Annotated in this window: 230 protein-coding genes, 13 tRNA genes and 1 riboswitch (2 of these 244 cut by a window edge); of the genes, 120 read left to right on the top strand and 123 right to left on the bottom strand. The window is 45.4% G+C overall.

Annotated elements, in window-relative coordinates; translation table 11 throughout:
* From tpiA to ICN13_RS04685, 19 genes are all read left to right on the top strand, one after another.
* Positions 1–49, top strand: partial view of a triose-phosphate isomerase gene (gene tpiA, locus ICN13_RS04775; protein ID WP_216139305.1) — the end only. 710 nt of this gene lie to the left of the window's left edge; 49 of the gene's 759 nt are visible here — the last part of the coding sequence; its start codon lies beyond the left edge, outside the window; the stop codon is at positions 47–49.
* A 21-nt stretch (positions 50–70) separates the two neighbouring features.
* Positions 71–415: a preprotein translocase subunit SecG gene (gene secG / locus ICN13_RS04770; RefSeq protein ID WP_216139193.1), complete on the top strand. Its 345-nt coding sequence runs from the start codon at positions 71–73 to the stop codon at positions 413–415.
* An 86-nt stretch (positions 416–501) separates the two neighbouring features.
* Positions 502–586 (top strand) — tRNA-Leu (locus ICN13_RS04765).
* 110 nt (positions 587–696) lie between these two features.
* Positions 697–1,056 (top strand): NADH-quinone oxidoreductase subunit A, encoded by a 360-nt coding sequence (locus ICN13_RS04760; RefSeq protein ID WP_011902892.1) that lies wholly within the window; start codon positions 697–699, stop codon positions 1,054–1,056.
* 5 nt (positions 1,057–1,061) lie between these two features.
* Positions 1,062–1,544, top strand: a complete 483-nt coding sequence (locus ICN13_RS04755; protein ID WP_011902891.1) for an NADH-quinone oxidoreductase subunit B family protein — start codon at positions 1,062–1,064, stop codon at positions 1,542–1,544.
* A 3-nt stretch (positions 1,545–1,547) separates the two neighbouring features.
* Complete coding sequence (locus ICN13_RS04750) at positions 1,548–2,147, top strand: NADH-quinone oxidoreductase subunit C (protein WP_216139192.1); 600 nt, start codon at positions 1,548–1,550, stop codon at positions 2,145–2,147.
* Between the two features lie 3 nt (positions 2,148–2,150).
* The gene (locus ICN13_RS04745; RefSeq protein ID WP_216139191.1) at positions 2,151–3,404 is read left to right on the top strand and encodes an NADH-quinone oxidoreductase subunit D; all 1,254 of its coding nucleotides are present in this window, start codon (positions 2,151–2,153) and stop codon (positions 3,402–3,404) included.
* 23 nt (positions 3,405–3,427) lie between these two features.
* Positions 3,428–3,934 (top strand): NADH-quinone oxidoreductase subunit NuoE, encoded by a 507-nt coding sequence (nuoE, locus tag ICN13_RS04740; protein WP_216139190.1) that lies wholly within the window; start codon positions 3,428–3,430, stop codon positions 3,932–3,934.
* Positions 3,931–5,229 (top strand): NADH-quinone oxidoreductase subunit NuoF, encoded by a 1,299-nt coding sequence (gene nuoF, locus ICN13_RS04735; RefSeq protein WP_216139189.1) that lies wholly within the window; start codon positions 3,931–3,933, stop codon positions 5,227–5,229. The genes nuoE and nuoF overlap by 4 nt, the downstream gene beginning before the upstream one ends.
* A gap of 31 nt (positions 5,230–5,260) precedes the next feature.
* Complete coding sequence (gene nuoG, locus ICN13_RS04730) at positions 5,261–7,576, top strand: NADH-quinone oxidoreductase subunit NuoG (protein ID WP_216139188.1); 2,316 nt, start codon at positions 5,261–5,263, stop codon at positions 7,574–7,576.
* Positions 7,577–7,584: 8 nt separating this feature from the next.
* On the top strand, positions 7,585–8,658 hold the full coding sequence (gene nuoH / locus ICN13_RS04725) for an NADH-quinone oxidoreductase subunit NuoH (RefSeq protein WP_216139187.1): 1,074 nt from the start codon (positions 7,585–7,587) through the stop codon (positions 8,656–8,658).
* 11 nt (positions 8,659–8,669) lie between these two features.
* Positions 8,670–9,161, top strand: a complete 492-nt coding sequence (nuoI, locus tag ICN13_RS04720) for an NADH-quinone oxidoreductase subunit NuoI (protein WP_216139186.1) — start codon at positions 8,670–8,672, stop codon at positions 9,159–9,161.
* Between the two features lie 20 nt (positions 9,162–9,181).
* Positions 9,182–9,829: an NADH-quinone oxidoreductase subunit J gene (locus ICN13_RS04715; RefSeq protein ID WP_216139185.1), complete on the top strand. Its 648-nt coding sequence runs from the start codon at positions 9,182–9,184 to the stop codon at positions 9,827–9,829.
* Positions 9,826–10,134, top strand: a complete 309-nt coding sequence (gene nuoK / locus ICN13_RS04710) for an NADH-quinone oxidoreductase subunit NuoK (RefSeq protein ID WP_216139184.1) — start codon at positions 9,826–9,828, stop codon at positions 10,132–10,134. The genes ICN13_RS04715 and nuoK overlap by 4 nt, the downstream gene beginning before the upstream one ends.
* 2 nt (positions 10,135–10,136) lie before the next feature.
* Entirely contained in the window at positions 10,137–12,194 is a 2,058-nt protein-coding gene (nuoL, locus tag ICN13_RS04705; RefSeq protein ID WP_216139183.1) for an NADH-quinone oxidoreductase subunit L, read from the top strand.
* Positions 12,195–12,218: 24 nt separating this feature from the next.
* Positions 12,219–13,685 carry an NADH-quinone oxidoreductase subunit M gene (locus ICN13_RS04700; RefSeq protein WP_216139182.1) on the top strand — a complete coding sequence of 489 codons (1,467 nt, stop codon included), beginning with the start codon at positions 12,219–12,221 and terminating at the stop codon, positions 13,683–13,685.
* Between the two features lie 10 nt (positions 13,686–13,695).
* Positions 13,696–15,195, top strand: a complete 1,500-nt coding sequence (nuoN, locus tag ICN13_RS04695; RefSeq protein WP_216139181.1) for an NADH-quinone oxidoreductase subunit NuoN — start codon at positions 13,696–13,698, stop codon at positions 15,193–15,195.
* Between the two features lie 131 nt (positions 15,196–15,326).
* Positions 15,327–15,926, top strand: a complete 600-nt coding sequence (locus ICN13_RS04690; RefSeq protein ID WP_216139180.1) for an NUDIX domain-containing protein — start codon at positions 15,327–15,329, stop codon at positions 15,924–15,926.
* 65 nt (positions 15,927–15,991) lie between these two features.
* Positions 15,992–16,477, top strand: coding sequence for a DUF1178 family protein (locus ICN13_RS04685; protein WP_216139179.1), 486 nt, complete (start codon positions 15,992–15,994; stop codon positions 16,475–16,477).
* A 66-nt stretch (positions 16,478–16,543) separates the two neighbouring features.
* Here ICN13_RS04685 and ICN13_RS04680 read toward each other — a convergent pair whose 3' ends face one another.
* Complete coding sequence (locus ICN13_RS04680; protein ID WP_216139178.1) at positions 16,544–18,064, bottom strand: CoA-acylating methylmalonate-semialdehyde dehydrogenase; 1,521 nt, start codon at positions 18,062–18,064, stop codon at positions 16,544–16,546.
* Positions 18,065–18,226: 162 nt separating this feature from the next.
* On the opposite strand from ICN13_RS04680, the gene ICN13_RS04675 reads away from it, so the two are divergent.
* The gene (locus ICN13_RS04675) at positions 18,227–19,348 is read left to right on the top strand and encodes an NADH:flavin oxidoreductase/NADH oxidase (protein WP_216139177.1); all 1,122 of its coding nucleotides are present in this window, start codon (positions 18,227–18,229) and stop codon (positions 19,346–19,348) included.
* A 38-nt stretch (positions 19,349–19,386) separates the two neighbouring features.
* Positions 19,387–20,364, top strand: coding sequence for a tripartite tricarboxylate transporter substrate binding protein (locus tag ICN13_RS04670; protein WP_216139176.1), 978 nt, complete (start codon positions 19,387–19,389; stop codon positions 20,362–20,364).
* 33 nt (positions 20,365–20,397) lie between these two features.
* On the opposite strand, the gene ICN13_RS04665 is transcribed toward ICN13_RS04670, so the two are convergent.
* Entirely contained in the window at positions 20,398–21,708 is a 1,311-nt protein-coding gene (locus ICN13_RS04665; protein WP_216139175.1) for an amidase, read from the bottom strand.
* Positions 21,709–21,790: 82 nt separating this feature from the next.
* Here ICN13_RS04665 and ICN13_RS04660 point away from each other — a divergent pair, with 82 nt between their 5' ends.
* Positions 21,791–22,453, top strand: a complete 663-nt coding sequence (locus ICN13_RS04660) for a SprT family zinc-dependent metalloprotease (protein ID WP_216139174.1) — start codon at positions 21,791–21,793, stop codon at positions 22,451–22,453.
* A 56-nt stretch (positions 22,454–22,509) separates the two neighbouring features.
* Entirely contained in the window at positions 22,510–23,601 is a 1,092-nt protein-coding gene (locus tag ICN13_RS04655) for a tartrate dehydrogenase (protein ID WP_216863991.1), read from the top strand.
* 8 nt (positions 23,602–23,609) lie between these two features.
* Here ICN13_RS04655 and dnaQ read toward each other — a convergent pair whose 3' ends face one another.
* The 5 genes from dnaQ to ICN13_RS04630 all read right to left on the bottom strand — a co-directional run bounded on the left by dnaQ (position 23,610) and on the right by ICN13_RS04630 (position 30,114).
* A complete protein-coding gene (dnaQ, locus tag ICN13_RS04650) occupies positions 23,610–24,320 on the bottom strand; it encodes a DNA polymerase III subunit epsilon (RefSeq protein WP_216139173.1) in 711 nt (236 codons plus the stop codon).
* The gene (locus ICN13_RS04645; RefSeq protein ID WP_216139172.1) at positions 24,320–27,418 is read right to left on the bottom strand and encodes an efflux RND transporter permease subunit; all 3,099 of its coding nucleotides are present in this window, start codon (positions 27,416–27,418) and stop codon (positions 24,320–24,322) included. The genes dnaQ and ICN13_RS04645 overlap by 1 nt, the downstream gene beginning before the upstream one ends.
* Positions 27,415–28,722: an efflux RND transporter periplasmic adaptor subunit gene (locus ICN13_RS04640; RefSeq protein WP_216139171.1), complete on the bottom strand. Its 1,308-nt coding sequence runs from the start codon at positions 28,720–28,722 to the stop codon at positions 27,415–27,417. The genes ICN13_RS04645 and ICN13_RS04640 overlap by 4 nt, the downstream gene beginning before the upstream one ends.
* Before the next feature lie 110 nt (positions 28,723–28,832).
* On the bottom strand, positions 28,833–29,297 hold the full coding sequence (gene rnhA / locus ICN13_RS04635; protein ID WP_216139170.1) for a ribonuclease HI: 465 nt from the start codon (positions 29,295–29,297) through the stop codon (positions 28,833–28,835).
* Positions 29,298–29,301: 4 nt separating this feature from the next.
* Positions 29,302–30,114, bottom strand: coding sequence for a class I SAM-dependent methyltransferase (locus tag ICN13_RS04630; protein ID WP_216139169.1), 813 nt, complete (start codon positions 30,112–30,114; stop codon positions 29,302–29,304).
* A gap of 6 nt (positions 30,115–30,120) precedes the next feature.
* On the opposite strand from ICN13_RS04630, the gene gloB reads away from it, so the two are divergent.
* The 7 genes from gloB to ICN13_RS04595 all read left to right on the top strand — a co-directional run bounded on the left by gloB (position 30,121) and on the right by ICN13_RS04595 (position 39,959).
* Positions 30,121–30,930, top strand: coding sequence for a hydroxyacylglutathione hydrolase (gloB, locus tag ICN13_RS04625; RefSeq protein WP_216139168.1), 810 nt, complete (start codon positions 30,121–30,123; stop codon positions 30,928–30,930).
* Positions 30,930–32,327 (top strand): transglycosylase SLT domain-containing protein, encoded by a 1,398-nt coding sequence (locus tag ICN13_RS04620; protein ID WP_216139167.1) that lies wholly within the window; start codon positions 30,930–30,932, stop codon positions 32,325–32,327. Before gloB ends, ICN13_RS04620 begins: the two co-directional genes overlap by 1 nt.
* Before the next feature lie 29 nt (positions 32,328–32,356).
* Complete coding sequence (locus ICN13_RS04615; RefSeq protein ID WP_216139166.1) at positions 32,357–34,240, top strand: propionate--CoA ligase; 1,884 nt, start codon at positions 32,357–32,359, stop codon at positions 34,238–34,240.
* A 239-nt stretch (positions 34,241–34,479) separates the two neighbouring features.
* Entirely contained in the window at positions 34,480–35,664 is a 1,185-nt protein-coding gene (gene carA, locus ICN13_RS04610; protein ID WP_216139303.1) for a glutamine-hydrolyzing carbamoyl-phosphate synthase small subunit, read from the top strand.
* The gene (gene carB / locus ICN13_RS04605) at positions 35,664–38,927 is read left to right on the top strand and encodes a carbamoyl-phosphate synthase large subunit (protein ID WP_216139165.1); all 3,264 of its coding nucleotides are present in this window, start codon (positions 35,664–35,666) and stop codon (positions 38,925–38,927) included. Before carA ends, carB begins: the two co-directional genes overlap by 1 nt.
* Positions 38,928–38,985: 58 nt before the next feature.
* Positions 38,986–39,462 carry a transcription elongation factor GreA gene (gene greA / locus ICN13_RS04600; protein WP_087910051.1) on the top strand — a complete coding sequence of 159 codons (477 nt, stop codon included), beginning with the start codon at positions 38,986–38,988 and terminating at the stop codon, positions 39,460–39,462.
* 26 nt (positions 39,463–39,488) lie between these two features.
* Positions 39,489–39,959: a DUF4149 domain-containing protein gene (locus ICN13_RS04595; protein ID WP_216139164.1), complete on the top strand. Its 471-nt coding sequence runs from the start codon at positions 39,489–39,491 to the stop codon at positions 39,957–39,959.
* Between the two features lie 62 nt (positions 39,960–40,021).
* Here the strand turns inward: ICN13_RS04595 and ICN13_RS04590 are convergent, their stop codons facing one another.
* A complete protein-coding gene (locus ICN13_RS04590; RefSeq protein ID WP_216139163.1) occupies positions 40,022–40,648 on the bottom strand; it encodes a YhbY family RNA-binding protein in 627 nt (208 codons plus the stop codon).
* A gap of 126 nt (positions 40,649–40,774) precedes the next feature.
* Here ICN13_RS04590 and ICN13_RS04585 point away from each other — a divergent pair, with 126 nt between their 5' ends.
* The 4 genes from ICN13_RS04585 (at position 40,775) to glmM (ending at position 45,758) form a co-directional block, all read left to right on the top strand.
* On the top strand, positions 40,775–41,449 hold the full coding sequence (locus tag ICN13_RS04585; RefSeq protein ID WP_216139162.1) for an RlmE family RNA methyltransferase: 675 nt from the start codon (positions 40,775–40,777) through the stop codon (positions 41,447–41,449).
* Between the two features lie 167 nt (positions 41,450–41,616).
* Positions 41,617–43,497: an ATP-dependent zinc metalloprotease FtsH gene (ftsH, locus tag ICN13_RS04580; RefSeq protein WP_216139161.1), complete on the top strand. Its 1,881-nt coding sequence runs from the start codon at positions 41,617–41,619 to the stop codon at positions 43,495–43,497.
* Between the two features lie 39 nt (positions 43,498–43,536).
* Positions 43,537–44,376: a dihydropteroate synthase gene (gene folP, locus ICN13_RS04575; protein WP_216139160.1), complete on the top strand. Its 840-nt coding sequence runs from the start codon at positions 43,537–43,539 to the stop codon at positions 44,374–44,376.
* 38 nt (positions 44,377–44,414) lie between these two features.
* Positions 44,415–45,758, top strand: coding sequence for a phosphoglucosamine mutase (glmM, locus tag ICN13_RS04570; protein ID WP_216139159.1), 1,344 nt, complete (start codon positions 44,415–44,417; stop codon positions 45,756–45,758).
* Between the two features lie 191 nt (positions 45,759–45,949).
* On the opposite strand, the gene ICN13_RS04565 is transcribed toward glmM, so the two are convergent.
* Together ICN13_RS04565 and ICN13_RS04560 are read right to left on the bottom strand one after the other, a co-directional pair.
* Positions 45,950–46,369: a hypothetical protein gene (locus tag ICN13_RS04565; protein WP_216139158.1), complete on the bottom strand. Its 420-nt coding sequence runs from the start codon at positions 46,367–46,369 to the stop codon at positions 45,950–45,952.
* An 84-nt stretch (positions 46,370–46,453) separates the two neighbouring features.
* The gene (locus ICN13_RS04560) at positions 46,454–47,314 is read right to left on the bottom strand and encodes a hypothetical protein (RefSeq protein WP_216139157.1); all 861 of its coding nucleotides are present in this window, start codon (positions 47,312–47,314) and stop codon (positions 46,454–46,456) included.
* Between the two features lie 78 nt (positions 47,315–47,392).
* Here ICN13_RS04560 and ICN13_RS04555 point away from each other — a divergent pair, with 78 nt between their 5' ends.
* From ICN13_RS04555 to phoR, 8 genes are all read left to right on the top strand, one after another.
* A complete protein-coding gene (locus ICN13_RS04555; RefSeq protein ID WP_216139156.1) occupies positions 47,393–48,406 on the top strand; it encodes a CorA family divalent cation transporter in 1,014 nt (337 codons plus the stop codon).
* A gap of 179 nt (positions 48,407–48,585) precedes the next feature.
* Complete coding sequence (pstS, locus tag ICN13_RS04550; RefSeq protein WP_216139155.1) at positions 48,586–49,608, top strand: phosphate ABC transporter substrate-binding protein PstS; 1,023 nt, start codon at positions 48,586–48,588, stop codon at positions 49,606–49,608.
* A gap of 89 nt (positions 49,609–49,697) precedes the next feature.
* Entirely contained in the window at positions 49,698–50,684 is a 987-nt protein-coding gene (gene pstC / locus ICN13_RS04545; protein ID WP_216139154.1) for a phosphate ABC transporter permease subunit PstC, read from the top strand.
* Positions 50,681–51,547 carry a phosphate ABC transporter permease PstA gene (gene pstA, locus ICN13_RS04540; RefSeq protein ID WP_216139153.1) on the top strand — a complete coding sequence of 289 codons (867 nt, stop codon included), beginning with the start codon at positions 50,681–50,683 and terminating at the stop codon, positions 51,545–51,547. Before pstC ends, pstA begins: the two co-directional genes overlap by 4 nt.
* 8 nt (positions 51,548–51,555) lie before the next feature.
* Entirely contained in the window at positions 51,556–52,392 is an 837-nt protein-coding gene (gene pstB, locus ICN13_RS04535; protein WP_216863990.1) for a phosphate ABC transporter ATP-binding protein PstB, read from the top strand.
* A 13-nt stretch (positions 52,393–52,405) separates the two neighbouring features.
* Entirely contained in the window at positions 52,406–53,113 is a 708-nt protein-coding gene (gene phoU, locus ICN13_RS04530; protein ID WP_216139152.1) for a phosphate signaling complex protein PhoU, read from the top strand.
* Between the two features lie 14 nt (positions 53,114–53,127).
* Positions 53,128–53,841 (top strand): phosphate regulon transcriptional regulator PhoB, encoded by a 714-nt coding sequence (phoB, locus tag ICN13_RS04525; protein ID WP_216139151.1) that lies wholly within the window; start codon positions 53,128–53,130, stop codon positions 53,839–53,841.
* Positions 53,842–53,906: 65 nt separating this feature from the next.
* The gene (gene phoR / locus ICN13_RS04520) at positions 53,907–55,205 is read left to right on the top strand and encodes a phosphate regulon sensor histidine kinase PhoR (RefSeq protein WP_216139150.1); all 1,299 of its coding nucleotides are present in this window, start codon (positions 53,907–53,909) and stop codon (positions 55,203–55,205) included.
* Between the two features lie 3 nt (positions 55,206–55,208).
* Here phoR and ICN13_RS04515 read toward each other — a convergent pair whose 3' ends face one another.
* Positions 55,209–55,430, bottom strand: coding sequence for a hypothetical protein (locus tag ICN13_RS04515; RefSeq protein ID WP_216139149.1), 222 nt, complete (start codon positions 55,428–55,430; stop codon positions 55,209–55,211).
* A 61-nt stretch (positions 55,431–55,491) separates the two neighbouring features.
* Entirely contained in the window at positions 55,492–55,968 is a 477-nt protein-coding gene (locus tag ICN13_RS04510; RefSeq protein ID WP_216139148.1) for an MgtC/SapB family protein, read from the bottom strand.
* 633 nt (positions 55,969–56,601) lie between these two features.
* On the opposite strand from ICN13_RS04510, the gene ICN13_RS04505 reads away from it, so the two are divergent.
* The 7 genes from ICN13_RS04505 to ppx all read left to right on the top strand — a co-directional run bounded on the left by ICN13_RS04505 (position 56,602) and on the right by ppx (position 63,553).
* Positions 56,602–57,102 (top strand): arsenate reductase ArsC, encoded by a 501-nt coding sequence (locus ICN13_RS04505; RefSeq protein WP_216139147.1) that lies wholly within the window; start codon positions 56,602–56,604, stop codon positions 57,100–57,102.
* A 20-nt stretch (positions 57,103–57,122) separates the two neighbouring features.
* Positions 57,123–57,563: a tautomerase family protein gene (locus ICN13_RS04500; protein ID WP_216139146.1), complete on the top strand. Its 441-nt coding sequence runs from the start codon at positions 57,123–57,125 to the stop codon at positions 57,561–57,563.
* Between the two features lie 61 nt (positions 57,564–57,624).
* Entirely contained in the window at positions 57,625–59,067 is a 1,443-nt protein-coding gene (locus tag ICN13_RS04495) for a DUF2252 domain-containing protein (protein ID WP_216139145.1), read from the top strand.
* 81 nt (positions 59,068–59,148) lie between these two features.
* Positions 59,149–60,894: an alkaline phosphatase gene (locus tag ICN13_RS04490; RefSeq protein ID WP_216139144.1), complete on the top strand. Its 1,746-nt coding sequence runs from the start codon at positions 59,149–59,151 to the stop codon at positions 60,892–60,894.
* A gap of 10 nt (positions 60,895–60,904) precedes the next feature.
* A complete protein-coding gene (locus tag ICN13_RS04485) occupies positions 60,905–61,627 on the top strand; it encodes an MgtC/SapB family protein (protein ID WP_216139301.1) in 723 nt (240 codons plus the stop codon).
* Positions 61,628–61,681: 54 nt separating this feature from the next.
* Positions 61,682–61,894 carry a GDCCVxC domain-containing (seleno)protein gene (locus ICN13_RS10195; protein ID WP_370622950.1) on the top strand — a complete coding sequence of 71 codons (213 nt, stop codon included), beginning with the start codon at positions 61,682–61,684 and terminating at the stop codon, positions 61,892–61,894.
* 99 nt (positions 61,895–61,993) lie between these two features.
* Entirely contained in the window at positions 61,994–63,553 is a 1,560-nt protein-coding gene (ppx, locus tag ICN13_RS04480; protein WP_255534035.1) for an exopolyphosphatase, read from the top strand.
* Positions 63,554–63,562: 9 nt separating this feature from the next.
* Here the strand turns inward: ppx and ICN13_RS04475 are convergent, their stop codons facing one another.
* The 4 genes from ICN13_RS04475 to ICN13_RS04460 are packed head-to-tail and all read right to left on the bottom strand — an operon-like array spanning position 63,563 to position 66,783.
* Positions 63,563–64,489 carry a GNAT family N-acetyltransferase gene (locus tag ICN13_RS04475; protein WP_216863989.1) on the bottom strand — a complete coding sequence of 309 codons (927 nt, stop codon included), beginning with the start codon at positions 64,487–64,489 and terminating at the stop codon, positions 63,563–63,565.
* A gap of 44 nt (positions 64,490–64,533) precedes the next feature.
* Positions 64,534–64,938, bottom strand: coding sequence for a diacylglycerol kinase (locus tag ICN13_RS04470; RefSeq protein WP_216139298.1), 405 nt, complete (start codon positions 64,936–64,938; stop codon positions 64,534–64,536).
* Between the two features lie 10 nt (positions 64,939–64,948).
* Positions 64,949–65,977 carry a glycosyltransferase family 1 protein gene (locus tag ICN13_RS04465; protein WP_216139143.1) on the bottom strand — a complete coding sequence of 343 codons (1,029 nt, stop codon included), beginning with the start codon at positions 65,975–65,977 and terminating at the stop codon, positions 64,949–64,951.
* On the bottom strand, positions 65,974–66,783 hold the full coding sequence (locus ICN13_RS04460; protein ID WP_370622949.1) for a UDP-2,3-diacylglucosamine diphosphatase: 810 nt from the start codon (positions 66,781–66,783) through the stop codon (positions 65,974–65,976). Before ICN13_RS04460 ends, ICN13_RS04465 begins: the two co-directional genes overlap by 4 nt.
* Before the next feature lie 199 nt (positions 66,784–66,982).
* Between ICN13_RS04460 and ICN13_RS04455 the strand changes: the two genes are divergently transcribed.
* Both ICN13_RS04455 and ppk2 (ICN13_RS04450) read left to right on the top strand, forming a co-directional pair.
* Positions 66,983–67,675, top strand: coding sequence for a 1-acyl-sn-glycerol-3-phosphate acyltransferase (locus ICN13_RS04455; protein WP_216139142.1), 693 nt, complete (start codon positions 66,983–66,985; stop codon positions 67,673–67,675).
* A 66-nt stretch (positions 67,676–67,741) separates the two neighbouring features.
* Positions 67,742–68,647, top strand: a complete 906-nt coding sequence (gene ppk2, locus ICN13_RS04450) for a polyphosphate kinase 2 (protein ID WP_216139141.1) — start codon at positions 67,742–67,744, stop codon at positions 68,645–68,647.
* On the opposite strand, the gene ICN13_RS04445 is transcribed toward ppk2 (ICN13_RS04450), so the two are convergent.
* The gene (locus ICN13_RS04445) at positions 68,644–70,740 is read right to left on the bottom strand and encodes a TonB-dependent receptor (protein ID WP_216139140.1); all 2,097 of its coding nucleotides are present in this window, start codon (positions 70,738–70,740) and stop codon (positions 68,644–68,646) included. The genes ppk2 (ICN13_RS04450) and ICN13_RS04445 overlap by 4 nt on opposite strands.
* A gap of 81 nt (positions 70,741–70,821) precedes the next feature.
* On the bottom strand, positions 70,822–71,190 hold the full coding sequence (locus ICN13_RS04440; RefSeq protein ID WP_216139139.1) for a hypothetical protein: 369 nt from the start codon (positions 71,188–71,190) through the stop codon (positions 70,822–70,824).
* Positions 71,191–71,250: 60 nt separating this feature from the next.
* Between ICN13_RS04440 and ICN13_RS04435 the strand changes: the two genes are divergently transcribed.
* The 4 genes from ICN13_RS04435 to ICN13_RS04420 all read left to right on the top strand — a co-directional run bounded on the left by ICN13_RS04435 (position 71,251) and on the right by ICN13_RS04420 (position 72,454).
* Positions 71,251–71,327 (top strand) — tRNA-Pro (locus ICN13_RS04435).
* A gap of 36 nt (positions 71,328–71,363) precedes the next feature.
* Positions 71,364–71,440, top strand: a tRNA-Arg gene (locus ICN13_RS04430).
* Between the two features lie 189 nt (positions 71,441–71,629).
* Positions 71,630–71,905: a hypothetical protein gene (locus ICN13_RS04425; protein WP_216139138.1), complete on the top strand. Its 276-nt coding sequence runs from the start codon at positions 71,630–71,632 to the stop codon at positions 71,903–71,905.
* 369 nt (positions 71,906–72,274) lie between these two features.
* Positions 72,275–72,454 carry a hypothetical protein gene (locus tag ICN13_RS04420; protein WP_216139137.1) on the top strand — a complete coding sequence of 60 codons (180 nt, stop codon included), beginning with the start codon at positions 72,275–72,277 and terminating at the stop codon, positions 72,452–72,454.
* A gap of 225 nt (positions 72,455–72,679) precedes the next feature.
* On the opposite strand, the gene ICN13_RS04415 is transcribed toward ICN13_RS04420, so the two are convergent.
* The gene (locus tag ICN13_RS04415; RefSeq protein ID WP_216139136.1) at positions 72,680–74,293 is read right to left on the bottom strand and encodes an FMN-binding glutamate synthase family protein; all 1,614 of its coding nucleotides are present in this window, start codon (positions 74,291–74,293) and stop codon (positions 72,680–72,682) included.
* A 170-nt stretch (positions 74,294–74,463) separates the two neighbouring features.
* On the opposite strand from ICN13_RS04415, the gene phaZ reads away from it, so the two are divergent.
* Both phaZ and ICN13_RS04405 read left to right on the top strand, forming a co-directional pair.
* Positions 74,464–75,741 carry a polyhydroxyalkanoate depolymerase gene (gene phaZ / locus ICN13_RS04410; RefSeq protein WP_216139135.1) on the top strand — a complete coding sequence of 426 codons (1,278 nt, stop codon included), beginning with the start codon at positions 74,464–74,466 and terminating at the stop codon, positions 75,739–75,741.
* The gene (locus tag ICN13_RS04405; protein ID WP_216139134.1) at positions 75,738–76,124 is read left to right on the top strand and encodes a hypothetical protein; all 387 of its coding nucleotides are present in this window, start codon (positions 75,738–75,740) and stop codon (positions 76,122–76,124) included. The genes phaZ and ICN13_RS04405 overlap by 4 nt, the downstream gene beginning before the upstream one ends.
* 44 nt (positions 76,125–76,168) lie before the next feature.
* Here ICN13_RS04405 and ICN13_RS04400 read toward each other — a convergent pair whose 3' ends face one another.
* Together ICN13_RS04400 and ICN13_RS04395 are read right to left on the bottom strand one after the other, a co-directional pair.
* Positions 76,169–76,363 carry a hypothetical protein gene (locus ICN13_RS04400; protein ID WP_216139133.1) on the bottom strand — a complete coding sequence of 65 codons (195 nt, stop codon included), beginning with the start codon at positions 76,361–76,363 and terminating at the stop codon, positions 76,169–76,171.
* A gap of 95 nt (positions 76,364–76,458) precedes the next feature.
* On the bottom strand, positions 76,459–76,653 hold the full coding sequence (locus ICN13_RS04395; RefSeq protein WP_216139132.1) for a hypothetical protein: 195 nt from the start codon (positions 76,651–76,653) through the stop codon (positions 76,459–76,461).
* A 251-nt stretch (positions 76,654–76,904) separates the two neighbouring features.
* Between ICN13_RS04395 and ICN13_RS04390 the strand changes: the two genes are divergently transcribed.
* Positions 76,905–77,081, top strand: a complete 177-nt coding sequence (locus ICN13_RS04390; RefSeq protein ID WP_216139131.1) for a hypothetical protein — start codon at positions 76,905–76,907, stop codon at positions 77,079–77,081.
* Positions 77,082–77,084: 3 nt separating this feature from the next.
* Here ICN13_RS04390 and ICN13_RS04385 read toward each other — a convergent pair whose 3' ends face one another.
* Positions 77,085–77,264 (bottom strand): hypothetical protein, encoded by a 180-nt coding sequence (locus tag ICN13_RS04385; protein WP_216139130.1) that lies wholly within the window; start codon positions 77,262–77,264, stop codon positions 77,085–77,087.
* A gap of 304 nt (positions 77,265–77,568) precedes the next feature.
* Here ICN13_RS04385 and ICN13_RS04380 point away from each other — a divergent pair, with 304 nt between their 5' ends.
* The 4 genes from ICN13_RS04380 to ICN13_RS04365 all read left to right on the top strand — a co-directional run bounded on the left by ICN13_RS04380 (position 77,569) and on the right by ICN13_RS04365 (position 79,827).
* A complete protein-coding gene (locus ICN13_RS04380) occupies positions 77,569–77,805 on the top strand; it encodes a hypothetical protein (RefSeq protein WP_216139129.1) in 237 nt (78 codons plus the stop codon).
* A 2-nt stretch (positions 77,806–77,807) separates the two neighbouring features.
* Positions 77,808–78,500, top strand: a complete 693-nt coding sequence (locus ICN13_RS04375) for a CDP-diacylglycerol diphosphatase (protein WP_216139128.1) — start codon at positions 77,808–77,810, stop codon at positions 78,498–78,500.
* Positions 78,501–79,070 (top strand): SRPBCC family protein, encoded by a 570-nt coding sequence (locus ICN13_RS04370; RefSeq protein ID WP_216139127.1) that lies wholly within the window; start codon positions 78,501–78,503, stop codon positions 79,068–79,070.
* A gap of 142 nt (positions 79,071–79,212) precedes the next feature.
* Entirely contained in the window at positions 79,213–79,827 is a 615-nt protein-coding gene (locus ICN13_RS04365; RefSeq protein WP_216139126.1) for an alternative oxidase, read from the top strand.
* 77 nt (positions 79,828–79,904) lie between these two features.
* Here ICN13_RS04365 and ICN13_RS04360 read toward each other — a convergent pair whose 3' ends face one another.
* Positions 79,905–80,306, bottom strand: a complete 402-nt coding sequence (locus ICN13_RS04360) for a hypothetical protein (protein WP_216139125.1) — start codon at positions 80,304–80,306, stop codon at positions 79,905–79,907.
* 159 nt (positions 80,307–80,465) lie between these two features.
* Between ICN13_RS04360 and ICN13_RS04355 the strand changes: the two genes are divergently transcribed.
* From ICN13_RS04355 to ICN13_RS04335, 5 genes are all read left to right on the top strand, one after another.
* On the top strand, positions 80,466–80,852 hold the full coding sequence (locus ICN13_RS04355) for a hypothetical protein (protein ID WP_216139124.1): 387 nt from the start codon (positions 80,466–80,468) through the stop codon (positions 80,850–80,852).
* 70 nt (positions 80,853–80,922) lie between these two features.
* A complete protein-coding gene (locus ICN13_RS04350) occupies positions 80,923–81,606 on the top strand; it encodes a DUF3313 domain-containing protein (RefSeq protein WP_216139123.1) in 684 nt (227 codons plus the stop codon).
* Between the two features lie 9 nt (positions 81,607–81,615).
* Entirely contained in the window at positions 81,616–81,879 is a 264-nt protein-coding gene (locus tag ICN13_RS04345) for a hypothetical protein (protein WP_255534033.1), read from the top strand.
* 44 nt (positions 81,880–81,923) lie between these two features.
* Positions 81,924–82,826 carry an alpha/beta fold hydrolase gene (locus ICN13_RS04340; protein WP_216139122.1) on the top strand — a complete coding sequence of 301 codons (903 nt, stop codon included), beginning with the start codon at positions 81,924–81,926 and terminating at the stop codon, positions 82,824–82,826.
* A 57-nt stretch (positions 82,827–82,883) separates the two neighbouring features.
* The gene (locus tag ICN13_RS04335; RefSeq protein WP_216139121.1) at positions 82,884–83,885 is read left to right on the top strand and encodes a sulfurtransferase; all 1,002 of its coding nucleotides are present in this window, start codon (positions 82,884–82,886) and stop codon (positions 83,883–83,885) included.
* 21 nt (positions 83,886–83,906) lie between these two features.
* Here the strand turns inward: ICN13_RS04335 and ppk2 (ICN13_RS04330) are convergent, their stop codons facing one another.
* Positions 83,907–84,689: a polyphosphate kinase 2 gene (ppk2, locus tag ICN13_RS04330; protein WP_216139120.1), complete on the bottom strand. Its 783-nt coding sequence runs from the start codon at positions 84,687–84,689 to the stop codon at positions 83,907–83,909.
* Between the two features lie 3 nt (positions 84,690–84,692).
* Positions 84,693–84,962: a serine/threonine protein kinase gene (locus ICN13_RS04325; RefSeq protein WP_216139119.1), complete on the bottom strand. Its 270-nt coding sequence runs from the start codon at positions 84,960–84,962 to the stop codon at positions 84,693–84,695.
* Positions 84,963–85,092: 130 nt separating this feature from the next.
* On the opposite strand from ICN13_RS04325, the gene ICN13_RS04320 reads away from it, so the two are divergent.
* Complete coding sequence (locus ICN13_RS04320) at positions 85,093–86,286, top strand: MFS transporter (protein WP_216139118.1); 1,194 nt, start codon at positions 85,093–85,095, stop codon at positions 86,284–86,286.
* A 47-nt stretch (positions 86,287–86,333) separates the two neighbouring features.
* On the opposite strand, the gene ICN13_RS04315 is transcribed toward ICN13_RS04320, so the two are convergent.
* The 4 genes from ICN13_RS04315 to wrbA form a co-directional block, all read right to left on the bottom strand.
* Entirely contained in the window at positions 86,334–86,519 is a 186-nt protein-coding gene (locus ICN13_RS04315; protein WP_087909997.1) for a hypothetical protein, read from the bottom strand.
* 92 nt (positions 86,520–86,611) lie between these two features.
* On the bottom strand, positions 86,612–88,027 hold the full coding sequence (locus ICN13_RS04310; RefSeq protein WP_216139117.1) for an FAD-binding oxidoreductase: 1,416 nt from the start codon (positions 88,025–88,027) through the stop codon (positions 86,612–86,614).
* Between the two features lie 2 nt (positions 88,028–88,029).
* The gene (locus ICN13_RS04305; RefSeq protein WP_216139116.1) at positions 88,030–88,419 is read right to left on the bottom strand and encodes a DUF2069 domain-containing protein; all 390 of its coding nucleotides are present in this window, start codon (positions 88,417–88,419) and stop codon (positions 88,030–88,032) included.
* A gap of 5 nt (positions 88,420–88,424) precedes the next feature.
* Complete coding sequence (gene wrbA, locus ICN13_RS04300; protein ID WP_216139115.1) at positions 88,425–89,027, bottom strand: NAD(P)H:quinone oxidoreductase; 603 nt, start codon at positions 89,025–89,027, stop codon at positions 88,425–88,427.
* A 22-nt stretch (positions 89,028–89,049) separates the two neighbouring features.
* Between wrbA and ICN13_RS04295 the strand changes: the two genes are divergently transcribed.
* The 4 genes from ICN13_RS04295 to ICN13_RS04280 all read left to right on the top strand — a co-directional run bounded on the left by ICN13_RS04295 (position 89,050) and on the right by ICN13_RS04280 (position 92,780).
* Complete coding sequence (locus tag ICN13_RS04295) at positions 89,050–89,898, top strand: YhjD/YihY/BrkB family envelope integrity protein (protein ID WP_216139114.1); 849 nt, start codon at positions 89,050–89,052, stop codon at positions 89,896–89,898.
* Positions 89,899–89,984: 86 nt separating this feature from the next.
* Positions 89,985–90,440, top strand: a complete 456-nt coding sequence (locus ICN13_RS04290; RefSeq protein WP_216139113.1) for a CBS domain-containing protein — start codon at positions 89,985–89,987, stop codon at positions 90,438–90,440.
* Between the two features lie 53 nt (positions 90,441–90,493).
* Positions 90,494–91,609 carry a chorismate synthase gene (gene aroC, locus ICN13_RS04285; RefSeq protein ID WP_216139112.1) on the top strand — a complete coding sequence of 372 codons (1,116 nt, stop codon included), beginning with the start codon at positions 90,494–90,496 and terminating at the stop codon, positions 91,607–91,609.
* Positions 91,610–91,622: 13 nt separating this feature from the next.
* Positions 91,623–92,780 carry an MFS transporter gene (locus ICN13_RS04280; protein WP_216139111.1) on the top strand — a complete coding sequence of 386 codons (1,158 nt, stop codon included), beginning with the start codon at positions 91,623–91,625 and terminating at the stop codon, positions 92,778–92,780.
* A gap of 24 nt (positions 92,781–92,804) precedes the next feature.
* Here ICN13_RS04280 and ICN13_RS04275 read toward each other — a convergent pair whose 3' ends face one another.
* The 5 genes from ICN13_RS04275 to ICN13_RS04255 all read right to left on the bottom strand — a co-directional run bounded on the left by ICN13_RS04275 (position 92,805) and on the right by ICN13_RS04255 (position 96,434).
* The gene (locus ICN13_RS04275; protein WP_216139110.1) at positions 92,805–93,596 is read right to left on the bottom strand and encodes a peptidylprolyl isomerase; all 792 of its coding nucleotides are present in this window, start codon (positions 93,594–93,596) and stop codon (positions 92,805–92,807) included.
* Positions 93,597–93,659: 63 nt separating this feature from the next.
* Positions 93,660–93,944, bottom strand: coding sequence for a BolA family transcriptional regulator (locus ICN13_RS04270; RefSeq protein WP_216139109.1), 285 nt, complete (start codon positions 93,942–93,944; stop codon positions 93,660–93,662).
* Complete coding sequence (locus ICN13_RS04265) at positions 93,941–94,489, bottom strand: septation protein A (protein ID WP_216139108.1); 549 nt, start codon at positions 94,487–94,489, stop codon at positions 93,941–93,943. Before ICN13_RS04265 ends, ICN13_RS04270 begins: the two co-directional genes overlap by 4 nt.
* Before the next feature lie 37 nt (positions 94,490–94,526).
* The gene (msrB, locus tag ICN13_RS04260; protein ID WP_216139107.1) at positions 94,527–94,937 is read right to left on the bottom strand and encodes a peptide-methionine (R)-S-oxide reductase MsrB; all 411 of its coding nucleotides are present in this window, start codon (positions 94,935–94,937) and stop codon (positions 94,527–94,529) included.
* A 30-nt stretch (positions 94,938–94,967) separates the two neighbouring features.
* Entirely contained in the window at positions 94,968–96,434 is a 1,467-nt protein-coding gene (locus ICN13_RS04255) for a YdiU family protein (protein WP_216139106.1), read from the bottom strand.
* A gap of 55 nt (positions 96,435–96,489) precedes the next feature.
* Between ICN13_RS04255 and ICN13_RS04250 the strand changes: the two genes are divergently transcribed.
* Positions 96,490–96,981, top strand: a complete 492-nt coding sequence (locus ICN13_RS04250; RefSeq protein WP_216139105.1) for a PaaI family thioesterase — start codon at positions 96,490–96,492, stop codon at positions 96,979–96,981.
* A gap of 14 nt (positions 96,982–96,995) precedes the next feature.
* On the opposite strand, the gene ICN13_RS04245 is transcribed toward ICN13_RS04250, so the two are convergent.
* Both ICN13_RS04245 and ICN13_RS04240 read right to left on the bottom strand, forming a co-directional pair.
* Positions 96,996–97,838, bottom strand: coding sequence for an NRDE family protein (locus ICN13_RS04245; RefSeq protein ID WP_216139104.1), 843 nt, complete (start codon positions 97,836–97,838; stop codon positions 96,996–96,998).
* Between the two features lie 14 nt (positions 97,839–97,852).
* A complete protein-coding gene (locus ICN13_RS04240; RefSeq protein WP_216139103.1) occupies positions 97,853–98,827 on the bottom strand; it encodes a folate-binding protein YgfZ in 975 nt (324 codons plus the stop codon).
* A 20-nt stretch (positions 98,828–98,847) separates the two neighbouring features.
* Between ICN13_RS04240 and mltG the strand changes: the two genes are divergently transcribed.
* The 6 genes from mltG to ICN13_RS04210 all read left to right on the top strand — a co-directional run bounded on the left by mltG (position 98,848) and on the right by ICN13_RS04210 (position 103,834).
* The gene (mltG, locus tag ICN13_RS04235) at positions 98,848–99,915 is read left to right on the top strand and encodes an endolytic transglycosylase MltG (protein ID WP_216139102.1); all 1,068 of its coding nucleotides are present in this window, start codon (positions 98,848–98,850) and stop codon (positions 99,913–99,915) included.
* 16 nt (positions 99,916–99,931) lie between these two features.
* Positions 99,932–100,567: a dTMP kinase gene (gene tmk / locus ICN13_RS04230; RefSeq protein ID WP_370622948.1), complete on the top strand. Its 636-nt coding sequence runs from the start codon at positions 99,932–99,934 to the stop codon at positions 100,565–100,567.
* Positions 100,568–100,579: 12 nt separating this feature from the next.
* Positions 100,580–101,710, top strand: a complete 1,131-nt coding sequence (locus tag ICN13_RS04225; protein ID WP_216139101.1) for a DNA polymerase III subunit delta' — start codon at positions 100,580–100,582, stop codon at positions 101,708–101,710.
* Between the two features lie 31 nt (positions 101,711–101,741).
* Positions 101,742–102,533, top strand: coding sequence for a TatD family hydrolase (locus ICN13_RS04220; RefSeq protein WP_216139100.1), 792 nt, complete (start codon positions 101,742–101,744; stop codon positions 102,531–102,533).
* Entirely contained in the window at positions 102,530–103,240 is a 711-nt protein-coding gene (locus ICN13_RS04215) for an ankyrin repeat domain-containing protein (protein WP_216139099.1), read from the top strand. Before ICN13_RS04220 ends, ICN13_RS04215 begins: the two co-directional genes overlap by 4 nt.
* A 66-nt stretch (positions 103,241–103,306) precedes the next feature.
* Positions 103,307–103,834 carry an ion channel gene (locus ICN13_RS04210; RefSeq protein WP_216139098.1) on the top strand — a complete coding sequence of 176 codons (528 nt, stop codon included), beginning with the start codon at positions 103,307–103,309 and terminating at the stop codon, positions 103,832–103,834.
* 6 nt (positions 103,835–103,840) lie between these two features.
* On the opposite strand, the gene ICN13_RS04205 is transcribed toward ICN13_RS04210, so the two are convergent.
* From ICN13_RS04205 to hyi, 5 genes are all read right to left on the bottom strand, one after another.
* Positions 103,841–104,833: a DUF3108 domain-containing protein gene (locus ICN13_RS04205; protein WP_255534031.1), complete on the bottom strand. Its 993-nt coding sequence runs from the start codon at positions 104,831–104,833 to the stop codon at positions 103,841–103,843.
* A 17-nt stretch (positions 104,834–104,850) separates the two neighbouring features.
* On the bottom strand, positions 104,851–105,420 hold the full coding sequence (locus ICN13_RS04200) for an HNH endonuclease (RefSeq protein WP_370622947.1): 570 nt from the start codon (positions 105,418–105,420) through the stop codon (positions 104,851–104,853).
* A gap of 79 nt (positions 105,421–105,499) precedes the next feature.
* A complete protein-coding gene (locus ICN13_RS04195) occupies positions 105,500–106,087 on the bottom strand; it encodes a YqiA/YcfP family alpha/beta fold hydrolase (protein WP_216139097.1) in 588 nt (195 codons plus the stop codon).
* A 9-nt stretch (positions 106,088–106,096) separates the two neighbouring features.
* Entirely contained in the window at positions 106,097–106,996 is a 900-nt protein-coding gene (gene glxR, locus ICN13_RS04190) for a 2-hydroxy-3-oxopropionate reductase (protein WP_216139096.1), read from the bottom strand.
* Between the two features lie 32 nt (positions 106,997–107,028).
* Positions 107,029–107,808, bottom strand: coding sequence for a hydroxypyruvate isomerase (gene hyi, locus ICN13_RS04185; protein ID WP_216139095.1), 780 nt, complete (start codon positions 107,806–107,808; stop codon positions 107,029–107,031).
* Between the two features lie 151 nt (positions 107,809–107,959).
* Between hyi and ICN13_RS04180 the strand changes: the two genes are divergently transcribed.
* Together ICN13_RS04180 and ICN13_RS04175 are read left to right on the top strand one after the other, a co-directional pair.
* Positions 107,960–108,568, top strand: a complete 609-nt coding sequence (locus ICN13_RS04180) for a hypothetical protein (protein ID WP_216139094.1) — start codon at positions 107,960–107,962, stop codon at positions 108,566–108,568.
* 103 nt (positions 108,569–108,671) lie between these two features.
* Positions 108,672–109,412: a M48 family metallopeptidase gene (locus tag ICN13_RS04175; RefSeq protein WP_216139093.1), complete on the top strand. Its 741-nt coding sequence runs from the start codon at positions 108,672–108,674 to the stop codon at positions 109,410–109,412.
* 59 nt (positions 109,413–109,471) lie between these two features.
* Here the strand turns inward: ICN13_RS04175 and ICN13_RS04170 are convergent.
* The 4 genes from ICN13_RS04170 to gltX form a co-directional block, all read right to left on the bottom strand.
* Positions 109,472–109,548, bottom strand: a tRNA-Asp gene (locus tag ICN13_RS04170).
* Positions 109,549–109,593: 45 nt separating this feature from the next.
* A tRNA-Glu gene (locus ICN13_RS04165) sits at positions 109,594–109,669 on the bottom strand.
* A 35-nt stretch (positions 109,670–109,704) separates the two neighbouring features.
* Positions 109,705–109,780: transfer RNA gene (locus tag ICN13_RS04160), tRNA-Ala, on the bottom strand.
* A 78-nt stretch (positions 109,781–109,858) separates the two neighbouring features.
* Positions 109,859–111,265 carry a glutamate--tRNA ligase gene (gene gltX, locus ICN13_RS04155; RefSeq protein WP_216139092.1) on the bottom strand — a complete coding sequence of 469 codons (1,407 nt, stop codon included), beginning with the start codon at positions 111,263–111,265 and terminating at the stop codon, positions 109,859–109,861.
* A gap of 55 nt (positions 111,266–111,320) precedes the next feature.
* Between gltX and ICN13_RS04150 the strand changes: the two genes are divergently transcribed.
* Positions 111,321–112,286, top strand: coding sequence for an Hsp33 family molecular chaperone HslO (locus ICN13_RS04150; protein ID WP_216139091.1), 966 nt, complete (start codon positions 111,321–111,323; stop codon positions 112,284–112,286).
* A gap of 3 nt (positions 112,287–112,289) precedes the next feature.
* Here ICN13_RS04150 and ftsB read toward each other — a convergent pair whose 3' ends face one another.
* From ftsB to ICN13_RS04130, 4 genes are read right to left on the bottom strand one after another with little or no spacing between them, the layout of a single operon-like run.
* Positions 112,290–112,595 carry a cell division protein FtsB gene (ftsB, locus tag ICN13_RS04145; protein WP_216139090.1) on the bottom strand — a complete coding sequence of 102 codons (306 nt, stop codon included), beginning with the start codon at positions 112,593–112,595 and terminating at the stop codon, positions 112,290–112,292.
* A gap of 15 nt (positions 112,596–112,610) precedes the next feature.
* Positions 112,611–113,903 (bottom strand): phosphopyruvate hydratase, encoded by a 1,293-nt coding sequence (eno, locus tag ICN13_RS04140; protein WP_216139089.1) that lies wholly within the window; start codon positions 113,901–113,903, stop codon positions 112,611–112,613.
* A 52-nt stretch (positions 113,904–113,955) separates the two neighbouring features.
* Positions 113,956–114,819, bottom strand: coding sequence for a 3-deoxy-8-phosphooctulonate synthase (gene kdsA / locus ICN13_RS04135; RefSeq protein ID WP_216139088.1), 864 nt, complete (start codon positions 114,817–114,819; stop codon positions 113,956–113,958).
* Positions 114,820–114,828: 9 nt separating this feature from the next.
* Positions 114,829–116,490 (bottom strand): CTP synthase, encoded by a 1,662-nt coding sequence (locus ICN13_RS04130; RefSeq protein WP_216139087.1) that lies wholly within the window; start codon positions 116,488–116,490, stop codon positions 114,829–114,831.
* Positions 116,491–116,613: 123 nt separating this feature from the next.
* Here ICN13_RS04130 and ICN13_RS04125 point away from each other — a divergent pair, with 123 nt between their 5' ends.
* Entirely contained in the window at positions 116,614–116,802 is a 189-nt protein-coding gene (locus ICN13_RS04125) for a superinfection immunity protein (protein ID WP_216139086.1), read from the top strand.
* A 166-nt stretch (positions 116,803–116,968) separates the two neighbouring features.
* Positions 116,969–119,554, top strand: coding sequence for a bifunctional aconitate hydratase 2/2-methylisocitrate dehydratase (acnB, locus tag ICN13_RS04120; protein ID WP_216139085.1), 2,586 nt, complete (start codon positions 116,969–116,971; stop codon positions 119,552–119,554).
* An 81-nt stretch (positions 119,555–119,635) separates the two neighbouring features.
* On the opposite strand, the gene ICN13_RS04115 is transcribed toward acnB, so the two are convergent.
* Genes ICN13_RS04115 through ICN13_RS04105 form a run of 3 tightly spaced genes read right to left on the bottom strand, consistent with a single transcriptional unit; the run spans position 119,636 to position 125,145 of the window.
* Positions 119,636–120,397: a spermidine synthase gene (locus ICN13_RS04115; RefSeq protein WP_255534030.1), complete on the bottom strand. Its 762-nt coding sequence runs from the start codon at positions 120,395–120,397 to the stop codon at positions 119,636–119,638.
* Between the two features lie 14 nt (positions 120,398–120,411).
* Positions 120,412–124,449 carry a phosphoribosylformylglycinamidine synthase gene (gene purL / locus ICN13_RS04110; protein WP_216139084.1) on the bottom strand — a complete coding sequence of 1,346 codons (4,038 nt, stop codon included), beginning with the start codon at positions 124,447–124,449 and terminating at the stop codon, positions 120,412–120,414.
* 21 nt (positions 124,450–124,470) lie between these two features.
* Positions 124,471–125,145 (bottom strand): ABC transporter ATP-binding protein, encoded by a 675-nt coding sequence (locus ICN13_RS04105; RefSeq protein ID WP_216139083.1) that lies wholly within the window; start codon positions 125,143–125,145, stop codon positions 124,471–124,473.
* Positions 125,146–125,309: 164 nt separating this feature from the next.
* Between ICN13_RS04105 and ICN13_RS04100 the strand changes: the two genes are divergently transcribed.
* Entirely contained in the window at positions 125,310–125,858 is a 549-nt protein-coding gene (locus ICN13_RS04100) for an arylesterase (RefSeq protein WP_255534029.1), read from the top strand.
* Between the two features lie 12 nt (positions 125,859–125,870).
* Here ICN13_RS04100 and ICN13_RS04095 read toward each other — a convergent pair whose 3' ends face one another.
* The 9 genes from ICN13_RS04095 to ispD form a co-directional block, all read right to left on the bottom strand.
* Positions 125,871–127,334 (bottom strand): peptidylprolyl isomerase, encoded by a 1,464-nt coding sequence (locus tag ICN13_RS04095; RefSeq protein ID WP_216139081.1) that lies wholly within the window; start codon positions 127,332–127,334, stop codon positions 125,871–125,873.
* Between the two features lie 100 nt (positions 127,335–127,434).
* Positions 127,435–127,510, bottom strand: a tRNA-Val gene (locus ICN13_RS04090).
* Positions 127,511–127,616: 106 nt separating this feature from the next.
* Positions 127,617–130,049 carry an endopeptidase La gene (lon, locus tag ICN13_RS04085; protein WP_216139080.1) on the bottom strand — a complete coding sequence of 811 codons (2,433 nt, stop codon included), beginning with the start codon at positions 130,047–130,049 and terminating at the stop codon, positions 127,617–127,619.
* A 177-nt stretch (positions 130,050–130,226) separates the two neighbouring features.
* Entirely contained in the window at positions 130,227–131,585 is a 1,359-nt protein-coding gene (clpX, locus tag ICN13_RS04080) for an ATP-dependent Clp protease ATP-binding subunit ClpX (RefSeq protein ID WP_216139079.1), read from the bottom strand.
* A gap of 18 nt (positions 131,586–131,603) precedes the next feature.
* Entirely contained in the window at positions 131,604–132,233 is a 630-nt protein-coding gene (clpP, locus tag ICN13_RS04075; protein WP_216139078.1) for an ATP-dependent Clp endopeptidase proteolytic subunit ClpP, read from the bottom strand.
* A gap of 41 nt (positions 132,234–132,274) precedes the next feature.
* Positions 132,275–133,612, bottom strand: coding sequence for a trigger factor (tig, locus tag ICN13_RS04070; protein WP_216139077.1), 1,338 nt, complete (start codon positions 133,610–133,612; stop codon positions 132,275–132,277).
* Between the two features lie 56 nt (positions 133,613–133,668).
* Positions 133,669–133,755 (bottom strand) — tRNA-Leu (locus tag ICN13_RS04065).
* Positions 133,756–133,834: 79 nt separating this feature from the next.
* Positions 133,835–134,338 (bottom strand): 2-C-methyl-D-erythritol 2,4-cyclodiphosphate synthase, encoded by a 504-nt coding sequence (gene ispF, locus ICN13_RS04060; protein WP_216139076.1) that lies wholly within the window; start codon positions 134,336–134,338, stop codon positions 133,835–133,837.
* Positions 134,339–134,347: 9 nt separating this feature from the next.
* Positions 134,348–135,100, bottom strand: a complete 753-nt coding sequence (gene ispD, locus ICN13_RS04055; RefSeq protein WP_216139075.1) for a 2-C-methyl-D-erythritol 4-phosphate cytidylyltransferase — start codon at positions 135,098–135,100, stop codon at positions 134,348–134,350.
* A 23-nt stretch (positions 135,101–135,123) separates the two neighbouring features.
* Between ispD and mfd the strand changes: the two genes are divergently transcribed.
* Complete coding sequence (gene mfd / locus ICN13_RS04050) at positions 135,124–138,666, top strand: transcription-repair coupling factor (protein WP_216139074.1); 3,543 nt, start codon at positions 135,124–135,126, stop codon at positions 138,664–138,666.
* A gap of 20 nt (positions 138,667–138,686) precedes the next feature.
* Entirely contained in the window at positions 138,687–139,574 is an 888-nt protein-coding gene (gene serB, locus ICN13_RS04045) for a phosphoserine phosphatase SerB (protein ID WP_216139073.1), read from the top strand.
* A 47-nt stretch (positions 139,575–139,621) separates the two neighbouring features.
* On the opposite strand, the gene ICN13_RS04040 is transcribed toward serB, so the two are convergent.
* From ICN13_RS04040 to ICN13_RS04010, 7 genes are all read right to left on the bottom strand, one after another.
* On the bottom strand, positions 139,622–140,806 hold the full coding sequence (locus ICN13_RS04040; RefSeq protein WP_216139072.1) for an acetyl-CoA C-acyltransferase family protein: 1,185 nt from the start codon (positions 140,804–140,806) through the stop codon (positions 139,622–139,624).
* Positions 140,807–140,876: 70 nt separating this feature from the next.
* On the bottom strand, positions 140,877–142,235 hold the full coding sequence (rimO, locus tag ICN13_RS04035; RefSeq protein WP_216139071.1) for a 30S ribosomal protein S12 methylthiotransferase RimO: 1,359 nt from the start codon (positions 142,233–142,235) through the stop codon (positions 140,877–140,879).
* Between the two features lie 2 nt (positions 142,236–142,237).
* Complete coding sequence (gene phaR / locus ICN13_RS04030) at positions 142,238–142,798, bottom strand: polyhydroxyalkanoate synthesis repressor PhaR (RefSeq protein WP_216139070.1); 561 nt, start codon at positions 142,796–142,798, stop codon at positions 142,238–142,240.
* A 118-nt stretch (positions 142,799–142,916) separates the two neighbouring features.
* A complete protein-coding gene (locus tag ICN13_RS04025) occupies positions 142,917–143,657 on the bottom strand; it encodes a 3-ketoacyl-ACP reductase (protein ID WP_216139069.1) in 741 nt (246 codons plus the stop codon).
* Between the two features lie 41 nt (positions 143,658–143,698).
* Positions 143,699–145,330, bottom strand: coding sequence for a class I poly(R)-hydroxyalkanoic acid synthase (phaC, locus tag ICN13_RS04020; protein ID WP_216139068.1), 1,632 nt, complete (start codon positions 145,328–145,330; stop codon positions 143,699–143,701).
* Between the two features lie 110 nt (positions 145,331–145,440).
* Positions 145,441–146,202, bottom strand: a complete 762-nt coding sequence (gene pgeF, locus ICN13_RS04015; protein ID WP_216139067.1) for a peptidoglycan editing factor PgeF — start codon at positions 146,200–146,202, stop codon at positions 145,441–145,443.
* On the bottom strand, positions 146,199–147,239 hold the full coding sequence (locus ICN13_RS04010; RefSeq protein ID WP_216139066.1) for an RluA family pseudouridine synthase: 1,041 nt from the start codon (positions 147,237–147,239) through the stop codon (positions 146,199–146,201). The genes pgeF and ICN13_RS04010 overlap by 4 nt, the downstream gene beginning before the upstream one ends.
* Positions 147,240–147,310: 71 nt before the next feature.
* Here ICN13_RS04010 and ICN13_RS04005 point away from each other — a divergent pair, with 71 nt between their 5' ends.
* Positions 147,311–148,147, top strand: a complete 837-nt coding sequence (locus tag ICN13_RS04005) for an outer membrane protein assembly factor BamD (RefSeq protein WP_370622946.1) — start codon at positions 147,311–147,313, stop codon at positions 148,145–148,147.
* An 82-nt stretch (positions 148,148–148,229) separates the two neighbouring features.
* Here ICN13_RS04005 and alr read toward each other — a convergent pair whose 3' ends face one another.
* Positions 148,230–149,321: an alanine racemase gene (alr, locus tag ICN13_RS04000; protein ID WP_216139291.1), complete on the bottom strand. Its 1,092-nt coding sequence runs from the start codon at positions 149,319–149,321 to the stop codon at positions 148,230–148,232.
* A 73-nt stretch (positions 149,322–149,394) separates the two neighbouring features.
* Between alr and lplT the strand changes: the two genes are divergently transcribed.
* Positions 149,395–150,714: a lysophospholipid transporter LplT gene (lplT, locus tag ICN13_RS03995; protein WP_216139064.1), complete on the top strand. Its 1,320-nt coding sequence runs from the start codon at positions 149,395–149,397 to the stop codon at positions 150,712–150,714.
* Here the strand turns inward: lplT and ICN13_RS03990 are convergent.
* Genes ICN13_RS03990 through scpA form a run of 8 tightly spaced genes read right to left on the bottom strand, consistent with a single transcriptional unit; the run spans position 150,711 to position 159,780 of the window.
* Positions 150,711–151,208 carry a DNA polymerase III subunit psi gene (locus ICN13_RS03990; protein ID WP_216139063.1) on the bottom strand — a complete coding sequence of 166 codons (498 nt, stop codon included), beginning with the start codon at positions 151,206–151,208 and terminating at the stop codon, positions 150,711–150,713. The genes lplT and ICN13_RS03990 overlap by 4 nt on opposite strands.
* Positions 151,205–151,720 carry a ribosomal protein S18-alanine N-acetyltransferase gene (rimI, locus tag ICN13_RS03985; protein ID WP_216139062.1) on the bottom strand — a complete coding sequence of 172 codons (516 nt, stop codon included), beginning with the start codon at positions 151,718–151,720 and terminating at the stop codon, positions 151,205–151,207. Before rimI ends, ICN13_RS03990 begins: the two co-directional genes overlap by 4 nt.
* Positions 151,720–152,448: a tRNA (adenosine(37)-N6)-threonylcarbamoyltransferase complex dimerization subunit type 1 TsaB gene (tsaB, locus tag ICN13_RS03980; protein WP_255534028.1), complete on the bottom strand. Its 729-nt coding sequence runs from the start codon at positions 152,446–152,448 to the stop codon at positions 151,720–151,722. The genes rimI and tsaB overlap by 1 nt, the downstream gene beginning before the upstream one ends.
* Before the next feature lie 33 nt (positions 152,449–152,481).
* Positions 152,482–152,949 (bottom strand): VOC family protein, encoded by a 468-nt coding sequence (locus tag ICN13_RS03975; RefSeq protein ID WP_216139289.1) that lies wholly within the window; start codon positions 152,947–152,949, stop codon positions 152,482–152,484.
* A gap of 8 nt (positions 152,950–152,957) precedes the next feature.
* Positions 152,958–154,982 (bottom strand): acetyl-CoA carboxylase biotin carboxylase subunit, encoded by a 2,025-nt coding sequence (gene accC, locus ICN13_RS03970; RefSeq protein WP_216139061.1) that lies wholly within the window; start codon positions 154,980–154,982, stop codon positions 152,958–152,960.
* Positions 154,983–155,009: 27 nt separating this feature from the next.
* Positions 155,010–156,542 (bottom strand): acyl-CoA carboxylase subunit beta, encoded by a 1,533-nt coding sequence (locus tag ICN13_RS03965; protein ID WP_216139060.1) that lies wholly within the window; start codon positions 156,540–156,542, stop codon positions 155,010–155,012.
* 10 nt (positions 156,543–156,552) lie between these two features.
* On the bottom strand, positions 156,553–157,578 hold the full coding sequence (gene meaB / locus ICN13_RS03960; RefSeq protein WP_216139059.1) for a methylmalonyl Co-A mutase-associated GTPase MeaB: 1,026 nt from the start codon (positions 157,576–157,578) through the stop codon (positions 156,553–156,555).
* 15 nt (positions 157,579–157,593) lie between these two features.
* Positions 157,594–159,780 carry a methylmalonyl-CoA mutase gene (scpA, locus tag ICN13_RS03955; RefSeq protein ID WP_370622945.1) on the bottom strand — a complete coding sequence of 729 codons (2,187 nt, stop codon included), beginning with the start codon at positions 159,778–159,780 and terminating at the stop codon, positions 157,594–157,596.
* 93 nt (positions 159,781–159,873) lie between these two features.
* Between scpA and ICN13_RS03950 the strand changes: the two genes are divergently transcribed.
* Positions 159,874–160,512, top strand: coding sequence for a GntR family transcriptional regulator (locus ICN13_RS03950; protein ID WP_216139058.1), 639 nt, complete (start codon positions 159,874–159,876; stop codon positions 160,510–160,512).
* A gap of 68 nt (positions 160,513–160,580) precedes the next feature.
* Here ICN13_RS03950 and ICN13_RS03945 read toward each other — a convergent pair whose 3' ends face one another.
* Positions 160,581–160,925: a cytochrome c gene (locus tag ICN13_RS03945; RefSeq protein ID WP_216139057.1), complete on the bottom strand. Its 345-nt coding sequence runs from the start codon at positions 160,923–160,925 to the stop codon at positions 160,581–160,583.
* A gap of 13 nt (positions 160,926–160,938) precedes the next feature.
* The gene (locus ICN13_RS03940; RefSeq protein ID WP_216139056.1) at positions 160,939–161,304 is read right to left on the bottom strand and encodes a cytochrome c; all 366 of its coding nucleotides are present in this window, start codon (positions 161,302–161,304) and stop codon (positions 160,939–160,941) included.
* A gap of 177 nt (positions 161,305–161,481) precedes the next feature.
* Between ICN13_RS03940 and ICN13_RS03935 the strand changes: the two genes are divergently transcribed.
* Complete coding sequence (locus tag ICN13_RS03935) at positions 161,482–161,940, top strand: RidA family protein (protein WP_216139055.1); 459 nt, start codon at positions 161,482–161,484, stop codon at positions 161,938–161,940.
* 3 nt (positions 161,941–161,943) lie between these two features.
* Here the strand turns inward: ICN13_RS03935 and ICN13_RS03930 are convergent, their stop codons facing one another.
* Entirely contained in the window at positions 161,944–162,594 is a 651-nt protein-coding gene (locus ICN13_RS03930) for an NTP transferase domain-containing protein (RefSeq protein ID WP_216139054.1), read from the bottom strand.
* Between the two features lie 54 nt (positions 162,595–162,648).
* Here ICN13_RS03930 and ICN13_RS03925 point away from each other — a divergent pair, with 54 nt between their 5' ends.
* Positions 162,649–163,608, top strand: coding sequence for an XdhC family protein (locus ICN13_RS03925; RefSeq protein WP_216139053.1), 960 nt, complete (start codon positions 162,649–162,651; stop codon positions 163,606–163,608).
* 15 nt (positions 163,609–163,623) lie between these two features.
* Here the strand turns inward: ICN13_RS03925 and parC are convergent, their stop codons facing one another.
* Together parC and ICN13_RS03915 are read right to left on the bottom strand one after the other, a co-directional pair.
* Complete coding sequence (gene parC / locus ICN13_RS03920; protein WP_216139287.1) at positions 163,624–165,918, bottom strand: DNA topoisomerase IV subunit A; 2,295 nt, start codon at positions 165,916–165,918, stop codon at positions 163,624–163,626.
* 161 nt (positions 165,919–166,079) lie between these two features.
* Positions 166,080–168,068, bottom strand: coding sequence for a DNA topoisomerase IV subunit B (locus tag ICN13_RS03915; protein ID WP_216139052.1), 1,989 nt, complete (start codon positions 168,066–168,068; stop codon positions 166,080–166,082).
* 79 nt (positions 168,069–168,147) lie between these two features.
* On the opposite strand from ICN13_RS03915, the gene ICN13_RS03910 reads away from it, so the two are divergent.
* The 9 genes from ICN13_RS03910 to thiE all read left to right on the top strand — a co-directional run bounded on the left by ICN13_RS03910 (position 168,148) and on the right by thiE (position 177,179).
* Positions 168,148–169,368: a CaiB/BaiF CoA-transferase family protein gene (locus ICN13_RS03910; protein WP_216139051.1), complete on the top strand. Its 1,221-nt coding sequence runs from the start codon at positions 168,148–168,150 to the stop codon at positions 169,366–169,368.
* A 3-nt stretch (positions 169,369–169,371) separates the two neighbouring features.
* Positions 169,372–170,604, top strand: coding sequence for an MFS transporter (locus tag ICN13_RS03905; protein ID WP_216139050.1), 1,233 nt, complete (start codon positions 169,372–169,374; stop codon positions 170,602–170,604).
* A 191-nt stretch (positions 170,605–170,795) separates the two neighbouring features.
* A tRNA-Arg gene (locus ICN13_RS03900) sits at positions 170,796–170,870 on the top strand.
* 226 nt (positions 170,871–171,096) lie between these two features.
* The gene (locus tag ICN13_RS03895; protein ID WP_216139049.1) at positions 171,097–171,930 is read left to right on the top strand and encodes an NUDIX domain-containing protein; all 834 of its coding nucleotides are present in this window, start codon (positions 171,097–171,099) and stop codon (positions 171,928–171,930) included.
* A 75-nt stretch (positions 171,931–172,005) separates the two neighbouring features.
* Positions 172,006–172,114, top strand: a riboswitch (TPP riboswitch).
* Positions 172,115–172,184: 70 nt separating this feature from the next.
* Positions 172,185–174,089, top strand: coding sequence for a phosphomethylpyrimidine synthase ThiC (gene thiC, locus ICN13_RS03890; protein WP_216139286.1), 1,905 nt, complete (start codon positions 172,185–172,187; stop codon positions 174,087–174,089).
* A gap of 17 nt (positions 174,090–174,106) precedes the next feature.
* Entirely contained in the window at positions 174,107–175,243 is a 1,137-nt protein-coding gene (locus tag ICN13_RS03885; RefSeq protein WP_370622944.1) for an FAD-dependent oxidoreductase, read from the top strand.
* Positions 175,234–175,431 carry a sulfur carrier protein ThiS gene (thiS, locus tag ICN13_RS03880; RefSeq protein ID WP_216139048.1) on the top strand — a complete coding sequence of 66 codons (198 nt, stop codon included), beginning with the start codon at positions 175,234–175,236 and terminating at the stop codon, positions 175,429–175,431. The genes ICN13_RS03885 and thiS overlap by 10 nt, the downstream gene beginning before the upstream one ends.
* Positions 175,432–175,437: 6 nt before the next feature.
* A complete protein-coding gene (locus tag ICN13_RS03875; protein WP_216139047.1) occupies positions 175,438–176,256 on the top strand; it encodes a thiazole synthase in 819 nt (272 codons plus the stop codon).
* Positions 176,256–177,179 carry a thiamine phosphate synthase gene (gene thiE / locus ICN13_RS03870; RefSeq protein WP_216139046.1) on the top strand — a complete coding sequence of 308 codons (924 nt, stop codon included), beginning with the start codon at positions 176,256–176,258 and terminating at the stop codon, positions 177,177–177,179. Before ICN13_RS03875 ends, thiE begins: the two co-directional genes overlap by 1 nt.
* Before the next feature lie 22 nt (positions 177,180–177,201).
* On the opposite strand, the gene thiD is transcribed toward thiE, so the two are convergent.
* On the bottom strand, positions 177,202–178,086 hold the full coding sequence (gene thiD / locus ICN13_RS03865; protein WP_216139045.1) for a bifunctional hydroxymethylpyrimidine kinase/phosphomethylpyrimidine kinase: 885 nt from the start codon (positions 178,084–178,086) through the stop codon (positions 177,202–177,204).
* A 21-nt stretch (positions 178,087–178,107) separates the two neighbouring features.
* Here thiD and ICN13_RS03860 point away from each other — a divergent pair.
* A tRNA-Asn gene (locus ICN13_RS03860) sits at positions 178,108–178,183 on the top strand.
* Between the two features lie 51 nt (positions 178,184–178,234).
* Here ICN13_RS03860 and ICN13_RS03855 read toward each other — a convergent pair.
* Positions 178,235–179,278, bottom strand: coding sequence for an alpha/beta hydrolase (locus ICN13_RS03855; protein ID WP_216139044.1), 1,044 nt, complete (start codon positions 179,276–179,278; stop codon positions 178,235–178,237).
* A gap of 157 nt (positions 179,279–179,435) precedes the next feature.
* Here ICN13_RS03855 and yegQ point away from each other — a divergent pair, with 157 nt between their 5' ends.
* The 4 genes from yegQ (at position 179,436) to ICN13_RS03835 (ending at position 184,015) form a co-directional block, all read left to right on the top strand.
* Positions 179,436–180,755: a tRNA 5-hydroxyuridine modification protein YegQ gene (gene yegQ / locus ICN13_RS03850; RefSeq protein ID WP_216139043.1), complete on the top strand. Its 1,320-nt coding sequence runs from the start codon at positions 179,436–179,438 to the stop codon at positions 180,753–180,755.
* 3 nt (positions 180,756–180,758) lie between these two features.
* Entirely contained in the window at positions 180,759–181,295 is a 537-nt protein-coding gene (locus ICN13_RS03845; protein ID WP_216139042.1) for a hypothetical protein, read from the top strand.
* A gap of 20 nt (positions 181,296–181,315) precedes the next feature.
* Entirely contained in the window at positions 181,316–182,194 is an 879-nt protein-coding gene (locus ICN13_RS03840) for a transporter (RefSeq protein WP_216139041.1), read from the top strand.
* 72 nt (positions 182,195–182,266) lie between these two features.
* Positions 182,267–184,015, top strand: a complete 1,749-nt coding sequence (locus ICN13_RS03835; protein ID WP_216139040.1) for an IlvD/Edd family dehydratase — start codon at positions 182,267–182,269, stop codon at positions 184,013–184,015.
* A 16-nt stretch (positions 184,016–184,031) separates the two neighbouring features.
* Here ICN13_RS03835 and ICN13_RS03830 read toward each other — a convergent pair whose 3' ends face one another.
* Together ICN13_RS03830 and ICN13_RS03825 are read right to left on the bottom strand one after the other, a co-directional pair.
* Positions 184,032–185,708, bottom strand: coding sequence for an AMP-binding protein (locus tag ICN13_RS03830; RefSeq protein WP_216139039.1), 1,677 nt, complete (start codon positions 185,706–185,708; stop codon positions 184,032–184,034).
* An 8-nt stretch (positions 185,709–185,716) separates the two neighbouring features.
* Entirely contained in the window at positions 185,717–186,274 is a 558-nt protein-coding gene (locus ICN13_RS03825; protein WP_216139038.1) for a 5'-methylthioadenosine nucleosidase, read from the bottom strand.
* Between the two features lie 11 nt (positions 186,275–186,285).
* Between ICN13_RS03825 and ICN13_RS03820 the strand changes: the two genes are divergently transcribed.
* Entirely contained in the window at positions 186,286–186,804 is a 519-nt protein-coding gene (locus ICN13_RS03820; RefSeq protein WP_216139037.1) for an adenine phosphoribosyltransferase, read from the top strand.
* Here the strand turns inward: ICN13_RS03820 and ICN13_RS03815 are convergent.
* The 5 genes from ICN13_RS03815 to ICN13_RS03795 are packed head-to-tail and all read right to left on the bottom strand — an operon-like array spanning position 186,801 to position 188,606.
* Entirely contained in the window at positions 186,801–187,082 is a 282-nt protein-coding gene (locus ICN13_RS03815; protein ID WP_216139036.1) for a YqjK-like family protein, read from the bottom strand. The genes ICN13_RS03820 and ICN13_RS03815 overlap by 4 nt on opposite strands.
* Positions 187,079–187,447, bottom strand: coding sequence for a phage holin family protein (locus tag ICN13_RS03810; protein WP_216139035.1), 369 nt, complete (start codon positions 187,445–187,447; stop codon positions 187,079–187,081). The genes ICN13_RS03815 and ICN13_RS03810 overlap by 4 nt, the downstream gene beginning before the upstream one ends.
* 6 nt (positions 187,448–187,453) lie before the next feature.
* Complete coding sequence (locus tag ICN13_RS03805; RefSeq protein WP_216139034.1) at positions 187,454–187,789, bottom strand: YqjD family protein; 336 nt, start codon at positions 187,787–187,789, stop codon at positions 187,454–187,456.
* Between the two features lie 30 nt (positions 187,790–187,819).
* Positions 187,820–188,281 (bottom strand): Smr/MutS family protein, encoded by a 462-nt coding sequence (locus ICN13_RS03800; protein ID WP_216139033.1) that lies wholly within the window; start codon positions 188,279–188,281, stop codon positions 187,820–187,822.
* 25 nt (positions 188,282–188,306) lie between these two features.
* Positions 188,307–188,606: a hypothetical protein gene (locus ICN13_RS03795; protein ID WP_216139032.1), complete on the bottom strand. Its 300-nt coding sequence runs from the start codon at positions 188,604–188,606 to the stop codon at positions 188,307–188,309.
* Between the two features lie 368 nt (positions 188,607–188,974).
* Here ICN13_RS03795 and ICN13_RS03790 point away from each other — a divergent pair, with 368 nt between their 5' ends.
* Genes ICN13_RS03790 through ICN13_RS03770 form a run of 5 tightly spaced genes read left to right on the top strand, consistent with a single transcriptional unit; the run spans position 188,975 to position 193,832 of the window.
* Positions 188,975–189,967: a tripartite tricarboxylate transporter substrate binding protein gene (locus ICN13_RS03790; RefSeq protein ID WP_216139031.1), complete on the top strand. Its 993-nt coding sequence runs from the start codon at positions 188,975–188,977 to the stop codon at positions 189,965–189,967.
* Between the two features lie 6 nt (positions 189,968–189,973).
* Positions 189,974–191,479, top strand: coding sequence for a class I adenylate-forming enzyme family protein (locus ICN13_RS03785; protein WP_216139030.1), 1,506 nt, complete (start codon positions 189,974–189,976; stop codon positions 191,477–191,479).
* A 15-nt stretch (positions 191,480–191,494) separates the two neighbouring features.
* The gene (locus ICN13_RS03780) at positions 191,495–192,283 is read left to right on the top strand and encodes a citryl-CoA lyase (RefSeq protein WP_216139029.1); all 789 of its coding nucleotides are present in this window, start codon (positions 191,495–191,497) and stop codon (positions 192,281–192,283) included.
* A gap of 2 nt (positions 192,284–192,285) precedes the next feature.
* On the top strand, positions 192,286–193,014 hold the full coding sequence (locus tag ICN13_RS03775; RefSeq protein ID WP_216139028.1) for an SDR family oxidoreductase: 729 nt from the start codon (positions 192,286–192,288) through the stop codon (positions 193,012–193,014).
* A 50-nt stretch (positions 193,015–193,064) separates the two neighbouring features.
* The gene (locus tag ICN13_RS03770) at positions 193,065–193,832 is read left to right on the top strand and encodes an SDR family NAD(P)-dependent oxidoreductase (protein ID WP_370622943.1); all 768 of its coding nucleotides are present in this window, start codon (positions 193,065–193,067) and stop codon (positions 193,830–193,832) included.
* Positions 193,833–193,882: 50 nt separating this feature from the next.
* Here the strand turns inward: ICN13_RS03770 and ICN13_RS03765 are convergent, their stop codons facing one another.
* From ICN13_RS03765 to cysS, 7 genes are all read right to left on the bottom strand, one after another.
* On the bottom strand, positions 193,883–194,458 hold the full coding sequence (locus ICN13_RS03765; RefSeq protein ID WP_216139026.1) for a phasin family protein: 576 nt from the start codon (positions 194,456–194,458) through the stop codon (positions 193,883–193,885).
* A gap of 166 nt (positions 194,459–194,624) precedes the next feature.
* Positions 194,625–194,719 (bottom strand) — tRNA-Ser (locus ICN13_RS03760).
* 78 nt (positions 194,720–194,797) lie between these two features.
* Positions 194,798–196,048, bottom strand: a complete 1,251-nt coding sequence (locus ICN13_RS03755) for an aspartate kinase (RefSeq protein ID WP_216139025.1) — start codon at positions 196,046–196,048, stop codon at positions 194,798–194,800.
* A gap of 84 nt (positions 196,049–196,132) precedes the next feature.
* Complete coding sequence (gene tilS, locus ICN13_RS03750; RefSeq protein WP_216139024.1) at positions 196,133–197,428, bottom strand: tRNA lysidine(34) synthetase TilS; 1,296 nt, start codon at positions 197,426–197,428, stop codon at positions 196,133–196,135.
* A complete protein-coding gene (locus tag ICN13_RS03745; protein ID WP_216139023.1) occupies positions 197,394–198,365 on the bottom strand; it encodes an acetyl-CoA carboxylase carboxyltransferase subunit alpha in 972 nt (323 codons plus the stop codon). Before ICN13_RS03745 ends, tilS begins: the two co-directional genes overlap by 35 nt.
* A gap of 9 nt (positions 198,366–198,374) precedes the next feature.
* On the bottom strand, positions 198,375–199,046 hold the full coding sequence (locus ICN13_RS03740; protein WP_216139022.1) for a DNA-3-methyladenine glycosylase: 672 nt from the start codon (positions 199,044–199,046) through the stop codon (positions 198,375–198,377).
* Positions 199,031–200,449, bottom strand: a complete 1,419-nt coding sequence (gene cysS, locus ICN13_RS03735; RefSeq protein WP_216139021.1) for a cysteine--tRNA ligase — start codon at positions 200,447–200,449, stop codon at positions 199,031–199,033. Before cysS ends, ICN13_RS03740 begins: the two co-directional genes overlap by 16 nt.
* 60 nt (positions 200,450–200,509) lie before the next feature.
* Between cysS and ICN13_RS03730 the strand changes: the two genes are divergently transcribed.
* Genes ICN13_RS03730 through ICN13_RS03720 form a run of 3 tightly spaced genes read left to right on the top strand, consistent with a single transcriptional unit; the run spans position 200,510 to position 202,685 of the window.
* Complete coding sequence (locus ICN13_RS03730; RefSeq protein ID WP_255534025.1) at positions 200,510–201,397, top strand: M48 family metallopeptidase; 888 nt, start codon at positions 200,510–200,512, stop codon at positions 201,395–201,397.
* Positions 201,397–201,900, top strand: coding sequence for a peptidylprolyl isomerase (locus tag ICN13_RS03725; protein ID WP_216139020.1), 504 nt, complete (start codon positions 201,397–201,399; stop codon positions 201,898–201,900). The genes ICN13_RS03730 and ICN13_RS03725 overlap by 1 nt, the downstream gene beginning before the upstream one ends.
* Positions 201,897–202,685 carry a UDP-2,3-diacylglucosamine diphosphatase gene (locus ICN13_RS03720; protein ID WP_216139019.1) on the top strand — a complete coding sequence of 263 codons (789 nt, stop codon included), beginning with the start codon at positions 201,897–201,899 and terminating at the stop codon, positions 202,683–202,685. Before ICN13_RS03725 ends, ICN13_RS03720 begins: the two co-directional genes overlap by 4 nt.
* A gap of 20 nt (positions 202,686–202,705) precedes the next feature.
* Here the strand turns inward: ICN13_RS03720 and ICN13_RS03715 are convergent, their stop codons facing one another.
* Positions 202,706–203,494: an inositol monophosphatase family protein gene (locus ICN13_RS03715; RefSeq protein ID WP_216139018.1), complete on the bottom strand. Its 789-nt coding sequence runs from the start codon at positions 203,492–203,494 to the stop codon at positions 202,706–202,708.
* 128 nt (positions 203,495–203,622) lie between these two features.
* Here ICN13_RS03715 and ICN13_RS03710 point away from each other — a divergent pair, with 128 nt between their 5' ends.
* Both ICN13_RS03710 and cysE read left to right on the top strand, forming a co-directional pair.
* Positions 203,623–204,372 carry an RNA methyltransferase gene (locus ICN13_RS03710; RefSeq protein WP_216139017.1) on the top strand — a complete coding sequence of 250 codons (750 nt, stop codon included), beginning with the start codon at positions 203,623–203,625 and terminating at the stop codon, positions 204,370–204,372.
* Between the two features lie 23 nt (positions 204,373–204,395).
* Positions 204,396–205,154, top strand: a complete 759-nt coding sequence (gene cysE, locus ICN13_RS03705; protein WP_216139016.1) for a serine O-acetyltransferase — start codon at positions 204,396–204,398, stop codon at positions 205,152–205,154.
* Between the two features lie 13 nt (positions 205,155–205,167).
* Here cysE and ICN13_RS03700 read toward each other — a convergent pair whose 3' ends face one another.
* Positions 205,168–205,776, bottom strand: coding sequence for a peptidylprolyl isomerase (locus ICN13_RS03700; protein ID WP_255534024.1), 609 nt, complete (start codon positions 205,774–205,776; stop codon positions 205,168–205,170).
* 161 nt (positions 205,777–205,937) lie between these two features.
* Here ICN13_RS03700 and ICN13_RS03695 point away from each other — a divergent pair, with 161 nt between their 5' ends.
* Positions 205,938–207,062: a cupin domain-containing protein gene (locus tag ICN13_RS03695; protein WP_255534023.1), complete on the top strand. Its 1,125-nt coding sequence runs from the start codon at positions 205,938–205,940 to the stop codon at positions 207,060–207,062.
* A gap of 109 nt (positions 207,063–207,171) precedes the next feature.
* Positions 207,172–207,348, top strand: coding sequence for a hypothetical protein (locus ICN13_RS03690; RefSeq protein ID WP_216139013.1), 177 nt, complete (start codon positions 207,172–207,174; stop codon positions 207,346–207,348).
* A 58-nt stretch (positions 207,349–207,406) separates the two neighbouring features.
* On the opposite strand, the gene bamC is transcribed toward ICN13_RS03690, so the two are convergent.
* The 9 genes from bamC to ICN13_RS03645 form a co-directional block, all read right to left on the bottom strand.
* The gene (gene bamC, locus ICN13_RS03685; protein WP_255534022.1) at positions 207,407–208,540 is read right to left on the bottom strand and encodes an outer membrane protein assembly factor BamC; all 1,134 of its coding nucleotides are present in this window, start codon (positions 208,538–208,540) and stop codon (positions 207,407–207,409) included.
* Positions 208,541–208,548: 8 nt separating this feature from the next.
* A complete protein-coding gene (gene dapA / locus ICN13_RS03680) occupies positions 208,549–209,421 on the bottom strand; it encodes a 4-hydroxy-tetrahydrodipicolinate synthase (RefSeq protein WP_216139283.1) in 873 nt (290 codons plus the stop codon).
* Positions 209,422–209,497: 76 nt separating this feature from the next.
* Positions 209,498–210,100 carry a class I SAM-dependent methyltransferase gene (locus tag ICN13_RS03675; protein WP_370622942.1) on the bottom strand — a complete coding sequence of 201 codons (603 nt, stop codon included), beginning with the start codon at positions 210,098–210,100 and terminating at the stop codon, positions 209,498–209,500.
* A complete protein-coding gene (locus ICN13_RS03670; protein WP_216139010.1) occupies positions 210,072–211,274 on the bottom strand; it encodes a tryptophan--tRNA ligase in 1,203 nt (400 codons plus the stop codon). The genes ICN13_RS03675 and ICN13_RS03670 overlap by 29 nt, the downstream gene beginning before the upstream one ends.
* A gap of 29 nt (positions 211,275–211,303) precedes the next feature.
* Complete coding sequence (locus ICN13_RS03665) at positions 211,304–212,155, bottom strand: 3',5'-nucleoside bisphosphate phosphatase (RefSeq protein WP_216139009.1); 852 nt, start codon at positions 212,153–212,155, stop codon at positions 211,304–211,306.
* Between the two features lie 9 nt (positions 212,156–212,164).
* Positions 212,165–213,268: a cell division protein ZapE gene (gene zapE, locus ICN13_RS03660; RefSeq protein WP_216139008.1), complete on the bottom strand. Its 1,104-nt coding sequence runs from the start codon at positions 213,266–213,268 to the stop codon at positions 212,165–212,167.
* Positions 213,269–214,705 carry a dihydrolipoyl dehydrogenase gene (lpdA, locus tag ICN13_RS03655; protein WP_216139007.1) on the bottom strand — a complete coding sequence of 479 codons (1,437 nt, stop codon included), beginning with the start codon at positions 214,703–214,705 and terminating at the stop codon, positions 213,269–213,271. It abuts the gene before it with no gap.
* A gap of 12 nt (positions 214,706–214,717) precedes the next feature.
* A complete protein-coding gene (gene odhB, locus ICN13_RS03650) occupies positions 214,718–215,923 on the bottom strand; it encodes a 2-oxoglutarate dehydrogenase complex dihydrolipoyllysine-residue succinyltransferase (RefSeq protein WP_216139006.1) in 1,206 nt (401 codons plus the stop codon).
* Positions 215,924–215,967: 44 nt separating this feature from the next.
* Positions 215,968–218,823, bottom strand: coding sequence for a 2-oxoglutarate dehydrogenase E1 component (locus tag ICN13_RS03645; RefSeq protein WP_216139005.1), 2,856 nt, complete (start codon positions 218,821–218,823; stop codon positions 215,968–215,970).
* Between the two features lie 299 nt (positions 218,824–219,122).
* Here ICN13_RS03645 and ICN13_RS03640 point away from each other — a divergent pair, with 299 nt between their 5' ends.
* Entirely contained in the window at positions 219,123–219,821 is a 699-nt protein-coding gene (locus ICN13_RS03640; RefSeq protein WP_216139004.1) for a helix-turn-helix domain-containing protein, read from the top strand.
* A 63-nt stretch (positions 219,822–219,884) separates the two neighbouring features.
* Here the strand turns inward: ICN13_RS03640 and ICN13_RS03635 are convergent, their stop codons facing one another.
* From ICN13_RS03635 to ICN13_RS10220, 14 genes are all read right to left on the bottom strand, one after another.
* Positions 219,885–220,169 carry an H-NS family nucleoid-associated regulatory protein gene (locus ICN13_RS03635; protein WP_216139003.1) on the bottom strand — a complete coding sequence of 95 codons (285 nt, stop codon included), beginning with the start codon at positions 220,167–220,169 and terminating at the stop codon, positions 219,885–219,887.
* A 193-nt stretch (positions 220,170–220,362) separates the two neighbouring features.
* Positions 220,363–220,782, bottom strand: coding sequence for a PaaI family thioesterase (locus tag ICN13_RS03630; protein ID WP_255534021.1), 420 nt, complete (start codon positions 220,780–220,782; stop codon positions 220,363–220,365).
* A 30-nt stretch (positions 220,783–220,812) separates the two neighbouring features.
* Positions 220,813–220,889 (bottom strand) — tRNA-Pro (locus ICN13_RS03625).
* A gap of 25 nt (positions 220,890–220,914) precedes the next feature.
* Positions 220,915–221,265 (bottom strand): MerR family transcriptional regulator, encoded by a 351-nt coding sequence (locus tag ICN13_RS03620; protein WP_087909883.1) that lies wholly within the window; start codon positions 221,263–221,265, stop codon positions 220,915–220,917.
* Entirely contained in the window at positions 221,243–221,566 is a 324-nt protein-coding gene (locus tag ICN13_RS03615; RefSeq protein ID WP_216139001.1) for an integration host factor subunit alpha, read from the bottom strand. The genes ICN13_RS03620 and ICN13_RS03615 overlap by 23 nt, the downstream gene beginning before the upstream one ends.
* Positions 221,567–221,611: 45 nt before the next feature.
* Complete coding sequence (pheT, locus tag ICN13_RS03610; protein WP_216139000.1) at positions 221,612–224,068, bottom strand: phenylalanine--tRNA ligase subunit beta; 2,457 nt, start codon at positions 224,066–224,068, stop codon at positions 221,612–221,614.
* A gap of 27 nt (positions 224,069–224,095) precedes the next feature.
* A complete protein-coding gene (gene pheS, locus ICN13_RS03605; RefSeq protein WP_216138999.1) occupies positions 224,096–225,142 on the bottom strand; it encodes a phenylalanine--tRNA ligase subunit alpha in 1,047 nt (348 codons plus the stop codon).
* A gap of 28 nt (positions 225,143–225,170) precedes the next feature.
* Positions 225,171–225,536 (bottom strand): 50S ribosomal protein L20, encoded by a 366-nt coding sequence (rplT, locus tag ICN13_RS03600; RefSeq protein ID WP_028818624.1) that lies wholly within the window; start codon positions 225,534–225,536, stop codon positions 225,171–225,173.
* 25 nt (positions 225,537–225,561) lie between these two features.
* Positions 225,562–225,759, bottom strand: a complete 198-nt coding sequence (rpmI, locus tag ICN13_RS03595) for a 50S ribosomal protein L35 (RefSeq protein ID WP_011902674.1) — start codon at positions 225,757–225,759, stop codon at positions 225,562–225,564.
* Positions 225,760–225,886: 127 nt separating this feature from the next.
* Entirely contained in the window at positions 225,887–226,411 is a 525-nt protein-coding gene (infC, locus tag ICN13_RS03590) for a translation initiation factor IF-3 (protein ID WP_201721516.1), read from the bottom strand.
* 42 nt (positions 226,412–226,453) lie between these two features.
* Positions 226,454–228,376 carry a threonine--tRNA ligase gene (gene thrS, locus ICN13_RS03585; protein ID WP_216138998.1) on the bottom strand — a complete coding sequence of 641 codons (1,923 nt, stop codon included), beginning with the start codon at positions 228,374–228,376 and terminating at the stop codon, positions 226,454–226,456.
* A gap of 111 nt (positions 228,377–228,487) precedes the next feature.
* Positions 228,488–228,564 (bottom strand) — tRNA-Val (locus ICN13_RS03580).
* Between the two features lie 18 nt (positions 228,565–228,582).
* Positions 228,583–230,604, bottom strand: coding sequence for a bifunctional (p)ppGpp synthetase/guanosine-3',5'-bis(diphosphate) 3'-pyrophosphohydrolase (locus ICN13_RS03575; RefSeq protein ID WP_216138997.1), 2,022 nt, complete (start codon positions 230,602–230,604; stop codon positions 228,583–228,585).
* A 13-nt stretch (positions 230,605–230,617) separates the two neighbouring features.
* Positions 230,618–230,686, bottom strand: the final stretch of a protein-coding gene (locus ICN13_RS10220; RefSeq protein ID WP_216138996.1) for an alpha/beta fold hydrolase. 1,800 nt of this gene lie beyond the right edge of the window; the window shows 69 of its 1,869 coding nt (coding positions 1,801–1,869); the start codon falls outside the window, past its right edge; it ends in the stop codon at positions 230,618–230,620.

The following is a 230,686-nucleotide window of genomic DNA, read 5'->3' as shown; positions in this document are numbered from 1 at the left end:
AGGGGCTTCTTTAGATCCCCAAGACTTTCTCGCCATCTGTAAGGCATAGATTTTTATTTGGAGATAAATTGTGGAATGGCTTAAGACTTTATTAATCGTGTTGCAAATCATTTCAGCATTGGCTGTAATTTTGCTGGTGTTGTTGCAGCAAGGTAAGGGTGCTGATATGGGGGCTGCTTTTGGTTCCGGTTCTTCCGGTAGCTTATTTGGCGCCAGCGGTTCCGCTAACTTTTTGTCACATGCAACCGCTATTTTTGCTGCAGTTTTCTTTATTTCTACTCTAGGTATTACCTGGCTTAGCAATAAGAAGGAAGTTAGTCCCGGGGTTCTTTCTGGAACCGTTGCGCCAGTGGTGGCACCAGCCGCTCCAGTGGCCCCTGTCCAGGACCCAACAAAACCTGCAGTTCCTAAGTAAAAAGGTAGGTTTTTACAGATAAAACTACCCCCAATTTAGGGTGGTTCAGTTGTGCAATGCGGTAGAATTGACAGGTTTTGCAAGATGCCGACGTGGTGAAATTGGTAGACACGCTATCTTGAGGGGGTAGTGGCTTAGGCTGTGCGAGTTCGAGTCTCGCCGTCGGCACCAAAAATGAAGAATTTGTAGGGGTTTTTGCTCTACATCAAGGCTTTATGAACTGAAATAGTGAACAATTTGCTGTTTAAAGAATTACCAGACGAACGAATCAGGACCATTTTTTGAATCTCGCTAATTACTTTCCTGTTCTGCTTTTTATCCTCGTAGGTATTGGGGTGGGATTAGTCCCCATGTTCCTCGGAAAGATTTTGGCTCCTTCGAAGCCTGACGCTGAAAAACTCTCTCCATATGAGTGCGGTTTTGAAGCTTTCGAAGATGCGCGTATGAAGTTCGACGTGCGCTATTACCTCATTGCCATTCTTTTTATCCTGTTTGATCTTGAAACTGCATTCCTATTTCCATGGGGTGTTGCTTTGCGTGATATTGGTTGGTTTGGCTACGCCTCTATGGTGATCTTCCTTTTGGAATTCATTGTGGGATTTGTATATATCTGGAAAAAGGGCGCTCTCGACTGGGAGTGATAGATATGGCATTAGAAGGCGTTCTCAAAGAAGGATTTGTTACTACCACTGCGGATCAGTTGATCAACTGGACGCGTAATGGCTCTTTATGGCCGATGACCTTTGGTCTGGCTTGCTGCGCGGTTGAAATGATGCACGCTGGCGCATCTCGTTATGACTTAGACCGTTTTGGCGTTGTTTTCCGCCCATCACCACGTCAGTCTGACCTGATGATTGTTGCTGGTACTTTGTGCAACAAGATGGCTCCAGCATTACGTAAGGTTTACGACCAAATGCCAGAGCCACGGTGGGTTATTTCTATGGGCTCCTGCGCCAATGGTGGTGGCTACTACCATAACTCTTATTCAGTAGTGCGCGGTTGTGACCGCATTGTGCCGGTGGATATTTATGTTCCTGGTTGCCCTCCAACTGCAGAAGCGTTGATCTACGGAATTATTCAGCTGCAATCCAAGATCGCACGGACCAGCACGATTGCGCGGAAGGCCTAAGCAATGTCAGATCGTTTAGTTCAATTAGCCGCAAATCTCGAGAAAGTTCTCGGTAAGCGCATTCATTCTGTTCAAGTTGCCTTAGGTGAGGTAACGGTGGTTGTGAATGCAGATACTTATTTGGAATCTGCTATGTTGCTCCGTGATGATCCATCACTCGCATTTGAACAATTAATTGATTTATGTGGTGTTGATTACCAAGATTTCAGAGATGGGGCATGGAGTGGTCAGCGTTTTGCTGTAGTTAGCCATTTGCTGTCAATTGAGCATAACTGGCGTTTGCGTCTGCGCGTTTTTGCAGCTGATGATGGCTATCCATTAGTGGCCTCCATTACTCCGGTGTGGAACTCAGCCAACTGGTTTGAGCGTGAAGCATTTGACCTCTACGGTATTTTGTTTGAAGGTCATGATGACTTGCGTCGTATCTTGACTGACTACGGTTTCATTGGTCACCCATTTAGAAAAGATTTCCCTATTAGCGGCAATGTAGAAATGCGTTATGACCCCGAGTTAAAGCGTGTTGTCTATCAACCCGTAACGATTGAGGCCCGTGAGATTACTCCACGTATCGTGCGCGAAGAGCAGTACGGAGGCCCAGTTTAAGTCATGACAAAAATTAAGAACTACACCCTCAATTTTGGACCTCAGCATCCTGCGGCTCACGGAGTATTGCGCTTGGTGTTGGAGCTTGATGGTGAGGTGATTCAGCGTGCTGATCCGCATATTGGTTTATTACATCGCGCTACAGAAAAATTAGCAGAGACTCGCACTTGGATTCAAAACGTTCCTTACATGGATCGCTTGGATTATGTTTCCATGATGTCCAATGAACATGCCTATGTCATGGCCATTGAAAAATTGCTGCAAGTAGATGTTCCCCTTCGTGCGCAATACATTCGCGTGATGTATGACGAGCTGACTCGTTTGCTGAACCACTTGCTATGGATCGGTTGCCATGGTCTTGACGTTGGTGCGATGGCTGTCTTCTTGTACGCCTTCCGCGATCGTGAAGATATTTTTGATATGTATGAAGCTGTGTCAGGCGCTCGAATGCATGCTGCTTACTATCGTCCAGGCGGCGTATACCGCGACTTGCCTGATCAAATGGCCCAATATAGTAAATCGAAGATTCGCAGTGAATCCGCTGTAAAACGTTTGAACGAGAATCGTAGCGGTTCTTTACTTGATTTCATTGAACAGTTTGTAAATGGCTTTGATGCCAATGTAGACGAGTATTGCAATCTTCTAACGGATAACCGTATTTGGAAGCAGCGTTTAGTCAATATCGGTATCGTGACACCAGAGCGTGCATTGCAACTAGGCTTTACTGGTCCAATGTTGCGCGGCTCTGGTATCGAATGGGATTTGCGCAAGAAACAACCCTATGAAGTTTATGATCGACTGGACTTTGATATTCCAGTTGGCGTAAATGGTGACTCCTACGATCGCTATTTAGTACGTATGGAAGAAATGCGTCAATCGAATCGAATCATTAAGCAGTGCGTAGCTTGGCTTAAAGCAAATCCAGGTCCTGTCATGAGTGACAACCATAAGGTTTCACCACCGAAGCGTGTGGATATGAAGACCAATATGGAAGAATTGATTCACCATTTCAAACTCTTTACTGAAGGTATTCACGTTCCTGATGGTGAGGCTTACTCAGCGGTGGAGCATCCAAAGGGTGAGTTCGGTATTTACTTAATTTCGGATGGTGCTAACAAGCCTTATCGCATGAAGATTCGTGCCCCAGGTTTTGTGCATCTTTCAGCGATGGATGAAATGTCTCGTGGCCACATGCTGGCTGATGCGGTAACAATTATTGGTACTCAGGATATTGTGTTCGGGGAGATTGACCGCTAATAAGGCGTGCCAAGGATTATTTAATGACAACAACTCTTCAACTCTCCGCTAAGACGCTTGCAGACATTGCCCGCAACGTTGCGAAGTATCCGCCAGAGCAAAAGCAATCTGCTGTGATGGCATCTTTAATTGCTGCCCAGACAGAAGTGGGTTGGGTATCGCCTGAAGTGATTGCAACAGTTGCTCAGATATTAGAAATGCCAACCATTGCAGTAGATGAGGTGGCCACTTTCTACAATATGTATAACACCAAGCCTATTGGTAAATATAAGCTGGTAATCTGCACAAACTTACCTTGCCAATTGACTCATGGTCAGACTGCAGCAACATACCTTAAAGAAACCCTGGGCATTGGATTTAATGAAACCACGTCTTGCGGTACTTTTACTCTCAAAGAGGGTGAGTGCATGGGTGCATGTGGTGATTCACCAGTAATGCTCGTGAATGACAAGCGTATGTGCAGCTTTATGAGCAAAGAAAAAATTGATTCACTCCTTAGTGAACTTCGTGCAGAAGGGAAAGCGGCATGACCAGCTTGCACGATCGCCACATTAAGCCCCTAATCCTCGCAGGATTAAATGGTAGCAATTGGCGTTTAAAAGATTACGAAAGTCGCGGTGGTTATCAACAGTTACGTCGTTTAATTAACGACAAAGTTGCACCTGATGCCATCATTACAGAATTAAAAGCCTCATCTTTGCGGGGCCGTGGTGGCGCAGGCTTCCCAACTGGATTGAAGTGGAGTTTTATGCCACGTCAGTTTCCGGGGCAAAAATATTTAGTTTGCAATAGCGACGAAGGTGAGCCTGGTACTTTTAAAGACCGCGACATCATGCGCTACAACCCACATGCTTTGATTGAGGGCATGATTATTGGTGCTTACACCATGGGTATTTCCGTTGGATATAACTATATTCACGGCGAAATCTGGGAAGTGTATTCACGGTTCGAAGAGGCTCTAGAAGAGGCGCGTGCGGCTGGGTACTTGGGTGACAAGATTCTCGGTAGCGATTTCTCCTTCCAATTACATGCTTCCCCAGGTTGGGGTGCATATATTTGTGGTGAAGAAACTGCATTGCTGGAATCTTTAGAGGGTAAAAAAGGTCAACCTCGCTTTAAGCCACCATTCCCTGCAAGTTTTGGTTTGTATGGCAAGCCAACTACGATCAATAACACCGAGACTTTCGCTGCCGTGCCATTCATTCTGGCAATTGGTGGTCAAGCTTACTTAGATCTTGGCAAGCCAAACAATGGCGGAACAAAGATTTTCTCTGTTTCTGGTGATGTAGTGCATCCAGGTAACTACGAGATCCCATTAGGTACACCATTTGCTGAGCTACTCAAACTGGCTGGCGGTATGCGTGATGGCAAAGCATTAAAGGCAGTGATCCCTGGTGGTTCATCTGCTCCAGTAGTTCCCGGTACTCAGATGATGGATCTGACTATGGATTACGACAGCATCGCAAAAGCAGGTTCGATGCTGGGTTCCGGTGCTGTGATTGTGATGAATGAAACTCGCTGCATGGTTCGTGCATTGGAGCGCTTGTCTTATTTCTATCACGAAGAGTCTTGTGGTCAGTGCACCCCATGTCGTGAAGGTACCGGCTGGTTGTGGCGCATTGTGCATCGTATTGAACATGGTCAAGGGCGTCCAGAGGATTTAGATTTGCTCAACGATGTAGCTGCCAATATCCAAGGGCGTACGATTTGCGCCTTAGGTGATGCAGCTGCAATGCCAGTGCGCGGCATGTTGAAGCATTACATGGATGAATTTGCGTATCACGTAGAACATAAGCGCTGCTTAGATTCTGCACAACCTTTATAAGTTATTGAGTACGGGACATCTTAAAGTGAGCATGGTAGAAATCGAATTAGATGGTAAGACGGTAGAGGTTCCGCAAGGTTCCATGGTGATGCACGCCGCGAATAAGCTCGGCACCTATGTTCCTCACTTCTGCTATCACAAGAAACTATCGATTGCTGCTAACTGCCGTATGTGTTTGGTAGAAGTAGAAAAAGCACCAAAGCCATTGCCTGCTTGCGCCACACCAGTGACCCAAGGCATGAAGGTATTTACCCATTCTGCTAAAGCGGTAGAGGCGCAACGCTCCGTAATGGAGTTCTTGCTGATTAATCACCCATTGGATTGCCCAATATGTGACCAAGGTGGTGAGTGCCAGTTACAAGACTTAGCTGTTGGTTACGGCAAGTCGAATTCACGCTATGACGAAGAAAAGCGTGTTGTATTTCATAAGAATGTTGGTCCATTGATCTCCATGCAGGAGATGACCCGCTGCATTCATTGCACCCGTTGCGTCCGTTTCGGTCAAGAAGTTGCCGGCGTGATGGAACTGGGCATGATCAATCGCGGCGAGCACTCAGAAATTACAACCTTTGTTGGTCAAACAGTCGATTCAGAATTGTCTGGAAATATGATTGATTTGTGTCCAGTAGGCGCATTAACCAGCAAACCATTCCGTTATGAAGCGCGTACCTGGGAATTAGGTCGTAAACGTTCTGTCAGTCCACACGATAGCTTGGGCGCTAACACTACAGTGCAGACAAAAGCCAATAAAGTAATGCGTGTTGTAGCACTTGAAAATGAAGCCATCAATGAGTGCTGGATTAGTGACCGCGATCGCTTCTCCTATGAAGGCTTAAATAGTGGCGATCGTCTGACTACGCCAATGGTGAAGCAGGGCGGTCAGTGGCTAGAAACAGACTGGCAATCAGCGCTCGATTATGTTGCGCACTCATTGAAGACAATTGCTGCTGAAAGTGGCCCAGAGTCCATTGGTGCATTAGCTCATCCAATCTCTAGTATCGAAGAGCTACACCTCTTGCAAAAGATAGTTCGTGGCTTAGGATCTAAGCAAGTTGAAACACGTTTACGTCAAACCGATGTTAAGGCAGCTGCAACTGCACCTTGGTTAGGCATGCCGGTTGCTAAATTAAGTGAGCTAGATCGCGCGCTGTTCATTGGTAGTTTCCTGCGTAAGGATCAACCCATTATTGCGTCACGCATCCGTACAGCTGCCAAGCGTGGATTGCAAGTCATGCGCATTGATGCTGGTGGTGACGATTGGTTAATTCCAAATAGTGGTATTTCAGCAGCACCTAGTGCTTGGCTCAATAGCTTGAGTGAAGTTGCATTGGCGGTAGCAAAAGCAAAATCTGTTTCTGCTCCAGCGGGAACTTTCAATTTACCGGTATCTCCAGCAGCGCAAAAGATCGCTGATAGTCTCATTTCTGGCTCAAGCAAGGCTGTATTCCTTGGTTCGTCTGCAGTTGCACATCACCATGCATCTGATTTACATGTCATGGCGCAATTTATTGCAGATCAAACTGGCGCTACATTAGGTTTCTTGCCGGTTGGTGGCAATGCTGTTGGCGCGGCCTTAGTAAACGCAAATGGTGCTGGAGTTGAATCGGTACTTTCAGGTGATCGTCGCGCAGTGGTGCTCATGAATATCGAGCCAGATTCTGATTTGCCGAATCCAGCTCAAGCTCGGGCGGCCTTAGCCAAAGCAAATACGGTAATTGCATTGAGTGCGTATCAGAGTGCTGATTTACTTGAGGTAGCTGACGTAATCCTCCCGATCTCTCCTTTTACAGAAACCGTTTCTACTTTCGTTAATGCAGAAGGCAGAGCACAGACTATTCAACCATCAGTGAAGCCTTTGGGCGACTCTCGTCCAGCATGGAAGGTGCTACGAGTACTTGGCGGCCTTATAGGTCTTGATGGTTTCTTATTCAACCTTCCTGAAGAAGTATTGGGTGAAGCCTTGAGTGAGAACTATTGCACTCTTCTGAATAACAAAGCGGCTAGCAACACCATTGCCAATGGCAATCTTGCCCCATTTGATGGCCTTGAGCGTTTGGCTGATGTCAATATTTATGCTGGCGACCCTATTGTGCGCCGTTCACCTGCCTTGCAATTAACACGCGATGCAAAGCGCGGCATTCAAGCGGGCTTAAATCAAAAACTATTTACAGAGCTAGGCTTGAAAGAGGGTGATGCAGTCCGCGTATCTCAGGGTAATCAGTCTGTTGATATGCCAGCCACATTAGAAGTAAATCTTGCGCCAGGAGCTGTCAGAATATCTGCCGGCACCATGGCTAGTGCCAAATTGGGATCGATGTTTGGTCCAGTGACTGTTAGTAAGGCCTAAGGTAGTAGATGGATAATTTCTTGAGCCTCATCACAACCCAGGGCGAAGCCATCTTCGGTTCTTTATGGCCGCTTGTTTGGGCTTTGGTGCGTATTGTCATCATCGTATTACCAATGTTTGGCTGCGTAGCGTACCTAACTCTTTGGGAAAGAAAGCTCATTGGCTGGATGCATATCCGTCTTGGGCCTAATCGCGTTGGTCCACTAGGATTGTTGCAGCCGATTGCTGATGCATTGAAGCTTTTAATGAAGGAGATCATTGCTCCTGCTCAAGCTTCTAAGGTTTTGTACTTCATTGCCCCAATCATGGTCATCATGCCTGCTTTTGCAGCTTGGGCAGTGATTCCTTTTCAAGCCAAGATGGTTCTTGCCGATGTCAATGCTGGCCTGCTATATATCATGGCGATTTCATCGATTGGTGTGTATGGTGTCATTCTTGCCGGTTGGTCTTCAAACTCTAAATACCCATTCTTAGGTGCAATGCGGGCTTCGGCGCAAATGATCTCTTACGAGATTGCTATGGGCTTTGCCTTGGTCACCGTCTTATTGACCTCGGGCTCTTTGAATCTGAGCACTATTGTTGCTTCACAAGAGCAGGGCTTCTTTGCAGAGATGGGTCTGAACTTCCTCTCTTGGAATTGGTTGCCATTGCTACCAATGTTCTTGATCTACTTTATTTCTGGCGTTGCTGAAACCAATCGTCACCCGTTTGACGTAGTTGAAGGTGAGTCGGAGATTGTTGCTGGACATATGGTTGAGTATTCAGGGATGTCTTTTGCGATGTTCTTCTTGGCTGAATATGCCAATATGATCTTGATTGCAGCTGTCGCATCGATCATGTTCCTCGGTGGATGGTTGCCTATTGTTGATTTGCCGATTCTGCGCGATATCCCAGGTTTCTTCTGGCTATTTGGTAAAACCTTCTTCCTCTTGTCCTGTGTGATTTGGTTGCGTGCCACTTTGCCACGCTATCGCTATGACCAAATCATGCGTTTGGGTTGGAAGATCTTTATTCCCATCTCAGTATTCTGGGTGGTTGTCGTTGGTGCATGGGTAGTGTCACCATGGAATATTTGGAAATAAGTTGATCAATCATGTTTAAGAAAATTTCCCAATTCCTCGATAGCTTGATGCTCAAAGACATTTTGACTGGTATGTCTATTACCGGTCGCTATCTCTTTAAACCCAAAATTACTGTTCAATACCCAGAAGAGAAGACGCCATTGTCCCCACGTTTCCGTGGACTTCATGCTTTACGTCGTTATGAAAGCGGCGAAGAACGTTGTATTGGCTGTAAGTTGTGTGAAGCGGTGTGTCCTGCATACGCCATCACGATTGAAACAGCTCAGCGTGATGATGGTACCCGTCGCACAACGCGCTATGACATTGATTTAACTAAATGTATCTTCTGCGGTTTCTGTGAAGAAGCTTGTCCTGTTGATGCTATCGTTGAAACCAATATTTTTGAGTATTTTGGCGACAAGCGCGGTGATTTGTATTTCACAAAAGACATGCTTTTGGCTGTAGGCGATAAGTACGAAAAAGATATTGCCGCTAACCGTGCAGCTGATGCACCTTATCGCTAATCGGATAGAGCACAATCACTATGACATTTGATCCATCCACTTTATTTGCTATTTTCTTCTACGGATTTGCAGGCTTGCTTGTTATTTCTGCGCTACGGGTGATTACAGCTCGTAACCCAGTGCATGCTGCATTATTTTTAGTTCTAGCATTCTTCTGCGCTTCTGGTCTTTGGATGCTTCTGAAAGCTGAGTTCTTGAGCCTGGCACTTATCTTGGTTTATGTAGGTGCCGTGATGGTTCTTTTCCTATTCGTGGTGATGATGTTGGATCTCGATTTGGAGCATTTACGCCGTGACTTCAGAAAGTATTTGCCTGTTGCTTTCTTAATGGGCGCTGTCATTGTTTTGGAGCTATCGATTGTGATCATTCGTAGCTTTATAGGCACAAATGCACCTGTACAGCCAATGCCAGATGAGATTGCCGCCAACAATACATTAGCTCTGGGCAGATTGATTTTTGTAGATTATGTTTATGCCTTTGAGGTCGCTGGTGTCATCCTCTTAGTAGCCATTATTGCTGCTGTAGCTTTGACACTGCGCAATCGCAAGGATTCGAAATCACAAAATATTCATGAGCAAGTTAATGTGGTTGCAGCAGACCGGATGCGTGTTGTGAAGATGGGTTCGGATTTGGCTGCTAAGCAAGACTCTAGAGGGGAGAAGAAATGAATATCACTCTAGCTCACTATTTAGTACTTGGCGCAATTTTATTTGCTACCAGTGTTATTGGCATCTTCTTAAATCGTAAGAATGTCATCGTACTCTTGATGGCAATTGAATTGATGCTTCTAGCGGTCAATATGAACTTTGTTGCTTTCTCCCATTATTTGAGTGATATGGCAGGTCAAGTATTCGTATTCTTTATTCTGACTGTGGCAGCTGCTGAGGCAGCTATCGGCTTGGCAATCTTGGTTGTGCTCTTCCGCAAGGTTGACACCATTAATGCCGAGGATCTTGACCACCTAAAAGGCTAGTCATGCAATTGACCTTAAACATTCCTGTTCTCTGCGCAATTCCTCTGGCGCCATTAATTGGCTCCATGATTGCCGGTTTCTTTGGCACTAAATTGGGTGGCAATCGTATCGGTCATGGCGCATGCCAATTTGTCACGATTTTGGGTGTCGCAATTGCATTTGCACTTTCTTGCAATGTTTTAGTGCAAGTGATGGATGGTTTCTATTTCAACGGCACTGTATACCGCTGGATGCAATTAGGTGAGTTGAATCTGGATATTGGTTTCTTAATTGATCCATTAACAGCAACTATGATGTGTGTGGTGACCTTTGTATCACTTATGGTTCACATTTATACCATTGGCTATATGAAGGGTGAAGAGGGTTACAACCGTTTCTTCTCTTATATCTCTTTATTTACCTTCGCCATGTTGATGTTGGTGATGAGTAATAACCTCTTGCAACTTTTCTTTGGCTGGGAAGCAGTGGGTGTAGTTTCCTATCTCCTGATTGGCTTCTATTTCGAGCGCCAGTCTGCTGTATTTGCCAACATGAAGGCATTCTTGGTAAATCGTGTTGGTGACTTTGGTTTCATTCTCGGTATTGGCCTACTACTGGCAAGCACTGGCTCAATGCAATACGACGTGATCTTTGCTCAGAACTCTGCTTTAGCAGCACAAACCTTACCTGGCACTAACTGGAGCTTGCTCACTGTTGCCTGTATCTGCTTGTTTATTGGTGCTATGGGTAAATCAGCGCAATTTCCATTACACGTCTGGCTGCCAGATTCGATGGAAGGTCCAACTCCCATTTCGGCATTGATTCATGCGGCGACTATGGTGACCGCAGGCATCTTCATGGTGTCACGCATGTCACCATTATTTGAACTTTCAGATGTAGCCTTGAGCTTTATCTTGATCATTGGATCGATTACTGCGCTCTTCATGGGCTTCTTAGGTATTGTGCAAAACGATATCAAAAGGGTGGTCGCTTATTCGACTCTTTCCCAATTGGGTTACATGACTGTAGCTTTGGGTGTATCAGCCTATCCAGTAGCCATCTTCCACTTGATGACGCATGCTTTCTTTAAGGCGCTTTTATTCCTTGCTGCCGGTAGCGTGATTTTAGGTATGCACCATGAGCAAGATATGCGCAAGATGGGTGGCCTCTGGAAATACATGCCAATTACTTGCCTGATGATGTTGCTCGGAAACTTAGCTTTGATTGGTACACCATTCTTCTCTGGCTTCTATTCTAAGGATTCCATTATTGAGGCGGTTGCTGCTAGCCATATTCCAGGCTCAGGCTTCGCTTACTTTGCGGTGATGGCAAGCGTTTTTGTGACAGCCTTGTATTCATTCCGTTTGTACTTCTGGGTATTTCATGGCAAGGCACGTTGGGGTCATGCTGACTCTCATGCACACGATCATCATGGGCATGCAGAGCAGGGCGATGATCATGCTCATCATGGTTTAGCTCCCGGTGAGAAACCGCATGAGTCTCCTGCGGTTGTGACGGTGCCATTGATTCTCTTGGCAATCCCTTCCGTGATTATTGGTTTCTACACCATTACGTCTTTGTTGTTCGGCACATTCTTTGGCGACTCCATCTTTATTGATGTGGTGCGTCATCCGATCATGAAAGAGCTCGAAGATGAATTCCATGGCCCTATAGCGATGGCAATCCATGCGTTTACTACGCCAGTATTGCTATTAGTTGTGCTGGGAGTATTAACAGCTGCAATCGGTTACCTCTGGGCTCCGAAGTTGCCTGCTAAATTTGCAGAAACTTTTGCACCAATCAAAAAATTATTCGATAACAAATACTATCTTGATGATTTGAATCAGGCTGTATTTGCCAAAGGCCTTATTTGGATCGGTGGGATCTTATGGCACCGCGGTGACCAGAAGGTCATTGACGGTTTCTTTGTTAACGGCAGTGCGTACACAGTAGGGCGCTTTGCCGGTGTCATACGACATTTGCAATCCGGTTACCTTTATCACTACGCCTTTGCAATGATTGCAGGTTTAGCGGCATTGCTAGCCTGGGTTTTGTACGCTTACCTGCCTTTTGTTCGCTAGGCCTTTGTTACTTAAGTAGCCATTATGATTCTTTCTTACGCCATCTGGACCCCGATTGTTTTTGGACTCATTATTTTGTTCTATGGGTCTGATAAGCCATCTGCTGGCGTTCGTTGGTTAGCGCTGATAGGCTCGATCATCGGTTTTATTGCAACACTACCGTTGATTATTCAGTTTGATATTGCTAATCCAGGCATGCAGTTTGTTGAAAAGATTAGCTGGATACCGCGTTACGACATCAATTATTTCCTCGGCATTGATGGCATCTCTGTTTGGTTCATTGTTCTAACAGCGTTCATCAATATTTTTGTAGTGATTGCAGCCTGGGAAGTGATTGATACCAAGGTATCGCAGTACATGGCCTCTTTCATGATCCTTTCTGGTTTGATGATTGGTGTCTTTTGTGCTCTTGATGCCTTGTTGTTCTATGTCTTCTTTGAGGCAACCCTAATACCGATGTACATCATTATTGGCGTATGGGGTGGCCACAATCGTATTTACGCAGCATTTAAATTCTTCTTATATACCTTGCTCGGCTCCTTATTGACCTTGGTTGCCATGCTCTATTTGTATAACGTGACCAATAGCTTTGATATCTTAGTTTGGCAAAATGCTCGCCTAGATATCGTTGAGCAAATATTGCTGTTCTTCGCGTTCTTTATGGCTTTTGCTGTTAAGGTTCCAATGTGGCCATTGCATACTTGGTTGCCAGACGTCCACGTTGAAGCACCTACAGGCGGTTCCGTGGTGTTGGCTGCGATCATGTTGAAGCTTGGCGCCTATGGTTTCTTACGCTTTTCATTACCAATTGCCCCAGATGCTAGTCAATACCTTGGCCCGTTCATCATCTTCCTATCATTAGTTGCTGTTATTTATGTTGGTGCAGTAGCTTTGGTGCAAAAGGATATGAAGAAGCTGGTGGCTTATTCATCGGTTGCGCACATGGGCTTTGTAACCCTTGGTTTCTTCCTCTTTAGCCCATTGGGTATTGAGGGCGGTATTGTGCAGATGATTTCGCATGGCTTTGTAGCTGGCGCAATGTTCCTCTCAATTGGTGTGCTCTATGACCGTATGCATACCCGTCAGATTGCTGATTACGGTGGCGTAGTACATCGTATGCCTGCATTTACAGTCTTTGCAGTATTAATGGCCATGGCAAACTGCGGTTTACCAGCCACTTCAGGATTCGTTGGTGAGTTCATGGTGATCTTGGCGGCAGTCGATTATGACTTTGTCATTGGTATCTTGGCTGCAACAGCTTTGATTCTGGGTGCAGCTTACTCATTGTGGATGGTGAAACGCGTATTCTTTGGCGCCATCACTAATGCTCATGTTGAGGAATTAAAAGACCTCAACGCGCGTGAATATTTTATGATGACTGTATTAAGTATCTGTGTGATTGGTATGGGCGTATATCCAAAACCATTTACAGACATCATTCATCCTGCCGTTATTAATCTGCTACAGCATGTTGCTGTAAGCAAACTCTGAGTAAAAGCAAATGCAAGAATTTGATCTATACGCTGTCCTGCCGGAACTCGTTTTACTTGTAGCAACCTGTTTGTTATTGGTTGCTAGTGTTTATGTTCCTGAGAGGGTGGTTGCTACTCCTGGTGTAGAGCAGGATATCTTCCATACTCCACGCGGAGTAGGCTTTGTTTATTTCTTCACCATCATCTTGTTGGTTTACCTGATTTTTGCATTCGTTGGCCGCATGGGAGATCCAGCGCTCGTAGCTATGAACGGCTTATTTCAATCAGATCCTTTATCTAATTTACTTAAAGCCTGCTCATGTGGTGCTGTACTGGTCAGTTTGATTTACTCAAAGCAATATCTCACCGACCGTGCGATGTTCCGCCCAGACTTTATTGTTCTGGCGCTACTGGCTTTGCTCGGTCAAATGGTATTGATCTCTGGCGCCAATCTTTTAACCTTATATCTCGGCCTGGAACTAATGGCGCTCCCAACCTATGCATTAGTCGCAATGCGCCACAACAGCGAGAAGAGTGTAGAAGCCGGTATTAAGTACTTTATATTGGGCGCTCTAGCTTCAGGATTTTTGTTATATGGCATGTCTATGCTGTATGGCGTAACAGGCTCTCTTGATCTGATTGAGATCTTTAAAACTGTCGCTGATCCACGCATTAATCATTTGGTCATGGCATTTGGTTTGGTCTTTATTGTGTCTGGCTTAGCATTTAAGCTTGGCGTTGTTCCTTTCCATATGTGGGTGCCGGATGTGTATCAAGGCGCACCAACAGCGGTAACATTGATGATCGCTGCTGCACCTAAGATTGCTGCATTTGCTTTGTTATTCCGTTTATTAATAAACACTTTGTTGCCACTGATGGGTGATTGGCAGCCGATGCTAGTGGTCTTGGCTGTGCTTTCTTTGGTTGTTGGTAACGTTACTGCGATTGCCCAAACTAACGTCAAGCGGATGCTGGCTTATTCTGCAATTGCTCAAATGGGCTTCGTTCTTTTGGGTATGTTGTCGGTATTTGATGAGCATGCATTTAGCGCCTCTATGTTTTATGCCATTACCTATGTATTAACGACACTAGGCACCTTCGGTTTGTTAATGGCACTCTCACGCAAAGGCTATGACTGCGAAACTCTGGATGGCCTAAAGGGCCTTAATAAGAAGCATCCTTGGTTTGCCTTTATCGGTTTGGTGATGATGTTCTCTTTAGCTGGTATTCCGCCAACAGTAGGCTTTGCCGCTAAATTGGGTGTTCTAGAGGCTTTGGTTGATGGAGAGCACACCTTCTTAGCCATTATTGCTGTGATGGCCTCCTTGATCGGTGCCTTCTATTACTTACGTGTAGTGAAGGTAATGTACTTTGATGAGCCAGTGCATGACATGGCCGTTAGCGGCTCTGGCTATGCAAAGAGCATCCTGAGCCTCAATTGCATTTTGGTATTGGCCCTTGGAATTGTTCCTGCTGGTTTAATGAGTCTTTGTCTAGACGCAATGCGCCGCACATTATTGGGCTCTTGATCCTGATTCCGATCTAGGTATAAAGGCTCCTATACGGGGCCTTTGTTCTTTTTGGGGGTGGTGAGAAACGAACCGCCTGATTGCCATTGAATTTTTGTATTATCGAGACACCACAAACGAGGTATTCATTTATGACCGAGAAATCATTCAAAGATTTACCCAGCGGTGATCATCATTTACGTGAGGAGCGCATTTCTGGTGAGGATATCTATGGCGGCATCTTTCTCAATATGAAGCGCGATACGGTTTCATTGCCTGATGGACAAGAGACGGTTAGAGAATATTTAACGCATCCTGGTGCTGTTGCCATTCTTGCTTTATTGGATGACGGCAGGGTACTCTTAGAGCGTCAGTATCGTTATCCGATTGCCAAAGCCTGTATTGAAATTCCGGCGGGTAAATTGGATCCCAATGAAAATCCGCTTTTGTGTGCACAACGAGAGCTTGCAGAGGAAACTGGATATACAGCGAAAAAGTGGAGCTATATCCGCCGCATACATCCCGTGATTTCTTATTCCACTGAATTTATTGATATCTATTTGGCCGAGGATCTAATGCCCGGTGCCAGTCATTTAGATGAGGAAGAGTTTTTGGATGTTTTTGCAGCCCCTCTAGAGCAGCTCATTGCATGGGTAGAGGAAGGTGAGATTACAGACGTTAAAACGACCATCTCCACCTACTGGTTAGACCGTTATCGCCGAGGCTTAGTTCATCCCCAGCCGATTAAATAGGGTTTGAGCAATCCCGATTAAAATAAGGGTATTGAATTTAGCACTTTTGCCCTTATATAGGCTTTATGAAAGTTTATAACCTTGCTTGCCCCCTAGACCACCGCTTTGAAGGCTGGTTTGCCTCCGAAGAGGATTGCCTGTCTCAACAGGATAAGGGGATGCTTGCCTGTCCTGTATGTGACAGTACCGATATCTCCCGGATGCCCTCTGCTCCCCATATCGCCAAATCTTCTTCAACGGAGTTGGCAGTATCTAAAACAGACGCAGGTAGCTTAAGTGGTGATGTCGTTGCTTTGACAGGGCCAGACCATTCTCATCTAGAAGCCCAAGTTCAGGCAGCCTTTCTAAAAGGTATGCGTGAACTCATGGGTCGATCTGAGGATGTCGGTAATTCATTTGCTGAAGAAGCCAGAAAGATTCACTACAAGGAATCTCCTGAGCGAAGCATTCGTGGTCAGACCACATTAGATGAGGCTGAGGCTTTAAGAGAAGAGGGCATTGATGTGTTGGCAATGCCCTTGATGCCAGCGTTTAAAAATACCCTGCAATAAGAAGCTCAATCATTTAGAGTAAAAAAATAGCGATCCGTAGATCGCTATTTTTATTTCAGGACTATATTACTTTGAGGTTGGCATCACAAACTCTGCGCCTTTAGCAATACTTTCAGGCCAGCGCTGCATTACGCTCTTTTGCTTGGTATAGAAGCGAACTCCTTCTTTGCCATAGGCATTCATATCACCAAAGATAGATTTCTTCCAGCCACCAAAGCCATGCCAAGCCATCGGCACTGGAATAGGCACATTGATACCAACCATGCCAACTTGGACGCGGCGGGCAAATTCACGGGCGATGTTGCCATCACTGGTAAAGCAAGCAACACCGTTGCCAAACTCACAAGAGTTAACTAGATTGAGGGCATCGGTAAAGTTTGCTACTCGTAAACAGGAGAGAACCGGTCCAAAGATTTCTTCAAGGTAAATCTTCATATCAGGCTGAACATTATCAAAGAGAGTGCCGCCGATAAAGAAACCATTTTCATTGCCCGGCACTTTTAAGCCGCGACCATCAACTAATAACTTGGCGCCAGAGGCAACGCCGCTCTCGATGTAGCCAGTGATACGCTCTAAGGCCGCCTTGGTGACAATAGGGCCCATTTCAGCATCAAGCTCCATACCATTCTTTACTTTGAGAGTTTTGGTGCGCTCGATCAGTTTTGGCATGATTTTTTCTGCAACATCGCCAACCAATACCGCTACTGAAATAGCCATACAACGTTCGCCTGCAGAGCCGTATGCAGCGCCTATCAGAGCATCAATTGCCTTATCAATATCTGCGTCAGGCATGATGACCATATGGTTCTTAGCGCCGCCTAAAGCCTGAGAGCGTTTGCCAAAATGGGCGCAACGCTCATAGATGTAGTTGGCTATTGGTGTGGAGCCAACAAAGCTGACCGCTTTAACATCTGGATTTTCAATCAAGGCATCTACCGCTTCTTTATCACCTTGAACGACGTTAAATACACCATCTGGTAAACCAGCTTCTTTGAGAAGCTTGGCCATAAACAACGAGGCTGATGGATCAGTTGGGCTTGGTTTGAGAATGAAAGTATTGCCGCAGGCAATAGCTACTGGGAACATCCACATTGGCACCATGACTGGGAAGTTAAATGGGGTAATACCAGCAACCACACCTAAAGGCTGGCGCATGATCCAATTATCAATATCGGTAGAGACTTGTTCGGTGTAGTCACCTTTAAGTAATTCTGGGATGCCAGTAGCAAATTCTAGAATCTCAATACCACGAGTAACTTCTCCCTGAGCATCAGTAAATACTTTGCCGTGTTCGGCAGTAATGATGGCTGCTAACGCATCGCGATTGGCGTTGAGCAATTCCAAGTATTTGAAAAGAATGCGGGCTCGTCGTAGTGGGCTAGTTTGGCCCCAGCTTTCAAAAGCCTTTTGGGCAACTGCTACTGCGGCATCTACTTCCTTACGGCTGGCGAGGGCTACGCGGCGAGCTACAGCTCCTTTAGCGGGGTTATAGACATCGGCAAAGCGCCCATCTTTAGGGTTTAGTACGCTGCCGCCAACATAGTGGCCGATATCAGCATTTGAATCAAAGGCTTGAGGTGCGTTCATAATCTCGTCTGCTTATTTCGTTGATAGGTTTTGGTATCTGAGGTCTACCAACCGCTGGGTCAGCAAGACTTCTTTGTCTCGTTTATTCTGCTTTTAGAGTATTTTATCGCTTTAGAATCATTTTCGTAATTTTGGACTAATTTCCGCTTTTTAAGGTATCCCATGAGTCTTTTGTTCTCCAGCTACACCCTGAGTTCGCCACGTGGACCACTGGAATTGGCTAACCGCATTGTGGTTGCCCCGATGTGCCAATACTCAGCAAATAATGGTGAGGCTACAGATTGGCATTTGATGCATTGGGGTAACTTACTCAATAGCGGCGCTTCTTTATTCATCATTGAGGCAACGGGCGTCACACCTGAAGGTCGAATTACTCCTGCATGTTTAGGTTTATGGGATGACCGCACCGAAGCTGCCCTTAAAGATAAATTAAGTCGTGCCCGTAAGTTGGCGCCTGCAATTCCAGTATTTATTCAACTTGCTCATGCAGGACGCAAAGCATCGAGCGCAACTCCTTGGGATGGCGGTCAATTATTAACGGCTGATCAGGGCGGCTGGGAAACTTTGGCACCTTCAGCAATTCCTCAGCTTGAAGGTGAGCGTCTTCCACATGAGTTATCCAAAGCTGAACTGAAGCAATTGATTGAAGACTTTGTCGTTGCAGCAAAACGTTCAGAGCGCATTGGTGTCGATGGCATTGAGCTGCATGGTGCTCATGGCTACTTACTTCATCAGTTTTTGTCACCAATTGCAAATCAGCGTTCGGATGAATACGGCGGATCATTTGAAAACCGCATTCGATTTCCATTGGAGTTATTTGCTGCAGTAAGAGCCGCATATCAAGGCGTCTTGGGAATTCGTATTTCTGCGAGTGATTGGATTGAGGGTGGCTGGACCCCAGAAGAGACTGCGAATTTTGCAAAACAGCTCAAGCCCTTGGGTTGTAATTTTGTCCATATTTCTTCTGGTGGCATTTCTCCCAAACAAAAAATTGCTTTAGGACCAAGATATCAAGTGCCTTTTGCAAAGATTGTTAAAGAACAATCAGGCATACCAACCATGACAGTGGGTTTGATTACCGATCCACATGAAGCTGAAGCAATCTTGCAAGCTGGCGATGCCGACCTGATCGCATTGGCCAGAGCCTTTCTCTACAAACCACGCTGGGGATGGGAGGCTGCTGCCGCCTTGGGTGCCACGGTGACTGCAAACGAGCGTTACTGGCGTTGTTTACCAAGAGAGGCCCAGGCGGTATTCGGAAGCGTTAAAGTAGGACAGCGATAAACTAGTCACAATACAGATAAAAATTCTAGGAGACCCTTATGAAAAGATTTCATCTAGCCCAAAAATTATTGGTGACACTTGCGCTTTCTACGACCGTGCAGCTTACTGGAGCGGCGCCTTTCCCAGATCGTCCAATTAGTTTAGTGGTTCCAAACCCTCCAGGTGGATTGGTTGATACCTCTGCACGCTTATTAAGTGAACCGCTTACAAGGGTAATTGGTCAAACAGTTGTTGTTGATAACAAGCCAGGGGCAAGTGGAAACATTGCCTATCAATATGTAGCAAACTCAAAACCGGATGGCTACACTTTATTGATTTCTTACTCCGGCTATCACGTAGGTAATCCCGCTTTAATGGATAAGCTTCCCTGGGATCCGATTAAAGATTTTTCTCCTATCGCTTTATTAACTGTTTCTACAAATGTGATCGCCGTTCATCCTTCAGTGCCTGTCAATAATTTGAAAGAATTTATTGCGTATGCAAAAGCCAATCCAGGGAAGCTTAATTACGCTTCACAAGGAAACGGCTCCGTCTCTCACATTGGCACTGAAATGTTTAAGCAAACTACGGGTGTTGATATGGTCCATGTCCCATACAAAGGATCGGGGCCAGCGATTCAGGATGTTCTAGCGGGTCAGGTGCAGGTTTTCATTAGTACGCCACCATCATTAATGCAGCATGTTCAAAGCGGCAAGCTGAAAGGCTTAGCAGTGACTGGTAAGAATCGTCACCCAGGCATGCCTAATGTACCGACTACTGCTGAGGCTGGTTTACCATCCTTCCAGCTAGAGTCTTGGGTAGGTTTATTTGCACCCGCCGGAACACCAGCTCCAGTGATTGCTAAGCTGACAGATTCCGTTAAAAAGAGTTTGGCAATGCCTGAAGTGAAAGAGCGTGCTGATGCAGCTGGAGTGGAGTTGCGTTATTTAACTCCTGCTGCAACTGAGGCGTTGGTTAAGAAAGAGCTCCCATATTGGAATAAGGCAATCAAGTCTGCCAATATTACGCTCGACTAAATCATTAATAACTTCAGTCGTATAGTAACTATCTTAAGCCTGATCCCTTAATACAGGATCAGGTAATGCTAGCGCGAATGCCCTGGCTGCACTTAGTAAGAAATGATCTTTACCTGGGCCTGCAATTAGTTGTACGCCTACTGGTAGCCCATTGGGTCCACTAGCTACATTGATGTTGATACATGGTAGTCCAAGCATGCTCCAGTCTCTGCAAAAAATAGGATCGCCTGTACCATCTTTAATCAGCGGCGCTTCCCCTGTGGCGCTCGGCGCAATCAAGATATCAATCTCATTGCTAAAGAGATCTGCAACTGAGGCTTTGGCACGTTCCACCATGTGTAGATCTTTGGCGTATTGCTCATAGCTAATTTGAGCACCATCATTTAGTAATTTACTAATTAAGGGATTGATTTTCTTGGGATAGTGGACGCGTTCAAAAAGTAGGCTGCGGGACATTTCCGACATCATGATATTAGTTTGGGCTTGTGTTAAACCATCACATGCCTTCGGTAGTTTTTGATCGCCAACCGTTCCTTTGCAAATCGATTCCGCTGCATGTCTTGCAACAGCTAATGCAGTCGCAGTTTCTTTTTGAGCATGTGACCAATTAGCTGTTTTACAAATACCGATTCTAGGTTTGTTATGAAGTTCATTGACCGTAGCAAGTCCATGATCTCCACTCATGGCTGCAATACCCAGAGCAACGTCTTCTACGCTGCGGCCAAAACAGCCTAGTACATCCATTGATATCGATAGGCTTTTGGCACCAGCGATACTCACTTTGCCAAGACTCGGCTTAAAACCAACTACGCCGCAATAAGATGCTGGACGAATAATCGATCCAGCAGTCTGACTGCCGGTAGCCAATGGCACCATGAAGTCAGCAACTGCAGCTGCAGAGCCGCTAGAGGATCCTCCAGGAGTGTGTTTGCTGTTATGGGGGTTGGTAGTGATGCCGCCCTTAAAAGAGGCGAACTCTGTTGTGACGGTCTTTCCTAAAATAATGCCGCCAGCTTGACGCATTAAGGCGATTGAAACCGCATCAGCACTAGGATAGTTATTTTGATAAATGGGTGACCCATAGGCGGTTGGCAGATCATAGGTATCGAATAAATCCTTGACCCCAATGGGTAGGCCATGCAGCAGACCCTGAATTGCCCCCTTATCGAGTGCTTTTGCCCTAGTTAAAGCATTCTCCTTGCCAAGGCTAACCCAGGCCTTTACGGTGCTTTCTCGCTGGCCGATGCGGTCTAAGCAGGATAGGAGTAAATCGGTTGCCTTAATCTCTCTTTTGGACAGGGCTTTTACTGCTTGGGATGCGCTGAGGCTTTCTAGATCTTTCATAGGCCATATTCTACGGTTGGTGGCGTATGATCGCAATTTACCGTTTTTAATCTCACCTCAATTGCGCAAAGTAAGTAGATCGATGAAGCAACATTCTGTTCGCGAAGCATGGCTTGAAGATGCCGTTAGACACCTTGAGCCAGTATTTTCCAAAGCTGGCTATGCCATCCCCCCAGTAAGAGTTTCCTGTGGCTTCCCAGCCTCTAGTAGCCCTAGAACTACCTTAGGCCAATGCTGGCCAAGGGAGCGTTCTGGTGGGGGCGTTAACGAGATCTTTATATCCCCCAAAATTGATGATCCAGTGCAGTTGCTCGATACCTTGGTGCATGAGCTATGTCATGCCGTAGATGACTGCTTTAGCGGCCACGGAGAGGACTTTAAAGGGATTGCTCAGACCGTTGGACTAGAGGGACCAGCTAGGATGGCTCATGCTACTGAGGAGCTCACCGTGAAGCTCATGATGATTAGTCAAGAACTGGGCCCATATCCTCACCAGGCTATCGTTTTCCCGCCTCCCAGACCCAGCAATGCAAGCCGTAGTAAGGCCAAATGTGGTCAATGTGGTTACGAGGTCACATTGCTTAAAAAATGGGCTAGTTATGGGGCGCCCATCTGCCCGAAGGATAATATCCGTATGCTGGAGGACGCTCCGGAGACGATTGAAAATACCACTGAGTACGATAGCGATTCAATTGCTAAGGGTGGCAAGTCTGCTCCAGATCAAATCCGACGTGCCATCAGCTAGTGTATAAATTACCCCGATTGCATTAAATAGAACCACTAATGATTGAGACATAAACAATGAACGCTAAAAAAATCTTCAAGAACCCAAAAATTGCCGTTATTCCTGGAGATGGCATCGGTAAGGAAGTCATGCCCGAGGGTGTGCGTGCGCTTGAGGCTGCAAATCGTAAATTTGGCCTAGGCATGCAGTTCGACCATTTTGATTTTGCTAGCTGTGATTACTATCTTAAGCACGGCAAGATGATGCCAGATGACTGGTTTGAAACACTCATGAAATACGATGCCATCTTTTTTGGTGCTGTTGGTATGCCTGATGTTCTACCTGACCACGTTTCTCTGTGGGGGAGCTTAATTCAGTTCCGTCGTGGCTTTGATCAATACGTTAATTTACGTCCGGTACGTTTATTGCCAGGCATTCCTTGCCCTTTAGCTAATCGCAAGCCAGGTGATATCGATTTCTTCGTTGTGCGTGAAAACACAGAGGGTGAATATTCCAGCGTAGGCGGCAAGATGTTCCCTGATACCGATCGCGAATTTGTGATTCAAGAATCGGTATTTACTAGACAGGGCGTTGATCGTATTTTGAAGTACGCCTATGATTTGGCTCAGAGCCGCCCTAAGAAACATTTGACCTCCGCCACTAAATCCAATGGCATTGCAATCACTATGCCTTACTGGGATGAGCGCGTAGAGGCGATGTCCAAGAAATTTACTGATGTGCGTACCGACAAATATCACATTGATATTTTGTCAGCACACTTTGTAATGAATCCTGATCGTTTTGATGTGGTTGTTGCTAGCAACCTGTTCGGCGATATTCTCTCTGACTTGGGTCCAGCATGTACCGGCACGATTGCAGTTGCACCGTCTGGCAGTATTAACCCAGAAGGTAAATTCCCATCATTGTTTGAACCGGTTCATGGTTCAGCCCCTGATATCTACGGCAAGATGATTGCTAATCCGATTGGTCAAATTTGGAGCGGGGCGATGATGCTTGATCACCTTGGTTATCCAGAGGCGGGCAAGGCTATTTTCAGTGCAATTGAAAAGGTTCTCATCGCTGGCCCTGGGCACGCCCCATTAACACCAGATATTGGTGGCACAGCAAAGACGGACGATCTAGGTAAGGCGATTGCTGCCGCTATCTAAATCAGGTCTTAAGAAGCGGTATTTAAAGGGCTCCATACGGAGTCCTTTTTACTTGCTTTTGCGATCTCTGCAAGAATCTTTTCGTGCTGCGCGAGATCATCTTCGCTAGCTGTGAGTATTTTGAAATCTGTGGGTAAGGCTTTTGTATGTCCAGATGCGTCTGCGCCAACAGTGTAATCAATCAGATCGATCGATAGATCCTCTTGACCTCTTGTCATTGAAACGTAGACTTCAGCTAATAGCTGCGCATCCAAAAGCGCTCCGTGCAAGGTTCGATGTTGGTTGCTGATCGAAAAGCGCTCACACAGCGCATCTAAAGAGTTACGTTTACCAGGGAACATCTGACGAGCATCTAGTAAGGTATCGGTGATTTTGGCCGCTAAATTACGAAATGGTGGGCGCTTGAGTAGGGCGAATTCATTATCGAGAAAGCCTAAGTCAAAGGCTGCGTTGTGAATCACGATTTCTGCGCCATCTACAAACTCGATGAGTTGCTCAACGATATTAGCGAAGACTGGCTTATCAGAAAGAAACTCACGTGATAGACCATGAACTGCAAAAGCACCAGCATCGATATCTCGCTCTGGATTAATGTAATAGTGAAAAGTACGATCTGTTAAACGACGACCAACCATTTCGACGCAACCAATTTCAATAATGCGGTCACCAGTAGCGGGGTTTAGCCCAGTTGTTTCGGTATCGAGTATGACTTGGCGCATTAAGTTCCTTCGAGCACAGACGGGGGAATGTCCATCGGACCATTACCAGCATATTTATCTAAGTAAAGGTAAATAACAGGCGTAATAATTAAAGTGACGAATTGGGAGAAGATGAGGCCACCAGCAACACTAATACCTAGAGGCTGCCGTAACTCTGCGCCAGCACCGATGCCAAGCGCAATAGGTAATGCGCCCATTAAAGCAGCAATCGTCGTCATCATGATTGGGCGAAAGCGCAAGATACATGCTTCACGAATCGCTTTTTCGGGAGTCATACCTTGATTACGCTGCGCATCTAGTGCAAAGTCAATCATCAAAATCGCATTTTTCTTCACAATACCAATGAGCAGCAAGATGCCGATTGAGGCTACAACGGTTAGCTCAAATCCGAAGATTCGTAGAGATAAAATTGCACCAATCGCTGCAGAGGGTAGACCTGCCAAAATAGTGAGGGGGTGGATATAACTTTCATAGAGAACACCCAGCAAGATATAAATCACTCCTAGTGCAGCCAATAGCAAAATGACCTGACCCGATTGATTGTCTTTAAATACAGCTGCATCGCCACCATAACTCGTGATAATGGAAGGCGGTAAATCAACCGCCTTAACAAAGCCATCTATTGCCTTAGTTGCGTCACCTAAGAAAACATCCGGAGCGAGGTTAAAAGATATCGTGACCGCTGGAATCTGACCCTGGTGATTTACTGCAGTGGGCCCCACAGTTCTGACAAAGCTCGCCAGACTGGATAGCGGAATCAATTTATCTGTCGCCCTGCCTCGAACGAAGACCTTGTTCAAGTCTGTTTCAAATTGACGGTCACTCTCAGCTGTTTCCAGAATGACGTAATAGGTATTTACCGGGGTATAAATAGTGGAAACCTGCCGCTCACCAAAAGAAGAGTAGAGGGCGGTACGAATATCGGCGATGGATACACCCGCACTGGCAGCTTTTTCACGATCGATTTCAATTTTAACGTTCAAACCCTTTAATTGAGAGTCGCTAGTCACATCCTTGAAAATTGGATCGGCGCGCATTTTTTGCAGTAATTTCTCAGCCCATTCATTGACACCTTCAAAGCCAACGCTTTGGAGGGTAAATTGATAGCGGCTTTTACTGCTTCGACCTCCTAGTTGCAGATTTTGTACGGGGCTCATGTAGACCTGAATGCCAGGAATTTCTTTAAACTTGGATCTAAGTCCCTCCATGACCTTGCTCATTTTTTGGCGCTCGTCCTTGGGCTTCAGAATGATGAAGAATCTTCCGGTATTACGACCTGAGCTTTGGCCGCCGCCAAGAATCGAGATTGAGGTTGCAACATTGGGGTCGCTATCTACAACTTTCGCAGCCTGTTCTTGAAGGGCCATCATGGTGCTAAAGGAAGTGTCTTCAGAAGCCTCTACCGTCACGCGTAACTGACCAATGTCTTCCTCCGGAAAGAATCCTTTTGGGCTGTAAACAAAGAGAAGAATGGTAATGACAAAGCTAGCTATTGCACCAAATAACACTCTCTTTCGGTTCGCTAAGGCCAAATCTAAAAAGTGAATATATTTTTTTAAAGTCCATTCATATGCGCGATCAAACTGCTTTGTGATTCCGTATTCTTTTGGATGCTGACCAGGTTTTGGTAAAAAGCGGCTACATAACATTGGAACTACTGTTAATGAGACAACTGCGGAGACTAATATGGAGAGCGTTACCACAACGGCAAATTCTCTAAAGAGAAGACCAATTGGGCCTGCCATGAAAAATAGCGGAATAAAAACTGCTACCAATGAGATAGAGATTGAGATGATCGTAAAGCCAACCTCTTTACTACCTTTTAACGCGGCCTTTAAAGGGTCCATGCCTTCTTCAACGTAACGCATGATATTTTCTAGAACTACGATCGCATCATCTACTACTAAGCCAACAGCAAGAGTGATGCCTAACAAGGAGATGTTATTTAGGCTGTAGTCTAAGAAGTAGAAAACAAAGAATGCGCCAATCAGAGAAATCGGCAAGCTAATGGATGGAATGATGGTGGCAGATACATGCTTTAGGAATAGGAAGATCACCAAGACAACCAGCGCGATTGTCAGCAATAGAGTCAGATTGACATCATGAATTGACTCAATAATTGAAAGAGAGCGGTCATTTACCAGTGTTAGCTGAATAGATTCCGGCATTTGTGCCTTGAGAGAAGGCAGCAGTTTTTTAATGGAGTCAACAACCTCAACCGTATTTGCATTCGGTTGACGCAGCACGGCAATGGCAATGGAGCGTTCACCATTTGCTGAGGCAAAGGTCTTCACATCCTCAAAGCTTTCTTGTACGTCGGCAACATCTTTAAGGTAAATGGGAAATCCATTACGCTGTGCAACGATCAGGTTGCCAAATTCCTCAGCTGTTACTAATTGGGGATTGGCATATATGGTGATGAGTTGGCGGGGGCCATCGAGAGTCCCAATAGGGCTATTAGTATTGGCTTTATTGATCGCGGCAGCAACCTCATCCATGGTGATATTGCGATTACCTAAGGCGTCTGGCCTAACGCTAACTCGAACTGCGTACCGTTTTGCTCCATACACCACCACTTGAGAAACTCCGGTGATGGTGGATAAGTTTGGCGACATCAGGTTCTCTGCATAAGCATTCATGTCAGAAAGGCTGATAGATGGAGAGCTCATCCGCACAATTAATACTGGGGTATCGGCAGGATTAATCTTGCGATACGAAGGGGGTACCGTCATCTCAATTGGTAAACGCCGTTGGGCTCGCAAGAGTGCAGCCTGCACATCTACTGCGGCTTTATCAATATCACGATCGCTTGTAAATTCAAGAGTAACGCTCGTTGTACCAAGTGAGTTGGTAGAGCTAATGACTTTGATACCGTCAATTGTTGAAAATTCTTTTTCTAGCGGAAGCGCAACAGCCGAGGCCATGATTTCTGGTGAAGCGCCAGGTAAGCTGGCCGATACAGAAATCACTGGCGTGTTGAAGCTAGGAAGAGCGGCTACTGGAATCTTGAAATAGGCAACGCTTCCGGCAATCACGGTTGCAATAGACAGCAATACCGTCATTACGGGGCGTCTAATACATAGCTCAGAAAGCGTCATTTTGGTTCAGCGGTAGTGGTTTTGTCAGCGGGGGGCTTCTCTGATTTGGAGGGTTTTGCTTCACGTACTTTGCTGCCAGTACGTAAATTCTGCTTACCTTCAACCACAATGCGATCACCCGCGTTAATCCCAGTAATGACCGAGGTGCCGAGGTATTCATAGCTAACCTTCACTGGCTTTGCAGTGACCTTATCATCTTTATCAACAACATAGACAAGGCGTCCATTGGGACCAATCACAACAGCCTGCGTTGGAACGGCAATGACATCCTTTAAGGTATTGGCGTTGAGTGAAACGCGTGCAAATTGTCCAGGAAGCACTTCTAACTTATCGTTCGGAATTTGTGCTTTAACACGCACTGCGGCAATCAGAGGGTCAACTTGGTTGTCGATCACCAGAACCTGACCGTCGTAGGTATTTTTTCCGGTATTGCCAATTGTTACTTTTACCGTCAATGGCGCATCACCTTGCTTGTTTTCCAGAATGATGGGAATGTCTTTTTCGGGGATCACAAACTGAACATTGATCGGATTCAATTGCGTGATAGTCACCATCGAGCCAACGCTTGAGGTAGCGGTAGAGCTTGTTGCGGTTGTTACGACATTACTTGCTTGCACTAGAGAGCCAGGGAAGACGTTGATGATTCCGGCTCTACCGTTAATTGGTGAACGGATGGAGTCAAATGAGAGCTGAACCTCGGCGGAACGTGCTGCTGATGCTGCAGACTTCGCATTGGCAAAGGATGTCTCTAGGCCTGCCTTGGAGATAAAGTTTTTCTCCACCAATTCTTTCGCGCGTAAGTATTGCTTTTGTGCATCATCAGCCAATGCTTTTAGGCGCTCGTAATTAGCCTTGTCATTACGATCATCAAGCGTAAAAAGAAGTTGCCCTTCTTTTACTTCCTGACCATCTTTAATATGAATTTTGGCAACAGTATTTGTCACCATCGGACGGATATCCACAATGCTATTGGAAACCGTCGTTCCAGTCGCTTCAATAATCAGTGGAATGTCTTTTTTCTCAACAACGATGCTAGTGATTACTTGAGGTCCCCCGGCTTTTTTTCCTGCCGGGAGGTAATAGTCGTAGGCTTTTGAGCCGGCATAAAGAACAATCAACAGCAACAAAATGCGCCACTTAAAGCGAATAACAAATGCTTTAGCTGTCGGGTAATCTATTTTCTTGAGTTGATTAACTTGGGGGGAATATTTATTCCACACGGTGCACAGGCGCGCTTTACCCGTATTTTTAATTTGCACTAATTTGGCAAATAATTTATCGAGAGAAGATTCTATTTTTGACACAGTCTCGTTTTCTTGGTTTTTATCGGGTTCTAATGCGGTTTTGGCGTTTTTTAGTCAAAGCCATTCTCTCATAAGACGCTCAGAATAGTGCTTTTGGGGCGATATTGGCCCTAGGGCAAAAACTCCTCGACACCCTTGTTGGCCAGCTGGTCAGCGAGCTCGTTGCCAGGATGGCCGTTATGGCCTCTAACCCAATGCCAAGAAATGTCATGATCTGGCAACAAGGCATCCAATTCCTGCCAGAGATCGGCATTTTTGACTGGATCCTTGCTGGCGGTCTTCCAACCGCGTTTTTTCCAGCCCTCAAGCCATTCAGTCACCCCTTTTTGGACGTATTGGGAGTCGGTCCATAGCTCAACGCTACTTCTTTGCTTCAGGGCGCGAAGGGCAAAAATCACCGCGCTAATTTCCATGCGATTGTTGGTGGTGAGTTTTTCACCGCCATGAATATGTTTTTCATGACTGCCAGAACGCAATACAGCTCCCCAACCACCAGGACCGGGATTGCCTTTACAAGCACCGTCTGTGTAGATGACGATATGCGGCGCAGGTGGTGTTGATTTGTGGTGTGACATCTCTCTAATTTACTGTCTCTTGAACTTCTTTAAGTTGATTGCGTTCTGCAGCCGGGGTAAGTTGCTGTAGGGCCGGAATGCGTACTGGAGCAATTTGACCAATGAGGCGCATACCTTGTTGACGCTTAATCGCCGAAACCAAAAATACTGCACCAAAGATAGGCCACCAGCGATTCCCCATGGATTCTAGAAAATCCATGCGACCCATAGAAGACTGACCTTGCAGAGGAAATTTATAGCAGCCGAAGTGACCGCGATCTAATGAAAAGTTCAGTAATTGCAACCAGTCTTTTACGCGTATGAGACTAATAAATTGACCATCACGCGGTAAATAGGGGTTGCCAATTAATCTGCTGAGATATTGGCGTGCACCCCATAGGCTGGCCGGATTAAATCCTGAAATGATGAGGCGACCTTCAGGGCGTAAGACGCGATCTACTTCACGCAAAATTTGGTGCGGGTCGGCAGCAAATTCGAGTACATGGGGAAGCACTACTAAATCAAGACTTTCATTCGCAAATGGCAGCTCAGAATAATTTCCCTCAATTAGATGCCAATTAAAACGAGCTGCGTATTCACGACTGTCGTTCGAATGTAATAAGAGCGCTTGCAAGGGCATGCGGTTTTCGGCCAAAGCATTCATTTGGGGCAGGCCGATCTGAACCGCATGAAACCCAAAGACGTCCGCGACGATTTGGTCGCAGCACTTTTGCTCCCAACCCAAAACATAGCGTCCTGGTGGGGATTGGAGCCATTTTTCCCATGAGCTCCATGGGGGTGCAGGCATCTGGGATGGGGTAGATGGGGTTGGTATCATCGTTCTATGGATAAGAATACTTTATTGCAAGTTTGGCCTATTCCGGCCTTTGATGACAATTACATCTGGTGTATCCATGATGGGAAGTCAGCTTTGGTCGTCGATCCAGGGGATTCTGCCCCTGTAGAGGACTATCTTTTGCAAAATGACCTGGTGCTTGCTGGTATTTTAATTACCCATCACCATGCCGACCATACCGGAGGAATACTCAACTTATTACGAAACTTTGGTGCCGATATTCCAGTTTATGGACCGGTTGGGGCGGATATCCCAGGCAGAACAGTGATTGTCAAAGAAGATGACAAGCTAGAAATTGCTTCCCCCAGAATCAGCTTCAAGGTCTTTGAGGTGCCTGGACATACCTTGACTCATATTGCCTATTTCGCCAATATGCAGGCTAACGTTGTTGAGCCAATACTGTTTTGCGGCGATACCTTGTTCGCATCAGGATGTGGACGTCTATTTGAAGGGACGCCAACCCAGATGACACAGTCCTTAGCGAAGTTTGCGTCTTTACCAAAAAATACTTTGGTCTACTGCACCCATGAATACACCTTATCCAATATTCGTTTTGCTTTGGCTGTGGAGCCCAATAATGTGAATTTACTTTCTTGGTCAGAAAAAGCTCAAGCCTTAAGAGCGCAAAATTTACCAACATTGCCAACCACTATTGGTCAAGAACTACAGGTCAATCCATTTATGCGTTGTGATCAAGCTGCGGTAATTGCGATGGCTAAAGAAGTATCGATGCAACAAGATTTGCCAACGCCAGCCCATGTCCTGGCGGTTATTAGGGCCTGGAAAGACCGATTCTGATGCGTTTGTATGCTGCGACAATTTTGCTTGTCGCTTTTCTATCGGGATGTGCGAGCACTGGCGATTGGTCTTCTGACGCGCCGACCAAAGCCAATCCCAAATCATCTAAAGCGCCGCGAGTCAATCTTAAGCAGCAATCTGTTAGCAAGCTTTACGCACCATCCGATAATTTATGGATTCGAATTCGGGATGGCTTCCAAATGGAACCCATGAATACACCAATCGAAATCGAACAGGTACGTTGGCTTAGCGCAAGGCCTGATTATGTCCATCGCTCCATGGCCCGTTCTTCAAGATATATGTTTTATATTGTGCAAGAAGTAAACGCTCGTAATATGCCAACTGAAATAGCTTTGCTGCCATTTGTCGAGAGCGCATTCGTTACCCATGCAAAGTCCAGCGCTAAGGCAGTAGGCCTATGGCAATTCATGCCAGCGACGGGCAAAGATTTTCGTTTGACCCAAAACGTTTTTAGGGATGAACGTCGCGATGTTGTGCAGTCAACAGATGCTGCCTTAGATTATCTACAGCGTTTACATAGCCAGTTTGGCTCGTGGGAGCTTGCATTAGCGGCCTATAACTGGGGTGCTGGCAACATTACTAAGGCGCAAAAACGCAATTTAGCGGCAGGTTTACCAACTGACTATGAGAGTCTCACATTGCCGAAGGAGACACGCAACTATGTTCCTAAGCTCATGGCTTATCGGCAAATTGTTTTAGATCCTCAAGCTTACGGCATTGTTTTGCCGGAATTAGAAAATCATCCCTATTTTGTGGCATTGGATATTGATAACGATATCGATGTAGCGGTTGCAATTAAGCTTGCCGAAATTCCAGAAGAAGAATTTCATAATCTCAATCCTTCATTTAATAAGCCAGTGATATTGAGTAATGCAAATCAACAGATCTTGTTGCCATTTGCCCATGCAGAAATATTTCAGGCAAATCTGAAGACCTATAGCAAGCCACTATCTTCATGGACGGCAGTCAAGGTAGCTAAAACCGAAAACGTTGAGCAGGTTGCCAAAACTTTAGGAGTTGATGTCGACACATTAAGGTCGGTAAATGGCATCCCGAAAGGCATGCGCATTAAGGCAGGCTCGACGGTATTAATACCGAAGACCAGTAGTCGTGCCGGTGACGTTTCATCGGCAATGGCCGAAAACGCCAGTTTGAGCCTAGAAAAGCCGGCGCCCCCGGCAGTTCCAAATTGCGCAAAACCAGCCAAGGGCGCAAAAAACGCTAAGTGTCCAGTACCGAAAGCGGGCTCTAAGGGTAATTCTTCTGCAAAAAATGCTGCATCTCAGCATAAATCCGCATCGACAGGACTTGCAAAATCTGCGAAAAATGGTAGCTCAGCCTCTACCAGCAACAAGGGGGCAGCAAAAAATCAGTAAATTCAGTAACTTTTTTAATTAGGTTGACCATGTCCTATAAAGCACATCATGAACGCTCAGTAAAAGATCCAGACGGTTTCTGGGGTGAGCAGGCAAAGTTAATTCACTGGGAAAAACCTTTTAACAAGGTGCTGAACTACGATAACCCTCCATTTGCAAAATGGTTTGAGGGTGGCCTTACCAATCTTTGTTACAACGCAGTAGATCGTCACGCTAAAGAGCGACCAAACCAAACGGCCTTGGTTGCGGTTTCTACCGAAACCAATATAGAGAAGGTATACACCTATCAAGAGCTTTACGAAGAAGTGAATCGTATGGCTGCTATTTATAAAGCGAACGGCATCAACAAGGGCGATCGTGTCTTAATTTATATGCCAATGATTGCTGAAGCTTGTTTTGCAATGCTGGCTTGTGCGCGTATCGGCGCCATTCATTCAGTGGTATTTGGCGGCTTTGCATCCCATAGCTTGGCATCTCGTATTGATGATGCAAAACCAAAAATGATAGTAACTGCTGAGGCTGGTGCTCGTGGTGGCAAGGCTGTGCCTTACAAGCCATTGCTAGATGAAGCGATTGCTTTAGCTAGCTATAAACCTGAAAAGGTGTTGATTGTGAATCGTGGTTTAACTGAATTCACTACCGTTGCTGGCCGCGATTTGGATTACGTGACTGAGCGTCAGAAACATCTGAACGATATCGTTCCAATTGAATGGGTTGATGCAACTCATCCTTCATACATTTTGTATACCTCAGGTACAACGGGCAAGCCTAAGGGTGTGCAGCGTGATACCGGCGGCTATGCTGTTGCCCTAGCTTCCTCGATGAAGCATATTTTTACCGGTAATGCTGGTGAGACCATGTTCTGTACTTCGGATATTGGTTGGGTGGTTGGCCATAGCTACATCATTTATGCGCCATTACTTAGTGGTATGGCTACCATCATGTATGAAGGTACGCCATTGCGTCCTGATGCAGGAATCTGGTGGGAATTAGTTGAGAAATATAAGGTCTCAGTCATGTTCTCAGCGCCAACAGCGGTTCGCGTTCTCAAAAAACAAGATCCTGCTTTTTTAACTAAACACGATCTTTCATCATTGCGTGCATTGTTCTTGGCAGGCGAACCATTGGATGAGCCAACCGCAAGTTGGATTCATGATGCAATCAAAAAACCGATTGTGGATAATTACTGGCAGACAGAAACGGGTTGGCCAATGCTGGCAATCCAGCGTGGCGTTGAAGTCATGCCACATAAGTTTGGTTCCCCAGGCGTGCCATCTTTTGGTTACAACATGAAGTTGCTAGACGACGCCACTTCAGCGGAGTTGGGCCCAGATCAAAAAGGCGTTATTGCCATTGAAGGTCCATTGCCTCCGGGTTGTATGCAAACGGTTTGGGGTGATGACAAGCGCTTTGTAAGCACCTACTGGGAAACCATTCCTGGTAAGTTGATCTACTCCACATTTGACTGGGGTATTAAAGACAAAGATGGCTACTTCTTCATCCTAGGTCGCACCGATGATGTGATTAACGTTGCTGGACATCGTCTGGGAACTCGGGAGATTGAAGAAAGCATTTCTAGTCATCCAAACGTTTCTGAGGTAGCTGTGGTTGGCATCGAAGACAAGCTCAAGGGTCAGGCTGCGATTGCATTCGTTATCCCTAAAAACTCTTCCAACACAGAGACTCTTGAAAAAGAGTGCATGAAAACTGTTGATAGTCAGTTGGGCGCGATTGCTCGTCCTGGACGAGTTTATGTTGTAACGGCATTACCTAAAACCCGTTCTGGCAAGATAGTGCGCCGCGCATTACAGGCCGTGGCGGAAGGGCGCGATCCTGGAGATATCAGCACCATGGAAGACCAGACGGTTTTGGCTCAAATTAAGACCATCATTGAGCAAAGTGCCCAGGCTTAAGCATTAAAAGCAAGACCTCCTCTAGCTAAGGGCTGGGGGAGGAAATAGCCCGCAAAGGGTCAATTGGCTGGGTATTCAAGGGTTTACGAGCAAAACTGGTATCATTGCAAGGTTCGAAACTAATTAAATACCCTAGCGCTTAAAGACACTCACCTCCCGCATAAACAAGCCCCGGGGTTAGTCTTTTTTGGGGGTTTTGAGCGTCGGATGGAGCAGGGACTGGAGATGGTTTGTCACCCTTGCTTCCTTCTTTTCCCCCCGCCGTGTTGGCCTTAGCCGACGGCACTATATTTCCTGGTTTTAGCATTGGCGCCTCAGGCGAAACTACCGGCGAAGTTGTTTTCAATACCGCTTTAACTGGCTACCAAGAGATCATTACTGATCCAAGTTATTGCCGTCAGATTGTTACCCTCACATATCCTCACATTGGCAACGTTGGTGTGAATGCTCAAGATGCAGAGTCTGACCAGATTCATGCTGCGGGCTTGGTTATTAAAGATTTGCCAAAGCGCGTTTCTAGCTTTCGCTCCGAGGGAGCGCTAGATGCCTACCTCACCAAAGCAGGCGTTCTTGGCATTGCTGGCATCGATACCCGCAAGCTAACCCGTATTCTGCGCGATAAGGGTGCTCAATCAGGTGCGATTGTTGCTGGCAAATTAGGCGATGACTACGAAGTTATGGGCAAGAAAGCGCTTGAGCTTGCCAAAGCTTTTCCTGGAATGTCTGGCTTAGATTTGGCTAAGGTTGTATCAACCAAAAAATCTTACCCATGGCGCGAAGCCGAATGGGAGTTGCATGGTCCCGCAGATAAGCCTGCATACAAAACGTTAGATACCAGCAAGCCGACTAAAAAAGTAGTCGCCTATGACTTCGGTGTTAAACATAATATTTTGCGTATGCTCACAGAGCGTGGTTGTGAGCTCACTGTAGTTCCTGCACAAACGAGTGCAGCAGAAGTGCTTGCCATGAATCCAGACGGCGTGTTTTTCTCTAACGGCCCTGGAGATCCTGGTCCCTGTGACTATGCAATTGCTGCGGCAAAAGAAATGATCGAAAAAGGCATTCCTACTTTCGGCATCTGTTTAGGTCATCAGATTATGGGTTTAGCAGCCGGCGCTAAAACCTTGAAGATGAAGTTCGGTCATCATGGCGCTAATCATCCTGTAAAAGACCTTGATACTGGGCGTGTAGCAATTACTTCGCAGAACCATGGTTTTGCAGTCGATGCAACAACCTTGCCAGACAATATTCGAGTTACGCACGTTTCTCTATTTGATGGTTCATTACAAGGCTTGGCTTGGAAAGATAAGCCAGCATTCTGTTTCCAGGGTCACCCCGAGGCCTCGCCTGGACCTCATGACATTGCCTATTTATTTGATCATTTTGTGGAGCTCATGAATGCTGCCAAGAAGGAGGGCAAATAATGCCTAAGCGTAGCGATATTAAGAGCATCCTCATTATTGGTGCTGGTCCCATTGTGATTGGGCAAGCTTGTGAGTTTGATTATTCCGGTGCGCAAGCTTGTAAGGCTCTGCGTGACGAAGGTTACAAGGTTATTTTGGTGAATAGCAATCCTGCAACCATCATGACTGATCCAGAGATGGCTGATGTCACTTACATCGAGCCCATTACCTGGGAAGTGGTTGAGCGCATCATCGCCACTGAAAAACCAGATGCCATTTTGCCAACGATGGGTGGTCAAACTGCCTTGAACTGTGCTTTAGATTTGCACCGCAACGGCGTATTAGAAAAGTACGGCTGTGAACTCATCGGCGCATCCCCAGAAGCAATCGATAAAGCTGAAGACCGCCAGAAATTTAAAGAGGCAATGACCAAGATTGGTCTTGGCTCCGCTAAGTCTGGCATTGCCCATTCGATGGATGAAGCCCTAGAGGTTCAACAACGCATTCAGCAAGAGACCGGTAGCTCAGGCTTCCCAGTCGTCATTCGCCCTTCATTCACTATGGGTGGATCTGGTGGTGGTATTGCCTATAACCGTGAAGAATTTGAAGAGATCTGCAAACGTGGCCTTGATCTTTCACCAACCCGTGAGCTCCTGATTGAAGAGTCCTTGCTGGGTTGGAAAGAGTTTGAGATGGAAGTAGTGCGCGATCGTAACGATAACTGCATTATTGTTTGCTCAATCGAAAACTTAGATCCAATGGGCGTGCATACGGGCGACTCAATCACTGTTGCGCCTGCACAAACACTGACTGATAAAGAATATCAAATCATGCGTAATGCATCGATTGCTGTTCTGCGTGAAATCGGTGTGGATACAGGTGGATCAAACGTTCAGTTCTCGATCAATCCTGTTGATGGTCGCATGATCGTCATTGAGATGAATCCACGCGTATCTCGTTCATCCGCACTTGCTTCTAAGGCAACTGGTTTCCCGATTGCCAAAATTGCAGCGAAGTTAGCTGTTGGCTATACCTTGGATGAGCTCAAGAACGACATTACTGGCGGCGCTACACCAGCATCTTTTGAGCCTTCGATTGACTACGTAGTGACGAAGATTCCTCGCTTTGCCTTCGAAAAATTCCCGCAAGCTGACTCCCGTTTAACAACACAAATGAAGTCTGTTGGTGAGGTGATGGCAATTGGTCGTACTTTTCAGGAGTCATTCCAAAAGGCTCTGCGTGGACTTGAAGTCGGCGTAGATGGTTTGGATGAAGTGTCTACCGATCTTGATGACATCATTAATGAAATCAATGAGCCTGGCCCAGATCGTATTTGGTATCTTGCTGATGCTTTCCGGATGGGTATGGGTCTTGATGAGGTCTACGCGGAAACCAAAGTGGATCCTTGGTTCTTAGAGCAAATTGAAGAGCTCATCACGATTGAAGCTGAACTTAAGCAACGCAAGATTGATAGTCTGTCAGCAGCAGAGCTACGTGCTGTAAAGCAAAAAGGTTTTTCAGACCGTCGCTTAGCAAAATTGCTTGGCGTGGATGCATCATCTGTGCGCGCTGCACGTCATCGCTTAAAGGTAGTTCCGGTCTACAAGCGTGTTGATACTTGTGCGGCTGAGTTCTCAACCAATACTGCTTACATGTATTCCACCTATGAAGCAGAGCATGGTGAGTGCGAATCCAATCCAACCAGTAAAGACAAGATTATGGTCTTGGGCGGTGGTCCTAATCGTATTGGTCAAGGTATTGAGTTTGACTATTGCTGCGTACATGCTGCTTTAGCAATGCGCGATGATGGTTATGAAACCATTATGGTCAACTGCAACCCTGAAACTGTTTCAACGGACTACGACACATCTGATCGCTTGTATTTTGAGCCATTGACTCTCGAAGATGTATTAGAAATCGTTGCCAAAGAGAAGCCAAAAGGTGTAATCGTTCAGTATGGCGGTCAAACTCCCTTGAAACTCGCCTTAGATCTGGAGCGCAATGGCGTGCCGATTATTGGTACCTCGCCAGACATGATTGATGCGGCCGAAGATCGTGAACGCTTTCAGAAACTCTTGCATGACTTGGGTTTACGTCAGCCACCAAATCGGACTGCACGCGCTGAAGATGAGGCTCTCAAGCTTGCTGAAGAGATTGGCTACCCCTTGGTAGTGCGTCCTTCCTATGTCTTGGGTGGTCGTGCCATGGAAATCGTCCATGATGGGCGTGACTTAGAGCGTTATATGCGTGAAGCTGTCAAGGTGTCTCATGACTCCCCAGTATTGCTAGACCGTTTCCTCAATGATGCAATTGAGTGTGATGTCGATTGCATTAGTGATGGCGCTAAGGTTTTCATTGGTGGTGTGATGGAGCATATTGAGCAGGCTGGTGTTCACTCAGGTGACTCTGCATGTTCATTGCCGCCATACTCACTATCAGACGAAACCGTTGCAGAGATCAAACGTCAAACAGCAGCAATGGCCAAAGGCTTGAACGTAATTGGTTTGATGAACGTTCAATTTGCCATCCAAAATGTCGACGGTAAAGACGTTATTTATGTCTTAGAAGTGAACCCACGCGCTTCACGTACTGTTCCATTTGTATCAAAAGCAACCGGTCTGCAGTTAGCCAAGATTGCTGCACGCTGCATGGTCGGTCAAACCCTAGAGCAGCAAGGCATCAAGGCAGAAGTGAAGCCGCCTTATTTCTCTGTCAAAGAAGCTGTGTTTCCATTTAATAAGTTCCCAGGTATTGATCCAATTCTGGGGCCAGAGATGCGGTCAACTGGTGAAGTCATGGGTGTGGGTAAAACTTTTGGCGAAGCTTTATTCAAATCTCAATTAGGTGCTGGAATCAAGCTACCGAAGAGTGGAACTGTATTACTGACCGTGAAAGATAGCGATAAGCCTAAAGCAGTTGAAGTTGCCAAACTTTTGCATCAGTTGGGCTTCCCAATGGTTGCTACCAAAGGTACTGCGGCGGCGATAGAGGCAGCTGGTCTGCCAGTACGTGTAGTTAATAAGGTGAAAGATGGTCGTCCCCATATTGTGGATTTCATCAAAAACGGTGAAATTTCTCTGGTATTTACGACTGTGGATGAAACCCGTACTGCCATTGCGGACTCTAGGTCTATCCGAACCACTGCTCAAGCCAATGGCGTTACATATTACACAACTATTAGCGCAGCAAGGGCGGTTATGGATGGTCTGCTAGCCTCCCAAAAAGGCAGCAAAGAGTCTCTAGAGGTGTATTCCTTGCAAGACTTACATCGGAAGCTCATTTAATCTAAAATCAACTTTTGTTCGCGCAATACAGCGCAAGAATTTAAGTTAGGTTGGCAGTATGAGCACAATTCCCCTTACCAAACGCGGTGCAGAACTCCTGAAAGAGGAGCTGCACCGTCTTAAGCATGTTGAGCGCCCAGCAGTGATTATTTCCATTTCTGAAGCCCGTGCCCAAGGCGATCTTTCTGAGAACGCTGAGTACGATGCTGCTAAAGAAAAGCAGGGCTTCATTGAAGGTCGCATTCAGGAACTAGAGGGCAAGCTCTCTGCAGCTCAGATTATTGATCCTGCCTCACTAGATGTTTCTGGTCGGATTGTGTTCGGTGCCACCGTAGATTTAGAAGATCTTGAAGACGGTACCAAATTTACCTATCAAATCGTTGGTGACGATGAAGCCGATATTGCCTCTAATAAAATCTCCATTAGCTCTCCAATTGCTCGTGCTCTGATTAGTAAGGAAGAGGGTGATGTGGTTGCTGTTCAAGCGCCGGGTGGTAACCGCGAAGTTGAGATTTTGGCAGTTCGCTACATCTAAGCGAAATTTCAAGAGCAGCGAATCCAATGCATGCTGGCGCACAACGCCTTTTTATCTTAGTAGCCGGTCTTTGGGTTGGCAGCGTTCTGACGGTTGGATATTTGGTTGCACCAACAATCTTTGGCACACTTACCGATCGTCAAGTAGCTGGTATGGTTGCCGGCAGCATCTTTAGAGTAGAGGCTTATCTCAGTATCATTATTTGTATTGCGCTAATGGTGCTTGCAAATCTTTTGGTTAACCGTGGCTTGACTCAGTACAAAATGATTCGCTTCATACTATTGGGCATGTTGCTTTGCTCTGTAGCAGCCTCATTTGTATTCATCCCTTGGATGAATACCTTAAGAGATCAGGCCCTGCTCAATGGAATGCCTGTCATGCTCTCGCCATCCGCAGATGTATTCAGTAAGCTTCATGGCGCATCAAGCATCGTATTTATGATTCAGAGTGTGCTGGGCCTCTATCTTGTTTGGCGCCTGACCAAGTCCAATCCTTAACTATCTAATTTAGCTAATAAAAAAACGCCGACTAGCGGCGTTTTTCGTATCAGATGAGTCAATTAAGACCCAAGCGATTTTTTCTTTGTGCTACTCATACGGACTTTCCGTTTCTTGATGGGAGCGGGTGCAGCAGCAGCTTTACGGTAGCCTGGTGAGGACCAACCAATTTTGGATTCAGCGGCTTCAGAGCGTAGCACTCGCTTCTTCGGCGTAGCAGACTTTACAGCTGCGGCGCGCGCAAAGGGGGCGGCATTGGAAGCAGAGCGTCGATCTGATCTTTCTGAGGTACTAGTGCGTACACCAGATTTTGTTGGTGCACGATTAGGCTGACGTTTAGTACGTGGAGCTTGCAATGTTTTCTTAGTCTGCTTAGAAGATCTTCCTAGATTAGAAAAAGCCTCATCCACTACATCTTTTGGTTTCCAAATAACCAGTAGCTTGCCAATATGTTGCACTGGCGCAGCATCGAGTTTGTTGCAGAGTTCTTCGTATATCGCGATGCGTGCTTCGCGATCATCGCCAAAGACGCGAACCTTAATGAGGCCATGATGACCAATGGCAAGCTTGGCTTCTTTAATTACAGCAGGAGTTAAGCCATCGCCACCAACCATGACAACCGGGCTTAAGTCATGGGCATCAGCTTTGAGGGATTTGCGTTGTGCGGGGGTAATAGTAAGAGCAGTCATGGGCTTGATGATAGAGCATTGACTGCTTAAAAGGCCTGTTTGGATCAGTTTTAACAGTTTTAAGAACAATTCCTTTTGCTTTAGAGAGGTAAAACTAGGAAAATGAAGGGCGAAAGTGGGTAAGTTGTGGCGAAGAATAAATTTAATAAAAGTTGGTTGCAGGATCATTTAACCGATCCCTATGTGAAGATGGCTCAGAAAGAGGGCTATCGCGCTAGAGCGGTTTATAAGCTCAGTGAAATTGATGAGCAGGATCACCTCATACAAGCAGGCATGACCATTGTTGACCTTGGAAGCGCTCCAGGGAGCTGGTCACAGTACGCCCGTAATCGCCTTACCGAGCTAGGCAAAAGCAATCCTAAGATTGAGTCTGGCAAACCTGATGGCCAAATCATCGCTATCGATATTTTGCCGATGGAAGATATTGCGGACGTCAGCTTTATTCAGGGGGATTTTCGTGAGGATGAGGGGCTCCAGGCTTTAGAAGCCTTATTGCCTAAGAGCGCTGAAGGCAAGGTTGATCTCGTCTTATCCGATATGGCCCCAAACCTTTCGGGTGTGGGTGTGGCGGATGCTGCTCGGATGGCTTTTTTAGCTGAAATTGCCCTAGATTTTGCCGTAGCCCACCTTAGGCCCGAAGGTGCCTTATTGATCAAATGCTTTAACGGTAGTGGTTATAGCCAGATTGTGGAGTCCTTCAAAAAGGTCTTTAAAACGGTTGCTTCCCGCAAGCCTAAGGCTTCCCGTGCCAGATCCTCAGAGATTTTTCTGCTGGGTCGTAACTTAAAACCCCCTAAATAAGCTCCCTTTAGGATATTGAGGCGATAGAAGCACCCCAATAACCCCCCGAAATAGATGGGTTTATTAAATAAATAAGCCATTGGCCCTTGAAAAAGGGTGGTAGTAGAATCAAATACTTAGAAAGCAATTGGCTTTAAATCCTGGGTAGATCCAGAAAAGGAAACAATTTGAACAGCAATATGTTCCAAAAAATCGGTGTGTGGCTCATTGTGGGCTTGGTACTTTTCACTGTTTTTAAACAGTTTGATAAACCCAAGGACCAAACTCAAGTCACGTATTCCCAATTCATGGATGACGCAAAAGCGGGCAAAGTGAAGCGTGTGGATGTACAAGGTCGTACATTGCAAGTCACTCCCGCTGACGGCACTAAATACTCCATCATCTCTCCAGGTGATATTTGGATGGTTGGTGACTTAATGAAGTACGGCGTACAGGTAACAGGTAAAGCGGATGATGAACCCAATATGTTGGTCTCTGCCTTGTACTACCTGGGACCAACTTTATTGATCATTGGTTTTTGGTTTTTCATGATGCGCCAAATGCAAGGTGGCGGCAAAGGTGGGGCCTTCTCTTTCGGTAAATCAAAAGCACGCCTGATAGATGAAAATAGCAATACAGTTACCTTTGCTGATGTTGCTGGTTGCGATGAAGCTAAAGAAGAAGTCTACGAGTTGGTTGATTTCTTAAAAGATCCGCAGAAGTTTCAAAAGCTTGGCGGCCGCATTCCGCATGGCGTTTTACTTGTTGGCCCTCCTGGTACCGGTAAAACCCTGCTGGCACGTGCTATTGCGGGTGAGGCGAAGGTTCCATTCTTCTCAATCTCTGGCTCTGATTTCGTAGAAATGTTTGTTGGTGTTGGTGCATCTCGGGTACGCGACATGTTTGAAAACGCCAAGAAAAATTCACCATGCATTATCTTTATTGATGAGATTGATGCTGTTGGTCGTCATCGCGGTGCTGGTATGGGCGGCGGAAATGATGAGCGTGAGCAGACCTTGAATCAAATGCTCGTTGAGATGGATGGCTTTGAAAGCAACAGCGGTGTGATCGTCGTTGCTGCTACCAACCGCTCCGATGTATTGGATAAAGCTTTGTTACGTCCAGGCCGTTTTGACCGTCAGGTTCATGTAGGTTTACCTGACATTCGTGGTCGTGAGCAGATCTTGCAAGTGCATATGCGCAAAGTTCCAATTGATCCGGATGTGAATGCTGCTGTATTGGCGCGCGGCACTCCAGGATTTTCTGGTGCTGATTTAGCGAACTTGGTTAATGAAGCCGCTTTGTTTGCTGCACGTCGTAATAAGCGTTCAGTGGATATGAGGGATTTCGAAGATGCTAAGGACAAGATCTACATGGGTCCTGAGCGTAAGTCAGCTGTGATGCGCGAAGAAGAGCGTCGTAATACTGCCTATCATGAGTCTGGCCATGCGGTTGTAGCCAAGATTCTGCCTAAGGCTGATCCTGTACACAAAGTCACTATCATGCCGCGTGGCATGGCCTTAGGTGTGACTTGGCAGTTGCCTGAATTTGATCGTGTCAATCTTTATAAAGATCGCATGATGGAAGAGTTGGCGATTTTGTTTGGCGGTCGTGCTGCTGAAGAAGTGTTCTTGAATTCTATGAGCACTGGTGCTTCCAATGACTTTGAACGTGCCACCAAAATGGCGCGTGACATGGTGACGCGCTATGGTATGAGCGACAGCTTAGGTACGATGGTTTATGTGGATACCGAATCAGAAAGTATCTTTGGGCGCAACAGCACTAAGACTGTTTCTGAGTTGACGCAGCAAAAAGTAGACTTTGAGATTCGCACGCTGATCGATAGTCAATACAACTTAGCGAGATCTATTCTTGAGAATAATCGCGATAAGGTTGAAGCCATGGTTGCCGCTTTGCTCGAATGGGAGACCATCGATGCAGAGCAGATCAATGACATTATGGAAGGTCGCCCACCGAGAGCGCCGCTTCCTCCTCCTGCAACTCAGTTTGGTAACTCTGCTGGTGGGGCACCGGGACCAGCTGCTGGTAGCGCCCCAGCGACAGCTTAAAACTTAGTCGTCTGAATGGACAAGCAAGGCATACAAGAGATGCCCACAACTTGGCGTTGTGGGCGTTTTCTTTTTGACTTCACCAAACGCAGGCGTCCCGTAGTGATGGGCATTCTCAATGCCACACCAGATTCATTTTCTGATGGCGGTCAATTTAGATCTCCGAAAGATGCCATCGCTCAAGCAGAGTTGATGATTGCCAATGGTGTTGATCTGATCGATATCGGTGGAGAGTCAACTAGGCCTGGAGCAGAGCCAGTATCACTGCAGGAGGAGCTTGATCGCGTCTTGCCAGTGATTGAAGCACTCAAAGACTGTGGTGTACCGTTATCGATTGATACCTATAAAGCAGAGACTATGCGGCAATCACTCAATGCAGGTGTTGATTGTGTCAATGACATCTGGGCACTGAGACAGGATGGTGCTGTGGATGCTGCACTAGACAGTCAAGATTGCGGAATTGTATTGATGCATATGCAGCGCGATCCATTAACCATGCAATTTAATCCTGAGTATCTAGATGTAGTTGCAGATGTCATGTTGTTTCTTAAAGAACGTACAGAGCTACTCAGATCAAAAGGGATCGCTCAAAATCGAATTGCTATTGATCCTGGTTTTGGATTTGGCAAGAGCCTTGAACATAATCTCAGCATGCTGTCGCACTTCAAGGATTTCTCGACTTTGGGTTATCCGGTCCTGGCAGGCATATCTCGTAAATCAATGATCGGTAAGCTTACCGGCAAAGATACCAATGAGCGAGTAGCTCCCAGTATTGCAGCAGCCATCATGGCAGCTGATCGTGGAGCCAAAATTGTCAGGGTCCACGATATTCCTGAGACTGTAGATGCTTTAAAGCTATGGGAAGCAATAGAAGCTTAGGGCCTGAGCTCTAAGCCGCTCAGTTTTATAATGACCCTATGAAAAAACAATACTTTGGAACTGATGGCATTCGCGGTGAAGTAGGGCAATTTCCGATTGTTCCTGAGTTTATGACCCGCCTGGGATATGCCGCAGGTAAGGTGCTATCAAAGGATGCCAAACCTGGGCAACGTTGCAAGGTATTGATTGGCAAAGATACACGCATCTCAGGCTACTTATTGGAGTCAGCACTACAGGCAGGTTTTGCAGCGGCAGGTGTCGATGTCATGTTGTGTGGTCCAATGCCAACGCCTGGAGTAGCTTATCTTACTAAAGCCTTGCGTTTATCAGCAGGCGTAGTAATCTCCGCATCTCATAATCCCTATCAAGATAACGGCATTAAGTTTTTCTCTGCCAATGGCGACAAACTCGATGATGACTTTGAGTTGGCAATTGAAGCTGAGTTAGCAAAGCCTATGGGTTGTGTGAGCGCGCAAGATTTGGGTAAAGCATTTCGCTTAGATGATGCAGCAGGGCGTTATATTGAATTTTGCAAATCGACATTCCCAGGTTCTCTAAATCTAAAGGGATTAAAGCTGGTAGTTGATTGCGCCAATGGTGCCGCATATCACACAGCGCCTAATGTGTTTCATGAGCTTGGTGCAGAGGTGGTCTCGATTGGTGTTACTCCAGATGGTAGAAACATTAATGATGGCTGTGGCGCAACTGCACCTGACGCACTCATTGCTAAAGTCAAGGCAGAAAAAGCAGATTTAGGTATTGCCTTAGATGGTGATGCAGACCGCCTGCAAATGGTAGATGCCACAGGCAGACTATTTAATGGCGATGAGCTTTTATATGTGCTCGCTAAAGATCGATTGGACCGTGGACAAAAGATTGGCGGTGCAGTTGGTACGCTCATGACTAACTTGGCAGTTGAGAGCGCGATTAAGGATTTAGGGATTGGATTTGAGCGTGCCAATGTAGGCGATAGATACGTTCTTGAGCTCCTAAAACAAAAGGGCTGGATTATTGGCGGAGAAGGTTCAGGCCATTTACTGTGCTTAGATCAGCATTCCACAGGTGATGGCACGATTGCGGCCCTCCAAGTGCTAGCAGCCATGAGTCAAAATAAAAAGAGTCTGGCGCAGTTATTGGAGAAGGTAAGCATCTTTCCCCAGGTGCTCTTGAATGTGAAATTCAAGCCTGGTTACGATTGGAAGTCAGATGAAAAACTCAAACAGCAGATCTCCAAAGTAGAGGCTGATCTGAAAGATATTGGCAGGGTGCTGATCAGGGCATCTGGTACAGAGCCCCTTCTCAGGGTGATGGTTGAGACTAAAGACGCCAATGTCGCTATGAATGCTGCAAAAAGCATTGCCGATTTAGTGCCAACCTCTTAAGTCACCAATGAAAAGGGTAAAGCTGGTGTTAGCCTTATTAATATCTGCAATCAATCTTTCGTAGCGAACATAATCATTCGGAATTTTGTAGGGCATATCGCCAAGAGCGATGAACTTGAATGACTACGCTAACACTACGGCGGAGGATATAGCTATAAATGCAAATATAAGTAGCCTGAAAAGTCACATTGTTATTTGTATAGTTTTGGATTCTGATTGAGCTCTATAACTTCAATTTCTCCAAAAATATAAGATTCTGCACTAACTTCTTTCCATCCTAGATCATGAAAGACGTCAGCATAGTTCTTGGAATATTTCTTGGAGCTTTCGTAAAAGATATCCGTTAATTCATTCTGCTCATCTTCATCTACGGTATCAGAAAAGTAAATTACCTTTTCTCCGCCATAGGTTTCACCAACTGTTCCACCGGGTATGTCTTGTATACAAATTCCGATGTCAGGATTATAGTTATGAAGAAATGTAGGCTTAGTGTGGGTTATAACTGAGCCTAGCTTCCATACCATACCGCACTTAATTTCCTTTTTTCCACATTGAAAAATATGTCGCTCTGTAATTGAGCCTATTTCTAAAGGAATGATCTGATAATCCATAGCTAACCCCCATAGTGTTAAGTCTATTTGTACTCCAAGAGTATTGTGACCTCAAATCATGACAAGTTAATGTAATGCCCAACATTAGAATCGCCAGGTGAATCCAATTTCTGCTCTTGAGGAGCCGGCACTAGCTGCCCCAATAGTTGCGCTGTAATTTAAAGCTGTTCGCATATAAGAGGTTGCTATATCAACACTTTGAGTTAATGAATAAATTACTCCCACTAATGAGTAAAAACTTAAATATTGTTCATCATTTGCAGGGTTAGTTGTGGCCCCTACATCAAGAGCCAGCCGCATACCCGATGCTATCGAAAAAACTGGGGCAATAGATAAAAGGAAAATATCAGTGCGGCTACTATCTGCAGTGCGTCCAATACTGTAGTTTGTGTTGTATGGCGAGCATAAATAGGATGCATTTGCATGAATTTCGATCTCATCCCAGTACTTGGAGCCTATGAAGTTGAAGCCATAATTGAATGCCGCCAAACCAAGACCAGCTACTTGTTGCTGTTGCTTCGCAGGCAGAATGACAATTGGCTTAATTGCAAGTGCATATCTGTTAGCTAGATCCTCCTGAAATCGCCACTTAGTTGCGAATACATAGTTTGCAAACCTTGAAAAATTTCCATTTGGCTGGGTGTAATAGGTGGTTGAGAACGATGCCTCGACCGTGTCACTTAAACCTCGTGTATAGGTAAAAGGGAATGCCCTTGCATCTGTTGAGCCGGAGTATTCTTCTCCAGGAGTAATGATATCGCTTGATTGCGATCCTCCAGATCTATTTATTAGGAAATAGTACTGCTCAATCTGATTTCCACAAGCAACTACCGTTCCTGCATCGTCAGTATTCAATGGCTCAAATGCCGCCGCAGAAGTGGCTAACATAAATAGACCCAGAAAAATATATTTCATGAAGATATTAATGAGCCAAAGTAATGACATTGTTTTCTAGCGAAGTATTGTGACAAAACTATGTCAGACCTATATTTGTGACTACATTTAATGGCTTACAATTCGCGCATGTTAGCTTATTCAGATGTCAATCCGTTACCAATTGCAGGCGTTGTATTTGCTTGGGCAATACCGTCATCTGGCAAGGGCTATGAACTACCATTATTTGAAATTTCCGAAGCACTAGAAAATCCTGATTTATCAATTTGGTTGCATTTAAATTTATCCAACTCTCAAATTCAGCGATGGCTTAAAAGCACGCCGCTCATTCCCGAACGCGTGGTAGAGATGATTCAGGAAGGTGTAAATCTGAGTCGCTTAGAACGTATTGAAAAGCTAGACGACTGCCTCTTAATGGTAATGAATGATTTCCAGCAGGAGTTTGGAGAGGCGGTGAATGATTCCAGTCTGGGCACCCTATGGGCAATTATTACACCAAGGCTCATGATTTCTTTACGTAACAATCCTCTCAGAACTACAGATAAGCTTAGATATGACTTGAGAAATGGTCAGATTAATCCCGTCTCTGCTATTGAGCTATTTCATGAGCTCTTAGATTTGCGCGCTGAGCAACTTCGTACTTTGCTCACCCATCTCGCGGGAGATATGGATGATCTGGAGGAAAATCTACTGAAGGGCAAAGAGTTTCCAGAGCATGAAAATCTAGGTAGGATACGCATTCAATGTAGTCGCCTCCGTAGGCAATTTTCACCAGAGTTAATAGCCCTACATCGTCTTCTGAAGCGATTACCTTATTGGTTTAGTAATGAAGACAAGGACAGCTTGAACGATGACTTGGACTTGCTCACCTATTTAGTTCAAGAAATTTCTAGTCTTTATGATCGGGCGAAGGTGCTTCAGGACGAGCAGGCTGCTCACGTAGCTGAATTCAATGCTAAAAATTTGCAAGTTCTTTCCGTAATGACGGTGATTTTCTTGCCTATGACCCTTATTTCTGGAATCATGGGTATGAATATGGAAGACCTTCCAGGCTTAAAGGGCTCTTTTTACGAGGTCATGGTTCTGATGTCAATTGCTGGCTCTGCAGTTTTTGCCGCATTAAAACTTAAAAGAATCATTTAAAGGGCAATTCCCCGAATATTAAGGGGCTAAATTACAAAAAAGAATCTATTAAATCAATTATAAGATATTGATTTATATACAAATTTTTATTAACTATTAATTTGTCATTAAATCGTCATAGTGAAAACGTATTGTCCATAGATCGCAATGTTGCGTTATTTCTATTTAGGACTAATCACATGAAATCTTTCTTGAAAAAAGCACTAGTTTTTAGCGCTATTTCATTGGCTCCAGTTGCATTTGCTGCTGATATGACAGGTGCAGGCGCAACATTCCCTTACCCAATTTATGCCAAATGGGCAGAAGCCTACAAAGCAAAAACTGGCTCTAATTTGAATTATCAATCTATTGGTTCTTCAGGCGGTATCAAGCAAATTAAAGCAAAAACGGTTGATTTCGGTGCTACTGATAATCCAGTGAAATTTGAAGATCTTGAAAAGGATGGCATGGTTCAATTTCCGGCCATTATCGGCGGCGTGGTTCCGGTAATTAACGTTGATGGCGTTAAACCAGGCGAAATTAAGTTAGACGGTCCAACCTTAGCGGATATTTTCCAGGGCATCATCTCTGACTGGGGTGATAAGCGTATTGCAATCATGAATCCTGGAGTGAAGATTCCTTCTGGTCCAATTACTGTTGTTCACCGCGCAGATGGATCTGGCACTACTGCTATTTTTACCGACTATCTAGCCAAGACGAGCTCATTATGGAAAGATGCTGTTGGTGCTGGTGCGGCTGTGAAATGGCCAGCTAGCTCTTCTGTTGGTGGTAAAGGTAATGAAGGTGTTGCAGCTAACGTATCTCGCGTGAAAAACTCAGTGGGTTATGTTGAGTATGCCTATGCGAAGAAAAATAAAATGACCTACATTACTTTGAAAAACAAAGATGGTAATTTTGTTGCTCCTGATGACCTGACCTTTGCAGCCGCTGCAGCTGGTACGGATTGGCAAAAGATTCCTGGAATGGGTACCTTTATTACTAACGCATCTGGCGCTAAATCTTGGCCTATTACCGGTGCATCTTTCATCTTGCTGTATAAAAATCCTGATAACAAGGCAAATGCTGCGGAAGTAATTAAGTTTTTTGATTTTGCCTTTAAAGAAGGTAAAAAAATGGCAGAAGAGTTAGATTACGTTGCAATGCCTGATTCAACTACCGACTTTATTCGTAAGAACGTATTCTCACAGGTTGTAACGAAATAAGGTTTGACGATTTTATTTTGAATCACCTTTTAGAAACAGCTCCACAGCATTGTGGAGCTGTTTCAATATTTAAATAAGTTAAATCAATAATGGATATTCTTCAGTCTCATTCGGCGCCAACCCCTCAGGCTCTGAGCATCGCCAAGATACAGCGTGTGCAAGATTTTCTATTTCATGCAACTACACAATTTTTTGCGTTATCTGTACTGATTGCTTTGGTGGGCATCATTATTTCATTGGTAATTAATGCTTGGCCAGCACTTGATAAGTTTGGAATTGGCTTCTTCTTCACAAAAGAGTGGGACATTATTAATGGTGAATTTGGTGGCTTAATTGCTATTTACGGGACTATCGTTACCTCTTTAATAGCTTTGCTAATTGCAGTACCTTTAAGTTTTGGTATTGCAGTATTTTTGACTGAGCTATGCCCAGCTCCACTCAAAAGGCCCTTAGGTACCGCAGTTGAATTACTTGCCGCTGTGCCATCGATTATTTACGGCATGTTTGGTCTGTTCATATCCGCACCACTATTTGGTGAATATATTCAACCAGCATTAGCTGCAACTCTTGGTCAGATTCCTGGTTTAGGCATTCTTTTTTCTGGCGCATTTAACGGGATCGGTATTCTCTGCGCAGGTTTGATCCTTGCGATGATGATTCTGCCGTTCATCGCCTCAGTAATGCGCGATGTATTTGAAATCGTTCCACCTGTTCTCAAAGAGTCTGCTTATGGTATTGGATGTACGACTTGGGAGGTTGTTAAGAACGTGGTACTTCCTTATACCAAGGCTGGTGTGATTGGTGGCATCATGCTCGGATTAGGTAGGGCGCTTGGCGAAACGATGGCAGTCACTTTCGTTATTGGCAATGCCCATCGCTTATCTCCATCTCTATTCGCTCCTGGTAATTCAATTGCATCGACCCTAGCAAACGAGTTTGGTGAAGCTGAGATTGGGGCGCATTACTCTTCCTTATTTGCGCTGGGTCTAGCGCTATTTGTCATCACATTCATTGTTTTAGCTGTTGCTAAGTGGATGTTGATGAATATGGAGAAAAAGCAAGGACTCAAAACATGAACGGCCTCTCAAATATTAATCCTGCAATTTTTGCCAAGCGTAAGCGTGCAAACAAAATTGGCTTAGTCCTCTCTATGATGGCCATGGTCCTGGGTATGGTTTTTTTGCTCTGGATTTTGAGCGTTTTATTTATCAAAGGTTTTTCATCAATTAATTTAGATGTCTTTACGCACAGTACACCTGCACCGGGATCAGAGGGCGGTGGTTTGGCTAATGCGATTGTTGGCAGTCTCATGATTGTGGCTAGCTGTACCTTAATCAGCACTCCCGTTGGCGTGTTGGCTGGTTTATATCTATCAGAGTATGGCGATAGAAGTAAGGTTGCTTCAACTACTCGTTTCGTTACTGACATCATGTTGTCTGCCCCCTCAATTGTGATTGGTCTATTCGTGTATGCATTGGTAGTGGCACAAGTTCGTCACTTCTCTGGTTGGGCTGGTACGATTGCATTGGCTCTTATCGCAATTCCGGTTGTTGTGAGAACAACAGAAAATATGCTGCGCTTAGTTCCAGGAAGTTTGCGCGAAGCTGCCTATGCTTTAGGTACTCCGAAGTGGAAGGTAGCCTTTATGATTACCTTACGAGCCGCACAAAGTGGAGTCATAACCGGTATTTTGTTGGCTCTTGCGCGCGTTAGCGGTGAAACGGCACCATTACTATTTACAGCACTAAATAACCAATTCTTCTCAACCAATATGAATGCTCCAATGGCGAACTTGCCAGTGGTCATTTTTCAGTTTGCAATGAGTCCTTACGATAACTGGGTTGATTTAGCTTGGGCTGCAGCTTTATTGATCACATTTGCAGTGCTCGGCTTAAATATTTTGGCACGAGTGGTATTCCGTGAGAAGGTCCAAGGATGATGAGTAATATGAAATCAATGTTTGACTTAAATAAGATTGATAGTCAAGGGGGTAAAGTGGAATCAACAAATCAACAATCAGAGCAGGCTGTTATCAATGCGCTTGAAGTTCGAAATCTCAATTTCTTTTATGGTTCATTTCAGGGCCTCAAAGACATCAATCTTGATATTGAGCAGGGTAAGGTAACTGCATTTATTGGACCCTCTGGTTGCGGTAAATCTACGCTATTACGTACCTTGAATCGCATGTATGACCTCTATCCTGGTCAACGTGCCGAGGGTGAAATCAACTTCTACGGCCAAAATATCCTGGAGCCAGGACAAGACTTGAACTTACTGCGTTCACGTATTGGTATGGTTTTCCAAAAGCCAACCCCATTTCCAATGTCCATCTATGAAAACATTGCCTTTGGTGTGCGTTTATATGAAAAGCTCTCACGCTCTGAAATGGATGAGCGGGTTGAGTGGGCTCTCAATAAGGCGGCCTTGTGGAATGAAGCTAAAGACAAATTGAACCAAAGTGGTTTATCACTATCAGGCGGACAACAGCAACGCCTTTGTATCGCTCGTGGTGTTGCAGTGAAACCATCTGTGATTTTGCTAGATGAACCTACATCAGCATTGGACCCGATTTCTACCGGCAAAATTGAAGAATTGATAAATGAGCTCAAGCATGAGTATACGATTGCGATTGTTACCCACAATATGCAGCAGGCTGCCCGCGTATCTGATTACACTGCCTATATGTATCTTGGAAGCATGGTTGAGTATGGTAAAACAGATGAAATATTTATCAAGCCTAAGCGCAAAGAAACAGAAGACTATATTACCGGTCGCTTCGGTTAATTGGAGACACTAAATGCCAGATAAACACTTATCATCACAATTTGATGCGGACTTAAATTCACTTTCTAGTCGTTTATTAGAGATGGGTGGCTTAGTAGAAGCACAGATTTCTACTGCTATGCGTGCTTTTACGCAAATGGATGTTGATACCTGCAATGTTGTGATTGAGAATGAAAAACTCGTAAATGATCTTGAGATTCAAATTGACTTGGCTTGTACTGAGCTGATTGCAAGACGTCAGCCAACCGCTCGCGACTTACGATTAGTAATGGCTGTATCAAAGGCGATTACTAATTTGGAGCGCGCTGGTGATGAAGCGGAGCGCGTTGCCAAACGTACTAAACGTCTCATTGAGACCGGTACTCCCCACAATATTAACGTGGCTGAGATTCGTCTTTCTGGTCAAATGGCAATTAACTTATTACGTCGTAGTTTAGATGCGTTCGCTCGCCTTGATACCGTTGCGGCCGCAGAAGTTGTAGCTGAGGACCGTCAGATCGATGAAGAGTTTAGAGGCTTTGTGCGCAAACTTATTTCTTATATGTCTGAAGATCCACATACTATTAGCACCGGTTTAGATATGCTCACCATTGCTAAGGCAATTGAGCGCATTGGTGATCATGCAAAAAACATTGCCGAGTTTGTGATTTATATCGCAAAGGGGGCTGATGTGCGCCATATACCGCATGAAGATTTAGTGCGCGAAGCCAATAGAGAATAAATACACTACCTACTATGACTCACCGCATACTAATAGTTGAAGATGAGCCATCGATTGCAGAGTTGATTGCAATTAATCTAAGCCATGCCGGTTATGAAGTAGAGAAAGCAATGCAAACTGATCTTGCCATCGCAATGATGAAAGATCGCTTGCCAAGCATGGTAATCCTCGACTGGATGCTGCCAGGCAAGTCAGGCGTTCAATTTGCGAAAGAGTTACGGGCAAATGAGCGTACTAGAGGCCTACCTATCTTGATGCTAACTGCTAAAAGCGAGGAATCCGATAAGGTTATGGGCTTAGATTCTGGGGCGGACGACTATGTCACCAAGCCTTTTTCACCCAAGGAATTAATTGCTCGAGTCAAAGCATTGTTACGTCGACAGACCCCGATTGATGACACTGGTCCGCTTACTGTTGGACCTTTAAAGCTCGATCCTGGCTCCCATCGAGTCTTGGCTGTTTGGCCTAATTGTGAGCCTAAGCCAGTTTCTTTAGGTCCCACAGAGTATCGCCTGCTGCAATTCTTTATGGCTAATCCAGAGCGCGTTCACTCTCGCACTAACTTACTTGATAAGGTATGGGGTAATGAGGTGTATATCGAAGAGCGAACGGTAGACGTCCATATTAAGCGCTTAAGGGCTGCATTAACCCCTGTCGATTGCGATCGGTTTATTGAGACGGTCAGGGGCAGTGGCTATCGCATCACCAAAACGCCGACTGAGACCTAGGCTTATGTAGTCGGGCTTTTTGGGCCAATTTTTGGGGCTTTTTAGAGATCGTCTAAGATTGCACCATGATTTCTGCTTTATCTCGCTTCATTTTTCTAGTCTGCCTTGCGCTCATAGGTGGATTCATTGTTCTCTACAACTGGGGTGCTGAGTTAGCCATCCTCACTGGAGTGGCCTTTTTATCTGTTCCCCTTGTCTATTCCTATATCAATTTAGCAAGGTTGGGCAAATACGTTCAATCTGACTCGGTTGAGAATATGCCGCTCCCAAGCGGACTATGGGAGGAGATATTTTTTAGACTACAACGTTTAGTTAAAACTCTGAAGCAAAGAATGCGTAATATTGAGCAGCAGCATGATCACTTTATTGAGGCTTTCCAAGCATCACCAAACGGGATTTTGATGCTTGATCAAGATGATCAGATTGAATGGTGTAACAGTATTGCTGAACAATTCTTTGGATTGGTTTTTAAACGTGACGTAATGCAGCGAATCAATTTTTTAATTCGACGTCCAGAATTTATTCAATATCTCAATAAGCGCAACTTTGATGAGCCATTGTTATTAGAGCGGATGGGTCCAGATAGCAGTCTGAGCTTGATGTTACAAGCTTTTCAGTTTGGTAATCAGCGTCACTTATTGCTGGTACAAAATGTAACCGATTTGCAAAAAGCCGATGCCATGCGCCGCGATTTCGTTGCCAATGTATCTCATGAAATGAGAACGCCAATTACGGTGTTGATGGGATTTTTAGAAACTGTGCAATCTTTAGATCTTGAAAAAAGCCAACGTGATCAGTATTTCGAGATGATGACGTCCCAAGCGCAAAGGATGAAGAGCCTAGTAGAGGACTTATTAACTTTAGCGAATTTAGAAGCCAATTCAGCCCCTGCAGCAACAAATAAGGTCAATATTGAAACCTCAATGGCTTTGCTTAAAAATGATGCGGAAGCCCTATCTCATGGAAACCATGTCTTTACTTTTGAAGTTCTGAATCAAGAAAATCTATTGGGGGATGAGCGAGAAATACTTTCTGCATTTAGCAACTTAGTGTCGAATGCAATCCGCTATACACCTGACGCTGGCCAAATTCATGTGAAATGGGATATCAACGCTAAGGGGCAAGGGGAGTTTTCTGTAACTGATACTGGTCCTGGTATCGCCTCAGAACATCTCTCAAGACTCACAGAACGTTTTTATCGAGTCGATAGAAGTCGTTCTCGTGATACCGGTGGAACTGGTCTTGGTCTTGCAATCGTGAAGCACATTGCTAGTCGACATCAAGCCCAATTAGCAATTGAAAGTACGCCGGGAAAAGGGAGTACTTTTAAGCTGTGCTTTCCTAAAGAGCGCTTGGCCCTCTAGGGTTTAATCCTTTTTCTTCTTTTTCTTCTTTTTAGACTCTTTAGGGAGTTTTTCTGTTTTGCCGCCAGCGTATAGGCACCAAACCTTGATTTCCTCAAGCAACTCTACAAGATCATCATGGGGGAGGCTTTTTAGGTCAACAAGGCATATAGCACCACTTTCTTGTAACTGCTTTACTGCATCTTCGTATCGATATTCACTCATGGCTCTAGTTTGTTGTTTCAAAGAATGCCAATCCTATCAAAGAAATATGACAAAACACGTTTTTTAGCGTTTTAAGGCCTATTTAGTCTGGATCCCCCGAAATTTCAGAGCTCCTCTTAACCCCATTTAGCCTAGCAAAGAGCCTCTCCAAGGGGCCTCCTAAGGCCAGTGTAATGAGGATAGCTCCCAGAGCCAATCCCCCTAAAACAAACTGTCCTGCACCAAAGGCAGCTCCAATCAGGGCGCAGGCCCAAAGACTGGCTGCAGTAGTGAGGCCATGGACCCGTCTGGAGCGTTGCTCATGAATAATCACCCCAGCACCCAAAAAACCAAGGCCAGTAATCAGCCCTTGCAAAACGCGGCTGACTGCCTGAGCATCATCCTGTACAAAGTCGCTAATCAGCATAATCGCTGTTGCAGACCCAATTGCAACCAAAGAGTGTGTGCGTATACCGGCTGACTTGTGGTGTAACCAGCGATTTAGGCCAAGAATAGTCCCAACGAGCAAGGCTAAAGCTAGTCTTAGGGCCATAGTGCCGTAGAGATCCAAATCATGCATGCTAATTTCCTATGGTGAAGTCATAATGAATTCAGTGTATTCCAGCTACATCAATTGGTAACAAAAGCGCCATTTCACTGTAACCTCAATCAACAACAATAAGAAAAGAAATACAAGTGGTGCTTCTGCATAACAGAAGTATCTTGATTTATCTTTCACCGCAAGGATGTGTTATGAAAAATATAATCTTAAAATTATGGCAGGCATGGAACGATGCCAAAATTAATTACAAGAACCGTTATACACGACATCAACTTGGTAGTTAGTCGTCAAGGTGTTATGAATCTTTTTTATATTGAATTGTCAGATGAAATCTGGCCAAGATAAGGCTAAATTATCATCCCTTTAAAACCCAGCTTATGCTGGTTTTTTCTTTTTCTCAACCCTTAATAAAACTGAAATATAGCTAACCTACTATGGTGAAATTAATCATATTCTGAAAATTAAAACTTTATGAATGCCAATCTAACCAAATACCTGTCTGATGTATTTCGTAATGAAGTTCAGAAAAATGCCATACCAGAATCACAAAATAATAATCAAAAAGTAATTCCTCATTTAGTTGATCTAAATTCTAGTAAATTCGTCTTAGACAAAAGCTTTGCATTGCGCCTTGACGAAGTGATTTGAGTAATGACACGCCCTTACAATATTCTATTTCTTTGCACTGGTAACTCTGCTCGTTCAATTCTTGGTGAAGCCCTTGCGACAACTCTTAGTCATGGGCGCTTTATTGGGTATTCGGCAGGGTCACAGCCTAAAAAATTTGTTCATCCGATTGCATTAAAACTTGCTAGAGAAATGGGCTACCCATTAGAGCTACTTAGGAGTAAAACTTGGGATGAGTTTGGCACTGAAGTTTCACCCCACATGGATTTCATCATAACTGTATGTGATTCTGCGGCTGGCGAGGAGTGCCCATACTGGCCCGGTCATCCTGCAACGGCTCACTGGGGGTTTATGGACCCAACAAGTGAAGCAGATGATGAGCAAGCCATGTGGGATGCCTTTAGGAAAGTGGAGGTGGGCTTGCGTAATCGTATTGAATTGTTACTCGATCTGCCGATTGAAACACTGAATCATATGCAAGTACAAGATGAGCTCCATTCAATTCACCATCAATTTAACAAGTAAAATAAAACAAGGGAGTGGTTATGGCTACCTATAGCATTTATCATGCTGGCGCATCCCTTAACACCTATCAAAAATTTACCCTAGCTCAAGCAATCACGAAAATCCATGCTGAAGTTACTGGTGCAGAAGCTTATTTTGCTCAAGTTCTTTTCAAGGAATTAGACTTCCATGATTGCTTTATTGGTGGTGCTCTTCTTGATGAACCCCATATCTTTTTGAGTGGGCAAATTCGCATGGGCAGAAGTGAGCAAATAAAAAAACAACTGCTTGTTGAGTTTGAAATTGCAATTCAAACTGTTAGCAAATTGTCAGCGCATCAAATTTGGGCTTATATTGACGAAATTCCACCTAGCCAAATGATTGAGTATGGGCAGATATTACCGACTGTAGGGGATGACAGTGTCTGGTTTTCAACATTACCCGCAAGCATCCAAAAAAAGCTCACTTACCTAAATTCATAATCGACTCTCATTTTGTAATGGTATTAATATGTGTGGGTGTATTGATACTTAGGTAGCCCCCATGTCTTTAGAGCAGAAACCACAATTTGCCGTCCTGAGGTCTGTTGAGTCATTCAAAGACCCGCGCCCCAGTATTAAAAAGCGTATGGCTGATGGCAAGGCTTTACGTAAGGCAGTGAGCTTTGCTGAACAGGGCAAATACACGTCTCCCAAGAAACGAATCGACCCAGTAACAATATTGGAGGCACAGGCTAGTCAACGTATTGCGTCTTTGATTCCTATTCGTTATGAGCGTATGTTGCAGTCACCCTTTGCTTTTTTTCGAGGTGGCGCTGCCATCATGGCTCAGGACTTGGCAAATCAACCAATAACCAATGTGACTGTGCAACTTTGCGGTGATATGCATGTCTCAAACTTTGGTTTATTCGGAACTGCCGAACATCGATTAGTGTTTGGGATTAATGATTTTGATGAAACATTACCTGGAAGCTGGGAGTGGGATCTCAAACGTTTAGTTGCCAGTGCTGTAATTGCTTCGGATAGCCTGGGAGGTGACAAAGCCTTGGGTAAAAAGCTGGTCTATCGCATTGTTTCTGAATACCAGAAGCGCATGGATGAATACGCCAGAATGCCTTATTTGGATTTAGCCCAAGTCTTTATTGGTGAAAAGGATATCCGCAAACACTTTAGCAAGGAATATCAGAAGAAGCTGGATGTTTACTTGAGAGAGACAAAAGGACAGGGCAATATTCAGGTTCTCCAGAGTCTAACTACATTGGTTGGCAAGAACCGCAAAATTATTAATAGACCTCCATTAATTGAGCATTTTAAGAAAGATGCCTATGGAGTCCAATTGATAACGTTGATCGATAAAGCGCTATTAAATTATTCCAGCACCTTACTCGTAGATCGACAAGTTTTATTTCAACGCTACTCGCTAAAGGATTATGCTAGAAAAGTTGTCGGCGTTGGAAGCGTTGGTACCAATTGTATGGTCTTGTATTTCGAAGGCGATAGCGAACATGACCCATTATTTCTGCAATACAAAGAGGCTCAAAAATCTGTCCTCACACCTTATCTAGGTGAATCCATTTATCGTGATATGGGTCATCGTGTAGTGGCGGGTCAGCGACTACTTCAGGGTGCACCCGATATTTTCCTGAACTACGGCTCAGTTCAATACGATATCAACAAGAGTCAGGGATTCTATTTGCGCCAATTACGCGACATGAAAGGTGGTATCGGCATTGGTGTAGGAGGAGTTTCTTTAAAGAACTTTCCGGACTATGCAAAACTATTTGGATGGGCTTTAGCATTAGGACATGCACGCTCAGGTGATGCCGCTGTGATTGCGGGCTATTGCGGGCAATCTAGAGAGCTGACTGAAGCCTTATATTCATTTGCAAGATCCTATGCGAAGCAAAATCAGCAAGATTTCGAGGTATTTTCTAAGGCCGTGAAAAATGGCAGACTGCAGGCGGCAAGTAAAAAAACGGCGCTTTAGAGCAAAAATCAGTGTCACAGATCTGTCATCTTCTTTGTAGATATTAGACGATGAGCTATCTTCATCCTCTATAAGTCATCAATGAATATTTCACGCTTTCTCAAAATATCGCTATACGTTATTGGCATCTTGGCCATAAAAGTCACCCATGCCCAAGTAATTTATCCAATTGATAAAGCTGAAATTCTGGCAGGCTCAATATTTGATATCAAAGTTGAATTCAAGCAAGTTGTTAGCCCAACTGAAGTATCAATTGAAGTTAATGGCGTGCCAGTCAATAAAGTGATCAGCGCTAAGCCAGAATTTATTGCTGATGAAGGCGGTAAAGGTAGCTCAATCATTTTTCGTGATGTTCAGCTTCTCAAAGCTGGAAAATATAATGTTATAGCGCGTACACCTCAAGAAAAGCTGGTGGTTACTTGGGATGTTTATTCAAGTGGACCCCGCCGCGTTAAGAATGTCATTCTGTTTATTGGTGATGGCATGACAATTGCCAACAGGACAGCAGCACGCGTATTGTCAAAAGGAATTTCGGAAGGTAAGTACCAAGGTAGGTTGGCATTTGATGATATGCCGAGTACAGCAATGATTGGGACTTCAGGCTCTGACTCATTGATTACAGACTCCGCTAATTCTATGAGTGCATATACGACTGGTCATAAGACAGCTGTTAATGCAATGGGGGTGTATGTATCCCGCGCCAGTGATAACTTATCCCATCCTAAAGTTGAAACCATTACAGAGCTTCTGAAGCGTAAAACCAAAATGTCAGTTGGCATTGTGTCCGATGCTGAACTGCAGGATGCTACGCCTGGTGCGATGGTTGCCCATACAAGACGAAGGGCAGATAAGCAGTATATTGCCGATCAACTTTATTCAAGTGGTGTAGAGGTTATTTTGGGCGGTGGATCTGCTTACTTCTATCCCCAATCTACTAAAGGATCTAAGCGCAAGGATGAGAAAAATTTGCTTGAAATCTTTAAAGCTGATGGCTACCAAGTTGCTCTAACAAAGCAAGAATTGATCGCTGCTGCTGAAAATAAAAATACAAAAAAATTATTTGGCGTGTTTCATCCAGATAATATGGATGGATCTCTTGATCGTTTCTTTCTTAAAAAAAATACGGTCATGCATTACCCAAATCAGCCTGACTTAACAGAAATGACGCAGTCAGCGATCGATGTTTTATCCAGAAATGCAAATGGATTCTTCTTAATGGTTGAGGCGGCTTTGATTGATAAGTTCAATCACCCCTTAGATTGGGAGAGGGCCGCTTTTGACACCATCATGCTCAGCAATGCGGTGCAGATCGCTAAAGACTTTGCAAAAACTCACCCAGATACACTGATTATTGTTACTCCCGACCATACCCATAGCGGCTCTATTAGTGGTGTAGTGCACGACGATAGACCTGGTCCCTTACGTGAAAAGGTTGGCATTTATGCTGGAGCAGGGTACCCAAATTACCCCAAGGCAGATATTCAGGGTTATCCAAATCAGATCGATGTATCAAAACGCCTTGCATTTTTTTATGGCAACTATCCAGACCATTATGAGACGCTGCACCCAAAACTAGATGGCACCTTTGTGCCAGCAGTTAAAGGTGAGGGTAGTAAATATATCGCCAATCCAAAATATATACAGCTACAAGAAGATGCTATTCATGTTGGTGGAAATTTACCATCTCATCAAGATGTAGGCGTTCATACAGCTGACGATGCAGTCCTCAATGCTATGGGCCCTGGCTCAGAAAAGTTCAAAGGCTTTATGGACAACACCGAGGTCTTCAAGGTCATGGTTCAGACGCTGGGTCTTGGCTCTAAATAATTTTAATGGAATGGTAATGGAAGCGATAAGTAATATTGATCTTTCTTCTCTAGCTGATACAGCCATTAGTTTATCGACAGCCTTTTTCTTCGGAGCATTGATTGGCTTAGAGCGTCAGTACCGACAACGAACTGCTGGATTGAGAACCAATATTTTGGTTGCTATTGGCGCTGCAATATTTGTTGATGCAGCCAATCGCTTAACCGGTCATGATGGCGCTGTGCATGTAATGGCTTATGTTGTTTCAGGCATTGGCTTTTTAGGTGCTGGTGTGATCATGCGCGAAGAAGGTAATGTTAGAGGCATTAATACAGCCGCTACACTCTGGGCCTCAGGCGCTATTGGAGCTTGTGCTGGCGCCGATCTTATTCTTGAAGCAGGTCTGGCAACCATGTTTGTACTGGCAGCTAATACATTATTACGTCCAGTAGTGAGTTTTATTAATCGCCAGCCCCTTGATACAACTTCTGTTGAAGTTACCAACTCCGTATACATCATCACTCCCAAACATGCTCAGAAGATTGCTTTAAAACAATTTATAGATACTCTGGAGGCAGCTGGTTTTCAGGCCCAGGATGTAGAAGTTCATCAGTTTGGCAGTGATGAAGTAGAAATTCAGGCAGTGTTAACTGCCACCGCCGTTGATGGAAATGAAATGGATGCATTAATAGCTATGATTGCATCAAAAGACTATGTAAATCAGGCTTTCTGGAGTCCCAGTACAACTGATTAAGTTCCATTATTAATCTGACATAATCCTGAAATATTCACAGTTCAATATCTGTTTGTGAATACCACTCAAGAAAAACAGCAATCGACCATTACTTGCCCATATTGCCGGGCATCAGAGTCTCTTGAGATCCCAATAGGTTCATCTCAGCATCTTTATCGCTGCCGTGCTTGCAGCAGTATCTTGAAGCCAAAATCTGGTGATTGCTGCATTTTTTGTAGCTTTGGAGACTTGGATTGTTCTAGTGCGGAACAAAACCTAGCTGCATAGCCATATCCCTATTAGGCTAGACTGTTATTTCACCAATGTGTCATGGATTTTTCATAAAATAGACACATTCGACTGACTTTGGTTTTTTTAGGGACTATTTTGGCTATTCATTCTGACGAATCTGCATCTTCTGGCGACCTAGTTGCAGCAGTTGATTTGGGATCCAATAGTTTTCGGATGTTGGTGGCTCAGGCTGTTAATACACCATCGGGAATGCAGCTTCGCCCCATAGATACCCTGCGTGATTCAGTACGACTAGCCGCTGGCCTCACAGAAAACAAGCTCTTGGGTAATGATGCCTATCAAAGGGGTTTAACATCGATTAGACGTTTTGGCGAACGCATTCGAGGATTCAATCCATCTAATGTGCGTGCAGTTGCCACCAACACCTTACGTGTTGCTAAGAATGCCCCGCAATTTGTGAAAGATGCGCAAGAGGCTTTAGGCTTTCCAATTGAGGTTATTGCAGGGGTTGAAGAGGCGCGATTAATTTATATCGGTGCAGCGCATGAAGTTCCAGCAGTACAGGGAAATCGCCTAGTGGTAGATATTGGCGGCGGTTCTACCGAGTTTATTATCGGCAAAGGTTATGAACCCAAGCTGATGGAAAGTCTCTATATCGGTTGCGTTTCCCATAGCATGCGTTTTTTCCCTAAGGGCAATATTGATTCTCATGCATTTAAAGAAGCTGAATTAGCAGCTAGACGTGAGATCCAGGTTATTTCAGGTGCTTACCTAAAAAGTGGCTGGAATCAAGCGATTGGTTCCTCTGGTACCGCTAGAGCTCTTGCTGAATTAATTGCTGCCAACGACTTTAATAGCCATAGTGATGATTTGAATATGGGCCGTGTTCATACCTCTAGTGGGCTCATTACTCGCGATAGTTTACGTGCCATGAAGAAGCACCTACTTAAATATGAACATACTAGTGAAGTTGAGCTTTTAGGACTGAAGGATGATCGCAGGGCTGTCTGGCCTGGTGGCTTAGCCATCATGTTGGCAGTTTTCGATGAGCTTGGTATTGAGGAGATGGAGGTGACGGATGCTGCTTTGCGTACCGGAGTGCTCTATGACCTTCTAGGCCGCTCTCAACATCATGACATGCGTTATGTAACGGTAGAGCAGTTTATGCAGCGATATTCTGCAGACCGTGAACAAGCAGCCCGCGTTGGCAAACTTGCCTCTGAATTTTTACAGCAATTACCTAAACCAAATGCAGAGAGCAGGGCTGACAATATTGCACTGTTGCAATGGGCCGCTAATCTCCATGAGATTGGTCTATCCATTTCTCATAATGGTTATCATAAACATTCTGCCTATATAGCGGGTAACGCTGACATGCCGGGCTTTTCTAAGAATGATCAAGCCCGCTTAGCTGCACTGCTGATTGGGCATACCGGCAAATTAGGTAAGCTTGCAAATAACACTGGCTTTCATGATTGGCGCATGTTATTTTGCCTGCGATTAGCTCAAGTGCTTTGTCGTGGTAGAAGCGATGAAGACTTACCGAAGGTAAAAGTTTCTGAAAATGATGGTGCTTACCAGGTATGCATTTCTAAAGAATGGGCCCAAACCCATCCCTTAACAGAGTTCAGCCTACTAAAAGAAGCGGCCGAATGGTCTCGCATCGGCCGCTCTTACGAACTTAGTTTGAAGTAAAAAACGAGATTACAAACCTAAGAAGTGTTTTGCGTAACGCGGGTTGATATCCGATAAGCGCAACATGGTTAGCAAGTCTGCCGTATTAAAGTCTGGATCCCAAGCTGGAGAACTGCAAATCTTAGCGCCAAGCTTGAGGTAGCCCTTAATTAGTGGAGGGGCGTCGACTTCTAATCCACCGTTTAGTTTATCTAATGGCAGTGGAAGGCGAGGGAAGGCATGAAACTCCGTTGGCGCCATTTGATCGTCATTGAGAGAGTTGTACAAGCTCGCTGCAAAGTGGCCACCATCAGCCATCGGAATACTGGCGCAGCCCAGCATGATTTCATAACCATTCTTTTGCATATATTGGGCCAAGCCACTCCATAGGGCCATGATGACTGCGCCAGAGCGATAGTCTTGGTGGACACAGGAGCGACCTAATTCAACCAATTTTGGGCGTAAGTGATTTAGGCGGGATAGATCAAATTCCGCATCAGAATATAAGCGACCAATTTCTTGTGCTTTGTGTGGAGGTAACACGCGATAGGTACCAACCACTTTTAAAGTATCTTGGTCACGGATTAATAAATGATCGCAGTATGCATCGAATTCATCAATATCTAGACCTTCTGCATTTTGAGAGAGGTTTGCACCCATTTCTTCCGCAAAAACTTTGTAACGCAATCTTTGCGCTTCTTTAACTTCAGTAGAAGAGCTAGCCCATTCAATTTGAAATGATGGCTTCTTCGCTTTAGTAACTGGATTTACTGTTGGTGCTATTTCAACTGCAGCAATCTCTGCACGTGCTTTAGTAGCAAATTTCTTACCAAAGAGCTTCTTGGCTAGTTTTTTAGAAAGCTTCTTAAAGGGGTTTGATTTGGGGACAGTAAGTTTTTTCTCTTTTTTGATGGAGAAAATTTCAAAGGCGCCAATTGGGTTCGGAATATCTGACATAAATAAGCCTTATTGAATGTTTATATGACTGTAGAGGTCGTTTATTACAGTTTTAAGACAAGCGGAATGCATATTGCAGACCACATTAAAAGGGCAATGAATAAGGCTAGCATTACGGCCGCAGAGCCAAAATCTTTGGCTCTTTTGGATAAATCATGGTGCTCAAAAGAGATGCGATCAATGGCAGCTTCAACGCTAGAATTTAATAACTCCACAACCAGCACCATAATCAATGAAGAAATCAGTAAAGCTTTTTCTAAGTTGGTGGTTGGCAGGTAAAAAGCTACGGGAGTCAATATTGCGAATAGGGTGAGCTCTTGTCTGAATGCACTTTCTTCTAAAAAAGCATAAACCAAACCACACCAAGAGTTCTTGGCAGCATGCCATGCCCTTGTTAATCCTCGATTACCTTTATGAGGATTTTGGTTAATGTGGTATTTAGAATTCAGGAGAGACCTTCTAGGCTATTGCTGTCACGTGCACTTGAGGAGATGGAACTGGCTTGAGATGATTTACAAATTGCTCCGAAGCAGCCCTCCATGAGAATTTCTCTGCATGGGCACGTGCAACTTCGCGAGGAATCTTTAAGGCCGCAATACAGGCTTCGCGCAAATCTTCATGCATAGCACCAGCTGGAGAGTTGCCCAACACATCGATGGGGCCGGTTACTGGATAGGCGGCTACAGGTGTACCGCAGGCCATTGCTTCAAGAAGAACTAAGCCAAACGTATCGGTTTTGCTGGGGAACACAAAGACATCAGCAGCTGCATATACTTTGGCCAATTCATGTTGCTGCAATACACCGAGATAGTTGATATCAGGATATTTCTCCTTAATGCCAGCCATTGCAGGACCATCGCCAACTACCCACTTTGAGCCTGGTAGGTCAATTTCTAAGAATGCATTGATATTCTTTTCAACAGCAACACGACCAACATATAAAAAGATTGGATGCGCCGTATTAAGGGCTTTGGATTCTTGCATCTTGAAAATATCGAGGTCTACGCCTCTTGACCACAACACCACATTGCTCAGGCCATACTTCTCTAAATCATCCTTCACAACAACAGTTGGAGCCATTACTGCCATAGATGGGCCATGGAACCAACGTATAAAAGCATAGGTAATCGCTAGTGGGATACCTGTACGCGCCTTCACATACTCAGGAAAGCGTGTGTGATAAGCGGTAGAGAATGGTAGGTTGTTCTTCACTGCATAAGAGCGCGCTGATAAACCTAGTGGACCCTCAGTTGCAATATGCATTGCATCTGGTGCAAATTCTTTAATGCGGCGCGCCACTTCTTTCCCTGGGAATAGAGAGAGGGCAATATCTGGGTAAGTTGGGCAAGGAATTGACTTAAAGCCATTCGGAGTAATCATGTCAACTTCATGACCCATTGCTGTTAGTTCGGCCCGGGTTTGTTTCAAGGTACGTACAACACCATTGACCTGTGGATCCCATGCATCGGTGATGATCATAATTTTCATAGTGCAGCCTCTTTGATGAGTGGTTGAACGGCAGGTTGGAAAGCAATTTCAGGGGCTTCTAGTGGCTCACCTTTGATATGTGGCCAATGAACAATTTTGAGCTCGCCAGTATGGGTTTCAACTAGTGCAGTTAAGCTCTCCACCCAGTCGCCATCGTTGCAATAGAGCAGGCCGTCAATTTCACGGATCTCGGCTTTATGAATATGACCACAAACAACGCCATCACAGCCACGCAGACGCGCTTCTCTAGCCATAATGTGTTCAAAGTCAGCAATATAGCTAACGGCATTCTTCACTTGGTGCTTGAGGTATTGAGAGAGTGACCAGTATTGCAGGCCCATCTTGACCCGCAACATATTGAAATAACGATTGATATACAGAATGAAGGAATACAGGGTATCGCCTACATATGCCAACCATTTGGCGTATTGCATTACACCGTCAAATAAGTCGCCGTGGGTAACCCAGAGTTTTCTACCATCTAAAGTTGTATGGATGCATTCCTCTACAACCTTTACATCACCAAATGACATGCCAAAGAATTGTCTGGCACTTTCATCATGATTGCCAGGGACATAGATGACTTCAGATCCTTTACGAGCCTTCCGTAATAGCTTTTGAACCACATCGTTATGAGCTTGGGGCCAGTAGAATGATTTTTTCAGTCTCCAACCATCAATAATGTCACCAACTAAGTAGAACTTATCCGCTTCGTTGTGCTTTAGGAAATCGAGGAGGTAGTTTGCCTGACACCCTGATGTTCCTAGGTGTACGTCTGAAATCCAGATGGCTCTGTAATGCATCATGAAACAACATTAGGCCAAGTGACTGTGTAAGCATCATGACAGTTCTAAGACACTTTTATGACGATGCATAAATGATTTACGATAGTGAATATAGCCAGCCAATATGACACATACAATGCAATCCTCGCAACGTGCTACCCCATTTTTTCTATACATGACACTCTGGTTTCTAGTGTGGTTACATGTATTGCGCGGGGTAATGACCTTGCTAGTGCTTTTTCCATTCCTTAATGCTAATAGCAAAAAGCAACATATCCAAAGATGGTCAAAACGACTATTGAAGATTTTCGGTATTCAGTTGCAAGTTAATAATGCAGATGCTCTTATAGACTCCTCCTATTTACTGGCAGCTAATCACGTGTCCTGGATGGACATTCATGCGATTAATACTTTTAAACCCATTCGCTTTGTAGCGAAGTCCGAAGTTGAACAGTGGCCAATTTTTGGTTGGATGGCAAAACAGCTGGGAACGGTATTTATTAATCGGGAGAGCTCCAGGCATGCGAGGCAGGTTGTTACTAATATGGCCGTACTATTAACTACCCAGTCTATTTGTATTTTTCCTGAAGGTACTTCCACCATCGGTAAAAGTGTTCAGACTTTTAAGCCCAATTTATTTGAAGCGGCTGCTCAAGCAGAAGTTCCGGTATGCACTCTAGCTCTGGCGTATTTCGATCGCATTACTGGACAACATTCTGAAGTTCCAGCTTTTATCGGCGACATGGGCCTGATCGGTTCTATGGCCAGCATATTGAAAAATAGAAGACTCAGGGTAGAGTTGACGTTTTTCCCGCCTCTCAATATTGAATTAACTCAACCGATCGACCGAAAGACGCTTGCACAGCATAGCGAGGCGCGAATAGCCCAATACTTAGCAAAAAACTGCAATTAGATGCGTTGTAATATTAATGTCATATATTTACTCTAAAAGTACTAATCTAGTAATGGTTTAGATCATATGACATCAAAACATAAAGAGATGGCTGAGTGGTACCAACGTGCTCAAGAAGAAATTCTGGATAGCATGGATGAAGAGCTCGAGATGGAGATGGATGATGGCCGCCTCTCTTTTGATGGCGATGGCAATTCAAGCGTACCCCGCAATGTTTACTTCAAAGAGTTATTCAGACTCCAAAGCGAACTAGTCAAATTACAAGACTGGGTTGTTGCTAATAAAGTGAAGGTTGCCGTTCTATTTGAAGGACGTGATTCAGCAGGTAAAGGTGGCGCTATTAAGCGTATTAGCCAACGCCTCAACCCACGCGTTTGTAAAGTTGTTGCATTGCCGGCGCCAAATGAACGCGAGAGAACCCAATGGTATTTCCAACGTTATATTTCACAATTACCTGCAGGCGGAGAGATCGTATTATTTGATCGTAGTTGGTACAACCGCGCTGGCGTAGAAAAAGTCATGGGCTTTTGTACTAATGAAGAGTACCAAGAGTTTTTAAGGACCGTCCCAGACCTTGAGCGCATGATGATCAACTCTGGAATCATTCTCATTAAGTATTGGTTTTCTATTTCAGATGAAGAGCAGTACAACCGCTTCATGATGCGCATTCATGATCCCTTGAAGCAATGGAAGTTAAGTCCAATGGATCTTGAAGCGCGCCGCCTATGGGAAGCCTATACCAAGGCTAAAGAAACTATGCTGGAGCATACCCATATCCCTGAGGCTCCATGGTGGGTCGTTGCAGCAAATGATAAGAAAAAAGCTCGCTTAAACTGTATCAGCCATCTCTTGACTCAAATTCCGTATCACGAAATTGCACATCCAGAGATCACGCTTCCAGCTCGAGTCCACAACCCAGATTACTTGCGTGGACCCGTGCCCCCTGAGATGTACGTTCCAGATCTGTATTAAAACGTACCCCGTATCCCAAGCATGAAACTTCTTCCTGGTTGCGGTGCATACAGTCTGACCGCCATTGGAGTGGTTGCATACCGAATCTGCTCGTTGAGTAAGTTCTTCATATTCAGATAAACAGTCCAATTCACCTGTTGAATTTTTTCTGTATACGAAATGCCAGCATTTAATAGGTTGTAGCTTGGCGCTGGACCCTGTTCCCAACTTGCTAAGCGATTTTGCTGGTAGCTATAGACGTAGGTGGCACTAGTGAGCCAGCCATTGCGTTGATGCGCTATCTCAGCGCCCAGCCTTGGTGCCGGTTGCAAGGGTAAATTACCGCCTGCATCAAAGCTTCCTTGTGAGGCATCACCAAAAACTCTTCCTCCAAGGCCTTGCTCACGCCAGTTATAGGTTAATTCTCCCTCAATACCTTTAATGGTTGCGGCTGCTTGCTGGGAGGTGACAACGCTAAAGCCATCGCCTTCTTGACCGCCATTACTGATGGAATTACCGGTGTAATAGCCATAGATGTAATTATTAAATCGATTGGCATAGACGCTAGCCTTACCGCGAAGCAAACCAATATTTCTTTGTAAATTGAACTCTAAGTTATGAGAGGTTTCTTTACTGAGATTAGGGTTACCAATATCAAAGGTTGCCGTAGATTCATGAGCGCCGTAGGAATACAGCTCTTGCGCACTAGGAGCACGTTGTGAAACCGTATACGCTACACCAGCACCATGGCCTTGAATAAAGTTCCACAATCCACCCGCAGAATAAGACATCAAATTAAAGTTCCGATTTTGCAAGGTGATGCCTGGAGTAGGGGTCCCTTGAGCCGTATCCTGCGCCTCTAAAGTCGTTGATGTATTGGGATTTTGAGCAACGCTGTTATAGCGCAGACCCAAGTTGCCTTGAAGCGAATTCCATTTGCCTTCCTCAATCCAGAATAGAGCATTGGAATTGGTCTTAGTAGGTGGCACGATCGCATAGCTTCCGGTGCCAACTTCTGTTGCATTGAGAGAGGAGGCGGTTACCTGTGCGCCAAAGGTACCTCTCCAGCCTAGAAGAGGGTTATGAGCCAATTCAAAGCGCGCTTCATTGGCAATATTCTTCCAAAGTGCTGCTGCTTCACCAGCATTGGTAAATTCAGTATGGCTGTAGTTGCTATTGGCAGCACTAAATTTGAATGATGAGAAGCCAGCAAAAGGATCACGCGTTTGATGCTGAAAGTCGTAACGGTTCTGCGACTGATTGATTGAGCCACCTTCAGGTGTCGGAATGCCATAGTTGTTGTTTAAGCGTTCAATCGATACACCGGTGTAACCATTCTGTCCAATATAAGAAACACCAACGCCTAAATTGTTTTGATTGCTAAAGGTATTGGGTAGCTTGCCTGTGTAGTTATTGCCGCCATTGCCTTCTGGCGGGACTGTCCAGCCTCCGATGGGCTCGCCTTGTGATTGTGTCGAGCTGCCAGGTATACGGTAATTATTGGCATTATTAATTGCGGTATCGACGTGAACGGCTACCGATCCGATTGCGCCATCGACCTCAAGTGATCCAGCACGACCATTATTTACAGTTTCATAACTCGTATTAATCGCACCCGTTGCTCTATCAGGAAGATTGGTTAGGATGCGATCATTCACCACATTCACCAAGCCACCGCTTGAGCCTGAGCCGTAGAGAAGGGCGGCAGCACCTCGCAAAATCTCGACTTGGTGGGTGTTTTGCATATTGTTGCCAACAGCATGATCTTGAGAGATGTTGGATACATCTCCAACAGACAGGCCATTTTGCAAAATCTGCACTCGAGAACCCTCTAGGCCGCGTATTACCGGACGAGAAGAGCCAGCGCCATAGCCTGTAGCAGAAACGCCTAATTCATTTGCAAGTGTTGCCCCAAGTGTTGTCCCCAATTTATTGAGCAACTCATCGCCTTGCAAGACCTTCGTTGGAGTCAAGATGCTTTGGGCGGCCTCTTGTGATCCAGTAGCGGTAATTTCTAGATTGGATGTCTGTGCTTTTGCTGAGCTAAATAGCAATCCATAAATGGAAACAGACAAAATTGTTTTGTAAACAAACAAAGAATGTTTGTGATTCATTGATAATTTCTCACTCCATACAACATCGATGAGATGTTGCTCTAATCGAAAGCCTGGGTAAGGCCCAGACCGCTATTGCGATTACAGAATGAAAGTAGGGGGAGCGCGCGATTGGTATGCAGTGGCAGAGGATTCAGCAAGAATTGAATCTACCGAAATAACCATCGCAGAGATAGGATCGGGATGGCGAACTACATCAGTTCCGCCAACCGGTACAAATCCAGCTAATGTCAGCGCATCAAATAAATGGCAGGCATCCGAGCTATGGGTAATGCCAGCAGCAGCATCATCAGCAGAGCACTTTTCAACACTCTGGCTATGTAAACCAGCATGAGAAACGCTATGGTTAAAGCCAATCCAGTGGGTACCTAAAAGGCAAAAAAGGAGCAAAGATACTGTAAGAGTAGCTTGAAAACGCTTTAGATATTTGCTGGAAAAATAGGCAACCATGCACCGAATCTTACAGGATTTGCCCGAAAGAGCCCTGTCAGTGTAGAATATCGTTTCCGTCGGAGTGTAGCGCAGCCTGGTAGCGCACCTGCTTTGGGAGCAGGGGGTCCAAGGTTCGAATCCTTGTACTCCGACCACTTTCCCTTATTGTTCTAGAAATACCCAGCATATAACTGCCCATAGCTCAGCTGGATAGAGCAACGCCCTTCTAAGGCGTAGGTCGCACGTTCGAATCGTGCTGGGCAGGCCAAATTTCTTAAATAAATGCTTTAAACAGCTCTCTAATACTCGGTACTCGTACCTAAGAGCATTTATACCCTATTTGGGGGACCATTAGGGGACCAAAATTATTACAAGGTGTGGCTAGGAATACTCTAGATTCCTCAAGCTTTTTTTGCTTATCTGTTTTAATAGAAAACAAGCAAATAGGGGAATAAATATGAAATCACTTCTAACTACAGTCTTAATAGCCCTTGGGCTTGCTGGTTGTATGTCTATAGACCCAACTCCATTTAAGGGGCCAAGCGGTAAGCAGGGATATTCAATGCGTTGTAGCGGAATGGGTAGAACTTTGGATGCTTGCTATCAGAAGGCAGGCGAAGTATGCCCTAGTGGATATAACATCGTTGACCGTTCATCTGGCACTGTAGGATTCATGAATCAAGGAACATTCATGATGGCGCCTCAAAATGGTTTAGTTATCGAGTGCAAGTGATTAACTTTTAGCCTTATAAGTCTTTACCGTCCCCAACTTTTTACAGTTCCAATACTGAGGCTTTACATCATAAGCAGGGTTATACCAAGTAACCTTCATCTCCCTTGGGGAAAAGGATGTATTAGCCTTGCTATATGAAATAGTGGGCTGGCCTTTGTTGTATGTCACCCAGCCGAATTGCTTAACCCATTGCCCATCAATCCAAAACCAAAAAGGAGTATTTTGGTTATCGATATTCACAGCGAAAGTTTCGGTGATTCCACCGCATGAATAAACAGAAGATGCTTGATTTAAAGTTTTTATTTGCTGCCAAGACTCTTGATCAAGAATCCATCAAACTGCTTGATGGTGATCTGACCCTCTAAGTTAGTGCCAGGTACTGAAAAGCAAAAGGCCCAAGCTGCGATTGACTTTATTCGCGAGCTAGAAGATGCTGAATATTTGCTTAATTCACAAACGAATGATGCTAAACCGATAGATACACAAGACAAGGCCCAGTTTAGTAAGCTCATACAGTCTATTCGGGCATTAAAGCTCAATGCTTCATAAAATGAGACTTTGAAAGCATTAAGCTCCGATACTATTTTGTCGGTTTACCCGACATCTTTGCCATCGGACCATCCAGCCGCCTGCGAATGTCAGTAGTTGCAATCAGCCTCTAAGGCCCAGGTCGCACGTTCGAATCGTGCTGGGCAGGCCACTTTTTGGGATCTACGCAGATTGCACTCAGAAATACCCTATGTCAGTGCAGCGCATAATTTTAAGCTGTAATTTCTACCAAAATCTCGGATTAGCCTTTATCCAGGCGCTTGCCAAGTAACATTGATCACCACTAAATGCCATTTCTGGAGATTGATCTAGTAGTGAGCCAGCTTCCATGTGCATGAGATTCTTTGAAAATGGCTGCACTATGCTATTTTCATCTCGCTTCATAATGAATTCTGGATTTAGCTCTGAGGTATGGTTCAAACCTGCAGCCATTAGAATTTCTGAAAGTGCGTGAAGCGTATTTTGATGGTAATGATAAACACGATCACCTTTATCTTCTGGGTCTAGAGCTCTTTGCCTTAACTGATTTTGGGTTGCTACTCCGGTAGGACACTTATCCGTATTACAAGTTCTAGATTGAATACACCCAATAGCAAACATAAAACCCCTTGCAGAATTGCACCAATCAGCACCTATTGAGCATACCCTGACAATGTCAAATGCAGAAATGATTTTTCCTGCAGCGCCAATCTTCACTCTATCTCGAAGATTTGCTGCAATCAATGTAGTGTGAATCAAGCGCAGGCTATCCCGCATTGGCATCCCAATATGGTCAATAAATTCAACAGGAGCTGCTCCAGTTCCTCCTTCGCTACCGTCAACAACAATAAAGTCTGGAGCTAATCTTGTTTCAATCATCGCCTTTAGAATAGCAAACCAATCATCTGGTTTTCCAACGCACAACTTGATGCCAACTGGCTTGCCACTTGATTTTTCCCTTAAGGTAGTAATAAATTCGAGCATTTCAACGGGATTGTTAAAAGCGGTATGCCGACTAGGCGAAATACAATCAACCCCCATAGGCACTCCACGGGTTTGGGCAATTTCAGCGGTAATCTTGGCTGCTGGCAAAATTCCACCGTGACCTGGTTTTGCGCCCTGAGATAATTTAATCTCAACCATTTTAATTTGTGGGTCAGCGGCAACTTGAACGAACTTCTCTAGGTCAAACCGCCCATCATCAAATCGACAGCCAAAGTAACCAGAGCCGATCTCCCATATGAGATCGCCGTCATGTACTTTATGATATTTAGATACCGATCCCTCGCCGGTATCTTGAGCAAAGCCACCTAGTTTTGCACCTTTATTTAATGCAAGAATTGCATTGGCCGACAAAGACCCAAAACTCATCGCTGAAATATTAAAAATAGAAATTGAGTAAGGTTGTGCGCAATTTTGATTTCCAATATTCACTCGCAAGCTATTAGGATTAATTGCTATTTGCGATGGAGCATTAGAGTAGCTTAGCCACTCATGCCCATTCGAATAGACATTTTCAATTGTTCCGAAAGGGCGCTGATCTGATAAATTCTTTGAGCGCTGATATACCAAAGCGCGTTGATTTCGTGAAAACGGTAATTTTTCGCTATCCGACTCCAAAAAGTACTGGCGCACTTCAGGGCGAATAAATTCAAGCCAAAATCGTAAGTGACCAATGACTGGATAATTACGTAAAATCGCATGCTTTTTTTGTATCTGGTCCATTACGCCAACTAGACCTAAAGTTGTAAAGACAAAAAATGCAAACCAAATTTTAGCTATGGAATTATCTAGAATAAGTAAGTAGCCAGAATAGATGCTGAGCACTACGGATAATTGCCAAATAAAGTAACGGGTCATATTTTCCTTGTAATTTGTTTATTAATCATACAAATAAAAGCAACAGATTTAGAGTCTTTTATTGCGGGGTAATTTTTAAATGGTTTTTAAACGACATCAAACAATTTGTAATCAAGTTGTCATATCTTAGGATAACTATAAGGGTTCAAACTCTTGGTTAAGGGATGGGCATGCTATACCTTTTGCAAAACACAATTGCTTCTAGTATTCGACCAATGCGTCAATCTCTTAGGATTGTGCGGGCTACTTTAAATAGTGCGGCCAACCCATTTATTAATACTGAACTCCATAAATCTAATCTTGCTTGGCTAGATGTCATAGAACAATTGTCAGGCGCACATCTCAAGCCGGAGTGGGGTATTCATGAGATTGAGGTTAATGGAGGGGCAGTTGAGATTGAAGATGAAATAGTTCTCAAGCGAACGTATTGCCAATTAGTGCATTTCAAAAAAGTAGCCACAAAATTACATCAACCAAAACTACTCATTGTTGCTCCCTATTCGGGGCACTTTGCCACCCTTTTGCGAGGTACCGTTGAGGCAATGCTACCGGAGCATGATGTTTATATTACTGATTGGCTCGATTGCAAGAACATTCCCACCAATCAAGATCGCTTTAATCTCAATGATTTTATAGACTACTTAATTGATTTCTTGCATTTCTTAGGCCCTAAGACTCATGTGTTGGCTGTGTGTCAGCCTACCGTTGCCGCTCTTGCAACCACTGCCATCATGTCAGATTGGGGTGATCGCTGTCAGCCATGCTCATTAACGCTGATCGCTGGACCGATTGATACTCGAGTGAATCCAACCAAGGTTAATGAGTTTGCAAAATCTCACGATCTAGAGTGGTTTGAGAAAAATTTGATTCAACCTGTGCCACCACCATTTTTAGGCATGGGCAGAAGGGTTTATCCAGGTTTTTTACAGCTAAACAGTTTTATGGCCATGAATTCTGATCGTCATGCCATCTCAATTGATGCCATGCATGAGGCATTGGTTCGGGGAAATGAAGAAGAGGCTCATCGTCGCAAAGCTTTTTATGATGAATACCTCTCAGTGATGGATTTGACTGAAGAGTTTTATCTTCAAACCATCAAAGAAGTCTTTCAAGAACATTCCTTATCTCAAGGAAAGATGATGAGCCGTTGGCATCAGGTAGATACTAAACATATTCGCAAAAGCTATTTGATGGTCATAGAAGGTGAAGAGGATGATATTTGTAGTGTTGGTCAAACGAGAGCGGCATTTGATATCACGCCAAACCTACCTGAAAAACACAAACGCTACGAGTTGATTCAAGGAGTAGGGCATTACGGAACCTTTAATGGCGCAGTATTTCGTCGCACGATTGCTCCAATGATTACCCAATTTATTCAAGATGCTGATCAGCACCATGAAGTAACAGTTCTACCTTCCCAAGTAACTACAACAGGAGACCAATCATGACCTTAAACCATTTTGGTGGATCAGGACAGACATCAGGGCAAATGAACCCCATGAAAACTATGGAGGGATTTTATAGTTTGATGATGCCTATTTGGGCTGTGACGAGCAATTCTTTCGAAAATCATAAAAAATTACACGAAGAATTAATTGAGTTAATGCAAGTGGCCAATGAGCGGGTTACTGACAGAGTAGTTGAAGCGGTTGATCATAGTAAGCCTAATGAATTCATGGCCGCTATGACTATTGCCTGTCAAGCGTTTGGACAAACGAATCTAACCATTTATAACGCTATGGCTGAGCAACATCATCAATTTATGGACAGCTTCTTTCAGCTAATGGATAAAGGGCATCAGCAGATTTATAAAGATGCCAGTCAGATATAAAAAGTTGTAAGGACATGTGCTGATCCTTACAACTGCAATACAAACTATCCCTCATCCCTTACAGCGATCCGCCCATGAGTATCTAAATCAGACTCATCAACTTCTAGCGAATCATCTTCAATCACTGTTGCGCCTTCTAGGTGCTCGATATATTCTCGAATGGCATAGTAAGGCGCAACATGGACATGATCATCATCTTGATGATCCCAGACTTTGTAACGAAAGACGGTTAACTTCATTTGGTATTTTCCTAAATTAAGCTCATGAACCTAGGCGGTGATTAATATAGAGACTGGCGTAGGCTTTACGAGCTTCAACCCAGGCTAAAGCCGCTTTAATGAACAGGCGTTTTAGTTTTTTCACGATTTATAGCCCCCCCAGAATTAGTGTAGTGATACAGGTAGTCACGAGTAAGTTGCTCTACCTGCTGATGGCTATTAGGGTTGCGGCTATTGATGTACTGCTCTAAATCACTGCCTTTAGTCTGGTTTGCAAAGACTTGATTTAAGAGACTTAATAATTGTGTCATTTAAGGCTCCTTTGGTTGAAAATACTAGGGTTATTACCTAGTTAGTATGGGCCTTATTGATGAATACTGCATGACAGCAAAATAACTTTTTAGATTAACAGACCTTAAGTTCATGACTAAAAGTACTATTTGTCGTCAATTGGTCATAAAACCCCAAAATACCCCAAATTAGATCAAAACGTATAAATCTGGGCTGTAGATCTCACTAAGTTAGAATCAAAAGGTGTCTTTTAAGAAGAAAGGACATCAATATGAAGGCACTACAAGAAGCTCTAGAGAAATTGCAGAAAACTGGAACAGTTAGTCTGTCTGACTTAAAGGTTCTTGAACTAAAAGACCTAGAAGCTCTTTCAGAAGAAATCAAATACTGGTGTCTTTATGGCAACGGTAAGCCTGAAAAATTAGGCAGAAAGCACAAAGGGCATTAAAGCCTAATCTTCTAAATCCTCACTACTTTCATCTACTCGGTATTCCACTTTAATTTTTTTTAGGACCGGATGTAGAAGTGCCGTCTTATCCTTCGGGGATGGATCAGTTAAGTAGCAATAGCCGTAAAAAGGAATTGGCTCTTTTTCAAGCATCTCCCGATCTTCAGTTGTAAAGGTAGTCATCAGCGCTCTCCCCAAATGAATCAGATTGGTTACCTATGAGCTGTTGGAACAAACCAATCACAACCAGTAGCGATCAAAATTGATCCTCATATCCCATAGGTAGATTTGATTTTTGTCGATTAAATATGACAGTTCTACCGTTAAATGAAATATTTTTAAATAAATTTTATGAAGTGAAATTGTCATAAATAGGCTTGATATCAGGGCCTTAAATATGACAAAGCGGTTTAAAAATTCACAGAGGTGTCATAAGAAAAGTAGAGCATATCAATCAAGTTCAATGACAAATTGAAGGAGATAGAGAATGCTAGATCAAAACCAAAGTGACAAGATTATTGACTTAAGAAGAATGTCTGCTGAATATTATCAAAAGGCGGCCTGGAATCAATTGTTAGCCCTAGATAACTATCGAGAAAAAAATTTTGAAGCGGCAGAGCGTTTTGCACAACTTTCATTTGAGGACCAGATGACAGCGACTGAGTATGCAGAGTTAGCTGATGCTGAATCTACTCTGTATCTTGAGTTAGAACTAGAGGATTAAAGTTGATTGGTAATGTGAAAGGCCTCTTGTTCAAAGCTGTATTTGTAATAACAGTAAGTATTGGTATTTCATCACAAGCCATAGCACTTAATATCGCTAAAAGCGATATCTTGTTGCACATTGTTTCGCAGTGTGTAGATCCTTTAAAAGAGAATTATTGTGCTAATTGCACGCTACCTAGGCGGGAAGCCAATTGTGGCAATGTTAGTGAGTGCAAAAAAACCAATGAGGTATGGGCGCTAAATACACAATATGCTGCAATACGAGATATCAAAATGTGTGGATGCCCCGCAGAATTTGTTCATGGCCTTGCTATACCTCGAGATCTTATTACTGGTGTAGAAGACTTAAATCGACAAGAAGATATTTGGCAATTTGCTTGGGATGTTGGAGTGGAGCGCATCGAAGCTGAATCACTGGCATTGGTTGTTAATCCCAAGTCCCAACGTACTCAAAATCAATTACATCTGCATATACTTAGATTGGATCAAAATGCCAGGGCCCGTTTTGAGCAATACGCACCTGTTTATGTTGATAACCTCAAGAGTGTTTGGTTGATAGCTGATAAAGACGCTAAAGCCAAAGGTCTAAGGGATTATGGTGTTCTAGTAGCTCAGACTTTAGAAGGAAAATATCTGGTATTAGTTAGCCCCAATAGCCCAGAAGCTGCCTTTACTATTTGGAGTTGTAATTAAATGATTCAATGGTTTATCTGCTTATTTCTATCGCTAAGCACAATCCAAAGCCATGCATATGAAAATTCAAATCCACATGATGTTCAAGTAAGCGTAAGTTCCGAGGATGGCCACTTCAAAATTCTGGCAAGTTATGAGGTGCCAATTGATATCTGCACTGCCTACACCTTTATTACCGACTATGAGGGCGCTAAATATGTTCCAGGAATTATTGAGTCAAAAGTAATATCAAGAACACGGAATAGGGTACGTGTTCAAAGATTAATTAGAGAACAAATACTGTTTTTTCCTATTGAGATGAAGTCGCTCATTGAATATACGGAGTTCCCAAACAAACTGATTACTTTTAATCAAATTAGTGGTGATAACAAACAATACCAAGGGTCTTGGAGGCTTAGTGAAACAAGGGATAAGACTCTCTTTAGGTACGAGGCTATTTTTGAGCCGAACTCCCTGATTCCATACCTAGTGATTGAGTATTTTATAAGAAATAGTGTGCGTGGAAGATTCGAATTCATGGCACAAAGAGCGGCGCAGACAAAATTTCCTGAAATACTCGCTTGCAATTAATTTGACATACAACCACTCGACTGTTTGCAGATACTAGTCATTTTTTGAGGCTTAGGATGCCGAAATAGTGGATTTAAGCCTTGCCGGACCCATAAAATTGAGGCCTTAGGCATAAAAGCTGAAAAACATTTAAAGTGTTTTTATGAATGATCCCATCCATTACACCCCGGTTCAGTTTTCTGATCGAGTTGCTCTCTCTTTTACTAAGGGCATGCGCTTTTTTGCGGATACCTTTTTCAAGAAACGCTATGGCCACAGAGCAGTTGTTTTAGAAACAGTCGCAGGAGTTCCCGGTATGGTTGCTGGAATGTGGACGCATTTAACAAGCCTGCGCAGTATGAGAGTTGGCTATGGACCAAAGATTCGGACGCTGTTAGCGGAAGCTGAGAACGAAAGAATGCATCTCATGACCTTCATTGAGATTGCAAAGCCCAATATATTTGAGCGTTACCTAGTCTTAGTAACTCAAGCCATTTTTTGGAATTTCTTTTTTGTGATCTATGTATTTTTCCCAAGAACAGCCCATCGCATAGTGGGTTATTTTGAGGAAGAAGCCGTTTATTCCTATACCGAATATCTAAAAGAAATCGATGAGGGACGTATAGCCAATGTGCCTGCTCCAAAGATTGCTATTGATTATTGGAAGCTTGGGCCTGATGCAACCCTTCGGGATGTCGTGATTGCTGTTCGTCATGATGAAGCTCATCATCGGGATACAAATCACCAATTTGCTAGTGACTACGATTTACGATCTTAGACATTAAGGCCCAAGCCTCACGCTTGATAACTGTTGTGCAGTCTCAAAACCCAGTTAAAGCCACCAAGCGCGTGACATCACTTCGATTTCTTCAATACCAATTCATTGGAGACCTCATTCCAAGGCACTTCCCCAGACCAGGAATCTTCAGTTACAGAACCTTTGAATATAAATCGTCCGCAATTATGAATTGGCAATGGTTCGGTTCTAATGAAAATAGAATTTCCTTGGATTTTTCCAGATTCAATTTTGGCCTCCCCGGAACAACGAAGCTGGCCTCCTGATAAGGTAACAGCGCCACTTAAACCACCATCAGAACTTTTATCAACGCTAGCCTTGACGTGAATAATTATGTCAGGTCTATGACCCCTTGTTGTGGTGAACTTGCTGGGTGGTGAAAATTCACCCTGCCATTCTTCTCTTGCTTGAGCGGTGGTTGAGAGTAGAAGTAAGACTAATATTAGCTTCTTCATATCCATTCTTTTCATCCTTTATTACTAGATGCTTTATGCTCTTTATCGTAGCATTTATATTCCTCAGTATCTATAGCTCGAGCGTTCGTAAAAGCCCATATCCTCAAGGTAAACACCTGACCAGACCCCATTCTCTTGGACTATCTATTGGCTTAGAATGGGCTGATGAATAAATCAATCCATTTATCAACCCTGACGACTCTGGCTGTGCTGGCACTATCAGCCTGTACCACCGCCAAATTAGAAGCCCGTCTCGAGGCTAACCCACAGTGCAAAGAAATCTATAACGCCAAAACTGGTGCATTAATGCCATGTCCTGGAACTGATAAATCTTTTTATGTGGCGGCAGGGCTTGAGACGCCAAAACAAGCTAAACCTGCACCAGTTGTGAGCAATACTTTGGACACTCCAGCATCGACTACTCCTGTAGCCGCCGCTACAGCCCCAACAAGCAGGGTTGCTACCCAATCTTCTCCAGCTCCACAAACTGACTGCAAACCTACCATTCATAAAAAGACAGGGGGTATCTTGCCTTGTCCACCCCAGGATTAATAATTGTTGGTTATGATGGTTTAGATTCCTTTTCGGTTAATGTATTTGCGGCACTTTTATAGGATTAAAAATGAAGAAAATTACTCTGGTCGCTGCATCCTTTTCCCTAGCCCTGTTAGTGGCAGCATGTAGCAATGCCCCAAAACTTGCCACTGAAGCAATGCCTAAATCGGGATTTTTACCTGATTATTCATTGCTAGTGCCCATGTCTACCTCGGTTGCAGATGCACGTATTTGGAGATACAGAATTTCTGGAGTTAATCCTGGTGTGTATACCGCTGTTATCTTGGATCCTATTTATTTAAATCAGAACGCAACTAAAGATGTAAGTGCCGAATCGATCATGAATGCAAAAGCGGCATTGCAGGCCTCCATGGTTGAGGCAGTAAATGCTCGTGGCAATATCAAGATTGTCACCAAGCCTGGCCCGGGAGTAGCACGGGTGGCTGTTGGTATCACTGGCGCAGAAAGTTCTAATGACTATTTGAAGCCATGGAACTTTACTCCTATTGGATTAGCGGCTAATGCAGCTGCATATGCGGGTGGCGTCAATGCAAAAACTCCGGCCCTAGTAATTGAGAGCAAAATCACAGATAGCCAAAACAATAAACTCTTAGGCGAAGGTTTAGTAACCGTTCAAGGCGAGTCATTTAGAACTGCTAGCGGATCTGTTGACTCATTTATAGCAATGGCAAAAAAAGCAGTTCAGGTGGCAATGGAAACATCTGCTAATCCAACGCCAACAGGGAAATAAGAGATAGGCATGAGAATTAATCTTTTAAAAGCGATTTTGCTTTCTGTTTGTGTAATGTTAGCTTTATCGTCACCAGCATATGCTGATGATACATCTCGCAATAAGGAAATTTCTGAGCGTTTTGCAAAGTGCGATAAAAATCACGATGGCAAGCTAACCATGGCTGAGGCCAAAGGTTGCATGCCTCGTATCTATGATCACTTTAGCTATATTGATACCGGCAATAAAGGTTATGTCACCGTTGCTGAAATTCAAGCGATGGCAGCGCGTTAACACTCCAAGAGCCTCTTCAGAGGCTCTTTTTTATTGGATACGATATGACCATAGCATTTCCTGGCTTTGAGCAAAAAAGAATTACCGTTTCATCAGAGGACGGTCCCATAGAGATCGCCTGTCAAGTAGGCGGTAATGGTCCACCCATATTGCTATTACATGGCTTTCCACAAACCAAAGCGATCTGGGAGTTGGTTGCTCCAGAGTTAGCAAAATCTTTCACAGTCGTGGCCTCCGATCTGCGGGGTTATGGGCAATCCTCTAAACCTCATGGCAAAGCCGATCACTCAACTTATTCAAAGAGATCCATGGCAGCAGATCAGCATGCTCTGATGCAGTCTCTAGGCCATCAGCAATTTTTCTTGCTAGGGCATGATCGTGGCGGCCGTGTATCTCATAGATTGGCCATGGACTTTTCGGACAGCGTGTTGCGTTTAATGGTCCTGGATATTTCTCCAACGCTGACGATGTATGACAACACCACGATGGAGTTTGCTAAAGGTTATTGGCATTGGTTCTTTTTGATTCAGCCAGAACCTATTCCAGAAACCTTAATTGCTGCGAACCCCGAGTTTTGGATTAAGCAGCATATGGGTCGTCATGCTGGTACGGGCATCTTTTCTCCAGAACGTTGGGCAGAGTATCTCGCTGGCGCAAGCAATCCACTAAGCATGCATTCCATGTGTGAGGACTATAGAGCTGCTGCTAGTATTGATTTAGTTCATGATCGGGCTGATAGGGCGGCAGGTAAAAAACTCACGATGCCATTTCGAGTTTTATGGGGTGAGCACGGCTTAGTCCATAAATGCTTCAAGCCTATTGAGGATTGGAAAGTGGTAGCCGAAAATGTCTCTGGAAAAACCGTTCCTTGTGGTCACTATATCCCTGAAGAGTGCCCAACTGAGTTGATTACTGAAGCCAAAGCCTTCTTTACTGAAGCAGTTTGAAGATGCTTAGTGTTAAGCTCACCTCTAAACGTTCATTTCTAGCTGAAAGTGTCTCCCATGAATACAGTCATTCAAAAAATCTTCCTAACTCTTACTGCCTTAGTTTCTCTGAGTGCATACGCTCAAAAGAATGATGCCATTCTGAATACGGATCAAGTTCAGCAAGCAATTGCTCGTGGAGCGATTGTCTGGGATGTACGTGATGAAAAAAGTTTCCTAGAGGGGCACATTCCAGGAGCAATCAATATTGGTGAGATAGGTAGTGTTCTAAGAGACCCCAATAAAGAAGACTACATTGCGACTGAAAAGATTCAAAAACTCTTCAATGACGCTGGTTTAAACATTAACCGCGATATTGTCGTTTATGGAGCGCGTGGCAATCCTTATGCTTATTTCGGTTTGTACACCATTAATTATTTTGGTGGAAAACAAGCTCAGATTTATCATGATGGCTTTGATGGCTGGAAATCTGCTGGCTTACCGATTCAGAAGGAGCGCCAAACATCCGCGCCTGTATCCGTAACCCTTGTACCGCAAGCTCAGCTCGTGGTATCTAATGAAGAAATGCTCAAGCTTGCTCAATCTAAATCGGTACAGATTTTGGATGTCAGAACTCCGGATGAATTCTCAGGCAAAGATGTCCGCGCCATTCGCGGCGGCCATATACCAAATTCAGTCAATATTCCATTTGAAGACAATTGGCAGGATCCAGCTACTGCGATCAAACTTAGCAAGAAACAGGTTACCGACAATGCTGGCATGTCAATGAAAAGCGAGGCAGATCTCAAAAAGCTCTATTCCAACCTAGACCCAGATAAAGAAACTGTGGTGTATTGCCAAAGCGGTGTTCGCGCTGCTGAGACTGCAGTAGTCCTTAAAAACCTCGGTTTTAAAAAGGTGAAGGTGTATGACTCAGCCTGGCTTGGATGGGGTAATAACCTAAAGGCGCCAGTAGCTGATGAGACTTTCTTAAATGTAGGCGCATTGAATGCCAAACTCAGTGCAATGCAAAATAAAATTAATCAGTTGGAGGAGGCCTTAAAGGCCAAGAGTAACTAGGCAATATTCTTTTAGGGAATGCTAGGAGGCTAGTTTGGGTGGTTTGCTTCCAAGCGGCGGGCAGGGCATTACAACATCAGGATCTACCGTTAAGATCTTTTCATCTTTTCCGGAATATTTGACCCTAGATAAAAGATCTCGAATCAGGTTAAGGTGAGTATGCTTTTTGCTATTGGCATTAATCACAGTCCAGGGAGCTTTTATAGAACTAGTTTGTTGCAGCATCAGATCGCGTGCAACACTGTAAGCGTCCCACTTATGCTGTGCCTGTTCATCGATAGGGCTGATTTTCCACTGTTTTAAAGGATCGGTTTTCCTGCTCTCTAGACGCTCCGCTTGCTCCTTCTTGTCGATGTCTAAGTAGTACTTGATAATCTGTATGCCAGAATCGACCAACAAACCCTCGAACTCATTGACAGAGGCCATAAATAGTTTGTACTGTGCCTCAGTGCAAAAGCCCATAACTTTTTCCACGCCAGCTCTGTTATACCAACTGCGATTAAAGATGCTGAACTCTCCCGCAGAAGGAAGTTCAGCAACGTATCTCTGAAAATACCATTCACCTTCCTCGTGAGAGGAGGGCTTACCAAGTGCTACAACATGAGTTTCACGTGGACTAAGATGTTCAGTAATGCGTTTGATTGTGCCATCTTTACCTGCCGTATCTCGACCTTCTAGGATAACTAGTAAACGTAAATTACCTGAAATAATTTCACGTTGAAGCTTGACTAGCTCAATTTGCAATAACTTTAGTTGTGCGTCGTAATCAGACTCGTGATCACTTGCTTTTGGATCTTTACTCACTACTTAAGCGTCGGTATTAGAGGCAGGTGGAGTCTCCGCTTTTTTGGCGGGTGTTTTCTTGCTAGCTACTTTTTTTCTAGGTGCTTTTTTAGCAGGAGCTTTTTTACTTGCTGATTTCTTTGAGGCAACCTTTTTAGCCGCTGGCTTTTTTGTCGCCTCCTTTAACTCGAGCTTATCAAGAGCTTTAGCTAACTTATCAATTAACTTTTCGCGATCAGATTCCAGCCTATCCAGTTTTTTCATTAACTGTTTTACTAACTTTTTCTGGCTCATGATTTTTCCTAAGGTTGAAGTGGGTCGCTATTCATACCCATCGTACGGATAATTGGGCAGCGATTCAAGTAATTATGACAATTAAACCTCTTTTTTCTGATTGCTAAAATTAGTGCTACATTAAAAGAGCATGTTTAAAACCCTTTCTTCTTTGCCCAAAACGGTTTGGTTAATCGGTTTAATTAGCTTTGTGAACGATTCGGCAAGCGAGATGTTGTACCCTTTAATGCCGCTTTACTTGGCATCCGTGCTTATGGCTGGACCAAAAGCGATTGGCATCATCGAAGGCGTAGCAGAAGCTACCTCTAGTCTATTCAAGCTGATTTCTGGAGTTGTTGTCGATCGGACCAAAAATGCTAAGGTCTGGATTGTGCTTGGTTATTTGCTTGCGGGTATCGGTAGACCATTAATTGCATTTGCCAGCTCTTGGATTGGCGTGTTGTTCATTCGCTTTACCGATAGACTTGGTAAAGGCTTAAGAAGCTCCCCAAGAGATGCATTGTTGGCCGAGAGCGTTCCGGCCAATCAACGCGGCATTACTTATGGCCTTCATCGATCCATGGATAATGCTGGCGCAGTTGTTGGCCCATTACTCGCTGCTTATCTACTCGCAATTAATATTCCCCTGAAAGAAATTTTTCTCTGGGCAGTCATTCCAGGCGCTATTACTGTTGCTCTAGCCCTTTGTATTAAGGAGCCTGCGAGAGAAAGCTTCGATGCATCAACTGTGAAGTTCAGCTGGAACCTGGATGGAATGCCAGTCGAATTTAAGCGCTATCTATTGGCAGTGGGTTTATTTGCACTTAGCAATTCTTCAGACATGTTCTTGCTGTTAAGGGCCAGGGAACTTGGCGTACCTCAGGAACAGATTCCGCTGCTATGGGCCTGTATTTCTTTAATTACTACCGTATTTGGTACGCCACTTTCTGCCTTATCGGATCGATTTAATCGTAAATACTTTATTGCCATCGCATGGACTGCATATGCATTTATTTATGCTGCAATGAGTTATTCCGGCCTGACAGTTGGATGGCTTTTTGGAATATTCGCCCTATACGGGTTATTTAAAGCAGCTACTGAGGGAGTTGAGAAGGCACTTGTTGCTGACCTAGCTCCAAAGGGGTTAACAGGGACTGCCTTTGGATGGTTCAATCTTTGCTCTGGAATGATGCTGCTGCCAGCGTCTTTTATATTCGGCTGGCTGTATGAATCTATTAACCCGACAGTAGCGTTTCTATTTTCAGGCTTGTCATCAGGCCTTGCTGTATTGCTACTGGTATTTTGGGTATTTAAACCGAAAAAGATGAATCCAGTAAGCACCTGAAATAAAAAACCCTAAATAAATCAATTATTTAGGGTTTATTTGATAACTTACTCTGGATGAAAGTTATTGCTAGCCATGAAGCTGATAGTGCGTTCAAAGCCTAGGATACGGATATAGCGCCAAGCGATATCGCGATACTTGCTATCCAAATAGCCAATAGCGACTTCAGGCGTCCTTTTGGACAAGTCGATTTCTTGAATTGCGCGGGCCCAACGTTTTAGTCTTGTTGACATTTTTGTCTCCTGTATGCCCATACAACGCACCAGAATTCGATAGAGATGACAAGAATTACAAAATTTTTAACAAATATTTGGGTGTAAAAACCCTAAATTGAGACCACTTTATGGGGGTTGAGGATATTTTTTGGGTCCAAGGCCCTTTTTAGAGTCTTCATGAGGTCATGGGCTACCTCACCCTTATGTGCCCTTAATCCCTCCAATTTGAGCTGTCCAACCCCATGTTCAGCCGATATAGAGCCTTGGCAACGCTCCACCTGGGAATACACCAGCTCATGGATCGCTTTTTCATAAGCAAGGTTAAATGTGTTAGGGTCAGATCCAAGGGGTGGGGCGATGTTGTAGTGGAGGTTTCCGTCGCCTAAGTGGCCAAAATTAATGATCCGTACACCTGGGTACTGTTGGCGCATTAAAGCATCCGTTTCCTGAATAAAGCTATCCAAGTAAGAAAGTGGAATGGTGATGTCATGCTTGAGATTGGCGCCTTCTTCAGCTTGCGCCAGGGTAATGTGCTCACGCATATGCCAAAACGCATTGGCTTGACTTAGGTTGCTGGCAATGACGGCATCACTAATTAATCCTGCTGCGAAGGCTTCTTCTAAGACCGTTTCTAGGAGTTTTCGGACGTGCTCTTCACTTTCATGATCAGAGAGTTCAATCAGGATGGTGAAAGGGGGATTACCTTTTAAGGGGTTGGCCATCTGCGGAAAGTGCTTCTCATTGAGTGCCAAGGATTCTTGGGTCATCATTTCAAAGCCAGTGAGCAATGAGGTCGCTCGCTTCTGAAATAAATTCAGCAGTGCAATGGTGGATGCAATGTCTTCGGTTGCTACCAGAGTAGTCCACTGAGAGGTGGGCAGTGGGTAGAGTTTCATGACCGCAGCAGTAATGATGCCGAGCGTGCCTTCAGAACCAATAAACAAATCACGCAGGTCGTAACCCGTATTGTCCTTGCGCAAACCTTTCATGCCGTTCCAGATCTCACCCTGAGCGGTAACAACCTCAAGACCCAGACAAAGATCACGGGTATTACCATAGCGCAGTACATTTGTGCCACCAGCATTTGTAGCGAGGTTGCCACCAATCATGCAACTGCCCTCCGCACCAAGACTTAGAGGAAACAAGAAATCTTGCGCTGCTGCTTTTTCTTGAACGGTCTGCAAAATACATCCCGCTTCAAGCGTCATTGTTTGATTAGCGGAATCAATTTCACGAATTTGATTCATGCGTTTCAGATTCAGAATAACTTGCTTACCGCTATCGTCGGGTGTAGCTCCACCGCAAAACCCAGTATGGCCACCTTGCGGAACAATGGAAACATGATTAGCCGCACATAGCTTCACAATATTAGCGACTTCATGAGTAGTTTTTGGAAGGAGTACTGCTAGAGCCTTCCCAACATAGCGCTTACGCCAGTCGGTTAGGTAGGGATCCTTATCTTGGTCTTGGGTGAGAACGAATTCTTTGCCAAGTATTTCGCTAATTTGCTCGATCAAGCCATTCATATTCACTCAGCCTGAGCCTTCTTCTTAGCCAAACTTTTAGCCTCTTGCTTAATTGGCTTTAAATACATTAGTAGACAAACAAAACCGGTGGTTGCAAGGATGGTTTCCAAAACAGCCATCCAAAAGTTTGCGCCAGTTTCTAAAATGCGTACCAAGCCTTCGGTGATGTAGAGCAGAATTAACATCGATGCCCACTGCATGGTGTAAACCTTGCCTTTCCATAGGCCAGGAATGGCAAAGAGTAAAGGTATACCTTTCAGAATGAGCCAGGAGCCGCCAGGGCGAAGGGGGGAGATAAACCACTCCCAACATACACACAGAATAAATAAGTCCACAAAGGCTGCCGTTGCAAGCAGTTGGTAGGGATTCTTCTGCAGGATTTTCTTCAGCATCTTGATTATTTCTTTTGAAGTCTTAATGCGGTTTCAGCTAAGCGCTTACCTTGGGCTATCGCTAAGCGTTGCTCCTCTGGGCTGATAGGTGCTCGTCCATCTGCATGGGCTAGATGGGTCACGCCATAAGGGCTGCCACCGGTATTGGAGGACATTAAATCAGGCTCACTGTAAGGCAATCCCACAATAACCATGCCATGGTGAAGCAATGGAATCATCATCGTGAGTAGCGTACTTTCTTGACCACCGTGCATACTGCCAGTGCTCGTAAAAACGCATCCAGGTTTTCCGATTAGAGCGCCATTGAGCCATTCTGATGAACTGCCATCCCAAAAATATTTCATGGGGGCGGCCATATTGCCAAAGCGAGTAGGGGAGCCCAGTGCTAAACCAATGCATTCTTGTAGATCGGAGTATTCAACATATGGGGCTCCTTCATTGGGTACTGATGCCTCCGTAGCTTCACATACTGTAGATACTGCAGGTACAGTTCTCAGGCGCGCATTTACCCCGGGAACGCTTTCAACGCCTTCTGCTATGAGGCGTGCCAGCTCCTTGGTTGCACCATGGCGGGAGTAGTACAAAACTAAAATTTCAGCTTGGCTCATATTCTTCTCTTATGATACGGCGATGCGCCTTATTCGTAACCCCCAATTATGGCTTGCTCTGGGCAAACAGCTCTGGGAGCGCAATCGTGGTCTTAATTTAAACCAGATAGCTGCCAGCCTTGCATTTACGACTACCTTGTCCTTAGTCCCAATGCTCACCATTGCGACCATCTTAATTGGTTATCTGCCCAGCGTTATCCAGGTAAAAAATGCTTTCAGAACCTGGCTACTCGATACTTACATGCCCGGCGGTTTAAATCAGCAAGTCTTTAGTTATCTAGAGCAGTTTTCATCACAAGCTAGCGGCTTAACTTTGATTGGTTTGCTTGGTTTGGTAATTACCACCATCACGACATTGGCGGTAATCGAGGCTGCCTTTAATCAAATTTTCAAAGTACAAGAACGCCGTCCTTTATTTAAAAAGGTGCTGATCTATGGTGCGGCAACTTTTTTAGGCCCCGTACTTTTGGGTATCGGAATATATCTAAGCGGGATTTTATTTAGCGCCTCAGAAGGGTGGATCGAAACAATCTCCTTTGGTTTCCGTCTCCTTGCTGCAATTGCACCCATTTTTTTAGCGATTGCCGTCTACGCAGTGGTGTATAAAGTTTTACCGTATTCCAAGATTCTTTGGTCGGATGCTTTTTCAGGCGCTTTCTTTGCTGCCATCAGTTTTGAGTTAATGAAGTTCGGCTATGCTATTTTTCTGAGTCACACTGCTTTCTATAAAACAGTCTATGGCGCCTTTGCCATCTTCCCATTGGGCCTGCTTTGGATTTATATGACCTGGTGGATAACCCTTGCTGGCGCCATCCTAGTCGCCAATTTACCCAATATCCGCAGCGGGCTCATTAGGGTTATTCGTTACTAAAAGAGGGCTTTGAGCCCTTGATTGAACGACACCTTGGGAATATATTGGGGTTATACATACGGTTTGTATTGTTTTTTGGAGATTAAATGAAAGTACGTGACATCTTGCGCGTTAAGGGCAGCACCTTATTTACGGTTGCACCTGACACTGCGCTGCAAACTGCCGTATTAGTCATGAGTGAGCACGATGTTGGCTCATTAGTTGTCATGGACTATGACAAGCTAGTCGGAATCTTGACTTTTCGTGAAGTGATCTCTGCATTAGCAACACATCACGGCAAGTTAGATAATATTCAAGTGCGCGCCGTAATGAATCAAAAGCCGCTCACTTGCAATATGGAAACGGAGATTGATGAGGTTCGTCGCATGATGTTAGTAGACCATGCGCGCTATTTACCTGTTATTGACCAAAAGATGTTGATGGGTGTGATCTCTTTTTACGACGTTGCCAAGTCCGTTGTTGAAGCGCAGGATTTTGAAAATTCGATGCTCAAGGCCTACATTCGCGATTGGCCAGAGGACACCGAAAAGGCTGCTAACTAGCCCCTAAGCACTTGTTTTAACCTGATATTCCTGACAAATGACATAATGTCGGTATGTCAGGAAATACTTTAGGCCTCCTCTTTACTGTTACCACTTTTGGTGAATCTCACGGTCCTGCTATTGGCGCCGTGGTTGATGGCTGCCCACCGGGCATGCTTTTATCCGAAGCAGATCTTCAGTTGGACCTAGATCGCCGTAAGCCTGGTACATCCCGTCACGTTACCCAGCGCAAAGAAGAAGATCGGGTTGAAATTCTGTCCGGCGTCTTCGAAGGTAAAACTACAGGTGCGCCAATTGGCCTGCTGATACGCAATACCGATCAACGTAGTCAAGACTACGGTGATATTTTGCAAACCTTTAGACCAGGCCATGCTGACTACGCTTATCACCATAAATATGGCTTCCGGGATCCACGCGGTGGTGGCCGTTCCTCTGCTCGCTTAACTGCGCCTGTGGTTGCTGCAGCTGCGATTGCCAAAAAATGGCTTAATGAACAATATGGCACTGAGTTCTATGGCTATATGAGTCAGCTTGGTGAAGTGGAGATTCCTTTTAAAGACCTTACTCAGGTTGAGAAGAATCCATTCTTTGCTGCAAATGCTGACATCATTCCTCAGCTTGAGACTTACATGGATGAGCTGCGCAAAGCAGGGGACTCTTGTGGCGCGCGGATTGAGGTGCGCGCTCGCAATGTTCCGATTGGTTTAGGTGAGCCTCTATTTGATAAATTGGATGCTGATATTGCGCATGCCATGATGGGTATCAATGCGGTTAAGGGTGTTGAGATTGGCTCTGGCTTTAAATCTGTGGCTCAACGCGGTAGTGAGCACGGCGATGAAATGCATCCAGATGGCTTCGCTAGCAATAATGCTGGCGGAACTCTTGGTGGCATTAGTAGCGGTCAGGACTTACGAGTATCCATTGCTATTAAGCCTACCTCTAGCATCATGAGCCCAAAGCAATCCATTGATTTGGATGGTAAACCCATTACCGTTCAAACCAAGGGTCGTCATGATCCTTGTGTGGGCATTCGGGCTACACCGATTGCTGAAGCAATGTTGGCTTTAGTGCTTATGGATCATGCTTTACGCCACCGCGCTCAGTGCGCAGATGTCAAAGTAAGTGCTAAAGCGATTCCGGCAGCACGGCCAGGCTCCAAAACCGATTGATTGATATAGAGAGATGACACCCTCGCTTCGCTGGGCCTTCGGGTCCTTTTTCTTTTTATATTTTGCTTATGTCGGTCTAGTTTCACCTTACGCAAGCTTGTTTTTTTTAGATCGCGGCTTTAGCGTCATCGAAATTGCAATCTTAATGTCGATGTTGCAAATCACCCGTATTGTTGGGCCCTTTTCCTGGGGCTGGCTTTCTGATTTCTTATCAAACCGCATTGGCATCATTCGAGTTTGCGCATGTTTAGCAGCGCTTGTTTTTCTATCTATTTACTTTCTACAGGGCTACATCAGCTTTTTTATTTGGATGTTTGTCCTGCATACCATTTTGAGTAGCTTGATGCCTTTGGGTGAGTCGGCAACGGTTCATGCTTTATTTAAAGACAACTCTTTCGATAAACGTTATGGACGTTTGCGCTTATGGGGCTCCTTAGGCTTCATTTTCATGGTGCTTGCTGCAGGTGAACTCTTTCAGCGTAACACCATTGAGCTTTACCCATTTGTGGGTACAGTAGTTTTGATAGCCCTTGCAGCGGTTACCTTCTTATTGCATGAGCCTAAGATGGAGCGCCGGAAAATGGTGAAAGGCGAACTGCTAGTCGTTCTTTTTAATCCAGATGTGCGTTGGTTTTTGCTCTCTGGCTTCTTTATGGTGTTTGCACATGCGGCGCTGTATGTGTTTTATTCCCTCTATCTTGCTAACCTTGGTTATGACAAGTTTCAAATTGGTCTTTTCTGGGCCCTAGGGGTATTTGCTGAAGTGATCTTCTTTTATTTCCAAAGCAAAGTACTCAGTCGCTTAGATGCAGAAATCGTCCTTCAAGGCGCTTTTGTAGTTGGAGTAGTGCGCTTTATCTTAATTGCATTTTTACCCATCACTTCAGTGCTAATTTTTGCGCAAATACTTCATGCTGGAACTTTTGCGGCCCACCATAGTGCGGCGACCAAACTATTGCAACGCTGGTTTACGGGCCCACTTCAAGCAAGAGGACAGGCGTTGATGGCCACGGTTTCCTATGGATTGGGGGGCACATTAGGCGGGCTATGTGCTGGTTGGATCTGGGAGCTCTCGCAGCCGCGTGATGTCTTTGTAATGTCGGCATTCGCTTGTGGTTTAGCGGGCATGGCCATTCAGAAACTGAGACCACGCCGCTACTCAAACCCTTAAGAAAACCTAAAGGTAAAAAGCGGTTTACTGAATCTTGGCCTTGGCGCGCAATTTTTGCATCATCTCTGAGAACTTGGCTTTTTGCCAATTTTGATCAGCCATGATCATTTGCTTCAACTGATCCTTAATCTCGTCTAGGCTCGGCGCCTTCACATCACGCGAATCCACCATTTTGATAATGTGATATCCAAATTGAGACTTCACTGGCTTATCAGTAATTTGGCCATTTTTTAGTTGAACCATGGCTTTTGAGAATTCAGGAACCAAGGCTTTATCAGAAACCCAGCCCAGATCTCCGCCGTCCTTAGCAGAGCCAGGATCTTTTGATTTTGCTTTGGCAATGTCTTCAAAGTTACCGCCAGCCTTAATCTGAGCAATGATTGCTTTTGCATCTGATTCTTTTTCGACCAAAATATGCTCTACGTGGTATTCCCTCCCGGTGTACTGGGACTTAACGGTTTCATAGGCCGCCTTCAGATCTGCTTCTGCAACACCTTCTTTTTCAGCATAGTCCTCAAATACCGCTGCAACCAATACTCCAACACGTGCTTGCTCTAACTGGTCTCGCACAGATTCTTTTTGAATGACGCCGCGCTTATCAGCTTCCTGCAAAATCAATTCACGGGTAACTAGCATTTCACGGGCTTGATCACGCACCTGTGGATTATCTGGCTGACCTGATTTCTGCACCAATTTATCTAATTGGGATTTAGGAATGGACTTTCCATTCAAAATGACAGCGTTCTGGGCAAAGGCAGCGGTAGACAAGAGACTAATTAAAAGACTCATTGAAAGAAACTGGTGTGATTTCAGCATAGTGGTGGTCAATAAATAATTAGTTAGGGTAGATAGATTGATGCTGCTAAGTTTAATGCAGCCTTAAGTTGTGGCCTCTCCAGGCGCCATTGCATTAATAGTCAAGGCATGAATTTCTGTTGGGATATGGCGATTGAGGGCAGCATAGACGGCACGGTGTCGTGCCACCAAGTTCAGGCCTTTAAATTCCGGGGCAACAATAGTGAGTTTAAAGTGCCCACCACCGCTGGCTGCACCCGCATGTCCAGCATGCAAATGACTCTCGTCTTCAATGTGCAGGTGCTCTATGGCAAATGCTTTCTTGAGATCTTGCTCAAAAAGGGCAATCCGTACTTGGTTGATACTCATTCTGGAGGATGCTCCATATGACGTGAGAGCCAAATGCCTTGAATAATCACAAAGACAACTAGCAATCCTGTGCTACCAAATAATTTGAAATTGACCCAGGTTTCTTCGGAGTATTCAAAAGCAATATAGAGATTCAGAATGCCCATAAAGAAGAAGAAGATGGACCATGCCATATTGAGTCGATGCCAAACAGCATATGAATTTTCCGGCTTCAAGGTTACTTGCTTACCCATCAGTACTTGTATCCAATTCTTTCTAAAAAATTGGGCGCTAATAAATAAGGCTCCTGCAAATAGCCAGTAAAGAGCAGTTGGCTTTAGCTGAATGAAGGTTTTGTCATGTAAAAAGATAGTGAGACTACCAAATACGAGGATCATGACTAGGCTAATCCACTGCATCGCATCAATCTTGCGATGGCGATAGTAGACCCAGAGGATTTGGCCGATAGTTGCAACCATAGCAACAATCGTCGCAGTGTAAATATCACCAAATTTGAAGGCGATAAAGAACAGGATAATGGGGAATAGATCGAATAAAAATTTCATCAGGGGATTATCCAACTATTTACATTGAGGGCTGCATTTATGGCTTGCTGGTGAGTTCAGCGTTAGAGCTAGGTTCAAAGCTTAAGGATGCAGAATTAATGCAATAGCGTAAACCAGTAGGGTCTGGACCATCATCAAATACATGGCCAAGATGAGCATCGCAGTTGGCACAGCGCACTTCAGTGCGGATCATGCCATGGCTAGTATCTCTAATTTCTTTAATGGCAGATTCTTCTTCAGGCTTGTTATAGCTAGGCCAGCCACAGCCAGCATCAAATTTTGTATCCGATAGGAAGAGTGGAGTATTGCAACAAACACAGGTGTACCTGCCTTTATCCCAATGGTCCCAATACTTGCCGGAAAAGGGTCTTTCAGTAGCCGCTTCTCTCGTAACTCGATATTCAATATCGCTGAGGAGTTTTTTATATTCTTGATCTGTTTTTTTCATATGAGATTCCTTGAATGAAGTATCAATAGCCTATGAAGAGCAGCTAACCTCAATAGCGCTTAAATCTGGCGGCGGGGGAGAAGCATATTCTGTATATTGCTCTTGTTCATCAAAAGGACTCTCTAAAATTTTTAAGAGTTTAGTAACTTCAGAAAAATCCTTGTGCTGGGCTTTTTCAATCGCTACCTGAGCCAGATGATTACGTAAAACATACTTTGGATTGACTGCATTCATGTTCAATTTGCGCTCGGCATCGATACTTGATTCAGACTTCAGACGGGCAATGTAATCAGCAAACCATTGATCTATTGCATCTCGATCAAGAAAGTCATTCCGCATTTTGATTTCTGTAACAGGTGCATTGATATTAATGTCGGCAAGCCCTCTAAACAGTTGAGTGAAGTCAACCTTTGAATCGTGCATTGCCTGGAGGAGGCTTTCGATCAATTGAACATCATCCTCTTGTGCGGTCATGAGGCCTAACTTCTGCCTAAATAGACTTTGCCAAGTCTGTCCATAGACAACCGGGAACTGACTCAGTGCTTTAGTGAGGAGTTCTTGAGATTCTTCTTGTGAGCGATCTAATTCCAGAAGCGGAATGAAGGCACTGGCTAAGCAGGCCATATTCCAGTGCATGATTTGGGGTTGTCGATGGTAGGCGTAGCGACCGCCTTGATCGCTATGATTGCAAATATGATCGATTTGAAATTGATCCAAAAATCCAAACGGGCCGTAGTCAATCGTGATACCTAAAACACTAATATTGTCGCTATTCAAAACTCCGTGACAAAAGCCAACGGCTTGCCATTGGGCCACCAAGTTTGCGTTGCGTTGACAGATCTGTTGGAACAATTCCAAATAGGGATCTTTAGCGATACGACAATCTGGATAGTGCTGATCTATCAACAGATCAGCAAGTTCTTTTAGTCGAGCAATGTTTTGTGTGGAAGCAAAATGTTCAAAATGCCCAACTCGCATAAAACTTGGCGCCAAACGAGCACACACCGCAGCCGTTTCAATGCTCTCACGTAAAACTGGTAAATCTGATCCAACTACAGAAAGTGCTCTACTGGTAGGAATACCTAAAGCATGCATCGCTTCGCTACATAAGAATTCTCGGATGGAGGAGCGCAAAACAGCTCGGCCATCACCCATGCGTGAATAAAGTGTTTTACCCGCTCCTTTGAGCTGAAGTTCTTGGTCAGCGATTTCACCTAGAAGGATTGCGCGGCCATCACCTAATTGACCGGCCCAAACACCAAATTGATGTCCGCTATAAACCGTAGCAATGGGGTGAGGAAATTGAGAAGACTGCGTCTGCAGGGAATTGCCGGCCAAAACTTCCAGCCAAGATTCATCTTTTGGGTAGCCGTTATCGTTTAGGGGGATATTGACCAGTTTTGCTGCTGAAGATGAAAAACCCACCCAATAGGGTGCTGGAATAGGGCTAGGTTGAAGCTCTTGGACGGCGTCATCGCCACGTAAAGTAAAGGCCATGACAACTATTCTAGGTGGATTTCACAAACGGTGTTTGAGCTACTAAAATGACCTTATGAACAAACAAGTCCAAATCAATCCTCAAACCCAGCTTGCCAATTTAGGCGAGGAATTAAACGTCCCATTTTTAAAGTTACTTGGGGTACGCTGCCTTAGCGCAGAAATGGGCAAAGGGGAGATTTTGCTGGCACTAAAGCCGGAGCACACCAATACCTGGGCGGTAGCTCATGGCGGCGTACTTCTGACGTTAATGGATGTGGCCATGGCGGTTGCTGCCAGATCTGGAGATCCAGCAGATCGAAGTGTCGTCACAATTGAGTTAAAAAATAACTTCATGCAAGCCGCAAATGGAGTATTGCGTGTTAAAGCAGATACGGTTCGTAGGACCGCTACCATGGCTTTCTGTGAGGCTAAGCTCTATAACGATCAGGGTGAAGTGTGTTGTATGGCTACAGGCACATTTAAGTACCTCAAGCGTTTAGCAACTCGGAATGGAGATGGCGACCGTGTTGTAAATGACGATCAACGCGGCGAAATAAACGATTAAGAAAAGATGGACTATTAGACGGGCGCAGCGCTAAGTGCGCCAGTTATAACGTCATGGCCAACAGTGCCAGTTGCATCAAAACGACGCTCGACCATTTCAAACTGACCATCTTTGCGCACCCTAAGAACAGTGCTTGAGCGTGTTCCATAGGTATCCGTTTTGATAAAAGCAGGAGACAGAGCTTTTTCCCATTCACGGCTAACGCCCGTGTTAGGCAACTCATGATCACTTGCGTGATGCGTATCAGATAGCAGTTTTAGATATTGGTCCGCATTTTTTAACTGACCGTTATCCATGGCAAGAGTTTGAGCAAAGGCAGCCACACGGTGATTTACTTTAGGCCATGGCGTATCTAGCATGGCATTTGAAAGCCCATACACTCCAGCATCTAGGGGTTGATGGGGGAATACTTTGCGCGGGCGAATGGTTTGACCCATCATCATGCGGTTACTTATCCAATGCATCTGCGCATTTTCTGGATTACTTAAATCAGCCATCAGAAGATTGAAGCCATTGTAATTTTGAAAACGCTTTACATTCTCTTGAATAAAACTCGCAGGCCCATCTTTGCCAGCAAGATACATCAAGGATAGTTCGCCACGTGTTCTGGAGTCTGGATTTTTTTCGCTTGGCGCCCTGACATTAGTGAGCGCTGCAAATTTACCGGTCTTAGTAAAACCCAACCATGTGCCAGGACTTCCCAAAACATCAGCACGATCTCTACCAGCTAAAACATGGGGATGTTCGGACCACCAAGAAATGCCAGCAGTATCGCGCTCATAGAATTCATCGCGATTAGCCGCAACTACCAACGGGTAGTCTGGATGGGATTGCCAGGCAAAAAGGATGAGACACATGTCTGCTAAAAGTCCTAGATTTCAATTAATGGGTAAGGCAATGAATCTATTTTTAACACAGGTCCTTGGGTACTTCCAAGATGAATATCCCCACTTTCGAGCGCCTCTAATTTGCACTCTAGCTGCAGGTCGATTCGGCGGGGCTCCAAAGGGCAGGGCGCCGATAGAACCACCATACCTGCTGGCTGGGACGGGTCATTTGAATGGAAAAGCTCAATACCTGGGGCTGCAGACTGGGTGGTCATCGCGTCGAGCGCAATGTGAGCGAGCTGAAGGCGTCTTTTAATTGCCCCACGATATTGGCTGCGAGCAACAATCTCTTGTCCTGGGTAGCAACCCTTTTTAAAGTCCACTCCAGCAACAGATTCAAAATTAATCATTTGCGGGACAAATTGCTCTTGTGTAGCCAGAACAATTCTTGGAATAGCGCTCATTACCTCCAGATGATTCCATTGAGTTGAATCTTCATTTAAAGATTGATCTGCATTTACTCTTTGCGCTAACAATACTCGTGTATGAGATTTTTCATTCGCGAAAACATCTGGCATACGCAAGGCAATCTGACCATCGCCAATATTGAAATCAGTAAGGCTTGCATTGCTGCTACACAGTCCAGAAATATTCCATTCAGATGAAACATCAGTCACTTTTACTTTGGAACGTAAAACAAACATTGATAAGCGCTTAGCTGTACTGGCTGCAATATCTTTTGAAATGAATAAAGCGAAGCGATCATCCGAGGTTTCATCAGTGGGAAATAATCCAAGCCAAGCACTTGCAAGCAGCCTTCCTTTGGGGCTGCAGTAGCCAACCAGTCGGACTGAACCATGGCCCTGTGCGATCTGCCCAGAAAACGTGCGAGTTAAGCCTAATACTGTGTTGCTGAGCTGATTCTGCAGAAAACTGGCCGCATCTGCACCCTCAACCAGAATTAGGCCCCATTGCGGGAGGGCTGCTTGATTTAGCGTGTTTTGGGGTGTATTTGTCATGACCCTTTTATCATAGCCTGATGAGCAGAAAAATTCAGGGAGGGCGGCGCTTTCCCAACCGGAAACCCAAGAGTCAAACCCTAATAACTGGCTTCTATGGTTTTCTGATACTCATTGGTATTTTCTACATCAGTCTCTTTGTATGGCCCGTAGTCCCTGACAATCCAAATATTGCTGATTTGCGAGCATATAAAGTCAAAATCAAACCCCACTCAGGGCTTGCTAGTATCTCGGAGCAACTTGAAGAGCAGGGCGTATCAACGCATTCAATTCTCTTTCAAGTAAGTGCAAGGGCTTTGCTGGTGGGCTCCAAACTTAAACCCGGTACCTATCTTTTGCCAACAAAGGCGAGTTTGGCAACAATTCTCTTTCAGATTGCACGTGGAGATAGAGTTAAAGAAAGTATTGCCATCATTCCAGGGATGACTATTGGGCAACTAAGAGCGCTAATGGATTCGCACCCAGCACTCACGCACCAGACCAAAGGTTTAAGCGCAAAACAGTTGTTGCAAAATTTGAATCTCAATTACCCTGGGCTTGAGGGCGCTTTTCTACCCGATACCTATGTCTTTGACCCTGAAGATTCCGATCTGGATATTTATCGCAGGGCGTCACAAGCCATGCAAAAGCAACTATCTCAAGCGTGGCTGCAAAAGGGGCAAAGTTCACCCTTAAAAACACCCTACGAACTCTTAATACTGGCCTCCATCGTTGAAAAGGAAACAGGCCGATCCAGTGATAGGGCTTTGGTCTCTGCCGTCTTTACCAATCGGCTCAACAAAGGCATGCTCCTTCAGACCGATCCCACTGTAATCTATGGCCTTGGCCCTAAATTTGACGGTAATTTACGCAAAGCTGATCTTCGCAAAGACAGTCCCTACAATACCTATATGCGCAAAGGCCTACCCCCAACCCCCATCGCTATGCCGAGCAAAGAGTCTATTCTGGCGGCCGCTCATCCGGCATCAAGTAATGCACTCTTTTTTGTCGCTAAAGGTGATGGGAGTAGCCACTTTTCTCAAAGCCTCAGTGAACATGAGGCAGCTGTTGATCAATATCAACGCAAACTAAACTCTGCATCTAAATAATTTGATTGAATTCAATATGACATCAATGTATCCAGGATATTTCATTAGCTTTGAGGGAATCGATGGCGCCGGCAAGAGCACTCATATCGAGGCATTTCAAAAACTCATGCAAGAGCGCTATCCAAATCGTGAAGTCGTAATGACGCGCGAACCCGGCGGTACACCTTTGGGCGAGCAGCTTAGAGGGTTACTATTAGATGCCCCCATGAATCTTGAAACAGAGGCACTATTAATGTTTGCAGCCCGTCGTGAACATATTGCCCAAGTCATTGAACCTGCGTTGATGGCCGGAAAGATTGTGATTTCAGATCGTTTTACCGATTCGAGCTTTGCCTATCAAGGAGGAGGGCGGGGCCTCAGTATCGATAAATTAAATGATCTTGAGCAATGGGTCCAAGGGCGTTCCAATGGTTTACTTCAACCCAATTTAACTATCTTGTTTGATTTGCCTGGCGAAGTTGCTGAAGCGCGTCGCTCAAAAGTGAGGGCACCAGACAAATTTGAAAAAATGGATTTGAACTTCTTTGAAAAGGTCCGGCAAGAGTATTTGCGTCGCGCTAAGGAAGACCCAAAACGTTTTCACATGGTAGATGCCACTCAAACTCCAGAGGCGATTTGGAATGGCTTAAAAAACCTAGAGTTCAGCATCTAGATGAGTGAGATCATGTTCGCTGAACAAAATAAATCTATTGCGCCATGGTTACAGCCACTCTGGGATGGCATGGATTTTGCCAACTTCCCAAATGCAATTCTATTGCATGGTCAATCCGGTATCGGGAAATTCTCATTTGCCCTTGAGCTTGCGAAATCGCTCTTATGTGAGGGTGCTCATGAGGCTGCACATCCCTGCAATCAGTGTGAGGCCTGCCATTGGTTTAATACTGGGAATCATCCAGACTTCATTGCACTTGCACCTGAAACCCATCGGAAGTTTTTGCCTCATGCGGATTATGAAAGCGATGAGGCCCCCAAAAAGAGTAAATCGGTTCGTGATGACACCGATGGTGAGGCTAGCGAGAAGAAGGAAAAGAAAAATATCTCCATCGAAGAGACTCGTAATGCGATAGAGGGCTTATCTATTGGCTCTCATCGCGGCGGTAATCGCGTTATCTTGATTTACCCATTAGAAATGCTTCGTTCTGATTCAGCTAACACCTTACTAAAATCTTTGGAAGAGCCGCCAGCAAATACCATCTTTATTTTGCTGGCCGATCGTCTTGATCGTGTTTTACCAACCATACGTTCACGCTGCCGTTTGCTTGCTGCTCCTCGCCCTGATCGTGATCAAGGCTTGGCGTGGCTGCATGCAGAATTATCTAAAATTGCCGGGCTCAAGGTTAGCGGTGGTGATGTTGAAACAATCTACGATGAACAGGGTGGGGCGCCATACTCAGTCCTAGATTCTTTGATTGCAAGAAACAATCAGAATGAAAAAGATGAGTTAACGATCTCCATTCAAGCTGCTCGTTATTTACTACAGTCGATGTCTCAAGGCGTTCGCATCAATTGGCTTGATGCAGCTGAAAAGACACACAAAGCTCAATACAACTATTTGCTGCCGACAATGCAGCGTTGGACTTCAGACCTACAAGCAGTCTCGCAGGGAGCCAACCCTCGGTATTACCCAAAGCATCTTTCAACACTTCAAGGTCTGGCCCGTTCTGCCAAAATCCCCAAGCTCCATGAATTTTGGAAGTCCTTAATTAAGGCCCGTCGTCATGAGAATCACCCTTTGGCTAACCGGGTCCAGTTGGAAGGCTTACTTTCGCAATACCAGCAAGTATTTGAATCTTAACTTTGGCTTAGGCAGTCTAAAATAGCGAGTCATGTTCATAGACTCCCATTGCCACCTCGATTTCCCAGAATTTCAGTCTCGTTTGCCTGAAGTGCTTGCGAATATGAAATCCGCCAGCGTGAGCAATGCTTTGTGTGTTTCGGTAGATTTGCCGGACTTTCCCAATGTCTTAAAGCTTGCTCAAGAGCATTCTCACTTGTACGCGTCGGTTGGCGTTCATCCAGACTATGAAGATACGCCTGAGCCCACCTATGAGTTTCTGGTAGAGACGGCTTTAAAGCACCCCAAGATTGTTGCCATTGGGGAGACGGGCCTAGATTACTACCGGATGGGGGAGAGGAGCTACGAATCCATGGAATGGCAACGCGAACGTTTTAGGACGCATATTCGAGCTGCAATTGCATCTAAAAAGCCTTTGATTATTCATACCCGCTCGGCCTCAGAGGATACGATTAAGATCCTAAAAGAAGAGGGTGCTGATCAGATTGGCGGAGTAATGCATTGCTTTACTGAGAGCCTAGAAGTAGCTCAAGCGGCTATGGAATTAGGTTTTTACATCTCCTTTTCAGGAATTGTGACCTTTAAAAGTGCCAAAGACTTGCAAGCAACCTGCAAGGAAGTTCCACTCAATCGGATGCTTATCGAGACAGATTCGCCTTATCTTGCGCCCATTCCATATCGTGGCAAGATCAACGAGCCAGCATGGGTGGCCAAAGTCGGTGAATTTATTGCCACCCTTAAAAACGTGAGTGTTCAAGAGCTCGCAGAACAAACTTCAAAGAATTTTTTTGAATGTTTTCAAATAGATAGAAAATATACATGAGATTAAAGTTTAATAAATTTGGCATAGCTTTCTTGCTCATTTGCCTAGCAAATCAACCATCTCATGCTCAAACTCCCGATCAAATCGCTGATTTTGCTAAGGCGGCTAAATTTGATAATGCGTCTGAGGTCAATTTGTTGCTTAAAAAAGGCTTAAATCCTAACTCCTTGGATGCCAATGGCAGTCCAATGCTGATTTTGGCTATAAGAGATAAATCCACCAATGTGATTGATCTATTGCTTAGCAATAAGAATATTGATGTGGATTTATCCAATAAGAGCGGTGAAACACCACTCATGATGGCCTCAATTGAGGGTAATTTACCCCTGGTTAAAACCATAGTTTTGGGTCATAAAGCACGGCTTGATCATATTGGCTGGACTCCATTGCATTACGCCTGTGCTAAGGGGCATTTAGATGTCGCCCAGTTCTTGGTTGCCAATGGTGCCATTGTTGATTCTTTAAGCGTAGGCAATACAACGCCGCTCATGATGGCGGTCCAGTCTGGCAACGAACAGCTAGTGAAGTTTCTATTGGATAAAGGTGCTGACCTTCAACTCAAAAATGCCAATGGCTTTACTGCAATCGATATTGCGGATATTTACGACAAACCCTGGATCGGAGATGGCCTCAGATCCCGTTGGCTCAAACTCTATAAGCAAGCTTATAAGGGGCCATTAAAGCCACCAACAGTAAAGTCACCATAGTAGTATCTGCGTATAATCATTATTATGTCAAATAAGATATTTCTGTAATCCAACCAAGACTCCCATATGTTCCTAATAGACCTTTTCCGCAATGCTGACCTCCCTAGTTTCGGGACTTTATTTAACGAGATCAATGTTGATATGGGAAATGGTCGGATATGGGAAGTTGTGGTCATAGCATGCGGAATGCTCGCAGTTCATGGCATAGCTGTTCTGGCTATTGCCGGCGCATTTCACAGGATAGATCGCTTTATGACAAAAAAGCGCATCTATGGGGCAAGCTTTTTGTCTTATTTTGTTGCGATTCTCTTGGTAATCGCGAGCCATTTGGGAGAAATAGTTGTTTGGGCCTACATATGCGTCGCATTAAAAGTGTTCTCAACCAATCCACAGACCTTTTACTTTGCCGGCGAAATGTACACAACTATTGGATACGGTAACTACAACCTATCTGAGCAATGGAGAATTTTGCCGATAATCATCTCGTTTTCTGGAATCTTTGCAGTATCAATGTCTGGTGCTGCTTTGTATTCTATGATGGGAGCCTTGCTGAATAGCCCTAGCCAAAGTCCAAAATCGGGCACTGGTTTTTAAGGGGATTTAAGGCCTAGTGCCTGACGGTATTGGATTCTTTTGAATGAATATCAGCTCAAGTACCCTACCATTGGCCTCCCGAGACCGAATCCTTCCTGGCAACCAATCTAAGTCTTTCGCTAACCAAATGTCGACTTGGCGCTTATAAGGATCATTTTCACGTTGCATTAAGGCATAACGGCGATTTACCGACTTTCCAAGAGATGGGATATCGTCAGAGACGGTTTCTCCATAGCTCTTAAATTGCCACATCTCCAGGGTGTTGTAATCGACAACTGGTAAAGCCCTAATAGAGCCAGCCTCATCGATTTTGCTATCCCCATTCAGTAAGGATGCGAACTGAAACATAAGGCTAAATCGATCCTGAGTGCCTGGAAGGAGATCTGGAGTGAACTCGGGTTTCTCTGAGAAATACATCTTCCCTCCTCCACTGGCATCCCTATCAAAGCGAGAATAGCGCGGCGGCTTAGTTCCACGCTGAGTCCAATAGATGGATGGAGCCATCCCATAGGCGTCTATGGTCCCGCGTGATTCAAACACAAAAGGGCCAACGAATGCATAAGGAATGTTGATGTAAAGGCGGTAATTGTTTCCATCGACAATCCAGTCAATTTCCCCGGTCTGGTACTTTTGCCCATCCACATAAGCGTCGTAATAAAGAATGCCAGACTCGGGTAACTTGAACGCCACTCCCTGCTGATTATTTGAACCACCCTGCTCTGCAGCTGCTAGGCCTTTAGCATCATCAACCTTATTTGCAGAATTTTCCTTATTCACTTTCTTCTTGGGAGCCCTGGCCATCTGAATTTTCTTTGGCGGCTCGAGTTTTAACTCAGTTCTAATAATGAGGTCATCTGCTATCTCTGGAGCAGAGCCGAAGGATAAAAATGGAATGCCAAAGAAGATGATCAGGTGACCAAGCAAGGATATCAATAGCGCTACGACAATAATGCGTAGCGATTTTGATTGCATCAAACCACTAGAGTAAGGCTGCCGCAATTGCCCTAGTTCTGAGTTCAGAGAATGCCTTCAAGTAAGCGACTATTCTTTGGTAAGTTGGCCGCAAGAAAGTCCATCTGATCGGCAAGAATATTACGGCCTTTGAGAATCATGTCCTCATACAGACTTGGTAAGTATGGGGTATAGAGCAAGCCCATGCCAGCCTGTTCAGGAGTCCGATTGCCTTTACGCTGATTACAGGGTCTGCAAGAAATCACCAGGTTCATCCAGGAATATTTTCCACCGCGACTGTTCGGAATAATATGTTCGGCCTCAGCTTGATTCTCGTGGATTGCATCACCACAGTATGCGCAGAGACCACGATCGCGTTTAAAGAGTTTATGTTTTGTGATGACAGGGACAACATCAAATAAATTGATTTTTGCGCTACCCTTGATGGCGATGATCGAATGAAGTTCGATGACTGACTGCAAGCCACTGGCCCTAGAGATACCGCCACGCATCTTCATGATGGGGTCGCCAAGCGTCCATAAGACACTGCTATCGGCGTAATGCTTGGTTGCCTCTTCTGCGTTTACCCAACCCTGGGGAATTCCACCAGCGTCCAATTTCAAGATGCTCAGCACAAACTCTCCTTTCTCGATCTAGTCAAAGACATCGATCGTTTGACTAATCTTACAGAAGAAATATGGGTCAATCAATCATCTAGGGGGATATAAACTCCAAAACCTTTGGCAGATGGTCCGCATAGTCTGCGATACCGTGGTCACTGCCTTCCAAGATAAGCTGCTTGGCGCCTTGATAGAATTCGACCATTTCCTTCCAATCGAGCAATTCATCACCCTTTGCCGCAATTAAAAAGTAGCTACCAGGGTTGGAGATCCCCTCGATCTGCAAGGACTTTAGCTCATCAATATATTCGGGTCGAAAATCGAAAGGCTCGTCACTGTCATAGGATGTCATCATGCCCACATGCGGGGCAAGTTCCCTAGCGGCGCGAACGGCAGGATTTAAGGCGACTGCCTTACACCCATATTTTTCCGCTAAGTAGTTTGCGTAAAACCCACCAAGGGATGAACCGATTATCACTATCTGATCTGCTTTTGACTGATCAATATATTTTGTAACCATGTCCATACTTTGATGGGGTGAAGCAAGTAACTGCGGGCAATACCATTGAATTGGATTGTCCGCAGTAGATAACGATTTGACTGCATCACCAGTCATTACGGCCTTGCTTGATCTTGGCGAAGATCGAAAGCCATGCAAATAGACTAGTAGGGTTGAAGACATGCTTAGACCTTAGGCCTTTTGTCCAATCTCAAAGTTAGCCAGCTTTTCTAGAGCCTTCACCATTGCAGAATGGTCCCAAGCCTTGCCGCCATGCGCTGAGCAGGAGTTAAACAATTCTTGAGCAGTAGCGGTATTAGGCAGTGCCACACCCAAGGCTCGTGCGCTATTGAGTGCAAGATTCAAATCTTTTTGATGTAACTCAATCCTAAAGCCAGGATCAAATGTACGCTTCACCATACGCTCGCCATGCACCTCAAGAATCTTCGAGCTTGCAAACCCGCCCATCAATGCTTGACGAACTTTGGCAGGGTCAGCACCTGCTTTAGATGCAAATAAAAGCGCTTCTGCAACTGCCTCAATATTTAAGGCCACAATAATTTGATTGGCTACCTTGGCAGTTTGACCATCACCATTTCCGCCAACTAAGTTGATGTTTTTGCCCATCAAATCAAAAACTGGCTTTACTTTATTAAATACAGCCTCATCGCCGCCGACCATAATAGACAGAGTTGCATTTTTAGCGCCAACTTCGCCACCAGAAACTGGTGAATCTAGATAATCACAGCCCAAAGCGTTTATTTTCTTAGCAAATTCCTTGGTGGCGATGGGAGAAATAGAGCTCATATCTACAACGACTTTTCCTTTGGATAAGCCAGCTGCAATGCCTTTATCACCAAATAGTACTTTTTCAACGTCCGGGGTATCTGGGAGCATCATCAAAATAATGTCAGCCTTTTCAGCAACCTCGCTAGGACTGCCACACTGAACCGCTGATGAGGACGCAAGATCTTGTGGAACCTTACTTCTGGTATTAATAAATACCTCGTGACCAGCATTTACTAGATGGCCTGCCATTGGAGCACCCATAATTCCTAGGCCAACAAAACCTAATTTTAATTTCGCACTCATTACATCTCCTTTTGTATTTGCTTTAATTTATCTTATGAATTTAACTTCTGTATCCAGCCTAAACCTGCTTCTGTAGTAGTTGCAGGCTTGTATTCGCAACCAATCCAACCTGAGTAAGCAATTCGATCTAAAAATTTGAATAGATACGAATAGTTTATTTCGCCAGTGCCCGGCTCATTTCGACCAGGATTATCTGCCAATTGAATATGAGCAATCTTGCTCAAATTTTTTTCAATAGTATTGGACAGCTCACCCTCCATGCGCTGCGCATGATAGATATCATATTGAACATATAGATTATCTGACCCAACCTCACCAATAATATCCAGGGCTTGTTGCGTCGTAGATAAAAAGAATCCTGGTATGTCGAAAGTATTGATCGGCTCAATTAGCAGCTTCAGATTTACTTTCTTCAATTCGGCAGATGCATATTTGAGGTTGGATACAAAAGTATCATGCGCCAGCTTTCTGTCAATTCCAGAGGGTGCCTTACCAGCCAAGCAATTTAACTGTGGCACACCCAGAGTCTTTGCATATTCAATCGCTTTTGCTACACCCGCGCGAAATTCTTCAACGCGATCTGGATGACATGCGATGCCACGCTCTCCAGCATCCCAATCTCCAGCTGGTAAGTTATGTAGAACGAGCTTCAAACCATACTGATCTAGCTTCTGTTGAATTTCAGTTACTGGATATGGGTATGGGAATAGAAACTCAACAGCCTTAAATCCTGATTGAGAGGCGTGTTCGAAGCGTTCTAAGAATGGCACTTCCGTAAATAGCATAGTCAAATTTGCGGCAAATTGAGGCATTTCATACCCTTATTGGGATTACACAGTGAAACAGTGATCTTATCAAACCTGCAGACTTCAGTCTTAGCCTGGAATAAGGCCCTTTCTAGGCTTAAAAATGAGAAAAGTGAGCTAATATCTTGATAAGAAATACTTATTTACAAGGAAAACAATGAATCTCAAACTAACATCCATTGCGCTAGCAATCGCAACCCTTTTGGCCAGCTCATTTTCAGTCAATGCCCAAACAAAGCCAGTTGATGCTGGGGCGACAAAGCCTATGGTAATTGACGCAGCTGTAGTAGATAACCGCTATCAGCTATATGAAGGCACCGTAGTCAAAACCGACAAAAAGACGCGGACTATCACCTTCAGCAACAAAGAAGGTGAATCTAAATTTGTAGCGGGACCAGAAATCACCAATTTTGACCAAATCAAGAAAGGGGATCGCGTCAACGTTACCTATGAACTAGCGGTTGCTATCGAACTGATCAAAACTAAGAGTGATGGCGTTCGTAGCAAAGTAGAAACCAATACCGTTACAACATCAAAAGCAAACGAAAAACCATCTGAGACTATTGCAAATAAAACAACCATCATTGCAGACATTGTTGCCGTAGATCGGGATAAAAAACTAGTATCTGTAAAAGGTCCAAGCGGCAAGGTGACAACAGTAACCGTTAAGAACCCCGCCCTTTTGGCCGATGTTAATGTTGGAGAGCAAGTCAAAGTAATTTATTACGATGCGATGGCCGCCTCTATCACTACGCCGAAGAAATAACTCAAAGTGAATGTTTCGCCAGTTTTTTAACATTCGAGTTCTTGCAAGTGTTGTTTTAAGCTCCCTGCTTCTGGCTTGTGCCAACACCACAAGATCGGGGGCTGTGGGCATTAATCGGTCCCAATTCATGGTGGTCTCATCGGCCGAAGTTGATCGACTATCCGCTATCAGTTACAACGAACAAAATCAGAAGGCTAAAGAAAAGAATATTCTGGTAACTTCCGGCCCTACCTACAACCGGCTAAAGACTATATCCAATCGTTTGATCCAGCAAACCTCTATATTTCGTGATGACACCCGCCAGTGGAATTGGCAGCTAACCTTAATTAATGCGCCAATCTTGAATGCAACATGCGCTCCCGGTGGAAAAATAACTTTCTACACCGGCTTGATTGACCAATTAAATTTATCGGATGATGAGATTGCGGCAATTATGGGGCATGAAATTGCTCATGCCTTACGAGAACATGGCAGAGAAAGACTCTCTCAAGCCATGGCTCAAAATGCCTTGACCAGCATCGCTTTGGCAGCTGCTGGTCCTTACGGCTCAGCTATTAATGCAGCGAATCAGGCAACCCATTACATTCTGGTGCTGCCAAACTCAAGACAAAACGAATCCGAAGCAGATGCTATTGGTATTGAACTTGCAGCTAGAGCTGGATATGACCCTCAAGCAGCTATTCGTGTTTGGCAGAAAATGAATAAAGCTACAGAAGGCAAAAACCCGCCGGAGTTTTTATCTACCCACCCATCTGGCGATACCAGAATTGAGCAAATTTCAGAGTTGTTGCCAGCAGTACAACCTTTGTACATGGCAGCCCCAAAAGCCAAACCTGTGATGTAAGCCAAAACAAACGCTGGAAATAAAAATGCCTCCTATTACGGAGGCATTTTCTTGGAATTTGGCGGAACGGACGGGACTCGAACCCGCGACCCTCTGCGTGACAGGCAGATATTCTAACCAACTGAACTACCGCTCCAAATTACAACAAACAAAACTTCATACAACTACTACCAAAAATATTTGGCGTCCCCAGGGGGATTCGAACCCCCGTACTCACCGTGAAAGGGTGATGTCCTAGGCCTCTAGACGATGGGGACCTGGACTACTGCAAATTACAACAATTTTGAATGCTTGGTGGAGATAAGCGGGATCGAACCGCTGACCTCTTGCATGCCATGCAAGCGCTCTCCCAGCTGAGCTATACCCCCGAAATCCCACAATAAAACCGCAAGACACTCAAAACAATCCAAGATTTTAGCCTATTTTTGTGCAAGTGCGCAAATTGCCTAGTGGACTACCTTTGAGAGCCTTTTTAGCGCCTCATCCCGACCAAGCACCACCAACACTGAGTCAATCGCAGGGGTCTGGGTTGTGGCAAATAATGCGTAGCGAACGGGCATTGCCAACGCTGGCATTTTGAGCCCATGCTTGGCTAAAACCTCTTTAAATGCTGCGGCGTAAGCCTCTTTTGTGGCCGCTGCATTCTGAATAGCAAGAATTAAATCCTTTAACGCAGGAACAATAGATTCGGGAATATTTGCAGCAATCTGCTCAGCATTATGTGATGGTGCTGGCAGGTAAAAGAGTTTGGCCCCTTCTGCAATTTCAATTAATGTATTAGCGCGATCTTTTAAGAGCCCAACAACCTCAACAAAGTTTGGTCCATTTTCTGTATCAATGCCCAATTGATGTGCAAAAGGTTTGGTAGCCTGTGCTAATTTTTCTGGATCTGCGTTCTGAATATATTGGTGATTTAACCAAAGCAATTTCTCTGGATTGTGTTGTGCTGGAGAACGACCAAGGCTTGCTAAATCGAACCAATCTACAAACTGTTCTTTGGTAAACACCTCTGCATCACCATGCGACCAACCTAAGCGAGCTAGGTAATTCAGGATTGCTTCAGGTAAATAACCGGCTTTTTGATAATCACGCACGCTCATTGCGCCATTACGCTTGCTCATCTTCTCGCCCGAATCATTCAGAACGGTAGGCAAATGAGCATATACAGGCGGAGTTCCACCTAAAGCTTTCATAATATTAATTTGCCGAGGCGTGTTATTGACGTGATCATCGCCACGAATAACATGGGTAATTTTCATATCCAAGTCATCCACTACGACACAGAAGTTATAAGTTGGCGTACCGTCTGGGCGAGCAATCACTAGATCATCCAGTTCGTCGTTGCTAATTTCAATCCTACCTTTTACTGCGTCTTCCCAAACAACGGATCCACCAAGCGGATTTTTAAAACGGATCACTGGTTGAACCCCTTCAGGAATCGGCGGCAAAGTTTTACCGGGCTCAGGTCTCCATAAGCCGTTATAGCGCGGTTTTTCTTTATTGGCCATTTGCTGGTCACGAAGAGTATTCAATTCTTCTTCGCTCATATAGCAAGGGTAAGCAAGGCCGCTATCAATCATCTGCTTAACTACTTCACGGTAGCGATCAATTCGCTGCATTTGGTAGATTGGACCCTCATCTAAATCCAGTCCAAGCCAAGACATACCCTCAATAATCACATCCACGGCTTCTTGTGTGGAGCGCTCTAGGTCAGTATCTTCAATGCGAAGAATGAAGTCACCTTTATTGTGACGTGCAAATGCCCATGGGTAGAGAGCGCTGCGGAGATTGCCCAAGTGAATAAAGCCCGTGGGACTAGGGGCGAAACGTGTACGGATATGCATAAACCTCATTATCTCAGGTCAGACCAATTGGCGGCAAAATTGAAAAACGTGGATACTTTGCTCTATGAATGAATTACTAGTATTTGTCTGTGATGGAGCCCCGGTTCGCGGGGAGATTGTGTCAATCAGCACGGCTTGGCAGGCCGTTTTAGAGCGTCGCAACGATCCACCAGCAGTGCGCCGCATCTTGGGAGATTTTGTTGGTGCAGCCACCCTTCTCAGCGCCAGCCTGAAGTTTGATGGAACATTGATTATTCAGGCTCAAAGTAAGGGCCCAATTCAACTCCTAGTGGTTGAATGCAAGTCTGACTTATCGATGCGAGCCACCGTCAAACTATCTGTTGACCCCTCAGAAATCAGTTCTGATGCTAGCCTGGGCGAGCTATTAGACGCCAGCAACTCTGGAAGGCTCGTCATCACTTTAGATCCATCAGAGCGCGAACCAGGTCAACCTCCATACCAAGGGATAGTCGCCCTCCAAGAGGAGCGTGGCAATCTGATGAGGCCTGTATTGAGCGCTGCCGAAGCAATTGGTCTTTATATGCAAAATTCTGAGCAGTTGGAAACCAGAATTTGGCTAACCTCGAACGATTCTCATATTGGCGGGCTGCTATTACAACGTATGCCAGATTCCGGGGGGCATGCCCACCTTGATCCACAAACTGCAGCTGAAGGCTGGACACGTATCCAGACTTTAGGTGAGACGATTACTGATGAAGAGCTCTTGTCTCTCCCCCCTGAAACAATCTTAAGGCGTCTATTTTTAGAGGAATCTACTGAGAATGGGGTACGCAGTTTTCCACCTCGACAGATACGCTTTTCTTGCCGTTGCTCACGCAAAAAAGTTGCCGATATCCTAAGAATGCTTGGTGAAGAAGAGGTGCAGGGAATACTAGATGAGCAAGGTGCAGTTGAAACTATTTGCGAATTTTGTGCAAAACCATATCGCTTTGATGCCGTGGATTGTCTGCAGGTCTTTAAGACCGACTTATTGAGTGACGCCACTAGACCGCCTTCTAGCGGGCACTAGAAATTATTGCTTCGTTTCAGTAGGTACAGCAGATTTATCAACCGGCAAGATTTGGACAAAGAATTCACCCTCTTTGATCAAGCCGTGTTCCGCTCTAGCACGCTCTTCGATGGCGCGCGTTCCATCCTTCAGATCCTTAACATCACCAGCCAATTTTGCATTGCGAAGGGCCAGCAGACTATTTTTAGCTTCCTGAAGTTCTACCTGCTTCTCCATTTCATAAACTTTTAGCCATCCACCCTTGCCCAGCCATAGTGGGTACTGGATTGCTATGAGCAAAACCAGCATTGAGTAGATGACTATCCGCATAGCAGGTAAATCTTATTAAGCTTCGCGTTTTAAGTTATAGAAAACTGACTTACCTGGGTAAGTAGCTACATCACCCAAGTCTTCCTCAATGCGCAGGAGTTGGTTGTATTTAGCAATACGATCGGAGCGTGATAAAGAGCCGGTTTTGATCTGGCCAGCATTAGTACCAACAGCAATATCGGCAATGGTGCTGTCTTCAGTTTCACCGGAACGATGAGAAATCACCGCAGTGTAGTTGGCACGCTTTGCCATCTCAATTGCTGCAAACGTTTCTGTTAAGGTGCCGATCTGATTAATCTTGATCAAGATTGAGTTGGCAATACCTTTCTCAATACCTTCTTTCAAGATACGAGTATTGGTTACAAACAAATCGTCTCCAACAAGCTGGATCTTCTTGCCAAGCTTCTTTGTAATATCAGCCCAGCCATCCCAATCACCCTCATGCATGCCATCTTCAATGGATACGATTGGGAATTGATCTGCTAAGTTACCAAGGTAATCAGAGAACTCGCTAGAGGTCAGTTGCAAACCTTCTCCTGAGAGATGGTATTTACCGTCTTTGTAGAATTCACTAGCAGCACAATCAAGCGCCAATAGAACATCCTCACCAGCTTGATAACCAGCACCTTCAATTGCCTTCATGATGGTTTGCAGGCATTCATGATTGCTCTTAAAGTTTGGAGCAAAGCCGCCTTCATCGCCTACAGTCGTTGGCATTCCTTGAGCGCCAATGATCTTTTTGAGTTCATGGAAAATTTCAGCTCCACAACGTAAAGCATCTCGGAAATTTTCAGCGCCAACTGGCATCACCATAAATTCTTGAATATCCAAACTGTTATTAGCATGTGCGCCGCCATTAACAATATTCATCATGGGCACTGGCAATTGCATACCACCTGAACCACCAAAATAACGATACAAAGGCAAACCAGCTTCCTCAGCAGCCGCTCTCGCAACCGCCATCGAAACCGCTAAAGTCGCATTTGCGCCCAAGCGTGCCTTATTGTGTGTGCCATCGAGCTCAATGAGGGTGCGGTCCAAGAAAGCTTGTTCAGACGCATCCAAACCAAGTACGGTTTCTGCAATCTCAACGTTGATGTTTTGTACTGCATTGAGGACGCCCTTACCTAAGTAACGAGACTTATCACCATCGCGTAATTCGATCGCCTCTCGTGAGCCTGTAGAAGCGCCAGATGGAACAGCAGCACGACCCATCACACCGGATTCGAGCAATACATCGCACTCTACCGTTGGGTTGCCGCGTGAATCCAATACTTCTCTACCGATGATGTCAACAATGGCGCTCATGCACCTTCTCCTTAAAACAATATGAAATTGGGATTAATAAATCTTCTGCAATTTATTTAAAGCTATTTTCTAAAAATGAGCCGCTAGACTTGACTACCGAATCAATTGCAACCAACGATTCCAGCAACTCTTTCATGCGATGCAAGGGAACTGCATTAGGGCCGTCAGACAAGGCTTTAGATGGGTCTGGATGTGTTTCCATAAAGAGGCCGCTAATACCGACAGCTACTGCTGCACGAGCTAGCACTGGCACAAACTCTCTCTGCCCACCACTAGCAGTGCCTTGGCCACCAGGCAATTGAACTGAATGGGTGGCATCAAAAATGACTGGTGCATGTGCTTCGCGCAGGATTGCAAGACTGCGCATATCAGAAACTAGGTTGTTATAGCCAAATGAAGCGCCGCGCTCACAAACCATAAACTGATCTGGAAGATTGACTTCTTTGGCTGCTGCTCGGGCCTTTTCAATGACATTGAGCATCTCATGTGGCGATAGAAACTGACCCTTCTTAAAATTCACGGGCTTACCGCTTTGAGCGCATGCACGGATGAAATCAGTTTGCCTGCATAAGAAGGCAGGCGTCTGGATAACATCTACCACCTTAGATACTGCTTCAATTTCGCTAATGTCATGGACATCAGTCAAAATTGGAACCCCTACTTCTTTTTTAACCTTAGCCAGTATCTCTAGGCCCTTTTCCATTCCTAAACCGCGAAATGAATTACCAGATGAACGGTTAGCTTTATCAAATGACGATTTATAGATAAACGGAATCTGCAATGCGCTAGTAATTTCTTTTAGCTGACTGGCAACATCAATAGCAGACTGCTCAGATTCAATCACGCAAGTGCCTGCGATTAAGAAAAAACGTTTGTCTAGACCTACATCGAAACCGCATAGCTTGAAAGTGCCCATAGATTTCCCTTAAGCAACTTGCTTTAATGCAGAGTTTTGATGGATCAGAGCCGCACTGATGAAAGCAGAAAATAAGGGATGGCCATCACGCGGTGTAGAGGTAAATTCTGGATGGAACTGAACGCCAAAGAACCACGGGTGCATTGACTCAGGTAATTCCATCATTTCAGGTAAAGATTCATTGGGTGTTCTAGCAGAAATGATTAAGCCAGCTTCTTCCAGTTTTGGAACGTAAGTGTTATTTACTTCATAACGATGGCGATGACGCTCATTAACTTCTGCGCCATAAATTCGATGAGCTAAAGTTCCCGCCTTGACTGGGCAACGTTGCGATCCCAAGCGCATTGTGCCGCCTAAGTCAGAATCATTGCTGCGCTTTTCAACACGCCCTTCTCTATCCATCCACTCGGTAATCAGTGCTACCACTGGATTTTCAGACTGTGGATCAAACTCAGTACTATTTGCCTTCGTAATATTCGCTACGTGGCGGGCAAATTCAATGACGGCTAACTGCATACCAAGACAAATTCCCAAATATGGAATACCGTTCTCGCGAGCGTAACGGATTGCAGAGATCTTACCTTCCGTACCCCGCTTACCAAAGCCGCCAGGAACCAATATGGCATCTAACTTTCTCAAACAATCAATACCATCTTTTTCAATAACTTCTGAATCGATATAGTTGATATTCACTTTGGTATGTGTGTGAATACCTGCATGACGCAGGGCTTCAATCAAGGACTTATAGGACTCTGTTAGCTCCACATACTTACCAACCATTCCAATGGTGACTTCATGCTGAGGATTGGCCATTTCATAAACCAAATGAGCCCATACTGAAAGATCGGCCGGCTTAGCATTGATCTCTAACTCGCGACAAATCAAATCGTCCATACCTTGCGCATGAAGCATTTCTGGAATCTTATAAATCGTATCCACATCCCAAACAGAAATAACAGCTTCTTCGCGGACATTGGAAAACAAAGAAATCTTAGCGCGCTCATCTTCCGGAATTGGGCGATCAGCTCGGCATAACAGCACCGTTGGCATGATGCCAATCTCACGCAGCTTTTGCACAGAGTGTTGGGTAGGTTTTGTTTTTAACTCGCCAGCGCTATGGATATAGGGCACCAAAGTCAAATGAACAAAGGCGCAGCTATGCAGTGGCAGGCGCAAGCTCATCTGTCTTGCAGCCTCTAAAAATGGTAATGACTCGATGTCGCCAACGGTACCGCCAATTTCGCAGATAGCGATATCAGCCTTGCCATCATGACTTGCTTTGGCGCCCCGCTCAACAAAAGCTTGAATTTCATTAGTAATGTGGGGAATAACTTGAACAGTTTTACCTAAGTATTCACCACGACGCTCTTTGCTAATAACCGATTCATAAATTTGGCCAGTTGTGAAGTTATTGCTTTTACGCATCTTCGCTGATACGAAGCGCTCATAGTGGCCTAAATCCAAATCCGTTTCTGCTCCATCTTCAGTAACGAAAACTTCGCCATGCTGAAGTGGGCTCATAGTGCCCGGGTCAACGTTGATATAGGGGTCTAATTTTAGGAGGGTGACTTTCAGGCCGCGGGATTCAAGAATCGCGGCAAGCGAGGCAGCTGCGATTCCTTTCCCTAAAGAAGAAACCACACCACCAGTGACAAAAACGTATTTGGTCATCGCTTAAGCTCTGTTGGAAAAAGTAATTATAACGATAGCCATAAAATTTAAGGAACTTTCAAATTTGCTTATATATTAAGAATATTGCTCAAATCACAATATTTTTGACCTCAATCTACCCCTATGCGCCTCCTATTTGCCATTCTGATCGCTGTTTTATCCCTCTTTTATTTCCTACCCTTCGCGATTGCATTTAATAGAAAAAGAGCTAATTCGGGCGCTATTTTTGCCTTAAACCTCTTTTTGGGCTGGTCCCTCGTTGGCTGGGTTGTTGCCTTAGTTTGGGCCCTAAAGGATGAGCAGACCCTCTAATTTGACTTAAAAGGCCCCAAATTGAGAACTCATTGCATTTCTAGGGCTTATTTCTAGGGGTTTAAACTCTTATATAAGACTTAAATTTGCAACTATAATGTTGGGATTCGGGAGAGAATTCCTGAATAGTCTTTCTATTGATCACCTTTACCTCATAGGAAACACAATGTTAGAAGCCTACAACGCCCATGTTGCTGAACGCGCAGCCCTTGGTATACCTGCTCTGCCATTAACCAAGGATCAGACCGCTGAACTGGTGAAGTTATTAAAAAACCCACCTTCAGGCAAAGAGGCTGAGCTTTTAGAGCTTATTACGAATCGTGTTCCTGCTGGCGTTGATGAAGCCGCAAAGGTAAAGGCAGAATTTTTAGATGCCATAGCAAAAGGCACAGAAAAATCACCGCTGATTTCTCGAGTAAAAGCTACGGAATTATTGGGAACTATGCTCGGTGGCTACAACATTAAACCCTTAGTTGAATTATTAAGTGATGCCGAATGTGGGGCTGTTGCAGCCGAAGCTCTCAAGAAAACACTCTTGATGTTTGATTACTTCAATGATGTACTGGAACTTGCTGAAAAAGGGAATGCAAACGCAAAGGCAGTGATGAAAAGCTGGGCTGATGCGGACTGGTTTACTGGCCGCCCTGCTGTTCCAGAAAGCATGAAGCTCACAGTTTTCAAAGTGACTGGTGAAACTAATACCGATGACTTGTCTCCTGCCCCTGATGCATGGAGCCGCCCAGATATTCCATTGCATGCAACGATCATGCTGAAGAACCCACGTTCTGGTATTGAACCCGATGAATCTGGTGTGCGTGGCCCGATGAAACAAATTGCCGCCCTACAGAAAAAAGGCAATCAAATTGCTTACGTTGGTGACGTTGTTGGCACAGGCTCATCACGTAAATCTGCTACCAACTCTGTTCTCTGGTGGACTGGTCAAGATATTCCCTTTGTACCAAATAAGCGTTTTGGTGGTGTTTGCCTTGGCGGTAATATTGCTCCAATCTTCTTTAACACCATGGAAGATTCTGGTGCGCTACCAATTGAATTAGATGTATCTCAAATGAATATGGGTGATGAGATTGAGTTGCGCCCATACGAGGGCAAAGCATTTAAAAACGGTAAAGAGATTGCTGCGTTCTCACTCAAATCGCCAGTGATTTTGGATGAAGTTCGTGCTGGTGGCCGTATCCCATTGATCGTAGGGCGAGGTTTAACTGCAAAAGCCCGTGCAGCATTAGGATTGCCTGCATCAACTGAATTCCGCCTCCCAGTAAGCCCACCTGATAATAAAAAAGGTTTCAGCCTGGCCCAAAAGATGGTTGGACGCGCATGCGGTTTACCAGAAGGACAAGGTATACGTCCTGGCACCTACTGCGAACCACACATGACGACCGTTGGCTCCCAAGATACAACTGGTCCTATGACGCGTGACGAATTGAAAGATTTGGCTTGCTTGGGCTTCTCTTCTGATTTGGTGATGCAATCTTTCTGCCATACCTCTGCTTATCCAAAGCCAGTAGATATTCGCACGCAACATGAGTTGCCACCATTCATGACCAATCGTGGTGGCGTTGCGTTGCGTCCAGGTGACGGCGTGATCCATAGTTGGTTAAATCGCTTGCTACTTCCAGATACCTGCGGCACCGGCGGTGATAGCCATACCCGTTTCCCAATCGGTATTTCCTTCCCTGCTGGATCAGGCCTGGTTGCTTTTGCTGCAGCGACTGGTGTTATGCCTTTGGATATGCCCGAATCTGTATTAGTTCGCTTCAAAGGCAAGATGCAACCTGGCATCACCTTGCGTGACTTAGTTAACGCCATTCCTTTGTATGCAATTAAAAGGGGATTGTTGACCGTTGAGAAGCAAGGCAAGAAAAATATTTTCTCTGGCCGTATCCTTGAAATCGAGGGTCTACCTGACCTGAAGGTTGAGCAAGCATTTGAATTATCAGATGCTTCTGCTGAGCGTTCTGCGGGTGGCTGCACTGTTCATTTGAACAAAGAGCCGATTATTGAGTACATGCAATCCAATATCACGTTGATGAAGTGGATGATTGCCAATGGCTACGAAGACAAGCGCACTCTGGGCCGTCGTATCAAAGCGATGGAGGCTTGGATTGCAAACCCACAATTACTGCAACCTGATGCTAATGCTGACTATGCAGAGATCATCGAAATCAATATTGATGAAATCAAGGAACCAATTCTTGCATGTCCTAATGACCCAGATGATGTGAAAGTATTGTCTGAAGTTGCAGGCGACAAGATTGATGAAGTCTTTATTGGCTCTTGCATGACGAACATTGGGCACTTCCGTGCAGCAGGACAAGTCTTGCAAGGGAAGAAAGATATGCCTACCCGTTTATGGGTTGCCCCACCAACCAAGATGGACGCCATGGTATTGATGGAAGAAGGCTACTACGGCATGTTGGGTGCAGCTGGTGCACGCATGGAAAGCCCAGGCTGCTCACTCTGCATGGGTAATCAAGCTCAGATCCGTAAAGGTTCAACAGCTGTATCAACCTCTACCCGCAACTTCCCTAACCGCTTAGGTATCGATACTCGAGTGTATTTGGCTTCTGCTGAATTGGCCTCTGTTGCCGCCCTCTTAGGACGCCTACCTACTCCTGCAGAGTATTTAGAGCAAGTGAAGGCGCTAGATGCTAAGGCTGGAGATGTTTATAAATACATGAGCTTTGATAAGCTGAAGTCTTTTAGTGATGTTGCGGATACTGTGACCGTTTAATCCGGTGACCCTTCAGCCCCACAAAGGCTGAAAGAAAATAAGGCGATCAGATGATCGCCTTATTTTTTATCTCAGAGCTTCTTAGATAGAGAGCTTTAATTCCTGTCGAGCATTCTCACGACTGATGCCCGAAACCCATTGTTGGGTAGGCAAATCTGTTTTATCTTTAATCAACTTGGCCCTAGCAGAAACATTGCTCCATTCAGCCTCGAGCTTAGGTCCTTTAAAAGCAATTGCTACTACGTTGCAATCGTGTGACTCTGGAAATAAGAGCACACGATTATCAAAGGCTTCACAGATATTTTTGAGATTGATATCAAAACTTTTATGACGAGAGAAGAGGTTAACAGTTAGCACTCCTGGCGCTTTTAGGATGTTGTAGCAACCGTTATAAAACTCTAAAGAGCTGGCAGATGGGCCATCGCAAATGGCATCATATAAATCAACCTGAACCGCATCAAAACTGTTCTTATATTTTGAGCTCTTAACAAATGCTTTTGCATCAGCCTGAATGGTCTCCAGTCGACGATCATCATCCGGCATTGAAAACATACTTCTTGCGGAGACAATCACTGCGGGATTGAGTTCGACTACGGTTGATTTCACGGCTAGACAATGCAGGTGCGTGAACTTTGTCAAAGCGCCGGTTCCTAAGCCCAACTGCGCAACACGCATACCCGGCTTGGTTTCAAGAAAAAGGAGCCAGGCCATCATTTGCTGGTTGTATTCGAGATAAATTTCATTGGGGTCACGGATGCGCATTGCCCCTTGAATCAGCTCAGTACCAAAATGCAAATAGCGTATTCCACCACTTTCAGAAAAAGTTACCGGCTCCATCAACATACTTACTTAGCCCCTTACTTGGCCCAACGGCGTGCATTGCGGAATAAACGCAACCAAGGACTTGCACCATCTGGGGTATCTAACCATTCAGGGGGACACCAACTCATCTGCACAGCCCTGAAGACACGCTCAGGGTGCGGCATCATGACTGTAAAGCGACCATCTGGGGTAGTTACACCTGTAAGACCGCCAGGCGATCCATTTGGGTTTAATGGATAGGTCTCAGTTGGATTGCCTTGATGGTCAACAAAGCGTAAGGCAGCTAGACCTTGCTTCTGTAATTTTTCTAGGTTGCCTTGCTGACTGAAATTGGCGAAACCTTCACCATGAGCTATGGCAATCGGTAATTGACTACCCTCCATACCTTGCGTAAAGATCGATGGTGAAGCAAGAACTTCCGCCATGACTAAACGCGCTTCGTATTGTTCCGATTGATTACGGGTAAATTTTGGCCAATCCTGTGCTCCAGGAATAATTCCAGAGAGATTGCTCATCATCTGACAACCATTACAAACACCTAATGCGAAACTATCTTGACGAGTAAAGAAGCTTGAGAATTGATCACGCAGCTGCTGATTAAAGAGAATGGTCTTTGCCCAACCTTCACCGGCACCAAGTACGTCACCATAACTAAAACCACCACAAGCAATTAATCCGCGGAAATCATCTAACTTTGCCTTGCCGCTTAATAGATCGGACATATGAACATCGTAACTATCAAAGCCAGCCCAATGAACGGCATAGGCCATCTCTACGTGAGAGTTAACGCCCTGCTCACGTAAGATCGCTACTTTAGGTCGTGCATTCTTTTGAATAAATGGTGCAGCAATATCGTCTGTAGCATCAAATGTCAGCTTAGGTGACATACCCGCATCAGAAACATTATCCAAAAGAGCAAACTCGCTATCAGCACATGCAGGGTTGTCTCGCAAGCGCGCAATTTGATAGCTGGTATTTGTCCACATCTTTTGCAAAACTTCACGTGGTTCTGCGAAGATATTTTTTGCATCGCGCCATACTTCAATGCGACCATTAGTATTTGGCTTGCCGATGACATGACTAAATGCACTTAAACCCAGTTTACGCAGCACTGCAAATACAGCATCACGATCTTCCCTGCGAATCTGTATCACCGCACCAAGCTCTTCATTGAATAAAGCTCGCAAAGTTTGTTCATGGCGGCGGCCAGAGACTTGCTGTGCCCAGTTCTTAGCATCACCATGGTCTGGTTCTTGACCAACATCGACGGCAATCATGTCAACATTAATAGAAACTCCACAATGAGAGGCAAAGGCCATCTCGGCAATACACGCTAGTAGACCACCATCAGAGCGATCGTGATAAGCCAGTAATTGGTTTTCTTTGCGAAGTTCAATAATGGCTGCGGCTAAATTCCTTAAATCTTCTGGATGATCAAGATTTGGGGCTTCTTTACCAGATTGACCTAAAACTTGGGCAAGAATGCTGCCTGCCATACGATTTTTGCCACGGCCAAGATCAACCAAAATCAACTCGGTATCAAGCGCTAATCCAGTGGCCTCTTTGAGCTTCAGTTGAGGGGTGAGCGTTTTCCGTACATCCTGCACAGAAGCAAATGCTGAAATAATCAATGAAACAGGGGCAACAACTTTCTTAGCCTCGCTGCCGTCCTGCCAGGCTGTTGCCATCGACAAGGAATCCTTCCCAACTGGTATTGAAATACCCAGAGCAGGACATAGCTCCATACCTACCGCTTTAACAGAATCGTAGAGTTTTGCATCTTCACCTGGAGCGCCACAAGCTGCCATCCAGTTCGCAGACAACTTCACATCCTCTAAAGAGCGTATATCTGCAGCCAATAAATTCGTAATTGCCTCACCTACAGCTATCTTGGCAGCAGCTGGAGCATCAATAACAGCAACTGGGGTTCTTTCTCCCATGCTCATCGCTTCGCCACGATAACCCTTGTAATCCATTAGGGTAACGGCGCAGTCTGCTACCGGTACCTGCCATGGCCCAACAAATTGATCACGAGCATTTAAGCCGCCAACAGTTCGATCGCCAATAGTAATTAGGAATGACTTACTAGCAACAGTTGGCTGCTGCAATACCCACGCTACTGACTGGGAAAGATCTGCATCTGTTACATCAAGTTCATTAAACTCTTGTGATACACGCTGCACATCGCGATGCATGCGCGGAGGTTTGCCAAGCAACACTTCCATTGGCATATCAATTGGCATTGCATCATCAGTGCCGGTTTCTTGTTTTGAATCACTCAGTTGCAATTGACGCTCAGTTGTAGCTTCTCCAACCACTGCAAATGGGCAGCGGTCGCGCGCGCACAGTGATTTAAATAAATCTAGGTCTTTGGCTTCAATTGCCAATACATAACGTTCTTGAGATTCGTTGCACCAGATTTCAGCAGGACTCATGCCACTCTCTTCAAGCGGCACATTTCGTAATTTAAATTTAGCCCCCAAACCGGCGCCATCGGCTAGCTCAGGGAATGCGTTTGATAGGCCGCCAGCACCAACGTCATGAATAGAGATAATCGGGTTGTTTGTACCCATGGCTCTACAAGCATTAATGACCTCTTGGGCACGACGCTCCATTTCTGGGTTACCGCGTTGCACAGAATCAAAATCTAAGTCTGCGGTATTGGTACCAGTGGCAACTGAGCTACCTGTTGCACCTCCCATACCAATACGCATTCCAGGTCCGCCTAATTGAATCAATAAGTGACCAGGCTGAATTGCCTTCTTTTGAGTATGAATGGAGTCAATACTGCCAATGCCACCCGCAATCATGATGGGCTTGTGATAACCGCGACGGATGCCATCTAAGGTTTGTTCAAATACCCGGAAATAACCACCCAAAATTGGGCGTCCAAACTCATTATTAAATGCTGCGCCCCCTAAAGGACCATCAATCATGATCTGCAACGGTGTTGCTATACGCTCAGGCTTGCCATACTTTTCAAGCTCCCAAGGGAGATCGGTACCCGGGATATTCAGATTAGAGACTGAAAAGCCTGTTAAGCCGGCTTTAGGACGACCGCCCACTCCAGTTGCGCCCTCATCACGAAGCTCGCCACCAGCACCCGTAGATGCTCCTGGGAACGGCGCTATTGCAGTTGGATGATTATGTGTCTCTACCTTCATTAAGGTATGAACTAGGCGTGTATCTTTTGTATAACGATGATCAGCACCTTGAGGAACCCAGGTCTCTGATTCACAACCCGCCATCACAGCGGAGTTATCGGAATACGCAACGATAGTTCCTTTGGGTTGCAGCTGATGGGTATTGCGAATCATTGCAAACAATGAACGCTCTTGATCATCGCCATCAATAGTCCAACTTGAATTGAAAATCTTGTGGCGGCAATGTTCACTATTTGCTTGCGCAAACATAATCAACTCTACATCGCTTGGATTACGTTTAAGGCGAATAAAATTTTCAGTTAAATAATCCACTTCATCATCAGAGAGAGCCAAACCAAGCTCTTGGTTGGCTTTATCTAAGGCGACCCTACCTTGCTCCAGGACCGGGATACGGCTCAGAGGACGATCTTCAAGGGTTTGATACAAAGCATTTGCTTGATCTACAGATTGAATAACGGCTTCCGTCATCCGATCATGAATTGCAGCCAAAACCATATCTTCTTGTGCTGGGCTTAAGGATTTTTTTGCCTTCCATACGAACTGTATGCCGCGCTCAATACGCAAAACATTTAATCCGCATTGACGGGCAATATCAGTTGCCTTACTGGCCCATGGAGATACTGTTCCGAGGCGCGGAATTACTACAGCACCATGGCCAGAATCAGAACCCTTGGAAAACCAAGATTTGCCTTGATGAATTTTGGAGTGAAACGGTTGACCGTAAGTTAAGAGGCTAGAGAGTAGCTCTTCATCTTTGGGGCTCAATGCTAAATCAGACCAGATGAAGTGCAGATACTGCGCCTCAATAGAATCTAGCTCGATACCTTGCGCTACTAAGGAGGCTAAAAGACGCTGTTGGCGGAAAAAGGAAAGCGCGTCAGCGCCGGGCAAAAAGTGGAAAAAAGACATCCCTAGATTATAAGGTTTTGCCTACACTAAGCGTCCGCCCTGAAGATGCAATTGGCGCTGGCACCTGCTGGCCAAGGCCGCGTCATGGGTTACCAGAACAAGGGTGGATTGATTGGCTCGATTAAGCTCAAAAAGGAGCTCAATTACCCTATTTCCACTGGCCTCATCTAGGCTCCCGGTAGGCTCGTCCGCAAATAGAATGGCTGGCTTAGTAATAAAGGCTCTAGCCAAGGCGACCCTCTGTTGCTCCCCGCCAGAGAGGGTTCTGGGGAAATGATCCAAGCGTTCAGCCAAGCCCACACGCTCGAGCCATGACTTCGCATTTACTTTCGGGCCATCCATTCCCGCAAGCTCTGCTGGAAGCATGACGTTTTCAAGTGCCGTTAAATGAGGCAACAATTGAAAAGACTGGAATACAAAGCCAACCTGCAGACCTCTCAGTTTGGCCCTGCCATCTTCATCAAGTGAATTGAGGTTTTGACCCATGAGAGTCACATTGCCCTCACTCGGCAGATCTAGGCCAGCCAAAAGACCCAATAATGTACTCTTACCGGAGCCAGAACTACCGGTAATAGCTACGCTTTCACCTTGAGTGATCTCAAAGCAAATGTCGTGCAAAATAGTTAGACTGCCATCACTCGAGGGAACAGATTTACCCAGGTGATTAGCGCTCAGGACTTTTTCTAATGCACTCATAAAGACGTAGACTGATAAATAGGTGTCATAGCTCTAAAATGACTTAATAGATGAATCAAAATAAACCACTCACTTTCATCTCAACAAAAGTAATTGCAATAGGCTTATTTTGCCTGTTAATTTCCTTTGTAACATCTGCAAGGTCAAATCCAATCATTCTAGTCATGGGCGATAGTCTTTCTGCTGAATATGGCATCACCAGGGGCTCAGGCTGGGTAAGGCTTCTAGAGGGTCAGCTCCAAAAACAAGGTAGCCAATGGGCCGTTTTCAATGCCAGCATCAGCGGAGAGACTAGCTCTGGCGGCCTGACACGTCTGCCGAGTCTCCTGGAGCAAAAGAAGCCCGGCATTGTGTTACTTGAGCTCGGCGCTAATGATGCATTACGAGGACTATCAATTGATGAGACTGAAAAGAACTTACGCAAGATGATTCAGTTAAGCAAAAAATCAGGAGCGAAAGTTTTGCTGTTTGGGATACAAATCCCTCCCAACTACGGGCAAGAATACACAAAGAAGTTCAAAGACCTTTATCCAAAACTTGCCGCGCAAGAAGGTATTGAATTAGTACCATTTTTCATGGCAGAGGTAGCAAGTAACCCAGCACTTTTTCAAGCAGATAACATTCATCCAAATGAAAAAGCACAGGCCGTACTTTTCAAAAACGTATGGGGCGCAATGGCCCCATATCAGTCACTACTCAATAAGCAGAAATAAGCACTAAATCAATTAGCTGCCGGCGCCTGTTGAAGGCGGTTTTAAAGGATTAATGGTTTTTACTTTTGCGTTATCACGCCAATAGGACATAAAGCCAGCGAACTCGGACTGAGCTGCCAGGGCTTGAATTTGCTGAGACTGAGCTTTATGCACCTTTGCATCTACAGTCGTTGGCTGACGAATCTGATCAACGCGATATAAGGTAACACCAGCCCCTGGAACATTTACAGAGACATAGGCTGGTAACTTATCTGGATTAACTGACATCACGTCATCCAAGGCGCTGCCTACGAGATTTGTAGGTTTATTACGAGATACCCAAAATGCACTGCCGAAGCCAGACGCATTCTTTGGATCTTTTTGCAACTCCGAATAACGCTCAGCAGCAGCTGAAACCGCTAATTTTTCTGCGGCGCGTTGACTTACCTGACGTTTCACTTCTGCAGCAACATCTTTAAACGGTAATGTCTGAGCAGGATGAAAAACCACTACTCTGGCAGAGACAAAGACTCCAGGTGAGGTTTGAACCGCTTCAATATTGCGTTTATTTTTTACGGCCTCATCGCCAAAAAGTGATTGAACCACTTTTGGGTTGGCTAGAGGATGATCTCTTGATACGCCACTTGGACCAGCCCGAGTGAAGCCCTTTTGACTTTGGATGCTGAGTTTTAACTTATCGGCTGCAGGCTTCAAGCTATCAGACTGGTCATAGGTCATATTCGCAAACTGGTCAGCTTTTTCACTAAAGGCTTTGGCATCCTCTTTTGGATCAGCCTTGAGAACGATATATTCAATATCAATGAATTCTGGGCTTTCAAATAACTTCGCATTAGCGTTATAGAAAGCTTGCAACTCTTCTGGTGAAGGGTTTACCTTACTCAAGTAGCTCTTGGCATCAAACGGCAAGGCCTGTACTTGGCGCTCTGTCTCATACAAGGTTGAAATAATTTCAGAAAGCTTTGGACTAGCCAACTCCGTACGAGCAACTGAATTCACTAGCTGACTAATTTTCAAATCAAATGCCTGGCTAGCATAGAACTGCTCTTCATTGAGCCCATTATTAGCCAATAGTTGCTTGAAGCGGGCATCATCAAAGCTGCCATCTGCTTTATAAAGGGCTCGAATTTGCGGGATGTTTTGTAAACTTTTTACCAATGCCTCTTTACCCACTTGCAGACGTAAATCACTCACTGCGAAGCCAAGAATGCGCTGCTGTAACAACTCATTCAAAATTGCCTGTCTAAACGGAAGGCTTTGTGCAATCTGCAAGTTACCACCTACGCGCTCAGCCTGGCGCTTTGCTGCGTTATCAACCTCTTGTGCGGTAATGGGTCTGCCATCAACCTTCATGAGATCCGTCTCTTTATCCATAAAGCTGGAATAGCTAGAAATACCGAAAAAAGCAAAAGACGGAACGATCACCAACATCAGTGCAAACTGCATTAATCTTTGGTGCTTACGGACGGTATCAAACATGGAGAAGTTCGCTAGTAAAAAATAAGGATGACGCTAGTTTACTAGGCGGATCAGATCGGATGATTATGCTGCCTAGAACAGGCTTTCAGAAGTAAACATTTGGTGGGCGCTGAGAGGCTCGAACTCCCGACATTCTGCGTGTAAGGCAGACGCTCTACCAACTGAGCTAAGCGCCCCAAAATATTACAGGAGGAATTGTAACCTAAGTGCCCAAAATACGGGTGTTTTCCGCCAAATCAACCCTAAGTAGCCAGGTGTAAAGGACGGAAAACCCCTTCTCATTTAATGCTTGAGAATCTCTCCTGAAGAGACCTTCTCATTAGCCTTGCTCGCCTCAGACGCCTTTTTAGCTAGCTCTTCAGGCGTTGGCTCAGGCAAAGCTTCGGGCATTCGCTCCAGTGCAAGCTCTAGGACTTTATCAATCCAGCGCACAGGAACAATTTCGATTGCATTCTTAACGTTATCTGGAATATCAATCAAGTCCTTAACATTCTCTTCCGGTATCAAAGCCAACTTAATGCCGCCACGATGAGCTGCCAAAAGTTTTTCTTTCAAGCCGCCAATCGGAAGCACTTCGCCGCGCAAAGTAATCTCACCAGTCATTGCCACGTCTGAACGAATCGGAATTCCGGTGAACACAGAAACCAAGGCGGTGGTGATGGCAATACCAGCAGATGGGCCATCTTTTGGAGTCGCGCCATCCGGAAAGTGAATATGAATATCTTTCTTCTCAAAAGCCTCATCGGTAATGCCAAGACGTTTGGATCTGGAACGAACTACGGTGCGAGCAGCCTCAACAGATTCCTTCATGACATCGCCAATAGAACCTGTACGCGTAATAACACCCTTACCTGGCATGACTGCAGCTTCAATCGTTAAGAGATCGCCCCCGACCTCAGTCCAGGCCAAACCAGTTACTTGACCTACCTGGTTTTCTTTACCCGCAAGACCAAAATCAAACATGCGTACCGATAAGAATTTTTCAAGATTATCGGCATTGACCACCACAGGAGCAGCCTCCTTCTTGAGAAGCAGCAACTTCACCACTTTACGGCAGATCTTGCTAATTTCTCTTTCGAGGGAGCGCACGCCTGCTTCGCGAGTGTAGTAACGAATCATGTTACGGACTGCAGTCTCCTCGATCATTAGCTCATCTTTCTTCAAGCCATTATTTTTGATTTGCTTTGGAATGAGATAGTTCACTGCAATACTGGTTTTTTCATCTTCGGTATAACCAGCCAAGCGAATGATCTCTAAGCGATCCAACAAGGGGCCTGGAATATTTAAAGAGTTAGATGTTGCAACAAACATCACATCCGAAAGATCAAAGTCAACTTCAACATAATGATCTTGGAAGGTATGGTTTTGCTCTGGATCTAATACCTCTAACAAGGCGCTCGCAGGGTCGCCACGGAAATCCATGCCCATCTTATCTACTTCATCTAAGAGGAATAAAGGATTGCGCACACCAACCTTGGTGAGACTAGTCAATATCTTGCCGGGCATGGAGCCAATATAGGTGCGGCGATGACCACGAATCTCAGATTCATCACGCACACCACCTAAGGCCATCCGAACAAACTTTCGATTAGTAGCTCGTGCAATAGATTGGCCTAGAGAAGTCTTGCCGACTCCTGGCGGACCTACTAAGCAAAGAATTGGAGCCTTGACGCGATCAACACGCTGTTGCACTGCGAGGTACTCCAAAATACGCTCTTTGACCTTATCGAGACCATAGTGATCTTCATCCAATACTTTTTCAGCATTAGTGAGGTCATTATTGATCTTGGTTTTTTTCTTCCAAGGAAGATTCACCAAGGTATCAATGAAGTTACGTATCACCGTAGCCTCAGCAGACATTGGTGACATCAACTTCAGTTTTTTGAGTTCAGACTCCGCTTTCTTCAAAGCTTCTTTTGGCATGCGAGCAGCCTTGATTCGCTTCTCGAGCTCCTCAAGATCAGCGCCCTCTTCGCCCTCACCCAATTCTTTTTGAATAGCTTTCACTTGCTCATTGAGGTAGTACTCGCGTTGGCTCTTTTCCATTTGACGCTTAACGCGTCCGCGAATACGTTTTTCAACTTGCAAAATATCAATTTCACTCTCGAGATCTGCCAGGAGACTCTCTAAACGCTGCACTACATCCGTCATCTCCAGCAAACGCTGTTTCTGCTCAAGCTTGACTGGTAAATGAGCGCAGATGGTATCGGCTAAGCGGCTTGGATCATCAATGCCACCAAGCGAAGACAAAATTTCTTGTGGAACTTTCTTGTTGAGTTTTACGTACTGATCAAACTGAGCCATGATGGCACGACGCAAAGCCTCAGTCTCATGCGCATCGATAGCATCAATTGCAGTTGGAGTAGCCTCACAATTGAAGTAACCAAGACTATCTTCAATTTGACTGACTTCGGCGCGTTGTACACCCTCAACCAAAACCTTGACGGTACCATCAGGAAGTTTGAGCATTTGCAAGATGTTGGCAATACAGCCAACCTCATACAGATCTTCAATGACGGGCTCATCTTTAGCCGCAGTTTTCTGAGCAACCAAGAGAACGTTTTTACCGGTCTCCATAGCAGCCTCTAGAGCTTTAATAGATTTAGGGCGACCCACAAATAAAGGAATCACCATATGAGGGAAGACAACTACATCCCGCAGGGGGAGCAAAGGTAGTTGAATCGGTTCAGAGGGTAGTAATAAGTGGCCAGGCATAAGGCAAATCCTCCAAAGTAATCAAACCTCAAAAGTCTCTAAAAAAGCAAACCACTAAATAGAGACAATATTCATGAGTAGCATACTACCTATATGGGTAGCTCTTTTGATAATTCAAGGGGGAAAAGTGTAAAAAAGGGGCAAAAATGCCCCAAAAATAGCGAAAACCCTAAAAAATTAAGCTTTTTTGCTTAAATCTACTTGCTCAGGATCTTGTTTGTAGACCAATAAGGGCTTTCCACCCTCTGCAATGCTCGATTCGTCGATAACAACCTTTTGGACATTCTTTAGAGAAGGAAGGTCATACATGACATCCATTAAAGAGCCCTCTAGGATAGATCTCAGACCACGAGCACCTGTTTTACGGGCGATTGCCTTCTTAGCGATTGCTGAAAGCGCTTCACGACGTACTTCAAGCTCAGAGCCTTCCATAGTCAGCAGCGCTTGGTATTGTTTCACCAGCGCGTTCTTAGGTTCCGTCAGAATTTGAATCAAAGCCTCTTCATCTAACTGAGCCAATGTAGCAACTACCGGTAGGCGGCCAATCAATTCTGGGATTAAACCGAATTTAATTAAATCCTCAGGCTCAACCTCAACAAGAAGATCACTTACGCCTCGATCATCCTTACCTGGAACCGTCGCATTAAATCCAATACCAGTCTTAGCTGTACGTTGTTGAATCACTTTTTCAAGGCCATCAAATGCGCCGCCGCAAATGAACAAGATGTTTGTTGTATCGACCTGCAAGAAGTCTTGATTGGGGTGCTTGCGTCCACCTTGTGGTGGCACAGAAGCCATGGTACCTTCAACCAGCTTTAATAGAGCCTGCTGAACGCCTTCGCCTGAAACATCTCGAGTAATTGAGGGGTTATCAGACTTACGCGATATCTTATCAATCTCATCAATATAAACAATGCCGCGTTGCGCTTTTTCAACGTTGTAGTCGCATGCTTGTAACAATTTTTGAATAATGTTTTCGACGTCTTCGCCGACGTAACCTGCTTCAGTCAAAGTGGTTGCATCAGCCATCACAAATGGAACATCAAGCATGCGCGCTAGTGTTTGAGCCAAGAGCGTTTTACCTGAACCTGTTGGACCAATTAGCAAAATATTGCTCTTTGCCAACTCAACACCATCTACTATCGCCTTGGCAGGTAATTTAGATTCTTTTTTGTCTGCTGCCTCGACTGGCTTGCCATCCTTATCAAGCTTCTCTTTTTTAGGCTTAGGGAGATACTGCAGGCGTTTGTAATGGTTATAAACCGCTACTGCCAGAGTCTTCTTGGCATGATCTTGCCCGATCACATATTGATCAAGATTTTCTCTAATTTGATGAGGTGTTGGCAAAGAATCATCGCCCTCTTCCTTTGGAAGCTTGGCAATTTCTTCTTGAATAATATCCGTGCAAAGATCAATACACTCATCGCAGATAAAGACGGATGGACCAGCAATTAACTTCTTGACCTCGTGTTGGCTTTTGCCACAGAAGGAGCAATATAAAACTTTATCTGTCGTGCTGGTGGTTGTATCGCTCAAAGTAGACTCGATTAAAAATTAAGGGCGCTTCTCAATAACTTTATCGATCAAGCCATATTCACGAGCTTGCTCTGCAGACATAAAGTTGTCGCGGTCGGTATCTTTAGCGATTGTCTCAATGGATTGACCGGTACGATCCGACAAAATCTTATTCAAACGTTCGCGCAAATACAGAATTTCACGGGCCTGAATCTCAATATCGGATGCTTGACCACGCGCGCCACCTAATGGCTGATGAATCATGACGCGAGAGTTCGGTAAAGCGTAGCGCTTGCCTTTTTCACCAGCACATAATAAGAATGCGCCCATGCTTGCCGCCATACCCATGCACAGAGTGCTTACATGAGGCTTAATAAATTGCATGGTGTCATAAATAGCAAGGCCTGCAGATACAGAACCACCAGGAGAATTGATATAGAGAGAGATCTCTTTATCTGGATTCTCGCTCTCAAGAAACAATAACTGCGCAATTACTAGGTTGGCAGTTTGATCGTTAACTTCACCAACTAAGAAAACAACACGCTCTCTTAATAGACGGGAGTAAATATCATAAGCACGCTCACCCCTGCCAGAGGTTTCGATCACCATTGGAACCAAACCTAGAGCTTGAGGTTCTAAGTTTTCAGACTGAAAATGGTTTTGGTTCATTTAGGACGGCCCTCTTTAAGTAAATTGATAGCTTCTTGAACTTAGTTTAGCTTGCTTAGCTCTTCAAAGCTTATCGCTTTATCGCTTACTTTGGCAAGTGATGTGAAATGTTTAATCACATTATCTTCAAGTACCAGGTTCTCGATATCTTTTAGGCGGCTTGGGTTGCTGTAGAACCAACGAACAACCTCTTTAGGATCTTCGTAGGTAGCAGCTTGCTCCTCGATTTCAGCCTTAATTTGATCTGCTGTAGCAGCCAAGTTATGCTTTTTAACCAATTCGCTCAGAATCAAGCCCAGACGAACACGCTTGAGCGCTTGATCAGCAAATATCTCAACAGGAATAGGTGCATCTTTAGCATTCGGTACGCCACGTTGCATTAAGTCTTGGCGCGCACCCTCAACGAGTCGCTCTTGCTCTGAAGACACCAGAGACTTAGGCACATCCAGTTCGCACAAAGTGTTGAGCTTTTCCATCACTTCATTTTTCAATAAAGAAGTAATGCGACGCTTTACTTCGCGATCTAAATTTTCTTTTACTTCAGCGCGCATTTTTGTAACGCCGCCTTCTATAACACCCATAGACAATGCAAACGCATCATCAACTGCTGGTAAGTGAGCCCAGCTGACTGATTTCACAGTGATGGTGAACTCAGCAGTTTTGCCGGCAACCTCTTTGCCATGATAGTCGGCCGGGAAACTTAGGGGGAATGATTTACTTTCGCCTGGCTTAAGACCTAAGGTTGCAGCTTCGAATTCTGGCAACATGCGGCCTTCGCCTAGAACATATTCAAAGTTTTCAGCTTTGCCACCAGCAAACTCAACCCCATCAATTTTGCCAACAAAATCGATCACTACCTGATCGCCATTTTGGGCTGCAGTATTAGATCCGCCGTCACCATGGGCACCAGCTTCGCCGCGTGGATGGTAATGAACTTGCTGCTTACGGAGCACGTCAATAGCGCGATCAATTTCAGCTTCACCAATCTCTGAAATGTACTTAGTGACTTCAGCTTTTGAAAAATCGCCAATCTTTACTTCTGGCAGCACTTCAAAGAATGCATCAAAGATAATTTTGTCAGCATCCAATTCACTCTTTGGCTCAAGACGTGGTTGACCAGCCAAAGCTACGCCCTCTTTTTTTGCATGCTCATAAAAAAGTTCGGCAGCCTTATCAAATTGCAATTCAAAATCGACTTGCATACCATGTTGCTTCTCAACGAGATTTTTTGGCACCTTGCCTGGACGGAAGCCCGCCATTTTCATGGTCTTACCAACTTTAGCCAAACGGGCTTCACGCGCTTTAGCCAAATCGGCACGAGCGAATTCCAAAGTCATTTTGCGGTCTAATGAACCTAAATTTTCTATCTGCACAGCCATTCTCGTCTCTTAATTGAAATCAGGATATGTGAAGTCCAAGCCAAGTAGTAATCTTGTGGTGCGAGGAGGGGGACTCGAACCCCCACACCATTTCTGGCGTCAGGACCTAAACCTGGTGCGTCTACCAATTTCGCCATCCTCGCGAATATCCGCAAACACTGCCAAGCTTAAACTTCACTCTAAAGACCGTAATTCTACAATGCCTGGGGTTTTAAAGGATCTTTAGGCCTTGTAAAGCAATGCAACAGCGTGCACTGCAACGCCCTCACCCCTTCCCAGGTGGCCTAAGGATTCATTGGTTTTAGCCTTGAGGTTTACATGGCTAGGGGTAACCAAGAGGTCGGCGGCGATATTTCTGACCATTTCAGGCAAAAATTCCGCTAATTTAGGCTTTTGACAAATGATGGTCGCATCCACATTTCCGATCTGAAATCCGGCAGCCTGAACCTTTTGAAGGGCCGCCCGAAGCAGGATACGGCTATCCATGTCCTTGAACGCTGGATCAGTATCAGGAAATAACTGACCAATATCATTTAGTCCTGCCGCTCCCAGCAAAGCATCGGTCAGCGCATGCAGCAAAGCATCAGCATCAGAGTGGCCCAATAAACCTTTTTCATAAGGCACGTGTACACCACCAAGAATCAGTTTGCGATCAACCACCAGAGCATGGACATCATAACCCTGACCAATACGGAACTGCGGAGCCTGAACATTACTTTGTGTCATATGGATTCTTTATTTATCTATTGTTGCATTCAATAGTAGCTGCATCAATTCCCAATCTGCTGGATGAGTTACCTTGAAGTTTCGAGTAGCGCCTTCAATCAGTAATGGTTTCGCACCAACCAATTCCATGGCGCTTGCTTCATCAGTGACATCAGCCTCCAATCGAATGGCATCCTCCAAGGCGGCATGCAAATTCTTCAGACCGAACATTTGCGGGGTCTGGGCCTGCCATAAGTGTTCGCGCGGTATGGTTTTCTCTACATGAGGCATATTACCGGCAATGGCAGAATCAAGGTCTGCTTGCTTCAAAGTATCAGCTAACCGGACTGCTAATAAACCACCTACGTTAGAGGTCTGCACAGAAGTAATCAATTTTTCAATAAGCGCTGGCGTGATACCAGGTCTGGCTGCATCGTGAACCAAGACCCAATCCTCTGCCGCTATTTCAGACTGGAGCATTGCTGCCAAGGTGTTACGAACAGTCTCTTGGCGGGTTGATCCACCAGTAGGTAAGAAATGAATCGGCTTGCTTCCTTGAGCAAGGTTTTTCAAAATAGGATTATCAATAAAGCTGGGTGAAACGCCAATCCAGATGGATTCAACCTGGGGAGATTGCATAAAGGCATCGATAGCGTAAGCCAGCATGGGCCGCCCAGCCAATTGCTGGAACTGTTTGGGTAAATCACCGCCCAAGCGAGACCCGCTTCCCGCAGTGGGCAAAAGCGCATGACATTTCTTCATGGATTGATTTCCTAAGCTCATGCCTGATTCTATAATGAGCTCAGATGTCTGATGCATTAAATCTAGCACCCCCTATACCCGCTCCGCGGGCTGGGCAGCGCTTTACCTTTTCGGGGCTAGTGGGTTCGGCTGATGCAGCCCTGATAGCCCAAACCGCCCTACGCTATCGCAAGGATTTTTCAGTTATGGTGATCTTCTGTGCTCAGGCACAGGAAGCCCAAAGACTTTTGGAAGAAATTCCAGCTTTTGCACCGCAACTCAAAACACGCCTTTTGCCCGATTGGGAAATTCTTCCTTACGATCATTTTTCCCCACATCAGGACTTGGTATCTGAGCGTTTAGCAACTCTTTATGAGCTGCTAAATGGCAGCTGCGACATTGTTTTAGTTCCAGTTACCACAGCACTTCAAAGATTGGGCCCGCCAAATTTCTTATCAGGTCATACCTTCTTTTTTAGGCAAGGTGACAAGCTCAATGAAGCTGCACTTAAGTTACAACTACAGCAGGCTGGCTACGATCCTGTAAGCGCTGTGATGCGACCTGGTGAGTACAGTATTCGCGGTGGACTGATTGATCTATTTCCCATGGGATCAAATCTACCCTATCGCCTAGATCTATTTGGCGATGAAATCGAACAGATTCGCTCTTTTGATCCGGACACTCAAAGAAGTCTATATCCAGTAAAGGAAGTACGACTACTTCCAGGACACGAGTTTCCTTTTAATGATGAGGCCAGAACAGCCTTCCGAGGTCGCTGGCGTGAGGTTTTTGAGGGAGATCCCACCCGTTGCTCCATCTACAAGGATGCGAACTTAGGGATTCCTAGCGCAGGAATAGAGTCTTACTTGCCAATGTTCTTTGAAGAGCAATCCAGTGTGTTTGACTACTTTCCAAGGTCGGGTGATCCGGTGTGGATTATTAGCACTGGAGATATTGATAATGCAATTCAAGGTTTTTGGAAAGACACGCTCTCGCGTTATGAGTTTCTCAAGCATGATCTTGATCGCCCCATTCTTCCGCCTAAAGAGTTATTTTTAGATGTCGATGAGTTTTTCGCAACAATAAAACCACATGCTCGTTTAGCGCTTGAAAACGAAACTTCAGAGGCAGCGCAATTTCTTCGAGTGCCGGATATTGCGGTTCATCGCAAAGATGCGGATCCAGTCAGCGGTTTACGCAAATTAGCTGCAAAAGAGAATGTCCGAGTCCTGATTTGCAGTGATAGCGCAGGCAGAAAAGAGTCCATCCGTCAGTTGCTAGATGAAAGCAATTCTGTTGCAGGCAAGGATGGAAGGCCGCTGTATCAGCTAAAGCCTGAGGGCTTTGATTCTGTTGCCGACTTTATCAAGAGCGAGTCCTTATTTGGACTTACAACCGCCCCACTCTTTAATGGTTTCTCATGGCCCGCACAAAACTTCATCATCATTACCGAGGCGGAGTTATTTACATCGACTGCAAGACAGCGACGTAAAGGCAAAGGATCTGAAAGCGCTGATCCTGACATGCTCTTTAAGGACTTATCAGAACTTAAGATTGGTGACCCGGTAGTACATGCCGAACATGGCATTGGGCGTTATCAAGGCATAGTGCTTTTAAATTTAGCGCCGCCTAAAGAAGCACCCATTTTTGAGGAGTTTCTCCATCTTCAATACGCTGGCGAAGCTACTTTATATGTCCCGGTTCAGCAATTGCAAATGGTCACTCGCTATGCTGGTTCTGATCCTGATTCGGCACCACTGCATCAACTCGGTTCTGGACAGTGGGATAAGGCTAAACGTAAAGCAGCCCAACAAATTAGAGATACTGCGGCTGAACTTCTCGGACTCTATGCTGCCAGAGCAATTCGCAAAGGGCATGCCTTTGAATTTTCTGCACACGATTACGCTGCATTCGCCGAAAGCTTTGGTTTCGAAGAAACTCCTGATCAAGCCAATGCGATTGCCGCAGTGATTGCTGACATGACTAGCGGTACACCAATGGATCGCCTTGTTTGTGGCGATGTTGGTTTTGGCAAAACCGAAGTCGCACTGAGAGCTAGCTTTGTTGCTGTCATGGGCGGTAAACAAGTGGCTATTTTGGCACCTACAACCTTGCTTGCCGAGCAACATGTTGCTACCTGGAAAGATCGTTTTGCAGATTGGCCAGTGCGGATTGTGGAACTCTCTCGCTTTAAAACCACCAAAGAAATCAACGCAGCATTAGAAGCCATCTCTAAGGGTGAGGCTGACATCATTATTGGTACGCACAAGCTTCTTTCTAAAGAGACCCAGTTTGCAAATCTTGGTTTGGTCATTGTGGACGAGGAGCATCGCTTTGGCGTGCGTCAAAAAGATGCCCTGAAAGCCTTGCGGGCTGAGGTCGATATTCTGACTCTCACAGCCACACCCATCCCAAGAACCCTAGGCATGGCGATGGAGGGTTTGCGCGAATTCTCTATTATTGCTACAGCGCCCCAGAAGCGTCTCGCTATTAAAACTTTTGTGCGTCGTGAAGGTGACGGCGTGATTCGTGAAGCAGTTCTCCGAGAAATTAAACGCGGTGGACAAGTCTACTTCTTACACAATGAAGTTGAAACCATTCAGAACCGCAAGCATGCGCTACAGGAATTAATTCCGGAAGCACGGATTAGCGTTGCTCATGGCCAAATGCATGAGCGTGAGCTGGAATCCGTCATGCGTGAATTTGTGACTCAACGAACCAATATTTTGTTATGCACCACCATTATCGAAACAGGCATTGACGTACCCACTGCCAACACGATCATCATGCATCGGGCCGATAAATTTGGCTTGGCGCAGCTACACCAACTCCGTGGTCGTGTTGGTCGCTCCCATCACCAGGCCTATGCTTACTTGCTGGTTCCAGATCCAGAAGCCCTAAGCAAACAAGCGCAATTACGTCTCAATGCAATTCAAGCCATGGAAGAGCTCGGCTCTGGATTTTATTTAGCAATGCATGATCTAGAGATTCGAGGCGCTGGAGAAGTTTTAGGCGACAAGCAATCTGGTGAGATTCATGAAATTGGCTTCCAACTTTATACAGAGATGCTCAATAGAGCTGTAAAAGCATTACGCAGTGGCAAAGAGCCTGATTTACTATCGCCACTGCAAGCAACTACCGACGTTAACCTTGGTGTGCCCGCCCTCCTTCCCGAGGACTACTGTCCCGATGTGCATGAGCGTCTCTCTTTGTATAAACGCTTTGCCGGTACCAATGACTTTTCAGAACTGATGGGGTTGCGGGAAGAGCTAGTAGATCGTTTTGGAGATCTTCCAGACCAAGCCAAATCTTTCTATGAAACCCATCGACTTCGCTTGGAAATGACTGGCTTTGGCATTAAGAAAATTGATGCAACGCCAGCATCCATTCAGATTCAATTTATACCGAATCCCCCCATTGATCCTCTGAAGATCATTCAATTAATACAAAGCTCGAAATATATTCAGCTCAACGGTCAGGATAAGCTCAAAGTGTTACCCCAAAAGGATCGGGAATTTGAAAAGCTTGAGCAACGATTAGATGCAATCCTCCAAATACTAAGACGCCTGAATGAGTCAGCAGTATTAAGCTCAGCAAAAGCCAATTGATTATTCGCTATTATTAAGCCATGCCAAAGCAAACCCTCGTAGCCCTATCTAGAGAGCCTATATCTGAAAAGCTGGTCTTTGAGCTCAAGGACCAAGCTATTAGACATGGAATAAATCTGCATTCGTTTGGAGGGCAGATTGCGAATGGCACTTACCATTGCGAACGCTGGGAGTCTAGTCAGGAGTTTGACCTTACACAAAGAGAACGTCTGAGAGCTATTGCAGCAGAATTGAATAGCGACCTCTGTTTCTTGAACGCTGATCTTAAGGCTGGTGACATTAAAGTGCTAGCAATGGATATGGATTCCACCCTCATTAACATCGAATGCATAGATGAGATTGCTGACTTTACCGGGAAAAAAGCAGCTGTTGCCCAAATTACAGAGGCAACCATGCGTGGCGAGATTAAAGACTTTAAGGAAAGCTTGCGTCGTCGTGTCGCTTTACTTGAAGGCGTATCAGCCGATGCCCTTGAATCAGTTTACCGCGAACGTTTACGTCCAAATCCTGGCGCTCAAGAGCTATTGGCTGGCGCAAATGCCCGCGGCCTTTATACACTTTTAGTATCTGGCGGATTTACTTTTTTCACTGAAAAGCTTCGTCAGCAATTGGGCTTTAAGCAAACTCAAGCAAATACACTTGAAATCATTGATGGCAAGCTGACAGGTAAAGTACTCGGCGATATTGTTGATGGAGCAGCCAAGGCTGCCTATCTTGATAAAGCTTGCAGCTTATTAGGCTGCACTAAAGCCAATGCAATCACTATGGGCGATGGTGCAAACGATCTCATCATGATGAATGGATCTGGCATCAGCATAGCCTACCAAGCCAAACCTCTTGTCAAAGAAAAAGCCGACGCGGCTTTTGACCGAGTCGGCTTGGATGCAGCTTTACTACTAATCCCTTAAGCATTTAACCCAAGAGATTGTTCGTAATTTTTAGCTCTGCTTTTGACTTACAGACGCTCAAAAATAGTTGCAATACCTTGACCGCCACCAATACACATCGTTACCAAAGCATATTTGCCTTGAACACGTTGTAGCTCATGGATTGCCTTAGTCGCAATAGCGGCGCCAGAGCAACCAATTGGATGACCCAAAGCAATTGCACCACCATTCACGTTAGTTTTAGCTGGATCTAAACCAAGACCTTTAGTTACCGCTAAAGCCTGTGCCGCAAATGCTTCATTCGACTCGATTACGTCGATTTGATCTAATTTCAGGCCAGCGCGCTCAAGAGCAAGCTTAGTTGCAGGGATAGGACCTTCACCCATAATGTGATTAGGTACACCAGCCACTGCATAAGACACTAAACGAGCGATTGGCTTATGGCCAGCCTTCTTAGCAGTTTCTGCATCTGCCAATACAAAGAAAGCTGCGCCGTCGTTAATGCCGGAGGCATTACCAGCAGTAACTGAGCCGCCTTCTTTCTTAAATACGGCCTTCATCTTGCCCAGAGTTTCCATAGTGGTATCTGGTTTGCAATGCTCATCGGTATCAAACACAATATCGCCCTTGCGAGACTTAATCGTAATTGGAACGATCTGCGACTTAAAGCGACCTTCTTTGATTGCATTAGCTGCACGACGATGTGACTCAACCGCCAAAGCATCTTGCTCTTCACGCGTCAGCTTCCATTTTTCAACCAGGTTCTCTGCAGTAACACCCATATGGCCAACGCCAAATGGATCAGTCAAGACGGCAACCATTAAGTCGAGCATTTTGGTATCGCCCATGCGAGCACCACTGCGCATTGCTGGTGATCCATACATTCCGCGTGACATGACTTCAACGCCGCCGCCAACACCGTAATCACAATCACCCAACATAATTTGCTGAGCAGTAGTCACGATTGCTTGTAAGCCAGAGCTACACAAACGGTTCAATGCCATTGCCACAGATTCCATAGGCAAGCCAGCCTGAATAGCAGCGACACGAGCAACATATGCATAACGACTATCTGTTGGAATCGTGTTTCCAACGGTGACATAATTAATTAATGCTGGATCTACACCAGAGCGAGCAACCGCTTCTTTCATGACAATACCGCCAAGCTCGGAGGGCTCAAAGCTACTGAGGGAGCCATTGAAGGCGCCGATAGCGGAACGAACAGCACTTAAGACAACGACATCACGACTCATAACAACCCCCTTAGCTGAGCCCAAAAAATAGGCTTAATTAATGATACGACCTTCATTTTTATTACATTCGTCAAGTTTCGGCTATTAGGTCATGCCCTTGGGAGCTAATGACCGTTGCACGGATGATTTCACCAACCCGATAGCGTTTTGATGGCTTGCTGGGTGGCAAAACCCTCACCAGACCATCAATTTCAGGGGCATCGCCAATGGTTCTGCCAATTCCACCAGAATCATCAACTCGATCAATCAACACCTGAACTCTTTTACCCACTTTTTTACCAAGGCGCTGAATCGAAATTTTCTCTGCTTTGGCCATAAATCTTGCACGACGTCCTTCTCGGATTGCATCGGGCACTGGATTTTCCAATTGATTTGCAGTTGCGCCATCAACGGGCGAATACGCAAAACAACCTGCGCGATCAATTTGCGCCTCATCCAAGAAATTCAGGAGGTATTCAAACTCTTCCTCGGTTTCACCTGGAAATCCTGCGATGAAAGTACTGCGAATAACTAAATCAGGACAAGCTGCACGCCATGCTTGAATGCGCTCTAAATTCTTTTCCCCGCTAGCGGGTCGCTTCATTCTCTTCAATACATCGGGATGAGCATGCTGCAATGGAATATCAAGGTAAGGCAAGACACCGTAGCCATGCTCAGAAAACTCCGCCATCAAAGGCAAGATGTCGTCCACATGGGGATAAGGATAGACATAATGCAGCCTTACCCATGCCTGATGTTCGCGAGCAATTTGATTTAAAGCGTTTACCAAATCAAACATTCGCGTTTTTACTGGCTTGCCATCCCAAAATCCGGTTCGATATTGAATATCGACACCGTAGGCACTGGTATCTTGGGAAACAACTAGCAACTCTTTTACACCAGATTCAAATAAGCGCTTGGCTTCTAGCAATACCTCACCAATTGGCCTTGAAACCAAGTCACCGCGCATACTCGGAATGATGCAAAAAGTGCAACGATGGTTGCAGCCCTCAGATATCTTTAAATAAACATAATGTTTGGGGGTAAGTTTTACACCGGCTGGCGGAACTAAGTCTGTAAATGGATCATGGGGCTTTGGCAAGTGCAAATGAATTGCCTGCATTACCTCATTGGTAGCATGTGGCCCTGTCACTGCAAGGACCTTAGGGTGAATGCTCTGAATAAGATCGCTGCCGTCAGCGTTCTTTCTGGCACCAAGGCAACCAGTAACAATAACCTTGCCATTCTCAGCAAGCGCCTCGCCAATTGCAGAAAGACTCTCTTCAACCGCGGAATCTATAAATCCACAGGTATTAACAACAACGAGGTCTGCACCTGAATAATCTTTTGCGGTCTCATATCCTTCGGCGCTGAGTTGCGTGAGGATAAGTTCTGAGTCAACGAGTGCCTTAGGACAACCTAAGGAAACAAAGCCGATTTTTCCAGCCACAACTATTCTTTTTCAGATTTAGTAGGCTGTGGAGTAAATGGGAAATTGCCAAAGAGGTTTTGAGATCCCTGCAATTGTTCTTGCATTTTCACAAATAAGTCTTTGCTCTGCTCCATGTAATTACCCATTAAGCCTTGCATGAGTGGATTTTGGAGATTCATCATTTGTGACCAAGCCTCAGGTGTGCTACCGGCACCTAAGCCTTTAGTTTGATCGCCCAATTTATTATGAATATCTACAAAAGACTGCATGGTCTTTTCGAGATAATTTCCCATCAAACCTTGCATAGAATTTCCATAGAATCGAATGATTTGAGAAAGCATTTGTGAAGAAAACACCGGTGCGCCACCAGCTTCTTCTTCAAGAATAATTTGCAGCAAAATATTGCGAGTCAGATCTTCATCCGTCTTTGCATCGATGACTTTAAATACTTCATTCGCCATTACCAAACCCTTGATGTCAGACAAGGTGACATAAGTACTTGTTTGGGTGTCATAAAGACGGCGATTAGGATACTTCTTGATGAGTCGGTCTTCGCCAGCTCGTTTTGTACGGGTAACCATTTTTTTCCTTACTGAATACTGCAACGCAACATCAGCTTAGTTTATCTTCTCCTTGAAGTAAAGGTAAATAAGCCATGTTGCGTATTACTTAGTGTGCAGAAAATGCTGCACTGCAGTATTAACCAGTGTGAATGCCGCCGTTCAGAGAGAAGTCGGCACCAGTTGCATAGCCACCATCATCCGAAGCGATCCAGCAACAGATTGAAGCGATCTCTTCAGGAGTACCGAGACGCTTAACTGGGATGCCAGCAACAATCTTCTCAAGAACATCTTCGCGAATGGCTTTAACCATGTCAGTGCCGATGTAGCCAGGAGAAACCGTATTCACAGTAACACCCTTTGTAGCAACCTCTTGTGCCAAGGCCATGGTGAAGCCATGAAGACCAGCCTTTGCAGTCGAATAGTTACATTGACCAAACTGGCCTTTTTGACCATTTACAGAAGAAATATTGATCACACGGCCCCAGTTGTTTTCAACCATGCCATCAATCACTTGTTTAGTGACATTAAATAATGAATTGAGGTTGGTATCAATTACGGCCTTCCAAGCATCTGGCGTCATTTTGCGGAAAACACTGTCACGTGTAATACCAGCGTTGTTAACCAACACATCGACACGACCAACTTCAGTCTTAACCTTTTCAAAGGCAGCAACAGTACTGTCCCAATCAGATACATTGCCCTCGGAGGCGATGAAGTCATAGCCCAAAGCCTTTTGCTCGGCAATCCAACGATCTTTACGTGGAGAGTTAGGACCGCAACCAGCAATCACTTTAAATCCATCTTTTGCTAAACGTTGGCAAATGGCGGTACCAATACCACCCATGCCACCAGTTACATATGCGACTTTTTGAGACATTACTTTCCCCTTAAAAAAACCTGCGTTAATTGTTGCTGTTCTTAAGCAGCTTGAGCTGCCTTTTCTTTTACATACACCCCTGGTGCAGCTTCCATTTTTTTGTACTTGGCATTACCAAATGTATTGCTTGCTGGCTTTTTCTCACCAGCAAACTGCTCAAGCCACTTGGTATAGTTAGGCCACCAACTACCTGGAATCTGTTTTGCTCCTTCGAGCCACTCATCTGCAGTTGCTGCAATCTTGTTATTTTCAAAGTAATAACGCTTGTTTTTTGCCGGCGGATTGATCACACCAGCAATATGACCAGAGGCACCAAGAACAAAGCGATTTTTACCTTTGAGCAAGTGAGTTGATTCATAAGCAGATTGCCAAGGAACAATATGGTCTTCTTGAGAGGCATATAAATAAGCAGGACACTTGATCTTGCCTAAGTCAATTTTCTCACCACAAATCTTCAACTTGCCAGGCTTGACTAAGTCATTCTGCAAATAGGTATGGCGCAAATACCAGCAATACATATTGCCTGGTAAGTTGGTTGAGTCACCATTCCAATACAACAAATCAAATGGTGGCGGAGAATTACCTTTAAGGTAGTTTTCAACCACGTAGTTCCAAACCAAATCGTTAGGACGCAAGAAAGAAAAGGTATTGCCCAGATCCAAACCGGACATCATGCCGCACTTGCCATTCTTGCCGCCAATAGTGTTCTCGCGCAACTCCACCATACCCTCATCAATAAAGACGTCCAAAATACCGGTGTTGGTGAAATCCAATAAGGTGGTAAATAAGGTCAGGCTGGCAGCTGGATGTTCATCGCGTGCAGCCAATACAGCTAAAGCTGAAGTCGTTAGGGTACCGCCAACACAAAAGCCCAGGATATTAATCTGCTTGGTATTGCCAATTTCTTTCACAACATCAATCGCCTTAATCACGCCCTTACCTACGTAATCATCCCAACTGACTTCGGCCATAGAAGCATCTGGATTTTTCCAGGAAACGAGAAAAACTGTATGCCCCTGTGCAACCATATGACGCACCACCGAATTGTCAGGCTGCAAATCCAAAATGTAATATTTGTTGATGCATGGCGGCACCATCAGGTAAGGACGCTCAAAGACAGTTTCTGTAAGTGGTGTGTATTGAATTAATTCAAATAATTCACTACGAAATACAACATGGCCTTCTGTAGTAGCAATATTTTTACCAACCTCAAATGCGCTCTCATCGGTTTGAGAAACTTTGCCCTTTTTCATGTCGCCCAATAAATTCACGATTCCTTTTTGAATCGATTGGCCTTGGGTGCTGATGATATTTTCTAGAACCTCGGGATTGGTCGCAATAAAATTTGATGGCGAGAGCGCATCAATCATTTGCTCGGTGGTAAATAAAATCTTTTGTCTTGTCTTTTCATCTGTATCAACTGCTTTAGCCAGCGACATGAGATGTTTCGAGTTCAATAAATAAGTAGCAGCAATAACCTTGCTCCAGGATGAATGCCAAGCCTTACCTGCAAAGCGACGGTCTTTGACTTCAATCGCTTCAGGATTGGTGGCAATGTGAGCCAACTCAGCAAAATATTCTTTTTGAATTTCTGCCAAACGCTCTGGTGGAATCATTGCCATATGGTGCGGCGCCAAAGATGGGGTCGCACCGGTATTCATGCCTGCAAACATAGTGGTCTCTTCAATTAATTAGGATCATTCTCGATCTATAAGGCATATAAGGTTATACGCAATAACCCTAGCCATAGGGCTAAGCTAGTGTTTACCCGCAGAAAATTGGCCTACTGGGATATCCAGACCAAAGAAGCGAACCTTCCAGTGACTCCATCGCGACGATAGGAGAAAAATCGCCCCCCATCCTGTACGGTGCAAATCCCACCACCATATATAGAAGTCACGCCAACCGCATGAAGTCGATCGCAGGCCAGTTGAAAGATGTCAGCCAAATACTTTCCAGGCTTATTGGGGATAGGTAAAAAGCATTTCTGCACATCATGCAAGCCGGATTCTTGAAAGCGCTGTAATACATCATCACCCACTTCAAATGATTTTGGGCCAATTGCCGGCCCCATCCATGCAATCAAATCAGAAGCTGTCGACTGGTAGGAAAGCTCTAGCATTGCAGTGACCGTATTTTCTAATACGCCATCACATAAACCACGCCAGCCTGCATGTGCAGCACCCACCACTGAACCATCAGCATTGGAGAAAAGTACTGGCAAGCAATCAGCCGTCATGATTACCAGCACTTCATTAGGAATATTAGTCACTGCAGCATCAGCGTCAAATGGCTTTCTAGTGTGTTGCGCGCGACTCTTGGGTGTACTCACTTGTACGCTGTGCGTCTGTTTTAACCAAACGGGTTCTGAAGGTAAATGCTTGACAAGAATTTGGCGGTTGGCCATCACCGCAGCATGTTGATCTCCAACGTGATCGCCCAAATTCAGAGTGTCATATGGTGTAGCGCTGTTACCACCCACTCTAGTGGTGAGCAATGAACGAACTCTTGCAGGAGCGGGCCATTCAGGCTGAATAAAACTCATGATTGATGATCATTCTGAATGGATGCGAGCAAGGCCTCTTCCTTGGGCAAGACTGCATCACTCATGCCGATTTGTGGCAGCAAGTCCATTAGATCCGAAGGTGGGAGACGAAACCAAGTCATCCACTTTTGGGATAGTGGATGCTGCAGGCTTAGAGCATATGCATGCAGAGCTTGACGCTCAAAGGGCAAAGACTTTGCAGCTCCTGGTGTTTTCTTGCGGTAAACCGGGTCGCCTAACAGCGGAAAACCGAGCGATTCTAAGTGAACGCGGATTTGATGTGTACGCCCCGTCTCAAGACGACATTCGAGTAAGGCTAGTGGTGATTCAGCAAAGCTAGCTTTTGCCAAACGACGAAATACAGTGGCCGCGGGTTTGCCTTGCGGGCTGCCAGCAGCCATTCGAAGACGATCACGTTGATCTCTTCCAACCGAAGCTAAAACTTTGCCTTGACTTGGTGCATCACCCCACACCCAAGCCAAATATCGACGGCCTACAGTTCGCTCTTGTAACTGCCTTACGAGCGATGTTTGAGCTTGAGCAGTTCGCGCTACCACCATTAATCCAGAGGTATCCTTATCCAAACGATGCACAATCCCTGCCCTCGGCAATAACTTTAGCTCTGGATATCTGAATAAGAGACCATTTAATAAGGTGCCCGACCAATTTCCAGCAGCTGGATGCACAACCAGTCCTGGTTGCTTATTGATCACAATTAGAGAATCGTCCTCATAAACAACATCCAAGGCTATATCTTCGGGGCTAAAGGCGAACTGCTCAGGCATTTCTTGCGGAAAGACCTTAACACTCTCGCCACCACGAAGTAAATAGCGGGCTTTTGTGACCTTTCCATCGACCATGACCGCCCCCGCCTCGACCCAAGCCTTGAGTCGATTGCGGGAATAATCCGGCAAAGACCCCGCCAGCACCTTGTCGAGCCTCTCCCCAGCCATCTCTAAGGGAATTTCCAGGGAGATGAAATCCTCTTCATCGATATAATCAACAGGATTCGAATCAGGAGTTTGCGGCAATGCCACGCTTAAAGAGCCTTTCAGTTATGTCCGACGTAATATCAGACGCCAGTTTAAGGCCTACCGGGCACTCTGCCATGCAAAAAAAGCCTCCTTTTTTCAGCATCAGTTCTATAAACCTCCTTTTGCTGTTGTTAACTACGGCATTTCTGCTGAGCGCTTGTGCGGGTGCTGATGGTCAAAAGGACGATACCGATATTTGGTCTGAGACTAAGCTTTATTCCGAAGCAACGGATAAATTAAATGATGCCGACTTTGCTAAATGCGGAAAATACTTTGAGAAGCTGGAGGCACGCTTTCCATTCGGCCCTTATTCACAGCAAGCCCAAATTAATGCTGCCTATTGTTACTGGAAGGCTCAAGAACAAGCCCAAGCACTTGTTGCTATTGATCGATTCATCAAACTACATCAAGGCAGCCCTAACTTAGACTATGCCTACTACCTCAAAGGCCTGATTACCTTCAATGATGATTTGGGCTGGCTTGGAAAATTTACAGGTCAAGACCTCAGTGAGCGCGATCCTCAAGCGGCTAAGGATGCGTTTGAGTCTTTCAAAGTTGTTGCTGAGCGTTTCCCAAATAGTAAATATGCTCCTGATGCCTTGGATAGAATGCGCTATATCGTCAACTCTCTAGCTGAGGCAGATGTGATTGTGGCGCGCTATTACTATCAACGCGGTGCCTATTTAGCCTCGGCCAACCGTGCACAACTGGTCATCCGAGACTACGATCGTGCGCCGGCTGTTGAAGAAGCTCTTTATATTTTGTACAAGTCGTATGAGAATTTAGGCATGGTTCAATTAAGTAACGACACAGCCCGTGTATTTAAACTCAATTTTCCAGATAGTCCAATGCTAGAGACAGGACAGCGCGTTGCAAAAGAACGTCGATGGTGGCAGTTCTGGAATAAGTAAATAGCACTTCATGACGCAAACAAAAACCCCACTCAATTTGAATGGGGTTTTTTATTAACTCCTGTAAAGACTGATTACATAGTTACTTCACAATCAGTGGTACACGGGGTGCGACGGCGCAAAGGAGCTCATAACCAATCGTGTCGCCCATCTGCGCAACGTCGTCGACTGCAACCCGATCACCCCAAAGTTCTACAACACTCCCAATTTTGGCATTGGGTGCATTACGAAGATCAATACTGAGCATGTCCATAGATACTCGTCCAGCAATGGGGCAAATTACCCCTCCGTCTTTGCTTTCATCGTCAACCCAAACTGGTGTGCCATCTTTTGCGTGACGTGGGTAGCCATCCGCATAACCACAAGCTACTATGCCAATTCTCATTGCCTCTGGTGCTTCAAAGCGACCACCGTAACCAACGCGATCACCCTTTTGCAATTCTTGAATGTCAATAATTTCACTTTGCAGCTGCATGACCGCTCGCAAATGTGCATTCTTAATATCTGCGTAGATCCCTGTTGGCGATGCGCCGTAAAGCATGATTCCGGGTCTTACCCAATCGCCAAGGGAATTTCGATGCCACAAAATCGCAGCTGAATTTGCCAAAGATGTTGGTGCATCTAAGCCCTTAATCGTGTCATCAAACAATTCCGCTTGACTGCCAACAGAAGGCAAACGATCAACTTGATCAGCGTTTGCAAAATGGGTCATATGATGCATCTTGCAACCAATAGCATGTAAACGATGAAATACTGTTCTATAGGCATGAGGTTTAAAGCCTAGGCGATTCATGCCAGTATTCATTTTCAGAAAAATATTAAATGGCTTATGGGATGTATATTTTTCCAACCACTCCACTTGCGCCTCACAATGGACCACTAAGTCACAAGACAGCTCCTCAGCCAGAGCTAATTCATTTTCATGAAATAACCCTTCTAAAAGTAGGATTCGACCTTGCCAACCTTGCTCCCTCAAACGCACCGCATTTGGCATATTTAGCAGGGCAAAACCGTCTGTAGAGGCTAATCCTTTTAGGGCAGCCTCAAAAGTATGTCCGTAGGCCCTAGACTTAATGACAGCCCAAATTTTGGACTCTGGAGCAAGTTCTCGAACTCTGTTTAAATTGTGTTGAAAGGCCTCAGTGTGAATAGATGCCAAAATTGGCCTATTAATCAGGCCATTAGCTGAATCACCCATATTCACCCCTCCTTTCGTGTTTTAATTAATCAATGACTAGATTGTACGAATGAACCGTAGTTTTTACATCATTATGGCGGCGCAATTTTTTTCGTCGCTTGCTGATAACGCTCTGCTGATCGCAGCAATCGCCCTTTTGGCCCAGCTCCATGCTCCGGCCTGGATGACCCCTTTACTGAAATTATTCTTTGTATTGTCCTATGTGGTGCTTGCCGCCTTCGTGGGAGCCTTTGCTGACTCCCGCCCTAAGGGAAATGTGATGTTCATTACCAATACGATCAAGTTTGTCGGTTGTGTGATCATGCTTTTTGGTAGTCACCCATTATTGGCCTATGCAATCGTAGGCCTGGGTGCCGCAGCCTACTCTCCTGCAAAGTACGGAATTTTGACTGAACTTCTGCCGCCGGAAAAATTAGTAGCTGCCAATGGTTGGATCGAAGGTCTGACAGTGGGCTCGATTATTTTGGGCACCGTATTGGGTGGCGTCTTAATTAGCAGCACCGTATCCGAAAGTCTCTTGGCGTGGGATATGCCCAGCTTAGAAACCGGTATCGATACACCTGCAGAATCCGCCATCATGATCATCATGATGATTTACATTATCGCTGCAATTATCAATCTCAAGATTCCAGATACTGGGGCACGCTATGTTGCGCAAAAGGCAAACCCAATTGAACTCATCAAAGATTTTTCCGTTTGCTTTAAGACTTTATGGAATGATCGCTTAGGGCAAATCTCATTAGCAGTAACTACATTATTCTGGGGTGCTGGCGCTACTCTGCAATTTATTGTGATTAAGTGGGCGCAAGTAGCTCTGCATATGAATCTATCGCAAGGCGCCATCCTTCAAGCCATATCGGCTGTGGGTGTAGCCGGTGGTGCTGTCTGGGCTGCTAGTCGAGTACCACTCCGCAATTCTTTAAACGTGCTTCCTTACGGCGTCATCATGGGCTTGGTTGTTTGCGTCATGGCGGTCTACAACTCTGACATGCTACCCAACACAACGATTATGACAATTGGCAAAATGCAAGTTAGTCTAAATTTGCTGCCTGCCTATATCTTGCTCATTCTTGTTGGGTGGCTTGCAGGTTATTTTGTTGTGCCGATGAATGCACTACTCCAGCACCGGGGTCACGTTCTAATGTCTGCCGGTCACTCGATTGCAGTCCAAAACTTTAATGAAAATATTTCAGTATTAATGATGCTCGCAATGTATTCATTACTAATATGGTTTGATGTTCCGATCGCTTATGTCATTACCGGCTTTGGATTGGCTGTCAGCGGTCTCATGTGGCTTGTCATCAAGCGCCATGCCAGAAATCAAGCTGAGTATGACTCAATGCACCTGATCGGCGAACACAAACATTAAATATTTTGTAGTACTGACCGTGCCAGCAAGAGATCCTGCCAGAGAAAGACCTTATCTTTCGGTTTAGCAACTAGCTGAACCAAGTCAAAAGAAGCGATTACTGGAATTTCTTCATCAGACCCATTATTTAAAGCAAGTATGGTTTCGCGCAATTGGGGCAAGGCATCTTTCTCGCCAGTGATTTTTTGAGCGACGCCACTCCCGAAAGCAAATGCAACAACTGGTAATCCGCTATCTGGGGCATTCAGTTGCTTCAAATCATCACTAGCATTCTTCCAGGACCACTCTTGTGGACCAAGTCCTAAGGCCCGAATCACACCTTGAAACAGGACTTGCGCCTCACCCTGTGGCTGCGCACCAAAGAACCACCAATGCCCTTGGGAGGCTTTCTCAGCAACTGAAGGCGAAGCTTCAGGGCTAGAGTATGCCCCGTCTTTGGAAGACCATTCGGTAATGCCCATTTCTTTTAAAAAGGCGGAATGTGTATTGCTCATGGCTCTAGCTTAATCGATTTAGCCATTACCAGCGCATCCTCTCTCACTCCCAATTTGGGATCAGCTGGATAGTAGTTTTTGCGTATACCAATTTGCTCGTATCCAAGCTTTTGATACAAGCTTACTGCAGCGGCATTTGAGGGTCTGACCTCTAAAATAATTCTGGGAATACTTTGTTGTGCAGCAACACCCTCAATTGCCGCCATCATTCTGGAGCCTAAGCCGAGCTTACGCAGCTTCGGAGATACCGTAATGTTCAGTAAATGCAACTCATCAACAGCTGGAAATAAAATGCAATAGGCCCATAGGATCGCAGGATCTAAATAGGACCCTTTAATTGCTTGATCGAGCTGCGGACGAATGCAATAGGCCCAATGCCCCGCCGCTAATGAGTCTGAAAAATTTCCCCTGGTCCAAGGATGCAGATGCGAAACAGATTCAATTTCTAAAACAGCATTTAAATCTGCAGTCTGCATTGGCAAAAATGAGAGTTCAGCAGAGCCTTCGGACATTATTTAAATGCCTCCAGTCGCTCTTGTGTAGTGAGAGCTACCTTGTCGCGCACATAGAGCGGCTCAAGTGAGCGAACGTTAATTTGGCAACCTTCTTTCCATTGATTCTGAGCGCAATCCAAGATGCCAATAGCGGTCAAATGGATTGCTGCATCCAAAGCATTGATAGTCAGAGGTATTTTTGTATTGGCAAATAATCGATCGCCGAAGGCATTAATGGCGCTACCCGCTAAAAAATCAATGCCTTCGAGATCTAATTCTTCTGGTTTTGAGAGGTGAATATCGCCAATCCGTTTTGCTAAACCATGAATTTCTGTTGGAGAATCATATTTTGCCCAGTAAATCTCCTCCATACGAGCATCTATTGCAATGGAGAAGGTTTTAGGATTGGCTTGCTTAAAAGCATTTTCTTTAATGAGTTGTGCTGCTATGGCATCCAAACTAGATACCGGCAATACAGGCAAATCACAAGAAATAGCCAAGCCTTGTACTGCCGCTACGCCAAGCCTCACACCCGTAAATGCACCGGGACCAATGCCTACTGCAATCGCATCAAGATCGCTTAACTTCAGATTTGCTTGCTGCAAAAGACTCTCTACCCAGGGTAAAACTAGTTGGCTAGCGCCAGCCGATACCAACTCGTGTCGGAGTAATGGTATTTGGTCACCTAAGGATAAAGCCACCGAACACCAAGCTGTTGAGGTGTCGATGGCCAGTATGCGGGTCAATTCGAACTCTTTTGATTTGCTTGAAAAGCCAAATTATGAACCTAATCCTGCAATCACCTCAGGAGGAGCTTGAACCAGCTCAATCAAGACACCTTCACCGCTGATGGGAAACTCATCATTACCCTTTGGGTGCACAAAAGTGATGTCATAGCCAGCCGCTCCTTTGCGTATGCCACCAGGAGCAAAGCGCAGACCGTTGGCAGAAAGCCATTCAACCGCCTTAGGTAAGTCATCCACCCATAAGCCAATATGATTTAAAGGGGTCTGATGAACTGCAGGCTTCTTTTCAATATCAAAGGGTTGCATTAGATCTACTTCAATCTCATGGACCCCTTTGCCAATTGCGCAAATATCTTCATCCACGTTTTCACGTTCAGAGACAAAGGTGCTTTTATATTCAAAGCCCAGCATATCAACCCACAACTTCTTGAGGCGATCTTTGTTTTCACCACCAATGGCAATTTGTTGAATGCCCAAAATTTTAAATGGTTTAGGCGACATCATGCCCCCTATTCAAAACGAATGATAAGTTGATCAACTGCCAAGCTATCACCTTCTTTGGCACATATCTCCGCTACAACACCATCCTGCATTGCTGAGATCGTATTTTCCATTTTCATGGCTTCGATAGATGCGAGTTTTTGACCGGCCGTTACTACATCACCAGCTTTAACAGCAATCCTTGTTAAAAGACCAGGCATCGGTGACATCACCAACTTAGAGGTATCAGGCGGAAGCTTCACAGGCATACGGCGTTGCAACTCTGCACCTAATGGACTGAGCACCATACATTCATAATGGGCGCCATCGAGAACCAGCACATAGCGCACGCCACGGCGCTCTACTTGTGCGGTGATTTTATGAGTGCCATTAATGGTTGCATTCAGGCAAATTTGTCCTGGACGCCAATCGCTCACAATGTCGTAACGACTTACGTCATCGGCCTCATCGATGTATACGGAATAGATTCCATCCTTCAACTCAACGCGGATGGGCACTTCTACTGGATCGTTCATAGATCCGGATTTAATACCGGTAACCACTACAAACTTTTTCGCAATAATCATTTCATGGCCAGCTAACTGACCATCGATCATCTTGATATGCTCTAGGTAGCGATAACGCATGAACGCAGCTAATGCAGCTAGGCGCTTGGGATCTGTAGGCTGAACAGAATATTTTTTGAAGCCTTCTGGATACTCTTCGGCAATAAACCCCGTTGTGAAATCGCCATTAACAAATCGTGGGTGCTGCAAGAGGGCTGCTTGGAATGGAATATTCGAATGAATGCCACGAATCACAAAATCATTCAAGGCTGAGCGCATTTTCTCAATCGCTTCTGCACGATCCTTGCCATGAACAATCAACTTAGCAATCATCGAGTCGTAGTACATGGGGATCTCACCACCCTCATACACGCCAGTATCTACACGTACACCATTGATCGATTCAGGTGGTCTGTATTTAACTAAACGCCCAGTTGAGGGTAAGAAATTACGAAATGGGTCGTCCGCATTGATACGGCATTCCATTGACCAACCATCCAACTTCACATCTACTTGTTTAAATGCGAGCTTTTCACCGGCGGCTACACGAATCATCTGCTCAACCAGATCAAGACCGGTAATAGATTCCGTTACGGGATGTTCAACTTGTAATCGGGTGTTCATCTCCAGAAAATAGAAAGACTTATCTTTACCAACTACAAACTCAACAGTACCCGCAGATTGATAGTTCACCGCTCTAGCCAAAGCAACTGCTTGCTCACCCATTGCTTTGCGGGTGACGGGGTCAATAAACGGAGATGGCGCCTCTTCGATCACCTTCTGATGACGACGTTGAATCGAGCAATCGCGCTCATTGAGATACACCACATTGCCATGTGAATCGCCTAATACCTGAATTTCAATATGACGTGGACCTTCAACAAACTTCTCAATAAAGATACGATCATCACCAAAGCTATTCATTGCCTCAGTTTTACAAGCAGCAAAACCTTCGGCTGCCTCTTTATCATTAAATGCAACGCGTAGACCTTTGCCGCCGCCGCCAGCAGATGCCTTGATCATGACTGGGTAGCCTATGCCTTGGGCGATCTTCACCGCTTCATCAGTTGTGGCAATTGCCTCGTTATGACCGGGGATCGTATTAACCTTTGCTTCCAGCGCTAGCTTTTTTGAAGCAATCTTGTCACCCATGGCAGCAATAGATTGGTATTTAGGGCCAATAAAGACAATGCCTTCTTCTTCGCAGCGTTTAGCGAACTGTTCATTCTCAGATAAAAAACCATATCCCGGATGAACTGCTTCAGCCCCGGTATCTTTACAGGCCTGGATAATGCGATCCATCACGAGGTAGGACTCACGCGAAGGTGCCGGTCCTATGCACACAGCCTCATCAGCCAATTGCACGTGACGCGCCTCTTTATCAGCCTCTGAATAGACGGCAACAGTCTTGATGCCCATCTTCTTAGCGGTACTCATTACACGGCAAGCAATCTCACCGCGGTTAGCAATCAAAATTTTCTTGAACATTTTCGTAGTCATTATGTATCTGCGCCTTTACAGAGGAATATTGCCGTGTTTACGGGCAGGATTCTTCAAGTCTTTATCTTTCAACATCGCTAAAGAGCGTGCAATGCGCTTACGTGTTTCGTGGGGCAAGATAACGTCATCAATATAGCCACGACGTCCAGCTACAAATGGATTTGCAAACTTTGATTTGTATTCAGCTTCGCGAGCTGCAATCTTCGCTGGGTCAGATTTCTCTTCGCGGAAGATAATCTCAACTGCGCCTTTAGGCCCCATCACTGCGATCTCCGCAGATGGCCAAGCAAAGTTGACATCTCCACGCAAGTGTTTAGAGGCCATCACGTCATAGGCACCACCGTAAGCCTTACGCGTAATCAAAGTCACTTTAGGCACTGTGCAATCAGCATAGGCATAGAGCAGTTTTGCACCGTGCTTAATAATGCCGCCGTACTCTTGTGCAGTCCCTGGCATAAAGCCTGGAACATCCACCAAAGTAACGACTGGAATGTTAAAGGCATCACAAAAGCGCACAAATCGGGCCGCCTTAATGGATGCTTTGATATCTAAACAACCCGCCAAGACTAATGGTTGATTAGCTACGATGCCGATAGAGCGACCTTCCATTCGGGCAAAACCAATCACAATGTTCTTGGCATAGTCAGGTTGCAACTCAAAAAACTCACCGTCATCAACAATCTTCTCAATCAACTCTTTCATATCGTACGGCTGATTCGGATTCGATGGCACTAATGTATCTAATGAAAAGTCAAACTCTTCGTTACGGTTGGCACCTTTGATCAATGGTGGCTTTTCGCGATTCGAGAGTGGCAAGTAATTGAAAAAACGACGTAACATCATGATGGCATCAACGTCATTGTCAAATGCCAAGTCGCATACCCCAGAAACGGTTGAATGCGTTACCGCTCCGCCTAGCTCTTCAGCAGTAACATCCTCATGCGTAACCGTCTTAACAACCTCAGGGCCAGTAACAAACATATAAGAGCTGTCTTTCACCATAAAGATGAAATCAGTCAATGCAGGCGAATACACGGCACCTCCAGCAGATGGACCCATGATTAGAGAAATCTGGGGAATCACACCGGAAGCGGTAACGTTGCGCTGGAAAATCTCTGCATAGCCACCCAATGAGGCAACGCCCTCCTGAATACGGGCACCACCTGAGTCATTCAAGCCAATCACAGGCGCCCCAACCTTGAGAGCTTGATCCATGATTTTGCAAATCTTCTCTGCATGCGCCTCCGACAAAGATCCACCTAAAACAGTGAAGTCTTGTGAGAACACAAATACCAAGCGGCCGTTAATCATTCCATAGCCGGTAACTACGCCATCACCTGGCACAGTTTGATCAGCCATTCCGAAATCATGGCAACGATGCTCCACGAACATATCCCACTCTTCGAAAGTGCCGGCATCAAGTAGTAGCTCAATACGCTCGCGGGCTGTTAATTTTCCCTTGGAATGCTGTGCTTGAATACGCTTTTGCCCACCACCCAATCGGGCAAGCTCGCGCTTCGCTTCCAGTTGTTGAATGATTTCCTTCATTTCCTACTCCTTAGAAAAATTCATGCCCCATGGATTCTAGTAAGCGTCTTGCCGCCACTGAAGCTGCCATAGTTCCTTGATTTACTTGTGCGCTTAAGATTGGTAATAGCTCTTGCACTGCCGCATTGTTTCTAAATGCAGTCTTAAGACCGGCATCAATGCGATCCCACATCCAAGCTCCCGCCTGCTGTTTGCGACGGGATTCAAATTTGCCATTTGCTCTTTGTAGTTTTTCAAAATGACTTACTTTTTCCCATAGCTCTGGTAAGCCCTTGCCCTCCAGAGCACTCAGAGTGATCACGGTTGGATGCCAAAACTCTTGATCATATGAGGCGTGATCGGGATTCCCCTGAAAACCCAATAGACGCAAAGAGCTCGTGATAAATAATTGCGCACGCATTGCTGCATCTGGATCAATATCTACCTTATTAATAGCAATCAAATCCGCAATCTCCATCACGCCTTTTTTGATAGCCTGTAGATCATCTCCCGCATTGGGTAATTGCAATAGCAAGAACATATCTGTCATGCCCGCAACTGCAATTTCACTTTGTCCTACGCCAACGGTTTCTACGATGATGACGTCAAAACCGGCAGCCTCAGCAACTAACATAGCCTCACGGGTTTTTTCTGCAACGCCACCCAAGGTTCCGGAAGATGGACTTGGCCTGATGAAGGCGCCTTCTAAAACAGAGAGGCGCTCCATGCGGGTTTTATCACCCAGAATAGATCCGCCTGACAAGCTGGAGGACGGATCAATGGCCATCACAGCAACACGATGTCCTTTTTCAATCAAGTACAAACCGAGCGTTTCGATCAGCGTAGATTTACCCACGCCCGGAACCCCAGAAATACCTAAACGAAATGATTTGCCTGTCTTGGGAAGAAGGCTATTCAGCACTTCATCAGCACGCTTACGGTGATCTAAGCGGGTAGATTCAAGCAAAGTAATGATCTTAGCTAATGCACGTCGCTGCTTGAGCGATGGTGCACCAGTGAGGTCATTTACTAAAACCTGATCAGCAGCTTCGAGCATGCGCTGTATTCCTGATTAGGCTGGTTTTACTGATTTACGAATTTGCTCAAGCACATCCTTAGCCGAAGCTGGGATTGGCGTGCCTGGACCGTAAATACCCTTCACACCTGCCTCATAGAGAAACTCGTAATCTTGTCTTGGAATTACGCCACCCACAAATACGATGATGTCATCTGAGCCTTGTTTTTTAAGTTCAGCAATGATGGCGGGGACTAAGGTTTTATGACCAGCTGCCAGAGTTGAAACGCCCAAGGCATGCACATCGTTCTCAATGGCTTGGCGTGCGCACTCTTCCGGAGTTTGAAACAAAGGTCCGATATCAACGTCAAAGCCTAAGTCTGCATAGGCGGTTGCAACCACCTTCGCGCCACGGTCATGTCCGTCTTGACCAAGTTTAGCGATCATGACGCGCGGGCGACGACCGAAATCTTTTGCAAAGCCCGCAATTTCTACTTTGAGTTTTTCCCAGCCTTCGGCTGAATCATAGGCAGCTGCGTACACACCGGTCACCTTTTGAGTATCGGCGCGATGGCGCCCGTAAACTTTCTCCAATGCATCAGATACTTCACCAACCGTAGCACGTAAACGAATCGCATTTACAGCCAACTCCAACAAGTTTCCTGTGTTGTCCTCGGCAGCCTTGGTTAATGCCTCTAATGCGGCCTCTACTTTTTTACTATCACGCTTTGCTCTAATTTCTTTTAAGAGCGCTACCTGACCCTCTCGAACACGATCGTTATCGATCATCAAAACATCAACTAGATCTTCTTTTTCAAGTTTGTATTTATTAACACCAACAATCACATCAGATCCAGAATCAATTTTGGCTTGCTTCTCAGCAGCAGAGGCTTCAATCTTCAATTTAGCCCAACCACTTTCAACGGCCTTAGTCATTCCGCCCATCGCATCAACTTCTTGAATAATTGCCCAGGCCTTATCCGCCATCTCTTGAGTGAGGTTTTCCATCATGTAAGAACCGGCCCAAGGATCAATCACGCTGGTGATATGGGTTTCTTCTTGGAGAATCAATTGGGTATTGCGAGCAATTCGGCTTGAAAACTCGGAAGGCAAGGCAATTGCCTCATCAAATGAGTTTGTATGAAGTGATTGAGTGCCGCCAAATACCGCCGCCATTGCTTCAACAGTCGTTCTGACGACATTGTTATAGGGGTCTTGCTCTGTTAATGACCAACCTGAGGTTTGACAATGCGTACGTAACATCAATGACTTTGGATTCTTTGGCTCAAAGGACTTCATGATGCGCCACCACAATAATCTTGCGGCGCGCAATTTAGCAACTTCTAAATAGAAGTTCATGCCAATCGCAAAGAAGAATGACAAGCGCCCAGCAAAGCCATCAACATCTAACCCTTTTGCAAGGGCTGTTTTGACATACTCTTTACCGTCTGCCAACGTGAATGCCAATTCCAACACTTGGTTGGCACCAGCTTCTTGCATGTGATAACCCGAAATGGAAATCGAATTAAATTTCGGCATATGCTTGGCGGTGTACTCAATAATGTCACCAATAATGCGCATGGATGGTTCAGGCGGATAAATATAGGTATTACGCACCATGAACTCTTTCAGGATATCGTTCTGAATTGTTCCCGATAATTGCTCTTGCTTAACACCTTGTTCCTCACCAGCAACGATGTAGCCTGCTAGTACGGGCAACACAGCCCCATTCATCGTCATAGAAACTGATACTTTATCTAACGGAATACCATCAAACAAAATCTTCATGTCTTCAACAGAATCGATTGCAACGCCTGCTTTTCCTACATCACCAGTCACCCGTGGATGATCTGAGTCATAGCCACGGTGAGTAGCCAAGTCAAATGCAACGGATACGCCTTGACCACCAGCAGCCAATGCTTTGCGATAAAACGCATTAGATTCTTGAGCAGTTGAAAAGCCCGCGTATTGACGAATAGTCCAAGGACGAACTGAATACATGGTTGCTTGCGGACCACGTACAAATGGCTCAAATCCCGGCAAGGTATTTGTATAGTTCAAACCTTCAGTATCTGCAGATGTGTAAAGTGCTTTCAGCTGGATACCATCGGGCGTATTCCATCCAAGCTTCTCAACATCGCCATTAGGTGCAGACTTCTGGGCTGACTTTTTCCAAGCGTCCAGATTGGATTCTGGAACTGCTGGCCATGAATTATTTGATGAACTGTTAATTTCTGAACTCACAAAGCACTCCTGGTAAATTTGTTGCATTGCACCTAATTTCTCTAATTCTGCTTGACTATTTAGAATTTGTCCAGCTATGATGTATTCATAATTATGAATACAAAACTGATAAATCGACCGCTATATGAAGACGTAGCAGACAGACTACGGGAGCAGATCTTTAGCAAGCAGTTAGCCCCAGGAAGCTGGCTGGACGAACAATCACTAGCTGAGCAATACGGCATTAGCAGAACGCCAATGCGGGAAGCTATCAAGGTATTGGCATCTGAGGGGCTTATTACCATCAAGATGCGTAGAGGCGCCTACGTTACCGAGGTTAATCGTGGTGATTTAGAGCAAATCTTCACAGTGTTATCGCTATTAGAGTGTCAGGCAGCAAGAGAGTCCGCCCTTAAAGCTTCAGAAGATGAGCTAAACCTGCTAGACCACCTTCACCATCGCTTAGAAAAAGCAGCAGCTGATCGTGATATTGAGCAATTCTTTGAGATTAATAGCAAATTTCATGAGCTAATCCAAGAAATTGCTGGAAATCGTTGGATGAATGGCGTGATTGCAGATTTACGTAAAGTACTCAAACTCCATCGTAAAGATTCATTAACTAGCACCGGGAGACTGCAAGCATCCCTCGTTGAGCATCGCGATATTCTTAGGGCAATACTCAAAAGAGATGAATTGGCAGCAGAAGCGGCCATGCGAAAGCACTTTGCTCGAGGTTTAGAAGCCCTCAGATAGAAATAAATCCCATAAAGAACAGAGGCTTAGAAGATGATTCTAAGCCTTTTTTCTACTGAAGGTAGAGCTTACTTCTTAATAACGAAGTTTCCAGGTAAAGAAGCAATGTAAGCAGCAATATCTTGCAAATCAGCATCAGAGAATGCTTGAACTTGCGATCCCATGATGGCGTTATTACGACCGTATTGTGGGTTACCGTTGCCTACCTTGTATGCCTTTAACGCATAGTAAAGATAGTCAGAATACTGACCTGCAAGCTTGGGATAAACAGGCAGGATTGGTGCATTGAGTCCAGCGCCATGACAAGAGGCGCAATTGGCCTTCTCTACAAGAGCCTTACCTTTATCTACGCTAGCAGCATTAGCAATACCAATACTTGAGAGCAAAACGGCTGTAATTAGTGCGAATTTCATAAACGTGTCTCTATCACTTCAATGGGTTGTTAGGTGAGCTGGCTGTTTGCGCAGCATAGTATTCGCCAAGATCGGCCATATCTTGATCAGACAGGCTACCTGCGATGGCGCGCATCGTTGGATGCTTTCGTTCGCCCTTTTTGTATGCGGCTAAAGAGCTAGCAATGTAGGCTGCATTTTGGCCACCTAGCATTGGCACTTTATAAACTAAAGGATAGTCAGCACGGTAGTCTGGAATAGAGTGGCAGCCAACACAAAGCCATACTTTGGCGTTACCAGCCGCAGCATTACCTTTTACTTCTTGCGCTTGGGCGGCAAAACCAGTCAGCACCAAAGAAGTAGCAACAAGCAATTGAGGGAGAACTGTTAGTTTTTTCATAGAAATCTGTATTAATGAGTTCGGTTTAAATCAATCAGCAAGAGTATAGCGGACTGAGGCGTCTAGAGCCATTGTTTGACCCATTTGGCAACCCAAAACCCGTAAAAATACTGAAAAATACTGGGCTCAAGCGCTTCCCAGTAAGATTCATCATCTCGTTAATCAGGATTCAAAAACATGAGCAATTCTTACCTTGATCGCCTTAAATCCCTCGGCATTGAGTTACCTCCAGCCGGACCCCCTGCCGCCGCTTACGTCATGGCTGCCACCTCAGGTAATACCGTTTTCCTGTCGGGTCATATTGCAAAGAAAGATGGCAAGCCTTGGGTTGGAAAGTTAGGCAAAGATATGGATACGGAAGCTGGCAAGGCTGCAGCTAGATCCATTGCGATTGATCTCATGTCTACACTGCAGAACCATTTAGGCTCATTGGATAAAATCAAACGCATTGTCAAAGTGATGGGGCTTGTCAATTCAACCGATCAATACACCGAACAACACTTAGTCATTAATGGCTGCTCAGAATTACTTTTTGAAGTCTTTGGAGATGCAGGCAAGCATGCACGAAGTGCATTTGGTGTGGCGCAAATTCCCTTAGGTGCTTGCGTTGAAATTGAATTAATTGCCGAGATCTAAACTTTAAGCGCGTTGCAAATCAAACTTGCTGATGTCGGCATCGGTGTCAACATCAGCAATGTATGCCTGATTATCAGTAGCAAAAATCTGCACTAGCTCTGGGTGCTGATCCATAAAGGGCCTGCATACCATCGCCGGTATTGCCAAGATATCAGCAATCACTTTGCGTGAAAACACCACTGGGTTACCGCGCTGCGAGCCCACTACTGGCAGTATCACTTCTTTCTGCTGATCACGCTGTTCAAATTGTCTGAGCAATAAGCTGATTTCATCGCCTCCTACCAGGGGTTGGTCACACAGTGCCACCAACAAAACCTCGTAATTACTTTGTAAGGCTTCAAGACCAAAGCGGACAGACGATGCTTGTCCCAATTCGGGATGGGGATTGCGTACTGATTGAATTGGCAAATCATGATTCTCTCGGAGTTGTTTTAATTCCGCCTCAATCACCCCTTCATGAAAGCCAGTAACAACAACAAACTCAACTGGAGAGAATGCCTTAAGCGAATTGCAAAAATGACTTAAAAGGCTTTTGCCTTTCTTGTGCAAAAGCGCCTTGGGAATTGAGCCCAAACGACTCCCCTCGCCTGCAGCAAGCAACAGTATTGCTAGGCGGAGATTTGGAGGGCTGGGATTCTTACCTAAAGACGTCATTAGAGTGATAATAAATAGGAAACTAGAAAATAAACAATAAAGACAAAACACAGCATGAATAGCACTGATTTAAGCGTCCTCCAATCTGCCGTTAACTGGCTTAAAGCTGGCCACTCAGTAGCCATTGCTACGGTTGTGCAGACTTGGGGATCTGCTCCCAGACCTATCGGATCATGGCTTGCCATTCGGGATGATGGTCAAGTATCGGGCTCTGTATCCGGTGGCTGTGTTGAAGATGATTTGATACGTCGTGTGCAAACAGAAATTTTGACAAGGGCCACCCCTGAAATGGTGGTTTATGGAGTTAGCCAACAAGAAGCTGCTCGCTTTGGCCTTCCCTGTGGTGGAACTTTAAGGCTGCTAGTTGAACCAAGACCAGAACTTGGAGTACTAGAGAAACTACTGGAGCAAATCTCTTCACATCAAATCACACGCCGCACAGTAAATTTAAGTACAGGCAAATCGACTCTCAGTGACGGATCTCGTCATGATGAATTTGTTTGCAATGATCAAGAAATGCAAACTACCTATGGCCCACGTTGGCGGATGGTCATTATTGGAGCCGGCCAACTATCGCTCTACACAGCAGATTTTGCGCTGGCATCTGATTTTGAAGTGATTGTGATTGATCCCCGTGAAGAATATGCCGAAGGCTTAAATCGTGACGATATTATTTTCTTTAAGGGCATGCCTGATGATGTATTGCTTGAGATTGGAGTTGACCCTCATACCGCCGTCATAGCGCTCACTCATGACCCAAAGTTGGATGATATGGCCCTTATGGAAGCCTTGAAATCCTCTGCCTTTTATGTGGGTGCATTGGGAAGTCGGAAGAACACACAAAAACGCAAAGAGCGACTCTTAGAATTCGATCTCAACCAAGAACAGGTTGATAGGCTGCATGGACCTGTAGGACTTTATATCGGAGCACTAACCCCGCCAGAGATCGCAGTATCGATTCTGGCCGAGGTCATAGCCGTTAAATACGGCATTAGCGTTCCAAAGAAAAACTAATATTTTCTAGTTTGCTTAGTTTGCCTTTAGCTTGCCGTCTTTCAGACGCGGCTCAACAAAGTGACCCTTGCGTGCGCGATTACCAGCAAAAGATTTGAGCGTCTTTGCATCCAAATTCAGTTCCGTTGGTTTACCTGCACGACCAGCCCCAGCATAAGTAGCGCCATCCGGACCAACAGCGATAGCTGAGGCTAAGAATTCTTTATCGTCCAAGCCCATTAAGATCACACCCTTGCCGCCAGTGGGTAAACGTTTGAGCTCATCTAATGGGAATACTAATAATTTAGAGGCTTGTGACAAGCAAGCAACCTGCTTCATGCCAACCTTGACTTTAACTGCGCCCAAAGGTGCATCTCCAGGAACCTTTGCATCAATACTCACAAACGATTTTCCTGCTTTATTGCGGGTACTCATATCAGCCACGTTTGCCAAGAAGCCGTAACCTGCTTTAGTGGAGAGCAACACTAAATCGTCTGGCTGACCGGCATAGTAAGCAACCATTTGCGAGCCAGGGGCTAAGTTAACAAAGCTGGTTAATGGCGATCCATCACCACGCGCTCCCGGCAACTCACTGACAGGCACCGTGTAGACACGACCATCACTGCCAAAGCCTTGGATGACATCTACCGTACGGACCTCAAAGGTGTCATACATGGCATCTCCTGCCTTAAAGCTAAATTGAGTTGAGTCATGCTCATGACCCTGACGCACGCGCACCCAACCTTTTTGAGAAACAATCACTGTGACTGGTTCATCAATCACTTTTGTTTCTGCAATAGCGCGCTTATCTTCCTGAATCAAGGTGCGGCGATCATCACCAAAGTCCTTCATATCAGATTCAATTTCTTTCACGATGCGCTTACGCAATGTTGTATCGCTCTGCAGCAAGCCCTCTAAATCATCTCGCTCAGCTTTGAGCTCTTTGAGCTCTTGTTCAATCTTGATGCCTTCAAGACGAGCCAATTGACGCAAGCGGATATCCAATATGTCTTCAGCTTGACGATCAGAGAGTTTAAATTCTTTAATCAGATCAGCTTTCGGCTCATCGCTGTTGCGAATGATCTTGATGACCTTATCAATATTGAGAAGAACCGTTAAGCGCCCTTCCAAAATATGCATGCGGTCTTTAACCTTACCTAAGCGGTGTTGTGTACGGCGGGTTACGGTAGCAACCCTGAATTCAACCCACTCAGTCAGAATCTCTTTGAGACCTTTTTGGCGCGGACGACCATCATTACCAATCATGACTAGGTTCATAGGCGCATTGGATTCTAAGGAGGTATGCGCCAGCAACAGATTAACGAACTCATTGACGTCAATATTTTTACTCTTAGGCTCAAATACCAAACGTACTGCAGCATCTTTACTGGATTCATCACGAACGCCATCTAAGACATTCAGAATGGTAGATTTGAGATTATTTTGCTCTGGCGTGAGGGTCTTTTTACCTACCTTCACTTTTGGATTGGTGATTTCTTCAATCTCTTGCAATACCCGCTGAGAAGAAGTTGCAGGAGGCAGCTCATTGACAACGATCTGCCATTGGCCGCGAGCTAACTCTTCTACGGACCAGCGAGCCCGGACTTTAATACTGCCACGGCCGGTTTCATAGATCTGAGCAATCTCTGCTGTAGAGGAAATGATTTGCCCACCGCCCGGGTAATCAGGGCCAGGCATGATACCTAGCAAATCAGCGGTAGAGAGCTTTGGAGACTTCATCAAAGCAATTGCGGCGCTCGCAACTTCACGTAAATTATGTGAAGGAATCTCGGTAGCCATACCAACAGCAATACCAGAGGCGCCATTTAATAGAACAAACGGCAGTCGTGCTGGTAAAAGTTTGGGCTCTTGAAATGAGCCGTCATAGTTCGGAGCAAAATCCACCGTTCCTTCATCGATCTCACTTAATAGCAAACCAGCAATCTTGGTAAGACGTGCTTCGGTGTAACGCATTGCTGCAGCGCCATCACCATCACGTGAGCCGAAATTACCTTGGCCATCAATTAAGGGATAACGTAATGAAAAGCTCTGCGCTAAACGCACTAATGCGTCATATGCGGATTGATCTCCGTGCGGATGGAACTTACCCAATACATCGCCCACCACGCGGGCACTCTTTACTGGCTTAGCATCAGCACGCAGACCCATTTCATTCATCGAGAACAAAATGCGGCGTTGTACTGGTTTTTGACCATCAGCCACTTCTGGTAGTGCACGGCCTTTTACAACGCTAATGGCGTAATCCAGATAAGCACGCTCTGCATAAACCGCTAGAGTCAAGCTATCTTTATTGTCTTCGTTCAGATCCATTGTTTTAGGATCATGTGGATCGTTTGGACCCTGAGGACCTTTAGAGGATGGACTGGCTTTTGGAGCATCATCTACCTCGACGATATCCATCTCGATTGGATTGGAAAATAAATCCGCTTGCTCTGCAGCAGATTTTTTGCCTGGAGTTTTCTTGGTTGCCATTAAATATCTGCCTCAACTTCATTGCCGCGCTCTTCTAGCCAATCACGTCTAGCACCAGATTCCGATTTACCCATCAACATGTCCATCGTTTTAAAGGTTTCATCTTCGGTCCAGGATCCCAGAGTTACGGGCAATAAACGACGGGTATCGGGGTTCAGGGTGGTATCCCACAATTGCTCGGCACTCATCTCACCTAAACCCTTAAAGCGGGAGATTTGCCAAGCTGATTCTTTGACACCGTCTTTGCGTAATTTATCTTCAATCGCTTGCAGCTCGCTTGAATCTAGTGCATAAATTTTTTGCGCAGGTTTTTTACCCCGTGCTGGAGCGTCTACTCTAAAGAGTGGCGGTCTAGAAATATGCACATGGCCTAAATCAATCAGTTTTGGAAAGTGCTTATAGAACAGTGTTAGTAGGAGCACCTGAATATGGGCACCATCAACGTCTGCATCAGACAATATGCAAACTTTGCCGTAACGCAAATTCGATAAATCCGGATCATCGTTCAGACCATGAGGATCCACGCCAATGGCTACTGCAATATCGTGCACTTCATTATTGGCGAATAAGCGATCGCGCTCTGCTTCCCAGGTATTGAGGACCTTACCGCGCAATGGGAGGATAGCCTGGTATTCCTTATTACGACCCATTTTGGCTGAACCACCTGCCGAGTCACCCTCAACTAGGAAGATCTCATTCATGGAGATATCTTGACTCTCGCAGTCAGTGAGTTTGCCTGGGAGCACTGCAACGCCAGAAGATTTTTTCTTCTCAACTTTTTGACCGGCTCTGGTTCTTGCTTGGGCTTGCTTAATGACGAGATCGGCCAGTTTGCGACCGTAATCAACGTGCTGATTTAACCAAAGTTCTAGAGCGGATTTCGCATAACCCGATACCAATCTCACAGCATCCCGAGAATTGAGGCGCTCTTTGATTTGCCCTTGAAACTGTGGATCCAATACTTTGGCAGACAAAATAAAGGATGCGCGTGCAAACACATCCTCAGGCATAAGCTTCACACCTTTGGGCTGCAGAGCATGCATTTCAATAAAGCCCTTCACAGCATTAAAGAGGCCTTCACGTAAACCACTTTCATGAGTTCCACCAGCAGGTGTCGGAATCAGATTAACGTAACTCTCACGTACTGGCGAACCATCTTCGGTCCAGCAAACAACCCATGCAGCGCCCTCACCTTCGGCAAAAGAATCCTCCTCACCTGTACCTGTAGCGTATTGCTCACCTTCGAAGGGCGGAATAACTTCTGGGCCATGTCCAGCCTGGGCAATTGCTTCGTTGAGGTAGCCGCGCAAGCCTTGTGCGTATTGCCAGGTTTGGCTCTCGCCAGATTTTTCTTGAATGAGTGTGACCTTCACGCCAGGTAACAAAACAGCCTTGGAGCGCAGGAGGCGAGTCAGGTCTGCCATTGGAATAGCAGAGCTATCAAAATACTTTCCATCTGGCCAAGCGCGAACGCGTGTGCCATGGGCTTTATCTTCTTTAGATGATGGTTTTGTTTTGAGCTTCTCAATCACCTTGCCATCAGCAAAGGTCAATGAAGAGGTTTGTCCATCACGCCAAACAGTGACTTCCAATCTCTTCGATAAGGCATTGGTTACAGAGACGCCAACACCATGCAAGCCACCAGAGAATGCATAGGCACCACCAGAACCTTTTTCGAATTTGCCGCCAGCGTGTAATTGGGTAAAGACAATTTCCACCACGGGAAGTTTTTCAGTTGGATGCATACCAACCGGAATACCTCGACCATCGTCTTCCACGCTAACGCTGCCGTCGGTATGCATAGTCACAATGATTTGCTTACCAAATCCACCCAGAGCTTCATCAGAAGCGTTATCCAATACCTCCTGGATGATGTGCAGGGGGTTATCGGTTCGGGTATACATTCCCGGCCGTTGACGGACTGGTTCTAGGCCTTTTAGGACCTGAATCGACGATTCGCTGTATTCGGAAGTTTTACGGGTAGCCATGCGCGCAAATTGTAGTCATGTCTGAGGCCTAAGCCGAACTTTTCAAGAATTCCCCTGTCATCCATGCCAAAATCAGGGGATGGGAGCCTTAAGTCATATTCGAGTTTTAGACCTTAGCCGCGTACTGGCTGGTCCTTGGTGCGCCCAGAACCTGGCCGACCTTGGTGCCGACGTCATTAAAGTCGAGCGCCCTGGGGCTGGAGACGATACGCGCCATTGGGGGCCTCCCTTTGCCAAAGATGCCAATGGCAAAGAAACTGACGAATCTGCCTATTTTATTTGCATCAACCGTAACAAGCGCTCTATTACGATTGATATTGCCAAGCCTGAAGGTCAAGAAATTATTCGTAAGCTTGCTGCCGATTCAGATGTAGTGATTGAAAACTACAAGGTTGGAGATTTGGCTAAATATGGCCTCGACTATGAGAGCCTCAAAAAAGTAAAGCCAGATGTAATTTATTGCTCGATCACGGGGTTTGGGCAAACTGGTCCATACGCGCATCGCCCTGGCTATGATTTCATAATCCAGGGTATGGGTGGTTTTATGAGTGTTACTGGTGAAGCACATGACTTTGAGGGTGCAAGTCCACAAAAATCGGGCGTAGCCATTGCCGATATCTTTACGGGCATGTATGCCTCTTCCGCCATTCTGGCGGCAGTCATTCACCGTGATCGTACGGGTGAAGGTCAATATATTGATATGTCTTTACTCGATACACAGATTGCCGTGATGGCCAATATATCAAGCGCCTACCTGACCTCTGGCGAGGTGCCAAAGCGCTGGGGCAATGCCTCTCCAATCATTGTTCCTTATCAAACTTTCCCAACATCAGACGGCTGGATCATTGTGGCTGCTGGCAATGATGGTCAATTTAGGCATTTTGTCAGCGTCGGCGGCGAGGAGCATTTGGCAGATAACCCTCTCTATGTCAGCAATCCTTTGCGGGTGCAGCATCGCAAACAATTAGTACCTTTGCTAGAGCATATGACACGCAAGAAAACCAAAGGTGAATGGATTGCTTTATTGGAGCAGGCAAACGTTCCGTGCGGACCTATCAATGATTTCAAAGAAGTATTTGAAAATGAACAGGTGATTTCTAGAAACATTCAACTGAATGTGCCGCACCCTACTGTTGGCAATATGAAATTAGTTGCCAGCCCAATGAAGCTCTCTAAAACACCGACTGAAGTTCGCATGGCGCCACCAACTCTGGGCCAGCATACCAATGAAATTTTGCATGAGCGCCTCAAACTCGATGACGCTGCGATTAATGAACTGCAGCAAAAAGGAATCATCTAAGCAATGACTACCTCTACACTCAAGCCATCGCTCACCATGAAACAAGTCCTGATATTTGGGGGCTTCATGGTCACCATGTCGATGGGCATTCGTCATGGCTTTGGCTTATTCAACCTCCCCATCACCTCCGCAAATGAATGGGGTCGTGAGACCTTTGCCTTAACGATTGCCTTACAAAATCTCATTTGGGGCGCATTTCAGCCCATCACCGGCGCACTAGCAGATCGCTATGGCGCATTCAAGATTATGGTAGCCGGCGGCATTCTGTATGCCCTTGGTTTAGCTGGTATGGCCCTCTCAACTGACATCTTTAACTTTACTGTTGCCGGTGGACTGCTGATTGGTTTGGCGCAAACCGCAACCACTTACAGCGTGATCTATGGCATCTTAGGTCGCAACGTACCTGCTGATAAGCGTGTTTGGGCAATGGGAATCGCAGCAGCTGCAGGCTCCTTTGGCCAGTTCCTCATGATTCCTGCCGAGCAAGGTTTGTTAAGCGCCTTTGGAGCGCAAGAGGCCCTCTTAATGCTGGCACTCATGGCAAGTCTCATGATTCCAACTGCTTTCATGTTGCGCGAGAAAAACTTTACGCATACCAATAATCTTGGCGATCAAACGATTAAACAAGCCTTAAAAGAAGCAATGGGGAACACTAGCTTTCGCTTGCTGACTTTGGGCTATTTTGTTTGCGGCTTTCAGGTGGTGTTCATTGCTGTACATCTAGCGCCTTATTTAAAGGATCTTTCTGCAAGCTATCCAGCAGTAGGAGCGCCTGCGGTAGCAACCACTGCTCTTGCGCTGATTGGCCTATTTAATATCTTTGGTACCTACGGCGCAGGTATATTGGGTCAACGCTTTCCAAAGCGCTACTTACTCTCCGGTATTTACTTGAGCAGATCTATCGCGATTATTGGATTCATACTCCTCCCATTAAGCCCAATGACTACCTATATCTTTGCGGCCATCATGGGATTCTTGTGGCTATCTACCATCCCACTGACAAACGGTATCGTTGCGCAGATCTTTGGCGTGAAATACCTCACAATGCTCTCAGGCTTAGTATTCTTTTCACATCAGCTTGGCAGTTTCTGCGGCGCCTTCCTCGGTGGATACTTATTTGATCGCACGGGATCTTATTTAATCGTCTGGGAAATTGCCATTGCACTGGGTATATTTGCATTCTTAGTGAACTTGCCCGTAAAAGAACGCGCCATTACTCGTATAGCAAACGCATGAGCAAGCGATTTTCATTAAGGCAATTACTGCTTTATAGTTTTGCCTTAGTGGTCTTACTGCTGATTTTTTCTGCATACTTTGCACCCGATATGATGGTTGCCATCACAAACCAAGTTTGGGCTTTGTGTGGTTGGTGATGGCTTATAAATTAGGAATTTGCCTTCTCTAGCACAGTTTCACATTTATACATACTCGCCGTAGCACAATGGATAGTGCACATGCCTCCTAAGCGTGGGATACAGGTTCGATTCCTGTCGGCGGGACCACTTAACTAACAAAACTTATCCACAGGCCATGTGGATAAATCGGAAAAAGTTTTCGTAAGTCGCAGATTTTTATAGAACGAGCTGGCTTGCTTAAATTATTGGCAGCTACTTCATTGTTCATAATTAAAAGTACGTAAAAAAAATTAGTCATTACGTTTGCGTATTTTTTTGCTGCCAATCATTGACAAAAACCCTAAGACTGTTATGTTCCCTTAAACTCCAGCCTATGAATAAGCTATCAACCAGCACTCTCGCAGCCTTGGAGGAGATGCTCCAAAATACGGCCCGTGCTGCCCCAGCTGACTTTATGCCGATTCATTTTTCACAGGGCGATCAGGACGGCCAAGTAATTGGGCACATCACTCCAGAATTTATCCCCTTCCTTCGAGAAACTCTTCAAAATGATCCTATACCGCTAATCCATATTGGGAATGATCATTTAAAAATCCAACTGGGTCGACCTCAAGATATATCGGCGAGCCTTTATCAATTGGCGAATAAGATGCGCACGGGTGGTTATATTTCCGGTTGGCGTAACGAGGATTTTGCGTGGATAGATCACAATGGACATCAGCACTTTCGCTTAGAACGCTCTGCCTTTCGCACGTTTGGATTTCGAAGCATGGCAACCCATATCAATGGCTATACAAAATCTGGATCGCTTTGGTTGGGCAGGCGCAGTGAAACAAAAGCTACTGACCCAGGTAAGTTAGATAATATTGCTGCTGGTGGAATCTCTGCTGATGAGACCCCTTGGGTATGTGCAAAACGGGAGCTCTGGGAAGAAGCAGGAGTGCCTGCGCAAATTGCCGATCAGGTTGAGCCTGTGGGTCGAATTCATATGCGTCGACCAATCCCTGCCCGTGGGTTTCATGATGAACAGCTCTATATCTACGACTTGGAGCTTCCGGACAACTTTATTCCCACCAATCATGATGGTGAAGTCAGTGGCTTTATCGAAGTATCCCTAGCGGAAGCCGCTGCTCGCATCCTGGCTGATGAATTTACAAGCGATGCCGCTTTTGTCACTGCAGACTACATCTTGCGATGCAATAAATAAGGTTTTTTACCCCATGCAGCAGCTTTTGATTGGGGTCATGAACTTAAACGGCATTTCGTGGTTAAATCCATCTTAAGGATGAAACAGGGGTGCCCTCTAAAGCAGAGTTTGCCAAGAGGCGCTGAGAAAGACCCTAGAACCCGATCCAGATAATGCTGGCGTGGGGAGTTACATCAGACCGACACCCGGTTTCGTCCATCTAAAACTGTAAGGAGATGGACGTGAGTAAAGATAATCAAAAAACCAAACATGAAATTCCAAGCTTAAAAAGCTTAGAACGCGACTTTGGTCAGAAGTTTGCCTACCCTGCATCAACCAAAACCTACCTACAAGGTTCACGTCCGGATGTGAAGGCGCCAATTCGCATGATCGAACAATTGCCAACTCGTGTCGGCGAAGAGATGATGCCTAATCCACCAGTACCAGTCTATGACACCTCAGGTCCGTATAGCGATCCCGATATCGTCATTAATCTGGAAAAAGGATTGCCAAGATTGCGTGATGCTTGGATTGCTGAACGTAATGACACTATTCAACTCGCCGGCCCAAGTTCCGAATACGGAGTTGCCCGCTCTCAAGATGAGGCAACCCAAAATTTACGCTTTGCCCACATCAGTGCACCACGTGTTGCCAAAGCCGGCAGCAATGTAAGCCAGATGTATTACGCCCGTAAAGGCATCGTTACTCCAGAAATGGAATACGTTGCCCTGCGTGAATCTATGGGACTAGAGCAACTGCGCAAAGACCCAGCCTACAAGCAGCTTCTCAAGCAACATCCCGGTAAGTCATATGGCGCAAACCTGCCTGATATTGTCACCGGTGAATTTGTACGCTCTGAAATTGCTGCTGGTCGCGCGATTATTCCTGCGAATATTAATCACCCTGAATTAGAGCCGATGATTATTGGTCGTAACTTCCGCGTGAAGATTAACGGTAACCTCGGTAACTCTGCTGTCACTTCCTCAATCAATGAAGAAGTTGAGAAAATGGTGTGGTCGATCCGTTGGGGTGCAGACACCATCATGGATCTTTCCACCGGCAAACATATTCATGAAACCCGTGAATGGATTATCCGTAATTCACCTGTGCCGATTGGTACAGTACCAATTTACCAAGCCTTAGATAAAACCGGTGGTATTGCAGAAGATCTCACCTGGGAAATGTTCCGTGATACCTTGATTGAGCAAGCAGAGCAAGGTGTGGATTACTTCACTATCCATGCAGGCGTATTGCTTCGGTACGTACCACTGACAGCAGATCGCATCACCGGCATCGTATCTCGTGGTGGCTCCATCATGGCGAAGTGGTGTTTGGCCCACCACAAAGAAAACTTCCTCTATACCAAGTTTGATGAGATCTGCGAGATCATGAAAGCCTATGACGTGTCATTTAGCTTAGGCGATGGCTTACGTCCAGGTTGCATTGCTGACTCCAACGATGCTGCTCAGTTTGGTGAACTCCATACCTTAGGTGAACTCACAGCGAAAGCCTGGAAACATGATGTTCAGGTCATGATTGAGGGCCCTGGTCACGTTCCAATGCAGCGCATTGAAGAGAATATGACCGAGGAACTGAAGCATTGTTTAGAAGCCCCCTTCTACACCCTTGGACCATTGATCACTGATATTGCTCCCGGTTATGATCACATCACCAGCGGTATTGGTGCAGCCCAAATTGGTTGGTATGGCACAGCGATGCTTTGCTATGTCACCCCAAAAGAGCACTTAGGTCTGCCAGATAAAGAGGATGTCCGTGAAGGCATCATCACTTACAAGATTGCCGCTCATGGTGCCGACTTAGCCAAAGGCTTGCCTGGTGCACAAGTACGCGACAACGCTCTTTCCAAAGCGCGTTTTGAGTTCCGCTGGGAAGATCAATTTAATCTCGGTTTAGATCCAGAGCGTGCGCGTGAATATCATGATGCCACCTTGCCAGCTGAAGGCGCGAAGATTGCACACTTCTGCTCAATGTGTGGTCCGAAGTTCTGCTCAATGAAGATCACTCAAGAAGTACGTGATTACGCCGCAACGCTCGATGCTGATGGAAACCCGAAAGCAAAAGTGATTCCGATCACTGCAGAAGCCTCTTCAGATCCAGCAAAAGGTATGGAAGAGATGTCAGCAGAGTTCCGCAAGCGTGGTAGCGAGATTTATCAGTAAGTAGATCTGGGCTGATTGTGAATAGCGCTTCGTTCTCAAATAGCAAGTACGCGATTGTTGGTGGCGGCCTAATGGGCCGCCTACTGGCAGTAGCACTTGCACGGCAAGGCGCTCAAGTAGAGCTTTTTGATAAAGGCGAATCAAACGCAAGTGGTGCCACTGCCCGCATTGCTGCAGCCATGTTAGCCCCGCTTGCAGAATCCGCTATTACCGAAGATTCGGTTGTGCGCATGGGTATTCATAGTCTGCCACGATGGAAAGAGCTGATTGGCCAGCTGTCGACTCCAGTGTTTTTTCAACAAGATGGCACATTGATCTTATGGCATCGGCAAGATACCAGCGATGCAGAACGATTTACTGCCCACTTAGAGCGCAACTGCCGCAATAATTCTTTGCTTTCATTGCCGCAAAAACTTGACAATGAAGCAGTCCGCGGTCTTGAGCCTGGTGTAGCAGATCGTTTCACACAAGGCCTATTTTTACCAAATGAGGGGCAGCTTGATAATCGTCAGCTATTGGATGCACTTCTCATCGAGTTGAATAATCTGAAAGTTCGTTGCCACTGGAATACCGCAGTCAATCCAGATGAGCTTCGTAAAGATCACTCTTATCAAGCAGTCATTGACTGCCGTGGCACCGGCGCTAAGGATGGCTGGAGCAACAACTTGCGCGGTGTCCGTGGTGAAGTGATTCGTCTCTATGCTCCAGAAGTAAAACTCAGGCGCCCTACACGTTTGATTCATCCCCGCTATCCAATCTATATCGCACCCAAAGAAAATGATGTTTACGTTGTCGGCGCTACTGAAATTGAATCAGATGATCTATCTGAAATGAGCGTGCGCTCAGCGATGGAGTTACTAAGTGCCGTTTATACAGTGCATAGTGGCTTTGCTGAGGCCCGCATTCTGGAAATGGCAACTCAATGTCGTCCTACCCTGAAGAACAATCTTCCAGAAATCAAAACTCGCAAAGATAAAGGACTCTCAGATTTAATCATGATCAATGGCTTATATCGCCATGGTTTTATGATCGCGCCAGCTGCCTTAGACTGTGCTTTAGAGCTTCTAGCATCCGGTGACAGTAATACCGCATTAGATTTGGGCCTGAACATCACTCAAGAGTCTAATAGTCACGAGGCTAGCTTATGCGTGTAATCGTGAACCAAATTGAGCATGAACTTCCCACTCAGAGCGTGATCTCTGATGTGCTTTCTTTAATTGAGGCTAAGCCGCCCTATGCTGTGGCTGTCAATTTGAACTTTGTACCTAAGACTAAGCACGGTGAGTTTCTTCTCAATGAGAATGACCAAATAGAAATCATTGCTCCGGTTACCGGGGGTTAAATATTCATGACAGCACCATTACCCAATAATCTCAATAGCGCTGATGCTCTAGTCCTCTATGGCGAGAGCTTTGCTAGCCGTCTACTGTTAGGAACCTCACGGTATCCATCTCCACAGGTCTTGGAAAATGCTGTGCAAACATCCAATCCAGCGATGATTACTGTGAGCTTGCGCCGCCAGGGCACCTCAACTACTGAGGCGCATAGTGGTTTTTGGGATCTCCTGAAAAAGATGGCCGTACCCGTTCTGCCCAATACCGCAGGCTGTCATAGCCCACAGGAAGTGATTACTACCGCACAAATGGCTCGTGAAGTTTTTGAGACCGATTGGATTAAATTGGAATTGATTGGCGATGATTACACCTTGCAACCAGATACCTTACGTTTAGTTCAAACTGCCGAGACATTAATCAAAGATGGCTTCAAAGTATTACCCTACTGCACTGAAGATTTAATTTTGTGCCAACGTTTAGTCGATGTTGGTTGCCAAGCTGTTATGCCTTGGGCTGCCCCAATTGGAACTGGTCAGGGACCTCTCAATCCCTATGCCATGAAGCTGTTGCGCGACCGACTAAAAGTACCCCTACTGGTTGATGCAGGCCTTGGTCTACCATCCCACGCTTGCACTGTCATGGAATGGGGTTTTGATGGCGTTTTATTAAACACTGCTGTTGCGCTAGCAGAAGATCCTGTTGTTATGGCCAAAGCCTTTGCAATGGCAGTGGATGCTGGCCGCGCTGCTTATTTATCTGGCGCTATGAAACCACAAGAATCTGCTCAAGCAAGCACACCCTTAGTTGGCACCCCTTTTTGGCATCAGAGCTAATGAGTCTTATTCGGGATCTTGCTGAGCAAATTATTGCAGCCCATTGCAGTGACGATCTATGTCTCTCGATTCCTCAATTTACACCTGGCAATCCACCACCCAGAATTGATAATGAAGCCGCTACTGATCACTATGAATTAGCTGGTGCTCTTGCCGCAATCCATATGGGCTTTATTGAATCTGATGCGAAGGTATTAGGTAAAGCCTGGTCTCGCATGACTCAGAGAGATGGTGGCTTTAATGCTCAGAAATGGCCTAACAGACCAGAGCATTTTGATTTACTGCCCTGGACTCGCAATATGAATCCCAATGCCTTTGCAGAATGCCCAAATCGTTTAGGTTTATATGGCGTAATGCCCGATGCAGATTGGGTCAAACGGATGGTTGATGCTGAGTTGCCAACAGTGCAATTGCGTTTTAAGTCAGACGATAGATCCAAAATCAGAAAACAAATCAAAGAAGCAGTTGCCGCAACTAAAAATAGCAAGACTCTGCTCTTTATCAATGATTATTGGGAGCAAGCCATTGAAGCTGGCGCCTATGGCGTCCACCTTGGTCAAGAAGATATCGCAACTGCCAATTTAGATGAAATTCGTGTGGCTGGTTTGCGTTTGGGTTTAAGCACTCATGGTTACGCAGAGATGGCTTATGTAGATCGCTTTTGCCCCAGTTATATTGCGATGGGAGCAGTCTTCCCCACAAACTTAAAAGTGATGCCTACTGCGCCACAAGGTTTGGGTCGCTTATATCAATACGCCAAACTCATGAGCCACTATCCCTTGGTGGCCATTGGTGGAATTGATCAGGACAGTATTCGTGCTGTTTCTAAAAGTGGTGTTGGCTCAGTAGCGGTTGTAAGGGCTATAACGCAAGCCAAAGATCCAAAAGCTGCGATCAAACATTTACAAGAATTAATGCAATAGCTTGTAAGCGCCCAGAAAACTCTTAGTAATTCCCTTTTTCGTCCAACAAAGCTGTTGGATAGAAATCATGCATATGCCACAAGGGCCCAGGACCCTCGCCAATACTTAAGAAACAACCCGCTTCTAAGCCCGCTTCTACGTAAGCAATTGCTTTTGCTACTGCATGACTTAAATCATGACCTCCAGCCAAATAAGTGGCTATTGCGGAAGCTAAAGAGCAACCTGTGCCATGGGTATTGGAAGTATTCACACGATAGTGTTTGAATTCTTTTGACTGCACCACCTCTAATCCATCTTCAATGGTTTTCCACATCAGAAAATCAGTGATTTGAGTGTGAGTTGCATCAAGATGACCGCCCTTAATCAAGACGGCCTGCGGCCCCATATCCAGCAACTGTTGTGCAGCAAGCTTGAAATCGTCTGGACCTAAAATGTCGCGACCTAACAATAAGGATGCCTCATCCATATTTGGCGTAATCAATATTGCCATCGGAAATAATTCGGCAATCATGGCTTGAGCTGTGTCATCACCACCAAGACTTGCACCTGAAGTGGCTCGCAAGACGGGGTCAAGTACTATCCGCTTTACCCCATGACGAGATAATGATTGGGCTACAGTTCGAACAATTTCTGGGCTAGCCAGCATTCCGATTTTGACAATATCTGCCCCGATATCTACTAAGACTGCATCAATCTGGGCCTCCACAACATCTAGATCCACATCCTGAATGCGCGTGACTCCTAGGGTGTTTTGAGCTGTGATGGCAGTGATGACCGACATCGCATAAGCCCCAAGGGCGGTGATGACCTTCAGGTCAGCCTGAAGCCCCGCCCCGCCACCGCTGTCTGAGCCAGCAATCGTCAGTACTTTAGGGATCTGTACAGAGGTAGGAAGTAGTGAGCGCATCTTGCTATAATATCCGCTTATTCCTCGATAGCTCAGTCGGTAGAGCGCCGGACTGTTAATCCGTAGGTCCCTGGTTCGAGCCCAGGTCGAGGAGCCAAATAAGTAAAGCCCCTAGAGCAATCTAGGGGCTTTTTCTTTTGGGAAATTCTTATTTCTCAGGCTTGAAATTGCCATCTAAGAACTCCTGAACACCTGTAAACATCAACATGCGATTCTTTTCCATAATGATGGTGTGAGTGCCTTCACTGATCTGCAGCATGATTTTGTAAGGAGCATTTTCTAGCTTTGTGAAGTATTCATAAAGCATGTAGCTTGGTAAGTCTGCATCCCACTCTGCATGAACGAGCATGACTGGCACACGAATATTTTTAGGCTCATATACCGGAATGCCGGCAGTCCAAAACTCACGAGCATCTTGCACTGTACCGTTTGGCGCTCTGAGCTTCTTAGGGGTTTGGGTTCTTCCCCATGGATCTGTATCAAAAGTAGCTTCTGACCACTTCTCAAACCAACCTGCTGGAATAAGCGTTGCTTTAGCACTCTCAGGCACGCCAGTAAGCCAGCGATTTTTGGCATCTGCAATTGAGGCAACTCTATAGGCACCCAGTTGACCACCTTTGTCCGTTAATGGCGCTCCGCCTTGCCGCAGCCACTGCGGCGCATAGAGCACTAATTTGTTAACCTTCTCGTTATTCTCGGTAGTGTACTTACCCATAATGGTCGTACCCCAAGACCAACCAAGCAGATTCATCTTATTAATGTTGCGCTTCTTTAAGATGTAATCAACAGCACTGGATACGTCCTTTACTGCTGTATCTGTTCTGACAATCGGGGGGTTTTGATCGGCAGGCTGATCCATCTCAGGTGGGCGAGTAGATTTACCATAACCACGAAGATCGACTAACCAGACGTCGTAGCCTCTTGCAGCCATGTACTCCATCCATGAGGTTCCCCCTAGCGATAAATCAAAGGCAGTTTCTGCTGGATAAGTAGAGCCATGAACATAAAGCAATGTTTTCTCGGCAGTAAATTTCTTCATGCCAGCTAAATGCTTATTGCGGACATAGAGAGAAATGCCTGGAGTATCGCTTTGCACCATGTACTCATTCATCTGAATCTTCCCGGCCGCGAATGCTTGACCAGCGAATAAACAAGAAATTAGCGCCACTAGTGCTGATGCCATCCATTTCATTTCGTCTCCTTTTGGGCTAATGCCCTAATTTATATTTATAAGGGCCAATATAGCATTGCCAAAGATCCTTCAGGCAGGGAAAACCGCTTTTTTAGGTGTTTTTACTTAAGCAATAGGCCAAAACCTAAAATCTCCCAAGAGCCTTAAAATACACCCCATGACCAAGACCCCAGAACTTCTAGCCCCTGCCGGCAGCCTTTCCATGTTGCAAACTGCTTTCGAATTCGGAGCCGATGCGATCTATGCTGGCCAGCCTCGCTATTCTTTAAGAGTTCGCAATAATGACTTTGGCAAGATCGAGGTACTCAAGCAAGGCATTGATACCGCACATAACCTAGGTAAAAAGTTTTACTTGGTTTCTAACCTATTGCCTCACGGTGCAAAAACTCGCACCTATATTAAAGATATGTCACCAGTGGTGGATTTGAAGCCTGATGCTCTCATCATGTCAGATCCTGGTTTGATCATGATGGCTAGAGAAGCATGGCCTGATATGCCGATTCATTTATCAGTGCAAGCCAATACTGTTAATGGAGCATCTGCCAAATTCTGGCGCTCCGTTGGCATTAGCCGAGTGATTCTATCTCGTGAACTGTCTTTTGATGAAATTGAAGAAGTGCGTCAAGATTGTCCCGAAATGGAGCTTGAAGTCTTTGTGCATGGCGCCTTATGTATTGCCTACTCTGGCCGTTGCCTTTTGTCAGGTTATATGTCCCATCGCGACCCCAATCAGGGTGCCTGCACTAATGCTTGTCGTTGGGATTACAAGGTTAAGCCTGGGCAGCAAACTTCTAGTGGTGATGTTGTTTTGCTCCAAGAAGCCCGTCGTCCAGATGAATTGATGCCCATGGAAGAAGATGAGCACGGCACCTACATCATGAACTCCAAAGACTTGCGCGCTGTTGAGCATATCGAGAGATTAACAAAGATGGGGGTTGACTCCTTCAAAATTGAAGGCCGTACCAAATCGCCCTATTACGTTTCACGCACATGTCAGGCCTATCGCTCAGCTATTGATGATGCTGTAGCAGGCAGGCCCTTTAATACGACTCTGCTTGGCAATTTAGAAGGCCTTGCAAATCGTGGCTATACCGATGGCTTTTATGAACGTCATCACGATAAAGAATATCAACTCTATATGCGCGGCCACTCTCTCTCGGGTAGAAGTTTGTACGTTGGCGAAACACTGGATATCGATGTAGCCTCTGGCAGAGTCAAAGTCGATGTTAAAAACCGCTTCTCTGTTGGCGACAAAATCGAAATCATCGAACCTCAAGGTAATCAAGACATTGTCTTAGATGCCATGTGGAATATGGCCGGCGAGCCAATTGATGTTGCTCCAGGATCTGGTCACTTCGTGTGGATCAAGCTACCACTACGCAGTCAGCATGCCTTCATCGCACGCTACACGCATGAGCCAGCACCGGTTGAGACCACGTCAGCCTGCTCTAGCGGCGAGTCTTGCTGTAATGCTTAAGTAATGAAAACAAACTCAAGCACTGAAACTCATTCTGAAGGCATCAAGGAAAAGCTTGAAGGGGAAGCTAAGAAGGCTTTAGTTCTGACTGCTTATTTTGGCACTTGGTTCTGTGCCCTGACTTTTTTAGCCGTCACCAATTCAGAAGGTCATCCGATTACCTTCTCTATTTTTGGGCTTGCCCTCATCAAAGCGGGCCTTTGTGCCAAGTTTATGTTGATAGCCCAGGCCATCTTTCCAATTAAGATCAGTAAAAACCATGGGATTATTAAATCCCTCTTTCTTGAATCACTCTTCTATATTTTTGTTGTTCTGAGTTTGAACTATATTGAAGCCGGAGTTGAGGGGCTGATTCACGGTAAAAACTTTATTGATGCGATGACCAGTTTTGGCCAAAAAAATCCTCTGCATGTCTTAGCCATGACTATGGTTTATTGGCTAATCGTTTGGCCATATCTTGTATTGGTTGGTATCAGATTGGCCCTGGGTGAGGATACGACGCTCAATATCCTTTTTGGCAAAAAAGATTCTGCTGCTTGATTTTTTTGAGGTCTCAAGCTTTGACCTTACACTCAAGAACTCTTTTTTGGATTTTTGCTTTAGGTTTTATATCTGCCAACGTTCAAGCTCAAGAAATTGAAGCCCGTGCTTATTCCAATGCCCCTATTGGTATTAACTTTGTTACAGGCGGTATTGCACAAGTCAAAAGCGGTACATATAAATTAACTACTGAAGCCATTAGCCTGACTCATATCCTCGATGTTGCGGGCCAATCGGGACGAATTAGTCTAGTGCTACCCTATTCTGAATTATCTGGCACTGGCACCTTAGCTGGTCAAGCGATTAATGCATCCGCTGAAGGTCTATCTGATCCAATGATTAAGGCCTCAGTCAACTTATATGGCGCACCTGCACTCTCCGTAAGTGAGTTCAAAAATTATCAACAAGACCTGATTATTGGCGCAAGCCTCGCTGCCTCCATTCCTTGGGGCAAGTACAACAGCGATCAGATGATTAATGTTGGCGGCAATCGCACAGTCATTCAGCCAGGTATCGGCGCTTCGCAAGCAGTGGGTCCATGGCGCCTGGAATTAGCTGGCATGGCCTCGATTTACACCAGCAATGCGAGCTACCTGGGAAGCAATACCTTGTCGCAAAATCCAGTCTATTCAAGTGAAACACATGTCATTTATTACTTCCCAAATACAGCTTGGATATCTGCTGATGCAACCTACTTCTTTGGTGGGCAAACCTATGTCAATAGCATGCCAGTAAGCGGCTCGCAAGAAAACTGGCGCTTTGGTAGCACGCTCTCCTATCCGATTGATAAACATAACTCTATCCGACTGTCCGGAAGCACGGGTGTTTATTCCCGCACCGATACGAGCTATAACGCCGTTGGCATTTCTTGGCAATATCGCTGGGGTGGCGGTTTGTAGGAACTATAACGCTGGCATGACTACAATAAGTCATCAACAGTATTTTTATAATTAATCATTACCGAGACAAATATGAGCACCAAGCCAAAAGATCCTAAAACAGCGCCTGAGACTGGCTTACGTAAGGGCTTAACGAGTTATGGCGATAAGGGATTCTCATTATTTTTACGTAAGGCATTTATCAAGGGTGCGGGCTATACCAATAGCGCATTAGATCGCCCTGTTATCGGCATCATCAATACTGGCAGCGCTTACAACCCATGTCACGGCAATATGCCGCAACTCATTGAGGCGGTGAAACGCGGTGTCATGCTCGCTGGTGGCCTACCGATGGAATTTCCGACCATCTCGATTCATGAGAGTTTTGCTGCGCCTACTAGTATGTATTTGCGCAATCTCATGTCGATGGATACCGAAGAGATGTTGCGTGCTCAGCCAATGGATGCGGTCGTCATGATTGGCGGTTGCGATAAAACTGTCCCAGCGCAAATGATGGGTGCTGCATCAGCAGGCTTACCAGCCATTCAGCTCATTACTGGCTCCATGTTAACGGGCTCACATCGCAGTGAACGTGTTGGTGCATGTACTGACTGTCGTCGCTACTGGGGCAAGTTCCGCGCTGGTGAGATCGATGAAATTGAAAAAGATGAAGTCAATGATCAACTGGTTGCTAGCGTAGGTACTTGCTCGGTGATGGGTACTGCCAGCACCATGGCTTGCATCTCTGAAGCCCTGGGTATGACAGTTCCCGGTGGAGCTACCCCACCAGCAGTCACTGCAGACCGTATCCGAGTTGCAGAAGAAACTGGTACTTGTGCAGTTCAAATGGCTAAAGATGGCTTAACGATTGACAAGATCCTGACTGCAGACGCGTTTGAGAATGCGATTCGTGTATTACTTGCTATTGGTGGGTCTACTAATGGCATTGTTCACTTAGCGGCGATTGCTGGTCGTATGGGCCTAGAGATTGATTTAGATGCCCTGGACAAAATGGGTAATGAAACTCCAGTACTTGTGGATCTAAAACCCTCTGGTGATCATTACATGGAAAATTTCCATGATGCTGGCGGTATGACCACTTTATTGCGCGAACTCAAGCCGCAGTTAAAACTCAATGCAATGACCGTAACCGGCAGGACGCTGGGCGAAGAAATTAATGCAGCACCACCAAGCTTCAAGCAGGATGTTGTTCGCCCATTTGATAAGCCAATCTATCCTCGCGGCAGTATTGCCGTTCTGCATGGCAACCTGGCACCTGGTGGCGCAATCATTAAACAATCCGCAGCAAATGAGAAACTCATGGAGCATGAAGGTCGCGCCGTGGTGTTTGAGAATGCTGAAGATTTAGCCACTCGCATTGACAGTCCCGATTTGGATGTTACGGCCGATGATATTTTGGTTCTAAAGAACATTGGCCCCAAAGGTGCACCTGGCATGCCTGAAGCGGGCTACATCCCTATCCCCATGAAACTAGCACGCGCTGGCGTGAAAGACATCGTTCGCATTTCTGATGGACGCATGAGCGGCACCGCATTTGGAACAATCGTGTTGCACGTTACCCCTGAGTCAGCCATTGGTGGTCCATTAGCGCATGTGCGTAATGGTGATCGCATTCGTTTGAGCGTTAAAAATCGTGAGATTAGCTTATTAATTTCTGATGAAGAGCTGGCTAAGCGTGCTAAAGAAAATCCAATTACATCACCTACTGCTGAACGGGGATACAAGAAGCTATTCTTAGATACTGTTACCCAAGCTGATCAAGGTGTGGACTTTGATTTCTTGAGAGCAGCCAAGATGGTTGGTAAAACTCCACGCAAATAATCGTCTTGCTGTGGATTTATAAGTTTCTGAGCTCTCGGCGCAAAATCTTACCGACATTAGATTTGGGAAGTTCGTTAATAAAGACCACTTTCCGGGGGCGTTTGTAACTGGTCATATGGTCTTTGCAGTATTGCAAGATATCAGCCTCAGTTAAGTGATGGTTATCTCTGACGACATAAGCTTTGACTATTTCTCCTAGCTTACGGTGTGGTACACCAATCACAGCACATTCTCTAATGCCATCCATTTGAACCAATTGATCCTCTACATCATTAGGAAAAACTTTAAAGCCTGCTACCACAATCATGTCTTTCTTACGGTCAACAATTTCTACATAGCCCTCATCCGTGATGAAGCCGATATCTCCTGACTTAAAGAAACCATCGGTAGTCATGCAATGTGCCGTCTCCTCTGGTTTATTCCAGTAGCCCGCCATCACTTGTGGCCCCTGAATACAGATCTCGCCGGGAGTTCCATTTGGTAGCTCAACTTCATCATCATCCAGAATGACAACATCGGTACTCGGTAAAGGCATGCCAATGTGCCCGGTGAAATGTTTTTCTAGAGGCGTGTTCACGCAGACTACAGGCGATGTCTCCGATAAACCATAGCCTTGAGCAATTGGCACACCTGTCAGCGCTTGCCAATGATCAGCTGTTTTCTTATGAACGGCCATACCTCCACCAATCGTGACCAACAAATTGGGAAGTTTTACCTTCTTAAATTCAGGTCGGTGAATCAGTGCATGGAAAAGTGTATTTACACCTGGAAAAATATTGATGTTCGGGTGCTTGATTAGCATTTTGATAAAGCCGGTGATATCGCGTGGGTTAGGCACGAGGACTAAGAGACTTCCTTTAGCAATACCCAGCAAAGCACAGGCCGTTAAAGCAAAGATATGGGTCATAGGTAAGGCACACAAAAATACCAACTGCTGCTCTGGCTTTTGTTTCAAACCAGGATTTAACCAATACTCTATTTGCGCCACATTAGACAGAATATTGCGGTGAAGCAACACGGCCCCTTTAGAGGTTCCAGTAGTGCCACCGGTATATTGCAAGAAGGCAATGTCATCTAGACTAATTTTGGGCTTTTGAAAATGATGCCGACTACCTATATCAAGCGCATCCTTAAAAGTGATGTGGGCAAACTCCCAAGAAGGTATTAACTTTTTAATATCTCTTGCAACCCAATTAATGAGGCGACCTTTGAGGCCCATTAACTCACCTGGGCTACTCACAATCACTTGCACAATAGTCTTGATAGGATTTACTTCTTGATAGATGTGAGCAAAGTTTTCCATTACCACCAGAACTGCTGCCCCACTATCAAGTAATTGCGCCTCAAGCTCTCGCGCTGTATAGAGTGGATTGATATTGACCACTACATAACCGGCCCTCAGAGTGCCAATCATTGCCACTAGGTACTCTATGACGTTAGGATACATTAAGGCAACACGTGCACCCTTCTCTAAGTTCAGGGTTTGTAAATAGGAAGCAAAGTCATGGGAGAGTTTGTCGAGCTCTCTGTATGAGAAAAACCCACCCATCGCCTCCACAGCTTTCCGCTTGCCAAAGCGCGTAAGGCACTCATCAATTAACTCAGTCAACGATGTATGACTTAGAGGTCCAATCTCATGAGGAACGCCTTGTGGATAATTTTTTAGCCAAGGCTTAGAGGTATCTAGGGCCATATCAGTACTTAACTCAGCAGTTGTCTTAACTTCTGGATAAATAGATCTTGTCCATGGTTTACTTTTTCCTGCCAATCATTACCTGAGCTCTCATTTGCATCATCCGTAATGTACTTATACGAATGCCACGGAATTTGGTGGTGATTAGCAACATAAGCTATAGCAAATAACTCCATATCTACCAGATCTACCCCTTGACTCAGTAACCAAGGATCGGAAGCAGTGACAGAGCTATCACCGGAGCCACAAACGTACTTTCCGGAGGAAAGATATTCGAACGGTCTCTCGCAAAATGGTGTCTTGCCTCTTGGCGCAAGAGGCTCAGCCATCATATCGCGCTGAATCACTTTACCAATGTGGAGCAAACCATCTAATTGAGGATTAATTTTTCCTGCGGTACCAAAGTTCATGATCGCACTGGGGTTAAATTGATCAATTGCCTTCATGCTCGCTAATGCCGCATTAATTTTTCCAAGGCCCGAGTAAACAATCTCCACCCCTGTTGGGAGTACATTGCGCTTGAGCTCGGATTCCAATGCGGTGATAATGAGGAGATCTGTTTTCATGTCTGCCATTAATGAATTTATTAGATTATCTACCCGGAGTGCCCAATTTTCCGAAACCTGGAATTCTCTTTAGGGATATCTCACCATTATTGGCTAATCCAGCAGCCTTCAAAGAGGCTATTGCTCAAATAGAGGCCCTGGCACAGTCCTTTGACTATACCCATATTTTAGGCATTGAATCCAGGGGCTTTATTTTTGGCTCTGCTCTTGCGCATCATGCTCATAAAGGCCTCGCTCTTGCCAGGAAACCCAATAAGCTTCCGCTTGCCACTCATAAAGAATTCTACGGCCTGGAATATGGCTCTGACTCCCTGGAGATTCAACAGTCAAGCATTCCCAATAATGCAAAGATTTTGCTGATTGATGATGTATTAGCCACAGGCGGAACACTGATTGCTGCCAATAAATTATTACGTAGCGCCGGATTCGAAGTGTGTGGCGCAATTACCTTGCTGGAAATCTCGTTCTTAAATGGCAAGCAACTGCTTGATCAACATGGAATCACCAATAAATCGGTACTGGTAAGCTAGATTAGCTTCTTGGCACTTTTCAAAAGCTTCATTGCACCCCAACCTACAGCAAGGAACTTACTGGCTAACTTAGGTCTGTAGTGCGCCAGCGCTGCGAATGCACTAGTCCAGAGAATTGGATTATTTTTTAGAAAATGAAATGTATCAACACCTTTGTCAGCCCAAGAGAGCGGTTTCTCCCAGACCTCAAAGTGTTCTGAAAATTGTTTGCGCTCTCGGCTAGCCTGGGCTCTAAGCTCATGCTGACGAAGCTCCAAATCTTTTAAGGTAGCGCTCATTTGGAGAGCGCCTCACGATCCTTAGCAAGTTCAGCAATAGATGCCTCAAATAATTTGGGCATAGTACGCAATGATTGCATGATCAGTACGGCCAGAATAAGGCCAATCAATAGAAAGGCGCTCGTCAGAACACCGAGAGCCATCATGCGATCAGACTCCCAGCTATAGATGACAATGAATAATGCGAGCATGACCAAGCCAAAGAATAAGAAAAACAAGGCACTCACAATCATTACTAGCAAGCTGATGAATTTGGATCTAGCAATTTGTACATCAACCGAGATTAGCTCTAAGCGAGTTTGCGCAATCGATGCGCCAGTAGATGCTAAGTTTTTAATCGATGACAGTAAATTTTCTTGGGACATATCAGCCTAGCGACGACGAATAAATAGACCAATTAATAAGCCTAGTCCAGCGGCAACTCCCACTGCCTCCCAAGGATTGCGATGTACAAAGTCATCCGCACTCTCAGCGGCGGCTTTCGCCTTATCGGCCAACTGGCCTTCAATACCAGAAAGACTTTCTTTAGCGCCAGCAATAGTCTCAAGGGCTTTGGATCGGATTGATCCAAGAGCGCCATCTGCATGACCCTCTGTTGCCTTTATTAATGCTTCAGCATCGGCCATGAGCGCTTTGAATTCTCCAATTAACTGGTCAGAACTCGCTGCAGCTGCTTCTGTTGCAATATTGGATTTTTTGGCTGCCATGGGAATGATCCTGATTGAGATATCTCTATTCTAAGCACTTCCTGGGTGAGCTCCTAACAATAACACCGTCATACCAGCATTACCTTCTTTGAAGCGTTTTAGGTATCTCTTTAATCCTGGACGTCTTTTTAATAGCGTCTGGTAGGCCTCTGTTCCATAAGCCACATTCTCGCCAAAGAAGTACTCAATGACACGATCTGAATAGCGGTTGTTTTCCAGGGCATCATGAATTGCCCATTTAATCCGACCACCCTCTCCGCTTGAGCCATATCCATGAATCAGAATAATTGCTTTTATTCCAAGATCTAGGCATTTACGAAGTTGTTCGGTGAGCTCATCCAGAGCTTCCTCAACATAGGGGCTACCTTGCTTGATGTTAATTTCGATTGTGTCGGTACTTAGTGTGGGTAAATGATCAGAGCCACAATGCGGACACTGATTAAACAATGCCCGCACATTTCCGCAATCAGGACACTCCGCAGTAGATGGCACTCTTAATACTCTAAAGCCTTTGCCATTAAGAGCAGTACCTGCCTTCTAGAGTGGCTACATCAGTTGATTTGTCGTCAATCATCAGATTTAAAGCTCTTTGTGCGATCTCGCGATTCTCTGGAGTTTTCAGATGGGTATTAATGAGGCTAGATACATCTTTTCTAATTGATGTATTGCCATAGCGCAAGCCTTTTAATGTTGATACGGCTTCAGCAGAAATTTGGCATTGTTGACTCACCAATGCCGATGAATCTGATGGTTTGGTATTGGCGTAAGCAAATGCGGCTACAGAAATTGATACAGCTGCTAATAGAGTCTTTTTCATCTTAGTTCCTTATTTTGTGACCACATGTTGGGCAACAACCCACTTCTTTCGCCTTTGTCTTTCTTAGAGCGGCATACACACTGGATTCTGAAATTTGCATTTTTCTGGCTGCTTGAGCAGCAGTCATGCCCTTCCCCACCCACTCCAAGGCTTGATGTGTTTTCGGTATTTGTCTCTTCATTTCATCTCCCAGTTCTTACACTATATCACAACTTGTGAAGTTGTGAAGTTGTGAAGTTTAATAATTAACTAGTGATATACCCTAATAAACGGGTTTTACAAGCGCCTGTATGCCGCCGGCACCAAGAACGCATCTGGGCTACTTTGGTGTTATAAATACTGAATAATTAAGAAACTGGAGGAGAACTATGTCTTTGCATTTCACGCCCAAAAAAGGCTTGCTGATTATTTTTGCCGCCCTGATTACTGCTATTTCAGTTCCGGCATTTGCGCAATCCTCTGCAGGATGGCCTACAAAACCAATCAAGATTATTGTTGGCTACTCTGCTGGCGGGGCAACCGATGTATTAACGCGTTTGATTTCTGTCAGCATGAGCAATACGCTGGGCCAATCCATTGTTGTAGAAAATCGCCCTGGTGCGAACAGCAACGTAGGCGCTGAGCTTGTGGCTCGCTCACCTGCCGATGGTTATACGTTATATGCCTTCTCTATAGCAAATACCATCAACGCTACGCTTTACCCTAATTTGAGCTATGACCCTATTAAAGATTTTGAGCCGATTGGCATGATGGCCAAGATTCCCAATATTTTGGTTGTAAATCCGAGCTTGCCTGTAAAAACCGTAGCAGACTATGTGCGCTATGCGAAAGACTCAAAGGATGGCGTAACCTTTGCATCCTCGGGAAGCGGTTCATCCATTCACCTTTCCGGCGAAATGTTTAAGATGCAAGCAAAAATCCAAATGCTGCATATTCCATACAAGGGTAGCGCTCCTGCGGTAACCGATTTGCTTGGCGGTCAGGTTGAGTCGATGTTTGATAACGCACCTTCTGCCTTACCCCATATTAAAGCCGGAAAACTGCGTCCGATTGCTGTGACTAGCGCTCAACGCTCGCCATTTTTGCCAGATGTGCCTACGATTGCTGAATCAGGCTATCCAGGGTTTGATGTCCAGTCCTGGTTTGCGTTGGTTGCCCCAGCAGGGACTCCAAAACCGATCATCACGCAATTAAATACAGCACTGAATAAAGCACTCAACTCGCCTGAAGTTCGTCAGCGTATGCAAGAGTTAGCTGCAACTCCAGAGCCTGGAAGCCCTGAAAAGATGGCTGCATTTGAAGCTTCTGAAGTGAAACGCTGGCGCGATGTTGTGAAGGCGTCTGGTGCTAAAGCTGAATAATTACTAATGTTTCCAATTGATTTTTTTTGGAGGGCCGCGCAGCGTTGGCCTGATCGTATTGCCATTGATACTCCGCAAGGGCCAATTTATTTTGCGTCTTTAGCAAAACGCGTTAAAGCACTTGCGGCTGGGCTTGCTGCATTAGATCCAACCCTGCAGAGTCGGGTTGCTATTTGCGCAGGCAATAGCGCTGATCACATTACTGCACTGCTGGCTATTTTGGCATGTGGCAAGGTATGGATTCCACTCAATCCCAAGAGCACCCATCCTGAAATACAGCGCATCATCAATGTCACTGAGCCATCGATCGTGATTTTGGATGCCGCCAATCAAGACCTACTCCAGGGCGCCCCCGGGGCTTGGATTTATACCGGTCCAGACTCAAGCTCTGCAGCTCGCAGCATGGATGAGTTAATTGACTTGCATGAGGATGCTCCACAACCTTCTTTTGAGCTACCTCAAGATGCGATTCAGGCAATCAAATTTACGGGTGGCACTACTGGCGCGCCTAAAGGTGTCATGCAGCCCTATCGAGCATGGATGGCAAACATTAGCAACCAGATTCATGTATGGGGGTTTGATGAACATGAACGCTATGTCGTCGCTGCACCAATTACACATGGCACTTCTACCTATATCGTACCGATTCTTGCTCAAGGTGGTTGCCACGTAATACTGGATGGCCAAGGTGCAGAGGTTGTCAGATCTGCCTTTAAAGAGCGTGACGGGACTGTTTGCTTTATGCCGCCTACTTTGGTTTATATGCTAATGGCTTTGCCTAATGCATCACGCAATGATTTCCCTAAATTGCGTAGACTCATTTACGGTGGTGCACCGATGCCTCCTGAGCAAGTTCGCAAAGTACGTGATTTCTTTGGTCCAGTATTAGGAACTACGTATGGTCAAACTGAAGCGCCCCAAATTTTGACTGTAATGCGTCCTGAAGATTTTGAAGATCCAAATAACTGGGCAGCGGTTGGTCGCCCAACTTGGTTTAGTGATGTGGCGATCATGTCACCAGAAGGAAAATTATTACCAACCGGTGAAATCGGTGAAGTAGTTGCGCGGGGTGACTTGCTAATGAATGGTTACTGGCGTATGCCAGAGAAGACGGCTGAAACTATTATTGATGGCTGGCTTCATACCGGCGATCGTGGCCTGATTGACTCAAGAGGGTTTCTCTATCTAAAAGATAGGCTCAAGGATATCGTGATCACAGGTGGGTTTAACGTCTACCCAGTGGATGTAGAAAACGCGCTGAGCCAGCACCCAGCTGTCCATGAATGCCTTGTCTTTGGCCTGCCAGATGAAAAATGGGGTGAAACTGTACAAGCTGCCGTTCAACTACATCCTGGACAACATGTTGATGAAGCTACACTCATTACCTTTGTGCGTAATCTTCTAGGCCCAGTACAAACACCTAAACATATTCATTTTTACGAGAGTCTGCCGCGCTCTAACGTCGGTAAATTACTCAAAAGTGCCGTGATAAATACTCTCTCCACAAATTGAACAGCGATATAAATTATGACAAGCCAAAATTCTCAGAAGACTCCCATCACCGGACTTTGTACTCACACTCTTACTAGCTTGCATTACCGAAATGCAGATTTAGTTGAAGACTTGATGGGGAAAAAGACTTTTACTGAAGTCATGTTGATGCAAATTTTAGGAAGAGAACCACGTGGGGTTGATATCCGCATCACTGATGTTGTTCTCATCGTTCTAATGGAGCATGGTCTTACTCCTAGTGCAATTGCCACAAGACTTATTTATATGAGCGCCCCTGAAAACCTTCAAGGCGCTGTTTCGGCAGGCTTATTGGCAGTCGGAAGCTCCTTTATTGGCACTATGGAAAATTGCTCGGGACTACTGGATCGTATTACGGCAGCTCCAGACCCCTATGCGGAAGCGCTAAGCATTGCGCAACACTACAAAAAGATTAAAGCAGCAGTACCTGGCTTCGGACACCATTTGCATAAACCAATAGATCCCCGCGCCTACAAGCTCCTCGAAATGGGTCGCGCTGAAAAGGAATTGAAAGGTGATCATATTCGAGCGCTTGAAACTCTATCTAAGGCAGTAGATGAGGTGGCTGGTCGACCCATCACCATTAATGCTACCGGTGCAGTTGCTGCGCTCTTAGGGGAAATTGGAATACCAACCGCTGTGATGCGAGGATTTGCCGTAATCTCACGATCTGCAGGCTTAGTGGCACACATTGTTGAAGAACAGCAAAGCCCATCTGGTCGGTTTATTTGGGATACCGTTGAACATGCCATTCCTTTTGTGGATGGCGCAAATAAAATCGGCTAGGCATGCATAGTCATCAAGATAGAGTTCTGATTACTGGGGCTAGTCGCGGTATTGGCAGGGCAATAGCTAAACGCCTCATTGATGACGGCCTGCAGGTATTGAATCTAGATAAAGAGGCTCCAGAAAAGCTATTCGGCCAGGAAATCTTTGTACAGGTAGATCTTGCCGATGAAACAGCTTTGCGATCTGCGCTAACTGAGCTGGTCTCAAAGCACCCCATTACCCGTCTTGTTAATAATGCAGGGATTGTTCGCCCTGCAAACATCGACGCAACCACTAGCGCGGATTTAGCCGCAGTCATTAAAGTCAATCTTTCAGCAGCTATTATTTGTGTGCAAGCCTTGTTACCTGGTATGAGAGCGGCACGTTTTGGTCGCATCATCAATATCTCCAGTCGTGCAGCATTAGGCAAAGCCGAACGCATTGCGTATTCATCCAGTAAAGCTGCGCTCCTTGGTTTTACCCGGACATTAGCGCTAGAAGTTGCAATTGATGGCATTACAGTAAATGCTATTGGCCCTGGCCCCATTGCTACAGAACTCTTTAATAGCGCCAATCCACCAGGTGCAGCCGCTACACAGCGGATATTAGAAAGCGTCCCTCTGGGACGCATTGGTCAACCCGATGAGGTAGCACACTTAGTGGCATCTCTATTAGATGAACGTGCTGGCTTTACGACGGGACAAGTTATTTACGTTTGTGGCGGCATGACTGTTGGGCTTACACAGTGAGGAAACATCCGCCCGCGCTCCCTCTTGATCTAACTGGCAGAGTAGTTTTTGTGTCCGGTGGCGGATCCGCTGGACCAGGCTGGAGTATTGGACGAGCTTCAAGCGTGACGTATGCACGCCTGGGCGCCAAAGTCTGCGTAGTAGATTGTGACCGCACATCTGCAGATGAAACGACTGCGATTATCTTGAATGAGGGTGGAATTGCCTCCACTTTTATTGGTGATATCTCCATTGAAGGAGATGTCAAAAGATTGTTTACCGAAGCCCGTAACTGCTATGGCGCCATCGATGTACTGCATCACAATGTTGGCATTGGAAAAGTGGGCGGTCCAATGGAAACCAGTGCTGAAGACTTTGATCGCATCCACAACGTGAATGTTCGCAGCCTTCTATTAACCTCTCAAGAGGTGCTGCCTGAGATGCAAGCTAGGCGCACAGGCAATATTATTGCCATCTCCTCTGTAGCAGCCATGCGTTATTTGGGCTATCCACATTTAGCTTATAGCGTCACCAAGGCAGCGAATACGCAATTTATTCGAATGATTGCTCAGCAGTATGCTGGTAGCGGCATTCGCGCTAATACTGTGGTGCCAGGACTCATTGACACCCCTCGCATTGCAAATACTGTAGCAAAAATGTTTTCTACGGATAATCTAGATGAAGCGCGCGCTGCACGTGATCGTCAAGTACCAGTGGGCCATATGGGAACTGCATGGGATGTCGCCCATGCCTGCGCATTTTTAGTATCTGATGCAGCCTCTTACATCACCGGCACTGAGCTGGTTGTCGATGGCGGTATAACAGGTAAATATGTTTAGCAAATAAAAAGCCGCCCGAGGGCGGCTTTTGCAATACAGGTAAAACTGAATTAAGCAGCTAATTTAGCAGCAGACTTCTTGCTTGATTTACCAGCGTATTGGCCTTGAATGTTTGCCAATGCTGCATCAACACTCTTCTCGAAGTTTGCGAAAGCATCAGTTGCTGTAGCGCGAACTTGGTCAAACTGTTGGAGTGAAGCATCAAATGCTGTTTGGAATGCAGATACAAAAGCTTCTGCGCCAGCTGGTGCAGTTTTAGTAGCTTCTTTAACAAACTTAACTAAATCAGCACGTGCATCATCAATTGAAGCATCAACTACTTGAGCAACTTCTTTATTGCCATTGCGAACAACTTGGTTCACTTTAGCTTGGTAAGCAGCAGCGTACTTAGCAGCTTCTTGAGCAGCTTCTGGCTGAGCCAACTTAGCCAATTGCTGTGGATCTTTGATTGCTAACAACTGTGAACTTGTATCTTGTGCAGCAGCCAATGCATCTTTTGCAGCGGCTTGGTTGATTTCTGCCAATTCTTGGGCGCTTTCAACAGCTACTTGAGCCAAATGTTTTGCAGTTTCAACGGCTTTAGCTTGAGCTTGAGCGATTTGATCGTTTAATTGAGTTTGAAACATGACTTCTCCTAATTGGTTGGTTTATTGCGATGCACCATTGTATACATATAAATGCTGTGCTGCAACATTTAGTTGCAAAATTACCAATAGTTATTTTTAATAGGGAAGTTATAGACAACAAAAAACCCAATAACTCATTGAATTTACTGGGTTTATTTGAAAATACTGGCGGAGACGAGAGGATTCGAACCTCCGATCAGAGTTTTAGCCCCGATGCTCCCTTAGCAGGGGAGTGCCTTCGACCAGCTCGGCCACGTCTCCGTATTTCTAACTCTTTACAACGCCCTACAGTTTAACGGATAACCGCTTCAGAGGGGTTTTTACTGCCCTTTTGCCTTCTTACTTCTGATCTAGCTCAAATGCCTTATGAAGCGCTCTAACAGCCAGCTCCATGTACTTCTCGTCAATTACTACTGAGATCTTGATCTCACTAGTAGAGATCATCAAAATATTGATACCTTCTTCTGACAAGGTGCGGAACATTTTGCTAGCAATGCCAACATGCGAACGCATACCCACTCCAACTACTGAAACCTTAGATACCTTAGGATCGCCTGAGATCTCTTTCGCTTCGATGTGTGCTTGAACTGTGTTCTTGAGTAGGTCCAATGCTTTTTGATAATCAGCACGCGGGACAGTAAAGGTAAAGTCAGTCTTACCATCTACGGATTGATTCTGAATAATCATGTCAACGTCAATATTGGCGTCGGCGATTGGGCCCAAAATTTGATATGCAATACCTGGGCGATCAGGAACTCCTAAAACGGTAATCTTCGCTTCATCACGCGCAAAGGCGATGCCGGAAATAACTGCGGCTTCCATAGTGCTGTCCTCTTCAAATGTAATCAAGGTGCCCGACTTCATTTCAATGTCTAAAGGCATCAATGGGTCTGTCAAGGAAGACAGAACCCGGGTTTTAACTTTGTACTTACCAGCAAACTCAACTGAACGAATCTGCAAGACCTTTGAGCCCAAGCTGGCCATTTCTAGCATCTCTTCAAAAGTAATCTTGTCTAGTCGACGTGCATCTTCACAAACTCGTGGGTCAGTTGTATAAACACCATCAACGTCGGTATAGATCAAGCACTCGTCTGCTTTTAGTGCAGCAGCCATAGCAACTGCGGAAGTATCTGAACCTCCACGACCCAAGGTAGTGATATTGCCATCAGGGTCCACACCTTGGAACCCAGTAACCACTACTGCTTTGCCAGCATTCAAATCACTGAGAATTTTTTTGTCGTCAATACTCTTAATGCGGGCTTTAGTAAAAGCAGAATCGGTATGAACTGTTACCTGCCAGCCGGCATAACTAACCGCATCAACACCTTCACGCATCAATGCCAAGGCTAGCAAGCCAGAGCTAACTTGTTCACCTGTTGAGGCAATCTGGTCTAACTCACGTGGATTGGCATCAGGATTAATTTCTTTTGCCAAGCCCAGCAGGCGATTGGTTTCGCCTGACATAGCTGAAGGCACCACAACCACCTGATGGCCAGCGCGCATCCATTTAGCAACACGTTTAGCGACATTCGCAATGCGCTCCGTTGAGCCCATTGAGGTGCCACCATATTTATGAACGATAAGAGCCATAAAAACCGTCTATTTCACTATCTATAACAGGAAATGAATTTCCTGGGGATCAAAAAGGCCTTATTTTACAGGGTTTTAAACCTGCTAAGCCTTCTGTTGCCACTCGGGTCGCACCCTAGGCCCAGAGTGAACCATATGTGGATAGCTCAGGCCCACCCCTGCAACAGCGATCAAATCACCATTGATATACAGCAAAGGCGCCTTACGTTCCCATGGGGGAATATCACCCTCTTGAAAGAGATTTTTGAGGGTCTTGCGCGGCGTATTGGCTTTAATTTGGATCTTTTCTGATCCAGACCTCTCTTTTTGGGTAATCAAACCGTTTTTCTGGGCATCTCTAATCCATTGGCTTGGAAGCCCGGGAGCTTTACTAGAACTAGGAATGGTTTTAAAAACCCATTCACCACCCTTTGCATCCTCAACTTGCAAAATGCCACGCCAAAGCCGAATAATGCTTTGGTCATGAGCCCACTCTAGTTGAGCACCCGCTTTTACTGCCTGAAGATCGCGCCACCATGCAGCTAGCCGTTCTTGTGATGGCATTGTCAGACCATTTGCCTTTAACCAATACCTCAATACATTATTGGCGGCCGGTAAATCATTTTGTGCCAACCCAAGCAATTGCTGATGCCCGACTCCATTTTTCAAAAGAATGGTTTTACCGTCATGTATAGCCAAGCGATCCAGCAAGCCTTGGGCCTCGCCAAGTAATCCTGCGCTTCGCGCCAGGTTAGCAATTGCTTCAGGTTGAATTTTTTCTAACGCGGGGATGATTGATTTACGAATTGCATTACGACGATATTTAGCATCTTGATTGCTAGGATCTTCAATCCATTTGAGCTTGTGCTCTTTTGCATAAGCCTCGAGGTCTTTTCTGCTTTGCCCCAATAAAGGACGCCAGAGGGTGACCTTGCCCTCCCTCGCATTTAGCTCGCGGCTAGCCGGCATGCCAGCTAGGCCCGCAACACCAGCGCCTCGCAGGAGCTGCAAGAGCGTCGTTTCTGCCTGATCATTTTGGTGATGTGCCAGCAGCAAGTCTTCAATGCCATATTCAGCGCAGAGATCTGCGAGGGCCTCGTAACGTTCTGCTCTCGCCCTAGCTTCAACATTGCCCTGCTCTTCACCTTTTAAATGCAGTAGACGAAAATCAAAATGCACTTGATATTTTTTTGCAAGCTTCTCACAAAAGATCAACCAGTCATCAGCCTGTTTTTGCAAACCGTGATGAATATGAAAAACGTAGATCGCAGAAGATTTATTATTAGCTTGGGCTTTAAAAACTGTATCGAGCAGCACAACCGAATCGAGGCCGCCACTTAAGGCAACCGCAATTCGCTTTCCAAGCCTAGGACTTAGCTGTGATTTCCTTGAACTTGCCATAACTCATTAGACGATCATGACGACGCTCAAGGAGTGAATCTACCTTCATGCCATCAAAAGTCTTGATTGACTCACTAAGAGCCTTACGCATATTGGCCATCATGGTGTCATAGTCGCGATGAGCGCCGCCTACTGGCTCAGCCACAATCTTATCGATCAAGCCCAGCGCCTTTAAGCGTTGTGCAGTTAAACCCAATTGTTCTGCAGCCTCTGGGGCCTTATCAGCCGTCTTCCATAGAATTGAAGCACATCCTTCTGGGGAGATCACTGAGTAGGTAGAGTTTTGCAGCATCAGTACTACATCACCCATGGCAATTGCTAGAGCGCCGCCCGAGCCACCCTCGCCAATAATCGTCGCAATAATGGGCACCTCTAATTCAGCCTGTACATAGAGATTGCGGCCAATCGCTTCTGATTGATTGCGCTCCTCAGCATCAATGCCCGGAAAAGCTCCAGGAGTATCCACAAAGGTAAAGACAGGAATACCAAACTTTTCTGCAAGGCGCATCAGGCGCATCGCTTTGCGATAACCCTCAGGACGGCTCATACCAAAGTTACGAAGAGCGCGCTCTTTGGTGTCGCGACCTTTTTGATGGCCAATGACCATACATGGTTGATTGTCAAAACGCGCCAGGCCGCCGATGATGGATTGGTCATCAGCAAAAGTACGATCGCCATGTAATTCATGAAAGTCAGTAAATAGTGCGCTGACATAATCTAGAGTGTAAGGACGCTGTGGATGACGTGCTACTTGGGATACTTGCCAAGGCGTTAAGTTGGCGTAAACATCTTTAGTAAGCTGCTGACTTTTTTCAGAAAGCGTTTTGATCTCATCGGAAATATCTACCGATGATTCATCTTGTACAAAACGCAGCTCTTCGATCTTTGTTTCTAATTCTGCGATTTGCTGCTCAAAATCCAGGAAAGTCGTTTTCATAGTCTGATTTTAATATTCAACTGGGATGGGGTCGATACTTCTCCACATATACCAAGTGGCAACCGTACGCCACGGGGCCCAGTTGGCCGCTACCTCCCGCGCCTCATGGCGGCTGACAGGCTCACCACTGAAGTAATTGAGGGAAATAGCCTTAATTAGACCAACATCGTCTAAAGGCAGGATATTAGGGCGAACCATATTGAAAATCAGGAACATTTCAGCGGTCCAGCGCCCAATACCCCGAATAGAGCTCAATTCCTTAATAACGCTCTCATCATCCATATCTTTCCATTGATTGGCATGGAGGCGACCAGAATCGAAGTGATCAGCTAAATCGCGGATATATTCCACCTTACGACCGGATAAACCAGCGGCTCGCAATTCTTCTACGGTAAGCGCCAAAATATTTTTAGGATTAATTTTTTTCTTACTGGCAATCACTACCCGATCCCAAACTGCTTGTGCGGCAGCAACAGAAATTTGTTGCCCGACGATTGCTCTAGCTAATGTTGTAAAAGCATCACCGCGTGTTACCAAAAAACCAGAACCATACTTAGGAATTAACTTTTTGAGAATGCGATCCTGCTTCATAAGCTCGCGGCAAGCTTGCTCCCAATACTCTGGGGCAACTTCTTGCAAGATTGATTTTTCTTTTACCGTAGTCACTAAGCTCTTCGCCATTCTGTCAAGCCGCCTGGCTTATCTTCCAAAACTACACCTTGGTCCAACAGTGTTTTTCGAATCAAATCCGACTTAGCAAAATCTTTTGCTTGCTTAGCAGCCTGGCGTTGGGCAATTTGTTCTTCAATTTGAGCTGGACTTAAACCACTCTCTTGTTTTGACCCTGCCTGCAAGAATTCGGTAGGGTCACGTTGCAAGAAATGAAGCGATGCAGCAAGAGACTTTAAGGTGCTTGCTAGCGCTTGTTTTTCGGCACCCTGGGCACGATTGACTTCGCTTGCTAGATCAAATAGCACGGCAATGGCTTCCGGGGTATTGAAGTCGTCATTCATGGCATCAGTAAAGCGCTTAGCCCAAGGGTTGTGGCTATCCAAAGGGCTAGTTTTAGCCTGGGCTTGAGCTAAGGACGTGTACAGCCTCACCAAGCCAGCACGAGCCTCTTCCAGTTGTGCATCACTGTAATTGATTGGGCTTCGATAGTGCGCCTTGAGCATGAAGAAACGCAGCACTTCTGGATCAAAGCGTTTCAGAACATCACGAATTAAAAAGAAGTTGCCCAAAGATTTAGACATCTTCTCTTCATTCACACGAATGTGGCCGTTATGCATCCAGTAATTGACAAATGGGGCATCGTCGTCTTGACGATTTTTGCCATACAAAGCACCTTCACTTTGGGCAATCTCATTTTCATGATGAGGGAACTGCAAGTCAGCACCCCCGCCATGAATATCAAAATGCTCACCCAGCAAGTCGCAAGACATTGCAGAGCACTCGATGTGCCAACCTGGTCGACCCTCACCCCATGGGGATGCCCAGCGGGTGTCTGCAGGCTCTTGTGGTTTGGCGCTCTTCCAGAGAACAAAATCCAAAGGATCTCTTTTGCCGCTATCAATTGCTACGCGTTCACCAGCATTGAGTTCGTCTAGAGACTTGCCAGAAAGCTGACCATACCTTGGAAGTAAACGAACCGCAAAATTAACATCGCCGTCGTCTACTTGATATGCCAACTCATTTTCAATCAGCTTGCCAATCATGCCCTGCATTTGGGAAATGTAATCCGTTGCTCGCGGCTCTTGATCAGGGCGCATTAAACCCAACTCATCGGAGTCAGCATGCATAGCATCAATAAAGCGATTCGTCAGCGCAGAAATGGATTCGCCATTATCTATGGCGCGGTTAATAATCTTGTCATCAATATCAGTGATATTGCGGACATAGAGAACTTCGTAACCGCTGGCACGCAACCAACGAACAACCATATCAAACACAATCATGACCCTAGCGTGCCCAATATGGCAGAAGTCATAAACTGTCATGCCACAGACATACATCTTCACCTGACCCGGCACGATGGGCTTAAATACCTCTTTAGAGCGGCTAAGGGTGTTATAGATTTGCAGCATATGGCTATAAAGGTGGGGCAAGTAGCGCCAATTTGTTAGACTGAGCGCTGAGTATATCGAATGAGCCAGTTTTATACCCCTTCCCCTATGCCTGCAACCATTCCAGCATCACACTTCACCCCTATCAGGACTATTGCTGCAGTTTTTGCGGCAATATTGATCACAGGCTGCAGCACACCGGCCCAACAGCTTGCAGATGCGGAAATTCAGGTGGCAAATGCCCAGGAAATCAAATCCAACGCCGGAGCACCCCAAGGCTATTTAGGGGGATACAGCCCAAATGATCCTTCGCGACTATCGGCCGATACTCCTTATGACCCACTGAATCCAGAACTCTCCGAGACGGTAGCGCTACCCTTCTTGTCTTTCTTGATTATTGAACCGGATCCCATTACGAAAAATGCAGTGCCTTCCGATGTTGAAAAACTCGTGAAAGCCCGGAAATTTGAAGATGCCATTGAGTTAATTAACGCTCAACTCAAGAAAACTCCCCGTAACGTGCAATTGCGTTTTGTAAAAGCACGGGTACAGATTGAGATGCGTCAATTTAATCAAGCCAAAAAAACTTTAATTGAAATTACTCAGCAATTTCCGGAGTTGCCTGAACCCTACAACAATCTGGCAGCAATCTCTGCTAACCAGGGTAACTGGATTGAAGCCAGAGATTATTTAGAGCTCGCCCTAAAGCTGCGTCCTAGCTACGCAATTGCCTCTGCGAACTTAGGTGAAATTTACATTCGCCTCGGGGCACAAGCCTATGAGAATGCAGCTAAATATGCGCAGCTCAATCAAGGCCAATACACCAGACGGTCTAAGGCTCTATTAGATATATTGAAGCCTCCACCAAACCGTCAGCTAAATCGCATAAGCAATCCATCTGTAGAAGCAACTGATGCTAATCAGCCCAATACTCCACCCACTAACCTTCCAGAAAGTAGATCTAAATAATGACTAAAGTACTGTTAAAAACGAATCAGGGTGATATCACCCTCAGTCTTGATTCTGAAAAGGCGCCTAAGAGCGTTGCTAACTTTTTGCAATATGTAAAGAGCGGTCACTACGATAGCACCATCTTTCATCGTGTGATTAATAACTTCATGATTCAAGGTGGTGGCATGACTGCTGGCATGAAACAAAAGCCCACTGGTGCAGAAATTGAGAACGAAGCAAATAATGGCCTCAAGAACGATCGCTACACCGTAGCCATGGCTCGTACTAGTGATCCACACTCTGCTACAGCACAATTTTTTATTAACGTAAATGACAATGATTTTTTAAATCACACCGCACCCAATGCCCAGGGTTGGGGTTATGCTGTTTTTGGCAAGGTTATCGATGGCATGGATGTTGTTGATACCATTCGCAAAGTAAAGACTGGCAACTCAGGTTTTCACCAAGACGTGCCAAGCGAAGACGTTGTTATTGAGAAGGCATCCGTTCTCGAGGAATGATCCCGCAATATTCGAGCGCACTGCTCATCTCGGATATACACCTGACGCCGTCAATGCCCTTGACGGCGCAACGCTTTTTTGACTTCTGTGAAAAAGATGCACCCGAGGCACAGGCTGTATTTATTCTTGGCGATCTATTTGAATACTGGGTCGGAGACGATGCGGCCGCGAACTCCCCATTTCAGCAAGAGGTACTTCACGCGCTAGCCAAGCTTTCAACAAAAACAAAGACCTACTATATTCACGGCAATCGTGACTTCTTAATAGGACCCGCCTTTTTGAAAAAAACTGGGATGACCTTATTGGCCGACCCTTCTTACGTTGAAATTGCTCATCACAAATATGTTTTAAGCCATGGCGATGCCTTATGTACGGCAGATGTAGGCTATCAGTTGTTCCGCAGTATCGTGAGAAAGCCCTGGATACAAAAATTATTCCTAAGCATGCCACTTCAATGGCGTCGCTCCATCGCCAATCATCTGCGGAGCAATAGCCATAGCCAATACCAAGCGGAGGCAAATAAGTCGCCATTAAATAACAACGTGAGAACTAATGTGACCTTAGAGGCTTGCGCAGCGTTGATGCGAGGTCAATCCGCAGATAAGTTGATTCATGGTCACACCCACTTGCCGGCACATCATCAAGAGCAGTCCGGTGCACTAACCTGGCAACGTTGGGTTCTATCCGATTGGGACTTGGATCATCCCGATAGGACAACTCCAAGGGCCAGCGCACTATCAATCGATAGTCAGGGTGTGCGCTACCTTGATCTCATTAAAACTTAATCAGATCGCTTTATTAGTGCTTAGGTCTTAGAGTATTTGGATAAGCACTGAACCATCTGCGCAAAGACTCTTGGATTAGCAGCCATCACTTCGCCGCTTTTCAGAAAACCCTCTTCGCCACGGTAGTTCCCTACAAGACCACCTGATTCAGTGATCAACAAGGCCCCTGCTGCCATATCCCAAGGCTTGAGATCGCTCTCAAAGAAACCATCGTAACGACCGGCAGCAACATAAGCCAGATCTAAAGAAGCCGCACCAGGACGGCGTAGTCCAGCACACTGACGCGTCATCTCAGCAAATATTTTTAAATACTTTTCTAGGTCTTGATCTTCGCGATACGGAAAACCAGTACCAATCAAAGAGCTCGCTAAGCGATCTTGAGTTGCAACACGCAAACGACGGCGATCTAAATATGCACCTGCTCCACGAGTTGCAGTAAATAACTCATCTCGAGTTGGATCGTAGACTACTGCTTGTTGGGTCACGCCATTCACAGCCAATGCAATCGATACCGCATATTGTGGAAAGCCATGAATAAAGTTAGTTGTGCCATCTAATGGATCGATGATCCATACGTTCTCTGCATCGATATTGTGTTCGCCAGTTTCTTCAGCCAAAAATCCATGAGTTGGATAGGCCTCACTGAGCGTTTCAATGATTGCCGCTTCTGCGGCTTTGTCCACCTCGGTTACGAAATCATTGTGCTGTTTACGATCAACCTGCAATCGCTCTAAATTGAGAGACGCCCGATTGATAACAGTTCCAGCACGACGGGCGGCCTTTACGGCCACATTTAACATGGGATGCATAAGTTTTGATGGACAAATTAAATAAGAACGAGCCTGTAATATTGCCTAAACTGCGTGACAATACGAAGCTAATACACTGATTCTAAACGATTAGCGCTTTGAGCCCCCTAGATACCCATTAGCCGCCCATGAACACCGATAAATTCGAATTAATCCGCTGGGTTTTAGTCGAAACCAGTCACCCTGGAAATGTCGGCTCAGCAGCCCGGGCCTTGAAAACAATGGGCTTTGGCGACCTACGCCTCATCAATCCCAAAATCAAAGATGTTGCCAAACATGCTGAAGCGATTGCCTTGGCAAGCGGCGCTGTCAATATCCTCGAATCCTCTCAAGAATCCGACTCTTTGGCCCAAGCCGTTCAGGGATGCCCTCTCGTACTTGGCCTTACAAGCCGAGATCGAGAATTTGGCCCTCCAGCACTGGATTGGGAATCGGCTCGCACTCTAATTCAGGAAACCGTTCAGAACCATGGAGAAGTTGCACTGATTTTCGGGCCCGAGAGAACCGGTCTTGATAATGAACATCTGGCCTTATGTACCCATCGGGTCTGGCTAGAGGCCAATCCAGACTATCCATCTCTTAATCTAGCTCAGGCCCTCATGGTCTGCGCCTATATGCTGAGAGCATCCCTTAGTGAGGCTGGTGAGCCAGAAATGATGATAAATCGCGAGGAATCAGCAGAATTAGCCGATCCAGCTGCAGTTGCCGCTATGCTCGAGCATTGGCGCGAAGGCCTTGAGGCTATTGGCTACCTAGATCCGATCAACCCCAAAAAACTCATGCCTCGGCTGCAGGCATTGTTTGCTCGCAGCAGGCTACATAAAGAAGAAATTGATCTCTTGCGTGGTATTGCCAAACAGATGCTCCAGAGAAAATAAGCACATCCCGTTAAAATCAAAATATGTTTAATTCACTATTCGACCAAGTCGACTCCATTATTGCTAGAGACCCTGCAGCAAGAAATCGCCTTGAGGTCATTACTTGCTACCAAGGTCTGCATGCGGTTTTCTTCCACCGTATCTCTCATTTTTTATGGAATATTGGTTTCAAGTGGATTGCACGCGTCTTATCCATGATTTCACGATTTATCACCGGCATTGAAATCCATCCGGGTGCAAAGATTGGTCGCCGAGTATTTCTGGATCATGGCCTTGGCATTGTCATTGGTGAGACTACCGAAATTGGCGATGATTGCACGATCTATCAAGGTGTTACCTTGGGTGGAACCTCGCTGTATAAAGGCGTTAAACGTCATCCAACTCTTGGTAAGGGTGTAGTTGTGAGTGCGGGTGCAAAAGTACTTGGTGGCTTTACCGTCGGTGATGGTGCGCGCGTTGGATCAAACGCAGTAGTCCTAAAAGAAATTCCGGCTGGCGCTACTGCTGTCGGAATACCTGCGCGCATTCTGCATCCAGATCTGCCACAAAGTCCGGACAGCAAAACAAAAGAATATTTTTCTGCTTATGGCGTTACACCAAATGTGGATGATCCAGTCTCAATGGCTCTCAAGGGTTTAATTGATGCAACTATTGAACAAGAGGCCAAGATTGCAGCGCTAGAAAAAGCATTAGCCAAGTTAAGCAATACACCTGCGGATGCCTCCAGTACAAGCGATACCAAGCGGGATCTTGATGCCATTAAAGAATGGCTTAAAGAATAAATTCGAGGTTTATTTAGTGCAGTGTTCGCGGATTTGGACTGCTTGAGCCTAATGTAGTTCCCGGAAATTCATCCTCATCGGCATCATCCCCATCGTCGTTTGGCATCCCAAAAGTAAAGCCCTCACCGCCTTCTGGAAGACGATTTTGGATTTCATTTTCAGTAGCAGCACGAACATCTTCAACTTGGACCCAAAAACGCAATGCCATACCCGCTAAGGGATGATTGCCATCAAGTACCACTTGATTATCTGCAACATCGGTAACCGTGTAAATCAGCGGCTCATCATCAGCATCCGATTCTTCGGCAGCATCTGATTCCTCATCGGCATCCGGTATACCCTCAAATTGCATACCCACCTCGAGCGGCTCTGGAAAACGAGTACGAGGTTCGATCTTTAAAAGTTCTGGGTCATACTCTCCAAAAGCCTCATTAGGTTCGAGCTGAATGGTAGCCTCATAACCAATATCCTGACCATCTAAAAGCGTTTCTATTTTCGGAAAAGTTCCCTCATATCCACCGTGCAGGTATACCATCGGAGAATCTGGTTCTTCAATAACATTATTTTGCGCATCGGTTAACTTATAGCGAAGGGATACGATGGTATTTTTTTCAATCTTCATGCGAAATCTGTCAAACATTCGTTTTTAATGAGTTTTTACTAAGCTTTTACTTTATGACTTCATTTTACTTGAGCAAACCCTATCAGCCACCTCAGGCACCTCAAAACCTACCTCTAAATGAGCCCTGGGCATTATTTGGGGGCATAAGCCCTGATTTATTCATGAAGCGATATTGGCATAAGAAACCATTATTAGTCCGTGGAGCAATTCCCGCATTTACGCTAGCCACACAAAATGGTGAAAGTCTAGATAGCCCTATTTCAGCTGAGGAGCTAATTGAGTTTGCTGGCCAAGATAATCTTGAATCTCGCCTCGTAAAGTCTGAGCCATGGAATCTTAGCTCTGGTCCATTTACAAAAAAAACTATCCCTACATTGAGCAAACCCAACTGGACACTTCTCCTACAAGGCATGGAAGCCCATCACCCTGCCGCTGCAAAAGTTCTCTCCTGGTTTCGCTTTATCCCGGATGCACGTCTTGATGATTTAATGATTAGCATTGCTGGCCTTGGCGGTGGTGTCGGGCCCCATTTTGATTCTTATGATGTCTTTTTGATACAGATGTCTGGTAGAAGACGGTGGCAAATATCACAGCAAAAAGATCTCAGCTTAAAGCCCAATCTACCGCTCAAAATTTTGCAGCGCTTTAAAGCTGAGCATGAGTGGGTCCTGGAGCCAGGCGATATGCTTTATCTTCCGCCTCATATTGCCCATGATGGTGTCGCGCTAGATGCAGGTTGTCAAACTTGGTCGGTTGGTTTTCGCTCTCCTAGTTTTAAAGAATTACTCCAAGAGGGGCTATGGCGCCTAGCTGAATCCTTGGAAAATATCCCCGAGCTTGATCAGAAATTTACAGACCCAATGCAAAAGGCAACTGCCAATGCAGAGCAACTTCCAGAAGAGCTAATTAGGCAAATTACATTAAAGCTAAGAAAATTGAAGTTAGATCATGTGGATCATTTTTTACCAGGAATTACAGCCTACCTTTCAGAACCCAAACAGCAGGCATTCTTTGATGGCCCAATCAAGCCACTAAGCTCCACTCAGTTCACTAAAAAGCTTGGGCTAAGGAAGCTTATTGCCCACCCTCAAACTCGCATTCTGAGCCTTGGTAATGAGGTGTTTTGCAATGGCGAGAACATGAGTCAAGGCCAGCGTAAAGATATTGCCCGGGCCTGGCAAATCCTATCAGCCAAAAAAGCACTTTCACCCCAAAAAATTGCGGGTAACGAAAAGACTAGCCTCTATGATGCCTATCTAGCGGGATGGCTCGTTTTTGAGCTCTAAAAGCAAGGATGGATATAATTGATGCTGGAAATCCCCTAAGGGCAATCCCTAGGAATTTTCAACACAATTACCGGTAATTGTTGTTACATTTTTTAAGAGGAAATTACAAATGAAGAAGTCACTCGTATTCGCTGCAATGTTAGCTATCGCTTTGGCCGCTTGCGGTAAAAAAGAAGAAGCAAAACCTGCTGAAGCTCCTGCTGCTGCTCCTGCCGCTCCTGCTGCTGAAGCTCCTGCTGCTGCTCCTGCCGCTCCTGCTGCACCAGCTGCTGACGCTAAGAAGTAATCTTCTTCTTGAAGAAAAAAAGCCGCTCTTGAGCGGCTTTTTTATTGATCTCAACTATTTATTTAGATAGCTGATCTGTCAGCAATGTTAACAGCTGAACACCAGCCGGACTGTTCTCTGGTTTTCCTTCGGCGTCTTGTACGTAGACATTTGCTGAGTTCTCGCCAGTGCTCTTAACGATCACTTGATACTTTTTAGCCTGTAACTTTGAATCATCTTTGCTACTAAAGAGATTGGAGAAGAATCCTTTGGTATCTCCAACATCCTTAGCATTGACATATCGCACGTAGTAAATACCGCTGGAGCGATTGCGATCTTCAACCGTAAAGTTTGAGCGGTCCAAGGCTAGCCCCACATCGCGCCAAGAGCGATCAAACCCGGAGCTCAACTCAATATAAGCCTGCTTATTAGGATCTTGAACAAGTTTAGCTTTTGGATTTTTCGGCCCCAAAGGTACCGCAACCATTGCCTTTGCCTGCTCTTGAGTCATACCAAGACGCTCCATTAGGCGCGCTAAAAATACTGCCTCTAACTCTGGATCATTGGGACGGCTGGTCCATACCGTAGAGTTACAGGCGCCCCCATCAGTGATGCACTTCTCCAAAGCCCCTTTTTGCGTGATGAAAATCTCAGTCTCATTCGGCTTGGGAGCTTCTAGCCGGGTTTTATATTTATCACGCTCACCAGTGTCATATAGAGTATCTAAAAAACCACCAATTGTTGAGCGTAGCCAATCTTGAGGAATCTTGCTGCGGTTTTCTGCCCAATCGGTCTCCATGATGCCGGTAGAAGGAGAATCCACTACCAATAAGAAACCATTTTCCTGCCAAAAATCCTTAACCTGGGGATATAGCTCAGTTGCAGGTTTTTCAACTACCAACCAACGACGCTCACCATCACGGGCAATTCGCATACCAGGAATACCAGTCATGACGTTACTACGCATCTGAACTGATTTTTTCATCGCTGCGTTATATTCCGACATCGTTGCAGTGCCGTCTTGAACAATGTAACGACGATCCGCCTGGGCAGTAATTAAATCTGGTGGGTAAGATAAATTAGGGCCTTTTACCGCTCCTGTGCTCTTGTAATCTACGGTGTCATTGCTAGTAACCGATTTACAGGCTGTCAAGATAAGGGCAGCCATCATCATCAAACCAAGAGTTGCCGCACACCGGCGAAGTATTTGCATCACACTCATCATATCAAGTCAGCCTGTTTTAATGCTGCCTTCAAAGGCTCACGTAAGGACGCGCTCAAAGGGGTTAACGGCAAGCGAATGCCTGCAGTGATCTTACCCATTTCATGGAGAGCCCATTTAACTGGAATTGGGTTTGCCTCTGTAAACATTGCCTTATGAACCGCCAGCAATTTATATTGAATCTCACGGGTCTTTTTTACATCATCAGACATCGCTGCAACACACAGCTCATGCATCAAGCGAGGTGCCACATTGGCTGTAACTGAAATATTCCCTTTACCGCCCATCAACATCAGCATTGCAGCTGTTAAGTCATCGCCTGAAAATACTGAGAAATCGCTATGGCCTGCACGCTTCAAATCGGCGAGCAACAAAGTGCCTCGCTCTAAGCTACCAGTTGCATCCTTAATAGCAATGATCCCCGGCACACCAGCTAAACGAACAACGGTATCACCTGCCAAATCAGCAACTGTGCGACCAGGAACGTTATATAAAATCACTGGAAGGTCTACTGATTCTGCAATTTTTTTGAAGTGGGCGTACATACCCTCTTGAGTTGGCTTGTTGTAATAAGGAACTACTTGCAAGCTAGCATCAGCGCCGACTTTTTTAGCAAACTCAGTTAATTCAATAGCCTCGATCGTCGAGTTACCACCAGTACCCGCAATCACGGGAATCCGGCCAGAAATATGTTCTACGGTGACGCGAATCAATTCACAATGCTCTTCTACAGAGACCGTTGGAGACTCACCGCTAGTACCAACAATCACAATGCCATCAGAACCCTCTGCAACATGCCAATCTAATAGAGAGCGCAAGCTAGCGTAATCCAAGCTGCCATCTTCGTGCATCGGCGTAACAATAGCCGGCATGCTTCCAGAAATGGTCTTTTTACTGCCTTTAGATTGAACTGTATTTGTCACCGGATATGCACCAATATTGACTGTCTTAACCTGGAAATTGTAACGGAATGCGGTCTTTTAACGTGCCTTTTACGGCGCAAAGGCGCTGAACCATAGCTGGTTTGGGGTCATCCACATAAATATCCTCATAAGCAAGGACTTGGAGCCCATGGCGAGCTGCAAAAGCCAATAATTCCCCTGGATTTAGGAGGAAATTAGGGTTCGATGGTTTGCCGAATTTTTCATTACCTTGGGCAAAGGTTTCATAAATCAAAATCCCACCGCCTTCTAAAAGTTCAGGCAAATGATCCATATGGGGACGATATAAGTAATTCGTCACCACAATGCCATGAAAACTGGTGCCATCAAAAGGCCAGGTATCTTGTTCAAGATTTAGGCACTTTGGGGTGATGGAGGCGGATTGAATAGTCTCGATTGCAGAGATGTCTTGATCTACTGCTAAGACTGAGTAAGCTAAATTAGCCAACAAGACTGAATGGCGCCCTGAACCACAGGCAAGATCAAGAACGGCCCCACCCTGAGGTATGAGTTGCGCAAAGCGCGCCACCCAAGAGGATGGCTTCGTAATCGCATCGTGCGCACTAGGCAAACCAAGGACCTTAATCGTAGTCAAGGCCCATTGCTTCACGGACCTCACGCATTGTTTCTTGCGCAACCTTGCGGGCCTTATCGCAGCCATCCGCAATGATTGATCGCAATAAGCTTGGATCATCTAAATACTTTTGAGCGCGCTCAAACATCGGTTGCTGCTCAGCAAGAATTGCATCAATCACAGGTTGCTTGCACTCGAGACAGCCGATACCAGCAGACTTACATCCTTTATCGACCCATTGCTTCGTTTCTTCATTGGAGTACACGGTATGCAATTGCCATACGGGGCATCGCACAGGATCACCAGCATCGGTCCTGCGCACACGAGCTGGATCGGTTGGCATCGTACGAATCTTCTTGACAACTTCTTCGGGCTGCTCACGAATACTGATCGTATTTCCATAAGACTTAGACATCTTTTGGCCATCAATACCTGGCATCCGTGATGCAGCGGTAAGTAATGCCTGCGGCTCAGGAAGAATGATTTTGCGTGAGCCCTCTAAGAAGCCAAACAATCTTTCGCGATCAGCCATCGATAAGCTTTGCGCCTCTTGGAGCAATGCTTTTGCCTGCTCTAGCGCTTCATCATCGCCACGCTCCTGAAATGCTACACGCAATTCAGCATACATTTTGGCGCGCTTGCTTCCAAGCTTCTTTACAGCCTCTAAGGCTTTTTCTTCAAAGCCGGGTTCGCGACCATATAAATAATTAAAGCGACGCGCGACTTCACGCGTCATTTCGACGTGAGGAACTTGATCTTCCCCAACTGGCACAAACTGCGCACGATAAATCAAAATATCGGCAGCTTGAAGCAATGGATAGCCCAGAAAGCCATAGGTTTGTAGATCTTTTTCTTTTAACTTCTCAATCTGATCTTTATAGGTCGGCACCCGCTCAAGCCAGCCCAATGGGGTTCCCATCGATAGCAACAAGAAAAGCTCTGCATGCTCAGGTACTTTGCTCTGAATAAATAAAGTTGCCTGGTTTGGATCAACACCTGCTGCCAACCAATCAATCACCATATCCCAAACCGACTGTTCAATCACATCTGGAGTGTCATAGTGGGTAGTTAAGGCATGCCAATCTGCAGCGAAGAAAAAACATGGGTACTCAGATTGCAAGCGTACCCAATTCTTGAGCACACCATGGTAGTGGCCAAGATGCAAATTACCCGTAGGTCGCATACCAGAGAGAACGCGTTCAGCAAACATCTTTATTCTTTATCTTTATCGTTAATGAATTAATGAAAAACAGACCACACTGGCGTAAGGTGATCCGGTAAATGCGGCAAATTACCTAAGTCAATATGACTCTCATTTGGATCATGAAAATCTGATCCGCGTGAGGCTAAGAAACCATATTGCTGTGCAATCTTCCCAAAAGTTTGATATTGGTCTGGGCTATGACTGCCGGTAATCACTTCAATGGCCACACCACCAATATCTTTAAAATGTTTATACAGCTCATCCATCTGCATTGCATTAAGCCGGCTATAACGGCCTGGGTGAGCAATTACTGCTACACCCCCAGCTGCCTTAATCCAGGCAACTGCATCATCCAATGTTGCCCACATATGAGGAACATAGCCTGGCTTGTCTTCAACCAAATAGTTTTTAAATACATGCTCCGTATCCCGGCAAACACCCTGCTCCACTAAAAAGCGTGCGAAGTGCGTTCTTGAAATCAACTGATCATTGCCGGCGAAATGTAATGCACCCTCATACGCACCCGGAATGCCAACCTTAGCCAATTGTTCTGCCATCAATTGAGCACGATTGCCTCGGCCTTCGCGTGTTCGACGCAAGCCTTCCAGAATCCCGAGATGGTCAGCATCAATACCAAGCCCAACTATGTGAATGGTTTGCCCCATCCAAGTCACTGAAATTTCTACACCAGCAAGGTAGTCCATATTAAGAGCGCTAGCTGCCGCTCGAGCCCGCTGCTGACCACCTAACTCATCATGATCGGTCAGCGCCCATAAATTCACCCCATTTGCTTTGGCGCGCTCTGCAAGCGCTTCAGGCGTTAAAGTGCCATCAGAAACAACTGAATGGCAATGTAAATCGGCATTAATGGAGGAAAGGCTGCTCATGACCCTATTTTAGGTCAAGCTGGTATCAATTACCCGGCGCGGTGCATCCAGGTAGTCACGGGACTGCATCTCTATGAGGCGAGACACTGTTCTGGAGAATTCAGCGGTAATTTGGCCCTCGGTATATAAATCTGGGGCCGGAACCTCAGCAGAGATGATCAGCTTGATCTTGTGGTCATATAAAACATCGATTAACCAAATAAAGCGCCGTGCCTCATTGGTCATTCTGGGGGGCATATAGGGGACCCCCGAGAGAATTACCGTATGAAACTGGTTAGCAATCTCCAGGTAGTCGTTTTGAGAGCGTGGGCCACAGCATAAGGTTTGAAAATCAAACCAGACCACACCATTGGCCATATGCAAGGGACGGAGTTCGCGAGATTCAATATGCAAAACCGGCATATCTGCCTCTTTTTGCTTACCAATCAGCGTCTGAAACATTTGCCCAAGCTTGGCTTGTGTTTCTGCACTTGCAGGCGTAAGGTAGGCTTCAACCTGCGCCATTTGCACACGTCGGTAATCATTCCCTGCATCAACATTCAAGATTTCTAACTTTTCTTCGAGCAATTTAATCGCTGGAATTAATCGATCGCGATGTAAACCATTGGGATAGAGTTGATCCGGACGATAGTTTGATGTCATCACAAATTGCACGCGATCCTCAAATAGCGCACTGAGTAGGCGATACAAGATCATGGCATCAGCAATGTCATTGATATGAAACTCATCAAAGCAAATCAAACGATAGCGATTGGAGATTCTTTTAGCCAGCTCATTCAGGGGATCTGATAAACCAGAAAGTTCATGCAACTCGCGATGCACTTCACGCATGAACTCATGAAAATGAATGCGGATCTTCTTTTCTAATGGTGAAGCTACGTAGAAGCAGTCCATCAAGAAGGATTTACCGCGACCTACGCCACCCCATAAATAAAGGCCTTGCGGTAATTCAGGCTTAAAGATCGCTTTTTTGAAATTATTACTGCGAATTTCTTTATAAGAAATCCATTCGTCTTCACACTGCTGAAGACGCTCAATAGCGCGAAGCTGCGCGGGATCGCTCTGATACCCGCGCGCTTTTAACTCTTGCTGGTAAAACTCGATGGTTTTCAATTACATATTTAATGCGCGTTGGTCCGTCGCTAATGCTGCTTCGCGCATCACTTCTGACAAGCTTGGATGCGGATGACAGATACGAGCAATATCTTCAGCTGCTGCTTTGAATTCCATGGCTACAGCTGCTTCAGCAATTAAATCCGAAGCATTTGGACCAATGATATGAACGCCAAGGATTTCATCAGTCTTGGCATCAGCCAATATTTTGACAAAACCATCTGCGCGACCCATTCCCAAAGCGCGACCATTAGCACCAAATGGGAATTGACCGGCTTTATATGCAATGCCAGCCTCTTTCAAGGCCTGCTCTGTCTTGCCGACCCAAGCAATTTCAGGATCGGTATAGATCACCCAAGGAATGCAGTTGTAATCGATATGCGGCTTTTGACCAGCAATCACTTCAGCAGCTAGAACACCTTCGTCTTCTGCTTTATGAGCCAACATCGGTCCACGCACAACATCACCTACGGCATAAACACCTGGGGCCGCTGTCGCGCAAGTATGGTCATCAATTGGAATGAAACCACGCTCATCCACCTTAAGACCAATCTTATCTAAACCTAATTTATCGGTATTTGGTACACGGCCAACGGACACGATCAAACGATCGCATTCGAGTTTAGCGGCTTTACCAGCGCTATCAGTGTAATTAACGACAATGCCCTTCTTATCTGCTTTTACATCGCCGATCTTCACGCCCATGTTGATATTGAGGCCTTGCTTCAGAAACAATTTTTGCGCTTCTTTAGCAATGCTCACATCGCAAGCAGCCAGGAAAGATGGTAAGGCCTCGAGCACAGTGACTTCAGAGCCAAGACGGCGCCATACTGAGCCAAGCTCTAAACCAATCACGCCAGCACCGATCACACCGAGCTTCTTAGGCACCGCATCAAACTTCAATGCGCCTTCGTTATCACAGATCAAGACATTGTCCACTGGCAAACCAGGTAAATGACGTGCTTTAGAACCAGTCGCGATGATCACGTTCTTGGCACTAACAGTGGATTTATCTTTGCCATCAATCTTAATTTGATAGCCATCAGCCCCCTTACCTTCAAAAGAGGCATGCCCTTTTAGCAAGGTAATTTTATTCTTGCGGAAAAGGTACTGAATACCACCGGTCATTTTCGTAACGATGTCATCCTTACGGGCAACCATTTTTTTGGAATCAATGCTGACCGCGCCAACTTTGATGCCATGGTCAGCAGCGTGATGACCAATCTTCTCAAACTCCTCAGAAGAAGCTAACAACGCTTTAGATGGAATACAGCCCACATTTAAGCAAGTTCCACCTAAGCGCGGCTCACCTTTTGGATCGTCATAAGCATTGGATTCTGCACAGGCAACCTTAAAACCAAGTTGCGCTGCACGAATTGCGGCGATGTAACCACCAGGGCCACCACCAATTACGAGTACATCAAAAGCTTGGCTCATGATCTTCCCTTTTTATAAATCTAGAAGAAGACGTGATGGATCCTCTAAGGCATCCTTCATCGCAACCAAGCCTAGTACAGCCTCACGACCGTCAATGATGCGATGGTCATAAGACAAGGCTAAATAGTTAATTGGACGAACAACTACTTGACCGTTTTCAACTACCGCACGGTCTTTAGTAGCATGGATACCCAAAATAGCAGATTGTGGCGGGTTGATAATTGGTGTGGAGAGCATGGAACCAAATACTCCACCATTAGAGATAGAGAATGTGCCGCCAGTTAACTCTTCAATTGACAGTTTGCCTTCGCGAGCTTTAGCGCCAAACTCAGCAATCTTCTTCTCGATATCAGCCAAATTCATTTGATCAACATCACGCAAGATTGGAACAACCAAGCCACGTGGTGAGCTCACTGCGATACCGATATCAAAGTAACCGTGATAAACAATGTCGTTACCATCAACAGAAGCATTGAGTAATGGGAATTTCTTCAAAGCATGTGTCGCAGCTTTTACAAAGAAGGACATGAAGCCCAACTTCACACCATGAACTTTTTCAAACTGATCTTTGTACTTATTACGCATTGCAATCACTGGAGCCATATTGACTTCATTGAAGGTAGTCAAAATTGCATTGTTTGCTTGTGACTCAAGTAAGCGCTCAGCAATACGCGCACGCAAGCGGCTCATTGGAACGCGCTCTTCTGGGCGATCACCCATTGGAATTGGTGCACTTGGAATAGCGGCAGATTTTGCACCACCCGCTGCCGCGCTTAAGGCATCACCCTTAGTGATCCGACCATCGCGACCAGAGCCAGCAACTTGACCAGCGCTAATATTGTTTTCAGCCAGAATTTTCGCTGCTGAAGGAGCGGCGGCTGCACCGGCTTTAGCAACTGGTGCTGCTGCTTTTGCAGGCGCTGGAGCAGCTGCTGGGGCTTCTACTTTTGCGGGTGCTGGAGCAGAAGAAGCTAATGCAGTGCTATCAATCTTTGCAATCAATTGCTCGGCGACAACAGTGCCGCCATCAGCAACAACGATTTCAGTCAAAACACCAGCAGAAGGTGCTGGCACCTCGAGAACAACTTTGTCAGTTTCAATTTCAATCAAGATTTCGTCTTGACCAACAGCGTCGCCGACTTTCTTTTTCCATTGCAATAAAGTTGCTTCAGCAACTGATTCAGAGAGTTGTGGAACTTTAACTTCGAAAATAGCCATGATTAATCCTAGTTATATATGTGTATGTTGAGTTATGAAGATGATTATTTTGTAATCACATAACCTTTTAGTTTGGCAAATGCCGCATTCAATAAAGACTTCTGCTGTTCTTGATGGAGATGAGCATATCCACATGCAGGTGAAGCTGATGCAGGTCGTCCTGCATATGCCAACTTCATACCGTCAGACATGTTTTCCAAGATGTTGTGTTGAACAAAGAACCAAGCGCCTTGGTTTTGTGGCTCATCCTGACACCAAACAACCTCTTCCAGCTTTGGATATTTCTTCAATTCAGCAGTGAGCGCTTTATGCGGAAACGGATATAGCTGCTCCAAACGAATGATTGCAGCGTCACCAATCTTCTTCTCTGTACGCTGTTTAACCAAATCGAAATAGACCTTACCAGAACACATAATCAAACGCGTTACTTGTTTGGCATCGATCGTATCGTCGCGCTCACCAATCACGGTCTGGAATCCACCTTTGGTAAATTCTGACAAAGGTGATGCAGCTTCTTTATTACGGAGCAATGATTTCGGTGTCATCAGGATCAGCGGCTTGCGGAACTGACGAATCATTTGGCGACGTAACACATGGAAGATTTGCGAAGCAGTGGTCGGCTGAACAACTTGCATATTGGTATCAGCACACAACTGCATGAAGCGCTCAAGACGAGCCGATGAATGCTCTGGTCCCTGCCCTTCATAACCATGCGGCAACATCATGACCAAGCCATTAGCGCGGCCCCACTTCACTTCGCCAGAGGCAATAAATTGGTCGATAACAACTTGCGCGCCATTAGCAAAGTCGCCAAACTGGGCTTCCCAGATTGTCAAAGTATTTGGCTCTGCTGAAGCGTAGCCATACTCAAAACCAAGTACAGCCTCTTCAGACAGGATCGAGTCAATTACCAAAAATGGGGCTTGATCTTTCGCGATATGACGGAGCGGAATATAAACACCGGTATCCCACTTCTCACGATTTTGATTATGCAAAACAGCATGTCGGTGGGTAAAGGTGCCGCGGCCACTATCTTCGCCAGATAGGCGAACTGGATATCCACTCGCCACTAGGGATGCAAAAGCCATATGCTCGCCCATACCCCAGTCAATATTGGTTTCTCCACGACCCATGGCCGCACGATCATTCAATACCTTCTCTACCAAGGGATGAACCTTAAAGCCTTCACGAGCGGTAGAAACCCGTTCAGCCAATCGTTTCCATTCTGTCAATGGAATGGCAGTGTCGGCCTCATCAGTCCACTTCTTATTTAAGAAAGGAGACCAATCGACAGCAAACTTACCTTTGAAGTTACTTAGCACTGGATCAGAGGTTTGCTTACCAGCATCCATCGCCGCACGATAATCCTTAACCATCTGATCACCAGTACCTGCGGGCAGAACGCCTTGGGCCTCTAACTTATCTGCATAGAGTTTGCGAGTACCAGGATGGGCTGCAATAATCTTGTACATCAACGGCTGAGTCATTGCAGGCGTATCTTGCTCGTTATGGCCGAGCTTTCTAAAGCAGACAATATCGACTGCAACATCTTTATGGAACTGAGTGCGGAACTCAATAGCTAATTGAGTTGCTAGAACCACTGCCTCAGGATCATCTCCATTCACATGCAGTACTGGAGCATCAATCACTTTCATGATGTCGGTACAGTACAAGCTGGAACGTAAATCCCGTGGGTCAGAAGTTGTAAAACCAATTTGGTTATTAATCACAATGTGCAGCGTGCCGCCGGTTGAGTAGCCACGAACCTCAGCCATTGCTAAAGTTTCTTGCATGACTCCTTGACCAGCAATCGCAGCATCACCATGAACTAAAACAGGCAATACCTGCTCACCCAGTTGATCTCCGCGACGATCCATACGGGCCCGTGCAGAACCCTCTACTACGGGATTAACAATCTCAAGGTGGGATGGGTTAAATGCTAGAGAGACGTGAACTGGGCCAGCAGGTGTTGAAATATCACTTGAGAAGCCTTGGTGATACTTCACATCACCAGCAGGTAAAGTCTCCGGACCTTTGTGCTCAAACTCGGCAAATAAGTCCTTCGGCATTTTGCCCAATGTATTAACCAAGACGTTGAGTCGACCGCGATGGGCCATGCCAATCACAATCTCCTGAACACCCTTAGCGCCTGCCTCATGAATCACTTCATCCATACAAGCAATAAAGCTATCGCCGCCCTCTAAGGAGAAGCGTTTTTGACCAACATACTTAGCCTGCAGATAGCGCTCTAGACCTTCAGCCGCTGTAACGCGATCTAAAATGTGGCGTTTTTTCTCTTCATTAAATTGGGGCTTTGAGCGAATCGACTCCAGCTTTTCCTGCCACCATTTTTTAATTTTTTGATCGGTAATAAACATGTATTCGGCACCAATCGTGCCGCAATAGGTTTCACGCAACGCTTGCAACAAGTCGCGCAAAGTCATTTCGTTTTTACCGAAGAAGGTATTACTGGTATTGAAGACGATATCCATATCGCCATCAGTAAATCCATAGAAAGCTGGATCTAATTCAGGAATATCCTGGCGCTCAGTGCGCTTCAAAGGATCAATGTTTGCCCAGCGATTACCGACGTTACGATATGCGGCAATTAATTGCTGAACAGCTACGCGTTTACGTCCTAGCTCTGAGTCAGCTGAATCAGAAATCGTTCTAATCGGCCCTTGCTTAGCGCGCTCTGCGAAAGAAGCAACAATCGGCGCATGTGCAATATCGGCTCGTGAAGAACCATCCACAGCCGGGACTTGTTTCACGTTATCAAAATAAGCTCGCCAATGATCAGCTACAGAAGCAGGATCTTGCAAGTAGGATTCGTAGAGTTCCTCTACGTAGGGTGCGTTACCGCCAAAGAGATAAGAGTTATCTCTTGATTCCTGCATCATGATGCTCACCTTTCATCGGGTTTCCCGATTAAAAACTGTGGTTAAAACCATCCGTTACGCGGCTAGACCGTTTCGCGAATTGATCTGTGCAAATACTGGTACTACATCAGTAATTTAACACGATTGACCACGGTTATATAAAGGGCTTTCCCTGATTTTCGGAACTTTGGGGCCAATTCCCGATCTGAATGAGTTAATAAGAACTTTCCTACCCTGCTTTCAAGATTTCCTGACAGATTCCTGTGGGTTTGATTTTTATTCTCTAAATCTTCAAATGAATTAATGAAATTAAGGGAAATATGAAAACCGTTACCCCAGATATGGAATATCTCAGCACCAGACAAAGCGCCAAGATTTTGCAGGTATCCCTTGGAACCGTGCAAAAAATGGTGGAATTAGGTGAATTAATTGCCTGGAAAACCCGCGGAGGCCATAGAAGGATATTGGCGAGCTCTCTTGAGCAGCAACTACAACGCAGAAAAAGAGCCATGCGGCAAAAAACCAGCCAAAACTGTATAGCCATGGGCATATTTCGCCGAGCTGAGAATAGCCAGGACCTTCTAGAGTCAATTCAAGACTGGCAACTCAAGGTGGAAATGGAGGTGGCTATAGATAGCCTGGAGGGCTTAATGAAGGCAGTCTCGATTGCCCCAGACCTTATCTTTCTGGACGCCCTAATTCCGCCGGTTGAACAGGTTCACTTAATCCATTATCTTAGTAAAAACAAGGACACACAGCGCATTCCTATACTAGTAGATGAAGGTTTTATTAAGCTTCATCCTGGCGTTGTTGCTCTTGCAGATGAGAACAATGGGCACAGAGCACACTTTACGGAGAATATTGTGGAAGAACTAGAAAATGGCCTCATTGACCACAATCCTCTGATTATTGGCTATCCTGCCACCGATATCGAAGACGATCAGTCTTGGCCCCAGGGAGGTCGGCATGAGCTATTAGAGCCCATATTTATAGAGGCACTGGCCAAGAAATGTGCCTGATAGCCCGCTGACGATAAATAGGCCGCTAACGCGGCCTATTTAAATATCAATAAAACCAATAACTTAGATCAAATAGTTACCACGATCTTTGCCATCAATCCACTTTGGAGCCTTCCCACGACCTGTCCAGGTTTCACCTGTTGAAGGGTTGCGGTATTTAGGGGCAACCTTGCCACCCCCACTTTTAGCGCCCGCTTTACGGCTGAATAAATCTGAAGCGCTTAGACCATACTGCTCAATAATTGCCTTAGCCTTAACAATACCGTCTGCTTTTTCACGGGCAATTGCTTCTTTAATCTGTTTATCCAGCTGCTCACGCTGAGCTAATAGGTCTTTATAGGAAGACATGTATATTTTCTCCGAATAATTGTTAAATTAGGATGATTTAATTAAGCTTATTAAAGATTAATTATATATAAATTAATTAGATGGTAAATATATTATTAACCTTTAATTTAAAGGCTTAAAGTTTCTTAAATTAGATTAATCAGGATAATCGTTATAAATATTATTATTGATTATAGAAAACCTATTAGAAATACTACTTTCTCAGCGTGAATGTACCGCTGGCTTTCGCGGTTATCTCCCCTGCATCATTCAAAACCACTGCCTCACAGTAATGAATGGTTTTGCCAGCCTTTAAAACAGTGCCCTCCAATAGGATTTTGCCAACACTGGGTCGCAAGAAGCTCGTAGTCATATCGATCGTAATCACCCCCAAAGGATGTTTAGCAGCACTTCGTGCCGCGGCGGCCATCGCAAAATCCAACAAAGTCATGATGAGACCGCCATGGGCAACCTGAAAGCTATTGGTAAGTTCCGGCTTTAATTCAAGACTAATGCGTGACTTACCGTCCTGGGCATATTCTGGGACAACCCCCAAATGATCCAGAAATGGAATATCCAAACCAAAGAAACTGGTTCGTTCATGTTTTTGAGGCGGGTGATTTTCTGTGCTCATCATGAAAAGAATTAAAACGCTATAGATTGATGGTCGGGGCGAGAGGATTTGAACCTCCGACCACATGCACCCCATGCATGTACGCTACCAGGCTGCGCTACGCCCCGACAAGAGACAAAATTGTATCAGTAACTATTTAGACAGAATTTGCAGAACAGCTTGCAATTCATCACGGAGGCGGAGTTCGCCGCGGACCTCATCAAGGCGATTTCTGGCGCCACTGATGGTAAAGCCCTCTTCATAAAGAAGCGCTCTGATTTTACGAATCAACACTACTTCATGGTGCTGGTAGTAGCGGCGATTACCACGCCGTTTCTGAGGGCTCAGTTGCGTAAACTCCTGCTCCCAGTAACGCAATACATGTGAACGTACGCCACACAACTCAGCTACTTCACCAATAGTGAAATAACGCTTTGCCGGTATAGGAGGAAGTTGAGAGCTCGGTAACGCCGAGCTAGCATCAAACTCGGTTTTCTCGAGCATGTGACTCCACTACATCTTTAAGCTTTTGACTTGCATGAAAAGTAACTACACGTCTTGCCGCTATCGGAATCATTTGACCTGTTTTTGGATTTCGGCCAGGACGAGCCGATTTATTGCGCAACTGAAAATTACCAAAACCAGAAATCTTGACCTCAACACCAGACTCAAGAGATTGGCCAATGCGATCAAAGAAAGCATCAATCATGTCTTTTGCTTCACGCTTATTTAAGCCAACCTGATCAAAGAGTGCTTCTGAAAGCTCATTTTTGGTAACAGTGTCGTTATTGATTAATTCAGTCATTGCTAGTCTCTTCTATCGCTTTTTGATATTTTCCTAATACTAAACCTAGCGCAGACGGGCTGCGCACTTTTTTTCTACGGCACCCAATAAGGCGGCCATAACTGCATCAATTTGGGGATCCTGGAGGGTTTCCTGCGAATTTAAGAGGGTCACGCGGAAAGCCAAACTCTTCTCGTCATCCGCCATACTGCTAGAACCGGCCTTTGGTCTGAACTCATCAAAGAGCTCAATGCTGCGCACAAAATTCTGCTTACTAGCCGCCATAGCATCTAACAAAGATTGTGCAGATACATTTTGCTTTACCACCAAGGCTAAGTCACGCTGTACTGCTGGGAACTTACTAAGTTCCTCCGGCTGAGGTAAACCTAAGTCTCTGACAGCATCTAAATCTAATTCAAAAAGAACAGGCGCCTGTGGCAACTCATAAGACTGTTGCAAACCTGGATGCAGCTCACCTATCCAACCTACTGCAGTCATTCCTGCACTTGTTTTTAGGAGGATCTGCGCAGACCGGCCAGGATGCAATGCAGGGTGTTGTGCAGCCTCGGTAACAAAATGGAGCGGATCTAAAACTCTCTCGAGATCGCCTTTCACATCAAAGAAATCGACTGCTCGATTAGCGCTTGCCCACTGCTCTGGCACAAAAGTACCGTAAGCTAAGCCACCCACTTTCTGGGGTTGATGAAAGCCGGCAACCTTACCAGGCTGCTCTTGAACGCTCGAATCTCGGTGAAATACACGGCCAGCCTCAAACAGACGTACACGCCCTGCACCACGATTTAAATTGGCTTTGAGGTTATTGAGCAAGCCACCCCATAAAGTACTTCGCATTACGCCATATTGGCTAGCAATGGGATTGAGTACAGCAATAACATCTTTCTGCGCAACACCAGTAAGGCGTTTTTCGCTTTCAAGATCGGTAAATCCGAAATTGACAGCCTCTTGATAGCCTTGGAGTGCAAAACGCTGACGCAACAAATGAATACCACGCTTAGCCTCTGGCTTTGCGCTCATTTTTAATGAGGCAACCGGAGGGACATCAGGAATACTCTCAAAGCCGTACATACGGGCGACTTCTTCAATCAAGTCTTCTTCGATTTCAATATCAAAACGGTAACTTGGAGGCGTGACAACAAAAACGTCACCTTCTTGTTTGAATTCAAAACCAAGGCGCTTAAATACATCGGCAACAATGTCGCTAGCCAATGGAATACCGATTACTTTTTCAGCTCTCGCCAAGCGCATTTTCACTGTCTTACGTTCTGGCACATTTAAAGTCTGATCATCCACTGGGCCTGCTTGGCCACCACATACCTCTAGAATTAGTGAAGATAGATACTCAAGGCAATTGACGGTATTTTGTGGATCGACGCCACGCTCAAAACGATGCGCCGCATCGGTACTAAAATTAAAGCGACGGGCACGCCCCTGAATTGCTGAAGGCAACCAATAAGCCGCTTCAACATAGATATTCTTGGTGTAATCAGATACAGCACAGTGATTGCCGCCCATGATGCCTGCAAGCGCTACTGGGCCAGATTGATCGGCAACCACACCGGCATCTTGCAACCTGCCCGCAGAGTCTGGGCCTTGTAAGGTGACTGTTTGACCATTGAGTAACTCCAGAGTTTCCCCGGCTTTAGCCCAACGCACGCTCATGTCACCATTCAATTTATCAATGTCAAATACGTGGGTAGGCTGACCCATTTCTAACATCACATAGTTAGAGAGATCAACCAATGCTGAAATACTTCTTTGGCCGGCACGCGCTAAACGTTGCACGATCCAATCAGGTGTTTTTGCTTGTGGATTAACACCACGAATCACTCGACCTGCAAAGCGGCCACAGAGCTCTTTGCTCTCTACTGTGACTGTGCGCTTGTCTTGTATGGATACTGCTGGTGGATTCCATTTAGGAGCACAAAGTGCGGCTCCAGTAATTGCTGAGACTTCTCTTGCCATTCCCATCAGAGAGAGGCAATCGGCTTTATTGGGTGTTAACTTAATAACAAAGATTTGATCGTCGAGATCAAGGTATGCGCGAATGTCTTTGCCTACTGGAGCATCAGCCGGGAGCTCCAAGATGCCTTCGTGATCATCACCAAGACCAAGTTCGCGACCAGAACACAGCATGCCTTGGCTTTCTACGCCGCGCAGCTTACCTACTTTGATCATGAATGGCTTGCCACCTGCTTCCGCTGGAGGCAACTCTGCACCAACTAAGGCACAAGGTATTTTGATACCGGCACGCGCATTAGGCGCACCACAAACAATTTGTAGCTCTTGGCCAGTACCAGCATCGACCTTGCAAACTCGCAAACGGTCTGCATCGGGATGTTGCTCAGCAGAGAGAATCTGTGCAACTACGATCTTAGTAAAGGCAGGGGCTACTGAGTGTTGCTCTTCCACTTCTAAACCAGCCATCGTCATTGCATGACCTAGTGCATCGCTATCAAGCGATGGGTTCACATACTGACGGAGCCAAGATTCAGAAAATTGCATAGCGCGATCTAAGATTTAAAAAAATTGTTATGCAGGGAACTGCGCTAAGAAACGCAAATCGTTTTCAAAGAAGAGGCGTAAGTCATCAACGCCGTAACGCAACATTGTTAAGCGCTCTAAGCCAGAGCCAAAGGCAAATCCGGTATAGCGCTCTGGATCAATACCCATATTGCGTAATACATTTGGATGAACCTGCCCTGCTCCAGAGATCTCTAGCCAGCGGCCAGCAAGCTTACCGCTACCAAAGGCCATGTCAATCTCAGCAGAAGGCTCTGTAAATGGGAAATAGGATGGGCGGAAACGTACTTGTAGCTCATTCGTTTCAAAGAAGGTTCTTAAGAAATCGGTATACACACCCTTCAGAGCGGCAAATGAAACGCTCTCCGCAATCCATAAACCTTCAACTTGATGAAACATAGGTGAATGGGTGGCATCACTATCCACACGATACGTTCTTCCGGGTGCAATGACCTTAATTGGAGGCATGACATCTGCGTTGGCATATTTCTTGACATGCTCGCTCGCGTAACGAACCTGGATCGGACTAGTATGCGTACGCAACAACAAAGGCTTCTCATTGGAATCTTTGCCATCGATATAAAAAGTATCCTGCATCGAGCGTGCAGGGTGATTCTCAGGGCTATTTAAGGCGGTGAAATTAAACCAATCAGTTTCAATTTCAGGGCCATCAGCTACATCAAAACCAATAGAGCGGAAGATCTCTTCAACGCGCTCCCAGGTGCGCATCACAGGATGCAAGCTACCTACTGCTTGGCCACGGCCAGGCATAGAAACGTCAATTGACTCTGCTGCAAGACGTTGCATTAATACGGCATCGGCCAAAGATTGGCGACGCTCTTGTAATGCAGCTTCTACTTGAGTTTTGATTTGATTAATTTGGGCGCCAGCACTCTTGCGCTCCTCAGGCGACATTCCACCAAGCGCTTTCAAACGCTCAGTGAGAACACCTGATTTACCGAGATACTTGGCTTTCGCGTCCTCCAGAGCCGCCGCATCGGCAGCTCCGAGGAAATCACGTTTAGCATCCTCGACAATTTGGTCGAGAGAAACCATTGCAGCTTAGTTTTTTAGAAACTAATAATTAAGCTGCAGCGTTTACTACGGATTTGATCCGAGTAACCAAAGCGGCAAAAGCCGGTTTGTCAGCAATGGCCATATCAGAAAGTACCTTGCGATCGAGATCGATAGATGCCTTCTTCATGCCATTCATGAATACGCTATAGGTCATGTCATGCTCACGCACAGCCGCGTTGATACGAGCAATCCACAAAGCGCGGAATACACGTTTCTTATTGCGACGATCACGATATGCATATTGACCAGCACGCATAACCGCTTGCTTAGCAATACGGAATACGTTTTTACGGCGACCGCGGTAACCTGTTGCGGCATCAGTGATTTTTTTATGACGGGCTCTTGCTGTAACCCCACGTTTGACTCTTGGCATTGAATTCTCCTAATCTAGTCTGAGGTTAAGCGTATGGAAGCATGGAGCGAATTGACTTAACGTCAGCTTTCGCAACTTCAGTGGAACCACGCAAATGACGCTTGTTTTTTGTGGTCTTCTTGGTGAGGATGTGGCGTTTGAAAGCCTGACCTCGTTTAATCGTTCCGCCTGCGCGAACCGTGAAGCGCTTCTTAGCGCTACTCTTGCTCTTCATCTTGGGCATAAAGCACCCCTTCATTTACTTGTGCAACATAGGTGGTAACCGACGGTTACTCTTCCTGTACCCAGAAGCACTTCTCACTACCAGCACCTTTCAGTGCCTCCCTACATAAGAACCAGGTAGAACCTAGTTACTTAGCCTTACGAATGGGGGCCAATACCATCACCATCTGGCGGCCTTCCATTTTTGGAAACTGTTCAACTTGGCCATGCTCTTGCAAATCCAACTTCAAACGCTCCAACATTCTTGCTCCGATTTCTTGATGGGCCATTTCACGACCCCGAAACCGCAACGTAATCTTTGTCTTATCGCCATCTTCCAAAAAGCGGATTAGATTGCGTAGCTTCACACCATAGTCACCATCATCTGTGCCGGGACGGAATTTCACTTCCTTCACCTGAATCACTTTTTGCTTCAGCTTGGCTTCATGCTGACGCTTGGCTTCTTGGTATTTGAATTTGCCGAAGTCCATGATGCGGACTACAGGTGGTTCAGCTGTCGGAGCAATTTCAACCAGATCGGTCTCTTTCTCTTCTGCTGCAGCCAAGGCTTCACTCAACTTAACTACACCGATGGGCTCTCCATCAATTCCAATCAAACGCACTTCAGGAGCAGTAATTTCCCGGTTAATGCGCTGCAATTTTTCAGTAGCGATCTTCTTAATTCCTTTAAAAAAACAATAAAAACCGCTCTACCCCTAGCTAGGCTCGGGTCCGACTTTCTGGGATATATCCTGCTGGAGTCGGGCAACGAAGGCATCAAGAGGCATCACACCTAAATCCACTCCGCCACGGGCACGAACGGCCACCGTATTACTTTCAGATTCTTTATCACCTACAACTAGCAAAAATGGGATCTTCTGTAATGCGTGCTCGCGTATTTTATACGTAATTTTCTCATTCCGCAAATCCGATTCGACTCTAAACCCTTGTTTTTTCAGCGATTGCTGCACTTGTTGTGCATATGCAGCAGAATTTCCGGAGATATTGAGCACTATTGCCTGGGTAGGAGAAAGCCAAACTGGCATGTTTCCAGCGTGGTTTTCGATCAAAATACCGATAAAACGCTCTAAAGAGCCCACAATTGCCCTATGGAGCATGACCGGGGTCTTACGGCTATTGTCTTCCGCTACGTATTCAGCGCCTAAACGGGCTGGCATCGAAAAATCCACCTGAATCGTGCCGCACTGCCAAGTCCGCCCAATAGAGTCTTTGAGGTGATATTCGATCTTAGGGCCGTAAAAAGCACCTTCGCCTGGTAATTCTTCCCATTCTTGGCCGGAAGCCTTCAAAGCTCCTCGAAGGGCCTCTTCTGCTTTATCCCAAATCGCATCGTCACCAACGCGTTTTGCCGGACGTAAGGCAAGCTTCACAGCGACTTCAGTAAAGCCAAAATCTTGGTACACGGCGCGGACTGCTTTATCAAAGTTAGCCACTTCAGACTGAATTTGATCTTCAGTACAGAAAATATGTCCGTCATCTTGCGTAAAACCCCGCACGCGCATTAAGCCATGCAATGCGCCAGATGGTTCGTTACGGTGACATTGACCAAACTCACCAAAGCGCAATGGCAACTCACGATAACTATGTAAACCGGAGTTATAAATCTGTACATGTCCAGGACAGTTCATCGGCTTTAATGCATAGGCACGATTCTCCGACTCAGTCGTGAACATATTTTCTTTGTAGTTTTCCCAGTGACCTGATTTTTCCCAAAGCGCACGATCCAAAATTTGGGGAGCTTTGACTTCTTGATAGCCTTCTTGCTGATACACGCGACGCATGTATTGCTCAACCTCTTGCCAAATGGACCATCCTTTTGGATGCCAGAAAATCAAACCAGGTGCTTCTTCTTGAAAATGGAATAGATCAAGCTGTTTGCCTAGGCGGCGATGATCGCGCTTCTCAGACTCCTCTAGCATATGCAAATAGGCGTCTTGATCTTCTTTACGCAACCAAGCTGTCCCGTAAATACGCTGCAACATCTCATTCTTGCTATCGCCACGCCAGTAAGCGCCAGCAAGCTTCATAAGCTTAAATACTTTGAGCTTGCCAGTAGACGGAACGTGGGGGCCACGACATAAATCAGTGAACTTGCCTTCCGCATACAAAGAAACATCCTCACCCTGCGGAATAGCAGCAATCAATTCTGCTTTGTACTTCTCGCCCTGATCTTTGAAGAATTGAACGGCTTGATCGCGTGGCATCACTGTACGAATTACTGGCTCATCTTTTTTAGCAAGCTCAGTCATTTTCTTTTCAAGAGCAACTAAGTCATCCGGTGTAAATGGACGGTGATAAGAAAAATCATAGTAAAAACCATTCTCCACAACTGGACCAATAGTCACCTGTGCTTCTGGAAATAGTTCTTTGACAGCGTATGCTAATAAATGCGCTGTAGAGTGACGCACGATCTCGAGTGCTTCGGGACTCTTGTCAGTAATGATGGCGAGTTGACTATTTTTGTTGATTACAAAACTGGTATCAACCATCTTGCCATCAACAATTCCACCTAGTGCTGCCTTAGCAAGACCGCTACCGATACTTTGAGCAACATCCGCTACGCGAACTGGGGCCTCAAACTCACGTTTTGATCCATCGGGCAGAGTAACTACAAGCATGATGACTCCATCTTATTTACTGAACTTTCGTTTTACTACTATGACCTAAAAATAAAGCGCGGCAGCTTATGGGCATCCGCGCCTTGGGTTTCCCCACTGGGTCTTATTCGTTGGTAGGCTCGATTGGACTCGAACCAACGACCCCCACCATGTCAAGGTGGTGCTCTAACCAGCTGAGCTACGAGCCTATACAGCCATAGAGTTTATCACCGGCGACGAACTTGGGTGACCCCTTTGACCTCTTCCAGGCTATTTTGAACAAGGCGCAATACTTCGGAGTCTTTCACCTCAACCGTTAAAAGGATCTGAGCCAGGCCCTTTTTAGCGGATTTACGCAGGTCAATGACATGCACCCCTTGTCGCGTCAGAATTTCAAAGAGTTCGCGCATGAGATCTTGCCGGTCCAAGCCAGTTACCACTAAATCGGCTGGGAATACCCGCTTTTGATCATTATCTGCGGCTGTCTTGGCATTAGCAGTCCACGCAGTCTGAATCACTCTTTCTGGGGCTCTCTCCAAAAGACCTCTAAAAGTCTTGCAAGAGCGCCGATGAATCGAGACGCCTCTGCCTTGAGTTACAAAACCTGCGATTGAATCTGGAGGTACCGGCCGACAACAACGCGCTAACTGCGTCAACAAAGAATCTACACCGACTACCAAGACATCGCCACTCTGCCCAGTCTTGCGGGTGCTATTGCGCAGAACAATTTCTGGTGTGGGAGTTTTTTCTTCGGCGCTGACCTCTACTTTATTTTCTACAGGCTTTGCAGTGAGGCCCGCCTCTTCATCGTCAAGCGCATTAAACCAAGCGCGCACCCTAGAGCGCGCTCTATGTGAGCGTAAGTAGTTCTTATCAGGACTAATCCAATCTCTTGAGGGGCCGCCATGCTTCACGGCAATGATCTCAATGGTCTGACCATTTTGTAATGAAGTCTCCAAAGGCACCATTGCGCCATCTACTCGCGCACCTCTACAACGATGTCCTAAGTTGGTATGCACTGCATAGGCAAAGTCAACCGGGGTTGACCCCTTCTCCAGTGAAATCACCTTACCCAGTGGCGTGAGTACATAGATGTGATCATCGATCTCATGATGCTTAAGCTGCTCCCAAGCGTCTTCCTTCCAAGAGATTAATTGCCGTGCCCAAGCAATCTGCCGCTCATAAGCAACCTCTGCGCTATGCGTACCTTGTTGATGGGAGGTGTTGGGCTTATTCGTTTTAGCCGGATTAGGTGGTGTAGCCATCCCAATATAGGCGCCTTCTTTGTAGCGCCAGTGCGCTGCTAAACCATACTCAGCCTGCTGATGCATCTCCTGTGTGCGCACCTGAATTTCAAATGCAGTTCCATCCTCGTTCATCACCACAGTGTGCAGCGATTGATAGCCGTTAGGCTTGGGGCGTGCAATATAGTCATCAAACTCACGTGGCACTGGTTGCCATACGTTATGGACGATGCCTAAGACTGCATAGCAAGATTTAACATCCGCAACCAAAACACGAAATGCCCTCACATCATAAAGATCAGCAAAATCGAGTGACTTGCCTTGCATCTTCTTCCAGATGCTATAAATATGTTTTGGCCTACCTAGAACCTCGCCATTAATTTGAGCTATCTTCAATTCATCTTGAAGTTGCAGCACAATCCGATCAATAAAGGTCTGACGTTCAATGCGCTTGGCATCCAACATTTTGGCAATATCACGATAAGTATCTGGAGACATCACCCTAAATGCCAAGTCCTCCATCTCCCACTTCATTTGCCAAATACCCAGGCGATTTGCCAATGAGGCATCAATATTGAGAATCTCTTGGGCCCAAGCTACAGGCATGGTCATTTTTTCTTGTGCAACCCAACGCAGAGTCTGTAGACGTGAAGCAAGATAGATCAAAACAACTCGCAAATCATCGCCAAAGGCCAAAAGCATCTTGCGCAACATCTCTTCTTGACCAGCAACACTTAAGCCACCATCATCACGAACCAGCTTTCCCTGAGCCTGGCGTAAACCCCGATAACCAATTAATAGCTTTGCAGGCTCTTCGCCAATTAATTTACTTAGAGCATCTTTGCCATGCGTCCGAGCAATATTGCTAGCAGCCGTTAAGGTGGCATCGTCTAAGTTGAGTATTTGCAGTATTTGCAAAACGCCAGCAGCGTGAGATTCTGCTGGCTCACCATACCAAGCATCGGTAAAGAATGCATTTACAGATTTGCTAGGAGCATTTGCCATTGGCAACCAAGACTTAACTGAAGAATTCTTTTGCTAACGCAATTTGTTCTTTTTTCACAAATGCAGGGGCATGACCCACATT

The sequence above is a fragment of the Polynucleobacter sp. MWH-Berg-3C6 genome (assembly GCF_018881855.1).
Lineage (GTDB): Bacteria > Pseudomonadota > Gammaproteobacteria > Burkholderiales > Burkholderiaceae > Polynucleobacter.
The sequence above is the reverse complement of the archived record's forward strand: the minus strand, read 5'-3'. Positions and strand labels throughout refer to the sequence as shown.

Excerpts from the sequence above, each read along its gene's own strand:
- ICN13_RS04755 (WP_011902891.1), top strand. The coding sequence starts at position 1,062 with ATGGCATTAGAAGGCGTTCTCAAAGAAGGATTTGTTACTACCACTGCG.
- ICN13_RS04750 (WP_216139192.1), top strand. The coding sequence starts at position 1,548 with ATGTCAGATCGTTTAGTTCAATTAGCCGCAAATCTCGAGAAAGTTCTC.
- ICN13_RS04745 (WP_216139191.1), top strand. The coding sequence starts at position 2,151 with ATGACAAAAATTAAGAACTACACCCTCAATTTTGGACCTCAGCATCCT.
- nuoE (WP_216139190.1), top strand. The coding sequence starts at position 3,428 with ATGACAACAACTCTTCAACTCTCCGCTAAGACGCTTGCAGACATTGCC.
- nuoF (WP_216139189.1), top strand. The coding sequence starts at position 3,931 with ATGACCAGCTTGCACGATCGCCACATTAAGCCCCTAATCCTCGCAGGA.
- nuoG (WP_216139188.1), top strand. The coding sequence starts at position 5,261 with ATGGTAGAAATCGAATTAGATGGTAAGACGGTAGAGGTTCCGCAAGGT.
- nuoH (WP_216139187.1), top strand. The coding sequence starts at position 7,585 with ATGGATAATTTCTTGAGCCTCATCACAACCCAGGGCGAAGCCATCTTC.
- nuoI (WP_216139186.1), top strand. The coding sequence starts at position 8,670 with ATGTTTAAGAAAATTTCCCAATTCCTCGATAGCTTGATGCTCAAAGAC.
- ICN13_RS04715 (WP_216139185.1), top strand. The coding sequence starts at position 9,182 with ATGACATTTGATCCATCCACTTTATTTGCTATTTTCTTCTACGGATTT.
- nuoK (WP_216139184.1), top strand. The coding sequence starts at position 9,826 with ATGAATATCACTCTAGCTCACTATTTAGTACTTGGCGCAATTTTATTT.
- nuoL (WP_216139183.1), top strand. The coding sequence starts at position 10,137 with ATGCAATTGACCTTAAACATTCCTGTTCTCTGCGCAATTCCTCTGGCG.
- ICN13_RS04700 (WP_216139182.1), top strand. The coding sequence starts at position 12,219 with ATGATTCTTTCTTACGCCATCTGGACCCCGATTGTTTTTGGACTCATT.
- nuoN (WP_216139181.1), top strand. The coding sequence starts at position 13,696 with ATGCAAGAATTTGATCTATACGCTGTCCTGCCGGAACTCGTTTTACTT.
- ICN13_RS04690 (WP_216139180.1), top strand. The coding sequence starts at position 15,327 with ATGACCGAGAAATCATTCAAAGATTTACCCAGCGGTGATCATCATTTA.
- ICN13_RS04685 (WP_216139179.1), top strand. The coding sequence starts at position 15,992 with ATGAAAGTTTATAACCTTGCTTGCCCCCTAGACCACCGCTTTGAAGGC.
- ICN13_RS04680 (WP_216139178.1), bottom strand. The coding sequence starts at position 18,064 with ATGAACGCACCTCAAGCCTTTGATTCAAATGCTGATATCGGCCACTAT.
- ICN13_RS04675 (WP_216139177.1), top strand. The coding sequence starts at position 18,227 with ATGAGTCTTTTGTTCTCCAGCTACACCCTGAGTTCGCCACGTGGACCA.
- ICN13_RS04670 (WP_216139176.1), top strand. The coding sequence starts at position 19,387 with ATGAAAAGATTTCATCTAGCCCAAAAATTATTGGTGACACTTGCGCTT.
- ICN13_RS04665 (WP_216139175.1), bottom strand. The coding sequence starts at position 21,708 with ATGAAAGATCTAGAAAGCCTCAGCGCATCCCAAGCAGTAAAAGCCCTG.
- ICN13_RS04660 (WP_216139174.1), top strand. The coding sequence starts at position 21,791 with ATGAAGCAACATTCTGTTCGCGAAGCATGGCTTGAAGATGCCGTTAGA.
- ICN13_RS04655 (WP_216863991.1), top strand. The coding sequence starts at position 22,510 with ATGAACGCTAAAAAAATCTTCAAGAACCCAAAAATTGCCGTTATTCCT.
- dnaQ (WP_216139173.1), bottom strand. The coding sequence starts at position 24,320 with ATGCGCCAAGTCATACTCGATACCGAAACAACTGGGCTAAACCCCGCT.
- ICN13_RS04645 (WP_216139172.1), bottom strand. The coding sequence starts at position 27,418 with ATGACGCTTTCTGAGCTATGTATTAGACGCCCCGTAATGACGGTATTG.
- rnhA (WP_216139170.1), bottom strand. The coding sequence starts at position 29,297 with ATGTCACACCACAAATCAACACCACCTGCGCCGCATATCGTCATCTAC.
- ICN13_RS04630 (WP_216139169.1), bottom strand. The coding sequence starts at position 30,114 with ATGATACCAACCCCATCTACCCCATCCCAGATGCCTGCACCCCCATGG.
- gloB (WP_216139168.1), top strand. The coding sequence starts at position 30,121 with ATGGATAAGAATACTTTATTGCAAGTTTGGCCTATTCCGGCCTTTGAT.
- ICN13_RS04620 (WP_216139167.1), top strand. The coding sequence starts at position 30,930 with ATGCGTTTGTATGCTGCGACAATTTTGCTTGTCGCTTTTCTATCGGGA.
- ICN13_RS04615 (WP_216139166.1), top strand. The coding sequence starts at position 32,357 with ATGTCCTATAAAGCACATCATGAACGCTCAGTAAAAGATCCAGACGGT.
- carB (WP_216139165.1), top strand. The coding sequence starts at position 35,664 with ATGCCTAAGCGTAGCGATATTAAGAGCATCCTCATTATTGGTGCTGGT.
- greA (WP_087910051.1), top strand. The coding sequence starts at position 38,986 with ATGAGCACAATTCCCCTTACCAAACGCGGTGCAGAACTCCTGAAAGAG.
- ICN13_RS04595 (WP_216139164.1), top strand. The coding sequence starts at position 39,489 with ATGCATGCTGGCGCACAACGCCTTTTTATCTTAGTAGCCGGTCTTTGG.
- ICN13_RS04590 (WP_216139163.1), bottom strand. The coding sequence starts at position 40,648 with ATGACTGCTCTTACTATTACCCCCGCACAACGCAAATCCCTCAAAGCT.
- folP (WP_216139160.1), top strand. The coding sequence starts at position 43,537 with ATGCCCACAACTTGGCGTTGTGGGCGTTTTCTTTTTGACTTCACCAAA.
- glmM (WP_216139159.1), top strand. The coding sequence starts at position 44,415 with ATGAAAAAACAATACTTTGGAACTGATGGCATTCGCGGTGAAGTAGGG.
- ICN13_RS04565 (WP_216139158.1), bottom strand. The coding sequence starts at position 46,369 with ATGGATTATCAGATCATTCCTTTAGAAATAGGCTCAATTACAGAGCGA.
- ICN13_RS04560 (WP_216139157.1), bottom strand. The coding sequence starts at position 47,314 with ATGTCATTACTTTGGCTCATTAATATCTTCATGAAATATATTTTTCTG.
- ICN13_RS04555 (WP_216139156.1), top strand. The coding sequence starts at position 47,393 with ATGTTAGCTTATTCAGATGTCAATCCGTTACCAATTGCAGGCGTTGTA.
- pstS (WP_216139155.1), top strand. The coding sequence starts at position 48,586 with ATGAAATCTTTCTTGAAAAAAGCACTAGTTTTTAGCGCTATTTCATTG.
- pstC (WP_216139154.1), top strand. The coding sequence starts at position 49,698 with ATGGATATTCTTCAGTCTCATTCGGCGCCAACCCCTCAGGCTCTGAGC.
- pstA (WP_216139153.1), top strand. The coding sequence starts at position 50,681 with ATGAACGGCCTCTCAAATATTAATCCTGCAATTTTTGCCAAGCGTAAG.
- pstB (WP_216863990.1), top strand. The coding sequence starts at position 51,556 with ATGAAATCAATGTTTGACTTAAATAAGATTGATAGTCAAGGGGGTAAA.
- phoU (WP_216139152.1), top strand. The coding sequence starts at position 52,406 with ATGCCAGATAAACACTTATCATCACAATTTGATGCGGACTTAAATTCA.
- phoB (WP_216139151.1), top strand. The coding sequence starts at position 53,128 with ATGACTCACCGCATACTAATAGTTGAAGATGAGCCATCGATTGCAGAG.
- phoR (WP_216139150.1), top strand. The coding sequence starts at position 53,907 with ATGATTTCTGCTTTATCTCGCTTCATTTTTCTAGTCTGCCTTGCGCTC.
- ICN13_RS04510 (WP_216139148.1), bottom strand. The coding sequence starts at position 55,968 with ATGCATGATTTGGATCTCTACGGCACTATGGCCCTAAGACTAGCTTTA.
- ICN13_RS04505 (WP_216139147.1), top strand. The coding sequence starts at position 56,602 with ATGACACGCCCTTACAATATTCTATTTCTTTGCACTGGTAACTCTGCT.
- ICN13_RS04500 (WP_216139146.1), top strand. The coding sequence starts at position 57,123 with ATGGCTACCTATAGCATTTATCATGCTGGCGCATCCCTTAACACCTAT.
- ICN13_RS04495 (WP_216139145.1), top strand. The coding sequence starts at position 57,625 with ATGTCTTTAGAGCAGAAACCACAATTTGCCGTCCTGAGGTCTGTTGAG.
- ICN13_RS04490 (WP_216139144.1), top strand. The coding sequence starts at position 59,149 with ATGAATATTTCACGCTTTCTCAAAATATCGCTATACGTTATTGGCATC.
- ICN13_RS04485 (WP_216139301.1), top strand. The coding sequence starts at position 60,905 with ATGGTAATGGAAGCGATAAGTAATATTGATCTTTCTTCTCTAGCTGAT.
- ICN13_RS04475 (WP_216863989.1), bottom strand. The coding sequence starts at position 64,489 with ATGTCAGATATTCCGAACCCAATTGGCGCCTTTGAAATTTTCTCCATC.
- ICN13_RS04465 (WP_216139143.1), bottom strand. The coding sequence starts at position 65,977 with ATGAAAATTATGATCATCACCGATGCATGGGATCCACAGGTCAATGGT.
- ICN13_RS04460 (WP_370622949.1), bottom strand. The coding sequence starts at position 66,783 with ATGATGCATTACAGAGCCATCTGGATTTCAGACGTACACCTAGGAACA.
- ICN13_RS04455 (WP_216139142.1), top strand. The coding sequence starts at position 66,983 with ATGACCTTGCTAGTGCTTTTTCCATTCCTTAATGCTAATAGCAAAAAG.
- ppk2 (WP_216139141.1), top strand. The coding sequence starts at position 67,742 with ATGACATCAAAACATAAAGAGATGGCTGAGTGGTACCAACGTGCTCAA.
- ICN13_RS04445 (WP_216139140.1), bottom strand. The coding sequence starts at position 70,740 with ATGAATCACAAACATTCTTTGTTTGTTTACAAAACAATTTTGTCTGTT.
- ICN13_RS04440 (WP_216139139.1), bottom strand. The coding sequence starts at position 71,190 with ATGGTTGCCTATTTTTCCAGCAAATATCTAAAGCGTTTTCAAGCTACT.
- ICN13_RS04425 (WP_216139138.1), top strand. The coding sequence starts at position 71,630 with ATGAAATCACTTCTAACTACAGTCTTAATAGCCCTTGGGCTTGCTGGT.
- ICN13_RS04415 (WP_216139136.1), bottom strand. The coding sequence starts at position 74,293 with ATGACCCGTTACTTTATTTGGCAATTATCCGTAGTGCTCAGCATCTAT.
- phaZ (WP_216139135.1), top strand. The coding sequence starts at position 74,464 with ATGCTATACCTTTTGCAAAACACAATTGCTTCTAGTATTCGACCAATG.
- ICN13_RS04405 (WP_216139134.1), top strand. The coding sequence starts at position 75,738 with ATGACCTTAAACCATTTTGGTGGATCAGGACAGACATCAGGGCAAATG.
- ICN13_RS04400 (WP_216139133.1), bottom strand. The coding sequence starts at position 76,363 with ATGAAGTTAACCGTCTTTCGTTACAAAGTCTGGGATCATCAAGATGAT.
- ICN13_RS04395 (WP_216139132.1), bottom strand. The coding sequence starts at position 76,653 with ATGACACAATTATTAAGTCTCTTAAATCAAGTCTTTGCAAACCAGACT.
- ICN13_RS04390 (WP_216139131.1), top strand. The coding sequence starts at position 76,905 with ATGAAGGCACTACAAGAAGCTCTAGAGAAATTGCAGAAAACTGGAACA.
- ICN13_RS04385 (WP_216139130.1), bottom strand. The coding sequence starts at position 77,264 with ATGACTACCTTTACAACTGAAGATCGGGAGATGCTTGAAAAAGAGCCA.
- ICN13_RS04380 (WP_216139129.1), top strand. The coding sequence starts at position 77,569 with ATGCTAGATCAAAACCAAAGTGACAAGATTATTGACTTAAGAAGAATG.
- ICN13_RS04370 (WP_216139127.1), top strand. The coding sequence starts at position 78,501 with ATGATTCAATGGTTTATCTGCTTATTTCTATCGCTAAGCACAATCCAA.
- ICN13_RS04365 (WP_216139126.1), top strand. The coding sequence starts at position 79,213 with ATGAATGATCCCATCCATTACACCCCGGTTCAGTTTTCTGATCGAGTT.
- ICN13_RS04360 (WP_216139125.1), bottom strand. The coding sequence starts at position 80,306 with ATGGATATGAAGAAGCTAATATTAGTCTTACTTCTACTCTCAACCACC.
- ICN13_RS04355 (WP_216139124.1), top strand. The coding sequence starts at position 80,466 with ATGAATAAATCAATCCATTTATCAACCCTGACGACTCTGGCTGTGCTG.
- ICN13_RS04350 (WP_216139123.1), top strand. The coding sequence starts at position 80,923 with ATGAAGAAAATTACTCTGGTCGCTGCATCCTTTTCCCTAGCCCTGTTA.
- ICN13_RS04345 (WP_255534033.1), top strand. The coding sequence starts at position 81,616 with ATGAGAATTAATCTTTTAAAAGCGATTTTGCTTTCTGTTTGTGTAATG.
- ICN13_RS04340 (WP_216139122.1), top strand. The coding sequence starts at position 81,924 with ATGACCATAGCATTTCCTGGCTTTGAGCAAAAAAGAATTACCGTTTCA.
- ICN13_RS04335 (WP_216139121.1), top strand. The coding sequence starts at position 82,884 with ATGAATACAGTCATTCAAAAAATCTTCCTAACTCTTACTGCCTTAGTT.
- ICN13_RS04325 (WP_216139119.1), bottom strand. The coding sequence starts at position 84,962 with ATGAGCCAGAAAAAGTTAGTAAAACAGTTAATGAAAAAACTGGATAGG.
- ICN13_RS04320 (WP_216139118.1), top strand. The coding sequence starts at position 85,093 with ATGTTTAAAACCCTTTCTTCTTTGCCCAAAACGGTTTGGTTAATCGGT.
- ICN13_RS04315 (WP_087909997.1), bottom strand. The coding sequence starts at position 86,519 with ATGTCAACAAGACTAAAACGTTGGGCCCGCGCAATTCAAGAAATCGAC.
- ICN13_RS04310 (WP_216139117.1), bottom strand. The coding sequence starts at position 88,027 with ATGAATGGCTTGATCGAGCAAATTAGCGAAATACTTGGCAAAGAATTC.
- ICN13_RS04305 (WP_216139116.1), bottom strand. The coding sequence starts at position 88,419 with ATGCTGAAGAAAATCCTGCAGAAGAATCCCTACCAACTGCTTGCAACG.
- wrbA (WP_216139115.1), bottom strand. The coding sequence starts at position 89,027 with ATGAGCCAAGCTGAAATTTTAGTTTTGTACTACTCCCGCCATGGTGCA.
- ICN13_RS04295 (WP_216139114.1), top strand. The coding sequence starts at position 89,050 with ATGCGCCTTATTCGTAACCCCCAATTATGGCTTGCTCTGGGCAAACAG.
- ICN13_RS04290 (WP_216139113.1), top strand. The coding sequence starts at position 89,985 with ATGAAAGTACGTGACATCTTGCGCGTTAAGGGCAGCACCTTATTTACG.
- aroC (WP_216139112.1), top strand. The coding sequence starts at position 90,494 with ATGTCAGGAAATACTTTAGGCCTCCTCTTTACTGTTACCACTTTTGGT.
- ICN13_RS04280 (WP_216139111.1), top strand. The coding sequence starts at position 91,623 with ATGACACCCTCGCTTCGCTGGGCCTTCGGGTCCTTTTTCTTTTTATAT.
- ICN13_RS04275 (WP_216139110.1), bottom strand. The coding sequence starts at position 93,596 with ATGCTGAAATCACACCAGTTTCTTTCAATGAGTCTTTTAATTAGTCTC.
- ICN13_RS04270 (WP_216139109.1), bottom strand. The coding sequence starts at position 93,944 with ATGAGTATCAACCAAGTACGGATTGCCCTTTTTGAGCAAGATCTCAAG.
- ICN13_RS04265 (WP_216139108.1), bottom strand. The coding sequence starts at position 94,489 with ATGAAATTTTTATTCGATCTATTCCCCATTATCCTGTTCTTTATCGCC.
- msrB (WP_216139107.1), bottom strand. The coding sequence starts at position 94,937 with ATGAAAAAAACAGATCAAGAATATAAAAAACTCCTCAGCGATATTGAA.
- ICN13_RS04255 (WP_216139106.1), bottom strand. The coding sequence starts at position 96,434 with ATGGCCTTTACTTTACGTGGCGATGACGCCGTCCAAGAGCTTCAACCT.
- ICN13_RS04250 (WP_216139105.1), top strand. The coding sequence starts at position 96,490 with ATGAACAAACAAGTCCAAATCAATCCTCAAACCCAGCTTGCCAATTTA.
- ICN13_RS04245 (WP_216139104.1), bottom strand. The coding sequence starts at position 97,838 with ATGTGTCTCATCCTTTTTGCCTGGCAATCCCATCCAGACTACCCGTTG.
- ICN13_RS04240 (WP_216139103.1), bottom strand. The coding sequence starts at position 98,827 with ATGACAAATACACCCCAAAACACGCTAAATCAAGCAGCCCTCCCGCAA.
- mltG (WP_216139102.1), top strand. The coding sequence starts at position 98,848 with ATGAGCAGAAAAATTCAGGGAGGGCGGCGCTTTCCCAACCGGAAACCC.
- tmk (WP_370622948.1), top strand. The coding sequence starts at position 99,932 with ATGACATCAATGTATCCAGGATATTTCATTAGCTTTGAGGGAATCGAT.
- ICN13_RS04225 (WP_216139101.1), top strand. The coding sequence starts at position 100,580 with ATGTTCGCTGAACAAAATAAATCTATTGCGCCATGGTTACAGCCACTC.
- ICN13_RS04220 (WP_216139100.1), top strand. The coding sequence starts at position 101,742 with ATGTTCATAGACTCCCATTGCCACCTCGATTTCCCAGAATTTCAGTCT.
- ICN13_RS04215 (WP_216139099.1), top strand. The coding sequence starts at position 102,530 with ATGAGATTAAAGTTTAATAAATTTGGCATAGCTTTCTTGCTCATTTGC.
- ICN13_RS04210 (WP_216139098.1), top strand. The coding sequence starts at position 103,307 with ATGTTCCTAATAGACCTTTTCCGCAATGCTGACCTCCCTAGTTTCGGG.
- ICN13_RS04195 (WP_216139097.1), bottom strand. The coding sequence starts at position 106,087 with ATGTCTTCAACCCTACTAGTCTATTTGCATGGCTTTCGATCTTCGCCA.
- glxR (WP_216139096.1), bottom strand. The coding sequence starts at position 106,996 with ATGAGTGCGAAATTAAAATTAGGTTTTGTTGGCCTAGGAATTATGGGT.
- hyi (WP_216139095.1), bottom strand. The coding sequence starts at position 107,808 with ATGCCTCAATTTGCCGCAAATTTGACTATGCTATTTACGGAAGTGCCA.
- ICN13_RS04180 (WP_216139094.1), top strand. The coding sequence starts at position 107,960 with ATGAATCTCAAACTAACATCCATTGCGCTAGCAATCGCAACCCTTTTG.
- gltX (WP_216139092.1), bottom strand. The coding sequence starts at position 111,265 with ATGAGGTTTATGCATATCCGTACACGTTTCGCCCCTAGTCCCACGGGC.
- ICN13_RS04150 (WP_216139091.1), top strand. The coding sequence starts at position 111,321 with ATGAATGAATTACTAGTATTTGTCTGTGATGGAGCCCCGGTTCGCGGG.
- ftsB (WP_216139090.1), bottom strand. The coding sequence starts at position 112,595 with ATGCGGATAGTCATCTACTCAATGCTGGTTTTGCTCATAGCAATCCAG.
- eno (WP_216139089.1), bottom strand. The coding sequence starts at position 113,903 with ATGAGCGCCATTGTTGACATCATCGGTAGAGAAGTATTGGATTCACGC.
- kdsA (WP_216139088.1), bottom strand. The coding sequence starts at position 114,819 with ATGGGCACTTTCAAGCTATGCGGTTTCGATGTAGGTCTAGACAAACGT.
- ICN13_RS04130 (WP_216139087.1), bottom strand. The coding sequence starts at position 116,490 with ATGACCAAATACGTTTTTGTCACTGGTGGTGTGGTTTCTTCTTTAGGG.
- ICN13_RS04125 (WP_216139086.1), top strand. The coding sequence starts at position 116,614 with ATGCGCCTCCTATTTGCCATTCTGATCGCTGTTTTATCCCTCTTTTAT.
- acnB (WP_216139085.1), top strand. The coding sequence starts at position 116,969 with ATGTTAGAAGCCTACAACGCCCATGTTGCTGAACGCGCAGCCCTTGGT.
- ICN13_RS04115 (WP_255534030.1), bottom strand. The coding sequence starts at position 120,397 with ATGTTGATGGAGCCGGTAACTTTTTCTGAAAGTGGTGGAATACGCTAT.
- purL (WP_216139084.1), bottom strand. The coding sequence starts at position 124,449 with ATGTCTTTTTTCCACTTTTTGCCCGGCGCTGACGCGCTTTCCTTTTTC.
- ICN13_RS04105 (WP_216139083.1), bottom strand. The coding sequence starts at position 125,145 with ATGAGTGCATTAGAAAAAGTCCTGAGCGCTAATCACCTGGGTAAATCT.
- ICN13_RS04100 (WP_255534029.1), top strand. The coding sequence starts at position 125,310 with ATGGGCGATAGTCTTTCTGCTGAATATGGCATCACCAGGGGCTCAGGC.
- ICN13_RS04095 (WP_216139081.1), bottom strand. The coding sequence starts at position 127,334 with ATGTTTGATACCGTCCGTAAGCACCAAAGATTAATGCAGTTTGCACTG.
- lon (WP_216139080.1), bottom strand. The coding sequence starts at position 130,049 with ATGCCTGGCCACTTATTACTACCCTCTGAACCGATTCAACTACCTTTG.
- clpP (WP_216139078.1), bottom strand. The coding sequence starts at position 132,233 with ATGAACCAAAACCATTTTCAGTCTGAAAACTTAGAACCTCAAGCTCTA.
- tig (WP_216139077.1), bottom strand. The coding sequence starts at position 133,612 with ATGGCTGTGCAGATAGAAAATTTAGGTTCATTAGACCGCAAAATGACT.
- ispF (WP_216139076.1), bottom strand. The coding sequence starts at position 134,338 with ATGACACAAAGTAATGTTCAGGCTCCGCAGTTCCGTATTGGTCAGGGT.
- ispD (WP_216139075.1), bottom strand. The coding sequence starts at position 135,100 with ATGAGCTTAGGAAATCAATCCATGAAGAAATGTCATGCGCTTTTGCCC.
- mfd (WP_216139074.1), top strand. The coding sequence starts at position 135,124 with ATGTCTGATGCATTAAATCTAGCACCCCCTATACCCGCTCCGCGGGCT.
- serB (WP_216139073.1), top strand. The coding sequence starts at position 138,687 with ATGCCAAAGCAAACCCTCGTAGCCCTATCTAGAGAGCCTATATCTGAA.
- ICN13_RS04040 (WP_216139072.1), bottom strand. The coding sequence starts at position 140,806 with ATGAGTCGTGATGTCGTTGTCTTAAGTGCTGTTCGTTCCGCTATCGGC.
- phaR (WP_216139070.1), bottom strand. The coding sequence starts at position 142,798 with ATGGTTACCCGTACAAAACGAGCTGGCGAAGACCGACTCATCAAGAAG.
- ICN13_RS04025 (WP_216139069.1), bottom strand. The coding sequence starts at position 143,657 with ATGTCTCAAAAAGTCGCATATGTAACTGGTGGCATGGGTGGTATTGGT.
- phaC (WP_216139068.1), bottom strand. The coding sequence starts at position 145,330 with ATGTTTGCAGGCATGAATACCGGTGCGACCCCATCTTTGGCGCCGCAC.
- pgeF (WP_216139067.1), bottom strand. The coding sequence starts at position 146,202 with ATGAGTTTTATTCAGCCTGAATGGCCCGCTCCTGCAAGAGTTCGTTCA.
- ICN13_RS04005 (WP_370622946.1), top strand. The coding sequence starts at position 147,311 with ATGCAAAAAAAGCCTCCTTTTTTCAGCATCAGTTCTATAAACCTCCTT.
- lplT (WP_216139064.1), top strand. The coding sequence starts at position 149,395 with ATGAACCGTAGTTTTTACATCATTATGGCGGCGCAATTTTTTTCGTCG.
- ICN13_RS03990 (WP_216139063.1), bottom strand. The coding sequence starts at position 151,208 with ATGAGCAATACACATTCCGCCTTTTTAAAAGAAATGGGCATTACCGAA.
- rimI (WP_216139062.1), bottom strand. The coding sequence starts at position 151,720 with ATGTCCGAAGGCTCTGCTGAACTCTCATTTTTGCCAATGCAGACTGCA.
- ICN13_RS03975 (WP_216139289.1), bottom strand. The coding sequence starts at position 152,949 with ATGTCGCCTAAACCATTTAAAATTTTGGGCATTCAACAAATTGCCATT.
- accC (WP_216139061.1), bottom strand. The coding sequence starts at position 154,982 with ATGTTCAAGAAAATTTTGATTGCTAACCGCGGTGAGATTGCTTGCCGT.
- ICN13_RS03965 (WP_216139060.1), bottom strand. The coding sequence starts at position 156,542 with ATGAAGGAAATCATTCAACAACTGGAAGCGAAGCGCGAGCTTGCCCGA.
- meaB (WP_216139059.1), bottom strand. The coding sequence starts at position 157,578 with ATGCTCGAAGCTGCTGATCAGGTTTTAGTAAATGACCTCACTGGTGCA.
- ICN13_RS03950 (WP_216139058.1), top strand. The coding sequence starts at position 159,874 with ATGAATACAAAACTGATAAATCGACCGCTATATGAAGACGTAGCAGAC.
- ICN13_RS03945 (WP_216139057.1), bottom strand. The coding sequence starts at position 160,925 with ATGAAATTCGCACTAATTACAGCCGTTTTGCTCTCAAGTATTGGTATT.
- ICN13_RS03940 (WP_216139056.1), bottom strand. The coding sequence starts at position 161,304 with ATGAAAAAACTAACAGTTCTCCCTCAATTGCTTGTTGCTACTTCTTTG.
- ICN13_RS03935 (WP_216139055.1), top strand. The coding sequence starts at position 161,482 with ATGAGCAATTCTTACCTTGATCGCCTTAAATCCCTCGGCATTGAGTTA.
- ICN13_RS03930 (WP_216139054.1), bottom strand. The coding sequence starts at position 162,594 with ATGACGTCTTTAGGTAAGAATCCCAGCCCTCCAAATCTCCGCCTAGCA.
- ICN13_RS03925 (WP_216139053.1), top strand. The coding sequence starts at position 162,649 with ATGAATAGCACTGATTTAAGCGTCCTCCAATCTGCCGTTAACTGGCTT.
- parC (WP_216139287.1), bottom strand. The coding sequence starts at position 165,918 with ATGGATCTGAACGAAGACAATAAAGATAGCTTGACTCTAGCGGTTTAT.
- ICN13_RS03915 (WP_216139052.1), bottom strand. The coding sequence starts at position 168,068 with ATGGCTACCCGTAAAACTTCCGAATACAGCGAATCGTCGATTCAGGTC.
- ICN13_RS03910 (WP_216139051.1), top strand. The coding sequence starts at position 168,148 with ATGGGAGCCTTAAGTCATATTCGAGTTTTAGACCTTAGCCGCGTACTG.
- ICN13_RS03905 (WP_216139050.1), top strand. The coding sequence starts at position 169,372 with ATGACTACCTCTACACTCAAGCCATCGCTCACCATGAAACAAGTCCTG.
- ICN13_RS03895 (WP_216139049.1), top strand. The coding sequence starts at position 171,097 with ATGAATAAGCTATCAACCAGCACTCTCGCAGCCTTGGAGGAGATGCTC.
- thiS (WP_216139048.1), top strand. The coding sequence starts at position 175,234 with ATGCGTGTAATCGTGAACCAAATTGAGCATGAACTTCCCACTCAGAGC.
- ICN13_RS03875 (WP_216139047.1), top strand. The coding sequence starts at position 175,438 with ATGACAGCACCATTACCCAATAATCTCAATAGCGCTGATGCTCTAGTC.
- thiE (WP_216139046.1), top strand. The coding sequence starts at position 176,256 with ATGAGTCTTATTCGGGATCTTGCTGAGCAAATTATTGCAGCCCATTGC.
- thiD (WP_216139045.1), bottom strand. The coding sequence starts at position 178,086 with ATGCGCTCACTACTTCCTACCTCTGTACAGATCCCTAAAGTACTGACG.
- ICN13_RS03855 (WP_216139044.1), bottom strand. The coding sequence starts at position 179,278 with ATGAAATGGATGGCATCAGCACTAGTGGCGCTAATTTCTTGTTTATTC.
- yegQ (WP_216139043.1), top strand. The coding sequence starts at position 179,436 with ATGACCAAGACCCCAGAACTTCTAGCCCCTGCCGGCAGCCTTTCCATG.
- ICN13_RS03845 (WP_216139042.1), top strand. The coding sequence starts at position 180,759 with ATGAAAACAAACTCAAGCACTGAAACTCATTCTGAAGGCATCAAGGAA.
- ICN13_RS03835 (WP_216139040.1), top strand. The coding sequence starts at position 182,267 with ATGAGCACCAAGCCAAAAGATCCTAAAACAGCGCCTGAGACTGGCTTA.
- ICN13_RS03830 (WP_216139039.1), bottom strand. The coding sequence starts at position 185,708 with ATGGCCCTAGATACCTCTAAGCCTTGGCTAAAAAATTATCCACAAGGC.
- ICN13_RS03825 (WP_216139038.1), bottom strand. The coding sequence starts at position 186,274 with ATGAAAACAGATCTCCTCATTATCACCGCATTGGAATCCGAGCTCAAG.
- ICN13_RS03820 (WP_216139037.1), top strand. The coding sequence starts at position 186,286 with ATGAATTTATTAGATTATCTACCCGGAGTGCCCAATTTTCCGAAACCT.
- ICN13_RS03815 (WP_216139036.1), bottom strand. The coding sequence starts at position 187,082 with ATGAGCGCTACCTTAAAAGATTTGGAGCTTCGTCAGCATGAGCTTAGA.
- ICN13_RS03810 (WP_216139035.1), bottom strand. The coding sequence starts at position 187,447 with ATGTCCCAAGAAAATTTACTGTCATCGATTAAAAACTTAGCATCTACT.
- ICN13_RS03805 (WP_216139034.1), bottom strand. The coding sequence starts at position 187,789 with ATGGCAGCCAAAAAATCCAATATTGCAACAGAAGCAGCTGCAGCGAGT.
- ICN13_RS03795 (WP_216139032.1), bottom strand. The coding sequence starts at position 188,606 with ATGAAAAAGACTCTATTAGCAGCTGTATCAATTTCTGTAGCCGCATTT.
- ICN13_RS03790 (WP_216139031.1), top strand. The coding sequence starts at position 188,975 with ATGTCTTTGCATTTCACGCCCAAAAAAGGCTTGCTGATTATTTTTGCC.
- ICN13_RS03785 (WP_216139030.1), top strand. The coding sequence starts at position 189,974 with ATGTTTCCAATTGATTTTTTTTGGAGGGCCGCGCAGCGTTGGCCTGAT.
- ICN13_RS03780 (WP_216139029.1), top strand. The coding sequence starts at position 191,495 with ATGACAAGCCAAAATTCTCAGAAGACTCCCATCACCGGACTTTGTACT.
- ICN13_RS03775 (WP_216139028.1), top strand. The coding sequence starts at position 192,286 with ATGCATAGTCATCAAGATAGAGTTCTGATTACTGGGGCTAGTCGCGGT.
- ICN13_RS03765 (WP_216139026.1), bottom strand. The coding sequence starts at position 194,458 with ATGTTTCAAACTCAATTAAACGATCAAATCGCTCAAGCTCAAGCTAAA.
- ICN13_RS03755 (WP_216139025.1), bottom strand. The coding sequence starts at position 196,048 with ATGGCTCTTATCGTTCATAAATATGGTGGCACCTCAATGGGCTCAACG.
- tilS (WP_216139024.1), bottom strand. The coding sequence starts at position 197,428 with ATGGCAAGTTCAAGGAAATCACAGCTAAGTCCTAGGCTTGGAAAGCGA.
- ICN13_RS03745 (WP_216139023.1), bottom strand. The coding sequence starts at position 198,365 with ATGAAAACGACTTTCCTGGATTTTGAGCAGCAAATCGCAGAATTAGAA.
- ICN13_RS03740 (WP_216139022.1), bottom strand. The coding sequence starts at position 199,046 with ATGGCGAAGAGCTTAGTGACTACGGTAAAAGAAAAATCAATCTTGCAA.
- cysS (WP_216139021.1), bottom strand. The coding sequence starts at position 200,449 with ATGCTGCAAATCTATAACACCCTTAGCCGCTCTAAAGAGGTATTTAAG.
- ICN13_RS03730 (WP_255534025.1), top strand. The coding sequence starts at position 200,510 with ATGAGCCAGTTTTATACCCCTTCCCCTATGCCTGCAACCATTCCAGCA.
- ICN13_RS03725 (WP_216139020.1), top strand. The coding sequence starts at position 201,397 with ATGACTAAAGTACTGTTAAAAACGAATCAGGGTGATATCACCCTCAGT.
- ICN13_RS03720 (WP_216139019.1), top strand. The coding sequence starts at position 201,897 with ATGATCCCGCAATATTCGAGCGCACTGCTCATCTCGGATATACACCTG.
- ICN13_RS03715 (WP_216139018.1), bottom strand. The coding sequence starts at position 203,494 with ATGCATCCCATGTTAAATGTGGCCGTAAAGGCCGCCCGTCGTGCTGGA.
- ICN13_RS03710 (WP_216139017.1), top strand. The coding sequence starts at position 203,623 with ATGAACACCGATAAATTCGAATTAATCCGCTGGGTTTTAGTCGAAACC.
- cysE (WP_216139016.1), top strand. The coding sequence starts at position 204,396 with ATGTTTAATTCACTATTCGACCAAGTCGACTCCATTATTGCTAGAGAC.
- ICN13_RS03700 (WP_255534024.1), bottom strand. The coding sequence starts at position 205,776 with ATGAAGATTGAAAAAAATACCATCGTATCCCTTCGCTATAAGTTAACC.
- ICN13_RS03695 (WP_255534023.1), top strand. The coding sequence starts at position 205,938 with ATGAAGCGATATTGGCATAAGAAACCATTATTAGTCCGTGGAGCAATT.
- ICN13_RS03690 (WP_216139013.1), top strand. The coding sequence starts at position 207,172 with ATGAAGAAGTCACTCGTATTCGCTGCAATGTTAGCTATCGCTTTGGCC.
- bamC (WP_255534022.1), bottom strand. The coding sequence starts at position 208,540 with ATGCAAATACTTCGCCGGTGTGCGGCAACTCTTGGTTTGATGATGATG.
- dapA (WP_216139283.1), bottom strand. The coding sequence starts at position 209,421 with ATGCCGGCTATTGTTACGCCGATGCACGAAGATGGCAGCTTGGATTAC.
- ICN13_RS03670 (WP_216139010.1), bottom strand. The coding sequence starts at position 211,274 with ATGTTTGCTGAACGCGTTCTCTCTGGTATGCGACCTACGGGTAATTTG.
- ICN13_RS03665 (WP_216139009.1), bottom strand. The coding sequence starts at position 212,155 with ATGAGCAGCCTTTCCTCCATTAATGCCGATTTACATTGCCATTCAGTT.
- lpdA (WP_216139007.1), bottom strand. The coding sequence starts at position 214,705 with ATGAGCCAAGCTTTTGATGTACTCGTAATTGGTGGTGGCCCTGGTGGT.
- odhB (WP_216139006.1), bottom strand. The coding sequence starts at position 215,923 with ATGGCTATTTTCGAAGTTAAAGTTCCACAACTCTCTGAATCAGTTGCT.
- ICN13_RS03645 (WP_216139005.1), bottom strand. The coding sequence starts at position 218,823 with ATGATGCAGGAATCAAGAGATAACTCTTATCTCTTTGGCGGTAACGCA.
- ICN13_RS03640 (WP_216139004.1), top strand. The coding sequence starts at position 219,123 with ATGAAAACCGTTACCCCAGATATGGAATATCTCAGCACCAGACAAAGC.
- ICN13_RS03635 (WP_216139003.1), bottom strand. The coding sequence starts at position 220,169 with ATGTCTTCCTATAAAGACCTATTAGCTCAGCGTGAGCAGCTGGATAAA.
- ICN13_RS03630 (WP_255534021.1), bottom strand. The coding sequence starts at position 220,782 with ATGAGCACAGAAAATCACCCGCCTCAAAAACATGAACGAACCAGTTTC.
- ICN13_RS03620 (WP_087909883.1), bottom strand. The coding sequence starts at position 221,265 with ATGCTCGAGAAAACCGAGTTTGATGCTAGCTCGGCGTTACCGAGCTCT.
- ICN13_RS03615 (WP_216139001.1), bottom strand. The coding sequence starts at position 221,566 with ATGACTGAATTAATCAATAACGACACTGTTACCAAAAATGAGCTTTCA.
- pheT (WP_216139000.1), bottom strand. The coding sequence starts at position 224,068 with ATGCAATTTTCTGAATCTTGGCTCCGTCAGTATGTGAACCCATCGCTT.
- pheS (WP_216138999.1), bottom strand. The coding sequence starts at position 225,142 with ATGGTTTCTCTCGACCAAATTGTCGAGGATGCTAAACGTGATTTCCTC.
- rplT (WP_028818624.1), bottom strand. The coding sequence starts at position 225,536 with ATGCCAAGAGTCAAACGTGGGGTTACAGCAAGAGCCCGTCATAAAAAA.
- rpmI (WP_011902674.1), bottom strand. The coding sequence starts at position 225,759 with ATGCCCAAGATGAAGAGCAAGAGTAGCGCTAAGAAGCGCTTCACGGTT.
- thrS (WP_216138998.1), bottom strand. The coding sequence starts at position 228,376 with ATGCTTGTAGTTACTCTGCCCGATGGATCAAAACGTGAGTTTGAGGCC.
- ICN13_RS03575 (WP_216138997.1), bottom strand. The coding sequence starts at position 230,604 with ATGGCAAATGCTCCTAGCAAATCTGTAAATGCATTCTTTACCGATGCT.